The 230,686-nt window shown below is 59.6% G+C and carries 197 protein-coding genes, 22 pseudogenes and 1 riboswitch (2 of these 220 only partly in view); of the genes and pseudogenes, 100 read left to right on the forward strand and 119 right to left on the reverse strand.

Translation table 11 applies throughout. The features are described 5' to 3' along the window. Positions 1-607, forward strand: the final stretch of a protein-coding gene (locus tag LDL32_RS07590; protein WP_233065728.1) for a hypothetical protein. It extends 1,142 nt beyond the left edge of the window; the window shows 607 of its 1,749 coding nt (coding positions 1,143-1,749); its start codon lies beyond the left edge, outside the window; its stop codon occupies positions 605-607. 342 nt (positions 608-949) lie between these two features. Continuing rightward, entirely contained in the window at positions 950-1,540 is a 591-nt protein-coding gene (locus LDL32_RS07595) for an NAD(P)H-dependent oxidoreductase (protein WP_233068770.1), read from the forward strand. A gap of 180 nt (positions 1,541-1,720) precedes the next feature. On the opposite strand, the gene LDL32_RS07600 is transcribed toward LDL32_RS07595, so the two are convergent. The 6 genes from LDL32_RS07600 to LDL32_RS07625 form a co-directional block, all read right to left on the reverse strand. Further along, entirely contained in the window at positions 1,721-2,374 is a 654-nt protein-coding gene (locus tag LDL32_RS07600) for a Crp/Fnr family transcriptional regulator (protein WP_233065731.1), read from the reverse strand. A 112-nt stretch (positions 2,375-2,486) separates the two neighbouring features. After that, entirely contained in the window at positions 2,487-3,191 is a 705-nt protein-coding gene (locus tag LDL32_RS07605; protein WP_233065733.1) for a TetR/AcrR family transcriptional regulator, read from the reverse strand. A gap of 42 nt (positions 3,192-3,233) precedes the next feature. Further along, positions 3,234-3,764 carry a hypothetical protein gene (locus LDL32_RS07610; protein WP_233065735.1) on the reverse strand — a complete coding sequence of 177 codons (531 nt, stop codon included), beginning with the start codon at positions 3,762-3,764 and terminating at the stop codon, positions 3,234-3,236. A gap of 367 nt (positions 3,765-4,131) precedes the next feature. Beyond that, complete coding sequence (locus LDL32_RS07615; protein WP_233065737.1) at positions 4,132-5,364, reverse strand: MFS transporter; 1,233 nt, start codon at positions 5,362-5,364, stop codon at positions 4,132-4,134. A gap of 33 nt (positions 5,365-5,397) precedes the next feature. Further along, a complete protein-coding gene (locus tag LDL32_RS07620; RefSeq protein ID WP_233065739.1) occupies positions 5,398-5,796 on the reverse strand; it encodes a heme-binding protein in 399 nt (132 codons plus the stop codon). Positions 5,797-5,883: 87 nt separating this feature from the next. Then, positions 5,884-6,618 carry an IclR family transcriptional regulator gene (locus tag LDL32_RS07625; protein WP_233065741.1) on the reverse strand — a complete coding sequence of 245 codons (735 nt, stop codon included), beginning with the start codon at positions 6,616-6,618 and terminating at the stop codon, positions 5,884-5,886. A gap of 261 nt (positions 6,619-6,879) precedes the next feature. Between LDL32_RS07625 and LDL32_RS07630 the strand changes: the two genes are divergently transcribed. Further along, positions 6,880-7,887, forward strand: a complete 1,008-nt coding sequence (locus tag LDL32_RS07630) for an NAD-dependent epimerase (RefSeq protein ID WP_233065743.1) — start codon at positions 6,880-6,882, stop codon at positions 7,885-7,887. Between the two features lie 138 nt (positions 7,888-8,025). Here the strand turns inward: LDL32_RS07630 and LDL32_RS07635 are convergent, their stop codons facing one another. From LDL32_RS07635 to LDL32_RS07645, 3 genes are all read right to left on the reverse strand, one after another. Beyond that, positions 8,026-8,616 (reverse strand): helix-turn-helix transcriptional regulator, encoded by a 591-nt coding sequence (locus LDL32_RS07635; RefSeq protein WP_233065745.1) that lies wholly within the window; start codon positions 8,614-8,616, stop codon positions 8,026-8,028. A gap of 31 nt (positions 8,617-8,647) precedes the next feature. Then, on the reverse strand, positions 8,648-10,570 hold the full coding sequence (locus tag LDL32_RS07640; protein ID WP_233065747.1) for a Hint domain-containing protein: 1,923 nt from the start codon (positions 10,568-10,570) through the stop codon (positions 8,648-8,650). Positions 10,571-10,741: 171 nt separating this feature from the next. Then, a complete protein-coding gene (locus LDL32_RS07645; protein ID WP_233065749.1) occupies positions 10,742-11,749 on the reverse strand; it encodes an NAD(P)-dependent alcohol dehydrogenase in 1,008 nt (335 codons plus the stop codon). 301 nt (positions 11,750-12,050) lie between these two features. Then, positions 12,051-12,129: riboswitch (Fluoride riboswitch) on the forward strand. 131 nt (positions 12,130-12,260) lie between these two features. Here LDL32_RS07645 and LDL32_RS07650 point away from each other — a divergent pair. Continuing rightward, positions 12,261-13,079, forward strand: a complete 819-nt coding sequence (locus tag LDL32_RS07650; RefSeq protein ID WP_233065751.1) for a universal stress protein — start codon at positions 12,261-12,263, stop codon at positions 13,077-13,079. A 34-nt stretch (positions 13,080-13,113) separates the two neighbouring features. Next, the gene (locus LDL32_RS07655; protein ID WP_233065753.1) at positions 13,114-13,527 is read left to right on the forward strand and encodes a CrcB family protein; all 414 of its coding nucleotides are present in this window, start codon (positions 13,114-13,116) and stop codon (positions 13,525-13,527) included. Between the two features lie 100 nt (positions 13,528-13,627). Here LDL32_RS07655 and LDL32_RS07660 read toward each other — a convergent pair whose 3' ends face one another. Genes LDL32_RS07660 through LDL32_RS07675 form a run of 4 tightly spaced genes read right to left on the reverse strand, consistent with a single transcriptional unit; the run spans position 13,628 to position 18,115 of the window. Further along, entirely contained in the window at positions 13,628-14,953 is a 1,326-nt protein-coding gene (locus LDL32_RS07660) for an FAD-binding oxidoreductase (protein WP_233065755.1), read from the reverse strand. Positions 14,954-15,004: 51 nt separating this feature from the next. Beyond that, positions 15,005-16,504 carry an aldehyde dehydrogenase gene (locus LDL32_RS07665; protein WP_233065757.1) on the reverse strand — a complete coding sequence of 500 codons (1,500 nt, stop codon included), beginning with the start codon at positions 16,502-16,504 and terminating at the stop codon, positions 15,005-15,007. After that, positions 16,501-17,451: a dihydrodipicolinate synthase family protein gene (locus LDL32_RS07670; RefSeq protein WP_233068773.1), complete on the reverse strand. Its 951-nt coding sequence runs from the start codon at positions 17,449-17,451 to the stop codon at positions 16,501-16,503. The genes LDL32_RS07665 and LDL32_RS07670 overlap by 4 nt, the downstream gene beginning before the upstream one ends. Next, positions 17,399-18,115: a GntR family transcriptional regulator gene (locus LDL32_RS07675; RefSeq protein ID WP_233065759.1), complete on the reverse strand. Its 717-nt coding sequence runs from the start codon at positions 18,113-18,115 to the stop codon at positions 17,399-17,401. Before LDL32_RS07675 ends, LDL32_RS07670 begins: the two co-directional genes overlap by 53 nt. A 481-nt stretch (positions 18,116-18,596) precedes the next feature. Between LDL32_RS07675 and glyA the strand changes: the two genes are divergently transcribed. Continuing rightward, positions 18,597-19,889 carry a serine hydroxymethyltransferase gene (glyA, locus tag LDL32_RS07680; protein WP_255673793.1) on the forward strand — a complete coding sequence of 431 codons (1,293 nt, stop codon included), beginning with the start codon at positions 18,597-18,599 and terminating at the stop codon, positions 19,887-19,889. A 244-nt stretch (positions 19,890-20,133) separates the two neighbouring features. Here glyA and LDL32_RS07685 read toward each other — a convergent pair whose 3' ends face one another. From LDL32_RS07685 to LDL32_RS07720, 8 genes are all read right to left on the reverse strand, one after another. Beyond that, on the reverse strand, positions 20,134-21,423 hold the full coding sequence (locus LDL32_RS07685) for a GlxA family transcriptional regulator (protein WP_233065761.1): 1,290 nt from the start codon (positions 21,421-21,423) through the stop codon (positions 20,134-20,136). Positions 21,424-21,625: 202 nt separating this feature from the next. Then, positions 21,626-22,498, reverse strand: a complete 873-nt coding sequence (purU, locus tag LDL32_RS07690) for a formyltetrahydrofolate deformylase (RefSeq protein WP_233065764.1) — start codon at positions 22,496-22,498, stop codon at positions 21,626-21,628. Positions 22,499-22,619: 121 nt separating this feature from the next. Further along, entirely contained in the window at positions 22,620-23,135 is a 516-nt protein-coding gene (locus LDL32_RS07695) for a prolyl-tRNA synthetase associated domain-containing protein (protein ID WP_233065766.1), read from the reverse strand. A 271-nt stretch (positions 23,136-23,406) separates the two neighbouring features. Beyond that, positions 23,407-24,765, reverse strand: a complete 1,359-nt coding sequence (locus tag LDL32_RS07700) for an L-serine ammonia-lyase (protein WP_233065768.1) — start codon at positions 24,763-24,765, stop codon at positions 23,407-23,409. 31 nt (positions 24,766-24,796) lie between these two features. Further along, complete coding sequence (locus LDL32_RS07705) at positions 24,797-25,330, reverse strand: sarcosine oxidase subunit gamma (protein WP_233065770.1); 534 nt, start codon at positions 25,328-25,330, stop codon at positions 24,797-24,799. Next, positions 25,323-28,328, reverse strand: a complete 3,006-nt coding sequence (locus tag LDL32_RS07710; RefSeq protein ID WP_233065773.1) for a sarcosine oxidase subunit alpha family protein — start codon at positions 28,326-28,328, stop codon at positions 25,323-25,325. Before LDL32_RS07710 ends, LDL32_RS07705 begins: the two co-directional genes overlap by 8 nt. Further along, positions 28,325-28,630, reverse strand: coding sequence for a sarcosine oxidase subunit delta (locus tag LDL32_RS07715; protein ID WP_233065775.1), 306 nt, complete (start codon positions 28,628-28,630; stop codon positions 28,325-28,327). Before LDL32_RS07715 ends, LDL32_RS07710 begins: the two co-directional genes overlap by 4 nt. 10 nt (positions 28,631-28,640) lie before the next feature. Further along, on the reverse strand, positions 28,641-29,894 hold the full coding sequence (locus LDL32_RS07720) for a sarcosine oxidase subunit beta family protein (RefSeq protein ID WP_233068774.1): 1,254 nt from the start codon (positions 29,892-29,894) through the stop codon (positions 28,641-28,643). A gap of 1,128 nt (positions 29,895-31,022) precedes the next feature. Here LDL32_RS07720 and LDL32_RS07725 point away from each other — a divergent pair. The 21 genes from LDL32_RS07725 to LDL32_RS07825 all read left to right on the forward strand — a co-directional run bounded on the left by LDL32_RS07725 (position 31,023) and on the right by LDL32_RS07825 (position 55,641). Beyond that, a complete protein-coding gene (locus LDL32_RS07725) occupies positions 31,023-31,931 on the forward strand; it encodes a DMT family transporter (RefSeq protein ID WP_233065777.1) in 909 nt (302 codons plus the stop codon). Between the two features lie 338 nt (positions 31,932-32,269). Further along, positions 32,270-33,550: an MFS transporter gene (locus tag LDL32_RS07730; RefSeq protein WP_370636661.1), complete on the forward strand. Its 1,281-nt coding sequence runs from the start codon at positions 32,270-32,272 to the stop codon at positions 33,548-33,550. A gap of 23 nt (positions 33,551-33,573) precedes the next feature. Then, complete coding sequence (locus LDL32_RS07735) at positions 33,574-34,569, forward strand: aldo/keto reductase (RefSeq protein WP_233065779.1); 996 nt, start codon at positions 33,574-33,576, stop codon at positions 34,567-34,569. A 663-nt stretch (positions 34,570-35,232) separates the two neighbouring features. Further along, positions 35,233-35,862, forward strand: coding sequence for a hypothetical protein (locus tag LDL32_RS07740; RefSeq protein ID WP_233065781.1), 630 nt, complete (start codon positions 35,233-35,235; stop codon positions 35,860-35,862). A 206-nt stretch (positions 35,863-36,068) separates the two neighbouring features. Next, positions 36,069-37,235: a nucleotide sugar dehydrogenase gene (locus tag LDL32_RS07745; protein ID WP_233065783.1), complete on the forward strand. Its 1,167-nt coding sequence runs from the start codon at positions 36,069-36,071 to the stop codon at positions 37,233-37,235. A gap of 499 nt (positions 37,236-37,734) precedes the next feature. Then, entirely contained in the window at positions 37,735-37,974 is a 240-nt protein-coding gene (locus LDL32_RS07750; protein WP_233065785.1) for a hypothetical protein, read from the forward strand. Between the two features lie 175 nt (positions 37,975-38,149). Continuing rightward, positions 38,150-39,544 carry a carbohydrate porin gene (locus LDL32_RS07755; RefSeq protein ID WP_255673890.1) on the forward strand — a complete coding sequence of 465 codons (1,395 nt, stop codon included), beginning with the start codon at positions 38,150-38,152 and terminating at the stop codon, positions 39,542-39,544. A gap of 972 nt (positions 39,545-40,516) precedes the next feature. Then, the gene (locus tag LDL32_RS07760) at positions 40,517-40,942 is read left to right on the forward strand and encodes an NADH-quinone oxidoreductase subunit A (protein WP_233068778.1); all 426 of its coding nucleotides are present in this window, start codon (positions 40,517-40,519) and stop codon (positions 40,940-40,942) included. Beyond that, entirely contained in the window at positions 40,939-41,574 is a 636-nt protein-coding gene (locus LDL32_RS07765) for an NADH-quinone oxidoreductase subunit B (RefSeq protein ID WP_233065788.1), read from the forward strand. The genes LDL32_RS07760 and LDL32_RS07765 overlap by 4 nt, the downstream gene beginning before the upstream one ends. 4 nt (positions 41,575-41,578) lie before the next feature. Continuing rightward, positions 41,579-43,345 carry an NADH-quinone oxidoreductase subunit C/D gene (gene nuoC, locus LDL32_RS07770; protein WP_233065791.1) on the forward strand — a complete coding sequence of 589 codons (1,767 nt, stop codon included), beginning with the start codon at positions 41,579-41,581 and terminating at the stop codon, positions 43,343-43,345. Further along, a complete protein-coding gene (gene nuoE, locus LDL32_RS07775; protein WP_233065793.1) occupies positions 43,332-43,823 on the forward strand; it encodes an NADH-quinone oxidoreductase subunit NuoE in 492 nt (163 codons plus the stop codon). The genes nuoC and nuoE overlap by 14 nt, the downstream gene beginning before the upstream one ends. After that, positions 43,820-45,118, forward strand: coding sequence for an NADH-quinone oxidoreductase subunit NuoF (gene nuoF / locus LDL32_RS07780; RefSeq protein WP_233065795.1), 1,299 nt, complete (start codon positions 43,820-43,822; stop codon positions 45,116-45,118). The genes nuoE and nuoF overlap by 4 nt, the downstream gene beginning before the upstream one ends. Before the next feature lie 2 nt (positions 45,119-45,120). Further along, entirely contained in the window at positions 45,121-47,856 is a 2,736-nt protein-coding gene (gene nuoG, locus LDL32_RS07785; protein ID WP_233065797.1) for an NADH-quinone oxidoreductase subunit NuoG, read from the forward strand. Next, positions 47,853-48,806 (forward strand): NADH-quinone oxidoreductase subunit NuoH, encoded by a 954-nt coding sequence (gene nuoH / locus LDL32_RS07790; protein ID WP_233065799.1) that lies wholly within the window; start codon positions 47,853-47,855, stop codon positions 48,804-48,806. The genes nuoG and nuoH overlap by 4 nt, the downstream gene beginning before the upstream one ends. Positions 48,807-48,834: 28 nt before the next feature. Then, entirely contained in the window at positions 48,835-49,347 is a 513-nt protein-coding gene (gene nuoI, locus LDL32_RS07795) for an NADH-quinone oxidoreductase subunit NuoI (protein ID WP_233065802.1), read from the forward strand. Between the two features lie 5 nt (positions 49,348-49,352). Further along, complete coding sequence (nuoJ, locus tag LDL32_RS07800; protein ID WP_233065805.1) at positions 49,353-49,853, forward strand: NADH-quinone oxidoreductase subunit J; 501 nt, start codon at positions 49,353-49,355, stop codon at positions 49,851-49,853. 1 nt (position 49,854) lies between these two features. After that, on the forward strand, positions 49,855-50,166 hold the full coding sequence (gene nuoK / locus LDL32_RS07805; RefSeq protein WP_233065808.1) for an NADH-quinone oxidoreductase subunit NuoK: 312 nt from the start codon (positions 49,855-49,857) through the stop codon (positions 50,164-50,166). 4 nt (positions 50,167-50,170) lie between these two features. After that, entirely contained in the window at positions 50,171-52,141 is a 1,971-nt protein-coding gene (nuoL, locus tag LDL32_RS07810) for an NADH-quinone oxidoreductase subunit L (RefSeq protein WP_233065810.1), read from the forward strand. Further along, positions 52,138-53,646 (forward strand): NuoM family protein, encoded by a 1,509-nt coding sequence (locus tag LDL32_RS07815; RefSeq protein ID WP_233065812.1) that lies wholly within the window; start codon positions 52,138-52,140, stop codon positions 53,644-53,646. The genes nuoL and LDL32_RS07815 overlap by 4 nt, the downstream gene beginning before the upstream one ends. Next, a complete protein-coding gene (locus LDL32_RS07820) occupies positions 53,643-55,097 on the forward strand; it encodes an NADH-quinone oxidoreductase subunit N (RefSeq protein ID WP_233065814.1) in 1,455 nt (484 codons plus the stop codon). The genes LDL32_RS07815 and LDL32_RS07820 overlap by 4 nt, the downstream gene beginning before the upstream one ends. A gap of 43 nt (positions 55,098-55,140) precedes the next feature. Next, entirely contained in the window at positions 55,141-55,641 is a 501-nt protein-coding gene (locus LDL32_RS07825; RefSeq protein ID WP_233065816.1) for a CBS domain-containing protein, read from the forward strand. Positions 55,642-56,138: 497 nt separating this feature from the next. Here LDL32_RS07825 and LDL32_RS07830 read toward each other — a convergent pair whose 3' ends face one another. Beyond that, positions 56,139-66,515 (reverse strand): DUF4347 domain-containing protein, encoded by a 10,377-nt coding sequence (locus LDL32_RS07830; RefSeq protein ID WP_233065818.1) that lies wholly within the window; start codon positions 66,513-66,515, stop codon positions 56,139-56,141. A 436-nt stretch (positions 66,516-66,951) separates the two neighbouring features. Here LDL32_RS07830 and LDL32_RS07835 point away from each other — a divergent pair, with 436 nt between their 5' ends. From LDL32_RS07835 to LDL32_RS07865, 7 genes and pseudogenes are all read left to right on the forward strand, one after another. Further along, positions 66,952-68,517, forward strand: a complete 1,566-nt coding sequence (locus LDL32_RS07835) for a TolC family protein (protein WP_233065821.1) — start codon at positions 66,952-66,954, stop codon at positions 68,515-68,517. A gap of 98 nt (positions 68,518-68,615) precedes the next feature. Further along, entirely contained in the window at positions 68,616-69,443 is an 828-nt protein-coding gene (locus tag LDL32_RS07840; protein ID WP_233065823.1) for an efflux RND transporter periplasmic adaptor subunit, read from the forward strand. 20 nt (positions 69,444-69,463) lie between these two features. Beyond that, on the forward strand, positions 69,464-70,804 hold the full coding sequence (locus tag LDL32_RS07845; RefSeq protein ID WP_233065826.1) for an efflux RND transporter periplasmic adaptor subunit: 1,341 nt from the start codon (positions 69,464-69,466) through the stop codon (positions 70,802-70,804). A gap of 45 nt (positions 70,805-70,849) precedes the next feature. Beyond that, positions 70,850-72,100 carry an IS701 family transposase gene (locus LDL32_RS07850; protein ID WP_233065037.1) on the forward strand — a complete coding sequence of 417 codons (1,251 nt, stop codon included), beginning with the start codon at positions 70,850-70,852 and terminating at the stop codon, positions 72,098-72,100. A gap of 165 nt (positions 72,101-72,265) precedes the next feature. Beyond that, a pseudogene (locus LDL32_RS07855) lies at positions 72,266-73,066 on the forward strand (IS5 family transposase); the annotation flags it as partial. A gap of 22 nt (positions 73,067-73,088) precedes the next feature. Further along, positions 73,089-75,194: an HlyD family efflux transporter periplasmic adaptor subunit gene (locus tag LDL32_RS07860; RefSeq protein ID WP_233065829.1), complete on the forward strand. Its 2,106-nt coding sequence runs from the start codon at positions 73,089-73,091 to the stop codon at positions 75,192-75,194. A 27-nt stretch (positions 75,195-75,221) separates the two neighbouring features. Continuing rightward, a pseudogene (locus LDL32_RS07865) lies at positions 75,222-75,452 on the forward strand (IS3 family transposase); the annotation flags it as partial. An 88-nt stretch (positions 75,453-75,540) separates the two neighbouring features. On the opposite strand, the gene LDL32_RS07870 reads toward LDL32_RS07865, so the two are convergent. From LDL32_RS07870 to LDL32_RS07950, 17 genes and pseudogenes are all read right to left on the reverse strand, one after another. Further along, positions 75,541-76,338, reverse strand: coding sequence for a DNA adenine methylase (locus tag LDL32_RS07870; protein WP_233065831.1), 798 nt, complete (start codon positions 76,336-76,338; stop codon positions 75,541-75,543). Positions 76,339-76,664: 326 nt separating this feature from the next. Next, positions 76,665-77,444 carry an IS21-like element helper ATPase IstB gene (istB, locus tag LDL32_RS07875; protein ID WP_007396536.1) on the reverse strand — a complete coding sequence of 260 codons (780 nt, stop codon included), beginning with the start codon at positions 77,442-77,444 and terminating at the stop codon, positions 76,665-76,667. Further along, a complete protein-coding gene (istA, locus tag LDL32_RS07880) occupies positions 77,434-78,957 on the reverse strand; it encodes an IS21 family transposase (RefSeq protein ID WP_233064639.1) in 1,524 nt (507 codons plus the stop codon). Before istA ends, istB begins: the two co-directional genes overlap by 11 nt. 112 nt (positions 78,958-79,069) lie before the next feature. After that, positions 79,070-80,335, reverse strand: a pseudogene (gene traG / locus LDL32_RS07885) (IncP-type conjugal transfer protein TraG); the annotation flags it as partial. 157 nt (positions 80,336-80,492) lie between these two features. Beyond that, on the reverse strand, positions 80,493-80,783 hold the full coding sequence (locus tag LDL32_RS07890; protein WP_233065833.1) for a type II toxin-antitoxin system RelE/ParE family toxin: 291 nt from the start codon (positions 80,781-80,783) through the stop codon (positions 80,493-80,495). Further along, on the reverse strand, positions 80,776-81,024 hold the full coding sequence (locus LDL32_RS07895; protein WP_233065835.1) for a type II toxin-antitoxin system ParD family antitoxin: 249 nt from the start codon (positions 81,022-81,024) through the stop codon (positions 80,776-80,778). The genes LDL32_RS07890 and LDL32_RS07895 overlap by 8 nt, the downstream gene beginning before the upstream one ends. A 79-nt stretch (positions 81,025-81,103) precedes the next feature. Next, entirely contained in the window at positions 81,104-81,376 is a 273-nt protein-coding gene (locus LDL32_RS07900; RefSeq protein WP_233065837.1) for a type II toxin-antitoxin system ParD family antitoxin, read from the reverse strand. Positions 81,377-81,465: 89 nt separating this feature from the next. Further along, the gene (locus LDL32_RS07905; RefSeq protein WP_233065839.1) at positions 81,466-83,220 is read right to left on the reverse strand and encodes a DUF3363 domain-containing protein; all 1,755 of its coding nucleotides are present in this window, start codon (positions 83,218-83,220) and stop codon (positions 81,466-81,468) included. Between the two features lie 246 nt (positions 83,221-83,466). Next, positions 83,467-84,168 (reverse strand): lytic transglycosylase domain-containing protein, encoded by a 702-nt coding sequence (locus LDL32_RS07910; RefSeq protein ID WP_233065842.1) that lies wholly within the window; start codon positions 84,166-84,168, stop codon positions 83,467-83,469. Continuing rightward, positions 84,155-84,493 (reverse strand): DUF736 domain-containing protein, encoded by a 339-nt coding sequence (locus tag LDL32_RS07915; protein WP_233065845.1) that lies wholly within the window; start codon positions 84,491-84,493, stop codon positions 84,155-84,157. Before LDL32_RS07915 ends, LDL32_RS07910 begins: the two co-directional genes overlap by 14 nt. A gap of 1 nt (position 84,494) precedes the next feature. Beyond that, complete coding sequence (locus LDL32_RS07920) at positions 84,495-85,037, reverse strand: S26 family signal peptidase (RefSeq protein WP_233065849.1); 543 nt, start codon at positions 85,035-85,037, stop codon at positions 84,495-84,497. After that, on the reverse strand, positions 85,034-85,498 hold the full coding sequence (locus LDL32_RS07925; RefSeq protein ID WP_233065853.1) for a DUF2840 domain-containing protein: 465 nt from the start codon (positions 85,496-85,498) through the stop codon (positions 85,034-85,036). The genes LDL32_RS07920 and LDL32_RS07925 overlap by 4 nt, the downstream gene beginning before the upstream one ends. Further along, the gene (locus tag LDL32_RS07930; protein WP_233065856.1) at positions 85,495-85,737 is read right to left on the reverse strand and encodes a hypothetical protein; all 243 of its coding nucleotides are present in this window, start codon (positions 85,735-85,737) and stop codon (positions 85,495-85,497) included. Before LDL32_RS07930 ends, LDL32_RS07925 begins: the two co-directional genes overlap by 4 nt. Beyond that, positions 85,734-86,477, reverse strand: a complete 744-nt coding sequence (locus tag LDL32_RS07935) for a site-specific DNA-methyltransferase (RefSeq protein ID WP_233065859.1) — start codon at positions 86,475-86,477, stop codon at positions 85,734-85,736. Before LDL32_RS07935 ends, LDL32_RS07930 begins: the two co-directional genes overlap by 4 nt. Positions 86,478-86,481: 4 nt before the next feature. Further along, positions 86,482-87,111 (reverse strand): ParA family partition ATPase, encoded by a 630-nt coding sequence (gene parA, locus LDL32_RS07940; protein WP_233065861.1) that lies wholly within the window; start codon positions 87,109-87,111, stop codon positions 86,482-86,484. Further along, positions 87,108-88,163: a replication initiator protein A gene (locus LDL32_RS07945; RefSeq protein WP_233065863.1), complete on the reverse strand. Its 1,056-nt coding sequence runs from the start codon at positions 88,161-88,163 to the stop codon at positions 87,108-87,110. The genes parA and LDL32_RS07945 overlap by 4 nt, the downstream gene beginning before the upstream one ends. Beyond that, positions 88,163-88,456 (reverse strand): AlpA family transcriptional regulator, encoded by a 294-nt coding sequence (locus tag LDL32_RS07950; protein ID WP_012222350.1) that lies wholly within the window; start codon positions 88,454-88,456, stop codon positions 88,163-88,165. The genes LDL32_RS07945 and LDL32_RS07950 overlap by 1 nt, the downstream gene beginning before the upstream one ends. A 224-nt stretch (positions 88,457-88,680) precedes the next feature. Here LDL32_RS07950 and LDL32_RS07955 point away from each other — a divergent pair, with 224 nt between their 5' ends. Further along, a complete protein-coding gene (locus LDL32_RS07955) occupies positions 88,681-89,259 on the forward strand; it encodes a hypothetical protein (protein ID WP_233065865.1) in 579 nt (192 codons plus the stop codon). A 60-nt stretch (positions 89,260-89,319) separates the two neighbouring features. Here LDL32_RS07955 and LDL32_RS07960 read toward each other — a convergent pair whose 3' ends face one another. From LDL32_RS07960 to LDL32_RS07990, 7 genes are all read right to left on the reverse strand, one after another. Continuing rightward, the gene (locus LDL32_RS07960) at positions 89,320-89,835 is read right to left on the reverse strand and encodes a DUF2285 domain-containing protein (protein ID WP_233065867.1); all 516 of its coding nucleotides are present in this window, start codon (positions 89,833-89,835) and stop codon (positions 89,320-89,322) included. Further along, on the reverse strand, positions 89,786-90,085 hold the full coding sequence (locus LDL32_RS07965; RefSeq protein WP_233065869.1) for a transcriptional regulator domain-containing protein: 300 nt from the start codon (positions 90,083-90,085) through the stop codon (positions 89,786-89,788). Before LDL32_RS07965 ends, LDL32_RS07960 begins: the two co-directional genes overlap by 50 nt. Positions 90,086-90,217: 132 nt before the next feature. After that, a complete protein-coding gene (locus LDL32_RS07970) occupies positions 90,218-90,496 on the reverse strand; it encodes a DNA -binding domain-containing protein (protein ID WP_233065871.1) in 279 nt (92 codons plus the stop codon). Positions 90,497-90,507: 11 nt separating this feature from the next. Continuing rightward, positions 90,508-90,792, reverse strand: coding sequence for an XRE family transcriptional regulator (locus tag LDL32_RS07975; protein ID WP_233065873.1), 285 nt, complete (start codon positions 90,790-90,792; stop codon positions 90,508-90,510). 172 nt (positions 90,793-90,964) lie between these two features. After that, positions 90,965-91,120, reverse strand: coding sequence for a hypothetical protein (locus tag LDL32_RS07980; RefSeq protein ID WP_233065875.1), 156 nt, complete (start codon positions 91,118-91,120; stop codon positions 90,965-90,967). A 336-nt stretch (positions 91,121-91,456) separates the two neighbouring features. After that, the gene (locus LDL32_RS07985; protein ID WP_087607227.1) at positions 91,457-91,783 is read right to left on the reverse strand and encodes a DUF736 domain-containing protein; all 327 of its coding nucleotides are present in this window, start codon (positions 91,781-91,783) and stop codon (positions 91,457-91,459) included. A 597-nt stretch (positions 91,784-92,380) separates the two neighbouring features. After that, positions 92,381-92,821, reverse strand: coding sequence for a hypothetical protein (locus tag LDL32_RS07990; RefSeq protein ID WP_233068781.1), 441 nt, complete (start codon positions 92,819-92,821; stop codon positions 92,381-92,383). Positions 92,822-92,984: 163 nt separating this feature from the next. Between LDL32_RS07990 and LDL32_RS07995 the strand changes: the two genes are divergently transcribed. Further along, complete coding sequence (locus LDL32_RS07995; protein ID WP_233065877.1) at positions 92,985-93,194, forward strand: hypothetical protein; 210 nt, start codon at positions 92,985-92,987, stop codon at positions 93,192-93,194. A gap of 9 nt (positions 93,195-93,203) precedes the next feature. On the opposite strand, the gene LDL32_RS08000 is transcribed toward LDL32_RS07995, so the two are convergent. From LDL32_RS08000 to LDL32_RS08015, 4 genes are all read right to left on the reverse strand, one after another. Continuing rightward, positions 93,204-94,130, reverse strand: coding sequence for a DUF2493 domain-containing protein (locus tag LDL32_RS08000; protein ID WP_233065879.1), 927 nt, complete (start codon positions 94,128-94,130; stop codon positions 93,204-93,206). Positions 94,131-94,452: 322 nt separating this feature from the next. Continuing rightward, positions 94,453-95,499: a toprim domain-containing protein gene (locus tag LDL32_RS08005; protein ID WP_233065881.1), complete on the reverse strand. Its 1,047-nt coding sequence runs from the start codon at positions 95,497-95,499 to the stop codon at positions 94,453-94,455. Further along, positions 95,499-95,927 carry a hypothetical protein gene (locus LDL32_RS08010; protein WP_233065882.1) on the reverse strand — a complete coding sequence of 143 codons (429 nt, stop codon included), beginning with the start codon at positions 95,925-95,927 and terminating at the stop codon, positions 95,499-95,501. Before LDL32_RS08010 ends, LDL32_RS08005 begins: the two co-directional genes overlap by 1 nt. An 83-nt stretch (positions 95,928-96,010) precedes the next feature. After that, a complete protein-coding gene (locus LDL32_RS08015) occupies positions 96,011-97,213 on the reverse strand; it encodes a DUF932 domain-containing protein (RefSeq protein ID WP_233065884.1) in 1,203 nt (400 codons plus the stop codon). A 742-nt stretch (positions 97,214-97,955) separates the two neighbouring features. Here LDL32_RS08015 and LDL32_RS08020 point away from each other — a divergent pair. The 8 genes and pseudogenes from LDL32_RS08020 to LDL32_RS08055 all read left to right on the forward strand — a co-directional run bounded on the left by LDL32_RS08020 (position 97,956) and on the right by LDL32_RS08055 (position 106,238). After that, complete coding sequence (locus tag LDL32_RS08020) at positions 97,956-98,615, forward strand: hypothetical protein (RefSeq protein ID WP_233065888.1); 660 nt, start codon at positions 97,956-97,958, stop codon at positions 98,613-98,615. Positions 98,616-98,668: 53 nt separating this feature from the next. Beyond that, positions 98,669-99,835, forward strand: coding sequence for an IS110 family transposase (locus LDL32_RS08025; RefSeq protein WP_051672012.1), 1,167 nt, complete (start codon positions 98,669-98,671; stop codon positions 99,833-99,835). Positions 99,836-100,156: 321 nt separating this feature from the next. Next, positions 100,157-100,384 carry a hypothetical protein gene (locus LDL32_RS08030; RefSeq protein WP_233065890.1) on the forward strand — a complete coding sequence of 76 codons (228 nt, stop codon included), beginning with the start codon at positions 100,157-100,159 and terminating at the stop codon, positions 100,382-100,384. After that, positions 100,374-101,696, forward strand: a complete 1,323-nt coding sequence (locus tag LDL32_RS08035; protein WP_233065892.1) for a hypothetical protein — start codon at positions 100,374-100,376, stop codon at positions 101,694-101,696. The genes LDL32_RS08030 and LDL32_RS08035 overlap by 11 nt, the downstream gene beginning before the upstream one ends. 68 nt (positions 101,697-101,764) lie before the next feature. Then, positions 101,765-102,895: a hypothetical protein gene (locus LDL32_RS08040; protein WP_233065894.1), complete on the forward strand. Its 1,131-nt coding sequence runs from the start codon at positions 101,765-101,767 to the stop codon at positions 102,893-102,895. A gap of 864 nt (positions 102,896-103,759) precedes the next feature. Then, entirely contained in the window at positions 103,760-104,905 is a 1,146-nt protein-coding gene (locus LDL32_RS08045) for an RNA-directed DNA polymerase (protein ID WP_233065896.1), read from the forward strand. Between the two features lie 26 nt (positions 104,906-104,931). Beyond that, a pseudogene (locus LDL32_RS08050) lies at positions 104,932-105,732 on the forward strand (IS5 family transposase); the annotation flags it as partial. Positions 105,733-105,764: 32 nt separating this feature from the next. Beyond that, a complete protein-coding gene (locus tag LDL32_RS08055) occupies positions 105,765-106,238 on the forward strand; it encodes a hypothetical protein (RefSeq protein ID WP_233065898.1) in 474 nt (157 codons plus the stop codon). A 715-nt stretch (positions 106,239-106,953) separates the two neighbouring features. On the opposite strand, the gene LDL32_RS08060 is transcribed toward LDL32_RS08055, so the two are convergent. Beyond that, a protein-coding gene (locus LDL32_RS08060) for an IS630 family transposase (RefSeq protein WP_233064331.1) occupies positions 106,954-108,020 on the reverse strand; the annotation gives its coding sequence in 2 pieces (ribosomal slippage) (positions 106,954-107,534 and positions 107,534-108,020; 1,068 coding nt in all). A gap of 454 nt (positions 108,021-108,474) precedes the next feature. Next, positions 108,475-109,231, reverse strand: a pseudogene (locus LDL32_RS08065) (IS5 family transposase). A 198-nt stretch (positions 109,232-109,429) separates the two neighbouring features. Here LDL32_RS08065 and LDL32_RS08070 point away from each other — a divergent pair. Next, positions 109,430-109,840, forward strand: coding sequence for a hypothetical protein (locus LDL32_RS08070; RefSeq protein WP_233065900.1), 411 nt, complete (start codon positions 109,430-109,432; stop codon positions 109,838-109,840). Between the two features lie 3 nt (positions 109,841-109,843). Here the strand turns inward: LDL32_RS08070 and LDL32_RS08075 are convergent, their stop codons facing one another. The 5 genes and pseudogenes from LDL32_RS08075 to LDL32_RS08095 all read right to left on the reverse strand — a co-directional run bounded on the left by LDL32_RS08075 (position 109,844) and on the right by LDL32_RS08095 (position 115,641). Then, a complete protein-coding gene (locus LDL32_RS08075) occupies positions 109,844-110,653 on the reverse strand; it encodes a toll/interleukin-1 receptor domain-containing protein (protein ID WP_233065903.1) in 810 nt (269 codons plus the stop codon). Between the two features lie 147 nt (positions 110,654-110,800). Then, positions 110,801-111,524: pseudogene (locus LDL32_RS08080) on the reverse strand (IS5 family transposase). A 222-nt stretch (positions 111,525-111,746) separates the two neighbouring features. Continuing rightward, positions 111,747-112,997, reverse strand: coding sequence for an IS701 family transposase (locus LDL32_RS08085; RefSeq protein ID WP_233065037.1), 1,251 nt, complete (start codon positions 112,995-112,997; stop codon positions 111,747-111,749). 111 nt (positions 112,998-113,108) lie between these two features. Continuing rightward, on the reverse strand, positions 113,109-114,476 hold the full coding sequence (locus LDL32_RS08090) for a hypothetical protein (RefSeq protein ID WP_233065905.1): 1,368 nt from the start codon (positions 114,474-114,476) through the stop codon (positions 113,109-113,111). A gap of 368 nt (positions 114,477-114,844) precedes the next feature. Continuing rightward, positions 114,845-115,641 (reverse strand): IS5 family transposase gene (locus tag LDL32_RS08095; RefSeq protein ID WP_233065908.1). Its coding sequence is split into 2 segments (ribosomal slippage): positions 114,845-115,302 and positions 115,302-115,641, totalling 798 coding nucleotides; the frame shifts between segments, so codons are not numbered across the junction. Positions 115,642-116,084: 443 nt separating this feature from the next. Between LDL32_RS08095 and LDL32_RS08100 the strand changes: the two genes are divergently transcribed. Then, a protein-coding gene (locus LDL32_RS08100; RefSeq protein ID WP_233064331.1) for an IS630 family transposase occupies positions 116,085-117,151 on the forward strand; the annotation gives its coding sequence in 2 pieces (ribosomal slippage) (positions 116,085-116,571 and positions 116,571-117,151; 1,068 coding nt in all). 16 nt (positions 117,152-117,167) lie between these two features. Here LDL32_RS08100 and LDL32_RS08105 read toward each other — a convergent pair. Continuing rightward, positions 117,168-117,905, reverse strand: coding sequence for a hypothetical protein (locus tag LDL32_RS08105; protein WP_233065911.1), 738 nt, complete (start codon positions 117,903-117,905; stop codon positions 117,168-117,170). A gap of 76 nt (positions 117,906-117,981) precedes the next feature. Here LDL32_RS08105 and LDL32_RS08110 point away from each other — a divergent pair. Further along, a pseudogene (locus LDL32_RS08110) lies at positions 117,982-118,766 on the forward strand (IS5 family transposase). Here the strand turns inward: LDL32_RS08110 and LDL32_RS08115 are convergent. Next, entirely contained in the window at positions 118,717-120,252 is a 1,536-nt protein-coding gene (locus LDL32_RS08115; RefSeq protein ID WP_233065914.1) for a hypothetical protein, read from the reverse strand. The pseudogene LDL32_RS08110 and the gene LDL32_RS08115 overlap by 50 nt on opposite strands. A 248-nt stretch (positions 120,253-120,500) precedes the next feature. Between LDL32_RS08115 and LDL32_RS08120 the strand changes: the two genes are divergently transcribed. Next, on the forward strand, positions 120,501-121,223 hold the full coding sequence (locus LDL32_RS08120) for a hypothetical protein (protein WP_370636663.1): 723 nt from the start codon (positions 120,501-120,503) through the stop codon (positions 121,221-121,223). Between the two features lie 94 nt (positions 121,224-121,317). On the opposite strand, the gene LDL32_RS08125 is transcribed toward LDL32_RS08120, so the two are convergent. After that, positions 121,318-123,375: a ParB/RepB/Spo0J family partition protein gene (locus tag LDL32_RS08125; RefSeq protein WP_233065918.1), complete on the reverse strand. Its 2,058-nt coding sequence runs from the start codon at positions 123,373-123,375 to the stop codon at positions 121,318-121,320. A gap of 458 nt (positions 123,376-123,833) precedes the next feature. Here LDL32_RS08125 and LDL32_RS17845 point away from each other — a divergent pair, with 458 nt between their 5' ends. Both LDL32_RS17845 and LDL32_RS08130 read left to right on the forward strand, forming a co-directional pair. Continuing rightward, positions 123,834-123,962, forward strand: coding sequence for a hypothetical protein (locus tag LDL32_RS17845; RefSeq protein WP_255673794.1), 129 nt, complete (start codon positions 123,834-123,836; stop codon positions 123,960-123,962). A 12-nt stretch (positions 123,963-123,974) separates the two neighbouring features. Continuing rightward, entirely contained in the window at positions 123,975-125,768 is a 1,794-nt protein-coding gene (locus LDL32_RS08130; protein WP_233065920.1) for a recombinase family protein, read from the forward strand. Positions 125,769-125,887: 119 nt separating this feature from the next. Here LDL32_RS08130 and LDL32_RS08135 read toward each other — a convergent pair whose 3' ends face one another. Next, positions 125,888-126,274, reverse strand: coding sequence for a type II toxin-antitoxin system VapC family toxin (locus tag LDL32_RS08135; RefSeq protein ID WP_233065922.1), 387 nt, complete (start codon positions 126,272-126,274; stop codon positions 125,888-125,890). After that, positions 126,271-126,504 (reverse strand): type II toxin-antitoxin system Phd/YefM family antitoxin, encoded by a 234-nt coding sequence (locus LDL32_RS08140; protein WP_070404447.1) that lies wholly within the window; start codon positions 126,502-126,504, stop codon positions 126,271-126,273. Before LDL32_RS08140 ends, LDL32_RS08135 begins: the two co-directional genes overlap by 4 nt. A gap of 82 nt (positions 126,505-126,586) precedes the next feature. On the opposite strand from LDL32_RS08140, the pseudogene LDL32_RS08145 reads away from it, so the two are divergent. Continuing rightward, a pseudogene (locus LDL32_RS08145) lies at positions 126,587-126,730 on the forward strand (ATP-binding protein); the annotation flags it as partial. A 165-nt stretch (positions 126,731-126,895) separates the two neighbouring features. Here LDL32_RS08145 and LDL32_RS08150 read toward each other — a convergent pair. The 4 genes from LDL32_RS08150 to LDL32_RS08165 are packed head-to-tail and all read right to left on the reverse strand — an operon-like array spanning position 126,896 to position 130,667. Further along, on the reverse strand, positions 126,896-127,561 hold the full coding sequence (locus tag LDL32_RS08150; protein WP_233065925.1) for a DNA-binding protein: 666 nt from the start codon (positions 127,559-127,561) through the stop codon (positions 126,896-126,898). After that, a complete protein-coding gene (locus LDL32_RS08155; protein ID WP_233065927.1) occupies positions 127,536-128,726 on the reverse strand; it encodes an XRE family transcriptional regulator in 1,191 nt (396 codons plus the stop codon). Before LDL32_RS08155 ends, LDL32_RS08150 begins: the two co-directional genes overlap by 26 nt. Next, positions 128,710-130,095 (reverse strand): 7-cyano-7-deazaguanine synthase, encoded by a 1,386-nt coding sequence (locus tag LDL32_RS08160; RefSeq protein ID WP_233065930.1) that lies wholly within the window; start codon positions 130,093-130,095, stop codon positions 128,710-128,712. The genes LDL32_RS08155 and LDL32_RS08160 overlap by 17 nt, the downstream gene beginning before the upstream one ends. Continuing rightward, positions 130,092-130,667 carry a hypothetical protein gene (locus tag LDL32_RS08165; protein WP_233065933.1) on the reverse strand — a complete coding sequence of 192 codons (576 nt, stop codon included), beginning with the start codon at positions 130,665-130,667 and terminating at the stop codon, positions 130,092-130,094. The genes LDL32_RS08160 and LDL32_RS08165 overlap by 4 nt, the downstream gene beginning before the upstream one ends. 772 nt (positions 130,668-131,439) lie before the next feature. On the opposite strand from LDL32_RS08165, the gene LDL32_RS08170 reads away from it, so the two are divergent. Together LDL32_RS08170 and LDL32_RS08175 are read left to right on the forward strand one after the other, a co-directional pair. After that, positions 131,440-132,312 carry an AraC family transcriptional regulator gene (locus LDL32_RS08170; RefSeq protein ID WP_233065936.1) on the forward strand — a complete coding sequence of 291 codons (873 nt, stop codon included), beginning with the start codon at positions 131,440-131,442 and terminating at the stop codon, positions 132,310-132,312. 3 nt (positions 132,313-132,315) lie between these two features. Then, positions 132,316-133,443: an alpha/beta fold hydrolase gene (locus tag LDL32_RS08175; protein ID WP_233065939.1), complete on the forward strand. Its 1,128-nt coding sequence runs from the start codon at positions 132,316-132,318 to the stop codon at positions 133,441-133,443. A gap of 309 nt (positions 133,444-133,752) precedes the next feature. Here LDL32_RS08175 and LDL32_RS08180 read toward each other — a convergent pair whose 3' ends face one another. Beyond that, positions 133,753-134,451, reverse strand: a complete 699-nt coding sequence (locus LDL32_RS08180; protein WP_233065941.1) for an alpha/beta hydrolase — start codon at positions 134,449-134,451, stop codon at positions 133,753-133,755. Positions 134,452-134,512: 61 nt separating this feature from the next. Between LDL32_RS08180 and LDL32_RS08185 the strand changes: the two genes are divergently transcribed. Beyond that, entirely contained in the window at positions 134,513-135,235 is a 723-nt protein-coding gene (locus tag LDL32_RS08185) for a DsbA family oxidoreductase (protein ID WP_233065944.1), read from the forward strand. A gap of 26 nt (positions 135,236-135,261) precedes the next feature. Here the strand turns inward: LDL32_RS08185 and LDL32_RS08190 are convergent, their stop codons facing one another. Further along, the gene (locus LDL32_RS08190) at positions 135,262-135,660 is read right to left on the reverse strand and encodes a helix-turn-helix transcriptional regulator (protein ID WP_233065946.1); all 399 of its coding nucleotides are present in this window, start codon (positions 135,658-135,660) and stop codon (positions 135,262-135,264) included. Between the two features lie 117 nt (positions 135,661-135,777). Between LDL32_RS08190 and LDL32_RS08195 the strand changes: the two genes are divergently transcribed. From LDL32_RS08195 to LDL32_RS08250, 12 genes are all read left to right on the forward strand, one after another. Next, positions 135,778-137,298 carry an efflux transporter outer membrane subunit gene (locus tag LDL32_RS08195; protein WP_233065948.1) on the forward strand — a complete coding sequence of 507 codons (1,521 nt, stop codon included), beginning with the start codon at positions 135,778-135,780 and terminating at the stop codon, positions 137,296-137,298. Between the two features lie 1,148 nt (positions 137,299-138,446). Continuing rightward, positions 138,447-138,851 (forward strand): hypothetical protein, encoded by a 405-nt coding sequence (locus tag LDL32_RS08200; protein ID WP_233065950.1) that lies wholly within the window; start codon positions 138,447-138,449, stop codon positions 138,849-138,851. 60 nt (positions 138,852-138,911) lie between these two features. Then, complete coding sequence (locus LDL32_RS08205; RefSeq protein ID WP_233065952.1) at positions 138,912-139,496, forward strand: DNA-binding protein; 585 nt, start codon at positions 138,912-138,914, stop codon at positions 139,494-139,496. 176 nt (positions 139,497-139,672) lie between these two features. Then, entirely contained in the window at positions 139,673-139,900 is a 228-nt protein-coding gene (locus LDL32_RS08210) for a hypothetical protein (RefSeq protein ID WP_233065955.1), read from the forward strand. A gap of 103 nt (positions 139,901-140,003) precedes the next feature. Beyond that, the gene (locus LDL32_RS08215) at positions 140,004-140,729 is read left to right on the forward strand and encodes a hypothetical protein (RefSeq protein ID WP_233065957.1); all 726 of its coding nucleotides are present in this window, start codon (positions 140,004-140,006) and stop codon (positions 140,727-140,729) included. 287 nt (positions 140,730-141,016) lie between these two features. Further along, a complete protein-coding gene (locus LDL32_RS08220; RefSeq protein WP_233065960.1) occupies positions 141,017-141,415 on the forward strand; it encodes a hypothetical protein in 399 nt (132 codons plus the stop codon). Between the two features lie 3 nt (positions 141,416-141,418). Continuing rightward, positions 141,419-142,138 carry a phage protease gene (locus tag LDL32_RS08225; protein ID WP_233065962.1) on the forward strand — a complete coding sequence of 240 codons (720 nt, stop codon included), beginning with the start codon at positions 141,419-141,421 and terminating at the stop codon, positions 142,136-142,138. Between the two features lie 21 nt (positions 142,139-142,159). Then, complete coding sequence (locus tag LDL32_RS08230; RefSeq protein ID WP_233065964.1) at positions 142,160-143,191, forward strand: Mu-like prophage major head subunit gpT family protein; 1,032 nt, start codon at positions 142,160-142,162, stop codon at positions 143,189-143,191. A 3-nt stretch (positions 143,192-143,194) separates the two neighbouring features. Next, complete coding sequence (locus LDL32_RS08235) at positions 143,195-143,755, forward strand: hypothetical protein (protein WP_233065966.1); 561 nt, start codon at positions 143,195-143,197, stop codon at positions 143,753-143,755. 551 nt (positions 143,756-144,306) lie between these two features. Continuing rightward, positions 144,307-145,326, forward strand: coding sequence for an efflux RND transporter periplasmic adaptor subunit (locus tag LDL32_RS08240; RefSeq protein ID WP_233065970.1), 1,020 nt, complete (start codon positions 144,307-144,309; stop codon positions 145,324-145,326). Then, the gene (locus LDL32_RS08245; RefSeq protein WP_233065973.1) at positions 145,323-148,388 is read left to right on the forward strand and encodes an efflux RND transporter permease subunit; all 3,066 of its coding nucleotides are present in this window, start codon (positions 145,323-145,325) and stop codon (positions 148,386-148,388) included. Before LDL32_RS08240 ends, LDL32_RS08245 begins: the two co-directional genes overlap by 4 nt. Before the next feature lie 6 nt (positions 148,389-148,394). Next, complete coding sequence (locus LDL32_RS08250; protein ID WP_233065976.1) at positions 148,395-149,315, forward strand: LysR family transcriptional regulator; 921 nt, start codon at positions 148,395-148,397, stop codon at positions 149,313-149,315. 2 nt (positions 149,316-149,317) lie between these two features. On the opposite strand, the gene LDL32_RS08255 is transcribed toward LDL32_RS08250, so the two are convergent. The 13 genes and pseudogenes from LDL32_RS08255 to tnpA (LDL32_RS08315) form a co-directional block, all read right to left on the reverse strand. After that, positions 149,318-149,551 (reverse strand): DUF2274 domain-containing protein, encoded by a 234-nt coding sequence (locus LDL32_RS08255; protein WP_233065979.1) that lies wholly within the window; start codon positions 149,549-149,551, stop codon positions 149,318-149,320. Continuing rightward, positions 149,548-150,729, reverse strand: coding sequence for a TrbI/VirB10 family protein (locus LDL32_RS08260; RefSeq protein ID WP_233065982.1), 1,182 nt, complete (start codon positions 150,727-150,729; stop codon positions 149,548-149,550). Before LDL32_RS08260 ends, LDL32_RS08255 begins: the two co-directional genes overlap by 4 nt. Continuing rightward, a complete protein-coding gene (trbG, locus tag LDL32_RS08265; protein WP_233065984.1) occupies positions 150,726-151,727 on the reverse strand; it encodes a P-type conjugative transfer protein TrbG in 1,002 nt (333 codons plus the stop codon). Before trbG ends, LDL32_RS08260 begins: the two co-directional genes overlap by 4 nt. Further along, positions 151,724-152,407, reverse strand: coding sequence for a conjugal transfer protein TrbF (gene trbF, locus LDL32_RS08270; protein ID WP_233068783.1), 684 nt, complete (start codon positions 152,405-152,407; stop codon positions 151,724-151,726). Before trbF ends, trbG begins: the two co-directional genes overlap by 4 nt. After that, complete coding sequence (trbL, locus tag LDL32_RS08275) at positions 152,407-153,855, reverse strand: P-type conjugative transfer protein TrbL (RefSeq protein WP_233065986.1); 1,449 nt, start codon at positions 153,853-153,855, stop codon at positions 152,407-152,409. Before trbL ends, trbF begins: the two co-directional genes overlap by 1 nt. A gap of 5 nt (positions 153,856-153,860) precedes the next feature. Continuing rightward, positions 153,861-154,664 carry a P-type conjugative transfer protein TrbJ gene (trbJ, locus tag LDL32_RS08280; RefSeq protein ID WP_233065989.1) on the reverse strand — a complete coding sequence of 268 codons (804 nt, stop codon included), beginning with the start codon at positions 154,662-154,664 and terminating at the stop codon, positions 153,861-153,863. Continuing rightward, positions 154,661-157,105 (reverse strand): conjugal transfer protein TrbE, encoded by a 2,445-nt coding sequence (gene trbE / locus LDL32_RS08285; RefSeq protein ID WP_233065991.1) that lies wholly within the window; start codon positions 157,103-157,105, stop codon positions 154,661-154,663. The genes trbJ and trbE overlap by 4 nt, the downstream gene beginning before the upstream one ends. 13 nt (positions 157,106-157,118) lie before the next feature. Continuing rightward, positions 157,119-157,397 (reverse strand): VirB3 family type IV secretion system protein, encoded by a 279-nt coding sequence (locus LDL32_RS08290; protein WP_233065993.1) that lies wholly within the window; start codon positions 157,395-157,397, stop codon positions 157,119-157,121. Next, positions 157,397-157,729 carry a TrbC/VirB2 family protein gene (locus LDL32_RS08295; RefSeq protein WP_159260882.1) on the reverse strand — a complete coding sequence of 111 codons (333 nt, stop codon included), beginning with the start codon at positions 157,727-157,729 and terminating at the stop codon, positions 157,397-157,399. Before LDL32_RS08295 ends, LDL32_RS08290 begins: the two co-directional genes overlap by 1 nt. Beyond that, positions 157,726-158,289: pseudogene (locus LDL32_RS08300) on the reverse strand (ATPase, T2SS/T4P/T4SS family); the annotation flags it as partial. The gene LDL32_RS08295 and the pseudogene LDL32_RS08300, both read right to left, overlap by 4 nt. 31 nt (positions 158,290-158,320) lie before the next feature. Next, the gene (gene tnpC / locus LDL32_RS08305) at positions 158,321-159,931 is read right to left on the reverse strand and encodes an IS66 family transposase (RefSeq protein ID WP_110548445.1); all 1,611 of its coding nucleotides are present in this window, start codon (positions 159,929-159,931) and stop codon (positions 158,321-158,323) included. A 65-nt stretch (positions 159,932-159,996) separates the two neighbouring features. Further along, a complete protein-coding gene (tnpB, locus tag LDL32_RS08310; protein ID WP_039734451.1) occupies positions 159,997-160,344 on the reverse strand; it encodes an IS66 family insertion sequence element accessory protein TnpB in 348 nt (115 codons plus the stop codon). Further along, positions 160,341-160,742, reverse strand: a complete 402-nt coding sequence (gene tnpA / locus LDL32_RS08315; RefSeq protein ID WP_039732708.1) for an IS66-like element accessory protein TnpA — start codon at positions 160,740-160,742, stop codon at positions 160,341-160,343. Before tnpA (LDL32_RS08315) ends, tnpB (LDL32_RS08310) begins: the two co-directional genes overlap by 4 nt. A gap of 138 nt (positions 160,743-160,880) precedes the next feature. Between tnpA (LDL32_RS08315) and LDL32_RS18010 the strand changes: the two are divergent. Beyond that, positions 160,881-161,003, forward strand: a pseudogene (locus tag LDL32_RS18010) (oxidoreductase); the annotation flags it as partial. 352 nt (positions 161,004-161,355) lie between these two features. Here LDL32_RS18010 and LDL32_RS08325 read toward each other — a convergent pair. From LDL32_RS08325 to LDL32_RS08340, 4 genes are all read right to left on the reverse strand, one after another. Then, complete coding sequence (locus LDL32_RS08325) at positions 161,356-161,661, reverse strand: helix-turn-helix transcriptional regulator (protein WP_078527724.1); 306 nt, start codon at positions 161,659-161,661, stop codon at positions 161,356-161,358. A 118-nt stretch (positions 161,662-161,779) separates the two neighbouring features. Beyond that, positions 161,780-162,904: an alkene reductase gene (locus LDL32_RS08330; protein WP_233065998.1), complete on the reverse strand. Its 1,125-nt coding sequence runs from the start codon at positions 162,902-162,904 to the stop codon at positions 161,780-161,782. Between the two features lie 68 nt (positions 162,905-162,972). Further along, positions 162,973-163,110, reverse strand: a complete 138-nt coding sequence (locus LDL32_RS08335; RefSeq protein ID WP_167370175.1) for a hypothetical protein — start codon at positions 163,108-163,110, stop codon at positions 162,973-162,975. 106 nt (positions 163,111-163,216) lie between these two features. Then, positions 163,217-163,912, reverse strand: a complete 696-nt coding sequence (locus LDL32_RS08340) for a class I SAM-dependent methyltransferase (protein ID WP_233066000.1) — start codon at positions 163,910-163,912, stop codon at positions 163,217-163,219. A gap of 69 nt (positions 163,913-163,981) precedes the next feature. On the opposite strand from LDL32_RS08340, the gene LDL32_RS08345 reads away from it, so the two are divergent. Next, positions 163,982-164,869: a helix-turn-helix domain-containing protein gene (locus tag LDL32_RS08345; protein WP_233066002.1), complete on the forward strand. Its 888-nt coding sequence runs from the start codon at positions 163,982-163,984 to the stop codon at positions 164,867-164,869. A 4-nt stretch (positions 164,870-164,873) separates the two neighbouring features. Here LDL32_RS08345 and LDL32_RS08350 read toward each other — a convergent pair whose 3' ends face one another. Then, entirely contained in the window at positions 164,874-165,539 is a 666-nt protein-coding gene (locus LDL32_RS08350) for a TetR/AcrR family transcriptional regulator (protein ID WP_255673795.1), read from the reverse strand. Between the two features lie 98 nt (positions 165,540-165,637). Here LDL32_RS08350 and LDL32_RS08355 point away from each other — a divergent pair, with 98 nt between their 5' ends. After that, on the forward strand, positions 165,638-166,207 hold the full coding sequence (locus tag LDL32_RS08355; RefSeq protein ID WP_233066006.1) for a hydrolase: 570 nt from the start codon (positions 165,638-165,640) through the stop codon (positions 166,205-166,207). A gap of 20 nt (positions 166,208-166,227) precedes the next feature. Here LDL32_RS08355 and LDL32_RS08360 read toward each other — a convergent pair whose 3' ends face one another. Continuing rightward, complete coding sequence (locus tag LDL32_RS08360; protein ID WP_233064459.1) at positions 166,228-167,064, reverse strand: IS5 family transposase; 837 nt, start codon at positions 167,062-167,064, stop codon at positions 166,228-166,230. Positions 167,065-167,281: 217 nt separating this feature from the next. Between LDL32_RS08360 and LDL32_RS17850 the strand changes: the two genes are divergently transcribed. From LDL32_RS17850 to LDL32_RS08380, 4 genes are all read left to right on the forward strand, one after another. Further along, entirely contained in the window at positions 167,282-167,590 is a 309-nt protein-coding gene (locus LDL32_RS17850) for an NAD(P)-binding domain-containing protein (RefSeq protein WP_255673895.1), read from the forward strand. Positions 167,591-167,620: 30 nt separating this feature from the next. Continuing rightward, positions 167,621-168,457 carry an IS5 family transposase gene (locus LDL32_RS08370; protein WP_233065100.1) on the forward strand — a complete coding sequence of 279 codons (837 nt, stop codon included), beginning with the start codon at positions 167,621-167,623 and terminating at the stop codon, positions 168,455-168,457. Positions 168,458-168,490: 33 nt separating this feature from the next. Further along, entirely contained in the window at positions 168,491-169,222 is a 732-nt protein-coding gene (locus LDL32_RS18015; RefSeq protein WP_370636757.1) for an NAD(P)-dependent oxidoreductase, read from the forward strand. A gap of 66 nt (positions 169,223-169,288) precedes the next feature. Next, positions 169,289-170,347, forward strand: coding sequence for an SDR family NAD(P)-dependent oxidoreductase (locus LDL32_RS08380; RefSeq protein ID WP_233066011.1), 1,059 nt, complete (start codon positions 169,289-169,291; stop codon positions 170,345-170,347). 53 nt (positions 170,348-170,400) lie between these two features. Here LDL32_RS08380 and LDL32_RS08385 read toward each other — a convergent pair whose 3' ends face one another. Then, positions 170,401-171,318 (reverse strand): LysR family transcriptional regulator, encoded by a 918-nt coding sequence (locus LDL32_RS08385; RefSeq protein WP_232272527.1) that lies wholly within the window; start codon positions 171,316-171,318, stop codon positions 170,401-170,403. A gap of 170 nt (positions 171,319-171,488) precedes the next feature. On the opposite strand from LDL32_RS08385, the pseudogene LDL32_RS08390 reads away from it, so the two are divergent. Next, positions 171,489-171,810, forward strand: a pseudogene (locus LDL32_RS08390) (SOS response-associated peptidase); the annotation flags it as partial. A 24-nt stretch (positions 171,811-171,834) separates the two neighbouring features. Here LDL32_RS08390 and LDL32_RS08395 read toward each other — a convergent pair. Further along, positions 171,835-172,907 (reverse strand): annotated as a pseudogene (locus tag LDL32_RS08395) (IS630 family transposase). A gap of 139 nt (positions 172,908-173,046) precedes the next feature. Here LDL32_RS08395 and LDL32_RS08400 point away from each other — a divergent pair. From LDL32_RS08400 to LDL32_RS18020, 3 genes and pseudogenes are all read left to right on the forward strand, one after another. Further along, positions 173,047-173,810 (forward strand): IS5 family transposase gene (locus LDL32_RS08400; protein WP_233066014.1). Its coding sequence is split into 2 segments (ribosomal slippage): positions 173,047-173,380 and positions 173,380-173,810, totalling 765 coding nucleotides; the frame shifts between segments, so codons are not numbered across the junction. Positions 173,811-173,886: 76 nt separating this feature from the next. Then, positions 173,887-174,984 (forward strand): IS630 family transposase, encoded by a 1,098-nt coding sequence (locus LDL32_RS08405; RefSeq protein ID WP_010518273.1) that lies wholly within the window; start codon positions 173,887-173,889, stop codon positions 174,982-174,984. Between the two features lie 35 nt (positions 174,985-175,019). Beyond that, a pseudogene (locus LDL32_RS18020) lies at positions 175,020-175,166 on the forward strand (LysR family transcriptional regulator); the annotation flags it as partial. Positions 175,167-175,256: 90 nt separating this feature from the next. Here LDL32_RS18020 and tnpC (LDL32_RS08410) read toward each other — a convergent pair. The 7 genes and pseudogenes from tnpC (LDL32_RS08410) to tnpA (LDL32_RS08430) all read right to left on the reverse strand — a co-directional run. Next, positions 175,257-176,396, reverse strand: a pseudogene (gene tnpC, locus LDL32_RS08410) (IS66 family transposase); the annotation flags it as partial. A gap of 330 nt (positions 176,397-176,726) precedes the next feature. Next, on the reverse strand, positions 176,727-177,758 hold the full coding sequence (locus tag LDL32_RS08415; protein WP_039998313.1) for an IS110 family transposase: 1,032 nt from the start codon (positions 177,756-177,758) through the stop codon (positions 176,727-176,729). Between the two features lie 22 nt (positions 177,759-177,780). After that, the gene (locus LDL32_RS08420; protein WP_233066016.1) at positions 177,781-178,296 is read right to left on the reverse strand and encodes an IS66 family transposase zinc-finger binding domain-containing protein; all 516 of its coding nucleotides are present in this window, start codon (positions 178,294-178,296) and stop codon (positions 177,781-177,783) included. 65 nt (positions 178,297-178,361) lie between these two features. Then, positions 178,362-178,574: an IS66 family insertion sequence element accessory protein TnpB gene (gene tnpB / locus LDL32_RS18025; RefSeq protein WP_007400694.1), complete on the reverse strand. Its 213-nt coding sequence runs from the start codon at positions 178,572-178,574 to the stop codon at positions 178,362-178,364. A 302-nt stretch (positions 178,575-178,876) separates the two neighbouring features. Beyond that, positions 178,877-180,043, reverse strand: a complete 1,167-nt coding sequence (locus tag LDL32_RS08425; RefSeq protein WP_051672012.1) for an IS110 family transposase — start codon at positions 180,041-180,043, stop codon at positions 178,877-178,879. A gap of 21 nt (positions 180,044-180,064) precedes the next feature. Further along, entirely contained in the window at positions 180,065-180,256 is a 192-nt protein-coding gene (gene tnpB, locus LDL32_RS18030; protein WP_083824534.1) for an IS66 family insertion sequence element accessory protein TnpB, read from the reverse strand. Further along, positions 180,253-180,741, reverse strand: a complete 489-nt coding sequence (tnpA, locus tag LDL32_RS08430; RefSeq protein WP_233066019.1) for an IS66-like element accessory protein TnpA — start codon at positions 180,739-180,741, stop codon at positions 180,253-180,255. The genes tnpB (LDL32_RS18030) and tnpA (LDL32_RS08430) overlap by 4 nt, the downstream gene beginning before the upstream one ends. Before the next feature lie 161 nt (positions 180,742-180,902). Between tnpA (LDL32_RS08430) and LDL32_RS18035 the strand changes: the two genes are divergently transcribed. Then, positions 180,903-181,142, forward strand: coding sequence for a LysR substrate-binding domain-containing protein (locus tag LDL32_RS18035; RefSeq protein WP_370636664.1), 240 nt, complete (start codon positions 180,903-180,905; stop codon positions 181,140-181,142). On the opposite strand, the gene LDL32_RS08435 is transcribed toward LDL32_RS18035, so the two are convergent. From LDL32_RS08435 to LDL32_RS08445, 3 genes and pseudogenes are all read right to left on the reverse strand, one after another. Further along, complete coding sequence (locus LDL32_RS08435; protein ID WP_233066022.1) at positions 181,133-182,149, reverse strand: zinc-binding dehydrogenase; 1,017 nt, start codon at positions 182,147-182,149, stop codon at positions 181,133-181,135. The two genes, LDL32_RS18035 and LDL32_RS08435, sit on opposite strands and share 10 nt — an antisense overlap. A 351-nt stretch (positions 182,150-182,500) precedes the next feature. Beyond that, on the reverse strand, positions 182,501-183,844 hold the full coding sequence (locus tag LDL32_RS08440) for an IS1182 family transposase (RefSeq protein WP_233063728.1): 1,344 nt from the start codon (positions 183,842-183,844) through the stop codon (positions 182,501-182,503). Positions 183,845-183,910: 66 nt separating this feature from the next. Continuing rightward, positions 183,911-184,509 (reverse strand): annotated as a pseudogene (locus LDL32_RS08445) (IS5 family transposase); the annotation flags it as partial. Positions 184,510-185,377: 868 nt separating this feature from the next. On the opposite strand from LDL32_RS08445, the gene LDL32_RS08450 reads away from it, so the two are divergent. The 8 genes from LDL32_RS08450 to LDL32_RS08490 all read left to right on the forward strand — a co-directional run bounded on the left by LDL32_RS08450 (position 185,378) and on the right by LDL32_RS08490 (position 192,499). Further along, positions 185,378-185,920, forward strand: coding sequence for an OsmC family protein (locus LDL32_RS08450; protein ID WP_019087099.1), 543 nt, complete (start codon positions 185,378-185,380; stop codon positions 185,918-185,920). A gap of 42 nt (positions 185,921-185,962) precedes the next feature. Beyond that, on the forward strand, positions 185,963-187,084 hold the full coding sequence (locus LDL32_RS08455) for an acyl-CoA dehydrogenase family protein (RefSeq protein ID WP_233066025.1): 1,122 nt from the start codon (positions 185,963-185,965) through the stop codon (positions 187,082-187,084). Next, positions 187,081-188,409, forward strand: a complete 1,329-nt coding sequence (locus tag LDL32_RS08465; RefSeq protein WP_370636665.1) for an FAD-dependent oxidoreductase — start codon at positions 187,081-187,083, stop codon at positions 188,407-188,409. Before LDL32_RS08455 ends, LDL32_RS08465 begins: the two co-directional genes overlap by 4 nt. Further along, a complete protein-coding gene (locus LDL32_RS08470; protein ID WP_233066027.1) occupies positions 188,409-189,686 on the forward strand; it encodes a CmpA/NrtA family ABC transporter substrate-binding protein in 1,278 nt (425 codons plus the stop codon). The genes LDL32_RS08465 and LDL32_RS08470 overlap by 1 nt, the downstream gene beginning before the upstream one ends. Positions 189,687-189,691: 5 nt before the next feature. After that, positions 189,692-190,552, forward strand: coding sequence for a nitrate ABC transporter permease (gene ntrB / locus LDL32_RS08475; protein WP_007396452.1), 861 nt, complete (start codon positions 189,692-189,694; stop codon positions 190,550-190,552). Continuing rightward, complete coding sequence (locus LDL32_RS08480) at positions 190,542-191,381, forward strand: ABC transporter ATP-binding protein (RefSeq protein ID WP_233066029.1); 840 nt, start codon at positions 190,542-190,544, stop codon at positions 191,379-191,381. Before ntrB ends, LDL32_RS08480 begins: the two co-directional genes overlap by 11 nt. Positions 191,382-191,395: 14 nt before the next feature. Further along, a complete protein-coding gene (gene cynS / locus LDL32_RS08485; RefSeq protein ID WP_007396454.1) occupies positions 191,396-191,857 on the forward strand; it encodes a cyanase in 462 nt (153 codons plus the stop codon). Between the two features lie 129 nt (positions 191,858-191,986). Then, the gene (locus tag LDL32_RS08490; protein WP_370636666.1) at positions 191,987-192,499 is read left to right on the forward strand and encodes a hypothetical protein; all 513 of its coding nucleotides are present in this window, start codon (positions 191,987-191,989) and stop codon (positions 192,497-192,499) included. A 5-nt stretch (positions 192,500-192,504) separates the two neighbouring features. On the opposite strand, the pseudogene LDL32_RS08495 reads toward LDL32_RS08490, so the two are convergent. Continuing rightward, positions 192,505-193,095, reverse strand: a pseudogene (locus LDL32_RS08495) (IS630 family transposase); the annotation flags it as partial. Positions 193,096-193,379: 284 nt separating this feature from the next. Between LDL32_RS08495 and LDL32_RS08500 the strand changes: the two are divergent. After that, positions 193,380-194,446 (forward strand): IS630 family transposase gene (locus tag LDL32_RS08500; RefSeq protein WP_233064331.1). Its coding sequence is split into 2 segments (ribosomal slippage): positions 193,380-193,866 and positions 193,866-194,446, totalling 1,068 coding nucleotides; the frame shifts between segments, so codons are not numbered across the junction. Here LDL32_RS08500 and LDL32_RS17865 read toward each other — a convergent pair. Then, complete coding sequence (locus tag LDL32_RS17865; protein WP_255673796.1) at positions 194,415-194,618, reverse strand: helix-turn-helix domain-containing protein; 204 nt, start codon at positions 194,616-194,618, stop codon at positions 194,415-194,417. The two genes, LDL32_RS08500 and LDL32_RS17865, sit on opposite strands and share 32 nt — an antisense overlap. A gap of 89 nt (positions 194,619-194,707) precedes the next feature. Between LDL32_RS17865 and LDL32_RS08510 the strand changes: the two are divergent. Further along, positions 194,708-195,892 (forward strand): annotated as a pseudogene (locus tag LDL32_RS08510) (alginate export family protein); the annotation flags it as partial. 105 nt (positions 195,893-195,997) lie between these two features. Next, positions 195,998-197,560: a sigma 54-interacting transcriptional regulator gene (locus LDL32_RS08515; RefSeq protein ID WP_233066031.1), complete on the forward strand. Its 1,563-nt coding sequence runs from the start codon at positions 195,998-196,000 to the stop codon at positions 197,558-197,560. A 52-nt stretch (positions 197,561-197,612) separates the two neighbouring features. Here the strand turns inward: LDL32_RS08515 and LDL32_RS08520 are convergent, their stop codons facing one another. The 5 genes from LDL32_RS08520 to LDL32_RS08540 all read right to left on the reverse strand — a co-directional run bounded on the left by LDL32_RS08520 (position 197,613) and on the right by LDL32_RS08540 (position 203,340). Further along, on the reverse strand, positions 197,613-198,956 hold the full coding sequence (locus LDL32_RS08520) for an IS1182 family transposase (protein WP_233066033.1): 1,344 nt from the start codon (positions 198,954-198,956) through the stop codon (positions 197,613-197,615). A gap of 69 nt (positions 198,957-199,025) precedes the next feature. Next, positions 199,026-199,975, reverse strand: a protein-coding gene (locus tag LDL32_RS08525; RefSeq protein ID WP_370636667.1) for an IS630 family transposase whose coding sequence is annotated in 2 segments (ribosomal slippage) — positions 199,026-199,633 and positions 199,633-199,975 — 951 coding nt in all. Because the reading frame shifts where the segments join, the coding sequence is not laid out codon by codon here. 242 nt (positions 199,976-200,217) lie between these two features. Next, a complete protein-coding gene (locus LDL32_RS08530) occupies positions 200,218-200,394 on the reverse strand; it encodes a hypothetical protein (protein ID WP_370636669.1) in 177 nt (58 codons plus the stop codon). Between the two features lie 100 nt (positions 200,395-200,494). After that, the gene (locus LDL32_RS08535; protein ID WP_233066035.1) at positions 200,495-201,985 is read right to left on the reverse strand and encodes a carbohydrate porin; all 1,491 of its coding nucleotides are present in this window, start codon (positions 201,983-201,985) and stop codon (positions 200,495-200,497) included. An 11-nt stretch (positions 201,986-201,996) separates the two neighbouring features. After that, entirely contained in the window at positions 201,997-203,340 is a 1,344-nt protein-coding gene (locus LDL32_RS08540; RefSeq protein ID WP_007396459.1) for a gluconate:H+ symporter, read from the reverse strand. A 343-nt stretch (positions 203,341-203,683) separates the two neighbouring features. On the opposite strand from LDL32_RS08540, the gene LDL32_RS08545 reads away from it, so the two are divergent. After that, on the forward strand, positions 203,684-204,490 hold the full coding sequence (locus LDL32_RS08545) for an SDR family oxidoreductase (RefSeq protein WP_233066037.1): 807 nt from the start codon (positions 203,684-203,686) through the stop codon (positions 204,488-204,490). 63 nt (positions 204,491-204,553) lie between these two features. On the opposite strand, the pseudogene LDL32_RS08550 reads toward LDL32_RS08545, so the two are convergent. After that, positions 204,554-205,363 (reverse strand): annotated as a pseudogene (locus tag LDL32_RS08550) (zinc-binding dehydrogenase); the annotation flags it as partial. Between the two features lie 45 nt (positions 205,364-205,408). Between LDL32_RS08550 and LDL32_RS08555 the strand changes: the two are divergent. After that, positions 205,409-205,831 (forward strand): annotated as a pseudogene (locus LDL32_RS08555) (transposase); the annotation flags it as partial. Between the two features lies 1 nt (position 205,832). On the opposite strand, the pseudogene LDL32_RS08560 reads toward LDL32_RS08555, so the two are convergent. Next, positions 205,833-206,129, reverse strand: a pseudogene (locus LDL32_RS08560) (alcohol dehydrogenase catalytic domain-containing protein); the annotation flags it as partial. Positions 206,130-206,174: 45 nt separating this feature from the next. Between LDL32_RS08560 and LDL32_RS08565 the strand changes: the two are divergent. Both LDL32_RS08565 and LDL32_RS08570 read left to right on the forward strand, forming a co-directional pair. After that, positions 206,175-207,425: an IS701 family transposase gene (locus LDL32_RS08565; protein ID WP_233065037.1), complete on the forward strand. Its 1,251-nt coding sequence runs from the start codon at positions 206,175-206,177 to the stop codon at positions 207,423-207,425. Positions 207,426-207,590: 165 nt separating this feature from the next. Further along, positions 207,591-208,391, forward strand: a pseudogene (locus LDL32_RS08570) (IS5 family transposase); the annotation flags it as partial. 118 nt (positions 208,392-208,509) lie between these two features. Here LDL32_RS08570 and LDL32_RS08575 read toward each other — a convergent pair. Both LDL32_RS08575 and LDL32_RS08580 read right to left on the reverse strand, forming a co-directional pair. Continuing rightward, the gene (locus LDL32_RS08575; RefSeq protein ID WP_233065037.1) at positions 208,510-209,760 is read right to left on the reverse strand and encodes an IS701 family transposase; all 1,251 of its coding nucleotides are present in this window, start codon (positions 209,758-209,760) and stop codon (positions 208,510-208,512) included. Continuing rightward, positions 209,723-210,118: an alcohol dehydrogenase catalytic domain-containing protein gene (locus tag LDL32_RS08580; RefSeq protein WP_370636670.1), complete on the reverse strand. Its 396-nt coding sequence runs from the start codon at positions 210,116-210,118 to the stop codon at positions 209,723-209,725. Before LDL32_RS08580 ends, LDL32_RS08575 begins: the two co-directional genes overlap by 38 nt. Before the next feature lie 700 nt (positions 210,119-210,818). On the opposite strand from LDL32_RS08580, the gene LDL32_RS08585 reads away from it, so the two are divergent. Beyond that, positions 210,819-211,388 (forward strand): gluconokinase, encoded by a 570-nt coding sequence (locus tag LDL32_RS08585; protein ID WP_233066040.1) that lies wholly within the window; start codon positions 210,819-210,821, stop codon positions 211,386-211,388. 59 nt (positions 211,389-211,447) lie between these two features. Here the strand turns inward: LDL32_RS08585 and LDL32_RS08590 are convergent, their stop codons facing one another. Genes LDL32_RS08590 through LDL32_RS08625 form a run of 8 tightly spaced genes read right to left on the reverse strand, consistent with a single transcriptional unit; the run spans position 211,448 to position 224,164 of the window. Beyond that, the gene (locus LDL32_RS08590) at positions 211,448-211,906 is read right to left on the reverse strand and encodes a nitrate reductase associated protein (protein ID WP_130732822.1); all 459 of its coding nucleotides are present in this window, start codon (positions 211,904-211,906) and stop codon (positions 211,448-211,450) included. Positions 211,907-211,927: 21 nt separating this feature from the next. Next, positions 211,928-212,923, reverse strand: coding sequence for an ABC transporter substrate-binding protein (locus tag LDL32_RS08595; RefSeq protein ID WP_233066042.1), 996 nt, complete (start codon positions 212,921-212,923; stop codon positions 211,928-211,930). Then, positions 212,920-213,531, reverse strand: coding sequence for an ANTAR domain-containing response regulator (locus LDL32_RS08600; RefSeq protein WP_118963277.1), 612 nt, complete (start codon positions 213,529-213,531; stop codon positions 212,920-212,922). The genes LDL32_RS08595 and LDL32_RS08600 overlap by 4 nt, the downstream gene beginning before the upstream one ends. Continuing rightward, on the reverse strand, positions 213,531-217,508 hold the full coding sequence (locus LDL32_RS08605; RefSeq protein WP_233066044.1) for a bifunctional nitrate reductase/sulfite reductase flavoprotein subunit alpha: 3,978 nt from the start codon (positions 217,506-217,508) through the stop codon (positions 213,531-213,533). The genes LDL32_RS08600 and LDL32_RS08605 overlap by 1 nt, the downstream gene beginning before the upstream one ends. A gap of 4 nt (positions 217,509-217,512) precedes the next feature. After that, positions 217,513-220,410 carry a nitrite reductase large subunit NirB gene (gene nirB / locus LDL32_RS08610; RefSeq protein ID WP_087608913.1) on the reverse strand — a complete coding sequence of 966 codons (2,898 nt, stop codon included), beginning with the start codon at positions 220,408-220,410 and terminating at the stop codon, positions 217,513-217,515. A gap of 29 nt (positions 220,411-220,439) precedes the next feature. Next, entirely contained in the window at positions 220,440-222,080 is a 1,641-nt protein-coding gene (locus LDL32_RS08615; protein ID WP_233066046.1) for an alginate export family protein, read from the reverse strand. Positions 222,081-222,102: 22 nt separating this feature from the next. After that, entirely contained in the window at positions 222,103-223,341 is a 1,239-nt protein-coding gene (locus LDL32_RS08620; protein ID WP_370636758.1) for a nitrate/nitrite transporter, read from the reverse strand. Next, positions 223,328-224,164: an IS5 family transposase gene (locus LDL32_RS08625; protein WP_048856220.1), complete on the reverse strand. Its 837-nt coding sequence runs from the start codon at positions 224,162-224,164 to the stop codon at positions 223,328-223,330. The genes LDL32_RS08620 and LDL32_RS08625 overlap by 14 nt, the downstream gene beginning before the upstream one ends. A 964-nt stretch (positions 224,165-225,128) precedes the next feature. Between LDL32_RS08625 and hmpA the strand changes: the two genes are divergently transcribed. The 3 genes from hmpA to LDL32_RS08640 all read left to right on the forward strand — a co-directional run bounded on the left by hmpA (position 225,129) and on the right by LDL32_RS08640 (position 227,921). Beyond that, on the forward strand, positions 225,129-226,337 hold the full coding sequence (gene hmpA, locus LDL32_RS08630) for an NO-inducible flavohemoprotein (RefSeq protein WP_130732827.1): 1,209 nt from the start codon (positions 225,129-225,131) through the stop codon (positions 226,335-226,337). A 2-nt stretch (positions 226,338-226,339) separates the two neighbouring features. Further along, positions 226,340-226,708, forward strand: a complete 369-nt coding sequence (locus LDL32_RS08635) for a DUF488 domain-containing protein (RefSeq protein ID WP_019092496.1) — start codon at positions 226,340-226,342, stop codon at positions 226,706-226,708. Positions 226,709-226,972: 264 nt separating this feature from the next. Continuing rightward, positions 226,973-227,921, forward strand: a protein-coding gene (locus LDL32_RS08640; RefSeq protein WP_255673797.1) for an IS630 family transposase whose coding sequence is annotated in 2 segments (ribosomal slippage) — positions 226,973-227,313 and positions 227,312-227,921 — 951 coding nt in all. Because the reading frame shifts where the segments join, the coding sequence is not laid out codon by codon here. On the opposite strand, the gene LDL32_RS08645 is transcribed toward LDL32_RS08640, so the two are convergent. Then, positions 227,893-228,330 (reverse strand): helix-turn-helix domain-containing protein, encoded by a 438-nt coding sequence (locus LDL32_RS08645; RefSeq protein WP_233066050.1) that lies wholly within the window; start codon positions 228,328-228,330, stop codon positions 227,893-227,895. The genes LDL32_RS08640 and LDL32_RS08645 overlap by 29 nt on opposite strands. 434 nt (positions 228,331-228,764) lie before the next feature. Here LDL32_RS08645 and LDL32_RS08650 point away from each other — a divergent pair. From LDL32_RS08650 to LDL32_RS08660, 3 genes and pseudogenes are all read left to right on the forward strand, one after another. Further along, positions 228,765-229,822, forward strand: a protein-coding gene (locus LDL32_RS08650) for an IS630 family transposase (protein WP_233066052.1) whose coding sequence is annotated in 2 segments (ribosomal slippage) — positions 228,765-229,257 and positions 229,257-229,822 — 1,059 coding nt in all. Because the reading frame shifts where the segments join, the coding sequence is not laid out codon by codon here. 48 nt (positions 229,823-229,870) lie between these two features. Further along, a complete protein-coding gene (locus LDL32_RS08655; protein ID WP_019092498.1) occupies positions 229,871-230,047 on the forward strand; it encodes a hypothetical protein in 177 nt (58 codons plus the stop codon). Positions 230,048-230,097: 50 nt separating this feature from the next. Then, positions 230,098-230,686: pseudogene (locus LDL32_RS08660) on the forward strand (IS630 family transposase); it runs 511 nt beyond the window's last position.

Here is a 230,686-nt window from a genome sequence, read left to right on the forward strand (position 1 = left end):
TGCGGCGAACATTGCCATTTCGGTCAGTACGTTCTCGTGGCTTGCCGCATGGCTGGGATCAGCCCAGAGGGTGTACATGCCGCTGGGGGGCATGTTCAATCCCAACCAGAACAAGCTGCAGAACTTCATGCCACTGGAAGAGCAGGATTTCCGGTTTGTCCTGCTTCCCACCTGTCAGGCAGAAAACCTGTACCGCAACCCGGAGCAATTTTTCCACAAACAGGCGTTCCTGGGGCACAATGCCCGTATCCTGACCCGCGGGCAGGCCAGGAAACTGCTGGACAGAAGCCGCCGGCACTGGCCCCCGCAGCCGCTGGTCTACGGCTTTGATGCCGCCTATTACACGGCGGCGCATCCTGAAGTGCAGGATGAATTACACAACGGCCTGCCCAGCGCACTGGAGCATTACATGCATAATGGCTTCCATCGCGGGTATGCTCCCCATCCGTTCGATGCGACGTTTTACGGCATGACCCATCCGGATGCGGCGCTGGCGGTTGCACAAGGTCATTATGCCTCGCTTCACGAACATTATCAGAAAAAGGGCATCTTCCTGGGTTATGAAGCCTGCCCCGCCGGGAAACGGGACCAGACAGGACAGAACTGATCCCTTTTCGTACCGTGATGTTGGTTGCGTTCCCTGTTGGTGGATGTGCACGGTGTGATGGCATGATGGTCTGGCATCATCCGTGGGATCAGGCAGCGTATTCCCTGCTGAATGGGGCGTCCGGTGGCTGCGGATGCTGCATGAGACCGGACTGGAGCCCCGGGGCCGTCCACCAGCCGTGCCGGCATGTGGGATGAATGCCGTTCTCATTCCGCTTTCCGGTGTGGTCATGTGGAGCCTGCGCCGCCATAATGCCGTCCGACGTTGATGGATCCGTGATGGAGGATGAGCCGACCGGCCCATGCCCGCATGGACAGGGCTGACAGGGAGCGGCAGGCAGGCATGAAAAAACTTTTGCTTCTTAATGGCGGAAAGGCATTTGGCCATTCACATGGGCGGCTGAACGCCACATTGCATGACATCGCTCTCGAACAGCTTTCCCTTGCCGGTTTTGCGCTGCGCGCCACAACCATTGATGCAGGCTATGACGTAGCGCACGAAGTCGACAGCTATCTGTGGGCCGATGCCGTCATTTACCAGTTCCCCGGATGGTGGATGGGTGAACCATGGATTGTAAAACGGTACATGGATGAAGTCCTGACCGCGGGTCATGGCATCCTGTATGCCAATGATGGCCGCTCGCGCGCCCATCCCGAGCGGAAATACGGTTCGGGCGGCCTGTCACAGGGCAAGCGTTACATGATCTCGACCACATGGAACGCCCCGGAAGATGCCTTTACCGATCCCGGCCAGTTTTTTGAAGGCAAGGGCATTGATGGTGTCTTCTTTCCCTTTCACAAGGCGCATGCCTTCCTGGGCATGACGGCACTGCCCACCTTCATGGCCAACAATGTCATCAAGGCCCCGTCGGTCGAGGCAACGACCGCCCGGTACCGTACCCATCTGGCCCAGGTTTTCGGCCAGGCGGAATAGCGGAGCCAGGTCATGGGTCCGGTCCACTGACACAGTGGGTCCATCCCATGAAAGCATGGCTGCGGCGGGCAAAAAACCGGCTGCCCGCACGACTACCAGCGCGGCCGACGCACAACCCGCCGCCAGAGCGTCATCCTGCCGGGTCGTGGTCCGGGGTGTGGAGCATGCGCGGCTTAAGGCTTACATCTGCGCACTTTCACGCAGTCGCGGCAGGTCGATGGTCAGATGATGCATGTCGCGTCGATGGATGATTTTCCTGCGCTCCAGAATACCCAGCGCCCGGCTGACACTTTCGGTTGCAACACCCATGTAATCCGCGATGTCGGGGCGGCTCATGGGCAGTTTCATGATCCGGGTCTGCGGGTCGAAACACCGGCTGTTGCTGCAGCATTCCAGCAGGAAGGCAACCACTTTCGTCACCACGTCATATTTGGCCATCAGGATGATGCGATGCTGCTGCAGGCTGATTTCGGCTGTCGCCCTGAGCAGGAACCTGTTCTGCATGTCCGGCCGCGACAGGAGCAGCGTATGCAGCTTCCCGGTCTGGAAACGCACGATGCTCCCCTGCCCCAGCATATCGGCATTATTGGAATAGCGCCCGTCCCGGGCTATGCCAAACACATCATCTGCCCAGCGGAAGGCCAGTACCTGCCGCTTCCCATCCAGCAGGTCGTGGGATATGCGCACGACGCCATTTTCAACCATGTACATATGGGTACTGGCATCTCCCTGCCGGAAAAGCTTGGTACCCGCCCTGACATCCATGGCTTCACCAATTGCCATGAGCGCGCTTCGATCAGCAGGCGTCAGGGCAAAAATGACTGATGCACTCATTGTTCACTTTCAATCCATGCATTGCGTACGTCACCGGAGCATGTTGCGCGCCATGGAGGTCAGGCTCCCGTTCCCCTGCATGGAACAAGGACCCGCCACAGACCCTTATCCGTTACAAACCCGGCACGATATTGTCCTGCTGGCCCGACCGCCTGGCTCCCCTGTCCTGCTGATGGGTCTGGATGACTGTTTCAAACACGGACCAGCAGGTGTCAAAGAACCGTTCCTTGTCCGCCTCCGTCGCAAATGCGCAACGCCCGACCAGCGCCACGCGGAAGGGCCAGCCGGCGATCATGCCGGTCAGGCCATGGGCCAGATGGTCCAGCCACGCGGCTTCCTCCGGTTTGTCACCCCTGCCCAGCGCCTTGCCCAGCAGGCTTATGATATGTTCGTAGAACGTCCTGCCGATTTCGTCGCCAAGACTGTCCAGCAGGGCGGGAATACGCTGCCCGTCAGCAATCAGCACGCGGTATGTTTCCACCGTTTCCGGGATCAGGGAGAATTCCAGGAACCGCCAGACAAGCTGGCGCAGCGCGAGGACCGGATCGGAGGGGGAAAGCGACGCCTCATGCATCGCATCGACCAGATGCTGGCAGCGTTCCCGCACAACAGCCTTGAACAGTTCTTCCTTCGATGAGTAGCGCCGGTAGATGGTGGCCTTGCTGCATCCCACCATGCGTGCGATCCGCTCCACTGCCGTAGCGGCATAGCCGTCAGCAAGGAAAGCCTGTGTCGCGATGTCGAGCACGGCGCGATCCAGTTCTTCGGTACCTTCGATGGAAGGCCTGCCACAGGACTTGTGAACGGATAGGGCCATCGCTTTTCAAACTCTCCCGGTTTCAACCATTGCAATGATGCATTACGGCTGCACCCTATCCGCCTGCATGTGAAAATGCAGCCGTGAAACCTGTCCCGACAGCTGGGCCCCGTGGCTGCGGCCGGAAAACCGGATATCAACTCCGCGTGCATTTTCCATGACAATGCCAACAGGCCCATGGCCGATCGTGGCCGTGCCACCTATTGTCCAGTAGGTGCCATTAAAATCGCTTACGCGCGCCAGGTTGTGCACACAGCCCTGACCGGACAGGCCCGCGCCACCCAGTGACAGCATGCCCCCGCCCCGCACGGTAAAGGGATAGTCATGCACCCCGTCATGCAGGACGCCCCGCCCCCACACATAGCCGACCATGAAGCTGACCTGCCGGACGGACAGGTCGATGCGTGCATCACCTGCCCCACATTCCGCATATGCCCGGGCCGGATGGGATACGACGCAGGCCCCCAGCGCGAACAGGCCCACCCCCCCGAGGACATGACCCAGAAGATGGCCACGGCACGGAAATACACGGCGGGGCGCGCTGCCTGCCCCGTTGCCACGCCACCAATCCATAATATCCAGCCTGCCCATATGATCCTATTCCGCCAGGACAGCCCATGCTTGCCTGCATCATGTCGCGCCGCCAAAAGAACGGTACGGTATCGTTTTATAAATTGACGTACCGCCTGTCAACGCACACGGCAAAAAACCTTTCCTTGACGGTTCGGCGGCAGGCGTCACGCCCCTGTCCCGTACGGATGTCCGGTTCCATACCGGATCGAGATCATGAGATCTGCCATGCCATTACCCGGGCAGGAGCCGATGGCGGGCAGAATGGGGCGGCACACCGCCCAAACAGAAACGGGCGGCCCTGCAGGCCGCCCGTCCCGAACATGATTGCAGACCGCCTGTCCGCGCCCGGCATCGGGGCGCCAGCGGGTCAGTCGATCGCGCCACGCACTTCCGTCACGCCACTGCGCCTGAGCAGCGCCATGGCCAGAAGGTAGACCACAAGCCCACCGGCCGACAGCAGGGCCCCGCCAATACCCAGCGAACCATAACCAAACCGGTTGGCCAGCAGGAAACTGCCCAGCGACGCCCCGAGTGCATTGGCAATGTTGAATGCGGAGTGGTTGAGCGAGGCCGCCAGCGTCTGGGCATCACCCGCAAAATCCATGAGCCGTGTCTGCAATGCCGGGCCAAGCGCATTCACAAAGGCCGGGACCAGCAGCACATCAATCATGAGCCCCGTCTCGTTATGCAGTACGGCAGGAAAGACAAGCATGACACCTGCACTCCCGGCCAGCGCGACAAGTGCCGCAAGATCGAGATTACGGTCAACCAGCCACGCCCCCGCATTCGCCCCGATCAGCATGCCCGCGCCGCATACGATCATGTACACCATGATCCGCCATTCCGGCACATGCGTGACGTTCTGCAGCACGCTGGTAAGATAGGTATAGATGGCGAACATCCCGCCAAAGCCGATGGCCGCCGTCAGTAATGTAAGCAGGAGCTGGGTATTGGCCAGCGCCCTGATCTCACGCAATGGGGAATTCGCGCGGTTAGGTGTATCGGCCGGTATGAAGCGCCATATGCCCGCCACGGTCACGAAGCCCAGCGCCGCGATGATCAGGTAGGCGATCCGCCAGCCAAAATGGTCGGCGGCAAAGGTTGAAAATGGCGCGCCCACCAGCGTGGAAATGGCGATGCCGGACAGGATGCGCCCCACGGCCCAGCCCCGCCGCGCCCGTTCCACCATGGAAGCCCCCACCAGCGCCGAAATCCCGATCAGGGCGCCATGGGGCAGACCGGTGATGAAGCGGGCGATTTCCACAAGCCCCGGCGTAGGCATGGCCACACTCAGGATATTGGCAAACCCGAACAGCGCGAACAGCAGCAGCAGCAGTTCCCGACGCGACAGCCGCGCCCCCAGGATGGTAATGAGCGGCGCGCCCACCACCACGCCCAGCGCATAGGCGGTAATGGCATGCCCGGCATCGGATGCCGACAGGCCCAGCGATGCCGCGAATTCCGGCAGCATGCCCATAATGGCGAATTCCCCCGTTCCGACCACGAACGTGCCGAAAGTAAGGATGAAAAAAGCGGCGCTACGGCCATGCGGGGGCGTGATGGGCATGGCGCCGCCAGAAGTGGACACGGTTTCTGTCATCTTGAAGGGTCCGGCAGAAGGGAGAAAAACGGGTCAGGCCGACAGCATCGCTGCGGCAGTACGGGCAATATCGATATCATCCTGCGTACTCGCGCCCGAGACACCCATCCCGCCCAGCATTGTGCCATCGGCCGCCCTGAGCACGATGCCACCGCCAAAGCTGGTCAGGCCGCCATTGGTGTTTTCAAGCGTGTAGGCTTCACCGCCGGGGTGGCCGATCCGGGCAAAGTCGGCGCTATCCATCTGGAACAGCACGGCGGTGCGGGCCTTGCGGCTGGCGACATCGATCACGCCCAGCGGCGCGCCATCCATGCGGATGAACGCCACCGGCCAGGCGGCCGCATCAAGGATGGAGATACACACACGCACCCCCCGCCTGCGGGCTTCGTCGAGGGCAGCATCAAGCAGGGTGGTCGCCTGGGAGAGTTTCATGACATGTTTTCCGAACATTCAGGGTCAAAGCCGCAAAATAGCCATGGCCCGGGCCGGACGTAACGCGCCAATGTCCGAAATCCCGATTTATTCAACACTGTTGAATGTGGCCTGCTCCACATGCTTCATCATCATCCATGCCATCCGGACCAGCCGGTAACGCGGCAGGTCCGCCGCAGGGCCGGTCAGGGCGATGCTCGCGCGCACCTCCCCGTTTTCCCGCCATGGCACCGCCACCCCGTGCTCACCAGGGCGATAGGCTTCAATATCCAGGGCGTATCCCCTGATTCTGACCGTCTCGATCTCCTGCAGGACCGCCGCGTCAAGCGCATGGGCGCGGGTTGTGCGCAGCCGCCTGCCCAGGCCGGGCATGAACGCCAGGAAGACAAGCCCCACCGCTGATCCCTCCAGTGCCTCGCGCCGCCGCAGGCGGGATGCGCACACCACCGGGTCGTGCAGGCCCACGATATCCAGATAGACCGCCTCATCCCCGCTGGGCACGCCCAGATAGACGGTTGCCCCGCTTGCATGGGCAATGGCTTCCAGCGTAGGGCGCATGCGGGTGCGCAGCCCGTCGTCATCACCCGCGATGCGCGACAGGTTGAGGATGCGCCCACCCAGATGATAGCGCATGTCCCCCGGCCTGCGCTGCACGTAGCCCAAATGATCAAGGGTGCGCAGGATATTATGGATGGTGGTCTTGCCAATGCCGGAAATGGCGGCGATCTGCCACAGATGCGCGCTGCCACCTTCCTGTGCGATAATTTCCAGAATGGCGGCGGACCGTTCTATGGACTGGATCAGCCTGGGCGTCTTTCCCACGGGCACTCATCTCCCTTCCCCGCATGCATTCTGCCGCGCCGGATTTCACGCAGTCCGGATTCAACATGGCTGGATACACGCATTCACCACCGGGCGCGTCGGCACAAGTGAAAATATCCGCCACTGGGGGCAGGCGTCCATCATGGGGCTTTTGCGATGTGTGATCCGATTGCTGCGGGGAAGGCATGGACACCATGGCGCAGGATTGAGACAAGACAGACCGGACCACGCCCGGGCCACAATGATTTTCTGGAGTTGAGGATGCGCATTCTTGTTACCGGCACGGCCGGGTTCATCGGTTTCCATCTCGCCCGGCGGCTGCTGCGTGACGGCCATGAGGTCACGGGCATAGATGGCCTGACCCCCTATTATGATGTGACGCTGAAGCACAGACGCCATGCCATGCTGCGTGAATGCGCACGCTTCACCTGCAACGAATTCATGCTGGAAGACGCGCAGGCCCTGAACAACGCCTTTACGCAATGCAGGCCGGAACTGGTCATCCATCTCGCGGCGCAGGCGGGCGTACGCTACAGCATCGAGAACCTGGACAGCTATGTCAGCGCCAACCTGGTGGGATCGTATAACGTGCTGGAGCAGGTCCGCCAGCATGGGGTCCCACATTTCATGATTGCGTCCACATCCTCCGTCTACGGGGCGAACCGGGAACTGCCCTTTACGGAATCCCAGCGCTGCGACCATCCGCTCAGCCTTTATGCCGCCACCAAGAAAGCAACCGAGGAACTGGCGCATTCCTATTCCCATATCTGGAAAATTCCGGTCACGGCCTTCCGTTTCTTCACGGTCTATGGCCCATGGGGGCGGCCGGACATGGCGCTGTTCAGGTTTACGGCCAGCACGCTCGCCGGCATGCCGATTGACGTCTACAACCATGGCAGGATGGAGCGTGATTTCACCTATATTGATGACCTGGTGGAAGCGGTCCGCCTGTTATCCGCAAAACCGCCGCTCCGGGCGGGTGAAAGCGACCCGGGCGCAAGCCCCGTGGCGCCCTACCGCGTGGTCAATATCGGCAACAGCCAGCCTGTCAGCCTCATGACGTTCATCCGGGCAATCGAAAAGGCGCTGGGCAGGCCGTGCATCTGCAACTACCTGCCCATGCAGCCCGGTGATATGCCACGCACATGGGCGGACTGCTCGGCCCTGATGGCACTGACCGGTTTCCGTCCCGCAACATCCGTGCAGGACGGGGTGGCTGCTTTCGTGGCGTGGTACAGGGATTATTACGGAATTCCCGCCATCGCCTGATACATGCGCCCCATGCAGGCGGCACCATGCGACCCGCGGCCTGAAATCCGATGATGCAGCAGCCACGCGCGCTTCGGCGCAGCATCCTGCCCGCCCATGCGCCTGAACCGCGGCTGCAGGCATACTGCCGGCAGGCCCCTATCCTTTCCGGGCCAGCATCTCCATCCTTTTGATGGCCTGCACCCTGTTTTCCATGGAGAGGGATCTGTACAGCCTGATGATGTTGCCTTCGTCCCTGGTCAGTTCGAAGACGGTTCTTTCATTATCCTGCCCGTTGAGAAAGACTTCCTCCCCGATACCGAACACGCGCGCAATACGCGAGACGTGCTCGCTGATATTACTGGAACGCCCCGTTTCCCAAAAGGCAATGGCCGACCGCGACATGCCCAGCATATCGGCAAATGCCTGCTGGCTCAGCCCGGCAGCCCGGCGTAGCAGCTGGATACGCTGCCCGATTTCCCGCGAGGGGGAAAAGCCATGAATATCGGTTGCCGACAGACCCTCATCGGAAACGGCATGGCTTTGCTGTATCCATTTGCGAAATCCCAGCAGGGTTGTCATCTGCCGCTTCTGCCCCACGGCAGACCCGTCCCGCCTGTGAAACACCACGGCGCCATCGCCTGTGCGATCGATGACCCTTACCTCGCCGCGCGGTGGCGCACCGGTCCATATCTGCCCGCTTTTCAGGGTCAGTGACGTATTCATGCCCATGGGAAGGATGCCCCCCACGTCAGTTCCGCTGGCGTGGGGCACGGCACGATCATGCCGTCAGGCGCAGCATGTCGCTTTCCGCCCGGTCTCCTGTCGTCTCCATAAAGGGGCCGCCTGCAATGACTTCCAGGCAGAGCAGCCCCATCAGGGTCGGGTGGCGTTGCCCCAGTGACAGGTCAGCCTGCCCGCTGGTCCATCGGCAGGGCTTGCCGTCTGAAATGACCACCTCATCATGCCAGCCCGCGGGGGCCACGTCAGTCAGGTGCGTTGCAAGAGGGTAGGCAGCGCTGCCTTCAAACAGCCTGATCTCCCGGATCAGCACGCCAAGCTGCCGACGGTCATCATGGTATGGCCCGATGGTGTCACACGGGCGGCTGGTACGGGACAGGATCCGCACGGCCTGCACGCCCGGCGGGATCATGAATATGGCAAACCCGTTGGCCTGGCGCATGGAGCGGATGACCGCCCCGCTATCCGCCACCAGATGCAGGTCGGCATCATCTGTAAGGACAGGTTGGGCGGTACGGCTGTCATGGCATGCCGCCTGCGCCCGGGCTTCAAGCTGACGGTAGACGGGTTCGACCACCGCAGGCGCAACAGCCAGCGGTGCCGCCGCATCCGTGGCCCATGAGCGGACCGGGCCCGCCCCGATGCTGACGACATTGCCCTGCTGGCGGAAGGTACGCCGGTTACCCGTATCAAGGTAGCTTTCGGTCAGCATGCCATCCGCCATGATGACCGAATGCCGTTCCGTCTCGACATGGTGGTAATCGTAGGAAGTAATGGAATGGTCGTAAAAGATCGAGCGCCCGTTGACCAGCATGCGGGCCGGCACGAACATGCCATCCATGAGCAGGGAATGTTCAGGCGTAATCAGCATGTCCCTGTACGGCACGCCATCGGCAATCGCGTCCTGCACAATCCGGACCGGATAACCCGCCTCGTCATCGGGCAGCCCTGCCCGCACCACGGTATGGGCCATGCCCGTCCAGACGACCCTGCGGGGCTGCTCCACGCCCCGGTCAAAGGTGACAACCATATCACCCGTAGCAATATCCTGTACCGCGACATCGCCCGCCGGCGTCCGGATCATGGAACCGGGCAGGAAGCACACACCGATATCGGTATTGCCATCCACATAGGATATCCGCAGGGGGTTGTCCGCGCTGCTGTCCGCGGCGTTGTACGTGCCGTTGGCAAGTGTTACGTCATTCGCAAGATTGGTCTGGTATGCGGCAACTTCCGTCCCGTCATTTCCATACAGCGTGATCGTTTTGGTGCTGTCGCTGCCGCTTATCGTGTAACCCGTTATCTGGGCCACGGTATTTTTAAGCTGGATCGTATCGACCGATGGGTCGTAGTTATTGAGCGTAACCCCCTGCACCGTATCAGACGCAATCAGGTTCAGCACCCCGCTGTCGGCATTGAGCACAAGCGTGCCGCCACCGGTCGTGAAATTGACCGTGGACCCGGTCAGGATGCTGATAAGATTGGTACTCCCGTCATAGGTACCGCCATAACCGATGTTGATTGTCGAGCCGGACAGCAGGCCAGCTACCAGATTGCCCGAAAAGGATGCCGTACCGCCGTAAATATTGACGGTATTACCGGAAAGGGCATTGACCAGTATGTTTATGTCCGTCGTGCCACCAATATAGTATGTATTGGCGCTGATCGCATCGGCCACGACATTGATGGCGCCCGTGCTGCCCGGCATGGAGACATAGGTGCCCCCGATAATGCCCACCAGCGTGGTTACGGAGCCCGACCCTGTAACGACATCACCCGTTGGCGCGATCTTGAGGCTCAGCAGGTCGATACCGGTACTGATCCCGTCCAGGGCGGCAATCTGCTGGTCATCGGGTCCCGTTATCGTCACGTCGTAGGACGTTGTCGTGAGCAGACCGGGAATACCGATCGTGCTGCCGGTTTCGGTATAGCTTACGCCGGAGGCAGTGGTGGTTGTGGTCATGTCACGTCCATACCATTCTATATGATGGTATGTGTTTTCATACAGAAAACAAAAAAAACGGTTAACATGGACCACAGTAATGAAAACAGGTCACGCCCCGGCAGGGGGCGGCGCGTATGGCACGGCCCGGCCCGGGGTGATGACAGCCGGGCAGGATTGCTTTCATATCCGTCAGAACTCCAGGCATATCTTGCCGAAATGCCGATTGCTTTCCTGATGGCGGAAGGCCGCGACAATCTCCTCCAGCGGGAAGACGCGGTCGATGCATGGACGGACATTACTGCTGTCAAGGGCGCGGATCATGGCCTTCTGGTCCGCCCTGCTGCCCACCAGCACGCCTTGCAGACAGAACTGCTTGAGCAGCATGGGAACGATTTCCAGCCTGCCCGAAACACCGCTCAGGATACCGATGGTGGAGATGTGACCCGCCACCCGGACCGCGGCCATTGACTGCTCAAGGGTCGTGGCGCCGCCTACTTCGATAATGTGATCGACCCCCCTGCCGCCGGTCAGGTCCCACGCGGCCTGTCCCCATGTGGGGTTCTGCCGGTAATTGATCACATGGTCCGCCCCGAGTTCACGCAGGCGCTCCAGTTTTGCATCACTGGAAGATGTCGCAATAACCGTAGCCCCGGCCATTTTTGCAAACTGCAGCGCAAAGATCGATACCCCGCCCGTCCCCTGCACCAGAACCGTATTGCCCGGGCCGATCCGGTCATCGACAAACAGCGCACGCCATGCGGTCAGGCCTGCAGTTGTCAGTGTCGCCGCCTCGACATGGGTCCAGCCCCGTGGTGCATGGGTAAAGGATGTTGACGATGCCGTGACCTCTTCCCGGGCATAGCCGTCAACACCATCACCCGGCACCGTGGCAAAGCCAATCACCTCTGGCGCGCCGGAAAGCCATGTGGGGAAAAATGTGCTGACAACCCTGTCCCCGGGGGCAAATTCCGTGACCCCCGCCCCGACTTCCACTACTTCGCCCGCGCCGTCAGCCATGGGGATGCGCGGCGTGTCTGGCCCCCACATTCCACTGACAACGGCATAATCATGATAATTGAGCGAGGAGGCATGCAGCCGTACCCGGATTTCACCGTGCTCCGGCGCGCGGGCGGACTGCTGTGACATGACAACATTTTCAAAGCCACCGGGCGGCTGCACCACGACTGTCCTGGGCATGATCGGTCTCTTCCTTGTTCTGTCCATATCCTGATTATCACATACAGGGAATTATTCTCAATATCCGGGCGATACGGACCAGTCCGCAATGTATATGGCGGATATTCTGTCATAAAATTACTTGTACTGATGCTCGGTTATTCATGAACCCCCGTTGTATACCGTCCCGAACGGGTTCCTGCAGGATGAAACCACAAGACGGCGTCCACCACACGGCACGGGCGGGAGAACAGGCCATGGCGCCGTGCAGCCCATGACGGGACACAGGCATCAATTGACTTCCGCAATGCCGTGGCTTCATAATATGGATGGCAATGGACTCTGCCGGATTTCATTCATGAAATCGAACCGCCCGCCGGGCTGATGATTCCTACCCGCCATACCGGTTGTGCGAGGGAGGAGTCTGTCCAGAGTCATGTGTCCTGTCATTTCCATCAATCCATATGCAGCCGTGAATGGGCCCGATGGCACTCCATGCCCCTGCCCCATTCCAGCCGGCAGGAGCAGTAACATGCGTATTCTCGCCATCCTTGACCGGCTGGATATCGCAGCCTTCATACTGGAGACCACCGGCGAACTGGCCAGCCGCCTGCAATGCCGGGATATCCGGGTACTCCAGCCCCGGCCCGCGACCGATCCGGATTACCAGAGCCCTGATGAAGGCATGCCCAGCGATGAGGAGCGTACCCGCTTCACGCAGGACATATCCAGGCGGGCGGCAGGTCTCCACAAGACCTGCCGGGACTGGGCAAAAGCAACCGGCCATGTGGACGACGTGCACTGGGTCGAAACTGCGGGCGATATCCGCCAGATCGTAGCCCGTGAAGCCGCGGGGGCCGATCTTGTCGTTCTGGGTCGTCCCCGCCCTGCGGACCCCGATTATGCCAGCCAGGCCTTTGCCGGAGCCCTGTATGATGCACAGGCCGCCGTGGTCGTGGCCCCGCTTCAGCACCATGCAACGGTCGGGGCGCACCCTGTCGTTGCATGGCACCCATCGGCCAAGCTGGAACGCGCAATCGAAAGTGTGTGGCCCCTGCTGGAAAAAGCGCAGGCGGTAACAGTCATCATTGGGGAGAACAGGTCGGGCGCCCAGCCGGACCCGGCACTGGTGGGCCGACTGCGCGACAGGGGCGTGCCGGTAACCGTGGACCGCTTCATCATCACGGAACGCGACACAGGCGAGCAGATCAGGGCACGCGCGCTATCGGCACGGGGCGACCTGCTGGTCATGGGAGCCTATGACCGGCCGTATTTTATTGAATGGCTGTTTGGCGGTCCGACACGGGACATCCTGACCCACGGCACGCTGCCATTACTAACCCATCACTGAAACCCGACACCACGAAAAGAAAGCAACGTTTCCCATGTACGCAAATCTGCCGCCTTCCCTGCTCATTGGTCTTGCCGGTGCGGCAGGCACGCTCCTGCGTTACTGGATCGGGTTGGCAACCGCGCGCTGGAGCCAGGTTCTGCCGTGGGGTACCATCATGATCAATGTCACCGGTTCCTTTGCAATCGCCTTCTTTGGCACCCTTACAGCCGCCAGCGGCCGACTGCCCGTGTCGGAAACCGGGCGGCTTGTCTTCATGGTCGGGCTTTGCGGTGGTTATACAACCTTTTCATCCTTCAGCCTGCAGACCCTTGATCTTCTGAAAAATGGCACCCCCGCGCGGGCAATGCTCAACATAGGGCTATCCGTCACGCTGTGCATGGCCAGTGTGACCGCAGGCTACATGGCGGCCCAGGCCATCAACGCCTTTCAGGTCAACAAAGACTGACCGTCATCCCCCCATCATTCCGAAGCCTGACGCCGCTGGCATGACATGATACCGGTTGCCAACCGCAACCCTGCCCATGTCACGAACAGGCAGGAGCCCCCTATTTTTCCCGGCCGGCCCTTATTTCCTGCAACCGGATCACGCTGTTTGCGCCAAGTTCGGTAATAATGTCCGGCATTCCTGGAAATACACGGGTGGGTGCCGGCTGGTTCGCAAACGTGCTCAGTTCCGGAAAGTCGACGCCAGCGGCCAGATCGGCCGCCATCATCCCGGCCAGCGTACTTTTGACCGTACCAAGGCCGTTTTCACAGCATGCGGAATAGAGACCTTCTTCAATTTCCCCGAATGCAGGTACATGATTCCTGCTCAGGCAAAGCCGCCCTGCCCAGCTATATTGCATGGGTATGTCAACAAATTCGGGAAATCTTGCTGCAAACGACCGTTTCTGCTGGCGTGCCACGCTCGCCACCCTTTTTTCGGACACCTGCATTTTCGGGTCATATGTAAAGCGGGTACGGATCACGATCCTGGGCTGTCCCTGGCTTACGATTTTCCGGACGGTCGCGCCCATCGGGTCGGCAGGCAAAAGAGCCCATTGCGGATGCCCGGCCCCATACGGGCCTGACTTGCCCGTTGGCAACGGCGCGGTCATGGATGCATAGGTGAAAATATGCATCAGCCGACCACGAAAGAAGCCGAATTCCTGTATGAACCCGTTCACGGCTATTATGACTTTTGGCGCGGTTACACTGCCCTGATCCGTGCCGGCTTTCCAGTCCTGCCCTGTCTGGGCCAGTTCCCGCACGGGGGACCGCTCAAAAATGGAAACCCTGTCTTTCAGGCCACCAGCAAATGCATGGATATAGTCCGCAGGCTGTATCAGTGCGCAGCCGGGCGTATAAAGCCCACCGGAATAATAATCGGTTCCGGTGATTTCCTGCATTATTCTGGCATCGTATTTTTCGTATTTTTCATCGATGCCGGTTAACGACCGTGCGTAATTTTCATTCAGTGCCATGCCACGCGGTGATGCGGCAGCATTGATCTTGCCGCTTGGATCAAACGTGGCCTGGCACATTCCATATTCGGCCGCGGCATCCGCGGCAAACTGGATGGCAAGCCGGTTCTGGGCAATTTCCAGTTTTGTCGACGCCGCATCGGCAACGGAATATTCGCCGGATGACAGGTTATGCGGCACATCGATCATGAAACCGGAATTGCGTCCGGCCGGCCCCTTGGCGATCTCACTGGCCTCAAGAATGACAATGCGCTCGCTTGGCCGGGTCTGGCTCAGGCGCCGTGCAGCGGACAGGCCTGCAAAACCGGCACCGATAATGAGCCAGTCCGCATTAATGTCCCCTGCAAGCGCCTTTGCCGGAAAGGTGCGCGAGCTCAGTGCTTCCCAGCCCGACACACCTGTGTCCACAGGGAATTTTTTTATACGAAGCGTTGTCATGCACTTTGCTCGCCAGTTTTCCTAGTTGGATGTATTCAGCCAGATTGTCTTAATTTCAGTATACTGGTCATGCGCGTAAATTGACTTGTCGCGCCCGCCGAAACCAGACTCCTTATAACCACCGAATGGCGTGGTTACATCACCTTCACCATAACAGTTGACCGTAACAACACCAGCACGAATTGCCGCCGAAAGCTTCATGGCGTGGCGGATACTGCCTGTATAGACCGAAGCCGCAAGGCCATAAACAGTGTCATTGGCCAGTTCAATGGCTTCATCAACAGTGTTAAAGGTCGATATTGCAAGAATCGGACCAAATATCTCTTCCTGGAAAATACGGCTTCCGGGATCGACATTATCGACGATTGTCGCCTCGACATATCTGCCATCGATCGCATGACCGCCACAGACGACATTGCTCTTGTCAGCCGTGTCCATGACAAGATCGATATAGGATTTCACTTTTGCAAAGTGTTCCGTGCTGACCAGGGCCCCGAGCGCATTTTCCGGGTCGAGCGGGTCGCCCATCTTCCATTCGCCTACGCATGCAAGCATATGGCGCAGCAGTTCGTCCTTGATCGAATGATGGACGATCAGGCGCGACGTGGCCGAGCAGTTTTCGCCCATGTTCCAGAAGGCGCCGTTGATCACGTGTTCCGCGACACTCTTCAGGTCTTCCGCATCCGCCAGAACAACAGCCGGGTTCTTGCCGCCGCATTCCAGTACGATACGTTTCAGGTTGGAATCCGCCGCATACCGCAGGAAACGACGGCCCGTGGTCGTTGAACCGGTAAAGCTGACCATCGAGATGCCGTTATGCAGGCCGATCGGCTCGCCGACATCGCGGCCCGTGCCGGTAATGACATTGAACACGCCTGCCGGAATACCGGCCTGAAAAGCCAGTTCCGCCGCCCGCAGGCTGGTCAGGGATGTCTGTTCCGCCGGCTTGAGAACCACGGAGCAGCCTGCCGCCAGTGCCGGTCCCGCCTTCCACGCCAGCATGAGCAGGGGGAAATTCCACGGCAGGACACAGCCCACGACGCCAATCGGTTCACGCACGATCAGTGCCACCGCGTCCGGCCCGACAGGGGCCGTGCTGTCATAGATCTTATCAATCAGTTCCGCGTGCCAGCGGATTGTATTGATTGTTTCGGCCACGTCTATGGTCTGGCATTCACGGACAGGCTTGCCGCTGTCCAGACTTTCCATGACCGCCAGTTCATGCCGGTTCTCATGCAGGAGATCGGCAAATTTCAGCATGATTGCCTTGCGCTCGGCGGGGGCAAGCGAACGCCATGCCCCGCTGTCGAAGGCCGTCTGTGCCGCTGTGGTAACATAATCCACATCGTCAGCATTACAGGCCGCGACCTTCGTGAGGACTTTCCCCGTCGCCGGGTTGACGGTATCAAACGTCTTTCCCGATGCTGCGGGCTGGAAAGCACCGTTGATGAACGCACCGGACGGATATGACAGCTTTTCGGCAATGGCCGCGTATTGTGCCTTGGTCAGGACATCGCTCATTCGGACGCTCCAGCAACGATTTTTGCAACATTGGTCTGGATATTCTTGACAATATCCCGAAGGCTGCCCTGTTCTTCAGCCGTCAGCGGCCCCAGCGGGGCGCGGACCGGGCCGGTTGGCTGGCCGGTCACTTCGCATCCGAATTTGATGGACTGCACGAATTTTCCGGATTCAAGGAAGTCCATGAGCGGCATCATCGCCTTCATGATCTTCCTGCCCTTTGCAAAATCCTTTTCCACAACGCAGGCTTCGTAAAGTGCGATATGTTCGGCAGGAATGAAGTTGGACCCCGCGCATACCCAGCTTTTCGCACCCCATGCAAAGAATTCAAGCGCCTGGTCATCCCACCCGCAGGAAAGGGAAATCTGGGGATAGTGACAGGCCAGCAGGTGCAGGGTGTTCATATCCCCCGAGCTTTCCTTGATCGCGACGACATTCTTCGACTTCACGACCATGTCAAAATAGGTGGCGTCCATGCTGACACCCATCCGGGCCGGATAATTGTAAAGCATGATCGGCAGACCGGCCGCCTGATCAATCTTCAGTGCATGGACCGCATTTTCCTCTGCCGTTGGCAGGGCATAGGGGGGGGACGTAACCAGAATTGCACTGGCACCGATTTCCCTGGCGCCCTTTGCATATTCGATCGCATCTTCCGTGCGGGTGGCGCCCGTGCCGACAATCAGCGGCAGCCTGGAGCCAATCACGTCCTTGGCATAGGCAGCAAGGTCCAGACGCTCCTGCATGGTCTGGGCATAGTATTCACCAGTAGATCCGGCAATAACGATACCGTGCACCTTGGCTGCAACAAGCTTTTCGAGATGATTCGCATAAGCCTTTTTGTCAATTTCACCCGAAGGTGTCATTGTTGTTACCGCCGGGGTATAAATACCTTCAAATTTCATGATTTTTCCCACAACAGTTTTGTTCAGCCATAACAAAGGCATTCGGTTCCATTGCCTGTGGGGCAATATACATTTCCATGTTCTCACGAGAGAGTTCCCAATGGTCGAACACAAGGTCGACCACCGCCTGCTCATCGCGCGATTCAATGGCCCGTATGAAGCCATCATGGTGTTCCACGGCTGTTTTGAGCCGTTGCATCATATCACCATTCTGCGGGCGATAGAATGTATTGCCAATACGGGCGTGGTCGATCAGAAGACGGTTCAGGCTAGGCCTCAGGTATTCATTACCTGACATCTCTCCCATTATTTCATGGAATCGATTATTTTCCAGAACCATTCCAGAAACATTGGCTTCCGAACTCGCCGCACGGAACAGTTCCTGACATTCTTTCAGTTCGGCAAGCTGCTCTTTCCTGAAGTTCTGGACCGCAAGCCGGGCAATCGCAGCATAGATCATTGGCGCGACAAGGAAGAAATTACGCAAGGTCGTGTAATTCATTGGCGCCACGCGCGCGCCCTTGTTTTCCCTGATATCCAGGTACCCTTCTCCCGCCAGACGGCGCAGCACGTCACGGACAGGCGTTCTGGACAGGGAATAGCGTTCACTGAGAGCGACTTCATCCAGGTCCTGATCAGGATCAAGTTCCATTATGAGTATAAGGCGCTTCAGATCCTCGTAGAGATACTCTTTGCCGATCTTCATGCCAGTTCGCTCCGGTCCGTCGCTCGTGGATGTAACTTTTCCTTTTGCAAGCACTACATGATCGCTACGACATGTCAACAAAAACGTATTTTTTATGTACACAATCCTGGAAAGGCTACATGTTCCCGCCTCTGTAATCCGGTCTGGAAATGATGGTGATCCGCCTTTTATCCGCTCGGATCCGGCAACATGACCGCATCCCGTCAGGCCATTCCAGCCAGCACATGCGGCCTGCCTGACTGTTGTCGTATTCAAACAATTTCAAAGACGACAACATCCTATTCGGTTAATGGGGAAATCGTTAGATATCCCCTGCCGCCATTACTTCTCCGTCAAAATCATGATCAACATGAACGCCAGCAGATACGCATATACCCGGATGACATGTTTTATTTACCCTGCCTGTAAATGGACATCGGTTTTGCGTCAGTAGAAGTCTGGCCATGCTGTTGTCAGATATGTCGTGATCAAAGGTTACAGAATGTCCAACCCTCTCAATACAAAAGAGTATTTCCGCGCCCCGCTGAGCGAGGCGGACCCGGCCGTGGCCGCGATGATCGATGCAGAAAAGGTGCGCCAGCGCGACGGGATCGAACTGATCGCGAGCGAGAACATGGTCTCGGCCGCCGTCATGGCGGCACAGGGCAGCGTGCTGACCAACAAGTATGCCGAAGGCTATCCCGGCCGCCGCTATTACGGCGGCTGCGTGGAAGTGGACAAGGTCGAGAGCCTGGCCATCGACCGCGTGAAGCAGATGTTCGGCGCCGAATTCGCCAACGTGCAGCCCCATTCCGGCGCCAACGCCAACCAGGCCGCCTTCATGGCCATGGTGAAGCCCGGCGATACCGTGATGGGCATGAGCCTGGCCGCCGGTGGTCACCTGACCCATGGCGCCGCCCCCAACTATTCCGGCAAGTGGTTCAATGCGGTGCAGTATGGCGTGCGCGCCGGGGACGGCCTGCTGGACTATGAGGAAATGGAGCGCCTGGCCCGCGCCGAGAAGCCGAAGCTGATCGTGGCCGGTGGCTCGGCCTATCCGCGCATCATCGACTTCGCGCGCTTCCGCGCCATCGCCGATGAGGTCGGTGCCTACCTGATGGTGGACATGGCCCATTTCGCGGGGCTGGTCGCCGCCGGGCTGTACCCCTCGCCCGTGTCGCATGCGCATGTGGTCACCTCCACCACCCACAAGACCCTGCGCGGGCCGCGTGGCGGGCTGATCCTGACCAATGACGCGGACCTGGCGAAGAAGATCAACTCCGCCGTGTTCCCCGGCCTGCAGGGCGGCCCGCTCATGCATGTCATCGCCGCCAAGGCCGTGGCGTTTGGCGAGGCGCTGCGCCCCGACTTCCGCACCTACCAGGAAGCGGTGGCCAGCAATGCCCGCGTGCTGGCCGAAACGCTGGTCGCAAGCGGTTTCGACATCGTGACCGGCGGCACGGACTGCCACCTGCTGCTTGTTGACCTGCGGCCCAAGAACGTGACCGGCCGCGCCGCCGAGCGGGCGCTGGAGCGCGCGGGCATCACCGCCAACAAGAACGCCATCCCGTTCGACCCGCAGAAGCCGGCCATTACTTCGGGCATCCGCCTGGGCAGCCCGGCGGCGACCGCACGCGGCTTTGGCGAGGCGGAGTTCCGTGAGATCGGCCTCATGATCGACGAGGTCCTGACCGCTCTCGCAAAAAGCGAAGGCGAGGCAGGATGCGAAAAGACCGAGCACGCCGTCCATGAACGCGTCAAGGCGCTCTGCGCACGCTTCCCCATCTATGCCTGAGTAATACCGGTCATGACCCCGCCCTGCCTGACGCAATGCAGGCGGGGTCATGACTTTACCGGGAATAAAACCGGGAGTGCTCCCGGAACATCCCCCTTGCTACCGATATCGTAGCGCGTCCCGCTACCGCCGCGCCCCGGTCAGACAGCCCTTAACAGACTGCCCGCTTGCGGATAGGACGGCGCAACCGCGCCAGCAGATGATGCAGCCATCCGTACCCTGCGGGGAGACCGCTCTGTCGTGATCAGAACAGCCTGACGCCAGTCCGTTCCGTCGCCAGTCCCGGGATACGTCCTATGATATCTCCGGCAGCTTTCGGGGTATTCCTCGCGGCTTTCGGGGTCATGCCAAACATTGATTTGAACCGGCGTGAAAAATGTGCGCTATCGGCAAAGCCGGTTTCCAGCGCGATTTCCGTAATGGTCAACTGTCCCTGCTGCAGCAGATGATAGGCGTAACGCAGTCGTATCAGGCGATAGAAAGTCATGGGGCGCATATGGAGATGATCGTGGAAAAGACGCTCGAGCTGCCGCACTGAAAGATTAAGCCGTGCCGAAAATTCATGTATCGGCAAGGGGTTGGCCATATGCTGCTCCATTTCAAGAGCAGTACGCCGCACCCGGCTGTCTGAAATATGACCGATTTCATCCGTAAGCGGGGGATGGGGCTGCAGCGGCACTGCATTACTGCGCTCTGGCCGGTCCAGCAGCAAAAGATGGCTGGCCTTGCGCGCCAGCGAGGAATTGAGGTGCTCTTCAATAAGATGGCAGGACAGATCCGCCGCCCCGCGTGCGCCGGAACAGGTGATCCGATTGCCATCAATCAGGAACATCCTGTCGCTTATGACCTCATGCTGGGGAAATGATTCGGAAAAGTCATTGCGATGATACCAACTGACACAGGACGCCCGCCCTTCCATCAGGCCGGCCTGGCACAGCACGAACACACCCGTGCATATCCCGATAAGGCAGACCCCTGCAGCAGAGGCGGCCCGCAGATAGGCCAGTGTCGCTTCATCAACCTGACGCCGGCCATGCAGCAGGCCGCCTATCACGGCAATATAGTCAAATTCGCGCGGATCAGAGAGTCCGGAATTGCGCGCGATACCCGCACCGCAACTGGACAGCACCGGGGCCGGCTGGTTGCCGAGGATTTTCCACTGACACAGAATGGGTCGGCTCTGATCATCCTTATCCGCAGCAAGGCGAAGGGGATCAACAAACAGTGCAAAAGCCGAAAGCGTAAAATGTTCAGCCAGAATAATGCCAACCCGCAGGCGGGCCACCGGGTCTACCGTGTTCACGCTGGTACGCTTCATATCGACTGAACTCACCCGACAATTGATAGAAACAAAATCTAGAACGTTGTTATTCCTGTAGATTGGCCACGGAAACGATAATAGCAAGGCCAACCCGGCGCATGGACGCGGCACCGGGGGAATCCTGTCGCATTTTTCGATATGATATTCAATATTGTACACATAAAAAATACATTGATGGTGGCCCTCCCCATGGAATGGGAGCGATGCCGCCATGACATCGTATCACTGCAGTTGCAGTATAATACATTTTTTCCCACGGTCCGGCAGGCGCCGTTACAACCATGTCGTGCATGGCAACACAGTCAATACAACCTTGTCAGATTACCATACCATTCGGTTCATATTATTATGTGCCACACCTGTCCTTCTGTTCCGTGCGGTTGGAATTCCGCGCGGCAATCAATCTGTTCCATGTCTAATCGGCAAAGACAACCGTACGGATTCCATGAAGGATGACCCGTCCCTCCAGATGGTAATGCACGGCACGTGATAGTGCCCGGCTTTCGATGTCACGTCCCTTGCGGATCAGGTCTTCTGCTGTATTGGAATGGTTGATCCGTTCCACGGACTGTTCGATGATGGGGCCTTCATCCAGTTCCGCGGTAACATAATGCGCCGTTGCACCAATAAGCTTCACACCCCGCCGGTGCGCCTGATGATAGGGACGTGCGCCCTTGAACCCAGGCAGGAAGGAGTGATGGATGTTGATGCAGCGCCCCTCCAGTTCATGCGACAGTTCATCCGATAGGATCTGCATGTACCGCGCCAGTACGACCAGTTCGGCTCCCGTCTCCCTGATGATCTGCCGCAGGCGCGTTTCCTGACTGGCTTTGGTCTGTGGCGTAACGGCCAGATGGTAGAAAGGAATGCTGCCTGTATCCACCCTGTCGCAGGCCTCACGGGGGTGGTTGGAAACAATGGCCACGGGGTCCATGTTCAGTTCACCGATACGCCAGCGATACAGCAGGTCCGCCAGGCAATGGTCAAAGCGTGACACCATGATCAGCACTTTCTGCCGGGTAGCCGTATTGCGTAAAGACCACCGGGCATCAAATCTTGCGGCTGTCTGCGCCAGTTTTTCACGCAGGGCATCTGTCCCGGCATCTCTGGCATACGTAAAATACACCCGCATGAAGAACTGATCATCCTGGAGGTCATTATATTGATTCATTTCAATAATATTGCCTCCTGCCTCAAAAAGGACACGAGAAAACTCAGAAACAATTCCAGGAACACTTTTGCAGGAAACAACAACAACCCAGCCGCATGCTTTATCTGGCGGTAACATGACTATATAGCTCCTTGTATAGATGCTGCTCCATCGCTGCCGTGCAGCCCGGGCCATTACAGGCCGATACGGCGGGAATGATCTGCTGCGCCGTTTCTCGTCTGATCAGGGCCCAGGCAAATCAGGCCATGTCCTCCTGCGGGAAATGAACAACAACAGGCTCCACCCCCAGGGCATGCAGGAATCTGCGCAGGTCTTGCGTCTTTATGCAAAGCGTCCTGTCATTCTGCAGCGGATGCATCGTGATATGTTCAGCCGCCATGAGGGATGCATCAATGGCAAAATGGACCCGACGGGTCTCATCCATGATCAGGCTCAGCGGTCCAAGGGCACCGGGAGCGGTATGCAGGGCTTCCGTCATCCGTTCCGCACTGCCAAAGGACAGTCTTTTTGAACCGATCAGGGCGGGCAGTTTCTTTAAATCAACCTTCCTGTCCATCGGAAGCGTTACCAGAAAGAGAGCCCCTTTCGCATCCCTGAGAAACAGGTTCTTGGTATGCGCGCCCTTTAACTGTTTCCAGAACGGCGCAGCCTCCTCCACTGTATGGACAGGAGGATGGGCCAGCACTTCCGGGACAATGGCCAGTTCATTGAACAGGGTCTGCAACTGCGGGAGCAATGTGTCCGATGTCGCCATCAGCCGTAGGTCACCATGACCGGATGGATTATGATGCACATGGCCTGCCTTCTCATGATTTGATATTTCCCGCCAGGATTATGATTTTGAAGTATTGTTGTTTTTATACTTCTTTCCCCGCATCATGTCCGAATAACATGATGCACGTTACAATAACCGTGTCCCGACAGACCCCGAACTGAATCCCGCATCCATGATGTAATGAGGAAATTCTATACAACAACAGGGAGCCGGTTACTTCCATAGCAGATTTACCCGATGCCAGCCTGCGCTAGCATTCGGGGAAACCAACGGCCAGACCACCCAGAGACGTCTCCTTGTAGCGGCTGCTCATGTCAGCACCTGTCTCGCGCATGGTTACAATTACCTTGTCCAGCGACACGAAATGCGAGCCATCCCCCCGCATGGACAGGGAAGCGGCATTGATCGCCTTGACCGCACCGAATGCATTGCGTTCGATACAGGGAATCTGGACCAGGCCGCCCACCGGGTCGCACGTCATGCCCAGATGGTGTTCCATGCCGATCTCGGCTGCATTCTCGATCTGGAGCGGGTCCGCGCCCAGTGCCGCCGCCAGACCGGCCGCAGCCATGGAACAGGCCACCCCGACCTCTCCCTGACAGCCGACTTCCGCGCCGGAAATCGAGGCATTGCGCTTGAACAGCCCACCAATGGCCGTGGCGGTCAGCAGGAAGTCATATTCCCGCTCCAGCGTGGCGCCGGGGCAGAAATCGCGGTAATAACGCAGCACCGCAGGCACGACGCCCGCAGCCCCGTTCGTAGGTGCTGTGACGATACGGCCGCCAGCCGCGTTTTCCTCATTGACGGCAATGGCGTAAAGGCTGACCCAGTCCATGACTTCATGCGCGGAACGCACGTTGCGGAAACGGTCACCCTTCAGCCGTTCATACAGTGCCGCCGCCCGACGCCTGACAGCAAGCCGACCGGGCAGGACACCTTCCTGATGCATGCCACGGTCGATGCATCCCATCATGGTGGCGATGATCTTGTCCATTCCCGCCGTTACTTCATGCGCGGGACGAAGCGCGCATTCATTGGCAAAGACAATCTGGGCAATCGTAAGCCCGGTACGACGCGTTATGTCGAGCAGGGCCTGACCGGACGGAATATCAAACGGTACATCATGTTTGATTTCCTGCGCATCATGGGCATGGGCTTCATCGATGATGAAGCCCCCCCCGATGGAACAGATGCGCCTGCACAGCACCTGCCGGTCTTCCCTATCATACGCCGTAAACTGCAGCGTATTGGGGTGCACGGGCGGCACCGTCTCGCGGTCGAATATGATGTCCGTAGCGGGATCGAAGCGTATTGCCCGTTCCCCTACAAAGATTTCCTTGCACGCCTTCGTGCCGGCCACCAGTTCATCAGCCAGGTCGGGGTTGATGGTATCGGGCAGATACCCCATCAACCCCAGCACGACGGCCTTGTCCGTAGCGTGGCCGACACCCGTCCACGCCAGCGACCCCAGCAGCGTAACTTCAACCCGGATCACATCCGGATAATCACGCAGCAATATGGAAAAATCATAAGCTGCGCGCATGGGCCCGACCGTATGGGAGGACGAGGGGCCAATGCCGATCTTGAACAACTCGAAAAGGCTGATCATCCCGTTCGCATTCCACCGAGCCAGGGTTACGTCAGAACCTGACGTCCCATGCCGCTTTTTTCAGGAGTTCCGTGACATAGGACGCAAAGGACCCCCATACTTCCAGCCGGAAGCTGTCGGTGCCCGTACGCCACAGCATACCGTCCGCCTTGGCCAGCAGGGTGCGCGTGGCCATGCCGACGGGGAAGGCCGCAATGTTGAAATCAAGCGGGGAGAGGTTGCGCAGCACCTCTTCCACATCCTGCCCGACCAGATCGAACGCGACCTGCCTGTCACTGATTTCAACAAGGCTGGAGGGAATATTCTTCAGCCCCTTGGTCCATGCGGCCGTTACGGTGGCGGCCTTGTCCGGCGTGACAAAGAACACCAGTTCATGCGGCCCCAGACGGACTGCCGTCCCGTTTGCGCCCTGGGCAGCCTGTAGCATCTCCGGCACGGCAGACAGGCCGAATGCCTTGGCTCCTGCCGCCAGGGCCGCATCGCGGCCCTGCAGCACCCACCGCCGCAGCTCCGGTCCGGGCGCCACATTGAAACGGGTGGGAGAGGCTGTCATGACATCAGACATTCAGGTGGGCTCCCTCGACATCATAAAACACGGGTTTGGTAACCTTGACCGGGATTGTCCGGCCTTCCATTGGCACATACAGCGTCTCGCCCATGCGCGCCCGGCCACCGGATACCATGGCAAGGGCGATGGAGTGGCCCAGTGTCGCGCTGAAATAGGATGAGGTGACATGCCCCAGCTTCTTCATGGGGATCGCTTCATCCGGCTTGCCCGTAAGCTGCGCGCCTTCTTCCAGCACTTCGTTCGGGTCCATGGTCAGCAGACCCACCAGCTGCAGCCGGTCGGGAGCGGACATGGCTGGCAGGGCGAGCGAACGCTTGCCCACAAAATCCTTCTTGATCTTGCTGACAGCCCATCCACAGCCCGCATCATCGGGTGTCGCCGTTCCGTCGGTTTCCTGCCCGACGATGATGTAGCCCTTTTCCGCACGCAGCACGTGCATCGTCTCGGTGCCGTAGGGTGTCATGCCGTAAGGCTGGCCCGCTTCCCAGATCGCATCCCAGATCTTGCGACCGTGGCGGGTCGGGACATTGACCTCGAAGCCCAGTTCACCGCTGAAGCTGACACGGAACAGACGCATCGGCACGCCGCGTATCGTCCCTTCCACCACAGCCATGTGCGGCAGGGTCTTGCCCGAGATGTCAAGCCCATCCACCAGCGGCTCCAGCACCTTGCGTGCCATGGGGCCCTGTACGGCGATGACCGCCCATTCTTCGGATGTGGAGGTCAGCCACACGTCCAGATCCGGCCATTCGGTCTGGAGGTAATCCTCCATCATGTTCAGCACGCCAGCCGCCCCACCGGTGGTGGTGGTGACATGGAAGCGATCCGCCGCGATCCTGCCGACAACGCCGTCATCATAGATGAAGCCGTTTTCACGGCACATCAGGCCGTAGCGGCACCTGCCGGGGGCAAGCTTGGTCCAGCCATTGACATACATCCGGTTCATGAACTCGGCGGCGTCGGGGCCGACAACCTCGATCTTGCCAAGCGTGGAGGCATCAAAGATACCGACCGAACTGCGCACCGCCAGGCATTCACGCCGCACAGCCGCTTCCATGTCCTCGCCATTGACCGGGAAGTAGCGCGCACGCTGCCACAGGCCCACATCCTCGAACACCGCGCCACGGGCACGCGCCCAGGCATCGGCCGGGGCACGCCGGACCGGATCAAACAGGAATTCACGCGCATGGCCGGCAAACGAACCGAACGTGACCGGCGTAAAGGGCGGACGGAACGTGGTCAGGCCGACCTTTTCCACCGGGCGGCCTAGGGCTTCAGATGCAATGCCCAGCGCGTTGACGTTGGAAGACTTGCCCTGATCCGTCGCCATGCCGGTCGTGGTGTAGCGCTTGATGTGCTCGATGGAGCGGAAGCCCTCGCGCACCGCCAGCTTGACGTCCTTGGCCGTCACATCGTTCTGGTAGTCAACGAAGGCCATGGCACGCAGGCCGGCACCACGGCGCGGAAGCGCACCGGCATAGCCGCCACGGCCCGGCGCATCCATGTCGCTCACCTGCCATTCGGGGGCCTTTGCGGCGAACCCGCTGGCGGTCGCGGCTTCGGCGCCGGCACGGGCGCCATCGGCAATGACCGCATCCAGGCTGTAGACGCCGCGGCACGCACCGGCGGAACGTTCGTTCTGCTCCGACTGGCCGGGCACGTACACGCCCAGTTCCTCATTGAACGTCAGCTTGCCACGCGACTGCGAGAACATGTGCACGCTGGGCGTGAAGCCGCCGGACATCAGCACGAGGTCGGCACGCCACTGATGGCCCTTGCCCACGCTGCCGTCAGGAAGGAGCTGCGCCAGTTCCACGCTGCACACCCGGTTGAGGCCGTGCGCACGCTGGATGGTTGTGCCGGGCAGGACGGTGATGCCCGCGCTGATCGCCGCACCGGCAAGCGCCGTATTGGGGGCGGGGCGCAGATCGGCAATCGCCGCGACCGTGACACCCGCACTCTTGAGATCCAGCGCCACACGGTAGGCGGCATCATCTGCCGTGACGATGATCGCCCGCTTGCCACAGGCAACGCCATAACGGTTCAGATAGGTCTGCGCTGCGGTTGCCAGCATGACGCCGGGGCGGTCATTGCCATCAAACACCAGCGGGCGTTCCAGCGCACCGGCGGCCAGCACCACTTCCTTCGCACGGACCTGCCACAGGCGTTCCCTCGGCTGTCCGCTGATCGGGTGGGCCAGATGGTCGGTCAGGCGCTCGTTCAGCGCAACCATGTTGTGCGGGCCGTAATTGAATGCCGTGCAGCGCGTCATGACACGGACATTCGCCATGCCCTTCAGCTCATCGACAGCTTCACGCGCCCAGGCGGCACCCGTCTTTCCATCAATGCGGGACACCATGTCGGACAGCAGCCAGCCACCGGCTTCCGCCGTCTCGTCCGCCACGATCACGCGGGCGCCGGACCGGCCAGCGGCAAGCGCTGCCGCAAGCCCAGCGGGACCCGCACCGACAACCAGCACATCACAATGATCATAGCTGAAGGCGTACTGGTCGGGATCAGGCTCGGTCGGGGCGACACCCAGACCCGCCGCGTGACGGATCACGGGCTCGTATACCTTGTCCCAGAACGACTTGGGCCACATGAACGTCTTGTAGTAGAAACCCGCGGGCAGCAGCGGCGCCGCCAGCGTGTTGATCGCACCCACATCGAACTTCAGGTTCGGGAACCGGTTCTGGCTGACGGCAACCAGACCATCATGGATCTCGACCTGTGTCGCGCGCAGGTTGGGGGTCTGCAATGCAGGACCGCTGCCAACCGCCACCAGGGCGTTGGGCTCATCGGAGCCGGCGGACACGACGCCACGCGGACGGTGGTACTTGAAGGAGCGGCCCATCAGATGCTCGCCATTCGCCAGCAGGGCGGAAGCGAGCGTATCCCCTTCATACCCCTGGAATGTACGGCCATCAAAGCTGAAGGTTACAACCTTGCCGGTGTTGACGCGACCACGACCGGGAATACGGTAACGCTTTGTCATCGTGCCGCCTCCGCCGCAGCTGCTTCATCAATGGTCGGGCGCGGCAGGCCCATTTCGTAGGTCATGACAAAACGATCTGTTCGGGTATCGCGGATGGCGTTGAAAAACCGCCCGCATCCATGGGAATGACGCCACCGTTCGGCGATCAGCCCCTTGGGGTTGTCGCGCATGTACAGGTACTGCGCCCAGTCCGCATCACTGACCGCCATCGGGTCGACGGGACGGGTGATGTGGGCTTCCCCGGCATTGGCATATTCGATTTCGGCGCGGTCACCGCAATAGGGACAACGGATCAGAAGCATGATGCCCTCCTTAGTGGGCGACGGCCGCAGCCGCGGCCTCGTCGATCATGACACCATCACGGAAGCGTTCGAGCGTGAAGGGCGCGTTGATCGGATGCGGTTCGTTCTTGGCGATTGTCCAGGCAAAGAGATTGGCCGCACCTGGCGTGGCCTTGAAGCCGCCCGTACCCCAGCCACAGTTGACAAACAGCCCCGGCACCTGCGTCTTTGCCGTAATCGGTGAACGGTCGGGCGTGTTGTCCGTGATCCCGCCCCACGAGCGCAGCATGCGCAGGCGGCGGAACATCGGGAACAGTTCACAGATGGCTTCCAGCGTATGTGCCGGAATGTGCAGGCCGCCGCGCTGGGTATAGGACACGTAGGAATCGGTGCCCGCGCCAATCACCATCTCGCCCTTGTCGGACTGGCTGATATAGGCATGGATGGTATTGGACATCGCAATGGTCGGGAACGCCGGCTTGACCGGTTCGGACACCAGGGCCTGCAGGGGATTGCTCTGCAGCGGCAGGCGCACGCCGGCCATCCCCATCACCACGGAGCTGTGCCCCGCGACAGAGACACCGATCTTGCCGGTCCGGATGTCGCCCCGCGTCGTATTGATGCCGGTCACTTCACCCGTGGGCGCACGGACGATACCCGTGACCTCACAGTTTTCGATGATGTCGACACCCATATCACTTGCGGCACGCGCAAAGCCCCAGGCCACCGCATCATGGCGCGCGGTGCCCGCGCGGCGCTGCAGGGCCGCCCCCAGGACAGGGTAGCGGATATTGGGAGAGATGTTGATCTGCGGACAGAATTCCTTGGTTTCCTCCGCCGTCAGCCACTCATTGTCGATGCCGTTGAGACGGTTGGCATGGACGTGCCGCTTGAAGCTCTGCACGTCATGGACCGTATGCGCGATCATCAGGCAGCCGCGCTGGCTGAACATGACGTTGTAGTTCAGCTCCTGGGAAAGGTTTTCCCACAGCTTGAGCGAATGCTCGTAATAGGACGAACTCTGGTCAAACAGGTAGTTTGACCGGATGATGGTCGTATTACGGGCGGTATTGCCGCCTGCAAGCCAGCCGCGTTCGATGACCGCAATATTGCGCAAGCCATGCTGTTTGGCCAGATAATAGGCTGTCCCCAGCCCATGACCGCCACCACCGATGATGACAATGTCATAAGCAGGCTTGGGCGCTACGGAGCGCCACTGGGGTTTCCAGCCAAGATGACCGCCAATTGCCTGACGCGCCAGTGAAAGTGCCGAGAATTTTTGCATGTTCATCCTACATGCTGCGAGACCATGCGGATGACCATGCACCTGCGCCCCGTTCCCCGCTGGCACGAATTGGACGCAAAACTTGAACGTTATCGCCATTCGTCTTTTTATTTGGGCTTTCTGTCCGGCACGATATCGCGTGCTTATGGAGCCCGATCCGGTCCGGTTTTCGGTTTATGGATAAGTGACAGTAAATTCAGTATTTTTTCGATGAAATCGGGAACGGTGACGTAATGATCGGAAATGGAGCCGGTTCCGGTCACGACGGGCTGCCCGCGACGGCACTGTCGCAGATGGACAATGAACCATGCAAAATGACCATGCCCTGCACCCTGTGCGGAAAACATCAGACGCGTGCCATTTATCCATTTGCAATAAAACGGAAATCATTCCGCCCCGAGGGCTGGAATGGAAAGGGGGGCCGTACCTGTTTCTTTCCATCATCCAGATCATGCACGGCCTGCCAGAAGACAGGCCGTTCCCGCATGCATGTCCATCATCCGGTGCGGTCAAAAAATTCAGGCATCACGACCAGGCACGTTACCTGCACGAAACATTATGTACAGAGTGCCCCAGAAGGGCTGCGGGCATGATCTGCTCCGCAGGTGCCGGGACTCCTTCTGCCCACGTTGCGCGGCCTGCCTCGGACCAGGTTGCAATATTCTCGTCGCAACTGCGGAACCGGGGATGCGACATCCGAACGCCCGGGCCTGGAACGTGGCTGGCGTCATCATTCCACCACCCTACCCTGCATGCATGACAGCAAGCGCGCTGGGCCGCATTACCCGAAGGCGGAGCCCGTCATGTTTCGTGGCCAATGCGTGTGATGCGCATAGCTGCCGGAGCACGAAACAGGTGCGCCCACCCGCATCACGACACAAGCCCGCGCAAGGACCGGCCCACGTCTGCCAGATACGGCAGGAAAGACCATCCCATCAACGGTGCCAGCCCCCATTGTCACAAGCATTAAGCGCACAGATTTCGGGCGCGGTCTGCTATCCGAAAAAACCGGGTGCGTCATATAAAATCCGGCACAAAAAACGCATGACTGGATTTACCGACAAGCGCTGGTCTTTTCCCCCCGGCTTCCATATCTGCGCCTGAATAATTTTTTCGTGAGCAATCTGGATGAAGAATACCGGTCTTTCGGCAGGCATGATGCTGGCGTTTGCGGCATTCGCCTCGTTTTCGATCAGTGACGCCTATTCCAAACTGCTGGCGGGACAGATCGACCCGTTTGAAGTGGCCTTTTTCGGTGGTGTCTTCGGTCTGCCGCTCATCCCTTTCATACGCGGAAAAAACGAATCCTACCGTGACCTGTTCGTGATCCGGCAACCAGTCATGTGGCTGGTGCGGGCGGCAGCCACCTTTGCCGCCACGGCGGCAAGTGTCGAAGCCTTCATGCTCCTGCCGATGCCGGAGGCCTTTTCACTCATTTTCCTCATGCCGCTTTTCGTGACCGGTCTTTCGGTCATGCTGCTGCGTGAAAAAGTTTCCACACTGGGCTGGCTGTCCGTCATCATGGGCTTTGTCGGTGTGCTGATCGTGCTGCGTCCCGGCCTGCGGGCGTTGCAGTTCGGGCATCTGTGCGCCCTGATTGCGGCCGTGGCGAATGCGGTGGGCGTCATCGCCTACAGGCTGTCGGGCAAAAACACGCCACGCCTGTCCATGTTCAGTTCCAGCCTGTGTGGTCCCCTGCTGGGCAATGGCGTGCTGATGCTGGCCCATGCACGCTGGCCGCATGGGGCAGACATATGGATGTTCCTGTTCGGCTACGGCTTTCTGGCCGCACTCGGGCAACTGCTCATGATGATGGCGACCACGCGCGCGGCGGCCAGCGCAATCGCCCTGCCGCAGTACAGCCAGATGCTATGGGCCGTGGCGTTCAGTTATTATGTTTTCCATGAACCGCTGGACAACTGGACCTTTGTCGGTGTTGCAGTCATCATTGCATCGGGCCTGTTCAAGTGGGTCGATCCGCGCGCGATCATCAGGCTGGTGACCGTAAAACAGCAGGTCATCGTACATCCATTTTGATATTCATCTGGCCACGGGAATTTTCCGGCAGGACATGAAGGCCATGGGCCACCTTCACCCATCAGGCTGAAATATGCTCATGATGACAGATAATCCACGCCGGGGGCCGTGCATCAGCACCAAAGAACTCCCGGCATCACAGCGCGTGTAAAACCACAAAAGCCCCCGGTCTGACCGGGGGCTTTTGTGGTTTCAGGCATGTCTGGCACCAGGGAAAGGGGACAGTGGATGCCGGATTACGCAGGGGCGCAAAGCACGGTGAGATTCCCGAACGTGCAGCTTGACGATGGTCCCGATCGGTACTTATGGTCGGAACAGCATAATTCATGGCCCGTCATATGAAGATGTCATCCATCAGGGGCAGGAAAACACGATCGTCATGTGTCTTCATGCTGGTGGTCGGGCTCACATTTCTCTGCCTGCTGGTTTCCGCTGGTGTACGGGCCACGCCCGGCGTGCTGATGATGCCGCTGCACGAAGCACTGGGCTGGAGCCGCAGCAGCATTTCCATCTCCGCCGCCATGGGGATTTTCCTGTACGGCCTTGTCGGCCCTTTTTCCGCGGCACTCATGCAGCAGTTCGGCATCCGCCGCATCCTGATCGGCGCGCTGCTGCTGATGGGCCTGTCGGCACTGCTGTCACTGGGCATGGCACGGCCATGGCAGTTCTTTCTGACCTGGGGTGTTCTCACCGGTTTTGGTACGGGTGCGGTGGCAATGGTGCTGGGGGCCACGGTGGTGAACCGCTGGTTTATCGCCCGGCGGGGTACGATCATGGGCCTGCTGGCCGCCAGCACCGCAACCGGTTCACTGCTGTTCCTGCCGGGCCTTGCAGCCCTTGCCCATCGTTTCGGGTGGCGGGCGCCTGTCATGGCAGTAGCCGCGACCACCCTGATTCTGGTGCCCCTCGTGGCTCTTTTCCTGCCTGAACATCCGGCTGATCGCGGGCTGGTGCCGCATGGGGCGGAAGCGGATCATGTGCCACTCCGGCATCCGGACCAGAACCCGCTGCGCACGGCCATGACCGCCCTGCTGGCCGCCGCCCGCCAGCGTGACTTCTGGTTTCTGTTCGCCACCTTCTTTGTCTGTGGCTTCACCACGAACGGGCTGATTGGCACGCATTTCATTGCCATCTGTGCCGATCATGGCATAGGCGAGGTTCCGGCGGCGGGATATCTGGCCATGATGGGTCTGTTTGATCTTGTCGGCACCACGCTGTCCGGCTGGCTGACTGACCGGCTGGATGCACGCTGGCTGCTGTTTTCCTATTACGGGTTACGGGGGCTGTCACTGATTGCGCTGCCATTCATCGATTTCTCGCCTGAAAGCCTGATGATTTTCGGGGTCTTCTATGGTCTTGACTGGATCGCGACGGTGCCACCCACCCTGCGTCTGGCCAACAGCGCGTTCGGGGAGCGCTCGGCCCCGATCGTGTTTGGCTGGATTGTCTTTGGCCACCAGATCGGGGCTGCCTGCGCGGCATCCCTTGCCGGTATGCTGCGGCAGGCGCAGGGAAGTTATCAGGACATGCTTGTCCTGGCGGGCACCACTGGCGTTATCGCGGCATTTCTCGCCATGAGCATCAGCAATGGTCGTGCCGTGCGAAAAACCATAAGCTGACCGGATCATCAGGGAGCAGGACCATGGATTATGTAAAACTTGGCTCTACGGGAGTGGATATTTCGCGTCTCTGTCTGGGCTGCATGACTTTTGGGGAGCCGGATGCCGGCGCCCATCCATGGACGCTCGGCGAAGCGGAAAGTCGCCCGATCATCCGGCGCGCGGTCGAATGCGGCATCAACTTCTTTGATACGGCAAACAGCTATTCCGCCGGAACATCGGAAAAGATCGTTGGAAAACTGCTGAAGGAATTCACCCGCCGCGACGAGGTCGTCATCGCGACCAAGGTCTTTTTTCCCGAAGGTGCCGCGGGGGCAGCAACCGGGCCGAACCGCAAGGGTCTGTCACGCAAGGCGATCATGACGGAAATCGATGCTAGCCTGTCACGCCTTGGTGTCGATTACATTGATCTCTACCAGATTCACCGCTGGGATCACGCGACTCCCATCGAAGAGACGATGGAAGCCCTGCATGATATCGTGAAGGCGGGGAAGGCACGCTATATTGGCGCATCCTCCATGGCTGCCTGGCAGTTTGCCAAGGCACAGGGTGTTGCACGCGAAAACGGATGGACCCGGTTTGTGACCATGCAGGATTATCTCAACCTGCTTTACCGGGAAGAAGAGCGCGAAATGATTCCGCTGTGCCGGGATCAGGGCGTTGGGCTTCTGCCCTGGAGCCCCCTGGCACGGGGGCGCCTGACCCGCCCGGTGGGCGAACAGACAAAACGCAGCGAGACCGACTATTATGCAAAGTCGCTCTACGCAGAAACGGAAGAAGCCGATAACCGGATCATCCGGGCCGTGCAGGACGTGGCGCGGCGTCGTGCCGTACCAATGGCACAGGTGGCGCTGGCCTGGATACTGGCAAAGCCCGGCGTTTCGGCGCCCATCATTGGCGCGTCACGGACCACCCACCTTGATGATGCCATCGGGGCGCTGGCCCTGAAGCTTTCCGATGATGACATGACCGCCCTGGAAGCGGCCTATGTGCCACATCCCGTGACCGGTTTCGAATAAACCGGGCGCATTTCGGGGCTATTTCATGCCGGCCAGGCCGGTTTTCCTCTGTACCGGGATACGGGCGGTGGCGCTGCTGCCGGGCGGTCGCGGCCGACAGGGCAACGGCAATATGCCGGGTACCGGTTTTGAGGACATGTTCATGTGATGCCCAATGGATTGACGTCCGGACCCGGGGCCACGTCTCCGCTTGATGGATTGTCCGCAGTGTCCTGTCATATCCAACGGATATGCCCCCTCAGTGCCCTATCGCATCGGGCCGCCTGTGTACCGGCTTTATGCGGACGCGCAGCCCCTGTTGGGGTAGCGACGGAGTTGACGACTTCCGACACGATCATCGGCGGCGGTTTTCCCGGCTGGCCACAATGGGGGAGCGACTGCGGGCGGGCATTAACGCAGCCTTTGCCCATTACGGGGTGGAAGAGCAGGCCGGACAATAGCGTGAGCCACGCAGATGCCGGACCCCAGCCGCACAGGCACACGCATGCCTGTCACCAGCGTCGGCTACGGGTTCCGGGCGGCCTTCTGATCCGGGTCCGTCCGGATCCCGGCACGACCCGTTTCCCGGAAAAAGTGGCATTTCTCCTTATCGTGATCCCGCATAGCCCCTCAGTCGCGCAATCGTAGGTGGTCTCATCCCCTTCATGCCTGCCGGAGCCCCGCATGACGGACCTGCTTTCAGACCTGCCCTCACGGCAGCCTGCGCCCCTGACTGTCTTTCAGGCCCGCCTGGATGCGCATGCCCGGCAGAACTGGCAGGACGTGTTCGCAGGTTTTTCCACGCTCCGGGCCATTACCTTTTCCAGTTCGCTGGAATTCCTGCTCGACCTTGCCGAACAGTTCGAAGACATGGAAATCATCTTCGGCGCCGGGCATATCCTGACCAAGACCCACCTGGCCCCGGATGCCTTCGCCATCTCCTCACACATCCTGCTTTCCCTGCTGGAGCAGCACGTCTCTCCCCGCCCCGACTGGGCCTGTCCGCTTTCGTACCAGACCTATCAGGCAATGCGGACCATCCAGTTCCAGCGTGTTCTTGTCGAGATGATCGCAAGCCACCCTGAAAACATCATCCTGTCACGAGACAGGCGTTTCATGCGGGTGCGCTTTGGCGGTGACATCCGCAAGGCCGTGGCGTTCGAGAAATCAGTGCCGGAATTCGTCTTCAAGGGCCGCATTTCTGACACTATCAAACTGGATGTTCACGCCATGGAAAAGGAACTGGGCTTTGCTCCGCTTCGGAATACCTCCCTGCTGGGCCGTATCCTGAAAGCCTGGAAAAAGCCCGGATAATCAAATATCCGCCAGCGGAGGAAATGATGACATCGGACGACGTTGATTGACGTAACCAGAGGAAGGGACGGATGCGCACCGGGCCGCAAGGCAGGTATCATGGCGCATTCGGTTGCCGGTTACGCCAGCAGGGGCGTGAGTGTTGTTCCATGGCATGTCACGTCCGGGACAGACGGTTGTGCATGCTGTTACAGATTGAGGGTCATATGAAAATCGCGGTTGCGGGTCTAGGGTATGTCGGTTTGTCAAACGCTGTTCTGCTGGCACAGCACAATGATGTAACAGCCATCGATATCAGTGCCACGCGCGTCAAGATGGTCAATGAACGCAAGTCACCGATCATCGACAGGGAAATCGAGGATTTCCTGGCCACGAAGCAGCTTTCCCTGACCGCGACGACCGATCCCACAGATGCCTACCGTTCCGCCGATTTTGTCATTGTTGCAACCCCCACGAATTACGATACCAGAACCAGTCATTTTGATACGTCTTCGGTAGAGACGGTCATTTCCGAGATCATCGCGGTGAACACATCGGCGACCATTGTCATCAAGTCGACAATCCCGGTCGGTTTTGTTGAAAATATCCGTGCGCGGCTTCATACCGATCAGGTCATCTTCTCGCCTGAATTCCTGCGCGAGGGGCGGGCATTATATGATAACCTGCATCCATCACGCATCATCGTGGGTGAACGGAGCGAACGCGCCCGCCGCTTTGCGGATCTTCTGATCGAAGGAGCCGAGGACAAAAACATCCCGGTCCTCCTGACCAATCCGTCCGAAGCCGAAGCCATCAAGCTGTTTGCGAATACCTATCTTGCATTACGCGTGGCTTTCTTCAATGAACTTGACAGTTATGCACTGTTTCGCGATCTGGATGCGCGTCAGATCATTGATGGCGTCTGCCTTGATCCACGCATCGGGCAACATTACAACAACCCGTCGCTGGGTTATGGTGGTTACTGCCTGCCCAAGGATACGAAGCAGCTTCTTGCCAATTATGACCAGGTACCACAGAATCTGATTTCCGCCGTTGTTGATGCGAACCGTACCCGCAAGGACTTTCTGGCAGAGCAGATCATTGCACGGCAGCCGGCCGTTGTCGGGATCTACCGACTGGTGATGAAGGCTGGTTCGGATAATTTCCGGCAGAGTTCCATCCAGGGGATCATGAAGCGCATCAAGGCCAAGGGCATTGAAGTGGTCGTTTATGAACCTGCTTTGGCAGAAAAGCATTTCTTTGGTTCACGTGTCATAAACAATCTGGAAGAATTCAAGGACGTATCCGACCTTATTGTAACGAACCGGCATGCCAAGGATCTTGCTGGTGCGGAGGACAAGATCTTCACACGCGATATTTTTGGCGGAGACTGAACGAAGCACACCGTATGGCAGCTGTCTTTCTCCCATGCATCGGAACCTGACGGGCAGGAGCCGGAGACAATATCCTGTTGTGGACTGTCATCCAGACACCCGTTGACGCTGTCGACAGGCCGGTTCTGCCGGGGTTTCGCGAGCAGGATAATGTCATGTGGCCTGCATCCCTTCCGCCCGTTGCAAAAGAGACGCGCATGGAATGCAAACGCCGTTCGTTGTCGCTGACGGTCCTGAACAGGTTCATGACACTCTATCGGAGCCATGGCTTTTCAAGCAACATGGCCTCCTGCTGCTGATCCGTGATGAGGGTCATATTTCCCGACATCACGGTGGTAGCCACGCGCCCGGCTTAAATCAGAAGCGTGCGCCGAAACCCACGGGGGCTCCGCCGCCGGGCTGAGCACACCTGAAAAAAACAGACCCCTTGCGGGCGCGGGTGTGGACGCGGCGGGTTTCTGGCCGCGCAAACTTTCGTATCTCGTATCTGGAAGCGGTCATGATCGATCTGGCCGGACGCAAGCCGGACGGCGGGGAGCGGCCTGTAAACCACCAGACAGAAAACCGCAAAACAGATCACGTAGTGTCAATACCGATCTTCAAAAGTAAAGAATTCATATTTCAAGCATTTATCAGGCCGCCAACCCTGCCTTGCTTCAGGCTGAGGTCAGTCGATATGACTGGGCCAGGTTTCCATGGGAAAGGTCTGAACCAAATATTTCCTGAAATCTGCATTTGAAATACTAAATATTTTGTATATTCACGACTGATTTACTTAAATGTTCAAAATATTACAAATTGATTAGTTTTTATTATTTGCCACGAATTATGAAAATAATGCAATCATCGGGAAATTCTGGAACGGATTCCTGGTGAAGCAGATACTGACATCCATTGTCCTGATTTTCGTGTTCATGATCTGCATGACTGACGCATTCGCACAGAGTGAAACCTCCAAGTCCCTGCCGGTCGTGCTCGAACCCTATGCGGCCCATGCCTTTCCGCTGGAGGGGTGGGGCAACGCCGTGGTCGACCCGCAGGTGCCCACACTGCACGGCATGCCACATCTGTTCGGGGACTGGTACGGCAGCAGGAAATGGCTGAACCGACGCGGGATGTATCTCAATGTCGCGGTAAATGAGGAATATATGGGCAACGTGCGCGGCGGGCGCACGCGTTCCAGCGTACTGGCAGGCCAGGTGGCGGCCGAACTCGATATCGACTGGCAGCGTCTTGCAAAGGTCAGCGGATTATGGACCCATCTTCTTGTCATTAACGGCCACGGCCGCAATTTCAGCTATAACCTGGGGGATTCGGTTACAAACCCGGAACAGATCTATGGCGGGCGCGGTAATGTCGTCGCGCATCTTGTGGCCATGTATGCTGAAAAGACATTCCTGCATAAACGGATTGTTGTTTCTGCCGGGGATATTCCGACCGGAAGTTTCTTTGCCTACGATTACGTAGCCTGTTCGTTCATGAACGTGTCGGTATGCAGCAATTTTGCACCGGGCAAATACGTTCCCGGTGGCCGTGACTGGCCTTCAGGCAATCTGGGTGGCGTGGTGCGGGCCTTTCCTGCCAAGAAAGTCTACATCATGGGCGGGATCTTTGCTGTTTCGCCCCATGCCTATAACGGCGGCATTTCCGGCTGGGCGCTGGCCCAGAGCGGACTGGGCAAGGTATCCTCGCAGGTCGAGATAGGCTGGATGCCGTGGTTTGGCCGACATGCCCTGCGTGGCAACTACAAGATTGGCGCATGGTATGACAATTCGCGCTATCCCGACCTGTATGCTGATATCCATGGCAATTCCTTCCAGTTGACGGGCCAGCCACGCCGTTATGACGCGGGCATGAGCACGGCGTGGTTCATGTTCGACCAGATGCTGCTCCGTAACGGGCCAGGCGTGGCGGAAGGACTGGTTGCCGTGGGCGGCGCGGGCTATTCGCAGGGCAATCTTGTGGCAATGCGTGACCATGAATGGATCGGTCTGGTCGAGACAGGCTCACCCTGGCACCGCAGGCAGGACCAGATCGGGGCCATGTTCCAGCACATGGACATGAGCAGCACCCTTTCGCACCAGCAGGAGTCATCGCGCGCCCTCGGCCTGCCCTATCTTGGCAACCAGTGGGGGCCGGTATGGGGCGTGCAGCATTGGGAAAATGTCTACGAAGCTTTTTACAGCACGCACATGCTGCGCAATTCCGCAACGATGCAGTTCGATTTCCAGTACCTGCAACATCCGGGCGCAACAACAACCTTCCGCGATGCGGCCATACTGGGCGTTCAGTTCACCGCCAATCTATAGGGGACAAAGGACACGGCACGACCGGTATCGTGCTCCCGCTGACGATATACTTCATGTACATGATCATCGTCGTGAAGATGGCTGGATGGGTGGGTTATCATCCACATTGAATGTCCGGCCTCACCTGACAAACACGATGCGCAGGCGGCAGAAGTGATGACGTAGCCATATCACTGCACAAAAGGGTAATTTCCTTCAGCCTGTACCAGCCGGCAGGTCGGCATCGGCTGATTGTCCCGGGCTGGCGGCAGATCTTTTTCCATGCCATCTGGAAAAAATTCCATATCCAGTCATATCAGGCAGACATAAAAGAGGCCATGGACCATGACGGGAAACCTCATGCTCAATACACCGCTCGACATAACCGGATTCCGGAATGTCCATAACCTGTCGGAACTGAAATGGGCACCCGATGTCCATGTCCATTTTGGACAATAGGCCCGACATGACCCCGGGAGGGTGTGATATCCCTTCGTGCAGGATCGGTTCAGTCATGCGGGATGGCGTCTGCACGTAAACCCTATTTCCCTGACGTATCAGGCAAAGAATGATCTTTGGCTGTCCCGTATCTGATCCTGATGCATGAGGATGCGGAACAGAGACCGCACGCATGGCGCGAACTGTTAACGGATGGCATTACGTGATCCGTTACAGGATTGCGTGGCGCGTCAGGCAGGGCGATCCTCCGCTCTGGCCGGCAGTCTACCAGCAGCCCCGTCGGGCAGGCTACTGTTCATGACAGGCCGCATCTCTACTGCAAAAACTTGCATGGTCGCCCGGCAACTTCCCCTTTGCAGGCGCGTATAGGCAACTGGCAGCGTATTCCGGCATTCCATGCAACCAGCCGGATTATGCAGTGGGCGCCTGCATGCCCCTTCGAAAGCATTGACCAGTTATCCCCTGTCAATGCGCATATCATTATACAAATTGTTTCCGTTCAGAATAAAACGAAAAGAAACGGAATTGCCAGTCATGGAAAAACTTTCCAATATATGGCCAGTATTTTCGTATGCCATGGTCATTGGAATATTGCTGGCCGGCATGCTTGGACTGTCCTCCATCACCGGCACCCGGCGAAACGGCAGGATCATGGGACGTTCCATGTCCCAGCCCTTTGAATCCGGCATCGTGCCCACGGGGTCGGCACATCTGCGGTTACCCGTACAGTATTATCTGGTGGCCATGTTCTTTGTCATCTTTGATGTCGAAACGGCCATTCTTCTGACATGGGCAACAGTTGTAACGGAAACGGGATGGATCGGCTATGCCGCGGCCGTCATCTTTACTGTCTTTCTGCTCATTTCCCTTATCTATCTATGGCGTGCCGGGGCACTGGACTGGGGGCCACGGGTCCGCCTGCGCCAGACAACGGATACGCAAAAGGATCATGCAGGATGAACTGGTCCCTTTCCTCCCCCCATACTGCCGGTAATGCCCAGCCAGCGCCCAGTTTCAGTGAAACTGTCCGCCGCAATCTTGTCATGGGCCGGTTGCAGGATTTTGTGGCATGGGGGCAGAAAAACTCCATCTGGCCGCTGAATTTCGGCCTGTCATGCTGCTATGTGGAAATGGCGACGGCGTTCACCAGCCGCTTCGACATTGCCCGCTTCGGTTCAGAAGTCCTGCGCGCCACGCCGCGTGAAGCCGACCTGATCGTCATTTCCGGCACCGTGTTCGTCAAGATGGCACCTGTCATCCAGCATCTGTACAACCAGATGCTGGAGCCACGATGGGTCATCTCCATGGGGTCGTGCGCCAATTCCGGTGGCATGTACGACATCTACAGTGTCGTACAGGGTGTTGACAGCTTCCTGCCGGTGGATGTGTACGTGCCCGGCTGCCCGCCCCGCCCCGAGGCACTGCTGGAAGGCCTGCTGCTGTTGCAGGCATCCATCGGCACGCAGCGCAGGCCCCTTAGTTGGCTGATGGGGCCGCAGGGTGCCCAGCCCGTGACACCGCCCAGCCTGCGTGATGAAAAACGCGCCGGACGCCAGGCCATGCGCGACCTGCGCACGCCCGACGGGATCTGACGTCATGACCACCCTCCTTTCCCCTGCCCGCGAACAGGGCCTTGCGGAAAAGATTGCTGCCCGGCTTCCTGACGGGGCACTGGCCATCCAGCCTGCGTGCGATGGCGTTTGCGCCGTCTGGATTACGGCTGCCGACCTCCGCCCCGCTCTTGCAGCATTGAAGGGTCCGGCCAGCGCATCACTCATGCTGCTGGACCTGACGGCCATAGACGAACGTGAGCGCGTCCATCGTGATGGACAGCCACGGGCGGCGTTCACGGTCGTCTATCATCTGATCTCGCTGACCACCCGCGCTGATGAAGTGCGGATCAAGGTGCCCCTTGGCGCAACCGCCCCCGCCCTCCCCAGCATCTGTGACCTGTGGCCGGGCGCCAACTGGTATGAACGCGAGGTCTGGGACCTGTTCGGCATCCATTTCCATGACCATCCCGATCTGCGCCGCATCCTGACCCCACCCACATGGACCGGGCACCCGCTGCGCAGGGACCACCATGCCCGCGCCACCGAAATGCCGCCCTACAGTCTGACGGAAGAACAGGAGACACGCGAGCAGGATGCCCTGCGCTTTGACCCGTCCGCATGGGGCATGCGGCGGCACAGTGACCACAGCGACTTCATGTTCCTCAATCTCGGCCCCAATCATCCCAGCGTGCACGGGGTCTTCCGCATCGTGCTGCAACTGGAAGGCGAGCGGATTGTCGATGCCGTGCCCGATATCGGTTTCCACCATCGTGGCGCGGAAAAGATGGGGGAACGCCAGTCGTGGCATAGCTACATCCCCTATACCGACCGGGTGGACTACCTTGGCGGGGTCATGAACAATTTCCCCTACGTCATGGCGGTCGAGACACTGGCCGGGATTACCGTGCCGCCACGCGCGCAGATGATCCGCGTCATGCTGGCGGAACTGTTCCGCATTGCCAGTCATCTCGTCTTCTACGGCACCATGGCGCAGGATGTCGGGCAGCTTTCGCCCGTGTTCTACATGTTTACCGACCGCGAGCGCGTGTTCGGGATCATCGAGGCGATATGCGGCTTCCGCATGCACCCGGCCTGGTTCCGTATCGGCGGCGTGGCCATGGACCTGCCCGAAGGGTGGGATGGGCTGATCCGCGCCTTTCTTGATGACCTGCCGGGGCGGCTGGACGAATACGATGCAATGGTCATGCGCAACCCCATCTTTCGCGCGCGGACAAAGGGAGTTGGCGCCTATACCACGGCGGAAGCCATTGAATGGGGTATTACCGGGCCGGGGCTGCGCGCCACGGGCCTGGCGTGGGATTACCGCAGGCATGCGCCCTATGCCTGTTACGGCCAGCTTGAATTCGACATTCCCACCGGCACCAATGGCGACTGTCATGACCGGATTGCCGTGCATGTGGAGGAAATACGCCAGAGCCTGCGCATCATCCGCCAGTGCGTGGACAACATGCCCGCAGGTCCGGTCAAGGCCGACCACCCGCTGACCACCCCGCCGCCAAAGGCGCGGACGATGCATGACATCGAAACGCTGATCCACCATTTCCTCAGCGTAAGCTGGGGACCGGTCATGCCGCCGGGGGAAGCGCGCGCCAGCATCGAAGCCACGAAAGGCGTCAATACCTATACCCTGATCAGCGATGGGGGCACCACGTCCTACCGCACCCGCATCCGCACCCCGTCCTTTGCCCATCTGCAGATGATCCCGCTGCTCAGCCGCGGCATCATGATCGCGGACCTGATCGCGATCCTGGGCAGCATCGATTTCGTCATGGCCGATGTCGACCGCTGATGCCCCCCTGCCCGCGCCCGTGCGGGCGGAAATCCTGGCGCTTGCAGCACAGGAACTTCGCCCGCGTGGCGCAAGTGTCGCGGCGCTGCGGCTGGTACAGGCCCGTTTTGGCTGGGTCAGTACGCCGCATCTGCACGAGGTAGCCGCCCTGCTGGGCATGTCGGCGGATGATCTGGACGGTATCGCAACCTATTTCAACCTGCTGTTCCGCAGGCCGGTCGGGCGGCATGTCGTCATGCTGTGCGACAGCGTTTCGTGCTGGATCATGGGGCGCGAGCCGCTCTGCGCCCATCTGTGCCGGACGCTGGGCATAAAGCCGGGCGAAACCACGGCGGACAATGCCATCACGCTGCTGCCCACGGTCTGCATCGGGCATTGTGACCATGCCCCGGCCATGCTGGTGGACAGCATCCTGCATGGGGATGTGGACATGGCCACACTCGACCACCTGATCAACCGGTTAAGGGATACGCCATGACACACTCTGCCGAACGTCCCCTGACCGCCATGATCGACCCTGCCGCCGGGCCGCCGGACTGCGCGACATATGAACACAATGGCGGCTGGCAGGCCACGCGCCAGACAATCGGACAGCGCCCCCCGGCCGAGGTCATTGATATCGTCACCCGCTCCAGACTGCGTGGCCGTGGGGGCGCGGGCTTCGGAACCGGGCAGAAATGGAGCTTCGTGCCGAAGGAACCCGCATCCGGACGCCGCAAATACCTGATTGCCAATGCTGATGAGATGGAGCCAGGCACCTTCAAGGACCGCCTGCTGCTTGAAGGCAATCCCCTGCAACTGATCGAGGGAATGATTCTGGCGGCCTATGGCGTGCAGGCGGGGCATGGCATCATTTTCCTGCGCGGGGAATATCATCTGGCCTGCGCACGCCTGCACCATGCAATCGGGGAAGCACGGGAACAGGGCTGGCTGGGGGAGAATATCCTGGGCTCCGGCTTCAGTTTCGACATCCACGTGCATTCCAGCGCCGGACGCTACATATGCGGCGAGGAAACCGCCCTGCTGACCGCGCTGGAAGGCCGCCGCGCCACACCACGCAGCAAGCCACCCTTCCCCCAGACCGGCGGCCTGTGGGGCGCGCCCAGCGTGGTGAACAATGTCGAGACACTGTGCAACCTGCCCCATATCATCACCAACGGGCCGGAATGGTTCGCGGGTCTCGGGCTGGGGGAAGATGGCGGCACCAAGATCTATGGTGTCAGTGGCCGGGTCATGAAACCGGGCGCATGGGAACTGCCCATCGGCACCCCGCTGCGCCAGATCATTGAAGAGCATGCGGGCGGCATGCGCCCCGGCTACCGGTTGCGCGCCCTGCTGCCCGGCGGGGCGTCCACCGCCTTTCTCGATGCGACGGCACTCGATGTCGCCATGGATTACGGATCGGTGGAAAAGGCGGGCAGCAGGCTTGGCACCGGCATGGCCATCATACTGGATGACCGGACCTGTCCCATCGGCATGATCCGCAATCTTGAACATTTCTTTGCACAGGAATCCTGCGGGTGGTGCACCCCGTGCCGTGACGGGCTGCCATGGGTGGAACGCCTGCTGGACGCGATCGAGGACGGCACGGGACAGGCGGAGGACATGGACCAGCTTGGCCGCCATGCCCGCATGCTGGGGGCGCCCGGCCGGACCTTCTGCGCCCATGCGCCGGGGGCGATGGCGCCACTGGCCAGCGGGCTGAAGCTGTTCGCCGCCGATTTTGCCGCCCACATCCAGCACGGCCGCTGCCCGCAGCAACCGGGGACATGACCATGACCAGCATCCGCATTGATGGACACGACTGCCCGACCCGCAGCGGCATCAACCTGCTGCAGGCCTGTCTGGAAGCGGGGGCCAGCCTGCCGTATTTCTGCTGGCATCCCGAACTCGGCTCCGTGGGGGCATGCCGACAGTGCGCCATAAAACAGTTCAGCGGGCCGGATGACACGAAGGGCCGCATCGTGATGGCCTGCATGACCCCTGTCAGCGAAAATACCGTCATATCCGTTGATGACCCGGAGGCGCGCGATTTCCGCGCCAGCATCATCGAATGGATGATGGTCAACCACCCCCATGACTGCCCCGTGTGCGAGGAAGGCGGCGAATGCCACCTGCAGGACATGACGGTCATGACCGGACACAACACCCGCCGCTACCGCTTCACCAAACGGACCCACCGCAATCAGGATCTCGGGCCGTTCGTGAAACATGAAATGAACCGCTGCATCGCCTGTTACCGCTGCGTACGCTTCTACCGTGATTATGCGGGCGGGGACGATCTGGCGGTCTTTGCATCGCATGACAACGTGTATTTCGGCCGTGCGGAAGAAGGCACGCTGCAAAATGCCTTCAGCGGCAACCTGGTGGAAATCTGCCCGACCGGCGTGTTTACCGACAAGCCCTTTTCCGCCACCTACAGCCGCAAATGGGACCTGCGGGGCGCGCCCTCGGTATGCGTGCATTGCGCGGTGGGCTGCAACACCATTGTCAATGCGCGCGAGGAAAGCGTGCGGCGTGTCCTCAACCGGTATCATACCGACATCAACCGCTACGTGTTGTGTGACCGGGGCCGGTTCGGACATGGTTTTGTCAACGCGCCGACACGGATCCGCACGCCGCTGCGCGGCATTGGCGGGCAGCAGGTAGCCGTTCCCATGATGGATGCCCTGTCGGCCTTCGCACGCATGGCGGCGGATGGCCGGATTGCAGGCATCGCGTCCCCCCGCGCGTCGCTGGAGACCTGTTTCAGCCTGCATGCGCTGGTGGGGCCGCAGCATTTCTGCACCGGCCAGACGCGGCAGGAACACGAATGCGTGGAACTGGCCCATGCCCTGCTGGCCCGGCATCCCGGCGCGCTTCCGACCCTGCATGAAATGGAAAGCGCCGATGCCGTGCTGGTACTGGGCGAGGACGTATGCGCCACCGCCCCCCGGCTTGGCCTGTCGTTGCGTCAGTCGGTACGGCAGGCTTCCTTCCATACGGCGGACGACGCCAGGGTACCCCGCTGGATGGATGCGGCGGTGCGCACGCTGGGGGCCGGATGCCCGTCCACCATGCATGTGCTGACGCCAGCGCCAACCGGTCTGGACGATGTGGCTGCGGAAGCGGTTCGTGCCGCCCCGGATGATATCGCCCGGCTGGGTCTTGCCATCGCCCACGCCATTGATCCCGCTGCCCCGCCCGTCACGGATCTGGCGCCAGATGATGCGATGCGTGCCGTACGGATTGCGCATACGCTTATGGCCGCGCGAAAGCCGCTGGTCGTATCCGGCATGCAGTATGGCTCTGCCGCACTGATGCAGGCTGCCGCCAGTATCGCGGCGGCCCTTGCGCGCGCCACGACTGAAGCAGGCCTGTCGCTGGTTCTACCGGACTGCAACAGCATGGGGCTGGCCATGATGGGTGGGCTGCCACTGGAAACCGTGATGGAACAGGCCCGCGCGGGGGCGATTTCTACCCTGATCGTTGTGGAAAATGACCTGACCCGTCACCTGTCCCCAACGGATATGGCAGAGCTTGTGGCGGCGGTGCCTGATATTGTCGTGATCGACCATACGGTAACACCGCTGTGCCAGCAGGCCAGCCTTGTTCTGCCTGCCGCGCCCTTCAGCGAATGCACCGGCACGCTGGTCAGCCAGGCCGGCCGGGCGCAACGTTTTTTCCAGGCGGTCTTTCCCCCCGCCCCCATTCAGGCCGGCTGGCGCTGGATACAGGCGCTGGCCCAGAGCCTTGCGCCATCCGCGGGGGATATGTCGGGCCTGACCGGCTGGGGGGACCTGGATGATGTCCTTGCCGCGCTGGCGGTGGCATTTCCATCCCTTGCCCCTGCGGTCAGGGCCGCACCGGGAGCGGCGTATCGCATGGATGGCCAGAAACTGCGCAGCCAGACCTATCGCGCCAGCGGGCGGACCGTCATCCGGTCCTTCGTCAGCATACGCGACCAGCCGCCACCCACCAGCCCGGACACCCCGTTCAGCAGTTCAATGGAAGGCGCTTATGGTCCCGACATGCCTGCGGCAGTGGTCCCGGGCTATCAGGCATCCCCATGGAATTCGGTTCAGGCGCTCAACCGGTTCCAGCACGAAATCGGGGGCGACATGCGTGGCGGGGCATCCGGTATCAGGCTGTTGTCGCGCCCCGCATCTGATGAAGCGGGGCCGCAGCCCTACGCTTATGCCACGGATATTCCGCCCCCGCATGCCGCGCAGGCAGACACCGTTCTGGTACTGCCCGATACGCGCCTGTTCGGCAGCGAGGAACTGAGCATGGCCTCGCCCCCCATCATGGCACGTGCAGGCCCACCAGCGCTGGGACTGCCTGCCAGCATGGTTGCGCCAGGTTACATGGTGCTGCATCTGGACGACGGACCGCACGTACTGCCCGTGGAACCCGTGCCCGGACTGCCTGCAGGCCTTGCCCTGTGCCCGGCGCACATGGTTGCCCGTGCCTTCCGTTTTCCCCGCATGGCCCGGCTGGACCGGATACCGGATGACGGGGGGCTGTCATGACGTATCCGGCGCTTCTTGCCATCATTTTCACGCCCCTTGTCATCCTTGGCCTTGCCACCGTGCTGACATGGGTCGAACGGCGGATGCTGGGGTTGTGGCAGGACCGGTATGGCCCCAACCGCGTGGGGCCGGGCGGCATGTTCCAGGCCGTGGCGGACGGGACCAAGATCCTGTTCAAGCAGGACTGGATCCCCCCCTTTGCCGACCGGGGCGTGTTTGTCGCGGCACCGGCCATCGGCATGATGACGGTCCTGCTGTCCTTTGCCGTCATTCCGGTCACGATGGGCGCGGGCATTGCGGCGGACATGAATGTCGGGCTGCTGTTCGTCCTGGGCATGATGGGGCTTGGGGTCTATGCGGTGGTGCTGGCCGGGTGGGCATCCAACAGCAAATATGCGCTGCTGGGTGGCATGCGGGCGGCGGCGCAGATGATCAGCTACGAAGTCTTCATGGGGCTTTCCCTGCTGGGCGTGGTCATGATGGCCGGGTCATTCAGCCTGCACGCTATTGTGGCAGCACAGGCGGGTCTGTGGTTCATCATCCCGCAATGTCTTGGCTTTGGCGTATTCATGCTGGCTGGCATTGCGGAAACCCACCGCCTGCCCTTTGACCTGCCCGAAGGGGAAAACGAACTCGGCGCGGGGTTCCATACCGAATATTCGGGCATGAAATTCGGCATGTTCTTCATTGCCGAATATGCCGGGATCGTTCTGGTCTCGAGCCTTGTCACCACGCTTTACCTTGGTGGCTGGCGCGGGCCGCTCCTGCCCCCTGCCGTGTGGTTCGCGCTCAAGACCGGGGGCATGGTGGTCTTTTTCATCCTGCTGCGGGCAGGACTGCCCCGCCCGCGTTACGACCAACTGATGGCGCTGGGCTGGAAAATCCTGCTGCCACTTTCCCTGTTCAATGTCATGGCGACCGGAACCATCCTCATGCTGCGCGCGTCCTGATGATACGCCTGATGCAAAGGCATCTCCCATGCTTGGTACCCTGCGCACCCTGTTCCTGACGGCGCTGCATGCCTTCCACCGGCGCGCGACCGTGCAGTATCCCGAACAGAAGCCCTACCTGCCGCCACGCTATCGCGGGCGGATCATCCTGTCGCGCGACCCCGATGGGGCGGAGCGGTGTGTTGCATGCAACCTGTGCGCCGTCGCCTGCCCGGTGGATTGCATAAGCCTGCAGAAAACCGAAGCCGATGGCCGGTGGTACCCGGAATATTTCCGCATCAACTTCTCCCGCTGCATTTTCTGTGGCCTGTGCGAGGAAGCCTGCCCCACCTACGCCATACAACTCACGCCCGATTTTGAAATGGGCGAATATGCGCGGCACAACCTTGTTTATGAAAAGGAAGACCTGCTGATAAGCGGGACCGGCAAATATCCCGATTACAGTTTCTACCATGTCGCGGGCATTCCCGTTCCCGGCAAGGCACGTGGCGCGTCCGAACGCGAACGCCCGCCCGTCGACCTTCATTCCCTGCTGCCGTAACCATCATGCATGCCCTGGCCCTTCTTGCCGCCAGCGTAACCGTTGTGGGGGCCATCATGGTCATTACCCGGCGGGTGGCGGTGCATGCGGTGCTGTACCTGGTGGTGACGCTGATGGCGCTGGCGACCGTATTTGTCATGCAGGGCGCGTCATTCGCGGCAATGCTGGAGATCATCATCTATGCCGGTGCGATCATGGTGCTGTTCGTCTTCGTCATCATGATGCTCAATCTGGGCCAGCCGGACAGCGCGCGTGAAAAGGAATGGCTGCGCCCGCGCGCATGGTGCGGCCCGGGAATTCTGGCCACCATCGTGTGTGCGGAACTGCTTTATTGCCTGCGCCCACTATCCGGGCCCGCACCCGCTCCTGCTGCCATTACGGCGCATGATGTGGGGTTAAGCCTGTTTGGCCACTACGTACTGATGGTGGAACTGGTGTCGTTCCTGCTGCTGGCGGGTCTGGTCTCGGCCTTTTACATCGGGCGCAACCGGTTGAGGGAGCACTGACATGGCTGCCTTTTCCTTCAACGACACCCTGCTGCTGGCCACGGCCCTGTTCTGCGTCGGGCTGGCGGGCGTGCTGGTCCGGCGCAACATGGTGTTCATGCTGATGTCGCTGGACATCATGCTCAATGCCGCAGCCCTGGTGTTCGTGGGCGCGGGCGCGCGCTGGCATGATGCGACGGGGCAGGTGATGTTCCTGCTGATCCTTGCCCTTGCCGCTGTTGAAACGGCGGTGGGGCTTGCCATCATCCTGTGCCTGCATGCCCGGGGGCGCCCCACGCTGGATGCCGATACCGGCAACCTTCTGGAAGGATAGGACCATGGCAACGATCCTGATCCCCCTTCTCATCCTCTGTCCGCTTGTGGCGTCCCTGATCGCATTCGTCTTTGCCGGGCGCATGGGCGCACGCGGTATCGGAATGGTTGCCTGCGCCGGGGTGGGGCTTTCCGCCGTGATCAGCATCATCCTGTCCGTCATGCTCCTGTCCGGAGCGGGGACGCGGGTATTGCAGGTCACGCTGTGGCCATGGATGCATATGCCCGGCCTGTCAGCGGACATCGCCTTCATGCTGGACCGGGTTTCCATGGTCATGATCCTGATCGTCACGATCGTGGGCTTGCTGATCCATGTCTATGCCGCCAGCTACATGTACCACGATGCGGGAATTGCCCGCTTTTTTGGCTGCATGACCCTGTTCGTGGCGGCCATGCTGCTACTGGTGCTGGCATCCGACCTGCTGTGCCTGTTTATCGGGTGGGAAGGCGTGGGGCTGTGCTCCTGCCTGCTCATCGGGTTCTGGTACGACAACCCTGCGAATACGGCAGCCGCCCGCAAGGCCTTTTACATGACACGCATGGGGGATGTGGCATTGCTGTGCGGGCTGCTGCTGCTGGCAACCGCCACGGGAGGCTCCCTGCGCATCGGAACCGTGCTGGCAGCGGTTGCGAACGGGCAGGTCGCCCCGGCCAGCGTAAACATGGCAGCACTTTTCATACTGGTGGGGGCCCTTGCCAAATCGGCGCAAATCCCTTTCCAGACATGGCTGCCGGATGCCATGGCCGGGCCGACACCGACCTCCGCCCTGATCCATGCCGCGACAATGGTAACGGCAGGTGTCTACCTGATCGCACGACTGCATGGCCTGTTTGTCATGGCGGTACCCGTCATGGCGCTTATGGCCGTGCTCGGGGCGCTGACGCTGCTCATGGGGGCATGCACGGCGCTGGTGCAGTCCGATCTCAAGCGTATCCTTGCATGGTCCACGATCAGCCAGCTTGGCTACATGTTCCTTGCCCTGGGGTGCGGGGCATGGCAGGCGGCGCTGTTTCACCTGATGACCCATGCCTTCTTCAAGGCGCTGCTGTTCCTGACGGCGGGCGCCATCATCCTGCGCACCCGTCATGAGCAGGATATTTTCCATCTGGGCGGCCTGCGCCACGCCATGCCGGGACTGACCACGGCCTTTGTTGCAGGCGCATCCGCGCTGGCCGGCCTGCCACTGGTGACGGCCGGATTCTACAGCAAGGAAATGATCCTGTCGGGCGTATGGGCCGCCCATTTCACCCTGACGCATGGATGGACCCTGAGCGGACATCCATTGTGGGGGATGGCCCTGCTGGGGGCGTTCCTGACCGCGCTTTATATTTTCCGCTGCGTGTTCATCGTCTTTTGCGGGAAGGCGGGAACCAGGGCCGTGGGGCGGACGTCACGTCTCATGAGCATTCCGCTGGGCTGCCTTTGTGTTCTCTCCCTGTTTGGCGGAGTCATTGAAATGCCTGATACGCGGCTTCCCCTGCACCTGTTCAGTGCCCTTCTTGATCCGGCGGCAGTGCCATCGCATGCGCATGAGCCTGCCTGGCTTGTGCTGGCGGGCGCGGGTGTGCCCCTTGCCGGGCTTGGGGTTGCATGGGTGTTGTGGGGACGTCCCTTGCCTGTCATGCGCGAAATACCCGGACAGGCATCCGTTATCCGTCCTGTCCGCACGGGGGGGGGCATGGATGCGCTATATGACCATCTGTTCGTGCAGCCCTTCCGCCTGCTGGTGTGGCTGACGCGGCTTGATATCCTCAATCATGCCATTACCGGAACAGGGCGGCTTACAAGGACGGCCAGCGCCCGGATTTTCAGGGCACGGGCCGGTTTTCTGGACAGGCTGGCCATACAGGCAACCCGCATGATCGGATGGGCGGATCACCTGCTGGGCCAGTGCCAGAATGGCCGCGTGCGCTGGTATGCGGCATGGATCGCAAGCGGGCTGTGCGCGGGTCTTGCCATGGCGGTGCTGTCATGAACGCCCTGCCCGCCCTTGTGCTGTTACCCATCATGGGGGGAGGACTGGCCTGGATGACCGGGCGCATGCTGCCCGATGTCACCCCATCCAGGCACAATGCATCATGGTGGGTGGTGCTTGCGACCCTGACTGTGGAAACGCTGGTACTCGCAATGGTCACTTTCGCCCATCATGCCCATCCGGGGCCATGGCTGGAGCATTTTTCCATGCCATGGATCCCGGCCATGGGTATTGCGGTCAGGCTGGACATGGACGGTCTTTCGCTATCGCTTGTCTGGCTTTCGCTTATCCTGTGCTTTCTGTGCACCTTCCTTGCCACAGGTCGGGTCACGGCCCATGCCGGGGCATTCCATTTCCTTTTCCTTGCAACTCTTACGGGCATTATCGGAACATTCCTCGCAACCGACCTGTTCCTGTTCTTCTTTTTCTGGGAACTGATGCTGGTGCCGATGTTCGTGCTGATCGCCGCATGGGGGCATGAGGACAGGCAGCGCGCCGCCATGAAGTTTTTCATGTTTACGCAGGGCAGCGGACTGCTCATGCTGCTTTCCATCCTTGGTCTGGTCATTGCGCATGCCCGGCAGACCGGCGTGCTGACGTTCGACTACTTCGCGCTGGCCCACACGCCGCTGTCTCCCGCCCTGTCCATGCTGCTCATGGCGGGGTTCTTCATCGCCTTTGCCGTCAAGCTGCCTGTCGTGCCGGTCCATGTCTGGCTGCCCGATGCCCACACGCAGGCGCCCACGGCGGCCAGCGTGCTGCTGGCGGGTATCCTGCTCAAGACCGGAGGGTACGGCATGATCCGCTTCAATGTCATGCTGTTCCCCGATGCGGCCAGCCGTTTCGCCCCCATTGCCATGGGGCTTGGCGTTGCCGGCATCCTGTACGGGGCGTGGCTGTCCTGTGCGCAGGATGATGTCAAACGCCTGATCGCCTACAGCAGCATAAGCCATATGGGCTTCGTACTGCTTGGCATCTTTGCCGGTTCACGCATGGGCATGCAGGGGGCAATCATGCAGATGCTGGCCCATGGATTGGGCACAGCGGCACTTTTCCTGATTGCAGGAGCCATTCAGGACCGGCTGCATACACGTGACATGTATCGGATTGGCGGGTTATGGGCAGCCATGCCACGACTGTCCGGCACGGGCGTATTCTTTGCCGTGGCGTCACTCGGGATGCCGGGGCTGGGTAATTTTACGGGCGAATTCCTTGTCCTGCTGGCAACATGGCATGTCAGTCCAGAGACCGCGACGCTGGCGGCCATGGGGCTTGTCCCTGCCGCCATCTATGCGCTGCGAATGGTCAACCGCATATTCCTGGCGGCGCCTCGGGCAGACCTGCCTTCGCCAGAGGACTTTCCGGCCCGGCATATGGCGGTTTTCGCCTGCATCATGACCTTCCTGATCGTGCTGGGCCTTTATCCACAGCCTTTTACGACTTTTTCCGCCCCATCTTCTCCGTCCGTTACGACAACGGCCCGCCAGGAGGATCACGCGCCATGATCGGGCATGATGTTTTCCTGCCGATGCCAGTGATGGTGGTCTCTTCAGGCATCATGGTCATGCTTGCCGCAACGACATGGCGGCGTTCGGTGGAACGCAGCTTTCTGGGTGGCATGGTGACACTGCTGCTGGCCCTTGCGGCCACGGGGTACCATACGGGCAGACTGCCCGATAATGGCGGCAGCCTGTTCATTCAAGACCAATGGGCAAGCCATACAGCTATCCTGATCGTATTTTCCAGCCTGTGCATCCTGCTCATGGCATGGCGGGATGCGGGGCATGACAAAACCACGCTGGTGGATGAATATCCCCTGCTGTTCATGCTGGGCACGCTTGGCGCGCTGGCCATGGTCTTCAGCGCAAATTACATGTCTTTTTTCCTGGGGCTGGAAATACTGGGCATCTCCCTCATGGGACTTGTGACCTTCCGGCACCGCCTTTTCATGTCGGGGTGTGAAGCGGCGATGAAATACCTGATCCTGTCCGGGGTTTCTTCCGCCATTCTCCTGTTCGGTATCGGTCTGGCCTATGGCATTACGGGGTCGCTGCGGTTCATGCCGCCCATCGTGGCAGGGGATGCGCATGCCGCATTGCCCATTGCCGCCACGGTCATGATCCTTGTCGGCATGTTCTTCAAACTTTCTGCCGTCCCCTTCCATATGTGGCTGCCTGACGTGATGGAGGGCGCGCCCGTTCCCGTGGCGGCGTTTTTGGCCGTGGTTTCCAAAATTGCGATATTTTCGTCCCTTGTCCGCTATTTCGGGACGGGAAACCAGCCGCCATTTCTCAATGACATCCTGTATGTCGTCATTACCGTGACCATTCTGGGCGGCAACCTGCTTGCATTGCGTCAGACCAGCCTCATACGGCTTCTGGCCGGTTCATCCATTGCGCATGTGGGGTATCTGCTGATTGCTTTTATTTGCCCCGGCCGCCTGCAATCGGGGGCCATCACCGTTTATCTGGTAGCCTATACCGCCAGTACATTGGGTGTTTTTGCAACCATGACCGCCCTCGCCGCCCATGAAGGACCAGATGGCACGGTGACCGCGCAGTGGAAGGGTGTGTTTTTCAGCCACCCATTCCTGGCTTCGGCCATGTCGCTCATGCTGCTTTCGCTTGCGGGCATTCCACCGGGCATCGGCTTTTTTGCGAAATTCGAAATCGCGGCAACCGGCGTTGAAGACCAGCGTGGCCTGCTGCTGTGCGTACTCATAATCGGCAGCATTATCGGGTTGTATTATTACCTGAACATCATCCGTATCATGACGACAGCCCCCGCGTTACCATCTGCCGGCCAGAACCGCCGCGGCCGTCCGGAACTGGCGGCACTTGTCATCGTTCTGAGCGTAATCGTGGCAATCGGAGGGATTTTCCCCACCCGCGCCATCCATCCACTTCTGCCTGCCCCCGCCCTCCCGCCTGAAGCGCAGGGCAGGATGGTACATTGACGGGCCTGTTTCCGGTTATCCACAACATGAAAAGGATTTTCCCATGTCCTCTCGTGTCTTTCACATACTGGCGCAAAAAGGCAGTACGGTCATTACCGTCCGGGCAGATGACCCCATACTGGGTGTCGCCACCATATTGGCGCAGCATAATATCGGCGGTGCGCCCGTTCTTGGCCCTGATGAACAGCTGGTCGGTCTTGTATCGGAAAAGGGCATTGTCCATGCGCTATCCCAACGCGGTGCGGACATAGCCACCCTGACAGCCAGGGATATCATGACAAAGGATATGCCGACCGCAACACCCGATGACAGTATTTATGATATTGCCTGCCGCATGACATATTCCCGCAACCGGCATGTACCCGTGCTGGAAAACGGAAAACTGGCGGGGCTGGTCAGTATTGGGGATATTGTCAAGCTGCGTGCCGAAAATGCGGAACAGGAAGCGCGTGAACTGCAGGACTATGTAACAGGTAGCGACCATGGGGCCGTCCAGCCCCCCAACGATCCGCCCCCCGTGCAATGCGGGGATAAGAAAAGCTGATCTTTCCTGTTTGCACGGACAATATAAAGCCACCTTACCCCTGCGACGGGTCATGCATTCCATACATGACATGCCGGGGCCTGCACGCTTCCGCCCATATCGGATGACACTGCTGTTCCTGTTGCCATGAATGGCGGTCAATGAACCCGGCTTGCAACGGTTTTGCGCCGGTCAGGAAGTAATCATGCCATTCCTGCTTCAAAAGCGGGAGCCGAGACCGCCGGGATATGACTGATATCTCCCGCTTATTTCCGGTGGGGCTCACCAGCGGGGAAATCACCGTCCAAGAAGGCTGGCCACAATGCCAGACTGGCGGTGGCTGTCAGTCATGACCTTGTGACGACGGATGCACACGGGCCGGATCCCGTTATCCTTCATGAGACGCCCAGCGCGACGTTCCCCGGCATCACGCCCGCCCTCCCCGAGTTCCATGACCGGACGCGGCCGTCCGCAGGAGCCGTTCGTATCTCTGGCGCCCTGTTCGTACAGCCTGGCATTCAGTGATTGATCAGATCACGGCTGCGCGCATGCGCCGCTCTCTGGCCAATCTGGCGCATCTGCGCACGCAGTCCCTTTTTGCCGGGAGCAGGCTCGGCCGCGTGGTGGCTGCCACGATGGAAGTCGGGATTGAAGGCAAGCCAGTTCATGTCCTGCTCCACCACCTGCATCGCCTGCTCCACTGCCCGAGGAACGGACGGGTCATCAGCCATCTGCCACGCGGGATGTTCGTGCCCGATCACCACATGCACATCGACTTCCGCCTCATGACCATATTCATCACGACCGACAAGGGTCAGGTCGATGGAACCGGTGGCGTCATCCGGCGCGGTCATGGAAAAGCAACGGCGATCCGCATCGAACGAGACCCAGTCAGGCAGCGGCGCGCCACCGGCCTGGCGTGCCGTAATGGTCAGGTTGAGGTCCGTTCCATCCGAACTGATGAAGGCACCGGCGGGCACATCAACATCATAGTGCTGATTGGTCGTCACAAAGCGATAAAGCGACGTGCCGCGTATCCATGTCTGGTGCGCGACGCCAAAACCCCGCTGGAACTCATTCTCGAACGCATCCTCCACCGATGTCTTGAGCAGGTTGGATGAACTGAGATCATTGTTCAGGGTCGAACCGGAAAGGGCGGGATTACCCTCCTGCTGCGTCACGTTCGTATTCAGCATCACGGGGGACTGCGAGACGTGGCTGGTCTCATCCGCCATCAATGCCGAGACATCAACCACATGTGCCGCATTACCCGCCGCCAGCGTGCTGCCGGTTTCCACCAATGCGGCAGACAGCCCACCGGGCATGCCGGTAAAGCCGGTCACAGCGGCAAAATGCAGTTCCGCGCCGGCAGGCAGCACCAGGGCCGCCGTGGCGGAAACGGACGTGCCTACATCCTGCCAGGTCCTGCCACCATCGGTTGAATACTGCCATGTGCCCTGGGTGGTCGGGTTGGCTGTATTGCCCACAATGGCAATACCCTGAAGATGGTCGGCCACAGAACCATCGGGGTTGGAGGCGCTGCGCTGCTGATCGGTCTGATCCGAAAAGGTCGGCCCGAACAGACTGGCAACGCTATCGCCCTTCACGTCCTGCCTGCTGGTGTATTCGGATGGCAGGGTCGCGCTACCGCTTGCCACCGGTGCGTCATTGACCGGTATGACACCCGTCGTCACCCGCACGGATGTCGTATCCAGCGCGGTGCCGCCGCCGGTCTGGCTGACATCAACCCCTGTTGCAGCACCGGTTATGGCATTACCCGCCACAGCCTTGCCATCCGCACCGGTAAAGGCGGTAGCGGCCGTGTTATCGATCACCGTTGCCGTCAGCGCGATGTTCGACGGGTCACCGTTGAAGTTCGGCGCGGGCTGGAACCATACCTGCGCATCCTTGGGCAGCACCAGCGCATTGGTGGCGGAAAGACCGCCTGGAAGTGCCTGCGCCGCGCCACCGGCCACGGAATACATCCATGTACCCTCATTGGGCGGGGTTGCATCACCGGTAATGGCAACACCGCCCAACCCATTCGGGTCCGTCGAGGTAAACAGTTGCGAGACCGTCTCCTTCGTGCCGGTCTGGTCTTCCAGCCCCGGCGGAATGGCAACCGCCACATGGCTGTCCGGTGTAACCGTGACAGTCAGCGGCTGGCTGTTGGTGCTGACAGACCCGTTGGAGTGGTCATGCTGCATCTGGGTTATGTTCACGCCCGTCAGGGCCGTGGCAGTCCCATCAAGCGCCTGCCCGGTCACACTGGTGGCGATACCGTTGCTGGTGCCGGTTATCGGCACGTCGGTCGAGGTCTCGACAACCTTCGTGGTCAGGCTGCCCGGTGTGCCGGTAAAGTTCGGCACGGGATCAAAGCGCAATTTAGCCTGATCGCCCAGCACCAGGGCATTGCTGCCCGACACGTCGGCGGGCACGGCTGTCCATGTCCTGCCGCCATCGGTCGAATACTGCCACGTACCTTCGGTTGCGGGGTTGGCCGTATTGCCGGTAATGGCCACGCCGCCCAGATGGTCGGCGGTGGAACCGGTGGGGTCGGCCGTGCCCTGCTGGGCGTCGGACCCGTCCTGCACGGCATCGGAGTACAGGCCCGCAACCGTGGCGCCCGTATTGGCGCCGTCGGCACCGTTGGATGTCACGTCCGGCAGCGTATAGGGGCCAGCCGCCATGGCTGGCGGGTCATTGACCGGCGTGACCGCCGTGGACAGGTCAACCGTGCCGACGCTGAGTGCTGTCTGCCCGCCACGCATCGAGACATCGGCGCCCGCGACGGCCATCGTGCCGGAATCCAGCGCCGCACCGGTCAGCGGCGTGCCATCCGCCGTGGTCAGGGCCTGCCCGTTCGCCCCCACAAGGACCGGGCTGCCCGATGAGGCGCCCGAATTGTCAATCAGCACGACCTTGAGGTCATCACCACTGGCGGGCTGGCCGTTATAGTTGGCCGCGGGCGTAAACTGCAGCTGCGCGTCCCTGGAAAGCACAAGCGCATCCGTGGTCGAGACGGAAGCCGAAAGCGGCGTCCATGTCCTGCCGCCATCGGTCGAATATGACCAGGTACCTGCCGCCGTGGGCGTGTAGCCCACAACGGCCACGCCGGCCATGGTGTTGGCGGTGGAGCCATCGGGATTGGTGGCATTCTCCTGCTGGTCGGTCCGGTCCGAGAAATAACCGCCGAACAGCCCCTGCACCGTAGCCGACTGCGGCGTATCTTCCGTAACCTGCCACGAAGCGGGCTGGTCCCCCGTTACCGGTGCCGCATCCGGGTTGCTGTTATCGGCCACCACATTCGGGGCGTCATTCACGTTGTCATCCATCAGCGCAACGCTATCTGTGGCCGATGAATAGGCGGAACCCGGCGTGTTGATGCCCGTGCCCAGCCCCGCCACGGCGGGCAGCGCGGAAATGCTGCCATTGGCCGCACCATCAAACTGGTCCCACGCGCGGAAGGTCAGGGCATCATTGACCTTACCGTTCCAGTTCGGGTCTGTGGACTGGAAGTAGACCCGTGCCTGCCCGTTATCGATCAGGTGGAGGACATTGCCAGCGCCTACTCCGTTGCTCACGCCACTACCGGCAAATTCGGTCCATGTGCTGCCATTATCGGTGCTGTACCACCATGTGCCGTGTGTGGCGTCGGCACTGGTAATGGCGATGCCGGGCTGCGCTGTCGCACCCGCCACACCTTGGCCCGTCAGGCCCGCGCCATCGGGGTCAGTCACGTTGCCCGCGCCCCCCGTTGCCCCTGCATAGCCCACAAGCCGGGAAACCGCCGTACCCACAGCGCCCTGTGGCGGGGCTGAATCCTCCTGCGCATCATTCAGGGCAACCGGGACCGAGGGATCAAGGACCGGGGAGTCATTGACGGCGGTGACCGTAATCGTGCCGTTGGTGACGATGGGCGCACTCGTCCCGTTTTCATAGACCGATATGCTCACATTGCGCGAACCCGCGACGGGCGTATCGGAACTGTCGTAATATGTCAGGCTGGCCAGCGTACCCTGCCAGTCCCTGAGCGTGGTGGTGGCGCCCGCGGTCAAGGTCAGGGTGCCGGTTGCGCTGTCGCGGCTCGCGGTAATGCCGCCCGCCGTGGTGGCGGCCAGCACGTCCTCTGCCGTGGCGGAACCGATCTGTACCACCACCTGCCGGATCGATCCCGTACCCGTGCCCGATGCATCCTCTACCGAGATATGGGAACCCAGACTGATCTCGGCCGTCGTGGCGGGGGCATCATTGGGTTCGGTAAAGGTGGTGGCAAAGGTGGCGCCGCCAACACTTACCTGCGTGAACATGGGCGCGCTGGTCTGCACGCCCCCCGTACCCTGCGCGCCAGTAGTGGCCTGCTGGCCCGCAAGGTTGGTATTGCCATCGGAGAACGTGGCCCCCAGCGTGACGTCAAGCTGTGTTGCCGGATCACTCGCGGTGGGCGTGTAGGTATAGGTCAGGTCCTGCGCCAGTGTTGCGATGTTGGTCCTGGTGGCGTTTGCATTGAACGTGAACTGCAGCACGCCACCCGTTTCGGTATAGGTACCGATTGCGATGCCGCTCACGCTCACCTGTCCGCCCACCATGCTCACGTCGGTGCCCGCCGCGCCAAAGCTGTCCGTGGCCGAAGGGGCGGCCTTGCCATCAACATAACGCTGCACCGTCAGCATGGTACCGGCATAGGTGTAGGTGCCGCTTTCCTGTGTGGTCAGCGTATCGAGTTCGTGATCATCCACCGTTACGCCGCCATCGCCGAGTGCCGTGGCGGTGCCAGCGGTGGTGGCATGGGGCGTGGTGTCCTGCCAGCCTGCAATGGTGGGCGCGGTATCGGGCAGTTCATAGGCCAGGTCGGCATGGGTGGCACTTATGCCACTGGTTGAATCCGCATCGGGGCTGACAACGGTTGTGGCAGACGTTACCCCGCCATCATGGTTGTAGACCTCCGTCTCGCCGGCGGGCACGCCAGACGTTCCCCCCGTGGTGGGCACGTCAATTTCCGCCATGGATAGGGATGATGCAGGCGTGCCATAAACGGGCACCAGCGCCACATAGTCGCCTTTGTCATCGGTCTGGATGCCGGTCTGCACAAGGCCGGTGGCATAGGTGCCGTCCTGCCCGCGCGCGGTAACCATAACGTCTACGCCCTTCAGTGGGGTATCGATGGCGCTGTCATAGATACCGGGCGTGTTGCCCAGTGCCTGCCAGATCTGGCCTGACAGGGTACCCAGCCCCATCGTGACCGAGCGTTCATAGGTATCGGCTGGGTTGGTGCCCGTTGTGCCGTTCTGCCCGGCCGAGCCATCGCGGCTCTGTTCCGTTCCGCCCGCAGTGGCAGGCTGGGCACCGGCCAGCGATTCCCACGTCACACTGGTCGTGGTCTGCGCTAGCCCGGCCGTCAGGTCGGACAGCTTGACCGTATAGGTCACGGTCTCGCTGGCACCGGCGGCCAGCGTCAGGCCACTGGTGGTCACGCCGTCCGCATCCGCGCCCGCCACGCTGCCGCTGGCATTGATCCTGGTATCCACCGTGCCAGCACCCGTGGCCGCAACAGCGCCATCAACGGTTTCCTGCTTCGCCACCAGCGGGTCATTGAGGGCGACATCATAGGCCGTGGCATCGCCTGTATTGGTCAGGGTATCGGTAAAGGTGACGGTATCATCGGTGTAGTTGATCGCGGTGACAGCCTTGCCCAGCGTAACCGCGGGTTCCCTGACCGTTTCGCTTACGGTGGATGGGGACGTGGATATGGGTGTCGATGTGGAGGTTGGTGACGTACTGGCCGTCAGGCTCTCGCTGAAGGCGGCATTACCATCCTTGTTGGCCGTGGTATTGAGCACCGTGCCCGCCACCTGGATGATGGCATAGTTGGGAACGGGCGATGTATCATTGTTGGTGACGGTGCCGAGATTGATGGTGAGCACGGTCTGGCCGGAGGAATCCGTTGTCACGCCGGTTATGGCCGCACCGGTACCGTTAAGCGCGGCCTCCGCCGCAGCCGTAAGCGCGAAGGTCTTGCCGCCATCGTACATGGTCAGGGCCGGTGTCGTCCCCTCGGTGTACTGCTCGGCACTGCCAGGGCTGGTCGAGGTGATCTCCCCGTTCGGGCTGGCCAGCAGCAGGCGCAGCGATGTGGGGTCAAGCTGCACGTTGTCCGGCACCGTGAGGGTCAGCGTCACGGCCTGGTTCTGCCCTTCGGGGATCGAGACCTCGCCCTGCAGGGTGATCCGGTCGCCGGGCACGGTATCGGCCGCAGTAACGGGTGTTGTGGGGGAAATGCCGCTGGTGGTGGCGTTGCTCTCCCCCACGATGTCGAGCACGGACGTGAAATTGCCAACCGCGGGCGCATCGCTGACCGTGCCCTTGAACGCTTCAGGCACGTCCTGCGGTGTCACCGGCGCACCCCCCGATCCGGACGAACTGCCCGATGGCGGCATGAATTCGTTGCTCTTGGGCGCCGAATGCCAGGTATAGTCATCCGTTACCGCAAGCTTCGTGCCGGCCGGCAGGTCGGAGGCCACCGTGCCGGTAATGGTGTAGGTGACCGGTGCATCCGTGGGGGCGAGAGCGGCAAGCTGCGACAGGGCGACGGATGTCTGGCCAGCGGCCACGGTGATGGTCTGCCCCCCGCCCGTGATGGTAACGCCCGTCAGGTCCGACGGCAGCGTAATGGCATGATCGATGTCATAGGCCGTGACATCACCGTTGTTGCTCAGCTTCAGGGTATAAGTGACCTGCTGGCCGCTGTACAGCGCCTGGCCATTCGTATCATCGGTAATGGTTTCGGTGAGGGAGGGCTTGCGCTCGGTTACGGTCACGTCGGCAGGGCCGGCCTGCTCGGCCACGGTGCTCGTGTTATCCGGCCCGTCAACGGTGGCCGTATCATCATGCACGCTATAGTTCAGCACCGCCGATGACGTGATCGTGGCGGCATTGGCCGGTGCATTGTTCTCACCATAATAGCCGTTATAGGCCAGCGTTATGGTGCCGGGGGCAGAACTGGAATTGGTGACCGTCTTGCCCAGGTCAAAGGTCAGGGTGGTGGTGCCATCGGCGTTCCTGACCGCCGTGGGCGCGGGCAGATGGCCGCTGGAATCGACGCCTGAGGCGCTCACGCCCGTCAGGGTGGCGGTAAAGCCCCCGGCATAGTCCATGCCCGCGGGCAGGGTTTCCACCACCGTCACATCACCCTCGCCATTGCTCAGCGTGCCTTCGGGCACGGTTACGGCAATGGTGGTGGTCCGCGTTTCACCACTGACAATGGTGCCGCTGGAGGTGGCTGTATCCACACCATCATTTTCCGGCAGGTTGGATGGGCCGATGGTCTTGCTGATGGTGGGCGCCTGCAGGGTGATGCTTGCCGGGTCGGTCAGGTCGGAGGCCTGCCCGCCGATGGGCACGTGATTGGTCACGAACCCGTCGCCCTGCGCCACTGCGCCGGCGCTGTTGCCAAAGTTCACCACCGTTGCACTGGCCACCAGGGTGTCGCCCAGGTTCTGGCCGGTGGGCAGGGCCAGGTCATAGGTAATCGTCAGGTCCTGCCCCCTGGCCAGAACCGGGTCGGTGGCCGATGTGGCCGGTATGGTCAGCCCGCCGGTGGTGAAATAGCTGCTGGCGGCGGTCGCGGCATCGGCCGCCGAAGAATAGACCACCGTGCCATCGGGGCGCGTGATCTGGAAATTCTTCACATCCGCCGTAGAGAACCCGGTAGGCAGGGTGCCCGATACCGTCAGGTCATACATGCCGGCCGAGCCGGTATTTTCCACCGTGGAGGCGATGCGTACGGTATCGCCACCCTCGGCCCCCGTGGCATTGAGGTCATTGACCGCGCCAAGGCCGCTCACGCCATCGGCGGGAACCGATGTATAGGCGCCGCCACCCGATCCCGCCACGTTGAAGGTGGTGGTGGGGTCGGTGTCTGTTCCCTCTCCCGTTGCCTGGGGCGTGTAGGTAACGGATCTGTCAGCACTGGCGCCGTTCATCACCGACACCACGCCCGTCTTGATAACGGCCGCGGGCTCGCCAACGGTAACCGACTGCAGGGTGGACTGGGCCGTCTGGGTATCTTGCCCGTTGGTCAGGGTGGACTGCTCCTGGCTGGTCAGGCTCAGGCCATCGGCAAAGGGGCTTGATGTTGCCTTGAGGGTAAACAGCACGGCCACCTGCTTGCCGGCATCACTGGTGGCGAGCGTGTCGCTGTTGCCCATATCGAAGCTGATGCTGTTGGTCGCGGACTGCGTCGAGACCGTGATCCGGCTCGGATCGACACCGTTTGGCACGCTCACCACGCTGTAGGTGCCAGCCGCCTGCTGGGCCAGGTCCGTGCCGGTGGCAGCCGTGAACGCGGAATCACCGTTGCCCGTGGGGTTGCTCGTGTCATAGAGCGGCAGGGGCAGATAGGACGAGAGGTTCAGGTCAGTATAGGTGCCGGTCTGGAGGGTATAGGTTGCCTCGTAGGTCACGTTGTCACCCGCGTGGATGACAGGCGTATCCGTGCCATCAACGGCAACGCCATTGATGGCCACGACCTTCAGCCCCGTCGTGCCCTCGGGCACGGAAAGCGTGCTGCCTGAACCATCCTGCACCTGCGAGGTCGTGCCATCGGGGCCTGTTGCCTGCGCGCTGACACTGACCTGACTGCCGATCGTATCGCCTTCGGTCACCGGGGTGTTGGTGGCGGTATAATTATCGAGCACCGTGCTGGCATAGCTGATCGTGTCCTGCCTGCCTTTACCCATGGCTGGCAGGTTGTTATCGGCCAGATACTGGGCAATGTTCATTTTCACCACGGTCTGCCCGTTCTCGCCCGGCGTGGCCGACCAGTAGGCGCTGCCCAGCTGCACGGTACGGGACGTGCCGGTGGCATCGGTATAGGTAAAGGTGGGGTTCGTACCCGGCTGCAGGGCCTGCCCATCACTCAGCGTGGTGGTGACCACCATGCCTGTGCTGGAATAGTAATCCGAATTCTCGATATGGATGTCATGCGTGATGGTATCGCCGGGCATGACCTGCCCGGCGGGCAGGCCGGTGGCACTGCCATCCGCATTCGTGATCGTATCCGTCTCCTGCACCGCGAAGGCCTTGGCCTGGAACGTGGTGGGCGATGTGTCCACCGTCTGGTCCAGCGCAACGGCCGTGGCTGTCTGCCCTTCCGCCACGGGCGGGGTCCAGGTGCCGGCATAGGATATGGTGGCGCCCGGAATGGTGGTGGGCGATGTCGTGCCGCCAGAGGCATTGAGAATCGAATTTCCCGCTGCATCCGTCTGGCCCACATAGACCGGAATATCAATCCTGTAGGGCGCACTTGCGCTGTAGGCCACGCTATCGAGCGTAATCTTGACCGACCCGCCTTCCTTTGAGCCGTCGGCGGGCGGCACATAGGTGGCCGTGCCGCTGATGGTCGAGCCATCGGCCCCGGTCAGGGTAATGGGGCTGTTGTTGTAATTGACGCTGTCAGGCAGGGTGACATTCAGCGTCATGTTCTTGATGGCGTTGCCCTGCGTCACTTCGGCGGGGGTGACGGTCACCTCGTAGGTGGCGGGATAATCCGGGCCGGTGGGCACCTCATCCTCGCCACGCGGCGCGGTAAGGATACCGGCGGTCACCTGCACGAGATTCTGGTCAACGGTATTGGTGACGGCAGCCCCCTGGATGGTCGGGTCGGTGCCGGGATCGTTGAGCGCATCGGCGCCATACTGGTAGCCACCGGCCACAGCAATGGTAACGGGGTCGCCCGCGCCCGTGGGCGTCTTGACGGATTCGGTCGTGTTATTGGCAAACTCCGCCGTCAGCGCAAGGGTCGGCTGCTTTGGCGTGTAACTGCCAAACGGCAGGGAAACCACGTACATGGTATCGCCCGCCTGGAAGCCCGCAGGTGCCTGCACGAACTGCGGCTTGCCATCCGTGCCGCTGCTGTACGGATTGTAGGCCCCGACCTTGCCGTCAACCTCGACAAGCGTGACCGCCTTGGTGGACAGGCTCTGGCCCAGATACTTGACGGAGGTAAGTGGGGTATCCTGCGTGGTGTTGGTCGGCGCAAATATCTCGACAAAGGGCGCGTAGCCCACCCCGGCCTGCGCGCTGTTGGAAAAGGTTATGGTCTGGGAAAAGGCATTGCCCAGCAGATTGCTGGTATCGGTGGGGCTGGCAATGGTGACTGTGGCCGTCGGGCTGTCGAGTACGCTGTCATAACCGGCCTCGGCCGCGGCAGAGAACGGCGTGTCCACCGCATTGCCGTCCAGTCCTGCCGTGCGCTCCAGTGTCCAGTCCCCCCCCAGCACGCCAAGGCCCGTGGCATCGGTCGAGGCGGCAACGCCCGCGCCGGTCAGGATATGCAGGTCCTCGACCAGTGCCTGCCCGGCAGCACCCTGCCCCACGTCGCAGCCCCAGAACAGGATCTGCCCCTTCGCCCCCAGTGCATCGCCCCACTGCGCCACCTGCGTGCTGTCCGCCATGAGAGTGGCGGCATTGATGGTCGTGCTGCCAAGCGCGATCTGGCCTGCCTGTCCGTAGGTAAGGAAGCTGACACTGCTGAGGTCGTGCTGGTGCGACAGCACGCGCGAGACGACGGACATGCCATCACGCGTATTGTCCACCACAACCACGCCCACGTTATCGCCCAGCGAGGCCGTGAGTTCGCGCCAGTCGCTGACCCGGGAATCTACAAAAACGATATCGGTAAAACTGTCTTTTTTTCCACCATCGCGCTCATGCATCGCCCGATTGACACCAGAGGTTGCGGGCAGATCGGGCAAGGCGCCGACAGCTTCATCCACAACAGGCGCATCATGGGCATTTTCCCCCTGATGGTCGTGATGCCTGTCCGTCCCGTGGTAATGGGAAACATGCGCCACACTGCCATCAAAAAGATATCTCTGCTCAAGAATCAGACGCATGGAAAATCCGTTTTTATCAACATTTTGCGCAGAAATACCAGATCATGGAGTCCATATGGCTTCCATGACCTGCATCATGACCACGCCACATGCCACCAGGGCTGCGCATTCCATTCCTGATTTTCATCTACATTTTTTTTCCGCGTGTTACAACGAATGAAGTTGACATGAATATGGCAGCACCATAATTACCATGCGGAAGTTGGTTATCGTGCTCTGTATAATGGAAATTCAGACGGGCAGTTCCGGGTTGATCCCATTTATATTGAGTTAATTTACAGACCTGCATCCATCTCTTGGATTGTTTCTTGCCAGCCTGAACATAACCTGGAAATTCATGGTAAATCCTGTGACGCATCCGCTTACCCGTGGCACAGTACGTCTGACTGCCTCCTGCGCCGCGCTTTCCGCAATCATGCTTCTGGCAGGGTGCGGCATGCGGCCCAAGCCCATGCCTCTGGCGGATCATATAAAACGTGCCGATGCGGATCACGCGACAATCGAAGCACGTTACCTGCCGCTGGACGGTGACCTGACACTGGGCACCGCCATCGCGCGCGCGCTCAAGTTCAACTATGACTCACAGGTCGCCAAGCTTGAGATCAACCAGCAGGAAAAGCAGCTCGATCTGGCCCTGATGCAGATGCTGCCGCACCTTGCGGCCGATGCGGGCTATACCGACAGAAGCAACAACAATGCTGCTGAAAGTATTGACGAATTCAGCAACCAGCGCTCACTGGATTATTCCTATTCCGAAATGCCCAGCCATGGCAGCGGGGATATCAGCTTTTCGTGGAACGCGATGGATGCGGGGATCAGCTATTTCTCCGCCCGCCAGCAGGCCTTCCGCGCGCTGATTGCCGTCGAACGCCGCAGGCGTGCCATCAATGACCTGGTCAAGGCCGTAACCACAAATTACTGGGAAGCCGCTGCAGCCCAGGTCATGCTGCCCCGTCTCGACCCCATCATTCATGATGCGGAAACCATGCTGGCTGCATCTCAGGATGCGGGTAACGCGCACCTGCAGTCCCCCCTCACGCTGCTTGATTACCAGCAGAACATCATCCAGATCCTGGGTGAGATGCGGCGCATAAAGGATGAACTGGTCGGCGCACAGATCCAGCTCGCCTCCCTCATCAACGTGCCGCAGGATGAAAAGCTCAATCTCGCCACCCACCCGCAGGATGTGCAGCCACTGGGTAACCTGGACATTCCCACGCTGGAACGCATGGGGCTGGTCATGCGCCCCGAACTGCGCATGGAAGTATACCAGCAGAAGGTTGACCGGCAGGATGTCTACAAGGAAATCCTGAAGATGATGCCCGGTATCGGTGCCATCGGGAACGGCAACTTTGATTCAAATGCCCTGCTCTACCACCATATATGGGGCCAGATCGGGGTCCGGGCGACCGTCAACCTGATCAACATGATCCAGGGGCCGCGCGCCATCGCTGTGGCCCGGGGCAATGTCAAACTCTCCGAAATGCGTCGCCTTGCGCTGAGTGTCGCCATCCTGGCCCAGATCAACCTGAGCGCGCAGAAATACGTCACGGCTGTGGATTTCCTCAAATCCTCGCGGCAGATCAATGATGTCAGCCTGCAGATGGAGCAGCTTGCCATCTCCGCCTCTGCTGCAGGGGCACAATCCGAGGCCAATCGCGTGCGCCACCAGATGGCGGCCCTGCTGGGCCAGCTTGAATACAGCCGCAGCCTTGCGCATACCCATCAGGCGCTGGCCAACCTGTATGCCTCCATCGGTGTGGACCTTGTGCCCGCCAACGCCGATATTCAGGATCTCAAACACCTGACGGCGCAGGTCGAGCATTCCATTGCCCTGTGGGAAAACGGCCGCCTGCCTGACCTGACGCTGCCTGATAATGTCAAGAAACCGGATGCAGGCAGCAGCACGGTGCCCGTCGCGGTACCGGTGCAGCAGGCACCGCCGCCTGCCACCCCCGTTGCGCAGACGGATACGGCGCAGCCTGCCCCCGCACCCGGCTGATCTGCCAGCTTTTAACTTATTATTGAAAAGTAATGTTATAAAGCCACATCGCCCCAGGCGGTACTGGCGCCTTTTATTCTGGAAGGCCGGTTGTATATATGCGTATGTATCTGTTCGTCTCCGCACTGGCGCTTGCGCTTATGCCCGGCAGGGTCCTGGCCCAGACCGCAAGACCGGTGCCACCCGCTGACATGATACCGGCCGCCACGGCATCAGCCCCCCTGCCGCAGCCTGATATCACCACCTCGCCAGAGCCGGACAGCACGGCGGTCCATGCCCCCAGCGTACAGGTAACCGCACCCATGAGTGCGCAGATCAGCGCCAGCATGTCGGGGCAGCTTGAAAAATTTCCTTTCCGCGACGGTGACCATTTTCACAAGGGCGACATTCTGGCCGAATTCCGGTGTGGTCAGCAGAAGGCAACCCTGGCCCACGCCCATGCCGAATATATCAAGCGCCGTGGCCTGCTGGATGTACAGAACAAGATGAAGGCGCTGGGCCAATGGAGCGTATCGGACCTGCGCTCGGCCGCGGCCGATGAACGCGCGGCGAATGCTGACCTGGAAATGGCCAGCGCCGTTGTGGCCCAGTGCGTGATCGAGGCCCCGTTTGACGGACGTGTTTCAAATACAATGGTACATAACTACCAGTACCTTTCAGCAGGAACACCCATGCTGGAAATACTGGATGATACCTCACTTGAACTGTCCATGATTGTCTCGTCCATGGAACTGCGCCACCTGCAGCCCGGCACACCGTTCAAGGTCCATATACTGGAAACGGATACCACCTATCCCGCAGCCGTCAGCCGCATTTCGGGCAAGGTGGACCCCGTCAGCAAGACCATCAAGGTATATGGAAAACTTACCCATCCCGCCCCTGACCTGCTGCCGGGCATGACAGGAGAAGCCCAGTTTGGTCAATGAGGGCGGATGGCTGACGGATCATGACCTCCTCTCCCCCGCCTGATCCCGCACGCATGCAGCAGGGGCGGCAGGCCGCATTACTGCGGCTGTCAGCCCTTGTGCATCTGTGCGAACGCCTGCGGACCTGCCCGCCCGATGAACTGGATTTCGTGCTGGTCAACGAGAGCCATAATCTCCTTCCCTACCAGCAGGCTGCCCTTTACCGCACGGACAGGCCAGGGATTGCAGCCGTATCCGGTACGGCGGTGTTCGATGCAGCCGCCCCCTATGTGCGCTGGCTGGGCCGGGTGTTCGACAGCATCACGCCGCAGGCGGAGGCCAGGGTACTTGATGTCGCAACCCTGCCTGCGGCACTGCGCAGTGAATGGGCGCAATGGATGGCTCCTCATGCCGTGCTCATTCCGCTGATCGGGCGGCATGGCGACGTGGGTACGCTGCTTGTTGCGCGAGCGGATGCGTGGACACAGCCCGACATCCAGGCCCTGGGCATGATTGGTGGCGAGTATGCGGAAAGTCGCCAGCTTATTGCCTCTCAACCACCCAGGCCACGCGATACACGGCTGCGCAGGCGCGTCGGTGCCGCACTGGTAGCCGCAGTGCTGGTGGCGTTCTACCCGGTCCATTCATGGGTTCTGGCCCCGGCCGAAGTCGTGCCGGTTGCCCCCACCTATGTGCGTGCGCCCTTTGCCGGCATTATCCACCAGCTTGATGTCGCCCCCAATACCGCCGTGCATGCCGGCACACCGGTGGCGGAACTGGAGCGGGCGCAGCTTGAAAGCCAGTACCAGGTTGCCCGCAAGGCGCTGGAAGTGGCGCGGACCCAATATGATGAAGCCATTCAGGCCGGCATGCTCGATGCCAGGGCCCGCGCTCAGGCTGGTGAACTCAAGGGCCGTATCGATGAGGAAGCGGCCCAGATGCGCTACCAGAGCGAACTGCTGCACCGCGCCACCCTGACCGCCCCGATAGACGGGCTGGCGCTTTACAACGATCCTTCGGAGTGGGTGGGCCGCCCGGTGGAAGCTGGCGAGCGTATTCTCATGGTCGCCCCTGCCCTATCCCGCCGGATCGAGATCCGCCTGCCCGCAACCGAGATCGCACATTTCGCCCCCGATGCGCGCGTGCGTTTTTTTGACAATGTGCACCCTGATCATCCGGCAGAAGGGCATCTGGTCTTTACCTCCTACGCAAGCACGCCCACCCCTGCGGGAACGCTGGCCTATACCCTGCGTGCCGATCTGAACGGCGACATCCGCCTTGGCCTGCGCGGCACCGCGCGCATCTATGGCCCACGGCACATGCTGGTGCTGTGGGCCCTGCGCAAACCACTGGGCATGGTACGGCAATGGCTTTCCTTCTAGCACTACAGTTGCATTTTATGATGAGTTCTGACTCTATGGCTCACCATGATTCAGGATTTCATGAATGGCGGGGCGTCAGTTGAAGAGACGCTGGAACTGTGGGCATCCGGGCTTCGGGCAGCAAAGAAGCGGATTGTACCGCTGTTTACGCAGAAGCGTGTTGCGGCTTCTGCGTGTGCCTTCCTTGATGTCCTGATTGGTAACGAACCGCGCAAGACAGGATGGATGCGTGCGGAAGCAGCAGGAGATCCTGGTCCGTGGCGGCAACAGGCGCTTCTGGGTCGCGGGCAATGGGATGCCGATGTCCTTCGTGATGTCGTCAGGGACCATGTGGTCGAGCATCTGGGCACTGAAGAGGGCGTACTGGTCATTGACGAGACCGGTTTTCTGAAGAAAGGCCAGGCCTCCTGCGGCGTGGGGCGGCAGTATACGGGTTCCGCCGGCAAGATCACGAACTGCCAGATCGGTGTGTTTGGCGCTTATGTTTCGGAACGGGGGCATGCCTTTATCGACCGCGCCCTGTATCTTCCAAAAGACTGGACATCAAAGCCTGAGCGCATGAAGCGGGTTCACGTTCCTGATGACGTAGTGTTTGCGACCAAACCGGCACTGGCATCGAAGATGATCGAGCGGTGTCTGGATGCTGGTGTGCCTTTCCGTTGGGTTGCTGCGGACAGCGTTTACGGCGTGGGCGACGTGGAACGCACGCTTCGCCGGGCAGGAATCGGATATGTCCTTGGGGTCAAGGGCAATCACTGGTTCGGATCATGGGCAATGGAACCGCTGATTGCCGGAGAGGCGAAAGATATTGCAGCAGGACTGCCAGACCAGGCCTGGCGTCGTCTGTCAGCGGGGCACGGCACAAAAGGTGAGCGGCTGTATGACTGGGCGTATCTTCCGCTTGCTGACCTGGATGCTGAAGAATTTGACTGCCCTATAGCCGGACCATGGACACGTGGCCTGCTGATCCGCCGGAACATCGCTGACGGGGACCTTGCCTATTTTACGACCTGGTGCCCGAAAGGGACAACCACGCAGGAACTGGTGAACGTCGAAGGGACGCGCTGGAGAATTGAAGAAGGGTTCGAGACTGCAAAAAACGAATTCGGTCTCGATCATAACGAAACCCGCTCCTGGCATGGATGGCATCGGCATGTCTCCCTGGTCATGCTGGCCTATGCCGTCATGGCCAGTGTCCGTTACCAGGCAAACTCACTGAAACCGAAAAAAACACCGCACAGGACACGACAGTCCTCGTCCGCTGGTCCATCCAGGAAATCAGGCGCCTCGTCGTAAAACTCTCACAACGCAGGTTACCCGTCGCTCACATTCTCAGATGGTCCGTCTTTCGACGAACACATCAGGCCAGTGCCATCCGCGCGCACTCTCGCCATAAAATGCAACTGTAGTGCTAGGTTTCGTGGACAAAGGTTGACAGTAACGTCCATGATTGATTCAAAGCTGCCTTTTGGAGGCGTTGTTGGGCGAGCGAATTGGGCTTTCGGACGAGGAATGGGCCATCATCGGGGCGCTGCTTCCGCCTGAGAGGGGTCGTGGCTGCCGTCCTGCGCAAGACAATCGTCTGTATTTCGAAGGCATGATGTGGATTGCCCGAACCGGATCGCAGTGGCGCCACCTGCCTGATGATTATGGCAAGTGGAACAGCGTGTTCCGACGCTACCGACGATGGGTGACGACAGGCGTGTTCGATGCGATGCTCGAAACCTTGGCTGAAATGGTCGAGCGGGATACCACTGCCGACATGATCGACAGCACGGTGGTCCGGGCACATCATTGTGCTATCGGTATAAAAAAGGGACACAGGAAACCGAGGCGCTTGGCCGATCGCGCGGTGGTTTCACCACCAAACTGCACGCCCGATGCGACGCCAGGGGACGCCCTCTCGGTTTTGTCCTGACGCCGGGACAGACCCACGATATTCAGGGTTTCGGCCCGCTGTTCCGCATGATCGCTGACAAGATCGAGGCGTTACTGGCAGACAAAGGTTACGATGCCGACCTCATTCGCGAGGAACTTGCCAAGGCCGAAATCGAAGCCGTCATCCCGAGCAAAAGCAACCGTCGCAATCCTGTACCTCATGATAAAACCAAATATCGCTGGCGCAATCTCGTCGAGCGCCTGTTCAACAAACTCAAGAACTGGCGACGCGTTGCCACCCGATATGACAAAACCAAGGAATCATATCTTGGCTTCGTCAGTCTCGTGTCAGCACTCCAGTGGATACCCTTTGTCCACGAAACCTAGCTGGCCCGCAGGGCGGCGCATGAACGCATCTCCCCCCTGGCCTGCCCTTCGTGATGACCTGGAACTGTTACGGGGCCCCGTTGTAACCGGCGCGCCGACATGGACACTCTATGACCCCACCCGCCACCGTTACGTGCGCCTTGGCAGCATGGAAATGGAAATGCTGCAGCGCTGGGACCTGGGCAACCCGGGCACGATTGCCCGCGTTGTGCGTGAACAGACCACGTTTGATGCGCAGCCCGCCGATGTCACGGCCTTTGCCGCCTTCCTGCGCCAGGCCGGGCTGACCACGGCCCAGACCAGCGCGGACAGTGCCCTGCTGGCCCGGCAGGCACGCAAGCCGCCATTGCTGTCATGGATCGTGCATCATTACCTGTTCCTGCGGGTACGGTTATGCAATCCCGATCCTGTTCTCAAACGCTGCGTGCCACTAACGAACTGGCTTTTTACCCGCCGGTTCTGTACCGGTCTTGTACTGGCGGTAGGACTGGCGGCTGTTCTGATCGTGCAGCAATGGAGCCTTTATGCTGCAGGGTTCGTGAATCTCATCACCCCGCAAGGCGCGATCGGGATTGCTCTGGCGCTGACATGCAGCAAGATGGTGCATGAACTGGGCCATGGTATCGCGGCACGGCATCTTGGCTGCCGGGTACCCGCAATGGGGGTTGCCTTTCTGGTCCTGTGCCCCGTTTTATGGACCGATACAACCGATGCGTGGCGGCTGGTACGTGCGCGCGACCGGCTGATTATTGACTGCGCTGGCATGGTGGCCGAAATCATACTGGCCACGCTGGCCACCATTGTCTGGAGCATCGTGCCCGACGGTCCGCTCCGTGATGGGCTGTTTACATTAAGCAGTTCGACATGGATCCTTACCCTGTCGGTCAATCTCAGCCCGCTGATGCGGTTTGACGGGTATTATATCCTGTCCGATCTTATAGGCATTCCCAACCTGCAGGAACGCGCATTTGCATGGACACGCTGGCGCACCCGCAAGTTCCTGTTTGGTATGGATACCCCTCCGCCCGAGGTCTTTCCCGCATATCGGGGGCTCATGCTGACCGGATACAGCATGGCAACATGGCTTTATCGTTTCTTCCTGTTCACCGGTATTGCACTGGTTGTCTATCATGCGGTCTTTCCCGCGCTGGGCGTGGTCCTGATGGGAATTGAAATCTGGTTCTTTGTTGCCCGCCCCATCATGGGGGAACTGGCGCAATGGGTACGGCAGGGCCTGCATGCACCCGGCAACCGCCGTGTACATGTTACGGGGGCCGCTTTTGCAATACTGCTTGCCCTCCTCGTACTGCCATGGAGTCACTCTGTTCGCGCACCTGCCATATTGCGGGCGGAGGGGCAGAGCATGCTTTATACACAGGATCCGGGTCAGGTGGTGCACCTGCTCCCGACAGGCAGCATGGTACGGGCGGGCGAGACCGTGGCCGAATTGCGCTCCCCCCAGCTTGACCATGATCGTGCCGTGTCAGTTGCACGGCTGGCGACACTGGAGGCCACGCTGTCAGAACGGATGTTTGGCACGGAAGATACGGCCTCGCTTGATGATACGCGCGACAGGATCGAGCAGGAAACAGCCGAATGCCTGCGGGCTGAAGCCGCGATAAAACAACTGACCCTCACCGCTCCCTTTAGCGGCATGCTGGTGGATGTTCCACCGGATATTCATGTCGGTGATACATTGAAACAGCATGATTATATTGGATCAATCATAACAGAAGACCATGCCGCCATTGAGGCATACGTGCATGAAACGGACATCAGCTTCATACAGCCCGGAGCAAAGACCACTTTTATAGCAGACAGCCCCGGCACCATGAGAATAACGGGGCATGTACAGTCGATTTCGGTCGCATCCGTTCCTGAACTCGAAGCGGTGGAACAGGCATCCCTTTATGGTGGGCATATCAAGGCGCACCGGGACGAGACCAGCCACAGGATCGTGCCGGAAGAAGCGGTCTATCAAGTTATTATCCTGCCAGATGGGCCGCTGCCACCGGTCAGGCGGCGCATGAAGGGGATGGTCCGCATCCACGCCACCGCCACCAGCTTTGTGCAGCGGACCTATCGCAAGATTGTCTCGGTCTTTATGGGAGAAGCTGGCCTGTAACAGAAATGCGAAGCATCTCTTTCTGTCATGAAAAAGGATCTGGCCATCCGTGCCCTGGATATGGCGGTGCGGCTGCGTGACCCGACGCCCGGCTGCATTTTCCCCTCCGATCATGGCTGCCAGTATAGCTCCCGTGATTTCCAGAAAAAGCTGCTGGCCCATGGATTGCTGGCTTCAATGTCCGGAAAGGGAAACTGTTTTGACGACGCTGCTGTCGAAACATTTTTCAAAAGCCTGAAGGCGGATGTAGCGCGCCGATAGGTTTGGAACTGCGGGACACGAGATGAAACCCCGTTTGAGGGGTTCCACCTTCCTGTCAAGAGACCACCAAGGCCCCTCTCATAGGCTAATTAGAGATCAGAACTTCACCACGCGGGCCACGTGCGTGCGCCTCTCTGCTGAGCGAATAGGACACGCCAACGGTCTCAATATCGAACCCACCGAACATCTGACGCACTTCGGGCGTATCGTTCAGTGACATGATGAACCTGCCCTGCAGTCTCGTCAGGCCATCCAGCAGCGCATGGAAGTCCTCACGCCGGAACGGTGCGCCATAATCGTCCTCGCAGTTCCAGTAGGGCGGATCGAGATAGAACAGCGCATCCACCCGGTCATACCGCCTCAGTACATCGGCAAATGGCAGACACTCGATTGTCACACGGCTAAGGCGGGCATGGATATCGGCCAGGACAGGCTCCAGCGTATGCACGTCAAACCGGGCGGGACGCAATGATACCCCAAAGTTCCGGCCATTGACCTTCCCGCCAAAAGCCAGACGCTGCAGGTAGAGAAACCGCACGGCGCGTTCCAGATCGGTCAGGCTGCATGCCTCGGCAGCTTTCAGCCGCTCGAACTCATCACGGCTGGTCACCTGCCAGCGCAGCATATCCATCAACGGAACATAATGGCGCTGGAGGATACGAAAGAGATTCGCCACGTCCCGGCTGTAGTCGTTGATCACCTCGACATCGGCCCTGAAGGGTCGCTTGAGGAACACACCTCCCATGCCCACAAAAGGCTCGACATAAATAGGGTGCTCAATGCTCCCAATGCGCGCGACGAGTCGACGGGCAAGATTGCGTTTTCCACCGATATAGGGGGCTGCCGGTTTTACAGGCCGACAGGCTTCAAGTCTGGACTCCATTGATAACAGTCACCGATATAGCCCTCGCCGCTGCAGCGGTGGCGGGGCGGTTTATCCGTGCGTGCTTCCGGCACGCGGTTCAGGTGCGTCAACACCTGCAACCCCCGCCGTCTCGACCGTGTCCGGCGACGTGGCGGGAATAGGATATGGCGGCAGCGGCTCAAACTGCCGTGGCGGCCGTCCTTCGCTGGCATCCAGTTCATGCACCAGCAGCCGGGCCGCGATAGCTTGGGCATAGACTGTTGATTTTCACTGAGAACTGACCCGGGTTTTTCATCAGGAATTGACCCAGCCAGCTGCTATTTCAGGCATAGTCGGGCGGGCGGTCAAGAAGAGGATCTGTCCTTTCTGTTTTTTGACGCGGCGGTGCTGGCGCGGAACCTGTAGCTGTCATTTCCTGTCTCGAGGATATGACAGTGATGGGTCAGCCGATCGAGGAGCGCCGTTGTCATCTTCGGGTCACCAAAGACGTCTCCCCATTCACTGAAGCTCAGATTGGTTGTGATGATGACACTGGTGCGCTCGTAGAGGCGGCTGAGCAGATGGAACAGCAGGGCGCCCCCAGACGCACTGAAGGGGAGATAACCGAGTTCATCAAGGATCACGAGATCCAGGCGGAGCAGCCTGTCGGCAATCTGCCCGGCCCGGTTGGCGGTCTTTTCCTGTTCGAGCGCATTGACCAGGTCGACCGTTGACCAGAAGCGCGCCTTCTTGCGGTGATGGGTGATCGCCTGGATGGCCAGCGCGGTCGCCAGGTGGGTTTTCCCGGTTCCCGGACCGCCGATCAGCACGACATTTTCAGCACGCTCGATGAAGTCCCCGCCATGGAGCTGGCGGATCATGGGCTCGTTGACCTGCGTATCGGCAAAGGAGAACCCGGACAGGTCTTTATAGGCGGGGAACCGGGCGGTCTTTGTCTGGTAGGCGATGGAGCGCACTTCGCGTTCGGCCAGTTCCGCCTTCAGGAGTTGTGAGAGGATGGGAATAGTCGCCTCGAAGGCAGGTGCGCCCTGCTCGATGAGGTCGGCCGTGGCCTGGGACATGCCATACATCCGCAATCCACGGAGCATGACGACAAGTGAAGCAGCAGCAGGATCATGACGCATGGCGGCTGTCCCTTCGCAGGATGTCATACCGCCCTGTATCGGCGCACGGTTCGTGTTCGAGCACCAGGGCCTGTGGGGCATCGAGCCGGGGAACCACGGTTCTCCTGGCATCGATCAGGCGATGAAGCGTATTGAGAACATGGGTCTTGGTCGCCACGCCGTCTTCAAGTGCCAGTTCAACCGCGCAGAGGACAGCCTGCTCATCATGCTGCAGCACGAGGGCCAGGATTTCAGCCATTTCCCGGTCGCCTCCAGGCCGCCTGAGCAGTTGATCCTGCAGGGTCCGGAAGGCAGCCGGCAATTCGGCAAACGGCGCGCCATTGCGTAGGGCGCCCGGTTTGCGCTGGATGACCGCCAGATAATGCCGCCAGTCATACACCGTGCAGCCTGGCACACCATGCGAACGCGTGATGATCCGGTCATGCACGCACAGAACCTGCCCTTCGGCGATAATGCGCAGCCTGTCGGGATAAACCCGCAGGCTGACCGGACGATTGGCAAAGGAGGCCGGCACGCTGTAGCGGTTGCCTTCGAACTGGATCAGGCAGGTTGGTGAGACGCGTTTGGTCTGTTCGATAAACCCGTCAAAGGGACGCCCCGGCACCATGAGGTGAGGACGCTCGCTGGCATGGACCTCGGCGATGCTCCGGGCCAGTTCGATATGCTGCAGCCGTTCCCAGCAGGCCAGGCAGCGGGCTTCCAGCCAGGCATTCAGCGCCCCCAGATCAGGAAAGGCAGGCAGATCCTGCCAGATCTGGCGTCGGGCATCCTGCACGGTCTTCTCGATCTGCCCTTTCTCCCATCCCGCTGCCGGATTGCAGAAGGTCGCCTCGAACAGATAATGGCTGGCCAGGGCCATGAAGCGCAGATTGACCTGACGTGCCTTGCCAGAGCCAATCCGGTCCACGGCGGTCTTCATGTTGTCAAAAATACCCCGCCGTGGCACGCCACCGAGCACGCGGAAGGCCTCGGCAAGCGCATCAAAAAGCATCTCGTGGGTCTGCAGGGGATAGGCCCTGAGTATGAAGGCCCGGCTGAAGGACAGTTTGGTGTGGGCAACCTGCAGCCTGACGCGACGGCCGGCAATGACCGCCCAGTCCTCACCCCAGTCGAACTGGAAGGCTTCCCCGGGCTGGAAGCTCAGGGGCACGAAAACACCCTGACCCGTTGTCTGGCGTGCCTGGTGCTGTTCGTGTTTCCATTGCCGGATGAAAGCGGCCACCCGTCCGTAGGATCCATCATAACCCAGTGCCACAAGGTCTTCATGCAGTCGTCGCGCCGTGCGCCGGTTCTTGCGGGGGCGGGCGGCTTCCAGGACCAGCCATCCCCTCAGCCTGTCAGCAAACGGGTCCAGTCGGCTGGGACGTTCGGGTAACTGGAACTGCGGTTCAATACTCTGTGCCCGGAGATATTTCCGGATCGTATTGCGTGACAGTCCCGTCCGGCGTTCGATCTCGCGGATCGGAAGATGATCCCGGCAGTGCCACCGACGGATCACACTCAGAAGCTCCATGTCAATCACTCCTCAAACCCCCAGCAGATGCTGCCGGGGAGTGTGAAGGCATGGGTCAAATCTCGATGAAAATTTCCGCCCTACCCGGGTCAGTTCTCAGTGAAAATCAACAGGCTAGAGCGCTCTCGAAGAAATCCAGCCTCCCCAGCGCCGGGAATTCATCGAGCATCAGCAGCAGACGATGACGCCGCTTCGCCTCCAGTTCCTCGGTCAGCCGGCGGCCGATCTGATTCAGCACCAGGCGGACTAGCGGCTTGGTGCGGCTGATATCCGAAGGCGGCACCACCAGATACAGCGTCGCCGGATGGGTGTCGGCGACAAGATCGCGAATGCGCCAGTCACAGCGTCGCGTGACATGCGCCACGACCGGATCGCGATAGAGGCCAAGAAACGACATGGCGGTGGAGAGCACGCCCGAGCGTTCATTGTCGCTCTTGTTGAGCAGTTCCCGCGCCGAACTGGCGACCACCGGATGCACACCCTTCGCGCCGAGATGCGGCGTGGTCATCATGGCGCGCAATGTGGTCTCGATCGCCCGCTGGGGGTCGGAGAGGAAATTGGCGACACCGGCCAGAGTCTTGTCCTCCTCGGCATAGAGGACATGCAGAATGGTGCCTACCAGCAGGGCGTGGCTGGTCTTCTCCCAGTGGTTCCGCTTCTCAAGGGCGCCCTCGGGATCGACCAGCACGTCGGCGATGTTCTGTACGTCGCGGACCTCGCGCTCGCCACGCCGAACTTCCAGCAACGGATTGTAGGCGGCGCTGGCGAGGTTGGTCGGATCGAACAGCAGCACCCGGCCGAAGTGGGAGCGCCAGCCGGCGGTCAGCGTCCAGTTCTCGCCCTTGATGTCATGGACGATGGCCGCACCCGGCCAGGTCAGCAGCGTCGGCACCACCAGACCAACCCCCTTGCCCGAGCGGGTCGGCGCGAAGCAGATTACATGCTCCGGTCCGTCATGGCGGAGATAGGCATCGGCCGAGCGGCCCAGCACCACACCATCGGGGGCGAGCAGTCCGGCGCGGCGGATCTCGCGCGGGTCGGCCCAGTGCGCCGAACCATAGGTGGTGGCGCGTTTCTTCTCGCGGGCGCGCCAGACGGACATCGTGATCGCGACGATGACGGCGGCCACACCGCCCGAGCCCGCAATGTAACCGCCGGTGGTGAAGATGTCCGGGGCATAGGCATCGTAGGCGAACCACCACCAGAAGAATTCCGGCGGATAATAGAACGACCAGCCGAGCAGTGTGAACCACGGAGCGCCGAGCTGCGGCTGGAAGCCGAGCCGCCAGGCGGTCCATTGGGTCGCCGCCCAGGTAAAGGCGAGGATCACGATGCTGACGGCCAACACCGATCCCCAGAGGATCTTGGTCTGATTCATGACGACCACCGATCAAGAGGATCGGCGCCGCTGACTTCAATCCCCGCGTTGAGACGGTGGGCTTCCCGGATAGATCCGGACAAAATTCGGATGCACCGATGACGTCAGACCGCGCGATACACAGCCGACCTGCGCAGCGATTCCTCACCTCGCGCGATCAGAGGTAGTGTTTCGGCTCCTGGCGCTGGTGCAGGACACGAACGACGAAAATCCCCTCGCCCGTCTTCCGATAAAACACGGCATGGCTGTCATGGACGAAGCGGAAATAGCCGGGCCGCAGATCGCCGATATCGGCTCCCATGTCGGGATAGGTCGCCAGTGTCTCGAAGGCCGCGTGCAGGTCGAGGACATAGCGCTCGGCCCGCGTCCAACCCCAGTTCCGGATCGAAAGCGCGATGATGGCCTGAACGTCGGAATCCGCTTCGCCGGAAAGCGCGTAGCTAGGCATCCGTCCCGTCGTGGGCCGTCTTCATCGCGGCGAGGATGTCAGGGATCGTACGCTTGCTGACACCGCTCCGTTCGCCCTGGACCAGGGCCTCGACCAGCGCCTGCCGTTCCTCGGCCTGTGTCTGGTCGCGCCGGATCAGGTCGCGCACGTAATCGCTGACGCTTGCATATTGCCCACTGTCGATACGGCGCTGAACCCAATCACGCATCGGATCCGGCACGGATACATTCATGGAAGCCATTGTCATATCCCCCTGCGTTCGCATGATGACAGATAATGGCATAATTTGCCATACCGAATTCCCGTCAAGCCGAGCCGTTTCATCCCTGCGAACGGCGGCGGGCGATCATATCCCGCAATTCGGCGAAGACGGTTTCGGCCGGGATGCTCGACCCGCTCTCGTCACCAAGCCGGATCGCCTCGCGCAAGGTGTCGAGATCACGACGGTCGGTATCGCGCCGGCGCATCCATTCGCGCAACGCCTCGCGCACCACCTCGCTGGTCGAGGCATATTCACCGCCGTCGACGGACTGGCGCAGGATCGCGGCCATTTCGGACGGCACGGTGATGGTCATACGTTCGATTGTGGACATGAAGCAGTTCCTCCCAAGCGGGCATACTTTATCATACTTATGAAGTATCCGCTTTGTCAGCCGAAAACCTGCAGGCGGCCCGCCCGACATCAAATCCCTAGCCCGCGCTTCCGCCCGAAATTCCAGTCCACCGCTCCGCCCGGCGACAGGGTGCCGGAAACCTGCCGTCCGAGCTTCTGCTCGAGCGCCGGGCGCCACGGCACGAGCTGGAAGCCCAGCCCGTCATCGACCATGGCGAACCGCCCCGAGGACAGGGCTACCCGCTGGCGATAGACCCCCGAGACGATCTCGCCCTCCCGCGCGGGCCGGTGCTCCAGCCCGGTCTGCGCCGCAAGCCGGGCCGCCGCCTGATCAAGATCGCGCTGACGCAGGGTGCCGATCAGATCAGGTGCGAACACCACCCGTTCGCCCTGCCGCCGGGCCAACCCCTCGGACGCCAGATGGTCGATCCGCTGCGCCATCGCCTCGCGGACCTCTGTGCCGAAGCCCGCGTTGGCCAATGCCGGATCCTTGGCAAGCAACTGGCGGTCGAGCCAGGTCGCGCCGGGTGCCGTCACCTGCTCGGCCAGCGTGAAGTCCGAGCGCGTCGCGAGCGACAGACGCTGCGTGCCCTTCGCGTCTTCCCAGTTCCGGGTCTCGACGATCGCGCCGGTCCTGGCATCGCCGGTCATGTCCAGATCGGGGAAGCGGAGATGATGCGTCCGCCCGTCGGTGCCGGTGATCACCACGTAGCCGGAGCCCTTCAACTCGTCATCCAGCCCGCGCTCGACCAGCCGGCCAATGACGGGATCGGCCAGCGTCTCGCCATGGATCGCAAAACCCGCGACATCGGGTTCCGCCCCGCCGCCGGACATGGCGCGGTGCATGGTCCTGATGATGTCGCCCCGGATGGAAAGATCGCGCAGCGTGATCTCCAGCCCCGGTTTGAGGGTCCAGCGCGCCACGCCAACGCCATCGGCCAGGCCAAGCCCTTCCAGCTTGGTCGCCCTTCCGACCAGCAGGCGCCGCAGTTCTGGGTCTTCGGCACCCGCGCACGGCCGCAGATCGACGATACCGCCCCCTTCGTCGCTGATGTCCTGTAACGCGCGATCGAGGCTGGTCCAGCGGTCGGCGCCGATCTCGGTCTCCAGGGCGGTGCGGATTTCCTGTTCGCTGCGCGGGCCAAGTTCCAGCGTCACCCGTTCGGCGGCGCGGTCGCGCACGCCCTGACTGATATAGGCGCGGCTGATCACCAGATCCTTGCCGTCATCGGCCACCCCGCGCACGAGGATGTGGACGTGCGGATTGTCGGTGTTCCAGTGGTCGACCCCGACCCAGTCCAGTTTTGTGCCGAGGTCGCGCTCCATGTCCTGCATCAGTTCCCGCGCGAAACCCCGCAGATCCTCCATCCGCGCCGCGTCCTCGGGGGAGACGATGAAGCGGAAATGGTGCCGGTCATCTTCGCACCGTTCCGCGAAGGCCTTGCTGTCCGCTTCGTCGGAACCAGCATCGAACAGATGGGCCTTGGCACCGTCGCGGGTCACGCCCTCGCGCCTGAGGTAGGCGACGTGCCGGGCGAGCGGCGCCGAACGAAACCGCGTGCCCTGCTGGCGGACGACGCGCGCCTTGACCACGACCCGACGGGCATTGCTGCGCAGCCGCATGGACAGGGCCGCGCGTCGGCCGCGCCCGAAACGCGAACCGCCACCACCTCCCCTGCTCTTCGCGCCGAACCGGGTGCCGGTATGACCGGCCCTTTTTGCGGCACGCATGACCTCGCCCACGAAGGATTTCGGACGTGCGCCCTGATTGCCATGCTGGATGCGTCCGGGCCGGACGTTCAGACTGTCATCGCGCGTCGGCATGGTTCGCTCTCCGTTTCGATGTGCGTCTGACGGCGCCCGGATCGTTGAAAACATTATGGAAAATGCCCAGACAGCCGCAGGCGGCCGGTGGTGAGAGGACAAATTCCCCAATCAAACCAACCACATGCAGCCCCGAAGGAGCGCTGCTTTTACCTTGCCGTCCTTCCCTCCGTTGCCTCTCTCCCCGCAGCACCCTATCCCCAAGGCGTCCATCGCCCGCCAGCGCCCGATGGACCGGAACAGGAATCATCGGCGCGCCTCCCCAAGCCCTGACGCGATGAACAGCCCGGCTGACTGCGGTGCGAGCGCCGTCCAGTCGGTCATTCGGGAACCAGATGCATGTGCCGGATCGCGTGCGCTATCGACAGGCCGAGACGCATCGCCCGTACGCAGGAACGACGCCGGAAAGAGGGAAGAGTCCTGCCAAGATGGTGCAGCCAGAGCGCCGATTGCGATGTTATCGACAAGCGGAAGAGCCAGCCGCGCGCTGACGGATGCAACATAATTCCGCGTCTCGGTAGGCAGCGGCCGACCGGTCGCGAGATGTTCGTCGTAGCGCGCGGGACCGGCATTGTAAGCGGCCAGAAACCCGGCATCGCCGTAGCGGTCCCGCATCCAGCGCAGATAGGTTGCACCGGCCAGAATGTTGTCGTGCGGGTCGAACGGATCATTGCCGAGGCCGAGCGACATGCGCAGGCTGGCCCATGTTCCGGGCATCACCTGCATGAGCCCCATCGCACCCGCCGAAGACACGGCGTGCGCATCGCCCCCGCTCTCCGCGCGCAGCACGGCAGCAATCCAGGAAGCCGGAATCTGCGCGCGCCTAGCCGCCTCCGTGATCATATCGGCGTATGGATCAGCCTGCGCCACGCGAACGAATGGCACGGAAACCAGCACTACAAGCAGCGCGTTCGCGACAAGATCGCGAACCTTCCTACCGCCGGTCATCGCGCTTCACCGGACGGTTCCAGACCAGATGAAAGGCACGCCCCTGCCGGTCGGACTGGAACAGATTGGCGCGGATTGGCTGTGCCAGCATCGGATCTTCGAGAACCAGCGAGAGGTAAGTACCCGCCTTCTCGCCCGTGCGTTTCCACCCCGCACCGATCTCTGGTCCGGCATCGGCGTCGCCGAGATGGACGCGATAGTCGGGTGCATGCTCGGCGTCCGACGATGTCGCCGGCACGATCGTCAGTTCGACGTCGAGGGCGAGCGTGCGCAGGCGACCGGCGAAGCCGTCAGCGGTGCGCGTAAAAGTTCCGATCTGGGCCATGTCAGCCTCGTTTCTGCTTGGGGGTGGAAGAAATCAGTGACGCCATGAACCACAGCGGCTGTGCGCGGCCGAGCACCGCCTCGACCGGCAGGACGCCGAAATAGCGGCCGTCGAGACTGGTCGGGACTGCCGGGTTCATGACGAAGATCTGGCCAGGCAGGACGTGCCGGCAGCCTTGCCAGACCGGCAGCGGACGGCCACGATGGTCGCGGGCGAGTGCCTCGCCGAGCACCGCGCCATCGACCGTGACGGCAGCACCAATGCGGCAGACCCGTTGTCCCGGCAGTGCCGCAACTGGTTTGAGCAGCGGCACGCCGAGCGGCAGATAGCCACCGCGCGCCAGCGTCGCGGCGACGTCGGCCGGGGGCCTGATCGCGATCAGGTCGCCGACATGCAATGAGCGCGTCGATTGCAGGCGATACAGCCCGACCGGCGTGCTGGCCGTGGCGTTCCAGATCAGCCGGGGCGCAGGATGGATCGCCACTGACGTACCAGCGCCGAGCATTGCGAAATACGTGGCGAAGAACCAGCCGAAGCGCGTCATGACACCGCCCTCCGACGCAGCCAGGCATCATGGCGGTCGCGGGTGTAGGCGCGCGCCGCCTGCCCGGAGAGCATCCGATTATGCAGATGCCGCCAATGTTCCGGCGCGACATCGGCGGGATCAATGCCGATAGCTTCGATACGATCGACGGCTTCGAGCACCAGCCGGACCTTCGGCCAGCCGCTCTGGCGCAGCAGGCTCTCACCGCCAGGGCGCACGAACGGTACCGTCTGATACGGCTCGCCGGGAGGGGTGACGCGCACGATGTCGATGCAGGACACCACCGTGCCGTAATCGTTCGCTGCCCAGCGCAGGAAGGCGAACACGGTGTCCGGCGGAAAGCTCAATATCCGTCGGCGACGATCAAGAATCTGCTCATGGGCGACTGGACCAAAGCGGATCCAGTGCTCGATGCGCTTCTCGATCCAGGTCAGTTCGACATGAGCGAGGGTGTAGGTCATGGCACATCTCCAGAGGTATCGGGGAACTCGCGGGCCAGCAGCGCGCGCAGCATGTCGGCGACCGTGATGCCGCGCTGGAACGCCGCGACCTTGAGGCGGGCACGGAGCGCCGGCGTGACGTCGATAGTCAGCCGGGCAGTAAAACGGTTGGGGGTCGCAGGCTTCTCCGGCGTCCTGACCCAGCGTTCAGGATCGGCGGGACGTGCGGCGAAACCGGGCGGCGTGCGACGTTCCGTCATGGCGAAATTCCTTCACCGAGCGGCAGCACGGACGCGATACGGTCACGCGCCTTCTGCGCCATGACAGGATCGATCTCGCAGCCGACATAGCGCCGGCCGGCAAGCCGGCAGGCGACGCCCGCCGCACCGGAGCCGGCGAACCAGTCGCCCACCAGACCACCCGGCGGGCAGCTCGTACGGATCAGGATCTCCAGCAGGGCTACCGGCTTTTCGGTGGGATGGATGGCCCGGCCATGCGCATTGCGGACCGGAATCACGGAGCGCATCAGGCGCGGCCCACCGTCCTCGCTGACGTAATGACCGGCATCGATCCGGCCCATGTGGGGCGGCCGGTGTTTCCGCCGTACCGTGCGCGCCCGCGCGTCGGGCGTGGTCGGAACCACGTTGTAGACGGCACGCCAGGGCGTATCGTCGCGATAGAACTGGACGATCAGTTCATGCACGCGGCGGAACCGATCGGCATGGAAGCTGGAACCGTTCTGCTTCTCCCAGACCAGTTCCTGGGCATATTTCCAGCCCGCATTCCGAAATGCCGCGTTGGATGCAAGGAAACTCCGCAGAGAGCCGAAAACCCAGAGCGAGCCGCTGGGTTTCAGGGCGGCGAGTGCCTTGCCGGGCCAGTCCACGACGCGCCGGTCCCAGACGAGCGACGTATCGCCATAGGGGGGATCGACCAGAATCATGTCGTAGGGACCGTGCCAGGGCATCAGGAGCGCGCTGTCGCCGGTCAGGAGGGTCATGGCACTAGCTCCCGATCTCATCCGTCAGGGCGGCGATTTCGCGGGCTGCGATCCCGTGCGGGAGCAGGTCGCAGACCAGGCGACCGGTGCGCGCGGCGTCGGCGAAAGCAACCCGCTGGCCGATCCGCGACACGAGTGCTGCCGGCTCATGCCCCACCAGCGCGAGCCGCGTTTCGCGGGCGATGACCGTGCGCGCGGCGCAGCGGTTGAGCACAAAACGGGCCAGCAGGCCGGGACGGAAGAAGCGCGCGTCCTCCAGCAGCCGCAGCATTTCGGCCGAGGCCCAGCCGTCGAACGGCGAGGGCTGCGCAGGGATCAACACCAGGTCGGCGGCCAGCAGGGCGGAGCGCAGCAGCGCTGCCACCCGAGGCGGACCGTCGATGACGACGTGATCCACCCCCTGAGCCAGTTGGGGCGCCTCGTGGTGGAGTGTGTCGCGTGCCATCCCGATCACGCCGAACAGCCGGGGCAGTCCTTCCCGCGCGCGCTGCGCCGACCAGTCCAGCGCCGAGCCCTGCGGATCGGCGTCGATGACCGTCACGCGCTGGCCTTCCCGAGCCCATTGGCCTGCGAGATGCAGCGCCAGCGTCGTCTTGCCGACGCCGCCCTTCTGGTTGAGGCAGGCCACGATCATGGCCCCTCTCCGGGGGTTTTCCACGGATCGGCAGGGGAGCCAACATCCTTAAAGTTAGACTCTTTTAAGTTAGAGTCTAAGTTAAGGGTGTCATAACCACTTGATTCGATGTCGTGATTCGGCGTTTTCCGCAAACGATAGCACGGATGCCGTGGCAGTGATGGCACGGATAAATCCACAACTGATAGCACGGATGGACTCACAGCTTGTCCACAGGTGCCTGTGGATAGCTTGCCGGGCGCGAAGGCCAGTGTGTCGTTGCCGTTGCGGTCGGGGCGCACCGACAGCCTATAGCCCGGAAAGGGCTGACGCTTCGTCATTTCGCGCAGTTCGAAGGCAAAGCGGCGATAGGGGGAAAGACTGGCGGATTTTTCGTAGAGATGGCGCAGGCCGAAGGCCCAGCCAGCACGCTGGCGACCGCCATGCTTGCGCACGATGCGATAGAGCCAGCGCTCCAGACCGCCTGTGAGGCCAAAATACGCCGGGTCGATGGTCAGCACGAGCCCGTCATCGAGAACCGCCTGGTAGAACCAGTCGGGCAGGATCAATTCGATCACGCGGGCGCGCCCTTCCCGCGCGGTGTGCCGCTTCCATTCGTTGATCCAGGAGAAGCGGTGCAGTTGCCCCTTCCCGGTCTGCCGGAGCGAGGTCTTGATCGTGGTGGATTGCAGCCGGTCGAACGCCGCTTCCAGCCGCTCATAGTCCCGCGCGCTGTCTCCCCGACCGATGAAGGTCAGGATCTCGCGCGGGCTGGCCACCATCAGCCGCGACGTGCGCCGACCGGCGTCACGCGCGGCAACGAGATGGCTGGCGGCCCAGATCAGCACGTCAGCATCCCAGATCGTGGCCATGCCATGTTCGGCTGACGCCTCGACCCGAATGGTGACATCCGGGGTCCGGTAATCGATCGGGACCATGCGAGGGGATTTGGCGAGGCTGAAGAACGGGAACGCCATCAGATCCTGCGCATCACGAGGGGCAAAATCTCCCGCGATGGCATGGAAGAGTTCCAGTTGCTCGCGCTCGGAGCACGTTCTGCCTGTCGGGGACATCAGCGTCTGTTCCCGCGTGAGGTCGCCGGTGTCGGCGGGATCAGCGGGCTTTGCCGTGCGGCCGCCGATACCGTGCCAGCGGTGGTGTCCGAGGTGTGGGCGCGCGCGCCGCTCTCGACCCAGGCCTGCAGTTCATCGACCCGATAGACCACACGGCCGCCGAGCTTCGAGTAGCGCGGGCCGGTGCCGTAGATTCGGTGTTTTTCCAAGGTGCGAATGGAAAGCCCGACGAAGCGCGAAGCGTCGGGCGTGCGCAGATAGCGCGGCGGCAGGTCGCTGTAATTGGCGGACATGAGAAGGCTCCGTGATCGCTGTCTGGGGCCGCGGGACAAATGCGGCCAGCAGGGATCAGCGTGGCGGAGCGGGGTATTTCGGAACTAGGACCGATCTCACTGAGAGGCGAGATCGGTCCTGGCCGGACGGAAAATGACGAAGTGCCATCCCATACAAGGCCACCCTTCAAGAAAAGATTTTTGGATTATCGACGATTTTAGCGTAGTTTATTTAGCTGAACATATTGGTTGGCGAGTATATGCGAAAAATATGTGTTACCAAATTAGAAGCTGCAGCAACGCAGCTATCTGTCGCTATTGCGATGTTTTTCAGCGAAGATGATCCAATTTCTGCTTATGCACTCTCATGCAATTCTGGAGAAATATTTAGAAAATTGTGCAGACATAAAAAGAAAGACTATTTTTTAAGTGTCGCTGAAGATCAATTTGAGTGTAAAAGCGGCCTATATAAAACCTATAATTCGACATGGAATTTCTTAAAGCATGCTGACAAAGACCCAGATTCCATAATAGAATTTTCCGAAGAGCAACTTGTGTATTCTTTGTGGGTTGCCACCCATGATCTGTACCAGATCGTTGATAATCTCGCACACTTTCCAGCCGCGATGACATATTATCATTGGTACATCCAATCCTGCCCAGAATTTGCGCCCGAGAAGTGCGAATTGCCTGAAGCAAACGCATTATTTCGACGAGCCGACCAAGACTCAGGAGGTATTCGCTACAAGGATGATAAAACCAAGCGCGCTTACGGTTTGGACATGCTGAACCGTGCCGCGTCTCGCCTGAGAATACTTCCTTAAAATCCGTCCCGAAGCATATGCGCAACGAACGACACGCATGGGGAGCATATATATCGTCCGTCACCGTCCCCGAAACGGATGAAGCAGCAGCCGACGGTATCCTCCATCAGTCAGCCGCCGCGCGAAACGTACCAGCCGTTTCATGCGGAAATGCAGATCGTGCGAGAGCCAATCCTGCGGGGAAACCTCCCGACCGAACAGAACACCAGCGACCTCGCGCTGCGAAACCCCGTCATCCAGCCCGTCGAGCGTACGGAGCGCCAGGATCAGCCGACTGACCCGATCTGGCGACAGGATCGCGGGATCGGGGCCAGAGCGCCGGCCCATCAGCGTGCGCCAGAGCCGCAACGCGGCCTGGACGCGCACCTCGAACAGGGCGTCGAGCGGCAGGACGACGGAGAGGGATTCGATCCCCGGTGTTAACAGATGCAGGCGCAGAACGACGCCCGGGCGCTCGAGCAAGAGTTCGCCAATCTGGCCCGCCGGCAATCCGATAAAAACGGAGGTGAACGGCGGGTGATCCGGGTCAGCCAGACCGGTCGGCGCTTCCATCAACGCGATCACGCCCGGCAGCACCGCGGCACTCCACAAGGCAGTACGCGGGTTCAGCGCAGTGCGCACACTTTCGAAATCGCAACCCCCAGCGCCGGGCGAAGGCCTCGGCATCCGGCTGCATCAGGGCACCCCGGCGCAACGCGCGCTGAAGCGTCGCCCGCTCACGGATAAAGTCCCGATTGCGACTGACAAACTGCAAGGCAAAGGCAGGGGCGTCGAGCGACCGCAGGCCCTCGTACGCGCCCGCCGACCGCCAGTTGGCGCGGCTCATGGCGTCGTCTCCGATGCGTAACGGGTGGGAACAGGGCAAGCACTTGCTCGCGAGAGTATGCCAGACCGTCCCGCTGCCCGCTACGCCCCGGTCCTGCAACAGGTCTTGCGGATTACGCAACGATTCAGGGTATCAGTGGGGCGCGCCGCCGCGCAGCAGATGCTGGTAGCCATGCCCGGTCATCCAGTGCGCCCGCGCCAGATGGCTGTGCCAGCAGCGGTGGACGCCCTCAGGATCGGCCGCCGGGTCGCGGTGGAGCACGATCCGGGCGACCTCGCGCCAGTCGGCACCTTCGGCCTCGGCATCCAGCAGACGCAGATAGGTAATCAGATGCTGTTCGTCATAGCCGGTGAGACAGGACGCTTCCGGGGCGCGGTCGGCGACGGACGGGTCGAGCGGGGGTTTCTGCATGGTAAGACCGATCAGGTCGGAGAACGAACGCGACGCATCCTAGCCTGCCGCGTTTCGGTGCCGGAAGTCTCGTTAAGAAACATGACGCCGCGCCCTTGTCCGGACTCGATGAACAGGATGCCCGCCGCCTCCAGCGCACGGCGGACCTGGTCGATAGTGCCTTCATGGACACCGAGACCACGCTCGGATTCAAGACGCTTCAGCGCGGTCAATGCTACAAGGGCTTCTTCGGCGAGCCGTTCCTGCGTCCAGTTCAGGAGTGCCCGCGCCGCCCGAACCTGTCGGCCAGTGATCATCCATGATCACATCCGACAAGAGACGGGCGCACACCAGAAATACGACTATATTAGTCGTGTTATGGAGACTCAAGTCAATTCTTTCAGAAGGAACATGCAATCGATTCGGCGCCGCGATTTTCTATAGGCGACCAACAGCAAGCGCGGTGGACGACGCGAGAAAGCCCCCGCCTTACGCGGGAGCCTCCCTGTCTGCGGTCCCCTTGCGGTCCAGTGCCGCGATTGCCCGCTTCAGTTCGCGCTCGATCTGAGCGCGCTCGCGGCGGCTGAGGTGAAAGCTGGTCAGTTCGGCGCGCAGCATCTGGATGCGGTCGTGTAACGTGGTCATCGTCCTGCTCCTTTCGTTTCTCGAAGACAGGCCGCCGCCTCATGCGCGCGTGAATCGGGTCAAGGATCGCCGCAGGCGACCGCGCCAGCGGCGCGCGGGGGAGCCGATTTTGTCTGGTGTGCCCGCAGGGTGCGCCGGGCAAAATTGGGGGGACCGCGCGTCCTTGAGGCGGTTCACGCCGGGCATGGTACAATGGGAAGGCTGAGGGAAGCCCTGTTCCCCTTCCCTGCCCGCACACGGGTGGATCGGGCGCGACGCGATGGGGACGCCCGCCGTTTCCCGACCGATCATACGAAGGCCCCGCCCGGACCGGCCGGGCGGGGGATCGCTGGCACCTCAGTCGCCGTTGCGGCGACCGTTGGGGCGAGACCAGATCAGGCTCCAGGTCTCGCCGTCCTCGTCATTGAAGAGGTTGGCGAAGATCGGGGCGTTGAAGCTCGGATCGTCGAGCTTGAGGCCCAGATAGCTGCGTCCCTCGTTGGACTGCTTGGACCAGGCGGCTCCAATCTCGGCCCGGTTGACGAACACCCGGTGGCTGGGGGCGTTGTCGCTCTGGCGTCCGGTCTCGGGAACGATGCGGACATTGCGGACCTGAACCGAGAGGGTGACGATCTCGCCGACATACTCGTTGCCGGACTTCTTGAAGGTGCCGATGGTGGCCATGATACTGCTCCGTGATCTCTGTTATCGAGCCCGCACCATTGCGGCCTCGATGGCGATCGACGAGCCGGGGGCGATCGGCGGCGCACCCTTCAGGGCCGCAGCGCAGCGGAGGATGGCGGGACAGAATTTTCTTGTTTCGCGAGGAATGACGGCGCAGCCGTCAGGGGAAGAAAATTACGGCCTGCCGTTGCGCCAGAGACGATCGAGGCGCAGCCGCCCCTCGGCTAGATCAGCCATTTTCAGAGGCCGTATGCGTGCGCGGCCCGACAGAGCGACCATCACGGAGGACATGAGGCCCCCTCGGCGCGCAGGATCCGGCAGGAAAGAGCATGAGCGTCGTCACGCGTTCGTTTCGGGCTATGACATGACCCGTTCTGGGGACGATGCCAGACAGGTGGCCGCGCTATCCGCTGTTTCTGTCAGCCGGTCGCGGGCGCGGGCCGTCCATGACCGAGTGGTTCCAAGAGGAAAGCGACCAGGGCCAGTAACGCGCTGAGGCGAGCCAACGCCGCGTCAGCCGCCCTCCCCTGATGACAGGACTGATAGCCATACGAAGCATCTGGTCTGGCCCCCTGCCTGCAGTCTGCCGGGACGGGGTCAGACGCGCGCGATGTTCCCGCCGGACGGTCCGGGTGGGGCCACGGCTGTAAAACGGATGAAAGCGGTGATCCCCACCGCGATCGCGCCGATGACGGAAAAAAAGAACTGCCACGCTACAGACGGCATCATCATCTGGGCAATCCCATGTGTGGTGCTGTAGCCCATGATGATAGCGGGCACGGTATAGAGCAGGACAATCAGCAGCCTGAGCCACGCCCAGGGCACGCAGGCGAATGCGATCTGGCCGAGAATGAAGGTCGCGGCTCCCGCGACAAACCCGATGATGACCGCACCCAATAGGCCGGCACCGGTATCAAAGGCCCAGAGCGCAGCCATCAGACCGGCGGCGCAGGGCAGTGCGAAAACTGCGACGGTGAAGAAGAACCAGCACAGGAAGCCAATGCCGGCAACGAACAGGAAGGGAGCAAGGATGAACATTGTGGTGGTCTCCGTGCAATCGACGATGTCGGACGGGTGCGCCTGCCACCACCACCACGGCGCACTCGCATCATAGCGAAAATGATGTGTCGACGGAACGAGAATCGTAATGGCGTCCGGCACGCGGACATGCATCGTTATCTCCTCGCATGGAGAAGACGTCATGGCGGAAATCACGGGACGCGAACTGCATCTGGTCAAAAAGGCGCTCGCCATTGCAGTGCTGGCGATCGAGCGACAACCAGGGCCGTTTCAGTCTTATTCGGACATGCAGGACATGAAGGGCCAGCTCGATCTTCTGGCGCCCGGCGACACCGAACTGGCCTTCTACGCCCGGGCTGCGCGGATCGCCGTCACGGGCAATCCGGAGTGAAGACGGCGCTCACGCGCCGCCTCCGAACCGCAGGACCGGGATGCCGAGCTTTTTCGCCTTGTCGGCCAGATTTTCCTGAATGCCAGTTCCGGGAAAGACGATGACGCCGATCGGCAGGGTGTCGAGCAGCGCATCGTTGCGGCGGAAGGGCGCTGCCTTGGCATGCCTGGTCCAGTCCGGCTTGAAGGCGATCTGCACGATCTCGCGGTGATCGGCCCAGCGTGAGGCAATGAATTCGGCGCCCCTGGGCGAACCGCCGTGCAGCAGCACCATGTCGGGATGCTTGGCCCGGACCTTGTCGAGCCGATCCCAGATCAGGATATGGTCGTCGAAATCGAGACCGCCAGTGACGACAACCTTGGGACCGGGCGGGACCAGCAATTCGCCCTCGGCACGCCGTCGGGCGTTGAGGAAATCGCGGCTGTCGATCATGGAGGCCGTCATCGTGCGGCGTGAGACCAGCGAGCCGACCTTTGGTCGCCACGCGCTCAGGGTCAGGCGCTCGAACTGCTCCTGCGCCTCGTCGCGGAAGATCTCGTAGGCGTTGCGGCGCTCGATCAGAGTCAGCCCTTCCGCGATCAGCCGCTCCAGTTCCACCGAGCGGATCTCGCTGCCATCCTGTTCCTGCTGGCTGCGCTTCTGCGCCTGCTCGTTGCGGTCAAGCTCCCGTTCCACCTGGCCGACCATGCGGTGGAAGATGTTCACGGTGGACCAGAGCAGCGCCTCGAGGTCGGGTTCCAGCCGCGTGTCGGTCAGCGTCACGGCGATGGCGTCGAAGATGTCGGCCACAGCACCCCCGATGCGCGGCGCTTCGGGCAGCGGCCTCGGGTCCGGCTCGTCCTCGAAGGGACGGTAGCCATATATCTGGAGCTCAGCCAGCACATGCGCGGTGGAGGAAGCGGCGTGCGGCGGTTCAAAATCTTCGGTGCGGGTCATGTTGCGGTCCTCCCAGGTCTCCGGCCGCGCCCTTCGCGGCCTTTCCGGGGGCGGATAGCGGCAGACCAGGGACGGGCCGGAACCGCGCGCTCGCGCGCGGCCGCAGCGCAGCGAAGGATGGCAGGGAGCCGGCTATTTTGCTTCGCGATGTAAAGCGCCCCCACAGGGGCGCGACGGAAAATAGCCGGTCCCGCCATTGAAGGCCTGACCCGGCTGACGCCCGCTCCCCTCCAGAAAGGCGGAGGCGCGGACCAGCCGGACGGGAGGCACAACAGGACCGCCAGACGAAAACGGAAACCGCCCGCCCCTCTTTCCGGCCTGCTCAGGTGCCGGCGGTCTCCAGAAAGCGTGCTACGTCCGCTGGTGCGAGTTGCGGATGCAGGATCGCCCGCAGCGCGCCACGTCCAAGGGCACGGAGATCATCGTTGAAATCGCCGAGCCGGGGCGACAGGCCAATCAGTTCGATCCCGGCGTCATCCGCACGGGCACGCAGCGTCGCCAGCGCCTGATCCCCGGCCGGATCGTCATCGCGCAGGACGTAGAGACGGCGCAGCCACGGCGGGAAGATCAGGGCAGCGAGATGCGCCGAGGACAGGCAGGCGGCCAGCGGCAGATCGGGCAGAACCTGCCGCAGCGACAGCACCGTCTCGATTCCCTCGCCGGCGGCGAGCACGTCGGCTGCCACCCCAAAGCGCACGGCATGGCCGACCAGTCCGCCCAGGGCACGGCGCGGGTGATCAACCGGCGCCTTCCCGCGCCCGTCCGCCGCCAGCCAGGTGCGATGCACCCCGGTCAGGGTGCCGTCGAGGTCGGTGACGGCGGCGATCATGGCGGGCCAGGTCTCGGTCGGACCGTCCTCGTCCGGCCGATAATAGCAGCGTGGATGGAAACGCAGGGCACTGGCTCCGTGCAAAAGCGTAATGTCGCGTCTACGGAGATACGCTTCCACGGGCGTGCCCGCGATCGGCCCGGACATGGCCCAGAGCCGACGCACCGCTTCGGAAGAACTGGCGGAGCCACGCTCACGGGCTGGGCGATCCTGTGACGATGGTATCGGATCAGGACGCGGCAGGCTGAGAAAGGCACGCGCCTCGTCGGCCACGTCGCGGAAATCCACAAGACCAAGGCTTTCGCGGATCACGTCGAGCAGGTCGCCGTGTTCGCCCGACTGTGCGTCGGTCCATTTTCCCGCCTTGCCATTGGCGGTGTCGTGCAGCCGGAGGAACAGCGACTGGCCGGGCGCATTCCGCACGTCACCGACCAGCCAGTAATTACCATGACGGCGACCGGCGGAAAGATACCGTCGGCACACCGCCTCCGCATTCTCCGCCAGACGGCGGGCGAGATCGCCTGCATTATGCCCGGCCATTACCCCTGCCCTCCTGTGTCTGGATTGCCTCCGTCGAGGGCGATCGCCAGCCAGCGATCGGTGGTCATCCATGAAATCGTCCTGCGCCTGCCAAGGTCAAGCAGATGCGCACCACCGCTGAACGCGCCGATCCGTGGACGTGAACAGCTATTGGCCCACTGGAATCCCCATCGGCCCCGTAACTGGAATGCCCGTGCGCAGCGTAGCACGAATTCCACCACCTGATGCGGGTCTCCGGTGTTCTCATCGTGCATCCAGAGTTTCGTGCCACCGTATTCAGGCACGATCGACAGAATGAAACCGCCAGAGGGCGGGTCTTCCACCGCCAGTTCGTCCATGAATTCATTGTAGAGATCGAGCGCCTTTGCAGCATTGTCCACTGTGCCCACGTCGAGAACGCACGAGAAATGCGTGAAGAAATCAGCCATCGGAAGAACTCCCGAAACGAAAAAACCCGGCACAGTGGCCGGGCTCGTAAAAACGTCTTTGCGGAAAAACGGAGAAGCGGCTTTCAGGACGCACGCTCCATCAGCCTGCGGGCCTTTTCTTCCAGATCCAGCCGCGTATCCTGATTGGCCCTGGTGCGGGCCAAGGCCGTGATCCCTTGCACGAAATCGAACACGCTCTCGGGCTTGCGTCCCTCCTCGTGCAGCACTGTTTCGATGATCTTCGTAGTTTCCGGTTTCGAGAACCCGCGACGACGCAGGAAGGTTTCACGATCCTCGTCACTCTTCGCCACCAGCGCCTTGCGCGAGGCCTGAATGCCAGAGACGAACGAGGCCGGGCTGGCGGTGGCGAAATTCCGGAGCGCCGGTGTCGCCTGATGCACAAAGCGCGAAGCCGCAAACTTGCTATGCCGGATCGTGATCTGTTCGAAATTTTCCACGCCCCAGAGCATTCTGTTCTGACACACTCCGCGCAGATAGAAGGAGGCGATGCCGAGGCTCTTGCTACCGACCTCGCTGTTCCAGGCATAGAAACCCCGGAAATAGAGATCGGGTTCGCCGTTGGGCAGACGGCCGGCTTCAATGGGATGCGTATCGTCCACAAGGAACAGGAAGACATCGCGATCCGATGCGTAGAGCGTCGTGGTTTCCCTGGTGATGTCGACATAGGGATTGTGGGTCATGGTGGCCCAGTCGATGACACCCGGCACCTTCCAGTTGGTGTCACCCGTGCCGTCGCCGGCGATCCTCCTTACCGCACCGACCAGTTCATGGTCCCAGATTCGGCCGTAATCAGGGCCGGTCACGGCGCGCAGTTCCACCCGCCCGTCCTCGGTCTCCAACGTTTTCACCAGTTCGGCGCGGTGCGACAGCAGCCCGTGCTGCAGATTGATCGCCGCCAGCGGAGCCGGGAGATTGCGCAGATAGGAGGACGGCGCGCTGACCAGACTGCACATCTGGCCGAAGGACCAATGCGTCGGCGCGATCGGCTCATGCTGTCCTGGCACGGTCAGGGTCAGACGTTCGGCATTGTCGCGCGAGGCCTCGACGCGAATTGCGCGACTCTCGACAGTGCGGGCCGTGGCCCGATCCGCCCGTGCCAGTGTGGCGGCATGCAGGTCGGACAGGGACAGGTAGCGCTCGTCATCGGGGCGCGAGAACCACTCGGACGATACGCGGGCGCTGCGTTCGCCACGGGAGGGATCAATCCGGAAGCCGCCAGACGCGGCACCACGGGACGCAGGGGACAGGATGGTGGTCGTGGCCATGGAAAACTCTCCTCTGATGCCGGTTATTCGGCACAGAAGGCGAAGCCGACCTCTTCCTCTGATCACCACTTCCCACGCGGATTCCCATCCAACCCCAGAACACCCAGCCCCTTGTTCCGGAACCCGCCTTCCCCGTCACCTACCGGAAATCACGACTGCAATGGGCGGGTAAACGGAAGGTCGGTTTTGTGTAGGGCGATCGGTAAAACCGGACATTCACATGGATGAACCTCGCGAAGGCTTTCACCCCATTCCGGTCGTTCAAGTAACCCATAAGACTTTTTAGAAGCCGACATTTGCTCATAAAACAGCCAAGCACCAGCCAATTGATTCAGTATAAGTGTTCGAATCCCACATAGTCTGCCGCCCCCCCTCCACGATATCGATGGTGGGGACATAGACGTAACGCTCCGAGCGGCTGGCAAGGAAAACGCTGGTCGTGATATTATTGTCAATGGCACGATGCCATTCTACGGGTGCGTGGTTTGCGACTTTAGGGCAAAAGTAAGAAACCGGATGGACTTGAATGGTTCCGATGGTTCGGCAACAACAGCCTCTACATGGAAGTCCTGAGCTGGACGAAACTGCTTCGGGACGCCGAAACGCGGCACAAGATATTCTTCAATAAACTTGGAATAGATTGATACACATTGGGAAGTGGAACCGTTCGAGACGCGGATCGCGCGATGCGCGAAATCTCCACGAGGGCGAACTGTGTTGTGAAGTCATATGGGGAGGAAGGGTGTCTACTTATTTTACGGATCGTGAATACGGAATACAGTCCCAAACAATAGATGTCATCGATGAGCGTTTGTGGGCTGGCCTCTATAGCTTGATCCAGACGGGAATTGGCAACGGTTCATTTGGCCTGCGCTTTCCGGAACAGTGCCCTGACGGAAACGGTCCGTGCGGATGTGACGAGCAGGCCTTCCGTCAGGTGCTAGGCGCCGAGGTGCCGTGGATCGAATGGCCGCTCTCTCCGAATAAATTACCCGAGACGCCAGTTATCCTAGATCTGCTCGAGTTTTGTGCCAGCGCCGTGGGTGAGCCAAATCGGGGCGCTTATCACTCTTATTACCGCCACCATCACTTGAGTTGGGATCGAGACGCTGGCCTTGCGCGATTTGTGGCCGACGTGAACCTCCTGTTTCGCCGTAACGCTGTCGCCTATGAACTCACAGCGACCGGACAGGCCCGTCGCCTTCTTCCGCAGGCTATCGCCAATACGATTGGCTGGGCCTTGTTTCAGACCGGCGATACGGAGACTGACAGGCTGCTTGAAGCCGCGCGGCAGTGGATTCTCTCGCCAAAGCCTGATGATCGTCGCAATGCGCTGGAGAAGCTGTGGGATGCGTTTGAGCGGCTGAAAACACTTGAGCCAGATTCCATGAGGAGTGGATAGCGAGCCGCGCCGTGTCAGAGTGTGCTTGCTGAAACTCTCTGGAGGGCAGAACCATGCTCGAGGCATCTGATCATCCCACGACCCCGGTCGCTATCCGCGTTGATCTTGGCGCGATCTTCGTTTCACTGGAACTTGGAAAATCGAGTTGGCTGGTCACATCGCTCTCACCCGGAAGCGAGAAGATGTCGCGCCACTCGGTTCAAGGTGGCGATATTGCGGGCCTGTTCGGCTGTTTCACTAGTCTTCGTGACAAGGCCCGCGCTCGGGAAGGAAGACTTTTTCCGCTTGTGGTGATTCAGGAAGCCGGATTGGATGGATTCTGGATCGATAGAGCCTTGAAGCAGGAGGACTGGATCGAGAGCCATGTCGTCGATGCGGCGTCGATCGCAGTTCCCCGCAAGCACCGGCGTGCAAAGACGGATCGTATCGACGGGGAGATGCTGGTCCGTACGCTGCTGGCGTTCAAACGCGGAGAGGCACGGGTCTGCTCAATGGTCCGCCCTCCATCACGGGAAGAGGAAGACCGCCGACGTCTCAGTCGGGAGCGTAAGGTTCTGGTGGGCGAGCGCACGCGGCATATCAACCGCGTCCAGGGCCTGCTGCTGAGCCAGGGCATTCGAGGTTACCGGCCGCTGCGACGGGATCGGCGTGCCTGTCTCGACGAGTTGCGAACGGGCGATGGTCATCCCTTGCCGAAGCATCTCAAGGCGCAGATCGGACGAGAACTGGACCGCATCGAACTTCTCATGGAACAGATTAAAATGGTTGAGAGCGAACGGGACGAATTGGCAAAAGTGAATGACAACAATCAATGTTCGCCAGTTGTCCTGTTGCAGGGTCTCAGAGGGATTGGCGCCGAGTTTGCCACCGTTCTGACGCAGGAAGGACTGTTCCGGCATTTCGACAACAGGCGGCAGGTCGCGGCTTATGCCGGTCTGGCGCCTTCGCCGTGGAAAAGCGGATCGATCGACCGTGAACAAGGCGTCTCGAAATCCGGTAATCCGCGCCTGCGCACGGCCATGATCCAGCTTGCCTGGCTGTGGCTCCGCTACCAGCCTGACACCGCGCTGGCGCAGTGGTTCCATGAACACGTGGGCGCAAGAAGTAACCGGAGCCGCAAAACGGCGATCGTTGCCCTGGCCCGCAAGCTTCTTGTTGCGCTCTGGAAATATGTCACGAGTGGTGTCGTTATCGATGGCGCGCATCCGGCGTCCCGCTGATGGAAACACCACAGACATAAACCCCATCCCCAGGACCTGATCAGTCCTGTGGATCCAGGTGAACGGACCGATCGGCCCCATGGCTTGCAATGCCGACCTTTCAGAATGGTCCCGTTCTCCTGAGCCTTTGCCCCGAATGCGGGATAGTGGTGCTGCCGCGCGCGAGCGGCGACCGGATGTGAGGTTCTACAGGTGCGGCATCGCGCCGGTAGTCGTTAAACAGGCTCAGACCATGGATCCAAAACACGGAGAAGAAAAAATGATCTCGCAGTGAAAGTGGCCATTGACGTGAAACTCCTCATGTGAGGGGCCGATAAACGCGTGCAAGCGGATGCACTGCTCGATCGTGTCGCCGCGCCCGGCTCCGGTTTTCGCCAAGCGCTCGGACGCGAAGCCGCCGAACTGACCAAAATCGGTAATAGCTTTCGCATTCGTCACTCTGAGACGACGCAGGAAGCGCTGACCTCTCTTGATCAGGTCGACTACCTTTTCACGCGCATGTTCGCATTTGTGCGCGTGATCCTGAAGGGAACAAGTCGTGGCGGGTAACCTCTATGGACTGATCGCTGGCCTCCTTCAAGGGATGACCCACGCCCAGCTCAGCGAGGAGCCGCAGCGGGTCGCAGGGCTGACCGTGCCTCACGAAGAGGGCTTGTCAAAGCAGCTGCGTATCGAACAAGCGCTAGCGAACCTGACACAGGAGCAACTGGCGCAGCTTGCGCTGAAATTTGGTGCGGATCGTCGCGACATCTCCCTTGATGAAGCGGGCCACAAATTACTCGAGGCAAATGACCCGCCGCTAACGCACATCACACGGCGGAACGTCGCACGCGTCCTGGGAAATGATCTCACCGGCGAGCGCGGCACAGTGGAAATTGTTGGACGATATTTTGTCCTTTCTACACCGATTGAGGATTTCCTTGGAAGCCGTGAGCAAAGCCTGCGTGATCGAATTGATCGGCATATGGATCAGAATCCGGGCGACTGGTCGGTCGAAGATTTATTCGGCGAAATCGGTGCATTCGACTGCTCTAGGGCTAGATTCGGCGCACTGCTCGAAGAGGCCGTTCATCCGCTTTCCCGGTCTGGCGACGATCAAACAGGGACAGTCATCGCCCTCAACAAGATTCTTGCGCGCGACGGATACGAGCTCTTACAGGACGGTGAGCTCTCCGGTCATCCTATGTTCGGTTTCCGTCCCGTCTCGCGTGGTGTTGGCGGTCGACCTAAGAATTTGATCTTTGCCTCGCAAGGACCGAAGCCGGAGATCGGCTTCGCCGATGCAATCAACAACGACATCGTCATTCTATCCGGCGAAGAGAGTTGCCTGGTCTACGACCGGTCGATAGGCGCGAGCGGCCTTCTGTGGTCGGAACTCGTTTCGTGGTGGGGCGAGGTCACGCCAGGGGCTGATGCAGCAAAACTCGGAACTCGCCTCCAAGCATCCCTAGCCTCTGACGCGGAACGCAAACTTTTCGCAACCTACTTCAAGGCCTATCGGTCCGCCCTCGGCGACGCGCTACCTGCGCTGCTGCCGCAGGTCTACCTTCACTATGATCCTGCTATCGTGAAAACCCTGCGCCACCGGCTTCCGCTACCGCGTCAGCGCATGGACTTCCTGATGCTGCTTCCCAGCCGTCAGCGCATCGTGATCGAAGTCGACGGCAAGCATCACTTCTCGGAAAACGACCTTCCGTCATTGAAGGTCTACGCCGACATGGTGTCGGCCGACCGCGAGCTGCGCCTTGCTGGATATGAAGTCTATCGGTTCGGAGCGAATGAACTGGTCGGTAACAGCGCCGAGGCGAGGATCACGGATTTCTTCGACAAACTTTTTCGACTGCATCGCATTCGGCAATGAACTCGTTCGCTGAAGGCAGACGACAAGGCAGACTGAGATCATAGACCTTCGGTGTTGGGAGAGTGATAGTGTCTGAGTCACCCGAAGAACGTCTGGAGCATCTTGGGCGCCCGGGCGATCTGGTAATGACATTTGTGGAGAACAAAGATCGCGAGAGCGAGCCGCCGAGGTCGATCTCGTTCGTCGGCATCGAATTCAAGCCGCTTGGCTACAAGCAGTTGTCGGATGCCCGCCTCCATCTGCCGGTCACGGTGCCACTCGACTGGAGCAACGCTCGCGTCTTAGGGACCGACGTTCCCGGGCTGGACATCGACAGCTATGTGCACGGCCACACCACGCTAGAGAGCGTGTTCTCCTCTACGACCGTGAGTCTGCAGCGTGGTGGCTGGCTGCCGTCGGGCCTGGCCTTATCTCGGCATGGAGTTACGGTGCTGCTGGACCGCAATGTCGTGGGCCAGATCAAGGCGCGCTACGAAGATGGAACCGTCGTGTCGTCGACGCAGGATTTCCTTGACCTCCTCAACAATTTGGACGTCCGCATCAATCCGATGCTCTTCGCCATGGAGAGCAACGGACGGAGCTTGCCGGCGCCATCCGTGGTGGAGTCGCAGCTCAACGAGGCCGTTGGCCTCATTGGCAGGGCTCTCCCGAAAGCTACGCTCGTCGTCGGCGAAGGTAGCCTAGCTGGAGCGCTCGGGATACTTGAGGAGTCTCGTGCAGATTTCCATAGGAAGCAGGCATTCCTGCTCGAGGTTGCGCCGACCCTCGCTACACCGACTAGCTTTCGCCTCATGGCCGACCGCTGGGGGGAAGCACTCGCTGCGGCCGACCGGCATGGTGTTCGTCGGAACTCCCTCGTCGTCCTGGCAGTACTCAGTTCGATCATGGTGCCCAACTCCGCCAGTCCGGCGAAAAAACTCCTGAAGTTCGGGCCAGACTATGACGATGGCGACGCCTACAACGCATTGGCGGACCTCCGCTCGCTTGAAATCCTGATCAACCTGTACTCCATCTATCCTAAAGAGCGCCCGGCGCTGTTCACAGCGGATAAGGCGCTCGCCCTCTTTTGGGTCGGGATTCAGGCGCACTCGTTTCGCCGCACGGGCGAGGAAGTATTATTCGACTTGGCACCGGTGGAGGAGCTTCTGCCCGGTGACTCAATCGGCAAATGGCAAGCCTCGATCTCCTCGGCTCCTTAAAGCGACAGCGGCGTCGCCGCTGCATTTGGGGTTTCACCGCATCGACCTTCGCGACATCGGCGAAGGCGCGCTTGATTTTCGTTATGCTTCCGTTTCTACACGATGGCAGGTGGCACGCTGGGGAATTGGTAGACAGCTGCAGTTGGGTGCAACAGCGTCTGACGATTTTCATGCTTGGAAGCGGCAGGTTTTGGCGTGAACCGAAATTCAGGGATCGGTGTGACAACGTCGGGCTTGTCCCAAATATCGGTCCTACCGGTCATCATCTAGCGAAATGAAAGAATACACGGTTGCGGGCTGGTACCAGGTCAGGCTTAACGGCGGAGATTAGCGGCGTGAAGCAGACATCCCTATTTAGGAGGGGTATAAAGGGAGATGGAGTAGATATAGTTCTCATCGCTATCCCGCATGGCCCGCGTGGTGAGATTCGAACCTCGACAGGGTAAAATGCATGCGCAAGTCCGCTATCCGCCTTGCCGGCAGAGCGTCGGATGATTCATATCGACTTTCCGGAAACGTTTCCAACCGCCTGTATGTCCGACATGAAAGCGACTGCCTCCAGTCTGCTTCAAATTCATTGAGCAGACCGGCAGTGAAGGGGGGGGAGAGCTGACTGTCAGCTTTCAGGTGGGCACGTTCGAAAATCGACGTCTCCAGAGATTACGAGGGAGGTCAATACTGAATTTTTGAAAACTACCATTGCCTCTAAAACATTCGATCTAAATAAGGAGCATTGCGATGCAGAAACCCACCTTACATTCAATCTGGCTTTAAGCCACTAGACAGGAAAATTCATGGGCGACAAATAGATGTGAGACTGAGATTAGAAAATTTTTTGGTAAAAAGCACATAAAGAGGACCAAAATGGTCAATGTTGAAAAAGATCATTTTTTTCGAGCAGCGCTTGAAATTGGTTATAGTGGCGATAACGATACATTACCTTACGATCTGGACGATGGCTTCATCAAAGACAAAGCAATGGATCTTGCTGGGCTGTGCTTTGCCTTATTTCAAAGTATTGATACCGGTAACGTTGGGAAGCCGGCCGCCTTCATGAATGGCCTCGTAATCGTATCGGAACGGCTCCTTGTTCCGTCTGGACCGCATGGCTTCCGTCTCACTACCAAGATCCATCCCTTCTGGAACCTCTATCTTAATGGCTTAGGCCTAGCTATTGCAGAAGCAAATGAGGCGCATCGAAGCGCGCGTGCGCATTCATATCGGCTTGCTTCACAGGGGCCAGGCTTTTTTGACCGAGCCCGATCTTGGCGTGCCTATAAACTTGCGACCTTAAATGAGTCTGACCTAGAGGTAGAAGGTGCTGTCGTAATCCAGACCGATATTGCAAGCTTCTACGAGCATATATACCATCACCGGCTCGAAAATGTCATCAAGGATCTCGCGCCGGGATCAACCTTGGCGATGCAGATTGACCGTATTCTAAGCAAGCTTGCAGCAGGCCGATCTTTCGGTCTCCCGGTCGGTGGGCAATGCGCGCGCGTTCTGGCTGAAGTAATGATGACGCCGATCGATCGATCACTAACCGATGCCGGGCTCATCTGGCACCGTTATGTCGACGACTACACTCTGATTTGTCGTTCGCAACAGGAGGCTTACAAAGCACTTTCGGCATTGTCGCACGCGTTGGCTGATTACGGCTTGTCGCTCAATCGTAGCAAAACGACTTTTCTGAGTGCCAAACATTATAGAGACTTTATTTCAGCACAGTTGGGAGAGACCGAAGATTCGAGCCTCGCGTTAAGAGAACTTGACCTCCACTTCGATCCATATTCGGACAATGCGAGCGCCGAATATGAAAAACTAAAACAATCATTCGAGAAAATCGACATCTCCTTTTTGCTTGAACTCGAGCGGGAGAAATCCCAACCTGACAGCTTCGTGCTCGCACAAATTGGTCGTGCGCTTAAGTTTCAAGAGCCAAATATGGCAGTCCAACTATGCGCGACGCTTCTCAACCCGAATAACCTAGGTTTCGTGGACAAAGGTTGACAGTAACGTCCATGATTGATTCAAAGCTGCCTTTTGGAGGCGTTGTTGGGCGAGCGAATTGGGCTTTCGGACGAGGAATGGGCCATCATCGGGGCGCTGCTTCCGCCTGAGAGGGGTCGTGGCTGCCGTCCTGCGCAAGACAATCGTCTGTATTTCGAAGGCATGATGTGGATTGCCCGAACCGGATCGCAGTGGCGCCACCTGCCTGATGATTATGGCAAGTGGAACAGCGTGTTCCGACGCTACCGACGATGGGTGACGACAGGCGTGTTCGATGCGATGCTCGAAACCTTGGCTGAAATGGTCGAGCGGGATACCACTGCCGACATGATCGACAGCACGGTGGTCCGGGCACATCATTGTGCTATCGGTATAAAAAAGGGACACAGGAAACCGAGGCGCTTGGCCGATCGCGCGGTGGTTTCACCACCAAACTGCACGCCCGATGCGACGCCAGGGGACGCCCTCTCGGTTTTGTCCTGACGCCGGGACAGACCCACGATATTCAGGGTTTCGGCCCGCTGTTCCGCATGATCGCTGACAAGATCGAGGCGTTACTGGCAGACAAAGGTTACGATGCCGACCTCATTCGCGAGGAACTTGCCAAGGCCGAAATCGAAGCCGTCATCCCGAGCAAAAGCAACCGTCGCAATCCTGTACCTCATGATAAAACCAAATATCGCTGGCGCAATCTCGTCGAGCGCCTGTTCAACAAACTCAAGAACTGGCGACGCGTTGCCACCCGATATGACAAAACCAAGGAATCATATCTTGGCTTCGTCAGTCTCGTGTCAGCACTCCAGTGGATACCCTTTGTCCACGAAACCTAGACTCGTTCCGTGCATCGTGGTCAAAAATCATGCGCGGGGTATATGCCGTTCGGTCAAATGATCAGTTTGCATCAATCTTCGGCGCGCTCGATGATTTACTTGATCATATACCAGCCACCAGTGGGCATTTGCTCATTCCTGAAGCCAATATGTTGCATTTCTTACGAGCAATCCGCTTCGTCAGAACTGATGTTCGTGGAACATTCGTCCGAAAAACCTATGATTCGACAGCCTCCTTTTCTGTCCGTCGCGCCTGTATCGACTGCTGGAGGCATTGGCCAGACCGCTCAAACTTCACGCGTCTGCGTAACCAATGGCAAAATTTGGGTGCCGATGAGCAAAGAATGCTGTGGCTGGCTGCTGGGGCATTTGGTGACGAAGGGCAAAAGACAAGAGACCAACTGCGCGGTTCGCTTGCACAGGCGTGGCGGCTCGGAATTGAGACGGACTCGTCGAGCAGCTTTGCGGCCTGTTATGAAGACTGGGTGAAGCATGTCGTTTAAGAGATTGCCCAGTTGTGACCCGAGAACCGTTGCGCGCGACATTCCGGGCGTTCTCGACATTTTGTTTCCACGACTAACTGGCGGCCTCGTCAACTCCTTGAACGCAAAGATGTTTTCCTTCCCTGGCATTAGTCCGGTTCCCGACGAGATGATCGATAAAAGTCGGCTCCAAAAGGCGATGATGTTCGAACTGTCAATGGCGCGCGCTGAAAGCGAGTTGCGGGACGGAGCAGTCGCGTCGTGGGATGAATGTCTAGCAGTTGCGTCGAAGCGGCAGCGTCGTCATTTCGATGCACGTATTCCTGAAAAGCTTGAATCCGATGATATCTTGGTTGCTGACCATGCCGCTTGCAATCTAGTGACGATGTTGAACAGCATTCAGGCCCAGCATCCATCTACCATTTTGGAGCATGCTCCCCTCATTCCGGGCCTCGGTTGGGTGGCATCGGGCAACGGGGACTTCGCGATTGGCTCGACGCTCATTGAGGTCAAGCACATTGAACGCAACTTCGGCGCAGCGGATTTCCGGCAAGTTTTAATGTACTGGCTCCTTCGATACGCGCAAACCATCGAGAACGACACTGTCATCTGGTCAGATGTTCTATTATTAAACCCTCGGCGCAATGCAGCACTTTTGGTAAATTATAATAATCTGATCAGGTCGGCGTCTGCGTTGTCGAACCCCATTGAACTGGTGGAGTTATACCAAGGGCTATCACCTTTGACCTATATGAGCCCAGTTTCTGAGACCGATGGATCGGATGGTCTGTGGCAGGGCGGTGAGGTTGTTCCATGCGGTGCATGCGGCTTCGATGATGTGTTCGATGCCACTGAACACGGTGTTGGACAGCCAGTTGGCGCGGAGGAACTGCCAGATATTCTCGACCGGGTTCAGTTCGGGCGCGCGGGACGGCAGGAAGACCAGGCTGACGTTGCGCGGCAGTCTGAGTTTGGGTGTCGTATGCCAGCCGGCACGATCGAGCAGGACGACGGCATGGGCGCCGCGTGCGACGCAGCGTGAGATTTCCTCGATATGCAGTTGCATGCTGGCCGTGCCGGTAAACGGCAGCACCAGGCCTGCCGCCTTGCCAAGTGCCGGGCAGATCGCCCCGAACAGCCAGGCATTCTCGTAGCGCTGGTCGGCCGGCTGGCGTGGTCGGGTGCCACGCCGCGCCCATTGTCGGACAAGGCCGTTCTTCTGCCCGATGCGGGCCTCGTCCTGAAACCAGAGTTCAATCCGCCTGCCCTTGGGCAGATGTCCGGTGTGGGCGCTCAGGATCGTGGGGAAGTTTTTTTAAACGCGTCCATGACGGATGGATCCTGTCCGGGGTGACGCGGACGCGCGCTGACGTGGCTGAACCCAAGCCGCTTCAGCAGGGTGGAGACATGGCGTTCGTGATAGGAGACGCCAAAACGCTCTTCGATGACCCGCTGAAGATCGACCCGACGCCAGCGCACCACACCGTCCCGGGCACGGTCAGGCCCTGTCGTGACCAGCGCCGATAATTCTGCCAGTTGGTCCGCTGTCAGGCGGCAGACCGACCCGTTGCGCCATTGGTCCCGCAAACCATCCGGCCCCGTAGCATTGAACCGGTGCACCCAGTCCCGCAGGGTTTGCCGGTCCATGCCGCCGATCCGCGCCGCTTCGCCACGGCTGGCACCATCGCGCACCGCAGCCAGAGACAAAAGGCGCCGTGCAACATTCGCATCCCGCGTACGAGAAGCCAGACGTCGTAACGCAGAAGCCGTATAATCCGTCCGTAAAGCAATCGCACCAGCCATTCCCGATCCTCCCTCTCACAACAGAATCAGAACAGGCCCTTCGCGTCACTTCACAGATGAGTCAGAGACAATAGCCCTTGGTATTACTGCGGTCCGTAGTCGGGCAGGATTTGGATCGGCGCTAAACTTTTTTATGCCTAGAAAACCTGAACGCCGAGTCATAAGAACTATTATCATAGGAATAAGGATATAAGTTTCAATATGGGGTATTGCCTAAATGCCAATAGTCTAAATCAAGCGTGGCAACCTGAAATAATTATGTCTGCAATGCAAATATTAACCCTGAAGCCCCTACGGACGAGGATGGCATGGCCGCTTCACGTTCCTTGAGCAGACAGGCAGTTTAGGAGGGTAAACGGAAGGTCTGCCATTGGAAACGGGGGATCGAAAGAAGCCGTTCGCAGCACTGATGTTCCTGTTGGATAGCTACCGAACAAGCAACCAGGCTCAGGACTCATTCTTTGAGGTAGAAGATGAAGCTTGCTGCGATCTGGATTGCGGACATGAGCGTATGAGCGCACCGGTCGTATCTGGTCGCAACACGTCGCCAGTCTTTCAACTTTGCGAACATGTTTTCGATAAGGTGGCGCTTTTTATATAGGAGCCAGTTGTATGATGGCTTTGATTTCCGGTTCTTCCTCGGTGGAATGCAGGCGGTAATGTTCCATTCGACAAGAGATCGTCTGATCCGGTTGCTGTCATAACCCCGTTTCCCTCTTCTGTTCCTTCCGGCAGGTCCGCCAGAAGAACATCTGCCCCTTTGAAGTCACTGACCTGTCCAGCAGTCAGATACAGGCGGACGGGCCGGACCTGGCCATCATACACAGCATGCAGCTTTGAGTTCAGTCCGCCTTTTGTGCGGCCGATATGGTGGGAAAAAGCCCCTTTTTGAGCAGGGACGCCGCTGTCCTGTGTGCCTTGAGGTGTGCCGCATCGATCATCAGACGTTTTGATCGACCTGCCCGTTCACTCAATGCTGCGAAGATCCGGTCAAAAACACCAAGACGGCTCCAGCGGATGAACCGGTTGTATAAAGTCTTATGCGGACCATACGCTTCGGGCGTATCTTTCCACTGAAGCCCGTTACGGATCACATAAAGAATCCCACTCAGAACACGCCGGTCATCTACCCGTGGCACTCCGTGCGCCAGAGGGAAAAACGGCTCAATCCGCTCCATCTGGCTTTCAGACAGCAAAAACACGTCACTCACAGACTCATCCTCCATGAAGACCTGTGAAGCATGGAACATCGCTCAATTCCATAAATTAATGGTCTTGAGCCCAAAAACCTAAATAGCCCATGGATGGAAGATCTTTTTTCTTCTCGGAGATGGGTAATGCTATCTGATAGCAATGCGGAAAATCTTATGATATTATTTTTAAAATTTTAGGCCATGAAAGGTATGGAGATGACAGAGCAGGAGCATAATGACAAGATCAAGCATTTGGATTACATACAAGCTGTTATAACCCGGATGGCGACTGCTTCGTTTTCGATTAAAACGGCAGCAATTACGATAACGGGCGCAGTTATTGCATTGATGCCAAAACTCGACACATGCCACTGGAATTATCGGACGTTACTATTACTGGTCCCAATAGTTTCCTTTTGGTATCTTGATGCATACTACTTGAAAATGGAGCGTTGCTTTCGGCATTTATATGACGCCGTGCGTACATCCCAAGCACCTACTGATTTTTCAATGAGCCTTGAGCCATATCTCTCCAGAGAGTCAATGTGGAAAGTTATGGCCCAGCCTCCATTGTCTATATTGTATATAGCCACAACAATTGTTTTGATCGTATTTTTAATGTTGTGATGTCTATGTTCGTCTGAACGTCATGGCGTGTGAATAATACAGTATATCTAATGCCTCCTCTGGTTTTTTTTCTATACAATACGGGTTTAGAGCATCGTAATTTGAAATCCATCCTCTCATTTTCCTTTCATCAAGATCCACTAAAAAGCTCAAGTCAATATCATATAGAATTTTGGGGGCTATCCTGTGCGAACTTTCAACAGTGAAAGACTTATCTAATCGTTCCAGACCCGGGCCCATAGGTGGACGATTGGTAGGTTTTATTTGCAGTGTATTTAAATTGCTAATTTCTAAATAAAGCCAAGATGAATATGTCTGAGAACGCGCAGATTCATCTATTGTTTTTGCAATGGAGTTTTCTGTGTTGAGAAAGAAAACGCACTCACATTGGTCCATCATTTTTGTTAATGCTACAGATAGCATATTGTGAACATGTGATGTGGTTATATTTCTCATCGCATAATCATATGTAAAACTCGCGTCATTATAACAAAATTTATCATCAAAAAATTTCAGTAATTCATCTGCATGCTGCCAAATCTGAGAGTCAATAAATACTTTTAATCCAAAGTTATCTTTTAGATATTCAGCAAGTTCAATAGCTTTATTTTCATCTTTGTGCGAATGCGACAGGAAAATATGGAATTTTTTTGACGGAAACCATTTCTTGATGAGATCTCTTGCTAAAATATTCCCTTTTCCATCAAAAAAATCTTCCCATATAATGGTAGGATTTATATTTTTCTTTATAGATTCAATATCTACTCGGTAACTGAATTTATTATCGAGAACTATACTATATGCTTTATACATAAATGATATCCCTATACTTTTATGTAATTTCGAACTCCTGCATGTGTAGATCATACTTCATTAAGCGATAAGTCAATAAAGAACTGAAACATAAATATGTGTTATAGAGATATTTATTTCCGCGCTATAGTTTCTTAGGCTCAGGACTCATTCTTTGAGGTAGAAGATGAAGCTTGCTGCGATCTGGATTGCGGACATGAGCGTATGAGCGCACCGGTCGTATCTGGTCGCAACACGTCGCCAGTCTTTCAACTTTGCGAACATGTTTTCGATAAGGTGGCGCTTTTTATATAGGAGCCAGTTGTATGATGGCTTTGATTTCCGGTTCTTCCTCGGTGGAATGCAGGCGGTAATGTTCCATTCGACAAGAGATCGTCTGATCCGGTTGCTGTCATAACCCCGTTTCCCTCTTCTGTTCCTTCCGGCAGGTCCGCCAGAAGAACATCTGCCCCTTTGAAGTCACTGACCTGTCCAGCAGTCAGATACAGGCGGACGGGCCGGACCTGGCCATCATACACAGCATGCAGCTTTGAGTTCAGTCCGCCTTTTGTGCGGCCGATATGGTGGGAAAAAGCCCCTTTTTGAGCAGGGACGCCGCTGTCCCGTGTGCCTTGAGGTGTGCCGCATCGATCATCAGACGTTTTGATCGACCTGCCCGTTCACTCAATGCTGCGAAGATCCGGTCAAAAACACCAAGATGGCTCCAGCGGATGAACCGGTTGTATAAAGTCTTATGCGGACCATACGCTTCCGGCGCATCTTTCCACTGAAGGCCGTTGCGGATCACATAAACGATTCCGCTCAGAACCCGCCAGTCATCGACGCGCGGCACGCCGTGAGCCAGAGGAAAATACGGTGTAATCCTCTCCATCTAGCTTTCAGACAGCAAAAATACATCACTCACAGGCTCATCCTCCACGATGATCTGTGAAGCATGGAACTCGCTCAATTCAATAAATTAATAGGTCCTGAGCCTAGCACTACAGTTGCATTTTATGGCGAGAGTGCGCGCGGATGGCACTGGCCTGATGTGTTCGTCGAAAGACGGACCATCTGAGAATGTGAGCGACGGGTAACCTGCGTTGTGAGAGTTTTACGACGAGGCGCCTGATTTCCTGGATGGACCAGCGGACGAGGACTGTCGTGTCCTGTGCGGTGTTTTTTTCGGTTTCAGTGAGTTTGCCTGGTAACGGACACTGGCCATGACGGCATAGGCCAGCATGACCAGGGAGACATGCCGATGCCATCCATGCCAGGAGCGGGTTTCGTTATGATCGAGACCGAATTCGTTTTTTGCAGTCTCGAACCCTTCTTCAATTCTCCAGCGCGTCCCTTCGACGTTCACCAGTTCCTGCGTGGTTGTCCCTTTCGGGCACCAGGTCGTAAAATAGGCAAGGTCCCCGTCAGCGATGTTCCGGCGGATCAGCAGGCCACGTGTCCATGGTCCGGCTATAGGGCAGTCAAATTCTTCAGCATCCAGGTCAGCAAGCGGAAGATACGCCCAGTCATACAGCCGCTCACCTTTTGTGCCGTGCCCCGCTGACAGACGACGCCAGGCCTGGTCTGGCAGTCCTGCTGCAATATCTTTCGCCTCTCCGGCAATCAGCGGTTCCATTGCCCATGATCCGAACCAGTGATTGCCCTTGACCCCAAGGACATATCCGATTCCTGCCCGGCGAAGCGTGCGTTCCACGTCGCCCACGCCGTAAACGCTGTCCGCAGCAACCCAACGGAAAGGCACACCAGCATCCAGACACCGCTCGATCATCTTCGATGCCAGTGCCGGTTTGGTCGCAAACACTACGTCATCAGGAACGTGAACCCGCTTCATGCGCTCAGGCTTTGATGTCCAGTCTTTTGGAAGATACAGGGCGCGGTCGATAAAGGCATGCCCCCGTTCCGAAACATAAGCGCCAAACACACCGATCTGGCAGTTCGTGATCTTGCCGGCGGAACCCGTATACTGCCGCCCCACGCCGCAGGAGGCCTGGCCTTTCTTCAGAAAACCGGTCTCGTCAATGACCAGTACGCCCTCTTCAGTGCCCAGATGCTCGACCACATGGTCCCTGACGACATCACGAAGGACATCGGCATCCCATTGCCCGCGACCCAGAAGCGCCTGTTGCCGCCACGGACCAGGATCTCCTGCTGCTTCCGCACGCATCCATCCTGTCTTGCGCGGTTCGTTACCAATCAGGACATCAAGGAAGGCACACGCAGAAGCCGCAACACGCTTCTGCGTAAACAGCGGTACAATCCGCTTCTTTGCTGCCCGAAGCCCGGATGCCCACAGTTCCAGCGTCTCTTCAACTGACGCCCCGCCATTCATGAAATCCTGAATCATGGTGAGCCATAGAGTCAGAACTCATCATAAAATGCAACTGTAGTGCTAGATTTCAGGAACTCACGCCCTGTTCTTCCCAAAGGCTTGCCAGGTTACCATGGAGATGGGTTATCAGCTTGTTAGAACACCGTAGCGCTTGAACAAAGCCTCGAAGAAAGTCTTCACATTTGCCTTGGCTTCTGGCGCCTGCAGTTCCAAAGCTCCAAAGCGAAAGACTTCATAGCCCGCAAGTTTGAGTTCGCGATCACCCCGGACCATCTGTGCATAGCGTTGCACATCGGCATTTCCTACGCCGTCCGCGTAATGGTGCTTTCCGTCCACCTCGATGACAACCCGAACCCCCTGCCGCAACAGCAGCAGGAAGTCCATGCGAAAGCGCAGAAGTGCATCCGGCCCCCGCTCCTTGACAGTAAGTGGATCCCAGTGAAGCCATACTTCCGGTATCAGTGCTGGCAAGTTCGGTACGGCACTGCGGAACCCCTCAAAGAAGGCCTCGAACAACAAGGTCTGTGGCGGAGAGTTACGAGGCAAACTGGCTTTGAGACGCGCATACAGCGAGCGCTTGGCTTGCTCGGCATCAGCGATCTGCTCTGTATCACCCCACCACTGCTGCAGATCGCTCCAGCGCAGTCCATCATTACCAATGGGACGATCATAGACGAGCACCTTATCGGCATTCGTGACGATCTCGACGTCATTATCCAGCGCATCGCGGAAACGTAGATCGGGCTTGTCGGGTGAGGCAAAGATAAGATTTTTCGGTCGGCCTTTGACTGCCACGTGCGATGAAACGATCGAGAAGACCGGGTAACCTCCCTCCAAATCAGTCTCACGCAACTCAACACCGCAGTTGCGCAACGTCTCGTTAACGCACGCTACAAAGCGGCGTTGTGCTGCCTCGTCGGGCCGCACGTCGGCGGAAGCCAGCCCTTCAAGAAACAGCGCAAAGCGCCGATCGGAAGCATCATAGGCACCCAATTGGTCGAACAGCGTTTCCACCGACCAGTCCTCTGGATTTTGGTGGACGTGCTGCTGAATGTCCGCGCGCAACCCAATGAGCTTGTCACTCATTACGTGAAGCCAGTCATCGGTATCTAATATCCACAACCGATCCAGAAGGTCATCGAACCTGCGAGCGTCCCCATACAATTCCTCGCCATTGAGTCTTCGAGCGACCTCACGCCGATAACGCTTGGGGATCGACGGCCCCCCTCTTTCGCTCCAGAGAAGATCCTGGATCTGATTGCGGGTCGCGGCAGCCGGTGGACGAAAATCCAACAGCTTGCATGCAATTGCAGGTAGATCGGTGTCGGCCACGGCCTCAATACTGGAGGCCATACAATCACGCTTGGTGCCGTTAGCAACAGGCGCGGGCAACCCCAATTCTTCGCAAAGCGTCGGCAGCGTAGAATGCGGGCCGACGTCCTTTAAGGCGATGATAAGCGGAGACAATAAAGAGCGAAGTTGCGTGTAGTCCATCGCTTACGATTCAAGCTAGAAGTGGCATGGTGCACAGCAGAGCGTCGATCTGACCGAAGACATCCCGCTGCCACTGCTCGGGCGTACGATCACGTAGAGCTTACACATCTTCGACGAGGCGTTTTATATAGGTTGGCCCGTAACAGCATACTGGTCAAGGTCGACCTTGAGCATGACCTTTGGCCTTGGCGGTATGAACCTCATTGAACTGGTTTGGGTTTCAATGTGAGTGATGGGGAGTGTATGCCTTCCTCGACGATAGGTTCTCCACCAGAGGAGCGAGAGGGCAGCAAGGAGAAAAGGCGACCGTGTGAACACAAACACGATCAGTTCACAGAATGTCCGCTTCGGTGGGCAGCTAGGGCCTGTTAGGGCTTGATCCAGTCTGCAGCGGCAGCGATATGGATGACCGCGAGGAAGGACGTTGCTGTTTTTTCGTATCTGGTTGCGACAGCGCGCCACTCCTTGAGGCGAGCCCAGAGGTTCTCAACGAGATGCCGGCACCGATAAGCCCATTTTGGGCAGGCGACCGGCGCATCGCGTCGTTTTGCAGGAATGGCGGGCCGGGTTCCCATGTCCCATATCCGTTCACGGAAGACGTCCGACGCATAGCCCTTGTCCGCCACGACCCACAAGGGAATGGCGGTGAGGCTATCGAGCATGGCTGGTGCCAGGGGCAGTTCATGGGCCTGGCCGGGCGCCAGCGCAAAACCGATAGCTTTTCCGTGTCCGTCCGCGATCACGCAGACTTTCGTGCCATAGCCGCCGCGAGAGCGGCCAAGCGCTTCACGATGATCTCGCTCGTGGCGAGAGGCCCCCTTTTTTGGGCTCCCGCCGCCTTGTGGTGAGCCCTGATGTTTGTGCTATCCAGAAAAATCATTCCGAGAGCAAGCCCCTGTTGTTCCTGAACCAGTGCGAGCAGGCGTTCCCACACACCCAGCTTCGCCCAGCGGATGAAAAGCTGCGCCGCTCGCCACCATGGCCCCAGTTCAGCGGGGATGCTCCGCCATTTCGTGCCATTCTCATGACGCCAGAAAATCGCTGCTAGCGTGCGCCGCAGATCATGGGGCGGCGTCTTCCCCTTTGGGCGAACCGCCTCAATCAAAGGTTCCCAGATCGCCCATGTCTCGTCCGTAAAAGTGCCGGTTCCGTCTCCTTCTTCCATCCTTACAATATGGGAAGAATTTCAAGATCTAACAGGCCCTAATGGGAGGCTGTATGTTCGACAGAACGGTAACTGCCGCGTGTCTGGTTCCATATTGCTGAGCAGACAGACAGTTTAGGGGGCAATCAGAATGTCCGGTTTAGGGCACCGAGACGATGTTTTCTATCTTCCATTCCACTACGTGTGATTAGCGCTGCGTCCCCCAAGGCGGTCGTAGAAGTTAACGTTGCTACTTTTCGAAAGGAGACCTTTAATGATCATGGTAGCGGCCAGCTAATTCGACTGCTTAAACCCAAAGAGTGGCTGTCTATGACTACCCACCTAGGTTAACCAAGGTCGCGAAGAGGAAGTTTTACGTAATACCAAGGGCTATTGTCTCTGACTCATCTGTGAAGTGACGCGAAGGGCCTGTTCTGATTCTGTTGTGAGAGGGAGGATCGGGAATGGCTGGTGCGATTGCTTTACGGACGGATTATACGGCTTCTGCGTTACGACGTCTGGCTTCTCGTACGCGGGATGCGAATGTTGCACGGCGCCTTTTGTCTCTGGCTGCGGTGCGCGATGGTGCCAGCCGTGGCGAAGCGGCGCGGATCGGCGGCATGGACCGGCAAACCCTGCGGGACTGGGTGCACCGGTTCAATGCTACGGGGCCGGATGGTTTGCGGGACCAATGGCGCAACGGGTCGGTCTGCCGCCTGACAGCGGACCAACTGGCAGAATTATCGGCGCTGGTCACGACAGGGCCTGACCGTGCCCGGGACGGTGTGGTGCGCTGGCGTCGGGTCGATCTTCAGCGGGTCATCGAAGAGCGTTTTGGCGTCTCCTATCACGAACGCCATGTCTCCACCCTGCTGAAGCGGCTTGGGTTCAGCCACGTCAGCGCGCGTCCGCGTCACCCCGGACAGGATCCATCCGTCATGGACGCGTTTAAAAAAACTTCCCCACGATCCTGAGCGCCCACACCGGACATCTGCCCAAGGGCAGGCGGATTGAACTCTGGTTTCAGGACGAGGCCCGCATCGGGCAGAAGAACGGCCTTGTCCGACAATGGGCGCGGCGTGGCACCCGACCACGCCAGCCGGCCGACCAGCGCTACGAGAATGCCTGGCTGTTCGGGGCGATCTGCCCGGCACTTGGCAAGGCGGCAGGCCTGGTGCTGCCGTTTACCGGCACGGCCAGCATGCAACTGCATATCGAGGAAATCTCACGCTGCGTCGCACGCGGCGCCCATGCCGTCGTCCTGCTCGATCGTGCCGGCTGGCATACGACACCCAAACTCAGACTGCCGCGCAACGTCAGCCTGGTCTTCCTGCCGTCCCGCGCGCCCGAACTGAACCCGGTCGAGAATATCTGGCAGTTCCTCCGCGCCAACTGGCTGTCCAACACCGTGTTCAGTGGCATCGAACACATCATCGAAGCCGCATGCACCGCATGGAACAACCTCACCGCCCTGCCACAGACCATCCGATCCATCGGTCTCAGAAACTGGGCTCATATAGGTCAAAGGTGATAGCCCTTGGTATAAGTTATCCTCCGACTTCCGTACGCTTACTCTCGCAACCGTATCGGTAAAAGCTAACACCATCGAAGGTGCTCTCCTTGGATCTTCTCAAGAAAATGAATGCTGCGCATTCGACGACGGTGTTTTCGTCGGCAAACATGCTAACAATACCTCTACCTTTTTCCTGCCATTCGTTCAAATCAGGCATGACCTTTGCGAGGTAACACGCAAGCACAAAAATACGTTTCCCGACGATATACTTCATAATCACAATATCACCGTCTTCTTTGCGCGCGCCGCGTCTGAATCGACGGATATTCCGCTCCATATCCGCGAGCGCGGGCGGGAACTGATTAAGGACCACGTTGATTATATCGAAGCGGTGTGGTTGCCCCTCACAGGCATAGAGTTTGCTTACAACCGTGTTCCAGAGCGGTGATAACTGGACACCGCGGACTAATGACTTGTAACTGCCACTCATGGGAAGATTCGGCCGCCGGACGAGCCCGTCTGCCTCAAAGAATGTTAATTTACAGCCTTGAACGGTTGTTGGATCGATCCAAAGGCCATTGGTCAAATACATGGAGAGGATGTCCTGTTCGTCACCATCGAAATCAATCAATTCGTCTACGCTTTGGCGACGGGTAAGGTAGTGCTGAAAGGACAGTTCTGTGTCGAGATGTCGTGCAATCATTTGTAGTTCGCCGAGCGTTAAAACCGGTGCCCACGCTGTGTCATCCTTAATAAGGCCCAGTTCTTTCAAATACGATCTAGGTTTCGTGGACAAAGGTTGACAGTAACGTCCATGATTGATTCAAAGCTGCCTTTTGGAGGCGTTGTTGGGCGAGCGAATTGGGCTTTCGGACGAGGAATGGGCCATCATCGGGGCGCTGCTTCCGCCTGAGAGGGGTCGTGGCTGCCGTCCTGCGCAAGACAATCGTCTGTATTTCGAAGGCATGATGTGGATTGCCCGAACCGGATCGCAGTGGCGCCACCTGCCTGATGATTATGGCAAGTGGAACAGCGTGTTCCGACGCTACCGACGATGGGTGACGACAGGCGTGTTCGATGCGATGCTCGAAACCTTGGCTGAAATGGTCGAGCGGGATACCACTGCCGACATGATCGACAGCACGGTGGTCCGGGCACATCATTGTGCTATCGGTATAAAAAAGGGACACAGGAAACCGAGGCGCTTGGCCGATCGCGCGGTGGTTTCACCACCAAACTGCACGCCCGATGCGACGCCAGGGGACGCCCTCTCGGTTTTGTCCTGACGCCGGGACAGACCCACGATATTCAGGGTTTCGGCCCGCTGTTCCGCATGATCGCTGACAAGATCGAGGCGTTACTGGCAGACAAAGGTTACGATGCCGACCTCATTCGCGAGGAACTTGCCAAGGCCGAAATCGAAGCCGTCATCCCGAGCAAAAGCAACCGTCGCAATCCTGTACCTCATGATAAAACCAAATATCGCTGGCGCAATCTCGTCGAGCGCCTGTTCAACAAACTCAAGAACTGGCGACGCGTTGCCACCCGATATGACAAAACCAAGGAATCATATCTTGGCTTCGTCAGTCTCGTGTCAGCACTCCAGTGGATACCCTTTGTCCACGAAACCTAGTGCTTGTCAAAGTGGTAAAATGCTCAAAACAGATGCTATACCGATAGACTACCTTCGGACGATCGAGTTCAAAATCGATGATACTATTGTCAGATTTTCGACGTAGGACGGCCTTTTTCCGATATTGGTCCAAGTAATTCTGAAGGCGCCACCCTTGTAAGCCGGGTTCAACGAACAGATCACGAAAATTTTTACGAAGTTTGCCTTCGCCACCGCGTCGCGCCGAGTCCCCAATGCGACCTGATTTGGCTTCAAATACGAATACAAAGTTGCCTAGAAAAGCGACGACATCGTTTTCCCACCGTTTGTTCGTCTCCGGATCGGTCCAGACGACACTGCGGTGTATCTTTGCACTGGGCATGGATTTGGACACGATGGCAGCGATTGTAGCCTCCAAATACTCTGCCCTTGCGCTTATGTAGGCACTTTGCAATTCGGAATGCCCTGCAATCAAGTCCTCCATAATTGCAAACGGAAATGAGAAAGCCAGATAAGGCTGTGGGACAAATAGACCCTGTTCGGCAAGACGGATGTAGGGCTTCCTCCATATCGGGTTGTTTAAATAAATATGCTGGGGATCGGTGTCCCTCAAGCTTCCCATGGACAGGGCAAGACTGTCGAGCGCAGCAATTAGGGGAAGTGAGAAGCTGGCTTCCAGTGTCGTGCAGTCGAGCGTAAAAACCCAAGGCCACGCGAGTTCTGAAATTTGAACCCCGGCGTAACGCAGTTTTTCTATAGTGAGAAAGCGGTCGTCGCATTTGTGCCAAACGCGATCAGCTAGCGGATAACAGGAACGAAAAAAGCTGATACTTTCGAGAATCTCGCTCCGTATCCCCGAACTCATAAGATTCCGGATGTTTCGTAAGAACTCATGGATCCGGGTTTCAACCAAGCTTACGACACGGACCATGGCTTCGAATAGGTCAGAGAGGCAGTAACCCAATGCCTTTTCTGAAGGTAAATCAATGCGCTTCAGGAGGGCTCGCATTGTCGTTTCGCAGTCGGCCCGCGTGAACAAATTACGGTAGTAGAGAGTTTGGATGCGAGCCTTCATCTGAACAACAGCAAGGGAGTCTGTCGAGGCATCGCTCCTTGGCTGCTTGCCGATGAAGCTGTAAATGTGCCGGGCCATCACCGCCCAATAGCGGACGAAGTTACTAGGCGAAGTAGGTACTTTCTTGTGTATCGTATCTCCCATCAATAGGAACGTCTGGGCGATCTCAACTTCGACCTGCTCGAGTGGCCGAACTTTTTGTGAACCATCGCGCGGTTGAGATGCTTCGAAAATATAGCGAATGGCTGTGCGTGCAAGAACGACCAGCGGGTCCCGGGCAGCGAAGAAGGTTTCGAGCCACAAGCGAGTGCGGTCGAACTCGTCTTGCCACTGCTCGTCTGACCAGTTTTCTGTACCATCAAATTCTTCAAGTTTAGGCAACTTGCCGGTTTGATAACCGAAGATAGCCTGCTCTATGTCGTCAATTTCCATGCGGGCATTCTGGGGAGGACGGGCGCGGATGTCACCCCCCTGCGGACGTTGTAGCGCAAAGCTGCCCCTCTCCAGCCGACACGAGAGGCCGTAATGCCAATGTCTGCTATGCGGCAAACTGTCTATCGGTATGTACGTCCGACATGAGGCGATAGCCGACATTACAATGAAGGACGCGGGACGGAGATCGTCCCTGCATCGCAAAGCCAGACTGGCAACTCGCACCGACCTGGTTCATTATTTATACGATGAATCCGTTTCGTTTGCCCGACAACGACCTCCCCCTGTCGCATGCCCTCATCCTGAAGGCCGCGCTGCTGACGATCGGCTATATTGAGGAGAACGGCCCGATCGGCCTTACGCCCAACAAGGCGCTCAAGCGCTATTTTGTCGCGTGGGCCGCCGAGGCATTTGACTGGCCAGCCTATACGGTCGAAGACCTCTACGCCGTCAACAAAGTCCTGAATGAGTATGATTTCCCGCCGCTGGTGATCCTGCATGAGGTTCTGCTCAGCGCGAAGCTCGCACGGCATTTCAAGGGCACCCTGCGGCTGACCGACCTGGCGAGACAACTCAAATCAGAGCCTGCCCGGCTCTGGATGCTGTTGACGACCCACCTCCTGTTTGTCGTCGACCACAGTCCTTACACCCGAAGCGATGAGCCACTGTTCGGCAACTGGGATATCTTTCTCAACGTCATCAATATCGAGGCCCAGGTTGCCGTCACCGAAGAGCGGTTATGTTCGGTTCTCTACGGGGGCGAGGAAGAGGATATCCGTCGCCGGGATTTCAAGCTGACCGCCAGTCTTTACGTCCATGTCCTGCGTCCGCTGTGCTGGGCAGGACTGCTCAACGAGCGCCGAACAGGCACCGGCTTCAGTAGACGGGATTTCTATACCAAAACACCCTTATGGACAGCCGCCCTCAGGCTCGAAACGGATCGACACCTGCAGCCAGTGACCCGTCATTGACCACCGTCGACAGCCTTTCGGGCGCGATATCGTTCCCATATAAAAGGCGACTTCCGGAGACCGGAAGCCGCCAATACCATTCAATGGACAGATGTTACTCAGCCGCAACCGCGTCGGGGCTGTCGGACATGTCGGTCAGCCCTTCATCCCCCTCGCTCTGCCCCCACACATCCCTCGTGCGCAGTGCCTCGGGCAACCAGCCCGAACCGTCCAGAAGCCGCTCGGCAGCCTGTGCCATGTCGGCCTTCTTCAGATGTGCGATGCGGTCGGCGGCATCGTCGCCCCGCGCCTCACGCACGGCTTCGAGGATACGCGCCTTGGTGACGCGACCGAGATAGTTCTCCACCGTCGGCTGCCAGCCCGCTTCGGCTAGATCGAGCCTCAGCGCGGTGGCAAGCCGGTCGGCGCGGGCCAGCCGCTCCCTGACGCTACGCGCCAGAGACGGACCATGGGACGACTCATATAGCGCGTTGACCCCGAAGGACAGGCAATGCGCCAGCAGGGCCAGGCGACTGGTATCATCTAACCCGTCGAGCCACTGCCAGAGTGCGTCCTCGTCTTCCGGCAGATCGTGCTTCCAGCCCTCGTTGCGCTGGCGCAGCGCGTGGGCGGGAAGGCTGCCGGGCATGTCGGGGGAATGGACCTGCAGCGGGATTTCCCGGACATAGGCTTCCAGGCAGTCCGCGCCCGAGACCTGCCAGTAAAGATCGCGCACCAGCGTGTGGAGCAGTTCGGTCAGGCCGACATGCGGATTGCCAGCAAACGCATCTCGCAAGGCCAGCGTGCGCCAGGCCGTCAGTTCCGTCAGCAGGCGTTCGGACAACGGCTTCAGCCCGTCTTCCTCCTCGGGCTCGGTGTCGGGTGCGCCTTCCCTCCTGTCCCCTTCGCCGTCGTCGCCCGCGCTGTGACAGACGACCGCGTCATCATCACCCTTGGGTGCATCGTGGCGGTTCTCGGACTCCGCCAGCACATCTTCCGGGCGGACGAAGCCCCGTTCGACCAGCAGCGTGCCGTCCGTATCCAGGCTCACGAAGACACCGGCCCGGACCACGTCCGCCGGATCGAAAGATACTGGGCGTTCTTCCAGCGCCTCAATGGCCTGCTCAATCTCGCCCAAACGGCTATCGATTTCCTCCGGGAACTCATCGGCCTGCGCGTATTCCGCCTCGATGGTTTCCTGCTCGCTGTGCAGAGCGGTCAGACGCACGACTTCTTCCTCCGAAAGCGCAACAGGCGTGCCCTCGATCTCCACGAAGTCCCGCGTGTGTCCCCACGGGAAAGACAGCGCCGTTTCGACCCATTTCCAGCCCTCGGCACGGATATCCTCTGCGGCTGACGACAGCTTTTCCATGACCAACCGGTCGAGCAGGGTCGGATCCTGCAGCCAGCCGCCATCGTCTGCTTCGAACAGGTCACGCATGACGGGACCGCCGGCAGCAAGATAGGCGTCCAGCCCGACGAAGCGCACGCGACGATCCGATGCGCGCACGGTTTTTTCCGTCAACATGCGGCGGATCAGATAGGGCTCGCGGTTATGGCTCTGGGCAATAATCTCCCAGACCTGTTCCTGACGGGCATGATCGTCGCTGATCGAAAAGGCCATGAGCTGTTCCAGCTTCATGCCATCCTGCTCGTAGATCTCAAGCAGCTTGTCGGAGACTGTCATCAGCCGCAGACGCTGCTTCACCACGGCCGGCACAACGAAAAACGCGGCGGCGATCTCTTCTTCGGACATGCCCTTCTCCAGCATGTCGCGAAAAGCACGAAACTGGTCCAGTGGATGCAGCGCTACGCGCTGGACGTTTTCGGCCAGGGAATCATCCTCGGCGAGAATGGCCGATCCGGCCTCGCGCACGACGCAGGGCACCGGGGCGGTCTTCGCCAGTTTCTTCTGCTTCACCAGCAGTTCGAGGGCGCGGAAGCGGCGGCCACCGGCCGGCACTTCATAAGCGCCGGTTTCTGCCCCCTCCCCGTTCAGGACAGGGCGCACGTTCAGGCTCTGGAGCAACCCGCGACGTTCGATGTCGCGGGCCAGTTCCTCGATCGACAGACCGGCCTTCACACGCCGCACGTTGGACTGCGACAGCACCAGCCTGTTGAAAGGGATATCACGGGACGCATTGAGGACGATTTTCTGGATGGCGCTCGCCATGGCGGGACACTCCGTGACGGACGGGCGGAAGCCTCTCTCCCACCCCTGAATCCGTCACGAAAACCCCACGTCCCTCTTCCTCTCTTCCGGCCCCGCCAGACACCGGATCGCATCCACGGAACCGCGTAGAGACGGCTTTAAGGAATGCAGGTCCGTGCCAGCCAACCCGCGAGTCGATGCACACCGCGACAAATTACGACTATTATAGTCGCGCGTTCACCATCTTGTGATAGTGCCGACAGCGATAGCCGCGCGTGTTCGCGACTATCCGAAAGCCCTCTCCGCACGGAACATCTCCTTGTTCCCATGTATTTTTCTGTTCACGCCCATCCCGTCCGACATCCAGAGTGCCGTCAGAGCTCACCAAAGGTCCATGCAGAAAGGACGGAAAGATGGCACGCCAACGCGATACGATAGCGGACAGGGTGCGGCTCGTTCTCGACGCCCCGGACGCCAACGTGACACCCTTACGCAGTGGAGCCGATCCGCGGCTGGTCAGTCTGGTCCGGCTTCTGGCCCGTCAGGCCGCACGTGATTTCGTCAACGCTGAAGTGGAGGCCGCGAGGCGACGCGATCTCCAGGATTAGGGAGATGGGATTGTGAAGGTCGCGCTTTATGCCCGCTATTCGTCCGAAAACCAGCGTGATGCCTCGATCGAGGATCAGTTGCGCCTCTGCCGGCTTCACGCGGAAAAGCAGGGCTGGACGATCGTCGACAGTTACACGGACCGGGCGATCTCGGGTGCCTCCCTGCTCCGCCCCGGCATTCAGGAACTGATCCAGGACGCCACGCGCGGCCGCTTCACGATCGTGCTGGCCGAAGCCATGGACCGACTGTCACGCGACCAGGAGGATATCGCCGGTCTGTTCAAACGGATGACCTTCTCCGGCGTGCGGATCATCACCTTGTCCGAGGGCGACGTTACACACCTGCATATCGGCCTCAAGGGTACGATGAACGCCCTGTTCCTCAAGGATCTGGCCGAGAAGGTCCGGCGTGGCCTGCGCGGACGCGTCGAGGACGGCAAGTCCGGCGGTGGTAATTCCTATGGCTATGACGTGGTACGACAGTTTGACGCGAAGGGTGAGCGCATTCGCGGCGACCGGACCATCAACGAGGACGAGGCCCGCACAGTCAGGCGGATCTTCACCGATTACACGCGGGGCAAGTCGTCGCGCACGATCGCCATGGAACTGAACCGTGACGGCGTTCCGGGGCCACAGGGCCGTGAGTGGGGGCCGTCCACCATTCATGGCAATCGGGAACGCGGCACCGGTATCCTCAACAACGAGATGTACGTCGGGCGCCTGGTCTGGAACCGGCTGCGCTATCTGAAGGATCCCGATACCGGCAAGCGCGTTTCACGCCTCAATCCTGAATCCGAATGGGTGATTCAGGACGTGCCGGAACTGCGGATTGTCGCGCAGGATATGTGGGATGCCGTGAAGGCGCGCCAGGCCGAGACGACTTTCAGCCAGCCCGAACGGGGAAACGAGGCGCTCAATGAGCGCCGCCGCCCCCGTCATCTCTTTGCCGGGTTGATCCGTTGCGGCTGTTGTGGCGGCGGCTACAGCATGATCTCGAAGGATCTGCTCGGCTGCTCGACGGCACGCAACAAGGGCACCTGCGACAACCGGTTGAACATCCGTCGCGACGCGCTGGAGGCATCGGTCCTGAGCGGGCTGCGCACGCACCTGATGGAACCGGACCTGTTCAAGGAATTCTGCAATGAGTTCACCCGCGAAGTGAACCGCATGCGCATGGAACTGGGTGCCGACCTTGCAGCGATGCGGAATGAAATTCCTCGCATAGACAGGGAGTTGGATAAACTGCTGAATCTTATCCTTGCCTCAGATGACATTGAGGCCTCCAAGCGGGTCATGAAGAAAATGACGGTGCTCGAAGCCCGCAAGGAGGAACTGGAACAGAAGGTTACCAATACCGAGGAGCCGCCTCATCTTCTCCATCCAAACATGGCGGAGATCTACCAGCAGCGGATCGCGTCTCTCTATGAAAGCCTTCAGGCCGAGGAGACGAAGACCGAGGCGGCCGAGCGCCTGCGCACGCTCGTCTCGCAGATCACGCTCCAGCCGGCCGATGGCGAACTGGCGATCATCCTGCGCGGCGACCTGGCGGCGATCCTTCAGTTCGCGGCGCATAAGAAAAACGCCACGATCCATCCGGACAGTGGCGTTCTTGATGCGTTCGTATCACAAGTATCGTTGGTTGCGGGGAACCGCACACTACGATCCCGGCGAAATGTGGCGAATGGTCATTCGCAAGCGTCGTTGGTTGCGGGGGCAGGATTGCTTCTCAAGTTGCGACAATCGCAAGGTGAGAATAAAGCGGGTTTAGATAATTGTTTTGGAAAGATTTTTTCTGCGCTCGCTTGATCTTTCCCCAAGCATAGCACCTCCCATGCAAAACCATGACCGTTGTCGCGGCCTGACCTTACCGGCTCAGGTCGGTTCGTATCCACCATCCCCTCATTCGTACGTCCGCTTTAAGGCAATCACCAAAGACGATTGACGGCGAAGTTATCAAACAAAGCCTCGTTGGAGATCAGCATCATACCCTCGGCCTGCGCCTGGGCAATCAGGAAACGGTCAAACGGGTCTTTATGAACAATGTTCATCTCGCCCGCGAGACGGGCATGAGTAACGCTGATTGGCAATTCAACGAACCCCTGCCCGGCAACAATAGCCTCAAAATCCTGCGCCAACAGGGCCGCTCCCGCCAGTTTACCGATGCGGAACTTGGTTGCGACTTCCATGGCCGACGCTGCGCTCACGGCTATGACATTATCTTCATCCGCTATGACTTCCTGAGCGCGACGACTCAAATGCTCGTCGCCCGCCAGCCACCAGATCAACGCATGTGTATCAAGCAGTAACTTCAAGCGAGATTCCACCCATCAAGTTCATCGTCGGGTAGGGTCTCATTAAAGGTCTCATCCAGATTGATCTTGCCTTTGAGCGCCCCAAACACGCGACGCCCCTGCGGTTCCACCGGCACAAGGCGCACGACGGGTACAGAACCACGCGCGATCACCACATCACCACCCGCAAGCGCTTCGGCAATCAGGCGAGACAGGTTGGTTTTGGCATCGTGAACCGAAAACTGGGCCATGAGACATCTCCTTAGCTAAGGATATAGCTAAGTGACATCCCTTTGGCAAGGGACGCCTTCTACTAGCTTTGTTGCGTAAATGCTCCTAGGGGACCCGAAGATGACGACGGCGCTCCTCGATCGGCTGACCCATCACTGTCACATCCTGGAGACAGGAATTCAGAGCTACAGGTTCCGCGCCAGCACTGCCTCGCCAAAAAACAGAAAGGACAGATCCTCTTCTTGACCGACCACCTAACTATGCCTGAAATAGCATCCGGCTGGGTCAATTCCTGATGAAAAAACCGAGTCAGTTCTCAGTGAAAAGCAACATCGGAGTTATGATCTAGGAGTTGTGCATGGCGGAAATCGGGACAATTGATCGCTCAAATTCGGCCGAATGATCGAGCAATCACTCTCCGGCCTCCAGATCTGCGGCGGCGTTAGATCCCACGTCGATGGATCGATTGGGCCCCCTTGCAAATCGGTCCCGGTAGCCAGGGAGGCAGGTGCAATCGCGCGAACGCTCGATACCAATAATTCCGATCACGCTATCCGCGCTTTCTGGGGGTATCCGCATGCGACCGTCGCGAAGGGCGAGATAGAGCGCGTCGATGGCGGATTGATCACCGAGGGTGGTAAGCACAGCTGGATGACGGAAGATATCTAGTGACCAGCCCGCCGCTCGCGCTTTGGCGAGGGCGCGAGCTCGTCCTCTTTTTTCGTCGATGACGGATAAGAAGTTTCTAGTCGCGGCAACAGCGATCGTTGCCGCCTCGCCATCGTCCAGCGAAGGCGCGATCGACGTGAGTTCATAAAAAATCTTGTACTCCGTTTCGGTCAGACCGGCGAGCGTCACGGTTCCATTCCTCACGAGACTGTACAGGAAACCGTGCTCCCCATTCCTACGGCTTGTCTCGTGTTCCAGTTCTCCAGCCACAATCTCGGGGACGAGAATATCGTTGGGAATGGCTGCGAGTATCCGTTCGCCGTATTTGCAGGCGTGAAGGTTGATCAGAACACTAGTGTCGAGAACCAGCGGGTTCGCGATATTAATCAGCGAGCTTGAGCAACTCATCCGTCTCTCTTTCCTCAAGCTCGATTTGATCAACAATGCCGCGAAGCTCTACTCGACCCACCTTCAGCAATTCGGCCAATTGCCCTTCGGACATCAATCCACGTTTCCAGGCGGCGTGCGCCATAAGGCTCAGGCGGTGCGAGATCGGTCGATCGGCGTCACTCTTTGCCGGATCGCGGCGATCCGTCATTTCGCCCAGAACCTCCCGAACATGATCGTCGGTGATGCCGCCGTTGTTCTCGAACCAGGCCCAGGTGCCGCGCTTGACGAGACTCAATTCTTCGAGCCTGAGACCGCAAGCCTGGCGCGAGATGTTGTACTGTTGGGCAAGGAGGATAATCAGGCGTCGGGTCGTCTTTCCAGTTATCTCCTTTAGTTGGCGAAAGCTTTCCGAGAAGCTTTCTGCCGGCGTCAGGAACGCGCGGCCAAAGGCGTTTGCGTAGCGTTCATCACGGGACAGGAATTTCTCATCATCCTCGAGCACTTCCGGGGTTTGCCGGGTGCCATAGAAATGGCCGACTTCATGAGCCGCGGATTGGATGCGACGTGGCAATGGATGGTTAGCGTTGAGAAGAATGCAGGCGCCGATGCTTTCGTCGTAAGTAAATAGGCCCGCCACCTTCGAGTTCGAAGAAAGGCGGCGCTGATACAAGCGGATGCCGAGGCCCAGCTCGATAACCGAAAAGATGTCGGCAATCGGCCCTGGGCCGAGACCCAGCCAATCGCGTAGTTCTTTGGCATGCGTTTCCGCCAACGCAACAACATCACCGTCATTAATGCCGCGCGCCGGCGGGTAATTTCTCCGTCGCTGGATCCCTAGAATGTTCTCCATTTCAACGTCCGCCTTGATCAGATCGTTGAAGAGCAGAATGGCCTCGGTGGTGTGTGCATCTTCCGTCTCACGCAGTTTCCGGAAGCGAGGCATCAAATCGGTGTGGACGGCTTCCCTGCGAAGGAGTGCGTTCACAGACACGCCGTAGTGACGAGCCAACATCTGGATTTCCTGGACGCGCACACGGCGCACGCCCTTCTCAATAGATACCAACGTCGGGCGGGACATACCTATGACTTGGGCCGCGTCATCCTGCCGGATATCCGCGTTCTCCCGCGCGATGCGCAGTCGACGTCCTATTTCTTGCGCGCTCAGCTCATTCAAATCGGCCATAGCGCCCTCCATCCATCCAGCTCTTCAAAAAGCTTTGCTCTCCTTGCGCGGACAGAAATGCCCGCCATTCCACGGCATGCGTACCCAACATTATCCTTAACTTCTTCAGCGTTTCCTCAGTGCTTTCCCCGATTGCCACCCCGATCTGCGAGGCGTGTAAGCGAAGGGCCTCATCAGGCAACCCGGCGAGCTCGGCAAGGTGCTGCAGGTGCCGTGCGCCCACGCTTCCATATTCGACCATGATGTCCCGATCGGCCTTCAAGGGTATGACGGATAGGGCGTTGCTCGCGTCAGTAGCGCCCAGATCGAACACGACATACGCGTCTCGCGCCTCGTTAACACCAGCTGCATGCAAACTAACGCGTCTGAGCAAACAGGCAGCACACAAGCCGCACTGCTTTCGACCGCCGACATTCACCACGCGGCGGCTCTGCCAGCAGGAATGCGTGCTCGTCAGATGCCGTTCGGTTTTTCCGGGAATATCCAGGAATGCGCGTAGCGTCTGTCCCTTCGTCGACCACAAACGTGGCTGCTCAAACTTGCCCCGATAGCCCAGCAGTGCCGTAATGAATCGCTCCATCTTTCGGAAGAAAGTCGGATGGTTGCGATAGTCGGGATAGATATTGTGCAGAGGCAGCAATACCGGCCCAAGCGCACCCTGTCCGCTCTCGGGGACCATGATACGCGCCACGTTAGAAAGCTGCGCGGCAATTGCTGCTACTGCTGCAAACTGGAATCCGCGCGATCGGAAGCTGCTTTCGTATCCGCGATATCCCTCGACCTTGAACGGAATCTGCGTGAAAAAGCTGTCTCCGGTTTTCCGGCGCTGGCGCTTGCCGGCGATTCGAATGCATAGGGCCTCGTCCTGGTCGCCACTCAACGCAGAGACCGCACGCGAATCCAAGCCGTCGCTGTAAGCGACGGCGAAGGTCTTGGTCTTGCCGAAGTTCAGCGGAATCTGCCGAGCACCGATGGGTGAGCGATCTTTCGCTCCAACGAAGGAAAATCGCCACGTGTCGCCGGTCAGGTGGTTCAAGGCGCCATGAAGGCTCTTCAAAACCGCTGGCTTCTGCCAACTTTCGAGATCGATGACTGGAACGGTCACTTCCAGGGTCCGGCGCCACCCAAGCGGGCGCTTCCAACGTCGGTCAGCAAACTCAATGGCGGCACACAAGACCAGAATGTCGTAATGCAGCGACTGGAAGCCCTTCACGTCGAATGTATCCAGAACCGCTGCGTTGAAGCGAATGTGCCGGCCGACTTCCGCCGTTACAACGCCCTTTGGGAGAGCGCGGCCGGGCTTTTGCCCCTTCTCGATAACGAACAGGTGCTTGCCCGATACGGGTGAATCATGTGTACGGGCGCTCACTCTTCCGGCCCCTCGTCCACGCCGACTTTCTTTTGAACTGCCTGTCGGAAAGTGCTCTTGTTACCTGCGGCCAGGGCATCGCTGAGCTCGTTGGGTTTGATGGCCGCAAACGTCTCGCGATTCCGCTCTATGCCCTTGTGATAATCCTCGCGCTTCATGTCGCCGAGCTCGCGGGCGCGAATGCATTCTTCGTCGAGCCTGTTTTTGGTGGTGCCGATCCACTCTTTCGCCGTGCTTTCAAGCGATCGATTGAGAGCCTCGTCGATAGGCATCTGGTCACGCAAATTCGCGATCAAATGCCGCTGAAGCGCATCCGCCAGCGGCGAGGTTGGATGACTCTCGAAAATCGTTTCGACCTCCGACACCGGATCTAGATCCATCTGCGTGCGTTCCGCATGCGCCTTGAGGTCGCCGAAAAGCAGGCTAAATGCCTTCATGTCGACGTCACCAATCATACTATGACAAGCCTGCGTCGTCCGCTCTTCTGTGCTGACCGCGTCGCTAACCAAGTCTTGCCCGTAACGTTTCCAACGGCTGCTCAGTTCTGCATTTCTGAATGGCCCATCGGTCATGACAACCTCCTATGTCGGCAAGATTGACATAAAATCTGACAAAGTCAATATTAACTACATAAAGTCTGACAACCAGAGGTCTAAGCAAGAAAATTCCTGGCTTTGTGTGGCCCGCCGCGCCGAGTGATGGTGAGAACTATGTCTACGCTATCGCCTTCTAACGCCGCACAAACCTCGATTCGACCTCATCGGTCGATCGCTGGCGCACATGGCCTTCGTCGAGGGAGTTTCCGCATGCCCCGACTGCGGCCCTTATCCCCTACCCTTTTCTCTTGCGCCCGTTTACGCCAACGTACGGAGCAGTTGGTTGCGGGTTCATTGGACCCCGATTTGAACCTGCGGGAGCCAAGGTATTGAAATGATGGGGAATTTGATAGGCGCGTGGTGTGGGTTGCGACAAAAAACTCCGCTGAGCCAGTGACTTAGCGGGGTTTTTTTGGTGTTTCTGGTTGCGGGGGCAGGATTGGTCTCAAGTTGCTACAATCGCAAGCAGAGAATAAATCAATTTTAGGTAACTGTTTTAATAGACTTTTCTCCACCTGCGCTCGGTCTTAACATCCACTAATCTACTTACGGAAACTACTGGTTGTAGACGAACAGATGGGTCGTCTATGATTCTTTTTTCGAAGAGCCATGACTAGCTTCGGATAGACAATCGCCGTATCAGCGCATTGACAGCGTTCCTCCATGCGACGCCCCGCATGCAACGATGATCAATTCAAGCGCAAGAACGATCAAGACAGAGCGTCCTGTATCTGCCAGATTTTCATACATGACCGGCAACAGCACACCTCAAGCACTACGTGTCGTAGGTATCCTCCAATGGATAGAGGAAAACCTCCACGAGCCGCTGTCTGTTGAGCGTATTTCTCAACATGCAGGCCTGTCTGCATATCATTTCTCTCGGCTCTTCACAGCTCATACTGGCCGCAGCGTAATGGCTCATGTCCGCCATCGCCGTCTTGTTCAAGCCGTTCAGTGCCTTGCCGCCACTCCTGATGTTCGCCTCGTAGATCTTGCATTTGATAGCGGTTTCGACTCACAGGAGGCATTTATTCGGGCCTTCAGTCGAACTTTTGGTAGCTCACCCGGAAGAGTGCAGCGCGCCTATTGGCAAGCTTACTCAGGTCGGGCCAAAAATCTCCCAAATACCCCTGAAGATCGGCCGCATATTGAAAGAATACCAGGCCATATTTACCGAAAGAGCTTCACTATCGCGGGACTAGCCCATCACTTTGAAGAGAGAGCACGATCGGCAATTCCCGGCCTTTGGCGCCGCCTCAGTGAATTTTTTCCGAATCACCTAAACAATGTCGAAGCATATGGCGTGATGTCATGTTCAGATAGGCAGCTTGGGTCGTTTCTCTATATGGCCGGGATACCAATTGATTATAATTATCTATATCAACCACAATTAAAACAGACGACCATACCAGAAAATACTTACGTCGTATTTCGCATTACGTTAGGAAATGGGCCATCGCACCCTCAGATTGCAAAAGCAATCGAAGAAATATGGAAAATAGTCACTTTAGACCCTGATATGACTCCGACACCTGACCCAGACTTTGAAGTGTACGATCGAAATTTTCGCTATGGGACGTCAGGGTCAATAGTGAATTACTATATGCCAATTCGGATGTAGAACATGAACGCAACAAGCATCTCTCCATACCATCCAAAAATAAGCCACTCTCGCCTCAATATATTTGTCTTTTCTTTATTTTCATTACTATTTCTTCCAAACGAAACTATGGCCTTCCCAGTTGGGGAAAGACATTTTGTTGCAACTGAGGTTTCGGCGGAAAAGCGTAATGCGGACCATCAAGACAAACTTCGCGTCACCATTTGGTACCCAGCGTTAAATGGTAGCGATGAGCAGTCTTTAGATATCGGACCCGTCAATGATCCGCGCTTCAAACCCGGCTCGGCCGCACCTGACGCCCCCTTTTTTGACACTCAACGCCGCCCTGTAATCCTACTTTCACATGGTTTCGGCGGATCTGCACGAATCATGGCGTGGTTTGGAACTGCCCTTGCTCGCGAGGGATATATCGTTATCGCGCCAGACCATCCGGGAAATAACTCTCTCGATCCCATGACTTTAGGAGGGGCTCTTTTATTCTGGAAACGGCCGGCAGATCTTGCAACCGCTCTCCACGCCGCTGAAACTGAACCTCTTATCAGAGAGCATCTCGACTTATCACGCGTCGGGGTTGCAGGCTTTTCCGCAGGTGGCTTCACAAGCCTATCCGTCGCTGGCGCACGAGTAGATTTATCTAAATTATTGGCATTCTGCAAAGCGCAACCTACTGACGGTGTATGCGCGCCTCAAAAAGAGTTTCCCATTAGTTACCAGAATTCTACTTCATTTTTCAAAAAGCCAGAAGTAGTATCCGACGTCGCACTTGCCGGTGACGATATGTCGATACCCGAGGTAAAGGCCGCTTTTGTAATGGCACCAGCTTTAGTGCAAAGCTTTAACCCGACCAGTCTGAGACAAATAAAAATACCGGTAACCATTATAGCAGGAGATTCAGACATTACTGCTCCTCCAAGCACAAATGCGGATATCGCAGCCTCATTAATATCTGGCTCACAGATTTATCATTTACCGAAGGTCACACACTATGACTTTCTATCCGAATGCGGTCCAAACTCAATCGCACACATTGATATTTGCCATTCGCTACGAGATCGAAAACAAATACATCAAGACGTTCTTTATTCCGCTTTAAATTTTTTTGATAAAACACTTCAAAATTCAAAAAAATAATACATTTACAGAGGATGATATATAGATTTTCTATATTTAATATTTTCGCCTTGGAAAAGGTGACCGTTAGCGCGAAACATCCAAAGCAAGTGCTGCCGAAAAAGTACTCACGCAGGTTATCAATATTACACACTGTACCATAAACAGTCCCGGCGTTTCATCATCCTCTGCTAACGGCGCGCCGGTATCCACTTCATTGCCATACAGATCGCTATGCTTCAAAAAGCACTATCAGGTGATAAATACTGCTTTTGTAAAATCCAACCGAATAGATATAGATGAATATATTCTCTCATTATATCACTCTCGTTACGTTGTGAGGAAACTTGATAACCAGGTGTTAAGATCGGTAATCTCCGCACCGGTGATCTCATGACCCATCGGATAGACATGCCAGGCAACATCATGGCCCCCCGCACGCAGCCAGTCCCGTCCGAGGCGAGCCGCCGCCAGCGGCACGACCGTGTCGCCCTCACCATGCGCCAGAAAAACCGGCGTTGCCCGGTTGGCCTCCGTTGCCTCCCTTCCCGTTTGCCCGGCCAGCGGCAGATAGCCGGACAGACCGGCGATCCCAGCCAGGGGCGACGAATAGCGCAGCCCGGTCATCAGCGACATCGCACAGCCCTGGGAAAACCCGCCGAGCACGATGCGCCGGGACGGGATGCCGCGCGCGACTTCCTGGTCGATCAGGCTCGCCAGATAGGTCTGCGCATCACGTAGCCCCGGCTCATCTTCCCGCAGAAGCAAATCTGGCGCGAGAAGATCATACCATGCCGGCATGCGCTCACCACCACAGACCGAAACCGGTCGGACGGGCGCGTTGGGAAAAATGAACCGGACCGCGCCGATGGAACGCAGGTCGAGCGCCTGGGCAATGGGCGCCAGATCCCGGCCACTCGCACCCAGGCCGTGAATAAGGATGATCGACGCGACGGGATTTTGTCCGGTTTCGACCTCCAGCGCTTTCAGCGGCTTCATTCCCTGCTCCCCTTTCTCATCGACGTTCATGACGCTTGATGAAACCATGGTACGGGTATAATCGTACATTATCAAGCATGCGGAGGCTGTCATGAAACTCGAAATCTGGTCTGACTATGCCTGCCCCTACTGTTATATCGGCAAGCGGTTTTTCGAAGCCGCCCTGGCCGAATTCGAACATGCCCGCGAAGTCGAGATCGTCTTCCGGGCCTTCGAACTCGATCCGACCTCGGGTCCGGCAGTGACCACCACAACACTCGACCGCATCATGCGGAAATACGGCAAAAGCCGGAGCGACGCCCAGGCCATGATCGACCACATCACATCCATGGGCGAGAGATGCGGTCTCGACATGCGTTATGCCTCGGTCCGCTACACCAACACCTTCGACGCACACCGGCTGACCAAATTCGCCGAACAGCACGGTCACGGCGCAGACATGACGGAGCGGCTGTTCCGGGCCTATTTCACCGACAACTCCCCCCTCGCCGACCATGATGTGCTTGTCGCCCTTGCGCAGGATGTCGGTCTTGATGGCGACGCCGTGCGCGCCATGCTGGCGAGCACCGACTTCGCCGAAGATGTCAGGCGTGATGAAACCCGTGCGTCACAGGCCGGCATTCATGGCGTGCCCTTTTTTGTCTTCGACGGTGCCTACGGTCTTTCAGGTGCGCAGCCGAAAGCACAATTGCTGGCCGCCCTGCGCCAATCATGGAACGAGGCACACAAAACGCTGTCCGAGAATCCTACCACCGGCATGACCTGCGACAGCACGGGATGCGTCATCCCGCCTTCCGGCTCTGGCACTCCCTGAGCAGAAGTCGTCCCGCCGTATTCCCGTCAGGCAGGCGCGCCTTGGCGGGAACGGTCGTATTCGGCGATCGTCTCCTGCGTCAGCGGATCGCTGACAAGCGGGCCGAGGATGGAGTCCAGCAGACCGGGAAACCGGCTGTCCAGATCCTCGCGCCGCAGCTCAAGACGGTATTCCCGACCGATATGGCGCTGCCAGACCACACCGCTGTCACGTAACGCGCGCCAATGATGCGTCATGGTGGATTTCGGAATCTGCGGCAGCACATCACAGCAAGGATGTTCGCCCCCCACGGCGATCGTCCGCACCGCAGCCAGGCGGATAGGATTACCCAATGCCGTCAGCACGGCTTCGAGCCGGATATCCTCGCGTTTCGGATGACGTGCGATCATCCGTGGATTGGTACGCGTATCATGGGAGCGGGTCAAGAAAACGCTGCTTCCGAGCCCCGTCGTAAGCCTGTGTCTCGATAAGGCTGGCCTTTAATTCGTATGTACGCCTATGTTCGTATCATTGAGATTCGTTCATGATGACCGGAGGCCGCCTTGCCACCCGATTTCCTGCCCCATCCCCGTAGTCCAAAGCGGGTCGCCGCCGCACCACGCCCGGCCTGGCTGGCTCTCGTCGCTCTGTTACCGGGCCTCACAGGCTGCACAGTCGGCCCGACCTACAAGGCTCCCCTGCCACCGGATGCCGCAACATTCGGCGAAACTCGGTCGGAAACAGCGACCGTCGCTTCGGCCAACTCCCCGCACCAAGCCTCCGGAAAACCTGGCTCCGACTGGTGGCGTCTCTTTCGCTCGCCCCGGCTGGATGACCTCGTCACCGAGGCACTCCGGAACAACTGGTCGATCCAGGCAGCCCAGGCCAACCTGCGCAAGGCGGCCGAGGGACTCCATGCCGCCCAGGGCAGCCTGATGCCCCAGATCGACGCCACCGGTAGCGAGGGGCGACAGGAATACGGGGCAGCCCTGTTCGGTCCCTGGGCCTGGACCTTCCCGGCCTTCTCCGCCTACTCGGCCGGTCTCGATGTTTCCTACGATCCCGATATTTTCGGTGGCAACCATCGGCTGGTGCAACTGGCCGGCGCACAGAAGGACGCCGAACGGGAGCGCCGTGATGTCACGATGCTCCTGGTGGTCGGCGACACGGTCCTGACCGCCTTCGAAGCGGCCTCGACAGCAGACCAGATCACCGTGATCCGCAGCGTGATCGACACCGACAGGGACACGCTCCGGCTGGCGACACTCGCCTGGCAGGCGGGCAGGAGGCCCCGGCTGGATGTCGTGACCGCCGAAGCACAACTGGCGCACGACCAGTCTCTCCTGCCACCGCTGGTCAATGCCCATGAAGCCGCGCGAACGGCGCTGGCCGTCCTGACCGGCCATTCGCCCGCCAACTGGACCGCACCGACCTTGACCCTCGCGTATTTCAGCCTCCCGCCTGACATCCCTGTGGTGGTGCCATCCGAACTTGTGCATGCCCGGCCGGACATCATCGGCGCCGAAGCCATGATGCGCGCGGCGAATGCCGAAATCGGCGTCCGGACCGCCGACCTCTATCCGCGACTGACCCTCAGCGCGGCCGTCGCCGCCGAGGGGCTGATGGGCGGCCCCGCCGGCGCGGCATGGCGCCTGATCGGCGGAGCTGCTCTGCCACTGTTCCATGGCGGCACCCTGATGGCCCGGAAAAAACAGGCGGAAGAGGATTACCGGATCGCTTTCGATCATTACCAGTCGGTAGTCATCAACGGCTTTCGCGAAGTCGCCGATGGCCTGAACGGCCTGAAGAACGCCTCGACGGAACTGGACAACCAGCGACAGGCCCTGACCTCGGCCGACGATGCGCTGACCTTGAGCCAGGCCGGGTATCAGGCGGGCCGGGAGACCATCCTCCAGCCGATCAACGCCCGACGGCTCGTTCTGCTCGCGCGCCAGAACACAGTGCGGGCACAGACCGAGATGTTCCGTCAGACGGTACGGATCATGGTGGCGACGGGCGGTGGCCTGGCCGACGTCCATGTCACACCCGATCAGTGGCGATCTGTCCGGCTCGCGGCGCGATGACCGGCATCTGATGCACGTTCGGCCTCCAATGTCCGGACTTTCCAGCCCTTTAGGTACGTATATCCGCGTAGAACAATAACTTCGGGAGATATCTGTGCGACGCTTCTTCGTCCCCTGGCACCATGCCACCGCTCTCGCGGTTGTCACTGGACAGTAGGAACTGAACTTGGAGGTTATCCGGGATTATATGGGCCAGACCGGGATTTCGTGTTCCCGACGCCGGTTTCCTGCGGGGTCTGGCGATTGCGCGGTTAAGGTGTGGATAACTCGCCATGACAGACAAAATGGAACATGGCGCGACCGATGGCGGGTTAAGACAGTTGAAATGGAACCAGCGGCTTGGGCGTTCTTACACTCTCTTAGAGGCTTCTAGGGGAAGCCTTATGATAAGGCCACGAATGGCGGATTATGGGGCTTAAGAGGGCGTTTGCATCATGATGATGATGCCTGATTGTTTAGGAAGCATGGCGGCTCAAATGGGCCGTTTCGCATTTGTCAGGTTTGCAATTGGTGCCAAAATCCAAAAAATAAATAATATACAACAAAAACATATAGTTATCTCGATTAGCGCGCAAACAGGTTTCGAAACGCAAATTTCAAAAAAATGTAGATATATTCTATAATCCTCTGACATAAGCATGCCAGAGGAATCTACGGAATAATGCCCCCTCATGAGCCATGCCATAATGTAAACAAAACACGAACATGCAAGTTGCAAAGAATGCAACTTGATCATAGTCTCGTTAAGCAAAGAAATGCCGCCGGAAGGGTTGTTGTGGCGCGAGGGTTCGCAACGGCTGCGAACCCTCTTCGCACTACAGTCGCAAGTTGGATTTGCAATCATTTCAAATCCACTGGTCTAGTATCGTCGATATGGAGACTTTCTGCGTGACGTTGGATGGTTTGCAACGGTTGCAAACCATCCCGGAGCAGAGACGCAGCACGATATACAACCGTAGGTCGTGGGTTTGCACAGCGTGCAAACCCACATTTTCCTTGACGCCGAGAATCTTCCCTTTGTAGGGTGCGTGTCAGGGCGTAGAAACCCTTGCAGGCGGCAGGCGTCGCCCGGTAGCTTTTGCTATCACGACGCCATTTTTGTGTCCACGTTACGGGCATCATAGCGCGAGATACTTCGCCGGGAGGCGATGGCGTATGTCCAGGGCGAAAGCCTAAAGGTCATCGTGCCGTTCCTGCAGCGGTTTCTAACTCCCGGCGGCGCTCGTGGTGAGCGCTGCCAATGCCTTAGAAAGCATATGCAGGATATCACCATGCTTAAGATTGAGATTTGCCCAGAATACCCGCATCAGAGCCTTAGTAGCTGCACGTCCATGCTGGATATGCTGGCAGATATGTTTGCTGCTACCGAAGACCTGAATACCCTTGGTTCCAATGGTATTGCCGGTATCTGCATGACGCTGAATTCCATCAGTGAGGCCCTGTCCACCATCCGCGACACCATCGAGAGCGAACGGGATGGGCGCATCACAGGGAATGATGTTGCACCCTCGCTAACCCAACCCAGAAAACGCCGGTCTTCCGCCGCTGCGTGACAGCAAACATGACAGGGCGACCCGGCAGGCGGGTCGCCTTCTTTCTTGATGGGTCTGGATATGGATTTTTTTGATCAGGACAGCTTTGATCTGGCAGCGGGCATATCCGCTGCGCAACTCGCCTGCATGCAGCGGCGCATCCGTTATCTTGAGGCCGCACTGGCACAGGTGACAGGGTGCAACGGGGCGCTTCGGGAATGGTTCTCGGCTGCTGAACTTATCCGATATGGTCTGCCGGGGCTACCTGTAACAGCTTCGGGCCTGACCCGGCATGCACGGGCACATGAATGGGAATACCGTATTGCGCCGGGACCGCGCGGTGAACGGATGGAATACCATTTCACTTCCCTTCCTCAACGCGCATTTGACGAGATGCTGGCCCGGATATTGCGGAGTGCCGCACAGGTGCATGACATGGCGGAACTCGTCCCCAACATTCCCCGCCCTGCACGGCCATCCAGTGACCGGCGGCGATCGGAACCGACGCCGCAATGGCTTCTGCCACTCATGCGGATATTGCGTCAGGAACCTATGCCCATAGGGCAAGCCGTCAAACTTCTGCCGCCGGATATCGCCACCGGCCACAGGCCAGATATTCAGGAAGTGGTGCAGAAATTACGTGAGATAGGGTTATTGGCGGGGTAAATGTAAGAAATGAAATCAAAGAATATTCGCCTATTAACATATCTCGATATTGGCTCCATCCTTAATATGAAAATGAAAAAATACATAAAAAAAGGACTTCAACCAAAACATGGAGGCGACCGATCAAAATTACATGACAAAAAAAGACGCGATTTGCAGGATTTATGTCAATAAAAATGGGTATGTCTGAAAGGTCTATCTATGATCATCTTAAAATATACAAAAAATTAGATAAACGCCCTCGTAAGATGCTCAAGAAAACATGGGTAGCCAATAATAGGAAGATTCTGGCCTACATTGCCAGCGCCCCACCGGACAGGCAGATGGCAATGGCCAAGATGATTCATGACCATCTAGACATAAAATCGCTGCCGGAACCTCTGGTTAAGATTATGGACGAATAAACCCCAATCAACAGAAATAAACATGGCGGATCGCTTGTCACGATCCGCCTTTTTTGTTTGATATACTCGATCAACGCATGAGCATCGGGACAATCAACAGGCCATGAGCAAGGGAAAACATAGCGCCTACCAGAACGAATTCATCCGTGACTTTATCGCGGCCAATGTCCATCACATGACGATTGATGCGTTACGGAGCGGGCTACTTGGGGCATTCCCTGGACATGACATTCCATCCCGCTCGTCACTGGGGCGATATGTGGCAGCGCTTCCCAAAAAGTATCCCCGTCTTACCGAACGCCACCCGGCATTTCGTGATCATGCTGTCCGGGCGCTTGTCGATACCTGGAGCCAACAGCATATGACGGTGGATGAAATAGGTGCCGCGCTGGCAGCGCAATATCCAGACAAAGAAATGCCGTCCCGTTCATCCTTATGGCGCTATCTGGCTGCCACGGGACGCACGGGAAAATGGGCAAATTGGTCCCGGCATCCGCAAGCCCAAGCATATTTGCATGATGCTGACCCAAGCCTGTCGATCAGGGAACTGCGAAAAGGTCTGTCGGCCGTGCTGCCTCCCGACAAGGTGCCGGAGCGGTCGGCAATCAGTCGGTGCCTACAAAAGGCAGGGGGCAAGAAAGAACGGGCCAATACCATTTCAGCCCACGTGCGTGAACTGGTTGACGATATGGTTTATGCTTGTTCCATTGATACAATCAGGAAGGCGTTGACGGCTTCATTGCCTGACGCGATGGTTCCGTCACGTTCTGCCTTGGGCCGGTATGTGAAGAAGGTGCGTGACAGCCTGAAACAGGCGCATGCGGCCTGACACTCATCCAGTCCGATTTTTATCCATGACCACTGCAACCGGCATTATTCCAATGGCCGGTTTTTTTGTCCCTACAGGCCGTTCTGGCGTTTTGGGGTATCCGACGTGGGAAGCGGCATTAAAACCGCTGTAGCCCCCTCTTAAAGCCTCTTATGAGTCTCTTAAAAACACATGCGCACCGCATGGGTGCGAAGTATTCAGAATGTAGAAGACCATAGGGGCGACAAGTCGGACATGACATACTTCTTGCGCTTGGTGTTCTATGCTGGAAGCAGAGAGGAGCACCCATGCCTTCCAACATCACATCGCAAAAATGCCCCGATGTCCATGACCTGACTGGCGCTGATTTTCTCGTCCGGCTTATCGGCTATGATGACACCGTGCGGCTTCTGGAGGAAGCCCGGGGTGAGCGGATATACATCCCCAAAAAAAGAATGCCGTCCAAAGGGCTTTGCGGCTTGCAGAAGATTTTAAGTCCCGGCTCCATTTCCGCGCTATCGGAAGTCCTGGGGGGAAATTACTACCGGGTGCCTTTTGCCCGCCGTTTCATGATTACCCACTATCATGACATGGGCATGAAGCCTGCTGATATCGTGCGACGCGTTGGCGTTACGCGGGCGTGGGTCGGAAAAGTCATCCAGGGAGTAGAAAGAGGCAACCAGCGCCTTACGAAAAAGGCGGCGTGACGCATGACGACCGCAACCCAACTCCTTGAACTGCCTGTTACCGGTAAGAACGTACCGGACTGGATACACCTGGTCCCGGCTGGCACATTCACCGGAGAGGACGGGCGTGGCCCGTTCATCCTGTCGGACCCTGCCAGCGTTATCAGCCGGTCCCTTCCCGAAGGCGGCAGGCCCATTCCACTCGATTATAACCACGCGGCACACAACGCGGCGGCAACCGGCGCACCTGCTCCCGCCGCCGGATGGATCACCCAGCTTGAGAGCCGCGAAAACGGCATCTGGGGCAAGGTGGAGTGGACCGCAAATGGCCGCAAGGCTGTGGCCGCGCGTGAATACCGCTTCATCTCTCCCGGCCTGCGCACGGACACGGGCAAGCATGTGACTGCGATCGTGAGCGCCGCCCTGTGCAATATGCCGAATTTTGGCGAACTGACCCACCTCAACACACGCGGAAAGCGGGAAGACGCAGCCGCCCCCGATGCACGGATGGAGCATTTTCTCGGGCGTATCTGCGAAATCCTGAAACTTCCCCCGACATCACATGACGAGCAGGCGCTTGATGCTGTCAGGAAACTGGCGTCATTCCGGCACAACCAGATACCGGGCAAGGCTGCCGATCCCAAGACGGACAGCGGGCCAGCGGGGCGCGCTTTCGAGGATAAATCCAACACCGAAGTCCGCATTGACCGCCTGATTGGCCTGACCAGCCCCGATATTCGATAACCGCAAGGACAAACATCTTCAATGATGATCAATGACGCCAATCTTGGCACGTTTTTTACCCGGCTGAACATTGTCTTCAACAAGGCTCTGGTCAATGCGCAGTCTCACTACAGCGACATTTCCATGATCGTGCCGAGTTCGACCGGCGCGGAATCCTATGCATGGCTCACCAACTTCCCCGGCCTTCGGGAGTGGGTCGGGCAGCGCGTCGTGACGCGGCTGGGATCGCGCCGGTTCGATATCGTCAACAAGACGTGGGAGAGCACGCTTTCCATCAGCCGCAATGATCTGGAAGATGACCAGTACGGCATCTATGCCCCGATTCTTCAAAACATGGCCTATATGGCTGCATCGCATCCTGATGAACTGATCTTTGCGCTCCTGGCTGAAGGCCTGGTCAATCGCTGTTATGATGGGGAGACATTCTTCAGCACGCAGCACCCGGTAGGCGTGAATGGCGCAAAGAAACCCACGCTTGTATCCAATGTGTTCGGGGCGGGAAACTGCGCACCATGGTTCCTGCTGGATTGCTCCAGGCCGATGCGGCCCGTCATCTTCCTGTCCCGCAGGCCGGTGGAATTCGTGTCCAAGACGGATCTTACCGCCGGGAATGTCTTCTATAACAACGAATACGTGTTCGGCGCCAGCGCCCGCTACAATGTCGGGTATGGGCTGTGGCAGCTGGCCTACGCCTGCACGGACCCGCTGACCCCTTACAACTATGCCGTTGTCCGCGCCGCGATGATGAGCCAGAAATCGGATGAGGGGCGACCGCTGGGGATCAAGCCCACGCATCTGGTCACAACGCCGGGCAACGAAAACGCGGCCCTGCGCCTGCTGCGCTCCCAGACGATTGAAGCCACGACCAACGAATGGGCGAACACGGCGGAGCCGATCATTACCCAGTTCCTGCTTGGCGCGAAGAATGCCCAGGCGTCGTGGGGCAACATCTCCGACTTCCTGTCTCCTGCCACGACCTATGGAACAGGCGCGGGAACCACGGCGGACGGCAAGCCGCCTTCCATGGCGACATCAACCCCGACAGGCTCGTGACCCATGGCGCATGATCCTCTCTCGCCAGATGCGTTGCGCGCGGCAAGCCAGCGCATCCATGACGCCCATATGGCGGCGATCCGCGCCCATGACGGGGATACCTTCCACGTCCGGCGCGCCATGTGGGACAAGGTATCTCATGGTGGCGCGATAGGGGCTGCCATGCTGTGTCTGGTGGCTGCAAGCGGCACAGTCAGGATAATTGATCCCGCTACCGGGCATTGCGAAAATATGGCGGCGCTGGGGGCGTGGGGATCTGCTTCCCCCACGCCCATAAAGGAGAATGGGAACCGGCATGTTCTGGACTGTCACGACCCATTGAGCAGGGCCAAGATGGCAGCGGCGGCAGAAACATTTGCGTCCGCCGTCATGCGGGCTGAAGCCAGTACGGACCGCAACCCGGAAGCCGCGCGACGTCTGGTATGGAACTGGGCACAGCGCGATCCCGAATTGCGCACGGCCATGCTGCGCCTGGGCACGTGTAAAAATGGCCCCGACGTGACGGTCGTGATGCCGGACGTATCCGGCCCCGTTGCGCAGCCAGGCGGGGAACGGCTGCATTAAACTTGTGAAAGCGCGTGTCGGTGGGGCCTCCCACAAGAACCCCATTCGATCCATCCCTGAACGGAATGTCCTTCGGCAGGGAGAATATCACCGTAGCCCCCGGCACGCATGACAGGCGTACCAACGCAGAACAGCAACTTCAAGGGGAAAGAGCGGCACGCCGGTGGGGCCAGCCTTGAACCCCACATAGCGATCCCGTCACGGGGACGGTCCTACGGCAGGCTGAATTACACCGTGTCGCGACGTGCCATGACCTGTATATCCGATTGGCTGGCAGGTTGCATCAGGATTGTATCGCGCCAGCGGAAATAGGGCATTGCCGCCAAGCGCCCACCATCCCACTGTGTCAGGGATTTGCACACCATTGCCAGCCAGCCTGGCATGACTGATTGCAGCATGCTGTGGGATACGATAGGTGGCTTAATTGTCGTTTCAGGGGGCGATTATCGGGCTATAAAACGGCCCTCATAAGGCGGGTTTAGCGGTCTCTACGGGGTTCCATTCCATGTGTCCCGCAGTTCCAAACCAACTGTCCCGCAACAGCGGTGCTGATGTCCCTGCCCGCCGCCGGCAGGGCTGCGGATACTCCGGCGACGGCGGTATCCGTCTGGCCGGTCAGACCCGTCCCTTTCGCCGCCCATATCGAGACGATCGGTCAGGTCGAGCCGTTCCAGGGGGTAACACTCTCCCCCGAGATCGCCGGCCGGATCACGGAACTGGATTTCGATTCCGGGGCGATCGTCCGGAAAGGCCAGCTGCTCCTGGTCCTCAATGACGCACCGGAACAGGGCGAGCTGATCCGCCAGAGCGGCGAACTGCAGGCGGCCGAAGCCGATCTCGCCCGCGCCCGCTCGCTTATCCGCACCGGCGTGGAGAGCCATGAGGATCTGGAAACAGCCACGGCGCGCTTCGAAGCCGCGAAAGGCAATGTCGCCAGAGTGCAGGCGGTGATCGACCAGAAGCATATCCGCGTGCCCTTCGACGGCTCCGTCGGGATCAGACGGGTCAATCTCGGCCAGTATCTGAATCCGGGTGATGCCATCGCCACGCTGACGTCCTACACCCGGATGAGGGTAAACTTCATCCTCGCCGAAGAGAACGCCGCCAGCGTGCAGATCGGGCAGACCGTCCACCTGGCGTTCGACACGACGCCGGGACAGGATTTCACCGCCACGGTCACCACCATCGACCCGCGCATCGATGGTTCGCATACGCTCTCCATTCAGGCCCTGCTCGACGCCCCGCCAGCCGACCTGCATCCGGGCACCTATGCCCATGTTTCCATTGCCGCGAAGGTGGCACAGCGCCTCGTGGTGCCGGAAACCGCCGTCACCTATACCGCCTACGGAGAGACGCTCTTCGTCGAGCATCCCTCCACCGATGGCCCCACCGTCGCCGCGACGGCTGTGCGCGCGGGCGACCGCCGTAACGGATGGGTGGTCATCGACGACGGGGTGAAGCCGGATGACCGCGTCGTCACCAGTGGTCAGAACCGCCTCGTCACCGGCATGAAGGTGCGCGAGATCCCGGAAGCCCTGCCTCTGGCCGGCCTGCGGGAGCTGGCACAATGAGTTTTACTGATCGCTTCCTTCGGCGTCCGGTGCTCGCTATCGTCGTGACGATCCTGATCATCCTGTTCGGCATCCGCGCGCTGGGCGGCATCTCGACCCGCCAGTATCCGACGCTGGAAACCTCGACGATCATGGTGACGACCCGCTATCCGGGCGCGTCCTCCGATCTCATGCAGGGTTTTGTGACCCAGCCGATCAGCGAAGCCGTCGCCTCCGTCGAGGGGATCGACTACCTCTCCTCCTCCACCACGCAGGGCCTCAGCGTGGTGACGGTGCGCATGATGCTGAATTACGATTCCATGCGCGCCCTGACCGACGTGATGTCCAAGGTGAACGCGGTCAAATACCGGCTGCCGGAAGGCGCGTATGATCCGGTCATCAAACGCACCTCTGGCGGCTTCACCGCCGTCGCCTATATCGCCTTCGCCAGCACGACGCGGCCACTCTACGAGATTTCCGATTACATTCACCGCGTCGCGGCACCGATGCTCTCGGGGATCGATGGTGTGTCGGAGATCAGCTATTTCGGCGAGCAGCGCCTCTCCATGCGCCTGTGGCTCGATCCCGAAAAGCTGGCCGCGAACGGCATGACGGGTGAGGACGTCGCCCAGGCAGTCCGGCAGAACAATTTCCAGGCCGCACCCGGCCGGATCCGGGGCGTCTATACGATCAGCAACATCAACCTCAACACGGACCTCAAAAGTGTCGAGGAATTCCGCGACATGGTCCTGCGCTCGGTCGGTGGCCGGGTCATCCGGGTCCGCGATATCGGGCGCGCGGAACTCGGACCGGACAATACCGACACTAGTTCCGAGGCCAGCACGCTGCGCCCGCCTCGCGGCAAACCAACGCCGCGACCCGCGATCTTCATCGGTCTTGAAGCCTCGCCGACCGGTAATCCGCTGACGATCATCGCGCGCCTCAACCAGATCATGCCCAAACTCCGGGCCACATTGCCACCGGGGATCGATGTGCGCGTCCCCTACGAGACCGCGCATTTCATCCAGGCGTCGATCGACGAAGTCACCGAGACCTTCATCGAGGCACTGCTTATCGTCATCCTGGTGATCTATCTCTCCCTCGGCACCGTGCGGGCGGTGATCGTGCCGATCGCCACCATCCCGCTATCGATGCTCGGCGCGGTCGGGCTGATGTACACCTTCGGCTTCAGCCTGAACCTGCTCACCCTGCTGGCGATGGTTCTGTCGATCGGGCTGGTGGTCGACGACGCCATCGTGGTGATCGAGAACGTCCACCGCCATATCGAGGAGGGCAAATCGCCCTTCGACGCCGCCCTGCTCGGCGCGCGCGAGGTCGCCGGCCCGGTGATCGCGATGACCTTCACCCTCACAGCCGTTTATACCCCCATCGCCTTCATGGGCGGACTGACGGGCACGCTGTTCAAGGAATTCGCCCTGACGCTAGCCGGCGCCGTTGTCGTATCCGGCATCGTCGCCCTCACCCTCTCGCCGATCATGAGCGCGAAACTGCTGAAAGCGAAGGAGAAGGAAGGCTTCATGGAGCGAATGGCCGAGCATGTGTTCGGCTTCATGAACGCACGCTACGAGGCCGTTCTCGATTTCTCGCTGCACCATCGCTGGATCCCCCTCGGCTCGGCCGCCGTGATCTTCCTCCTGATCCCGGTGATGCTGCATGTCTCGCAGAGCGAGCTGGCGCCCAATGAAGACCAGGATCTGGTCCTGACAGCGGTGAAGGCGCCGCAATATGCCAACCTCCACTATGTCGAGACCTACGCCCAGGCGCTCTACGACAAGATGGATGAAATCCCGGAAGGGCACAGCCATTGGATGATGAACGGCATTGAGGGGATCGCCAACAGCGTCGGTGGGGTCAATCTCGACGACTGGGGCGAGCGCCGACGCAATGCCGACCAGATCCAGATGGACCTCCAGCAGCGCGTGGCGGGCCTGCAAGGCACCAGCGTCTTCGTGTTCCAGCTCCCCTCCTTGCCCGGATCGACCGGTGGCCTGCCGGTCCAGATGGTCATCCGCAGTGATGACTCCTACCGCAACGTCTTCGGCGTCGTCTCCCATCTGCGGGAGGAAGCGCAGAAAAGCGGGCTGTTCGCAGTGGTGGACAGCGACCTCGCTTTCGACAACCCTGTGGTACGGGTCACGGTCGAGCGGACGAAGGCGAACGCCATGGGCATCCGCATGGAGCAGATCGGCGATGCCCTGAACGCCATGATCGGCGAGAACTACGTCAACCGTTTCGGCTATTACGGCCGCTCCTATGACGTGATCCCGCAATCGATGCCAAGGGCGCGCCTCTCCCCCGACGCGCTGAAAACCTACTACGTCCGCGACAGGGACGGACATCAGGTGCCCCTGTCGGCGCTGGCGAGCATTCGCGTCGATGTCGAACCCAACCGCCTGCCACAGTTCGGCCAGCAGAACTCCGCCACGTTCCAGGCCATTCTCGCGAAGGGGGCCACGATGGGCGATGCGGTGGCCTTCCTCAAAGCACGGGCAGCGGAGTTTCCGGCCGGTTACAGCTACGACTGGCAGTCCGACGCGCGGCAATATGTGCAGGAAGGCAAGGCGCTGGTCTTTGCCTTCGCATTCGCGCTGATCGCGATCTATCTCGTCCTGTCTGTCCAGTACAACAGTTTTACCGATCCGGTCATCATCCTGATCAGCGTGCCGCTCTCGGTCTTTGGCGCCCTGATCCCGCTCGCCCTCGGCGTGACGACGCTGAATATCTACACCGAGATCGGGCTGATCACGCTGATCGGCCTCGTCAGCAAACACGGCATCCTGATGGTCGAGTTCGCCAACGAGCTTCTGCATCGCGACCATCTGGACCGGGTGACGGCGATCAGGACTGCGGCCGGCATTCGTTTCCGGCCGATCATCATGACCACCGGCGCGATGGTGGTGGGGCTGCTGCCGCTGGTCATGGCGTCGGGCGCCGGAGCCAACAGCCGCTTCGGACTGGGCACGGTGATCGTCGTCGGCATGATCGTCGGCACGACCATGACGCTCTTCGTGCTGCCCTCGGTCTATACGGTGATCCGGCCGCGCCGTGGCAAGACGGTGTGACGGAGCATGCGGCGCCCGCCCTTCGATCTGTGGCAACTGCTGTGCGTGCGGGCGATCGCCGAGCATGGCAGTATCCACGGCGCGGCGCGTTTCCTGAACACCCGGCAGTCAGCCGTCAGCCGCTCCCTGCACAACCTGGAGGAGCGGCTTGATGTCAGGCTGTTCACCCGCTCCCCGGTCGGTGCCGCACCAACTGCGTTCGGCCAGGAATTCATCCGCTGGAGCCAGACGATCCTGGAGAATGTGGCCGGCATGAACGCCCGCGCACGGCGAACGGGCAAGGGCGAGAACGGCCAGATCTCCGTCGGCATCCAGACCTGCGTCCTGCCTGGAAGGCTTTCCGCCTTCACGGCGGAGTTCCGCACCACATATCCCGATATCGTCTTTCGTTATTCCGAGGGCACAGGCAAAAGGCTTTTGCGTCGCCTCCAGCACGGGCAGATCGATTTCGCGGTCGTCACCCGCCGCAATCTGGTCCCTGCGTTACGGGTCACGCCTCTGTGGAGCGACCGCATCGTAGCCGCGCTCCCCACCGGTCATCCTCTCGCGACACAACCGGAAGTGTCCTGGGCGGACCTGCGTCATGAAATATTCCTGATCGGACGAGACAACGCTGGTCAGGACTTCGAGACGCTCATCCAGCGCAAGCTCGGGGAGACAGATATCGGCCCGAAGATCCGGCGTCATGATATCGGCAGCAACAGGATCATAGCACTCGTCCAGAATTACGAAGGCATCGCCCTGCTTCCCGCCTCATGGCTGCCGCTGATCCGCGATCGGCATGGCCATGACATCGCGATCACGGAAATCCGCGACGCCGGCGGTTCCTCCCATCTGGAGTTCGGGATTGTCTGGCGACCCGACAATGAAAATCCCTGCGCCCGGAGCTTCGCCCGATATGTAGAAGCTCATCGTCCGTGGACATGAGACTACTTTTTCGGCGGTGCTGCTTTTACCTGCCTCCGTGCCCTAGCGAACCCTTTGTCCGACATCATGAACTGCCGGAGCATGGGTGCGACCAGCCGGGCCGGGTCCATCGCCCCATCGTTGCCGGAAAAAAGTGCCGCATAGGCCAGCAGATCGCGATGGATATCGGGAGGTAACACCACGGTCATTTTCACCGGTTTCTCGTCGGGGATTTCCGTGATCTTCAGCTCTGTCATCTTGGATTTCCTCCATTCTGATAGGGTTTGAGCAACAGATCGCGACTGAGAATGACTGTGAACGGCAGCCCCGGCCGGTCGGTAAGCGTCGGCTGCACGTTCAGGCTGCGATCGATCAGGCGGTTGCCCACCATGGAGAAGCCGTTGCTGGCACCGCTGCGGATGGCCTGGGCGAGATTGTTTTCGCTCTGGCTGGTACCCGCCTCTGACCCCACGCTGAGCAGGGTCGTCACCAGGGCGGCTTTGAAAAGCTGGCCCCAATGATTGTCGACCTCGTCGGACAACCCGGCCTGGCCGATAGCGTCCGCGCCCGGCAGTTTCTCCAGCACGAGGCTCTCGCCATCGGGGAAGATCAGGCGCGTCCAGATAATCTGGGTCCGCTGCTGTCCGAAGGAGACGCTGCTGTTATAGGCCCCGAACAGTGTGCTGCCCTGCGGGATCAGGAGATAACGGCCGGTCGGGCTGTCATAGACGTTCTGGGTGACATGCCCCACGATCTGCCCCGGCAGGTCGGAGCTGATCTTCGTGTTCAGCGCACCCGCGATCACGGTGCCCGCCTGGAGGACGTAGGGCGAGACCAGCGGCATGATGCGATCGGGGCTGGTTGTCGCGCGATCCGGCTGCCCTTCCAGAAAGGCAAGGTTTCCGGCCTGTGGTCCGGCCGTGGTGGACGCCGGCCCCTGAGTGGCAGGAGCGCCCGGCGCGGGCGGCATCGCCTGTTCGCTGGCACGGTCACGTTCCCCCGTCTGCACGAACAGCCGACTCGCGATCGCCGCCTCGACCTCTTGCGCGGCGCGGTGGTCTTCGGTGCCGGCGGCCACCTTCCCCTGCCCTTGCGCATGCAGGATGGCGCGTCCGAGATCACCGGGCAGCGCGGGACCAAGCTTCGGCACGTCCTTGCCGATATAATCGGAGGGCAGCCCCGCCAGTCCATCGGCTGAGGGACGGACATCGGTGTCCTGCGCTGTAGGCGTGGACGGCGCCCGATGGCTTGCCTGAAGGGCGTAACCCAGCGCGAAGGCCACCGCGACCATGCCGACCCCGCCCGGCGACCAGACCACGGTGCGCGACAGACGTACTACGCGCGGCCGATCGGCCCGCAGGCGCAGATCGGGTGGGGGGAGTGACTCACGCGCAGCACCTGCAGAGTTTCCGGCTGTCGGCGCCTGCCCGGTCATGACGGCCGCCCGTCGGTGCGGACGATGCGCACACGCTGCTCGGAATGCTTATCACCCAGCCGCAGTTCGGCGGCGGCAAACAGGCGGTCCACGATCATCCAGTTCTGACGGACCCGGTAATTGACCAGTTCCGGGCCACCATCCGCCCCCAGCACGAACAGCGGCGGCAGTTCGCCCTGCCCTATGCCGGCCGGAAAGGCGATATAGACCTTGTGACCATCATCGAAGGCCCTGCCGGGCAGCCAGGGCGGTGTACCCCCTTTCACCGGCTGGATAGCATAACGGAAATTCAGCGCGTTCAGGTCCAGCCCCACATCCACCGGGGCAGCGTCATCGGCCGCACTGTCCTGCCGGTGCAGGGCAATCAGGTCATCCTCGGGATAATCCCACGACACCGACGCCATATACGTGGCGGGCGTGGAGCGCAGTTCCGCCAGATAGGTCCGGCGATCCGTATTGACGATCAGATTGGTGGTGAGATCGGGACGTGTCGGCTTCACCAGAATGTGGATGCGTTTTGTCCCTCCTGCCCCGCTCTCGGTATCGCCGATGATCCAGCGGACCGTATCCCCAGCGGCCACCGGCCCGGTGCCCACCAGCTTTTCACCCTGCTGGAGCATGATGTCGGTGATCTCGCCCGGCGAAGTGTAAACCTGATAAAGCGCGCCCGGACTGTAGGGGTAGACCTGCACCGCATTGATGAACCCGGCCCGCGTGGGCTGGATGCGGGCCGCCAGATTGGCCTGTGTGACCCGTGCTGTCGGATCGACCGCCTCAGGCGCAGGGTGGACGCGCCGCGCTGACGGCAGCGGCTTCAGTTGCCCAGGCAGGGGAAGCGCTTTCACGACCTCCACCACTCGCACCGGTTTCGGCGGGTCCGGCAGAGGTGTCGCCTGCGCGGCGTCATCGTAGTGAATGACAGGCGGATGGTAGTGCCGCGCGCAGCCCGCCAGGGGCAGGATCAGCAGCGGGAGAACACGAAGAGCGCGACAGATCATTGGTCAAGTTCCTTCGACCAGTTGATAGCGGAGACGTAGATTCCGAGGGGATTTTTCCTCAGATGGTCGGCGTCACGCGGTGTTCGCAGAACGACCGAGACGATCGCGGTCCAGCGCTCGGTGCCGGTGAAAGCGCCATCGCGGTAATGGCGCTCGGTCCAGGCAACCCGGAAGCTACCGGGCGAGGCACGGATGACCGAGGCGATGTCCACCTCGACCTGCTCACGCCCGATGCGCGAGAACGGATCGTTGAGACGGGCATAATCGTTCAGGGCAACCGCGCCGGAAACGCTGGTGAAATCATAGGCGCGCAGCCAGTTGTGCCGGACCACCACGGCATCGGAGGACAGGCCACGGACATCACCAATAAACTGCGCCAGATACCAGGCAATCTGCGGATCGGTGGGCGTATAACCCGCCGTTGCGGGCGCCACGACCTGCGCCTGCCCCAGCCGGGCCACCTGCACCACCCACGGCGTGATGGTGCCGCGTGCGGACTGCCAGACCAGTCCAGCCCCGAGGCCGGCGGACAGGACCAGGGAGCCAAAGGCCATGAGCCGCCAGTTGCGGGCCTGGATGCGGGCAGAGCCGATCCGTTCATCCCACGCCTGCGCTGCCTTTTGATACGGTGTCACGGGTTCGGGCGTGGTCCCGTAGCGTGTGGTCGAGCGACGGAACATCATTCTTTCTCCGAGAGATCGATGGAGGTGGACCCGCCGCCGCCGTCGGCGGAGCGGATGATGTGGGCGGCCTCGGCGGCATGGGTCGCAGCATTTCGGCGCTTCATTTTCTGAGCCCAGCGGGGCGGCTCACCGGAACCGCCACCCTCTCCACCAGACGGACCTTCACCGGTAGGGCCGCCTCCCGAGGGACCGCCACCAGCCGGACCACCGGCTCCGGAATTGCCGCCGCCTGGCCCAGCACCTGGGTCACGACCGCCACCGCCAGTCCCACCCCCAGCGTCGTTTCCACCCATCCCGCGTTCGGCCCACCGTCCACCGGCGGCGTAGCTTTCCCTGAGGGAGGAGCCTGCACGCGAGGCCGCGCCTTTGACGGCATTCGCGACGTTTCCGCCGACGGCCCGGCCCATGCCGCCGATCCCGGCGGCCATGCTGCCCGCGCCGCCAGACGCGCCGGCGGCCCCTGCCGAATAGGCGGACGTGGCTGCCCCGGCGATCGCGGCCCCTCCCCGCGCGGCGGCAGCCGTGGCGCCGAGGGCTGCGGCGCCACCGGAGGCAACAGCCCCGACACCGGCCACAGCAGCAGCGCCCATCGCGCCCACGGCCATACCAGTGCCGACAGCCGCACCCGCGCCAAGCTGCGGCGCGCCGGAGATCAGCCCGTTGGCGATGCTGCCGCCATAGATGGACAGACCAACAATCGACACCGATGCCAGCACGACCGAGACCGCCTGACCGATGGTCGGCACGGCATCGCCATAGGACGTGTTGAACTGCCTGAACAGGACGGAGGCAATGGCGCTGATCACCGCCAGCACCATCACCTTCACGCCCGATGACACGACATTGCCCAGCACCTTCTCGGCCAGGAAGGCCGTGCGGTTGAACAGCGCGAAGGGGATCAGCACGAAACCGGCGAGGCTGGTCAGCTTGAACTCGATCAGGGCCACGAAAAGCTGCACGGCCAGAATAAAGAACGCCGCCAGCACGATCAGCCAGGACAGGCAGAGCACGAAGATCTGGATGAAATTCGTAAAGAAGGCGACCGGGCCGAGGAGATTATGGACCGAGTCAAGTAAGGGCTGAGCCGCATCGAAACCGGTCGCGGCCAGCCGACCGGGACGGAGGAAATCCGACAATGTCAGATTGCCGCCCCCGGCCTTCAGGCCCATGGCGGCGAAACTGTCGAACACCACCTTTGCAAGATGGTCGAAATTGTTGATCAGGAAATCGAAGAACCCGATATAGAGCGTCTTCTTCACCAGCCGCTGGATGATGTCCTCATCCGCCGCCCAGGCCCAGAACAAGCCGGCAAGAGCAATGTCCAGCACAGACAACGACCCTGCCAGTGAGATGACGTTTCCTTTCAGAAGGCCGAAGCCACTGTCGATCGTGGTCGTGAAGGTATTGAGGAAAGTGTCGATAACCCCGACATCGTTCGTGGCCATGACCGTCAGTTCCCACTGCCGCCGAACATGGACACCGTTCCCGGCACATAGGCGTCACGCCGCGAGAAATGCTGATACTGGGCATCACTTTCTGCTTCCGTCGCGGCATCGCGCGCCTGTTGCAGCGCCGTGGCCCGGCCGTTGGCGGCCAGTTCCGCCTGGATGTCGGATAGCTGCCGGGATTGCAGGGCCAGAAGCTGGTTTCCGGCCTGCGCGGCCTGCAACGCCCCGGTTGACGTCTGGCTGGCCGAGACCAGTTGCGTCATGGCCGAGCTATCGCTCGGGATGTTTCCCACCACACGGGCCTGGAGCTTCATGGCATCCTCGAACCCGCCCACGGAATTCTGCCAGCGTGTCTGCGCCTGGCTGAACATGGCGCTATCGGACATGCCCGACGAGACTGAGGTGTATGACTGCTGGTACTGCTGTTCGACGGACTGGACGCTGTAGGCGATGTTCTGCGCCTGCGCGAGCAACGCCGTGGTCTGGGAAACCGTTGACTGCAACGTCGACAATGTGGAGAGCGGGAGGCTTGCAAGATTGCGCCCCTGATTGACCAGCATCTGCGCCTGATTGGCGAGCGACGTGATCTGGTTGTCGATCTGCTGGAGCGTCCGCGCCGCGATCAGCACGTTCTCGACATGGTTCGCTCCGTCATACACCGCCCATTGCGCTTGAGCGGGTCGTGAGAGATCGAACGTTGCGCCGAACACCAGCGTGACAGAAGCGACAAGAGCCGTGCGATGGGAATGTTTTTCTCTCGCACGCGCGAAAAATTCGGTCGAAAACCGTAAAAGTTTTTCCGTCATGGCACGTCTTCCGATCCGCGATCGTGGCGCAGAAGGTCCGCCGCCCATGACACGCCACGCGCGTCAAACCACGCAGGGAGAAAACCGTCCCGCCCGTGTTCCGCCAAAACCGCATCAATCAGTCTGTGGTCGTCCTTGCCGGATGCGGCGCAGAGGGCGAGTGCGACAGGCCCCAGTCCCAGTTCGAACAGCCGATTGCCGCGCTGGGTCTGGCAGTAATACTCCCGCTTCGAGGCCGCGCGGGCGATGATGGCGATCTGTCGGTCGTTGAGACCAAAATCGCGGTAGATGGCCGCGATCTGCGGCTCGATCGCCCGCTCATTGGGCAGGAAGATCCGCGTCGGGCAGCTTTCAACCACAGCCGGCGCAATGCGGGAATTGGCGATGTCCGACAGACTTTGCGTTGCGAAAATCACCGACGCATTCTTCTTGCGCAGGGTCTTGAGCCATTCACGAAGCTGCCCCGCGAAGTCGCCATCATCCAGAACGAGCCAGCCCTCATCAATGACCAGAAGGGTCGGACGTCCATCCAGACGGCCTTCGATACGATGGAACAGATAGGACAGCACAGACGACGCCGCGCCCGAGCCGATCAACCCCTCGGTTTCGAACACCACCACATCGGCATCACCCAGTCGCTCAGCGTCCGCATCCAGCAATCGGCCATAGGGACCGCCGATGCAGTACGGCGCCAATGCCTGTTTCAGTGCGTTGGACTGGAGAAGTGCCACCAGACCGGAGATCGTGCGTTCATGGTCGGGCGATGACGCGAGGGAATTCAGGGCCGACCAGAGATGGGCTTTGACGTCCGGCGTCAGCGCCACGCCCTCGCCGACAAGGATCTGCCCCAGCCATTCGGTAGCCCACTTGCGTTCGTCGGCATCGTCAACCCGTGCCAGCGGCTGGAGGGCGACGGGCGCGGTTTCTGTATTCCCGTCCGTCAGGCCACCGCCGAGGTCATGCCAGTCCCCGCCCATCGCCAGCGTTGCCGCACGCATGGACCCGCCAAAATCGAAGGCGAAAATCTGTGAACCCACGTAGCGGCGGAACTGGAGCGCCACCAATGCCAGCAGGACAGATTTTCCCGCTCCAGTCGGCCCCGCGATCAAAGTATGACCAACATCGCCGACATGAAGCGAAAACCGGAATGGTGTGGCTCCAGCGGTTTTGCCATAAAAGAGCGGTGCTGCCCTGAAATGCCCGTCCTGCTCCGGCCCTGCCCACACGGCGGAAAGCGGGATCATGTGCGCCAGGTTCAACGTCGAAACCGGGGGCTGACGGACATTGGCGTAGACATGACCGGGCAAAGAACCCAGCCACGCTTCCACCGCATTGAGGCTTTCCGCCATGCAGGTGAAGTCCCGACCCTGAATGATCTTTTCGACCAGCCGCAATTTTTCGGCGGCAATCGACGCGGAGCCGTCCCAGACCGTGATAGTGGCAGTGATATAGGTCTGCCCCACGTCATCGGCACCGAGGGACTGCAAGGCCAGATCGGCATCCGCTGCCTTGTTGGCAGCATCGTTGTCCACGAGGACCGACGCCTCATTGGTCATCACTTCCCGGACAATGGCCGCAATGCTCTTGCGCTTTGCAAACCACTGGCGGCGGATCTTCGTCAGAACCTTGGTGGCGTCGGTCTTGTCGAGCAGGATGGCGCGGGTGGACCAGCGATAGGGCATGGCCAACCGGTTCAGGTCATCCAGGATTCCGGGAAAGGTCCGGGACGGGAAGCCCGTGATGGTCAGGGTCTTGAGGAAGGCATCGCCGAGCTTCGGTTCCAGACCGCCCGAGAGCGGCTGGTCCACCAGCAGCGCATCCAGATGCATGGGAATTTCTGGCACCCTGACGCGCTGGTTCCGTGTCGAAATGGTGGAATGGAGATACGTCAGCGTTTTGCCGTCATTGAGCCATGCCGCTTCAGGCATGAACCCGTCCAGCAGGGCAAGCATCCGATCCGTGCGGTCCACGAACGTATGGAGCATGCCATGCGGGTCCGGCCCTTCGCGCTCCCGGCCTTCATACAGAAACCGCTCGGCACGGCCTGACGATTCGGCCGGTGGCAGCCAGACGAGCGTCAGGAAATACCGGCTCTCGAAATGCGCGCCCTCGTCCTCGAACTGCTCCCGGCGTTCCAGATCCACCATCTGACTGGCAGCATCGGGAAAATCGCTCTCGGGATAGAGCGTGGCCGGGACGCGCTGTGCTTCCACGAACACGGCCCAGCCTGATCCCAGACGGCGCAGGGCATTGTTCAACCTCCCGGTCACACCCACCAGTTCGGCAGGGGGGGCACTGTCCAGATCCGGTCCCCGAATTTTTGCCGTACGCTGGAAGGAACCGTCCTTGTTCAGGACAACGCCTTTCTCCACGAGCGCCGCCCATGGCAGAAAATCGGACAGAAGGGCGGCACGGCTGCGATATTCGCCAAGGGACATCATCGCGCTGCCCTCCCTACGCCCGGAGCCAGGCGGGGTAGCGCAGATGCCGCCGCCCCACCTCGACGAACAGCGGATCGCGTTTCGCTCCCCAGACCGCGAGCGTGTGCCCGATGATCCAGAACACCGCTCCGACCAGCCACAGGCGCAGCCCCAGCGAGATCGCAGCCCCGAGCGTACCGTTGGCGATCGCCAGCGTACGGGGTGCGCCACCCAACAGGATCGGATCGGTCAGAGAGCGATGCACCGGGACATGAAAACCCGACACCGCATCATCGTCATATCCAGCGGCCATCAGATCAATGCTCCACCCGAGAAGGAGAAGAACGACAGAAAGAAGGAGCTGGCCGCAAAAGCGATGGACAGGCCGAAGACGATCTGGATCAGGCGGCGGAAGCCGCCGGATGTTTCGCCAAAGGCCAGCGTCAGGCCGGTCACGGTGATGATGATCACCGACACGATACGCGCCACCGGTCCCTGCACGGATTCCAGTATCTGGTTGAGCGGTTCCTCCCACGGCATGTCCGACCCAGACGCGAGGGCCGAGGAGCACCATGCGATGGACAGAAGCAGCATGGCGGAAAGGACAGGCGCGTGCCGACGCACGCGGAACAGCGTGAGATTCATTGGGGTTCTCCCGAATGCTGGAAGGGATGGATGCAATAAGCACCTGTGGCGGGGTCAAGCCCATCCACGGTGGCGAGTTCGGACAACCGGCGCTGCGTGCCCCGCCCGGACAGAACAGCGATCAGGTCGATCGTCTCGGCGATCAGCGCGCGCGGCACCGTGACGACGACTTCCTGGATCAACTGCTCCATGCGGTGCAGCGCGCCGATCGCGGTGCCGGCATGCAGCGTGCCAATCCCACCCGGATGGCCGGTACCCCACGCCTTGAGCAGATCCAGTGCCTCGGGACCACGCACCTCGCCAATCGGAATCCGGTCGGGCCGCAGGCGCAGGGCCGAGCGCACCAGCACGGACAGGGTGACGATGCCGTCGCGGGTGCGCAGGCACACGAGGTTGGGTGCCGCGCATTGCAGTTCGCGCGTATCCTCGATCAGCACGACGCGATCGCCGGTTTTCGCAACCTCGGCCAGCAGGGCATTGACCAGTGTGGTCTTACCGGTGGATGTGCCGCCCGCGACGAGGATATTTTTACGCTCTACAACAGCGCGGCGCAGAAACGCCGTAACCATCCGGCGAGAGACGCGGGCGTGATCAGGCAGCGACGTTATTCTCGCCTTGAGCAATGGGTTTCCAATGCCAGGGCAGGAGTTCATGGAGGCGTGGGTTGGGAGTGTCGTTGATGCGGGCGAGCACATCGGCGAGCCATGCCTGAGGATCGACCTCGTTCAGGCGGCAGGTGACGACGAGGGAATACATGGCGGCGGCTCTTTCACCGCCACGATCGGAGCCGGCGAACAGCCAGGCTTTTCTCCCCAGTGCGATACCCCGGATTGCGCGTTCCGCCGCGTTATTCGTCAGACAGATCCGACCGTCTTCCAGAAATACCGTGAATGTATCGCCCCGTCTGAGAATATAGTTCATTGCCTGGGCGATGGGGTTTTTGGACGACATGCGCCGGCAGGTATCGCGCATCCAGTCGAGCAACTCCTCGACCAGCGGGGCGATGCTCTCCTTGCGGATCTCCAGCCGATGTGCGGCGGAGCTGCCGTTGATCGCGCGTTCGGCGTCGAATATGGCGTCGATCCGGCGCACGGCCTCTATGGCGAGTGGCGCCTTGTCCTTTTCGGCAATCTTGAACAGTCCCCGGCGTCCATGCGCCCAGCAGCCGGCCGGAACAACAGGCGCGGGCTGGCGTCCCGGCTTTGCCAGGTGGGTGTATCCGCCATAGGCGTCTGATTGCAGGATTCCGGTCCAGCCGGTGAGATGGTCGGCCGGATGTTCACCTTTGCGGTCTCGGGAGTAGCGGAACCACACGGCTGGGGGCGCGAGGCCGCCAAATGGGGCATCGTCGCGCACGTAATTCCACAACCGTCCGGTCACGGTGCGCCCCCTGGCCAGCACGGGCACTGTGGTATCGTCCGCATGCAGACGCCGGGCTGCCAGCACATGTGCCCGGATCAGCGCGGTAAGGGGCGCCAGCGTCGCCGTGCAGGCCCCCACCCAGTCGGCCAGCGTCGAGGTATCGAGATCGATCCCCTCACGGGCAAATGCGGCGCTCTGCCGGTTCAGCGGCAGATGCTGCAGGAACTTGTCGCACAGGATGCCCGCAAGCAGCTTTGGCCCGGCCCGTCCGCGCGCGATCGGGTGGAAAGGTGCCGGGGGCTGGATGATGTTCTCGCAGTCGCGGCAGGTGAATTTCTCGCGTATCGTCTGAATCACCTTGAACTGGCGCGGGATCACCTCCAGCGTCTCGGTGACGCTCTCCCCCAGTTTGCTCAGGCGCTCGCCGCCACAGCACGGGCAATGTGTCGGCACGGGGATGACGACCCGTTCGCGCGGGAGATCGGCGCGCAACGGCTGGCGACCGTGATTGCGCCGGGGCGCTGTCGCCCGCACGGCAGGATCCGGAGCGTTTTCCGGCGCATCCTCGGCGTGCGCCGTCTCCAGATCTTCCAGTTCGAGTTCGAACTGGGCCAGCAGACGGCGCCCCCGCTCCGATGAGGCCCCGAAACGGTCCTGGCGCATCCGCGCAATGAGGTGCTTGAGATGGGCGATCTGCGCCTCGGCGCTGATCGCTCGGGTTTCAGCGGCAGTGGCCCGGGTTTCGGCAGAAGACGCCCGGAATTCGGCGACCTGAGCGCGCGCCTCGACCGCGGCAAGTGCCGCGCGCAGGGCCATCATCTCGTCCGTGTCTCCCGTCATGAAGACAGTTGACCACATGGGCGCTCAAAAGAGTACCAGTATATGCTGATCTGGCGCAGTTTTTATTATCCCGCCAGTTCGGGTCTCCAGGTTTTCTGCGGGTTTCTCCAGTCGATCCCTTCCAGCAGGCAACTTAATTGTGACGGGGAAAGATGGATCACCCCGTCCCTGGCCGAGGGCCAGAGGAAATGCCCACGCTCGATCCGCTTCGCATATAATGACAGGCCTACGCCATCGTGCCAGATCAGTTTCACCAGGTCGCCGCGCTTTCCCCTGAAGACATAAACGTCGCCGGCGAAAGGATCACGACCCAGCGTTTCCTGGACTTTCAGGGCCAGCCCGGGCATCCCGAGGCGCATATCGGTCACGCCGGCCGCCAGCCATATCCTCAGCGTGGAGGGAAGCGGAATCATGACCGCAGCGCGCCCACAATCTCACGCAGACGATCAGCGGACAGCCCCGTGTCGAATTCGAGCCGCACACCGTCCGGAAAGACCACGCTGACCGCTCGGCCAGGCGGCGTTCCCTGTTCGCTTCGACGCTCCAATGCCTGCGGCTGAGGTGCCGGAGCCACCATGACAGGCACGAACGATGTTCCGCCCTGCGCTTTGGCCCGGGCCTCTCGCCGCCACCGAAACACCAGGCTTGGATGAACACCATACTGTGCAGCCACCTCCCTTACGGGGCGCCGGCTCTCGTAGGACGCGATGACCACGCGCGCGCGAAATTCAGGGGCGTGCCAGCGGCGGCGATCTGAAACGATCTCGATCCGCGAGGCTTCCGCCAGCCTGTCTCGCTCTCCTGCCTCCATACCGCTCCCTTGGAGCCTCTCTGCGGTACTACCTGCGACACTCGCAGGTAGTACCGCGTCTCTATCTCTTGAATCGCTCATGATTCATAGCTGAACCAGAATAGAAATATTCAGCAAGGCGGCAGTCGCCGGGTGCTTACCCACATCCTGCAGGACATGTGGGATAAATGGGTTCTGCTCGCCGCCCTGGGCAGCATCTGCTGCCTGATGCGCGGAACCGTGGGGGATGTCGCCAGCCAGCCAGCAGGTCAGGCCTTTGCGCATGGCCGGACTTGCGCCAATGGCTCATGATCGTGGCGCGATGCGTGGGAAACGTGTCATTCCAGGGGGAGAAGATCTCTCCGCCACGTCCTGTTTCAGGCAGGACTGGCAGCGGCCTGCCATAATCCAGTTCTGAAAGCTGTTGCCAGGCGCATGAAGGAGCGGGGTAAGCCACATAAACTGGTGATCGTCGCTATCGCACGGTGTCTCATCACAATCGCCAACGCCGTCCTCAAAAACAGGCCTGCCATGGCGCATTAGCTCCGCCGCTTAAACACAGTTGCTAGGAATATCGCGAGAACGTCTAACTGTTGAACTTTAGAAAGTTTGAACAAAGAGGACAGTCTGCCATTCAAATCAGGTCTTGTAACTGCTTCAAAAAAGCTGCGATGTTCGCCTCATCGCGCTTGTAATAGGTCCAGGGGCCTATGCGCTGCGATGTGACAAGTTTGGCGCGTTGCAGCGCTGTCAGATACAGCGAAATGGTTGACTGAGACAGACCGGCCCGCTCCTGTATGATGCTCACGCAGACACCTACCTGTTCAGGATCAACTTCCTGTTCAGGGTAATTCTTGCGAGGGTCCTTGAGCTTCGCCAAGATTGCCAGCCGGGCGGGGTTGTCCAGGGCCTTCAGTGCGTCGTTGATATCGATACTCATGATCCTCCATATAGCGAGAAATTCCAATATAGCAATATTTCGCTGCCTGTTGGATGGACCTAATTACGCTGGAAGCGTCAGAAGCCGTGTCCAGATGTCTGGACACGGCCTGAAGCGCCTAACGCTGATAGGTGGGATAGTCAGTATATCCTTTGGCGGTGCCGCCATACATGGTCTTCGGATCTACTGGATTGAGTGGCCAGCCATGAGCGATGCGCTCCGGCAAATCGGGGTTTGCGATGAAGGGCCGGCCGAAGGCAATCAGATCGCCCAAGCCTGCCTTGACCACGCGCACGCCACGCTCGGGAGTGTACCTGCCGGCATAAAGAACCCGGCCGCTGAAGTTTTTCCGTATGTCCGCACGGAAGGATTCAGGCAGTTCGGGCGCGTTATTCCAATCCGCCTCGGCAATCGAGACGTAAGCGATCCCAATTTTTTCGAGAACCTTTATGGCCTCGATGTAGGTCGTGTGGGGGTCTTCCTCGACAAGACCAAGATAGACGCGGTCCTCGTCGGTGGTGGCGAACAGGGGAGAAAAGCGAACTCCCATGCGCTCTTTACCAACGACATCGGCAACCGCCTGCGTCACTTCGGCCAGGAATCTCAGTCGGTTTTCCAGTGAGCCGCCATATTCATCCTCGCGCTGATTGGTGTGGGTAGAAATGAACTGGTTTATCAGATAGCCGTTCGCGCTGTGGATCTCCACGCCGTCAAAGCCTGCATCGAGAGCATTGCGCGCGGCCTGGGCATAGAGCTGGACCAGTTCCTTGACCTCTGCGGTGGTCAGGGCGCGCGGTGCCGACGGTAGTGTGAGAGCGCCCTGGCCCGGGCCGGTTTCAACGAACACTCTGACATTGTCGGCCGGGATCGCCGATGGCGCGACCGGAGCGGCGCCACCAGGCTGTAGGGAGGTATGAGATACGCGCCCCACATGCCATAATTGCAAGAAGATGGTTCCCCCTTCGGCGTGAACGGCATCGGTTACCTTGCGCCAGCCCTCGACCTGTTCGGGACTGTAGATGCCGGGTGTCCACGCATATCCCTGCCCACGCGGTTCGATCTGTGTCCCCTCGGTCACCATGAACCCTGCACTGGAGCGTTGGCGGTAGTAGGTCGCCATCAGATCATTGGGGATGTTTCCCGGCTGGGAGCTGCGAGAACGTGTGAGCGGGGGGAGAACGATCCGATTTCTGAGGGTATACGGACCCAGGGTCAGACTGTCGAAGAGAACCGAGTTCTGCATTTTGCGAATCCTAGATATTGAGAAACATCAATTTATGAGGGCATGAAAGGCCTCATATCCACTCGGGATCAGAACAGTCCGGCAGAAGCCTCGTTGAGCCGGCTGCGGGCATCAAGCGCTAATTTTTGGGTTTCGCGTTCAATGCCTGACCTTTTGTAACCACCGAAGCGCTCGGCGTCGGTATCGAGCTGATTGGCAAACTTCACCGGGCGTCTCCTTCTGTGGGTGAGTGACGCTGCCAAACATAACTATGCATCGAGATATGTCAATATCTAGGTTTTAAGATTTAATCTGGCTGCTCTCCGTGCGACATCACCCGACCCTGACAGCGAACCCATTGCCTCGGCCTTCGTCCAGCGGCAGCGTCTGGGACAAATATCCATTCGTCGGGTTGTTCAGGTAAGCGATGTAGTCCGGATCAAACGCATTTTCGCCGAAGATCGCTGCGCCGGGTGCCAGCCGGGGTTCGATCAGTTTCAGAACTGGCAGATAGAGCGAGAACGCACCGTCGAGTAGGAGAAGATCAACCGGTCCATCAATATCGCGGAGCGTTTCAAGCGCATCGCCTTCACGAATATCCACCAGATCAGCTAAGCCTGCTGCATCAAGATTTGCCCGCGCCTGTGCCACCTTGGTGCGTTCCATTTCGCTACCGATCAACTGCCCGCCACCATTATCACGAAGGGCCGTGGCCAGATAAATGGTCGAGATTCCCATCGACGTGCCGAATTCTACGACCCGACGGGCTTTGCAGGCTCGTGTCATCATGTAGAGAAACTGACCGTAGCGCGGCGAGACGGCGAGAAAATTGTCGGCATAGTCGTGATAGACGCTCCGATAGTCGGCTCTTTCTTGGGCAAGTAGTTCTGCCATCACCTGTTCAGCCGATGTTTCCGGTGCGTTAAAGCGCGCCATCATGGTTTCCATGAGTTCGCGGTCGGACGTTTCTGCATTCCTGTGCAGCGTTTCCAGGAGGGTAATGACTGGGCTAGTGGTCAATGTGTTCACGGGGCGTCCTTTCGCAGATGTCAGGATCTTGAAAATCTTGATTGATTGTCTGCTCAGGAATAGCCCTGCATGGATATGGCGTCATTCAGATATCAGGTCAGATTATTATTCAATCTTGCCAAACTGATCCTTGCCGTCAAAAATACGTCTATGCCCATGCTGAACGAATTGTCGAAGACGGAAGACTGGATCGAACCGGATGACGTTCCCCGGGCGATCGTAACCTACGGTTATGCGGCCGGGCAGGCTGAGAGCATGGAACTGGACTTTCACAGTCATGCCAAAAGCCAGATTATGCTGGTGCAACGCGGCGCGCTTACCTGCGAAGGGGATAGCGGATTATGGGTTGTTCCGCCGCGTAGTGCCATCTGGATACCAGGCGGGGCACGCCATGCCATCAGGATAAGCGGTGCGCTTGAGGGATATAATGCATTCATTGATCCCGCGCTTGGTCCTCCCTTGCCTGAAACCTGCTGTGCGGTCGCCGTAACGCCGCTGCTTCGCGAGTTGCTGGTTCGGGCATCCGAACTGCCACTCTACTATGAAGAAAACGGCGCAAACTCACGCCTGCTGGACGTGCTTCTTGATGAACTTGCACGGGCCAGGATCGAGGATCTTCATCTTCCCATGCCTGTCGACAGGCGTCTTCGAGGGATTGTCAGCATGATGACCGGGGCGCCAGGTGAGCGGAAAACGCTCGATACCTGGGCCAGACAGGCCGGAGTCAGCGAGCGCACCCTGTCGCGCCTGATCAGCCAGGAGACCGGCATGAGTTTCGGACGCTGGCGGCAGCAGTTGAACGTCATGCTTGCTGTTCAATGGCTGGCAGATGGTGCGACGATCCAGCAGGTTGCGGGGCATCTAGGCTATGAGAGTGTACCGAGTTTCGTGACGATGTTCCGCAAAGTGCTGGGTATGTCTCCGGGACGTTATATGGCCGAGCGATATTCTGGATAATGGATCAGCGTGTCTTTATTGAATTTCCGGCCATTTGTTTTCTCTGGCAGGGACCAAGTCGGGCGGAAAGATAGAGCCGATTCATGCGGCGCAGTTCATCCGGAGCACCAGGTGTTGTCGGAGCGTCCTTCAGGGTCATACCCAGCATGACTTTCATATTGTTCAGGACAACCGCCGCAATATCGCCGGCCGTTTGCTCGTGCAGTCCGGGCGCGCACACCCGCAGGGCGGCCGAAATACCGGCCAGAGCCTGTTGGCGTGACCGGTCTCGGATTTCCGTCCGGTCAGTATGCGCTTCCATCAGCGCCGGAAGGGATTTTACACGCGGATAAAGCACCGCGAGCAGGTCAATCAGGATATCAGCCAGTTCTTCCGGTGAAAGATCTGCTGCCCGCTTTGCCAGCGCTTCATATTCGTCATGCACGATAGCCATGTGGTGCTGCAAAAGTGCTTCCCCGACGGCCTCCTTGTTGGGGAAGAAACGGTAGAGCGAACCGATCTTTGCGCCGGCCCTGCTGGCGATCTCCGCCATTGTGGTGGCTTCATAGCCATGCTCCGCCATGAGATCGGACGCAGCCGCCAGCAGTTCCGCCACTCTCTGCCGACCGACTGCACGGCGCGGCTGAAGCGGCGCCCGCTTTTTGCTTGACGAAGTTGAGTCCGTGCTCAAATATTACCCCAGTTTGAGTGCTTCCTCAATTTCTATCAACTCCGCGCTCAGCGGACAACGAGTCCGTAAAACATATGAGCAAACAGGGAAGAACCGTCATGATTTCTCTTTCAGCGCCCCGGACTGCCCTGATCCTGATTGATCTCCAGAAAGGTATTGTCGATCGCACGCTGGCTCCCTTTACAGGAGAGGCGGTTGTCGAGCGCTCCAAAAAGCTTGCATCCCGGTTTCGGGCCGCAGGCTCGCCCGTCATTCTGGTTAATGTCGCCTTTGCTCCCGATTTCGCCGATGCCGTGCATACCGAGGTCGATCGTCCTTTTGCGCCGCCCCCGGGCGGATTTGCCCCTGACTGGACCGAACTGGTCGAGGGGCTGGCCGAGCCGACAGACCTGCTTGTCACAAAGAAACAGTGGGGTGCCTTCTATGGAACCGATCTGGATCTTCAGCTTCGGCGGCGCGGAATCACGACGATCGTACTGGGTGGTATCGCAACAAATATGGGTGTCGAGTCCACAGCCCGCGCCGCACATGAGCACGGTTACGGCGTGGTGATCGCAGAAGATCTGACATCCACTTTCGCTGAAGAAATGCAGCGCTTTGCCTGTGACCACGTTTTCCCGATGCTTGGCCGCGTTACGACCAGTGACTCCATCACTCTGGAATCCTGAGAGCCCGATCCGAAAGTTTTTCAACCCTGACAATGCCTTGCTGTCCGTCGTGTGAGCATTCGGATCGAGGCGATCAATGTCCATGCGGTTGAGGAAGCAATGGATTGTTCCCAATCTTTGGCGAGCCGCCTGCACCGTCCCAGCCATGCGAATGTCCGTTCCACCACCCAGCGACGCGGCAGGATCTGAAAGCCCTTCGTCGTATCGGACCGCCTGATGATTTCGAGGGTCCATTTTCCCATGGCGGCGAGCGCGTTTCGCAATTTGTCGCCAGCATAACCGCCATCAGCAAAGATGTGGCGCAGCCAGGGAAAGCGCCTGCGTATCGCTGCCAGGACATCAACGGCCCCATCACGGTCCTGGATGTCGGCGGCATGAACGAGGAGAAAGATCAGGAAGCCGCAGGTATCCGTCACGATATGGCGCTTGCGGCCCTTGACCTTTTTCCCCGCGTCATAGCCTGAAATCCCGCCACTTTCCGTGGTTTTCACCGACTGGCTGTCAATCACGCCTGCGCTCGGAGAGGCGTCACGCCCCTCGATCTCGCGCAGGCTCATGACCAGCACCGTATTCATGGCCTCGAATACTCCGGCATCACGCCAGGCGTAAAAATAGCGCCTGACGGTCGAGACCGGCGGAAAGCATTTCGGCAGCAGACGCCACGCGCACCCGGCCGAGGCTATGTAGAGCATCGCGTTGACCACCTCGCGCATATCCGTCGTGCGCGGACGACCGCCCCGTTTCGCAGGGGGCACAAATGGCATGATCAAAGTCCACTCCCCGTCCGTCATGTCCGATGGATATCGCAAGCCTTCCCGGCTATACTCGCGCCGGGCAATACCAGTCCATGTCACCATTCACTCCATCTCTTCGCAAAGACGGATGAATCACAACAGGCTGGTATTGTTCAAAAACTTTCGGATCGGGCTCTAAGGTGCGGCAAAGGACTTTTGCCAAAATTGACATGGTGGCAACGCGCCATCCGTCCTACCGGAGAGTCAGTGAACTTCCACGCTATGCGATCTCGCCTACCGACCCCTCCAATCCGGAATCCAGAGGTCGATGCGAGCCTACATGTCAGTGAGGTTCGTCTATGAACGACAGGAGAATCAAGTGAATCAGTCTGCGCAGTCAACTGTTTCGCCGAGCCAGACGGACGTGCCCCGGACCGGCTCTCCACGCCCGCGCGTCGGCCTTGTGGGATTAGGCCATATGGGTTCCGCGTTTGCCCAGAATCTGGTGAGTTGCGGCTACCAGACGGTTGTTTTCGATCGCAATGCAACCAAACGGGACGCATGCGCAGGTGCACAACCGGTTGACTCCCTTGCCGGACTGTCTCAGAGCCCGATCCGAAAGTTTTTGAACAATACCAGCCTGTTGTGATTCATCCGTCTTTGCGAAGAGATGGAGTGAATGGTGACATGGACTGGTATTGCCCGACGTGAACATAGCCGGGAAGGAATGCGATATCCATCGGATACGACGGACGAGGAGTGGGCTCTGATCATGCCATTTATACCCCCGGCGAAACGGGGTGGTCGCCCCCGCACGACGGATATGCGCGAGGTGGTCAACGCGATGCTCTACATAGCCTCGGCCGGGTGTGCGTGGCGTTTGCTGCCGAAATGCTTTCCGCCGGTCTCAACCGTCAGGCGCTATTTTTACGCCTGGCGTGATGCCGGATTGTTCGAAGTCATGAATACGGTCCTGGTCATGAGCCTGCGCGAGATTGAGGGGCGTGAAGCCTCTCCAAGCGCGGGCGTGATTGATAGCCAGTCGGTAAAAACCACGGAAAGCGGCGGGCTTTCGGGCTATGACGCGGGTAAGAAGGTCAAGGGCCGCAAGCGCCATATCGTGACGGACACCTGCGGCTTCCTGATCTTTCTCCTCGTTCATGCCGCCGACATCCAGGACCGTGATGGGGCGGTTGATGTTCTGGCGGCAATACGCAGGCGCTTTCCCTGGCTGCGCCACATCTTTGCTGATGGCGGCTATGCTGGCAACAAATTGCGATCCGCGCTCGCCTCCATGGGAAAATGGACGGTCGAAATCATCAGGCGGTCCGATACGGCGAAGGGCTTTCAGATCCTGCCGCGCCGCTGGGTGGTTGAACGGACATTCGCCTGGCTGGGACGGTGCAGGCGGCTCGCCAAAGATTGGGAAAAGTCCATTGCTTCCTCAACCGCATGGACATTGATCGCCTCGATCCGCATGCTCACACGACGGACAGCAAGGCATTGTCAAGCTTGAAAAACTTTCGGATCGGGCTCTCAGTGCGACATTATCTTCTCTTCGTTGCCTAACGACGCTGCTCTCTCTTCTGTGACCGAAGGCCATTCCGGCCTGATCACCGTCATGAAGAAAGGGGCTGTTCACGTCTCGACGAGCACGGTCAGTCCCACGATCGCAAGGCATCTGGCGGGCCTGCATCAAAGTAGTGGTCAGGGTTACGTTGCCTCTCCCGTGCTTGGCAATCCTGACCTCGCGAAGGCGCGGAAAGTGTTCTTCATGGTCGCAGGCCCTGCCGATCACGTCGCCTCGGCAGTTCCTGTCATACAAAACCTGGGTCAGCATATCTTCCTGATGGGGGATGACCCTGGTCATGCCAACCTGATGAAATTGGCTGCAAACGTGATGATTGCAACTACTTTGGAAAGCATGGGAGAAACCCTGGCACTTCTCCGCAAGGGCGGCATTTCCGCTGAACTCGGTTTCGACGTTCTGACGAACTCACTTTTTGATTCGAAAGTCCATAAGGCCTACGGCGGAAAAATCCTGCACGAACGCTACCGTCCCGCCGGAATGGTCGTACCGCTGGCGCTCAAGGATATGCGCCTCGCCTTAACCGAGGCCGAACACGCCACAACCCCCATGCCTTTTGCAAGCCTCGTGCGAGACCGCATGGTCGCAATGATGGCACGAGGTTGGGAAACGCTCGATTGGTCAGCCCTGGGGCTCCTTGCGTCCCGGGACGCCGGGCTGCCTTCAGATCCCGGACTTTCTGACCTCTTCTAGTAGTTACAGATTCTAGTTACAGACGGCCAACTTCCAGCCGTAACTTGCCCGAAAGGAAATAATTTGATGCCTACTCAAAACCAGAATGATCCGCTGAGCAGCCCGGCCCGTCGCTCCATCCTCGCGCTTGGCGGCGGCGTCGCGGCAGTCGGACTGGCAGCATCTACACTCAATACAGCTTCAGCATCCGAACGCCCGGTCGCGGAACCGGTCAGCGGGCTCTACCCTGTCCCGCCGCCTGAAAAAACGGCAGGGCCGATAAAACCGGCTCGCGGCACAAACCTGACCGGCAAAGTTGCCGTCGTTACAGGCGCAGCTCGCGGTATAGGTCGCGCCATCGCAGTTGAGTTCGCAGCCAATGGCGCAGACGTCATCGCACTGGATATCGCGGGGCCAGTGAGCCCGACAGCCGATGCTGCCCCCGCAACAAAAACCGAACTGGAGGAAACGGTAGCGCAGATTCGCGCTTATGGGCGCCGGGGCGAGGCGATCGTTGCCGACATTCGTAAGATCAAGCAACTCCGCTCGGCGGCCGACCATATTGAACGGACCTACGGAAAAATCGACTGCGTCGTCGCGAATGCGGCTATCCAGGGGTGGAAACCCCTGCTTGAAATGGCTGACAACGACTGGGAGGATCAAATCCAGAACAACCTTACCGGTACGGCCAATACCGTGCGTGCGTTCGCACCAAAAATGGTGGCACGGAAATATGGACGACTGATTCTTCTTTCTTCCATGCAAGGCCGGATGGGCACGATGAGCGGTGCATCCTACTCGGCGTCTAAGTGGGGTATCCTTGGCCTGATGAAGTCGGCGGCACTGGAGCTTGGGCGTTACAATATAACATGCAATGCTATTCTTCCGGGCCTGGTTGGAACTGCGCTCACTTATAACGAACAAAGATTCCGGGCCGCGATAGCGCAGTCAAATAAGGCAGTTTCGCCGTATCCTACCGCTCAGGAAACGTGGGACGCCCGTGCGCCGACCGTTCCCCTTGGCGTAGGCTGGCTCCAGCCTGAAGATATCTCGCCTATGGCCGTATTTTTGGCATCGGACGCAGCCGCACTTGTGACCGGCGCAGAAATGGCAGTTACCGGGGGAGACGCTGCAAAAGTAAGCTAGTGCAGACCGGCTGGGCGGTTCCGAGTATTGGGTGCCGCCCATTAATACCCATCTCACCCGAGAGAGTCTTTAAGTTGGCGCGCCATGAAATTGATGAAACTTTTTACTTTCGGCGCAACAACTTTCTTGGGGGGATAAACTGCCCAGATGGCCCGTTCCGCTCCCGGGGCTAGAACCCACTCGAATTGCTCGAGAACCCGTACGAGTTTTCCTGCTTTTATGTCTTCCCCAATCAGCCAGCTTGGCAAAAGTGCCAGACCAATCTCGCTCAAAGTCGCTTCAAGAAGAGCTTCGGAATCATTTGCTTTCACAGCCCCGCTCACGGACAGCTTTTCGAACTGAGCCTCTGGCTTGCCACAAGGCCTAAAATACCATGCACTTCCTGCCTGGACGGTAAAAAACAGGCAACTATGATTTGTCAGATCCCCAGGACAGACAGGCAAACCTGCGCGTTTTATATAACTAGGGGCAGCGACAAGAATGCGTGACTGACCAGCCAGCCGCTTTGCGACAAGGGTAGAATCAGGGAGCGCACCAATACGGATCGCAACATCGGTACCGCTTTCTATTAGATCAACCGTGGCATCCGTTAATGTTGCGTCAATGCGGATTTCCGGGAACGATGTCAGAAAGGCCGACATATGTGGCATCACATGCCGTCGGCCGAAAGCGGCAGGGACATTTATGCGTAATATGCCTCGCGGCGAAGAATTGTGTAAGGTTACTTCTTCGCGGGCGATATCCAGGTCACCAAGGATACGACTGGCCCGTTCCTGCAACAAGGCGCCGGCCTCGGTCAGATGGAGACCACGTGTCGTACGATTGAATAACGCGACGTCGAGGTCCGCCTCCAGCCGGGAAATATGGCGTGATACCGTGGATACCTCCATGCCCTGTTCAGCGGCGACCCCCGAGAAGCTCCCAATCTGGGCAGACCGAAGGAAGACCCGCAACGCAGTAAAATAGTCCACAACCCGCTTCCCCAAGAGATAACAGGTTCTTTCATATCGACATATAAGGGGGCCTTACAATCACGTGTCCCCAAAATGGAGAGCAAGGATAACAAAATCAGCATTTTACTGCCATAGCGACGGAACCTGCCAGAGGCGTTTGACGCTTACCTGAATAGTCTGTTGCAACACCGAACACCATAGCGCCCGTCGTGTGAAAAATACGCGGGATGGTCGAGAACTGCTCATGGCACGATGGGACATGCCCACTCGGCCGGGATACCTGAAAGGTCACAGGGGAGAACGGGACGTGACCAATATCCGCAATCCCGCATTGACCTGATGGAAGCGTTGTGAAGATGTGGCGCATCATGGCTTGGTGCCGCTCACGGCCTTTCCCGAACCGGAGCGCCTGCCGGATGGGACCAGGAGACCCGTCTGATTTGTTCGTAGCGACGGCGCACCTCGCGCTCTTTTCGCAGAAACGGGTGTTGGTGGACGTTAGTGCGTAAGGACGAAGGCTCCCATAGCAAGCAGCTAGTTACCTGAATCTGAAGTTCGGCTCATTGTCTTGTGACAAAAGCGTTTCACTGAGGCGAGAATCTGGTCGGCTGATTTGACCCACCGATACGGCCTTGGATTTTCGTTATGTGCGTCGATAAAAGTTGTGATGTCGGCTTCGAGTGCGGTTGTTAACCGATGCACGCCGCGTTGGAGTTGCTTGCGCGTCAGTTCGGCGAACCAGCGCTCTACCTGATTGATCCAGGAAGCCGAGGTGGGCGGCGTGCGAGCCACGTCTTGATCATGGACGTTTTATGCGTGGCGTAATTGTCCATCACAAGATGAACATCCAGGTCACCAGGGATCTCAGCGTCGATACATTTCAGGAAGTCCAGAAATTCCGTGGTACGATGACGTTTATAGCATTTGCCGATCACCGCACCTGTTGCGATGTCGAGGGCTGCAAACAGCGACGTCGTACCGTTCCGGAGATAGGTATGGGTACGTCGTTCCGGCACGCCCGGTACCATGGGCAGGACGGGCTGTTCGCGGTCCAGCGCCTGGATCTGGGATTTCTCGTCGACACACAGCACGATCGCACGGTTCGGCGGCGACATGTAAAGGCCGACAATATCCCGAACCTTGTCGACAAATAGCGGGTCCGTCGACAGTTTGAAGGTTTCGGCCCGATGCGGTTGCAGGCCGAAGGCGCTCCAGATCCGGCGGATGGTCGTATGCGACAGGCGGATCTCGGCAGCCATGGAACGGATCGACCAGTGCGTCGCGTCTTTGGGCGTTGTGTTCAGCGTGCGCTCGATAACCTGCGTAACTTGCGCATCCGACACCGTGCGGGGCCGGCCGGCCCGATATTCGTCGGTCAGGCCTTCGATGCCATCTTCGACAAACCGCCGCCGCCATTTGCCGACGGTGTGCTCATGCACTCCCAGGCGTGCAGCAACTTCCTTGCTCTGCAAGCCTTCGGCACAGAGCAGAAACATCCGGCAGCGATCCGACAACGACCGTGGTGCCTTGTGACGCTGGACTTGCCCTTCAAGAAACGTCCGCGCCTGCGGACTCAGCGCCACCTGACCTGCCTGTCGTCCTGCCATCGTTATGCTCCCGTCAGTGCGACAGGAATATCATATAAGGATGCTTATTTCAGTTCCAGGTGACTAGACTCAGGACCTATTAATTTATTGAACTGAGCGAGAGGTTGTGATTCACAGGCTTACCGATGGAGGTGAGGCTATGAGTGACGTGTTTTTGCTGTCTGAGAGCCAGATGGAGCGGATTGAGCCATTTTTTCCTCTGGTGCACGGAGTGCCACGCGTGAATGACCGTCGTGTTCTGAGTGGGATCGTTTATGTGATCCGCAACGGCCTTCAGTGGAAAGACGCCCCGAAAGCGTATGGTCTGCACAAGGCTTTGTATAATCGCTTCATCCGGTGGAGCCGCCTGGGTGTCTTTGAGCGGATCTTCGTCGCCCTGACAGAACAGGCTGGCCGTTCGAAGCGCCTGATGATCGATGCGACACATCTCAAGGCGCACCGGACATCGGCGTCCCTGCTCAAAAAAGGGCTTTTCCCCGCCATATCGGGCGGACAAAAGGTGGACTGAACTCAAAACTCCATGCCGTGTGCGATGGTCAGGGTCGGCCTGTTCGCCTGCATCTGACAGCAGGTCAGGTCAGTGACTTCAAGGGCGCAGACGTGCTGCTGGCAGATCTCTCCGACGAGACAGAAGAAGTCATCGGGGACAGAGGCTATGACAGCAACCGGATCAGGTTATCGCTTGCAGAACGGAATATCACTGCCTGCATTCCCCCGAAAAAGAACCGGAAATCAAAGCCGCCTTACAACTGGCATCTGTATAAAAAGCGCCATCTGATCGAAAACATGTTCGCAAGGCTGAAAGACTGGCGACGTGTTGCAACCAGATACGATCGCTGCGCTCATACATTCATGTCTGCAATCCACATCGCAGCAAGCTTCATCTTCTATCTCAAAGAATGAGTCCTGAGCCTAGTCACCTGGAACTGAAATAAGCATCATTATATGATATTCCTGTCGCACTGACGGGAGCAGAACGATGGCGGGACGACAGGCAGGTCAGGTAGTACTGCGTCCGCAGGCGCGGACGTTTCTTGAAGGGCAGGTCCGGCGTCACAAGGCGCCGCGGTCATTGTCGGATCGCTGCCGGATGGTTCTGCTCTGCGCCGAAGGCTTGCAGAGCAAGGAAGTCGCTGCACGCCTGGGGGTACATGAGCACACCGTCGGCAAATGGCGGCGGCGGTTTGTCGAAGATGGCATTGAAGGCCTGACCGACGAATATCGTGCCGGCCGGCCCCGCACGGTGTCGGACGCGCAGGTTACGCAGGTCATCGAGCGCACGCTGAACACAACGCCCAAAGACGCGACGCACTGGTCGATCCGTTCCATGGCTGCCGAGATCGGCCTGTCGCATACGACCATCCGCCGGATCTGGAGCGCCTTCGGTCTGCAGCCGCATCGGGCCGAAACCTTCAAACTGTCGACGGACCCGCTATTTGTCGACAAGGTTCGGGATATTGTCGGTCTTTACATGTCGCCACCGAACCGTGCGATCGTGCTGTGCGTCGACGAGAAATCCCAGATCCAGGCGCTGGACCGCGAACAGCCAGTCCTGCCTATGGCACCGGGCGTGCCGGAACGACGTACCCATACCTATCTCCGGAACGGCACGACGTCGCTGTTTGCAGCCCTCGACATCGCAACAGGTGCGGTGATCGGCAAATGCTACAAACGTCATCGTACCACGGAATTTCTGGACTTCCTGAAATGTATCGACGCTGAGATCCCTGCTGGCCTGGATGTTCATCTCGTGATGGACAACTACGCCACGCATAAAACGACCACGATCAAGACATGGCTCGCACGCCGCCCGCATTGGCATGTTCACTTCACACCCACCTCGGCTTCCTGGATCAATCAGGTAGAGCGCTGGTTCGCCGAACTGACGCGCAAGCAACTCCAACGCGGCGTGCATCGGTCAACAACTGAACTCGAAGCCGACATCACAACTTTTATCGACGCACATAACGAAAATCCCAAGCCGTATCGGTGGGTCAAATCAGCCGACCAGATCCTCGCCTCGGTGAAGCGCTTTTGTCACAAGACAATGAACCGAACTTCAGATTCAGGTGACTAGGACTGGCGCATCGGCATCCTGAACTTGATCTCAGCCTGTCATTTACGGATCGCCATCCCGATCTCGTGGCAGAAGGTATCGATATGGCCGTCCGGCTGGGATATCCCGGCAACAGCGCTACGCTGAGCGGTCGCAGGCTGGCCACGCAGCAACCCTTTTTGTATGCATCGCCTGACTATCTTGATCGCAGGGGAACCCCCGAGACCGTTGGCGATCTTGCCCGGCACGACTGCCTTCTGTTTGTAATCATCCGGCGAGAGACGCGGGCGTATTCAGGCGGCGATGGTATTGTGGACCTGCTGGTGGGCTTTCCAGTGCCAGGGCAGGAGTTCATGGAGGCGTGGATTGGGAATGTCATTGATCCGTGCCAGGACATCAGCGAGCCATGCATGGGGATCGACATCGTTCAGGCGCGCGGTGACGATCAGGGAATACATGGCGGCGGCGCGCTCTCCGCCACGATCGGACCCGGCGAACAACCAGGCTTTCCTGCCCAGGGCGATGCCGCGCAGGGCGCGTTCTGCTGCATTGTTTGAGAGGCAGATCCGGCCGTCAGTGAGGAATCGTGTGAATGTATCGGCACGTCTGAGAAAATAGTTCATGGCGTGGGCAACGGGATTTTTGGTCGACATGCGCCGGCAACACTCCCGCATCCAGTCGAACAGATCGTCGACCAGAGGGGCTATGTCTGTTTGACGGACTGCCAGCCGATGTTCTGGGGGCGTACCGTTGATGGTGCGCTCGGCTTGGAATATGGCGTCGATCCTGCCTACTGCCTCTATGGCGAGGGGCGCCTTGTCCCTCTCGGCGATTTTGAACAGCCCTCTGCGTCCGTGGGCCCAGCATCCGGCGGAGACAACCGGCGCGGGTTGGCGTCCCGGTTTCGCCAGAGTATTATAACCCGCATAGGCGTCTGACTGCAGAATGCCGGTCCAGCCGGTGAGATGGTCCGTGGGATGTTCGCCCTTGCGGTCCCGGGAATACCGGAACCAGACGGCTGGCGGTGCTGGCCCACCAAATGGACCATCATCACGCACATAATTCCACAATCGTCCGGTGACTGTCCGGCCTTTCGCCAGAACCGGCACGGTGGTGTCGTCCGCGTGCAGGCGTTGTGCCGCCAGCACATGCGCCCGGATCAGCGTAGTCAGGGGGGCCAGCGTCGCGGTGCAGGCTCCCACCCAGTCAGCCAGCGTTGATGTGTCGAGATCGATCCCTTCGCGGGCAAAGGCATCGCTCTGGCGGTTCAGAGGCAGATGCTGCAGGAACTTGTCGCACAGGATGGTCGACAGCAGCCATGGGCCGGCGCGTCCGCGCGCGATCGGATGGAAGGGGGCGGGTGGCTGGGTGATGCTCTCGCAGTCCCGGCAGGTGAACTTCTCCCGCACCGTCTGTATGACCTTATGTGGACGGCCGGTTCGATGCAATGGATCACATTTGTTATCTCTCTGCGTTTCCCTAAATCTTGTTTTCTCGGTGGAATGCATCGCTGCTCGCAGGATGCGGGGATCCGGTCAGGTGCGCCCTTATGTCCGGCCTATTTGTGCGACGTTCTTCGCTGGCCATTATGGGTGTGCGCTTGCGTGTCAGGCACCAATCTTGAAAACGTGCTCGATGGCACATGTCATACAACGGTATCGCCTGAACTGTTCCTGAATTACAGTCTTCCCATCACGCTGGTCAGTGCATTCTGCCGGATCTACCGGGGCGAACCCCGGCATCCATCGTCTTGGCAGCGCATGTCAGATTACAGCGACATTGCGGCCGGCCGGACGATAGATCTCTTTGCGCGACAGCAGAGCCCAGACGATCCGGGCCAGTTTGTTGGCAAGTGCGACGGTTGCAAGACGTGTTGGGCGACGCTCCAGAAGCTTGCAAAGCCATGCCCCTGCGGCGCCTGTCCATTTCTGCGCGCGGAAGGACATGGATGTCGCCCCCAGAACGAGCAGCTTCCTTATTTCCCGGTTGCCCGTTTTCGTAATCCTGCCCAGCCGGACCTTTCCGCCGGACGAGTGCTGGCGCGGCACAAGTCCAAGCCAGGCCGCGAAGTGCCGCGCACTTTCGAAAGTGTCGATATCCGTGACAGATGCCACGATCAAGGACGCGGTCATCGGGCCGATGCCGGGTATTGTCAAAAGACGACGGGCATCTTCGTCCTGCCTGGCGTGCGCCTGGATTCGCCTTTCCAGGCATCCGATGCTTTCACTCAACTTTCCATATTGTTCGAAGAGCAAAATGACGGTCTGCTTCATGACGTCGGGCAAACCGGGTGATGTCTCGATTTTCGCCAGAAGATCGGGCAGGCGACTGTTTCCCAACGGCACGATCAAGCCGAATTCCGCTGCGAGCGCGCGCAACGCATTGACCAGCATCGTCTGCTGTTTGACCAATAGTGTGCGCGTTGAGTGTAACGAGAGCAGACTTTGCTGTTCTTCGTTTTTGATCGGGACGAAGCGCGTGTCGGGATGGAGTGCCGCAAGACAGATGGCTGCGGCGTCAACAGCGTCGTTTTTCTTGCCACGTTTGACGAACGGCTTGACCATGTCCGGCGGAATAAGTTTCACGTCATGACCCGCATCGCGGATGACGCGCGCCCAATGATGCGATGTGCCGCAAGCTTCGAGCACGACCTGACACCGCTCGAGTTTCCCGAAGAATGAGGCAACCTCGCTGCGCCCGAGCTTTCGCTTGAGAAGACATTTTCCGTTTGCATCTGTGCCGTGCGCCTGAAAAACGGACTTGGCGATATCCAGGCCGATCATGGTAATTTTCATCCGGGCGGTCTCCTCTGAATGGTCATTCCGACCCCAGCATGGCACATTGATGCCGCATGGGGGCCGTCCACCCCATCTTGAACTGGCGCGGGATCACCTCCAGCGTCTCGGTGACGCTCTCCCCCAGTTTGCTCAGACGATCGCTGCCACAGCACGGACACTGTGTCGGTGCGGGGATGACGACCCGCTCGCGCGGCAGATCGGCACGCAGGGGCTGGCGCCCCCGGTTGCTCCTGGGTGCTGTCGCGCGGACGGCGGGATCCGCCGCATTTTCGGGCGCGTCCTCGGCGAGTGTCGTCTCCAGCTCTTCCAGTTCGAGTTCGAGCTGGGCCAGCAGGCGGCGCCCCCGCTCCGACGAGGCGCCGAAACGGTCCTGGCGCATCCGCGCGATAAGATGTTTGAGATGGGCAATCTGCGCTTCGGCGCTGGCCGCGCGCGATTCTGCATCAGTGGCCCGGAGTTCGGCGACCTGGGCACGCGCCTCGGCAGCGGCAAGTGCTGCGCGCAAGGCGATGATGTCGTCCGTATCTCCCGTCATGAAGGCAGTTGATCACATGGGCGCTCAAAAGGGTACCAGTATATGCTGACCTGGCGCAGTTTTTATTATCCCGCCAGTTCAGGTCTCCATGTTTTCTGCGGATTGCGCCAGTCCACACCCTCCAGCAGACAAGTCAATTGTGACGGGGAGAGATGGATCGCTCCGTCCTTTGCCGAAGGCCACAGGAAATGCCCGCGCTCGATCCGCTTCGCATATAAGGAAAGGCCGATCCCATCGTGCCAGATCAGTTTCACCAGGTCGCCGCGTCGGCCCCTCACATGAGGAGTTTCACGTCAATGGCCACTTTCACTGCGAGATCATTTTTTCTTCTCCGTGTTTTGGATCCATGGTCTGAGCCTGTTTAACGACTACCGGCGCGATGCCGCACCTGTAGAACCTCACATCCGGTCGCCGCTCGCGCGCGGCAGCACCACTATCCCGCATTCGGGGCAAAGGCTCAGGAGAACGGGACCATTCTGAAAGGTCGGCATTGCAAGCCATGGGGCCGATCGGTCCGTTCACCTGGATCCACAGGACTGATCAGGTCCTGGGGATGGGGTTTATGTCTGTGGTGTTTCCATCAGCGGGACGCCGGATGCGCGCCATCGATAACGACACCACTCGTGACATATTTCCAGAGCGCAACAAGAAGCTTGCGGGCCAGGGCAACGATCGCCGTTTTGCGGCTCCGGTTACTTCTTGCGCCCACGTGTTCATGGAACCACTGCGCCAGCGCGGTGTCAGGCTGGTAGCGGAGCCACAGCCAGGCAAGCTGGATCATGGCCGTGCGCAGGCGCGGATTACCGGATTTCGAGACGCCTTGTTCACGGTCGATCGATCCGCTTTTCCACGGCGAAGGCGCCAGACCGGCATAAGCCGCGACCTGCCGCCTGTTGTCGAAATGCCGGAACAGTCCTTCCTGCGTCAGAACGGTGGCAAACTCGGCGCCAATCCCTCTGAGACCCTGCAACAGGACAACTGGCGAACATTGATTGTTGTCATTCACTTTTGCCAATTCGTCCCGTTCGCTCTCAACCATTTTAATCTGTTCCATGAGAAGTTCGATGCGGTCCAGTTCTCGTCCGATCTGCGCCTTGAGATGCTTCGGCAAGGGATGACCATCGCCCGTTCGCAACTCGTCGAGACAGGCACGCCGATCCCGTCGCAGCGGCCGGTAACCTCGAATGCCCTGGCTCAGCAGCAGGCCCTGGACGCGGTTGATATGCCGCGTGCGCTCGCCCACCAGAACCTTACGCTCCCGACTGAGACGTCGGCGGTCTTCCTCTTCCCGTGATGGAGGGCGGACCATTGAGCAGACCCGTGCCTCTCCGCGTTTGAACGCCAGCAGCGTACGGACCAGCATCTCCCCGTCGATACGATCCGTCTTTGCACGCCGGTGCTTGCGGGGAACTGCGATCGACGCCGCATCGACGACATGGCTCTCGATCCAGTCCTCCTGCTTCAAGGCTCTATCGATCCAGAATCCATCCAATCCGGCTTCCTGAATCACCACAAGCGGAAAAAGTCTTCCTTCCCGAGCGCGGGCCTTGTCACGAAGACTAGTGAAACAGCCGAACAGGCCCGCAATATCGCCACCTTGAACCGAGTGGCGCGACATCTTCTCGCTTCCGGGTGAGAGCGATGTGACCAGCCAACTCGATTTTCCAAGTTCCAGTGAAACGAAGATCGCGCCAAGATCAACGCGGATAGCGACCGGGGTCGTGGGATGATCAGATGCCTCGAGCATGGTTCTGCCCTCCAGAGAGTTTCAGCAAGCACACTCTGACACGGCGCGGCTCGCTATCCACTCCTCATGGAATCTGAAGGCATAGACGTCACCCGCGAAAGGGTCACGACCCAGTGCTTCCTGGACCTTCAACGCCAGCCCGGGCATCCCCAGGCGCATATCGGTTACACCGGCCGCCAGCCATATCCTCAGCGTGGAAGGAAGCGGGATCATGACCGCAGTGCGCCCACAATCTCACGCAGACGATCAGCGGACAGCCCTGTGTCGAACTCCAGCCGCACACCGTCCGGAAAGACCAGGCTGACGGCTCGGCCGGACAGCGTTCCCTGTTCTCTCCGACGCTCCAATGGCGGCGGCTCGGGGACCGGGGCCACCATGACAGGTATGAACGATGTCCCGCCTTTGGCCTGCGCTTTGGCCCGAGCCTCTCGCCGCCAGCGAAACACCAGACTTGGATGGATCCCATACTGTGCAGCCACCTCCCTTATGGGGCGTCGGCTCTCGTAGGACGCGATGACCACTCGCGCGCGAAATTCAGGGGCGTGCCAGCGGCGGCGATCCGAAACGATCTCGATCCGCGAGGCGCCCGCCAGCCTGTCCCGCTCGCCTGTCTCTCTACCGCTCCTTTGGAGCCTCTCTGCGGTACTACCTGCGACACTCGCAGGTAGTACCGTGTCCCTATCTCTTAAATCGCTCATGCTTCATAGCTGAACCAGACCAGAAGTATTCAGCAAGGCGTCAGTCGCCGGAAGCTTACTTCTGTTTGCCCGTCACGGCCAGTTGCTGCCCTGGCATCTGACGGACGCCAGCATAGGCCTGCTGCAGGCGGTTACATCCCGCCCCCGTCACGTCATCAGTCATGGCGACGGTCCGCGACGCAGCGTTAGCGGGAAGCGGCCTTACGTGGCTTGCAACATGGCTGGTTGAGCCAGATCTGCAGGTCGGACGGCTCAGCGCCATTCTTATTCCCAGCGCGCTGCAGAAGTTGAACGTCCATGTCCTGTGGCCGAAATCCCGAACGCTCTCCCCCCGGATACGGGCAAGCGTGGATGCGCTGGTCAGAACATTTCAGCCGATCCCCCCACGGGATCAACTCTGATCACCGGGAATGTTCACCAGGATTTTCCCTTTCAGCTTCCCTTGCATAAAAGATGACAGATCACGTGGCAGATCCTCAAAGGAAGTCACGGTCGCGGGCTGAAGATCCAGAGCGCCGATCCGAACGGCTTCCAGCAACTCCGTTCCCGCGCTGCGCCAGTCGCGCCAGTCTGCTGCTGTTCCGTAATTATGAATGGAATTAAGTGCAACTTCATGAAGGGACACTGCTGTCGTGAACGCCGGAAGCGGTGCGGTTTCAATCCGGTCCTGGATACAGACCAGATGGCCATTATAGCCAATCAGGTCGGCCAGCGTACGGGCATAGCTCCCGCTGGTGGTGTCGAACGCCGCAAACAGGCGCCGTGGACCAAGTGCCGCAGCAAGCTTTGTGCGCCATGAGGCGTCGCGGTAATCGAAGGCGCCGCTTATCCCCAGTCCCAGCAAATGGTCATGGTGAGCAGGCCCTGCCGTCACCCAGACGCGCCAGCCCCGTCTGACCGCTAGTTGCGCGAGAATAAGCGACACCGATCCTCCTGCGCCCGTCACCAGAACATCGCGATCCAGTAGTGCAGGCACCTTCCAGATCGCCTGCCATGCCGTGAGGCCAGGACACGGCACACTGGCGGCCTGCGCCTCACTCAGTCCATCCGGCACCGGCAGGACGCTGCCTGCCTTCAGCACGGTACGTTGCGCGAAACTTCCGTCCCTTCCCAGCCCCTGATGATAGGCCACACGCAGTCCGACAGGCAGGGTGACGCCAGCCCCGACCGCGACAATCCGGCCTACGCCGTACATACCGGGCACATGGCCGGACTTCCAGGTAGGGTGCCCATGCCGGATGATTTTCCAGTCGACGGGATTGAAAGCTGCCATGGTATTGGCAACGATGATCTCACCAGCGGCTACCGGTTCAATCTGTTTCTCCACACGCTGCAATCGATCTGGATCTCCGGGTCCGTCCCAGACCCAGGCATCGTAGCGACCAGATTGGCTTTCTGTATCCGTCATGCTTTCCATCCATTCTTTACCCTGTGATCGGAAACTACGGTGTGCTTTCTTACCTACAGGCTAGAGCGGTCCAGATGACCATATTCCCTGACTCTATCCTTCCTCATCTCACATTTTCTGAACTGATGGGCCTTTTACTCTAAGAGCAGGTTACGCACGGGCACTCTACCGGCCATACGCTGATAGCCTTCCGGAACGGGATAGTGCTGGTCGCCGCTGTCACACACAGAACGCAGTCGTAGAGGATGCGTGGGCCCCGCAGCAGGCGCTCGAAATCCACAACGGCATCGAAGGCCTAGCAGCCTGTCGGGTTGGGCATTTTGCGGCTGATAACGCCGAGGCTGACCCGGCTTATGCTGCCTGAAGCCGTGCCATTCTTTTGCAGTTGTATGCGAGAGCGACGAGGGTCCATTCAGTCGTGACTTTTGCAAGGCCACGCAGACTGAATCTTCTGAAGCCCATGATGCTTTTGATAATTCCAAAGACCGGTTCAACGGTCTGTTTTCGTAGTCTGTAAATATTTCCGGCTTTTGTGGTTTCCAGTTTTTTCTTCATGGCAAGCCGCCAGGGTTCGGTGATCCGGCGCGGTTCCCTGTCTTCAGGAGGTGGCCGGAAGTCATAAGGCCTGCGGGCGCAGGGCCGTCCGATGGCGACCAGCGGATCGATGCCTTTTTTCCGCAGGTCCCGGACCGCCTGCCCGCTGGCGTAACCGGTGTCGGCGAGCACTGTCTTTGGGAGACCGATCGTGTGTTCCATCGACAGCACGGTGCTGGCAAAGGATGGCGCGTCCGCTGACGTGGCGACAACGTCGGTTGTCACGATCAGCTGACTGCCTTCGGCGCAGACCACGGCCTGGGCATTGTAAGCCTGCCGGAACTCGTGGGCGTCCGAACGCCGCATGAGGCGGCTGTCGGGATCGGTCAGACTGATCTGCCGGTCGGGTGGCGGTTCATCATCCGGCGGTTTCGGCGCCCTGCCACGACGCCCTGTTTTCGCATCATAAGCGGCTTTCTTCTTCTCGTATGCCGGTCGCGCCGCCTCGGCCTGCGCTTTCGCATCTGCTTCCAGCCGGGCGCAGGCTTCGTCCAGCTTCGCTTTCAGTGTTTCCCGTCGGGCAAGCTCTTCTGGCAGGGCCTGCGGATCTCTGTCTGTGGCATCTGCGTGCTCCGCCTGGTCCATCAGTTTCGCGATATCCACCGCCAGCTGTTCGCGCAGTGCCCTGATCCGGTCGTAGCGCAGGGAACGGTATTTCGAAGCGTCGGCATCAATTTTCGTGCCGTCAATCGATACGACACCCAGACGCAGCAGACCCGTCTCGCGCGCCAGAAGCAGGACCTGCGCAAATGCAGCTTCAATGGCTGTCCGGTTCGTCCGGCGGAAGGTCGCAATCGTATCATGATCCGGATGCAGGTTCGCCGCCACGAAGCGTACCCCGATGTCGCGATATGTCGCCCGCTCGATCCGGCGTGAGGAAAACAACCCGTTCGCATAGCTGAAGATCAGAAGGGCCAGCATCAGGCGCGGATGATACTGCGCCTTGCCTCCCGTGCGCACTGGCACGCAGAACGCACTCATCGGAACCCGCTCAACAGCTGCGACAATGAAATGCGCCATATCGTCAGCCGGAAGCCACGACGTCAGATCAGGCGGCAGAAGATACGGCTGGGATCGGTCAAACGGGATGAAGCGGCTCATCGCGACACTCTACAGCCTTACCCCTTCACAGGGTACCCCAACCCGACAGGCTGCTAGAGCGTGTCGTCAGTTAATTCCGATGATGGCGGAAACGAGTTGCACTGCTGCGAGGAATGTTGACTTCAGCTTGTCGTAGCGTGTTGCAATGCCTCTGAACTGCTTCAGCCTGGCGAAGAAACGTTCAATGATGTTTCTGTTTTTGTAGAGATGGGAGCTGATTTTCCGTGGATCGCGTCGGTTTTTCCTTGAAGGGATAACCGGTGCGATCTGCCGTTCTTCGATCTTTTCGATAAGCGGATCGGGGTCATAAGCCTTGTCGGCGATAAAGGCTGCAGGGTCGACTTCATCCAGCAGGGGGTCTGCTTCCGTGATGTCCGCTCTCTGCCCGGGCGTCAGGGACAGCGCAACCGCCTTTCCTGCGGCATCGACAATGACGTGGATTTTCGAAGTCAGTCCGCCACGGGACCGCCCGATGGCCTGATCCGCGCCCCTTTTTTACGGGCATCCGCACTGTGCTGGTGAGCCCGGACAATCGTGCTGTCGATCATCATGTATTCGTTGTCACGATCGGCGGCCAGATGCCGGAAAATCCGTTCGATTACGCCGCCTTCGCACCAGCGACGCAGTCGCCGGTGGATGTTTTTTCAGTCACCAAAACGGACAGGAGGGTAGGCCAGCCATCCGGTCGGTATCGGCTAATCGCGGCCGCATGGATTGCCGTGGCACTGAAATAATATACATATATTTATGTTAAATAGCGACTGCTGCCAGCAGAAACAGGCTTGTCCTGAAAAGAGCATCTTTTCTGCTCTTTGAGAATATCTTTTATTATCAATGGAAAACATGATGGGACTATCCTTGTTCAGATGGATCGCTATACCCGTCTGTCCACGCTCTGCAGGGTGGAAATTTGCCGAATATCCTGCCATTCAATGCGCGGAATTGGGCATTATCAACGATAGTTTCGATTCATATCACATTTAATCGCTCAATATGGAATTTACATAATCCACGATATGGGCACTATCAATTTGTGGCTCTCTGTGGTTTAACATATTTAATTGGTGTTTATGGTTGGTTTTGGGTTTATGCACTATGCATAATGGTTGTTTTCGTTTGCCATTCAGATGGCCGTCCCAGGCGTATGGATATCCTGCTGAGACTAACGCCCTTCCCGTAGGGCTGCATCTGATAGCACAGCATCATCCGGTTTTCATGCAGAACGTCCATAGCGTTTTGTCCGGCCATAACCAGGCATGTGCTGATACTATTTCCCATCCGGGTGTCCGCTGCGTAGATCAGAACGGGCAGAGCGCAGGATACGTTATGGAAAAGGCGCAATCTGGTCTGAACTGTGTGACAATGTGATCAATGTCGACAATTTAGTTGCCGCACGCTGACTTCCTGAAAAAATCCTTTGTAAAAATAGCACTTTAGAAAAAATCAAAAAACTTCTTGAGACGTTTCCCGCCACTGGGGAAAGTCATCTCGTCAACCCGGATGAAGTGTTTCTTAACAGGAGTTGCAAATAACATGTCCGATACAAAAACTGTTTCCACCTATCTGCGTCCCATCGACCGGACCGGACTGCTGGGTTTTGCAGAAAAAGGGCGCAACAACCCCGATAACTTCGGCACGAACAAGGTCCATACCGTGTGCGAAGGCCAGTACCGCACGCTCAGCTATGTCGGGCAGCATGCCCCGGTAGTGGTGGATGAACCGCTTCATCTGTTTGGCCAGAACACGGCCCCGGCCCCGGGTGAGATCGTCCTATCCGCACTGGGCGGCTGCCTGGCTGTCGGCATTACGGCGGTTGCCACATACCGGGAAGTAAAGCTGAGCAAGCTGGAACTCTGGCTGGAAGGCGACATTAGCAATACGGCGGCATGGGGTGCCGGTGGGGCTGAGCGCAAGCCCGAGGAAATGGGCTTCCAGCGCATTCGCGTAAAAGTGGCGGTGGAAGGCGATGCCCCGCGTGAGGCACTGGATGCCATCGTGCAGCATGCCAATTATTTCTCCCCCGTTGCCAATACGATGCGCAATCCCGTTCCCATGACGATCAGCCTTGCAGACTGAGTTTTATGGCACCGCATGCCGGTAAAAGGAGACCGTCTTTCCATGTCAGCCCGGAACATGACACAGGCCGTTCAGGCGGATACGTCTCTTCTCCAGCGCGTTGACGAGATCGCACGGGGGCCGCTGGCTGCAATCGTGACGGATATTGACCTGAACGGTCATTATCCGCTCGAAATCCTGCGCACGCTGGGGGAAGCGGGGGCGCTGGCCCCCCATCTCCAGCGCAATGGGGCGGATTTTGGCCTGGCCATTCAGGCCATGGCCACCGTCAGCCGCCAGTGTGGTGCAACCGGCTTCCTTATGTGGTGCCACATGGTCTGTGGCCTTTATCTCGAAAAAGCGCCCGATAGCGCACTCAATATGGAACTGCTGTCCACCCATGCCCTTGGGCACAGCTTTGGCGGCACGGCGCTGTCCAACCCCATGAAGGCCCTGGCCGGGATCGAGCGCATGGCGCTTGAAGCCACGCCGGCGCCGGGTGGCTATCGTGTCAGCGGGGTGCTGCCGTGGGTTAGTCATATCGCGCCGGGGCAGTATTGTGGCGCCATGGCCCGGATAGACGGACAGAAAGGGCGCGAGATCCTGTTCCTGCTCCGTTTCGATGGACAGGCGACGCTTCGCCCCTGCCCCCATTTTTCCGGGATGGAAGGCACGAGTACATGGAGCATCCGTCTCGATGATTACTTCCTGCCCGCGCACGATGTCATTGCCGTGCCGGCCCAGCCGCTGGTCAGCGTCATAAAGGCGCCCTTCATCCTGCTACAGGCCGGCATGGCGGCCGGTGTCGTGCAGGGATGCATTGATTCCATGCTGGAGGTTGAACCCCAGCTTGGCCATGTCAACCGCTTCCTCGAAGACCGGCCGGACACCATGCAGGCCGAACTGGATGCCTTTACACAACGTGCCCTGAAACTGGCGCGTACACCGGCCGAGACGGACCCATCATACCTGCTGGATGTGCTGGACGTGCGGGCCCATGGCTCCGAACTGGCGCTGCGCGCGTCGCAGTCTGCCCTGCTGCATCAGGGGGCACGGGGGTATCTGAGCACTGCCGCCCCGCAGCGCCGGGTCCGGGAAGCGCAGTTCGTGGCAATCGTAACCCCCGCGATCAAGCACTTGCGTCTGGAAATGGCGCGGCTCATGACGGAGGAACTGCCCGCATGATTCCCTACCGCAAATTCATCTGTCGGGTCTGTGGCTGGATCTATGACGAAGCCTTGGGGGACGCCGATGGCGGCCTGCCGCCCGGAACGCGGTTTGATGATATCCCCGATGACTGGGCATGTCCCCTGTGTGGCGTGACCAAGGCAGATTTCGAACCCTATGTCCTGCCGGCTGCCGCCGTTACGGCCGGGACGACGCCCGACATATCCGTTACTGCCCGCAGCGTATGGGACGCCGTGATCGTAGGGGGCGGCACGGCAGGCTGGGCGGTGGCCGAGCGCCTGCGCGCCCTGAGTCCGTCCGCACGGATCGCACTGGTCACCGGGTGCGCGGGTGACCTATACGCCAAGCCCCAGTTGTCCGTGGCGTTGTCACGCAATCTGGATGCAACCAGCCTGTGCCAGGGTCAGGGTGCGGATACGGCCGCAGGCATGGGGATCACGCTGATGGGCGGGACCTTCGCCTCCGGCATCGATCCGCACGCACACCGGCTGCGCACCACGCGGGGCACGCTGCGATATGGCGCGCTGGTTCTGGCGCAGGGCGCGCAGCCCGTGCGCGTACCCAGCCTGCCGGCGGATCTGGTGTGGCGGGTCAATTCCCTGTCGGCTTGGCTAAGGCTGCGCCGGAGCATTGGCGACACGCCACGGCGCATCGTGCTGGTTGGCGCTGGGCTGGTCGGATGCGAACTGGCGGAAGATGCGGCCAAGGCCGGGCACACGGTCACGCTGATCGGTCGCGGCCCCTATCCGCTGGATGGTCTTGTGCCGCCCGCGGCGGGACGGCGTCTTGGCGCACGGCTGGAGCATGCCGGGATTCATGTCATGAACGATACTTTCGTTCATAACGTTACGAAATCAGAACGTACGGTGGGGGTAAATGTTGTGACATCAGGCCACCCTGCCCTGTGTGAAGCCGATATCGTAATTGCCGCCATCGGGCTGGAAACCAACCTGCATCTGGCCCATACGGCGGGGCTGGATACGGATAACGGCATTGTGGTTGAACCGGCAACGCTGCGTACCAGCCAGACCGATATCTATGCATTGGGTGACTGCATCAGCATCCACGGCCAGCCCTGTCGCTATATCGGCCCGATTGCCGCGCAGGCGGATACGATTGCGCACGAAATCCTGGGGCTGCGCCATGCGGGGTATGCCCACCAGCCGCCGAAAGTGCGGCTGAAAAGCAGGGTGGCCCCGCTGGAACTGACCGGCACGCCCGACCCGGCCGCGCCATGGGAAGTCGTGACGGACACGACCGAACGCCTTGTCATGCAACAACGCCGTGGCAGCGCCACGACAGCGCGGCTGGAGGTATCGTGATGAGCGGATTTTCCTTCCTGCGCCCACCGCGCGCCACCCTGCTGCAGTGCGCCCCCGCTGTTCCGGCCGGGGCGGTGTGCGGCTGCGGTGCCGTACATGCCCCGCCCGCGCGTATTGGCCGCCGGGCGGTGCTGGGCGCGCTGGCAGCGGGAACGGTGCTGGGCAGCCTGCCGTCCCCGCTGCGTGCGGCAGTGCCGGCAGGCCCGCTGGAACGGGCCGATGTCACCATCGGGTTTGTCCCGATTTCCTGCGCCGCACCGCTGATCATGGCGGAAGCGCGGGGCTTCTTCATACAGGAAGGATTACGGGTACAACTGCAGAAAACGGCAAACTGGGCGCTGGTCCGCGACCGGCTGCTCGATGGTCACCTGAATGCATCTCACCTGCTTTCGCCCATGCCGCTGGCGCTTTCGCTCGGGCTGGGCGGCAATGCGCCGCATGCCGTGCGCGTGGCCAGCATGCAGAATCTTAACGGGCAGGCCATCACCCTTGCCCTGCGCCATCATGACCGGCGCGATCCGCGGCAGTGGAAGGGAATGACCTTCGCCATCCCGTTTGAGTTTTCCATGCACAACCTGCTGTTGCGCGCCTATCTGGCGCGGCACGGGCTGGACCCGGACCATGACGTGACCCTGCGCGTGACCGCCCCGCCAGACATGGTCGCCAACCTGCGGGCCGGCAATATTGACGGTTTCCTGGGGCCAGAGCCCTTCAACCAGCGCGCGGTCATCGAGGAAGTGGGCTTCATACATATCCTGACAGCGGAGATATGGGACGGCCACCCGTGCTGTGCCTTCGGCATGACGGCGGCATTCATGGACGCCAGCCCCAATACCGCCGCCGCCCTGCAGCGCGCGATGATCCGCGCCGCCGATTTCATGCAGCAGCCTGACAACCGCGCGCAGGCCGCACGGATCATGGCCCAGCCGCGTTACCTGAATCAGCCCGAACTGGTCATTCGCCAGAGCCTGACTGGGCATTACGCCGATGGCCTCGGCGTGGTGCGCGACAATCCGCGTCGGGCGGCCTATTCGCCCTACCCCTATCCGTCCATGGCGGTATGGATCATGTCGCAGTTTGAACGGTGGGGATACCTGAAGGGGCCGGTGGACTACCGCGACGTGGCCCAGCAGGTCTTCCTGATCGATACGGTCAGGCAGCAGGCGCAGGCCATGAACCTCCCCCAGCCTGCGGATGGGGGCAACAACTGGCCCTCCTTCAATATCATGGGACAGCATTTCGATCCTGACCATCCGTCTTTCTTCAATCAGGGATAGCCGCCATGATTTCAGTAGAAAGCCGTCGGGCCTTTTTCCTTTTCCTTGCCCTTTTCGCGGGGCTGTTGCTGGTCTGGCAGCTTTCCACCGCGTCCGCACCCGAACGGTCTCCATACGGTATCCCGCAGGGCAATGCGGAATACCAGATGCTGATGGGCCACGCCCCGGGTACGACCCAGACCCGGGAAGGCTTTCCCGGCCCGGCCCGCTTTGTCGCATCCGCCCTGCAGGCCCTGCACGCGCCGTTTCATAATAATGGCCCCAGTGACCGGGGCATTGGCTGGCAGGTTGGCGCGTCCCTGCTGCGTGTTGCGATCGGATACGGGCTGGCGGTTGTGGTTGCAGTGCCGTTGGGGTTCCTGATCGGGCTGCGTCCCGTCATCCGCCGCGCGGTTGACCCGTTTATCCAGATCCTGCGCCCGATTTCGCCTCTGGCATGGATGCCGCTTGCGCTTTACACGATCCGCAATGCAGAAGGCTGCGGCATTTTTGTCATCTTCATCTGTTCCCTGTGGCCCATTGTACTCAACACGGCCTTTGGTGTCGGCAGCGTGCGCCGGGAATGGCTGAATGTCGCCCGCACGCTGGAAGTCGGCTGGGCGCGCAGGGTGCTGTTCGTCCTGCTGCCGGCGGCGGCACCGACCATCATTACCGGCATGCGGATCGGGCTGGGGATCGCGTGGCTTGCCATTGTCGCGGCCGAGATGCTGGTGGGCAGTTCGGGCATTGGCTACTTCGTGTGGAACCAGTGGAACAACCTGTCCCTTTCCAACGTGCTGCTGGCGGTCCTGCTGATCGGTTTTACGGGCATGGTGCTGGACGGCGCGCTGGCGGCCCTGCAGAGGAGCGTGACCTATGCCGAATGATAACGCATTGGCACCAACCACCATGGCCCATGACACATCCCGGCCGCTGGTTGAGGTCTCCATGCTGGAAAAACGGTATGGCAATAGCGGACCACCGGTATTTTCCGATGTGTCGTTCACGATCCAGCCCGGTGAATTCGTCTGCCTGATCGGCCATTCGGGATGCGGCAAAAGCTCCATACTCAATATCCTGGCAGGGCTGGAACAGCCGTCCGGTGGCACGGTCATCATGGATGGGTGCGAGATCAATGGCCCGGGTCTGGAGCGTGGTGTCGTCTTTCAGGGCCATGCCCTGCTGCCGTGGCTCAGTGCGGTGCAGAACGTGGCCTTTGCCGTACGGTCGCGCTTTCCCACCCTCTCACGTACCGAAATAAAGGAAAAGGCCGAATACTACCTGCATCTGGTCGGCCTGCGGAACGCGCTGGACAAGAAGCCGGCCGAACTGTCGGGCGGCATGCGCCAGCGCGTGGGGATTGCCCGCGCCTTTTGCACGCAACCCCGCATGCTGCTGATGGATGAACCCTTTGGCGCACTGGATGCCCTGACACGCGGGTTGATCCAGGAGGAACTTCTCCAGATCTGCGCCCGCACGCAGCAGACCGTCTTCATGATCACGCATGATGTTGATGAAGCGATCCTGCTGGCGGAACGTGTTTTACTGATGAGCAACGGGCCTGATGCCCGTCTGGCGGAAAGCATCGACAACCCGTTGCCCCGCACCCGGACACGGGAAAGCATGCATCATGAAACCGGGTTTTACGATCTGCGCAACCACCTTGTCGACTTTCTGGTCCGCCGCTCCGCGCTGGTCAGCAAGGGCGAAAACTGACGTCATGAAAGGAAATGACCATGCCTGTATTCGAAAGCCGTGAAGAGGTCACGCATGCCATCATTGCCGCGCGCGTGGCCAGAGGCATCCGCTGGGCGGATGTAGCAACGGCCGTGGGCCGGAGCAAGGAATGGACCACGGCGGCCTGTTTTGGCCAGATGACCTTCAGCAAAGGAGAGGCCGAGGCCCTTGTCGCATTGCTTGACCTTGATCCCTCAGCCCTGGCGTGGCTGCAGACCGTGCCCTACAAGGGCACGCTGGGCGGCGGCGCGCCGGATGATCCGCTGCTGTACCGCTGGTATGAAATGATCAGCGTCTATGGTCCCGCCATCAAGGAACTGATCCATGAGGAGTTCGGGGACGGGATCATGAGCGCCATTGACTTCAAGATGCATATCGAACGCGAACCCGATCCGGCGGGTGACCGGGTCCATGTGAATATTTCCGGAAAATTCCTGCCTTACAAAAAATACTGACAGTATTATCCGGGCGGAATTCAATATTCTGCCCATACTATAAAATAACAGAAAATAAAATTATCGTCCCAGGACGGTACGGTTTCTTGCGCTCTTTACGGTCCGACATCGTAACAAGGAGTACAGACCATGTCGCATGCCTACAGGACTCTTCTTCCCGCACAGGCGCAGTTGTTCACAAAGGCTGCCGCCCTGTCCATCACGCTTGCAGGTCTGGGCTCATCGGGCGCATACGGGGCGGCCCCGGTCACGGACCTTACGCGCGGCGGCCTGCCCCCACCCAATACGGCGCGACTGGTGCCAAAGGTCATAACGACCCCGCCTGCACAGGGTGCGCCACAGGTTAAAAAGACCGTACCCATGCCTGCCTGGCTGGGCCGGTTTACCGCAGCCAATGGCGCGGCATCCGGCTTCGGTACGGTTGGCCCATACGGGCAGGCCCGCTGGGCCGAGGACTGGAGCTTTCTTGCCCATGAACCCGCCGATGTCCGGCGCAGGGACTGGTTCAACCGCCTGAAATACGTGCGGCTGAATGACAGTGGCTCCATCTGGGTCAGTTTCAGCGGGGAAGAACGCCTACGCTATGTGTTTGAAAACCAGCCGGCACTGGGCAAGGCCGGGGTGACGGATGCTAGAGCATAATCCGATCAGTCTGGTTCATATCCAGCGGCGGTGAAGCACGCAGCGGCCTGGCGATGAGAGATATCGTCAATTGCTTCACAGACGGTATTTTGAAGAGCGTCGAGGGTTCGCGGTGCCACCCGTCTGATCCACGCCTTCATTTTGGCGAAGATGTTTTCGATCGGGTTGAAATCAGGACTGTAGGGCGGCAGGAACAACAACCTGGCGCCGACTGCCTCCACAGCCTCGCGGGCAACGGCTCCTTTATGGGCGGGCAGATTGTCCAGAATGACGACGTCTCCCGGCGACAGGGTTGGAACGAGCACCTTGCGGGTATAGGCGGCAAACCATTCGCCGGTCATTGGGCCGTCCAGCATCATCGGTGCTGTCATGCCGGAGAGGCGCAGCCCGCCGATGAACGTCGTGGTTTTCCAGTGCCCGTGGGGCACGGACATCCGACAGCGCGTGCCCCGTTGTGACCGCCCCCGCAGGCGGGCCATCTTCGTTGAGACGGCTGTTTCGTCGATGAAGATCAGACGGGCCGGATCAAGGTCAGGCTGACTGTCAAACCAGGCCTCGCGCCGCTGTGCGACGTCGGGCCGTGTCTGCTCGCTGGCGTGCGCCGTTTTTTTTGATGGTCATGTCGTGACGGTCGAGACAGCGCCAGATCGTGCTCGGCGCAAAGCGGACACCGTGTTCCGCTGCAAGTGTCTCCGCCAGTTCGACAAGGGAAATATCGGCCTTTGTTTCAATCGCGGCCAGCAGGAAGGCTGACCACGCTTCAATCCGGTGAGAACGGCGATCACCGCCCTGTTTAATACCAAGGGCTATTGTCTCTGACTCATCTGTGAAGTGACGCGAAGGGCCTGTTCTGATTCTGTTGTGAGAGGGAGGATCGGGAATGGCTGGTGCGATTGCTTTACGGACGGATTATACGGCTTCTGCGTTACGACGTCTGGCTTCTCGTACGCGGGATGCGAATGTTGCACGGCGCCTTTTGTCTCTGGCTGCGGTGCGCGATGGTGCCAGCCGTGGCGAAGCGGCGCGGATCGGCGGCATGGACCGGCAAACCCTGCGGGACTGGGTGCACCGGTTCAATGCTACGGGGCCGGATGGTTTGCGGGACCAATGGCGCAACGGGTCGGTCTGCCGCCTGACAGCGGACCAACTGGCAGAATTATCGGCGCTGGTCACGACAGGGCCTGACCGTGCCCGGGACGGTGTGGTGCGCTGGCGTCGGGTCGATCTTCAGCGGGTCATCGAAGAGCGTTTTGGCGTCTCCTATCACGAACGCCATGTCTCCACCCTGCTGAAGCGGCTTGGGTTCAGCCACGTCAGCGCGCGTCCGCGTCACCCCGGACAGGATCCATCCGTCATGGACGCGTTTAAAAAAACTTCCCCACGATCCTGAGCGCCCACACCGGACATCTGCCCAAGGGCAGGCGGATTGAACTCTGGTTTCAGGACGAGGCCCGCATCGGGCAGAAGAACGGCCTTGTCCGACAATGGGCGCGGCGTGGCACCCGACCACGCCAGCCGGCCGACCAGCGCTACGAGAATGCCTGGCTGTTCGGGGCGATCTGCCCGGCACTTGGCAAGGCGGCAGGCCTGGTGCTGCCGTTTACCGGCACGGCCAGCATGCAACTGCATATCGAGGAAATCTCACGCTGCGTCGCACGCGGCGCCCATGCCGTCGTCCTGCTCGATCGTGCCGGCTGGCATACGACACCCAAACTCAGACTGCCGCGCAACGTCAGCCTGGTCTTCCTGCCGTCCCGCGCGCCCGAACTGAACCCGGTCGAGAATATCTGGCAGTTCCTCCGCGCCAACTGGCTGTCCAACACCGTGTTCAGTGGCATCGAACACATCATCGAAGCCGCATGCACCGCATGGAACAACCTCACCGCCCTGCCACAGACCATCCGATCCATCGGTCTCAGAAACTGGGCTCATATAGGTCAAAGGTGATAGCCCTTGGTATAAGCGCATGGTCACGACCGCTGGCCTGCCACTCAGCAACCCAGCGGATAACGCTCGACGAAGACACACCAAAACGAACCGCCGCCGCACGACGGGTCATGCCAGAGGCAACAGCCGCAATCGTGCGGCGGCGAAGGTCAGCAGACAGGGCTCGGGTCATACGGGTCGGCCTCCATACCGGCACATAGTATGAATCAGATTTCGACCAGTAGGGGAATCTTAAAATGAACCTATTAGATCGGATTATGCTCTAGTCGTGTTCTGCTGCGCAACCAGTACGGGGCCGACCTGCATCTGGGGTCGCATGTCCGTATCTATGCCGAACTGCTTGATGCCGTGGCCGGCGGGTCGAATACATACGGCTACCAGACCGGCCTGCAACGTGAACGGCTGGACATGCAGCAGGGCTTTGTCGAACTGCGGGGCCACTTCCTCGGCGCGCATATGGGGGTCATGGGAGGGCGGCAGCTGTTCCTTGATGCACCGGTCATGATGCAGTCCGCGCGTGATATCCCCAACGTGCAGCAGACATGGGACGGCTTTCGTGGTTATGCGTTATGGAAGAACTTTCGGGTAGACATCTTTGATTTCTTCCAGACGAACAAACAGCCGGTTGGCATATTTTCCAATGGTACGAACTATTCCGGCCGATTGTACGGCGCCTATGCGTCCGGCGCGCTTCCCGCCTTCCAGTTCATGGGGCAACGCTCCCAGCTTTACCTTGATGCGTTCTTCATGGGCTACCTGTATGGCAGTCCGCTGGCATCAGTCCCCACGGCATCGGTTGGTGGTGCCACGGCGGGCACGACGCGCCGGGATGGCATCGGCGGGCGGCTGTGGGGCAAGGTTGGCCCGTTTAGCGTGAATCTTGACGGCATTTATCAAGGTGGCTCGTTCCATCCCGTCAATAATGGCGCACACCGGCGGGTGGATGCCTATGCGGTCAATGGCGGCATCAATTACACCATTCCCAAGGTTCCGGGCGCACCAACCTTCGGCGTGCAGGCGGATCTGTTCTCGGGTGGGAATTACAACCAGACATCGGGATCGGTAGGAACGTTTGGCACGCCCTATTTCCCGCTTCCCTACTATAATGACGTGACCATGACCCTGAACAACCAGAACCTGGTCGGGGTTGGCCCGGTCATGACCTATGCGGTGGCGAAAAAGGTCTCGCTGCGGCTGCATGCGCCGTTCTTCTGGCGTGATAGCACGCAGGACGCGCTGTACGGGATCGGGCGCGTCTATACTCCGCGCGACGGGCTGCACGGGGGATATGTGGGTGCCATACCACAGTTCCAGGTCAGTTGGTCCTTTGCCCCGCACTGGGTCTGGACGCATGATATTGCCGGTATCCTGGCCTCCCGTGGCGTGCGCGCGGCAGGGCTGCATTCAGGCGCCTATTACATGCAGACCATGCAGTTCGTATTCTGACTGACAGAAGCGCTCTGTCCCTGTAGGCTACCATCTGGCTGCCAGCGTCCCCTCGCGGGCTGCCAGCCAGATGGTTCCTTTTCCTTATCAGGCTTGCTGGCACATATGTCCGGTTCCGACACCCACGATGGTTTCCCTGCCGAGTTCTGGCGTTCACAGGAAATCCTGCTGCTCAAGAACGTCATGGCCCTTGTGGGCCGGGGGCTTGATCTTGATGGCGTGCTGCGTGAGGTCGTGCACCTGCTCTCGGAACTGCTGGGGCTCAACCGCGCGCGCATCATCCTCAAGGACCCGGAAGGGGATACCTACCGCATCCGCCATGCCTATGGCCTGACAACAGCCGAGATTACACGCGGTGTCTACCGGCTGGGCGAGGGCATAACGGGGGCGGCACTGAAGAACCGGCATCTGATTATCGTGCAGGATATCGACAAGGAACCCCTTTTCCTTGGCCGTGCCGTCCTGCGTGAGCACCTGCCACCGGAAAAGGTGGCTTTCATCGCCATGCCCATTGACCTGGGACACAACCGGGTCGGCCTGATCGCGTGCCACAGGCTGCGACACCGGAACAGGAACCTGTCCGATGACATCATGATCCTGCAGATCATATCCACCCTTATCGGCCAGTTGATGAAACTGGGCGATACGGTGGAAGAACAGACGCGCGCCCTGCACGAGCATAACCAGTTGCTGGAAAATGCGCTGGAAAACGCCACCATGCGGTATGGCATCATTGGCACTTCACCTGCCCTGCTGAAGGCGATTACCGAGCTTGAAGGCGTATCGCACGCGTCATCCAGCGTGCTGCTGTGCGGGGCTGCGGGAACGGGCAAGGAACTGTTTGCGCGCGCGCTGCATATGGCCAGTCCCCGTCGCGCGCAGCCCTTTGTGCGTGTCAACTGCGCCGCCATTCCCGAAAACGCATTTGAAACCGAGCTTTTCGGCCACGAACGCGGGGCTTTTCCTGGGGCAAGGGCACGTCGGCTGGGGCAGCTTGAACAGGCGCATACCGGGACGCTTTTCCTTGATGAAGTTGGTGAACTTCCCTTGGCCATACAGGGCCGGCTGCTGCACGTGTTCGAGCAGGGCACATTATCGCGCGCCGGTACGGCGCTTTCGCGCAGGATCGACATCCGCATTGTCAGCGCGACCAGCCAGAACTTGCGCAAGCGTGTCGAGACGGGGCTGTTCCGCTATGATCTGTTCTACCATCTTAATGTCATACCCATCACGTTGCCGACCCTTGCCGCCCGCAGGGAGGACATTCCCCTGCTGTGCAGCCATTTCCTCAGCCAATTCAACCAGCGGCATGAACGTAACATCAGCCTGTCCCGGTCTGCAGTCGAACTGCTGACAGAACAGGACTGGCCGGGTCATATCCGCCAGCTTGCCAATGTTATTGAACGTGTCGTGCTGCTCGCGCCACAACCGGTCATCACGGCACGGGAACTGCGCGCCTTCCTGCATGACATTACGCAGCCGGTTCCATTGCAGCCACTACAGGGCGAACGTGCATATCGGCCGTATCTTTCCGCTTCTTCCCATTCCAAGGAAGAACTGCTGCATGCGCTCAGGCTGAATGGCGGCAACAAGTCACGCACCGCGCAGCAGTTGGGCATGACGGCACGGCAGCTTCATTATCGTTTGAAGTTGTTTGATGTTGTCTAGCAGCCTGTCGGGTTGGGCATTTTGCGGCTGATAACGCCGAGGCAGACCCGGCTTATGCTGCGTGAAGCCGAGCCATTCTTTTGCAGTTGTATGCGAGAGCGACGAGTGTCCATTCGGTCGTAACTTTTGCAAGGCTGCGCAGACTGAATCTTCTGAACCCCATGATGCTTTTGATAATTCCAAAGACCGGTTCAACGGTCTGTTTTCGTAGTCTGTAAACATCTCCGGCTTCTGTGGTTTCCAGCCTGTCCTTCATGGCTAGCCGCCAGGGTTCGGTTATCCGGCGTGGCTCCTTGTTTTCAGGAGGTGGCCGGAAATCATATGGCCTGCGGGCGCGAGGCCGTCCGATGGCGACCAGCGGATCGATGCCTTTTTTCCGCAGGTCCCGGACTGCCTGCCCGTTGGGGTAACCGGTGTCGGCGAGCACTGTCTTTGGGAGACCGATCGTGTTTTCCATCGACAGCACCGTGCTGGTAAAGGACGGCGCGTCCGCTGACGTGGCGACAACGCCGGTTGTCACGATCAGCTGGCTGCCTTCAGCGCAGACCACAGCCTGAGCATTGTAAGCCTGCCGGAACTCATGGGCGTCCGAACGCCGCATGAGGCGGCTGTCCGGATCAGTCAGGCTGATCTGTCTCTCGGGTGGAGGTTCATCATCGGGCGGTTTCGGCGCCCGGCCGCGACGCCCTGTTTTTGCGTCATAGACGGCTTTCTTTTTCTCGTATGCCGGTCGCGCCGCCTCGGCCTGAGCCTTCGCGTCAGATTCCAGCCGGGCGCAGGCTTCATCCAGCTTCGCTTTCAGCGTTTCCCGGCGGGCAAGTTCTTCCGGCAATGCCTGCGGATCACTGTCTGTGGCGTCCGCGTGCTCCGCCTGTTCCATCAGTTTCGCGATATCCACCCCCAACTGTTCACGCAGGGCCCTGATCCGGTCGTAGCGCAGGGAGCGGTATTTCGAGGCGTCGGCATCAATCTTCGTGCCGTCGATCGACACCACACCCAGACGCAGCAGGCCCGTCTCGCGCGCCAGAAGCAGGACCTGCGCAAATGCAGCTTCAATGGCCGTCCGGTTCGTTCGGCGAAAGGCGGCAATCGTGTCGTGATCCGGATGCAGGTTCGCCGCCACGAAGCGCACCCCGATGTCACGATATGTCGCCCGCTCGATCCGCCGTGAGGAAAAAATCCCGTTCGCGTAACTGAAAATCAGAAGAGCCAGCATCAGCCGCGGATGATACTGCGCCTTGCCACCCGTGCGCACCGGCACGCAGAACGCGGTCATCGGAACCCGCTCAACAGCGGCAACAATGAAATGCGCCATATCGTCAGCCGGAAGCCACGACTTCAAATCAGGCGGCAGAAGATACGGCTGAGACCGGTCAAACGGGATAAAGCTACTCATCTCATAACCTTACAACCGCCCCCCTTCACAGGGTACCCCAACCCGACAGGCTGCTAGAGCGTTTTCTTTTCAATCTGGTTCATATCCAGCGGCGGTGAAGAAGTTGGCGCATTCTGTGGGTGTGAACAGATCGATGAGAGAACCGATCCTGTCCCACAGAGCGTCGCGTGTGCGTTCGGCGGCGCGGCGCAGATGGGCCTTGAGTTTTGAGAAGGCCATCTCGATCGGGTTGAAGTCAGGGCTGTAGGGCGGCAGAAACAGGAGAGTTGCACCAGCGGTCTCGATTGCTGCCTGCACGGCCGCTCCCTTGTGGGAGCCGAGATTGTCCATCACGACCACATCGCCCGGTCGCAGGTCCGGCACGAGGACACGCTCGACATAGATCTGGAAGCTCCGGCCGTTGATCGGCCCGTCCAGCACCATCGGTGCGACCAGGCCGGTCAGCCTCAGGCCCGCGATGAAGGTGGTTGTTTTCCAGTGCCCATGGGGAACGGCCGAGCGCAGCCGCTGGCCGCGCGGGGCACGACCGTAGCGTCGTGCCATGTTGGTCGACGCCCAGGTCTCATCAATGAACACAAGGCGATCGGGATCGAGATCGGGCTGAGCGTCGAACCAGTCCTGCCGACGCTTCAGGACGTCCGGTCGGTCTTGCTCTGCCGCATGGGCTGTCTTTTTTTCCATGTGATCCGGTGCCGGGCACAGAAGCGCCACAGCGTGCCGACGCTAAAATGATGCCCTTCTTCAGCCAGTTGCGCCCGGATTTCGACCAGCGTCAGGTCATCCTTCTCGTCGATCAGGGCGCGAATACGCGCGGCCTGCGCCTCGATCCGGCCTGAGAGGCGATCACCGCCTCGCGGCTTCGGCGTGACACTCCCGGTCTCTCGGGCCAGGGTACACCAACGGATCGCACTGGCTGGACTGACACCAAACCGTTCGGCGGCCTGGCGGCGGGACAGGCCACCGGACACGGCTGCTACAACACGTTCACGAAGATCCAGAGACAGCGTACGTGACGACATTCAGGCCGGCCTCCAGCCCCGGCCGTCATCTTGAATCAGATCGCGCCAGATAAGGGAATCCCAAATGATTCAAATCGAACAGAAAACGCTCTAGCTGTCGGGTAAAGAAGCGTAATGGGTATAGTCGCTGGTATAACCGATCTGTTTCTTTAAGACATTTTACATGACGAGAAACCATGAAAGCCTTCATGTCGGGATCAGTGGCAATCCCGTAGCGCAACCCGTTGGAGAATTCGCGCAAGTCATGGCGCCGCTGTTTCGCGTCCTCTCGCAACATCAAGGAAAGCATACGCAGAAGCCGCGACACGCTTGTGCGTAAACAGCGGTTCGATCCGCTCCTTTGCTACCCGAAGCCCAGATGTCGACAGTTCCAGCGTCTCTTCAACTGATGCCCCGCCATTCATGAAATCCTGAATCATGATGATCGATGTATAAATAACTCAACATAAAATACATATGAATTGCCAACTTATATAAATACTTTCAATAAATTCAAAATTCTGTGTAATCTATTCTTCTTTACATCAACTGGATATGGCTTTTGAATCCCAACAGTGCTGCATCACGCAAGTCGGATTGGGCATTGGGATGAATATAATATTCGAACAATGGGGTGAAGATAACGCCCGGCATGACGTGTATGGCATAGTTCGCTTCCATGACGATGGTATCGCGCTGCACGCCGGTTGCATGGTTGGGCAGGCTGCTTCTGTTGCCGGTATCGATCATGTCCTGTTCCGTCATCGTCACGCCATCGGCAATCCGTGTATAGGTCAGGGCAAAGCCCATCGTGTCATACGGACGCGAGCGGAAGTAACCGCGATTGATCAGTGCCGCATACACAAGATATTTGCGCAGTGACGTGCGTGGGTCGTTATATATCGCGCCGGACAGCGCGGTCAGGCCGGAATCCTTGTCATGGTAATGCAGCAGGCGCTGGTCGAACATGACCCATGTGGACCATGACGCGCCATGCTGCCTCTGTTTGCGGCCCGTCAGCGCATAGGGCGCGCCGGCCACGTCAAGGTAATTGTCGTTCTGCGGCGTGCTGAACAGTTGCGCGCCGAATTTGTAATGCCCCGGCAGGGTGCCATGGCGGAACACGGGTTCCCACGCGGTTTCGATTGGTGCTGCATAACCGATGATGTTCGCGCCATTGAACTTGAATCCGGTGCGGTGCAGGTACACCTGGTAAATCCCGTTTTCAATCGGATACAGGCCGGTCTGCACGTAAACCGACCGGGCAGGACGGCCACGCACGCGGAACCCCCATGTGCCCGCGGGGTAGCCCGCGTCATAATTGGTGTCGGTAATGCCCTTGGGCCGTCCACAGAAACTGCCGTTCTGGAAGTTGCAGAACAGGGGGCTGGCCGCGAAATCCGATATTTCGGCCATGCGGCCTGCGGCAATCGCCAGCCGCCCGCCCAGAAGCGTTTCCTCCCCATAGGCATAGACAAGGTGGACCACCACGTTGCCGCCGCCGCCGTAATCTTCGGATGCATGGTTCAGCCAGTCGCCAAACATGCGGTTGGCAGTCGTGCCATACCGGCCCACGGTTATCATATGGGTGGCGAACCCGTGCCAGCCCGCTAGCTTGTCCCAGTCCACGTCCAGCTGCATGGCGTACTGCCCGGCATTGCTGGCCCCCTGCTTGTAATTGCTGAACCCCGGCGTGCTGCCCCGCGTGGGCGGCGTGATCGCCCCCGCGAATTCATTGGTATTGTCCACAAGGAAGTTGATGCCGCGACGGCGCAGCCATTTTGACACGGGGTTGGGGGCCACCGCTTCGGGTTGGGAAAACGGGGGCACCCATGTCTTGTGCGAGTCATGCTTTGGCAGCGGGCGCGACACCAGCAGGCTAGGGGCCGATCCGATGTCACGATCCATGACCTGTGCCCCTGCGGGCATGGCCCCGAACAGCAGGCAGCCCAGCGCAAGGGAGGTCGCCTGAAGCGCCATCCGCGGGATATTGCGCGCGCGTACGGGTATTGCGGTATCAGGAAACAGCATGATGCGTCCCTTCAATGCACGAAAATGGAAGCAATCAGGCAGAAGACCAGCCCGCATACTGCAATCAGCGTTTCCAGCACCGACCATGTCTTTATGGTCTGCGGTACGGTCAGGCCCAGATATTCCTTGATCTGCCAGAAACCGGCGTCATTCATCGGGCCGAAGGCAACCGATCCCGCCCCGGTTACCAGCACCATAAGTTCAGGTGAGACCCCGGTGCTGTGTTCCAGGATGGGGGCGACAATGCCCGACGCCGTCGCCATCGCCACGGTGGACGACCCGCACGCCACGCGCACGATGGCCGCCAGCACCCATGCCAGCACCAGCAGGGGCATGTGCGCGCCAAGGGCGGCATCGGTGATGGCGCGCGATACCCCGCTGTCGATCAGCACCCGGCCAAAGCCGCCGCCCGCGCCGATCAGCAGCATGATGAGCGCCGTGGGGCCAAGGCATTCGTTGGTAAAGCGCAGGATGGTGGCGGCCGAAAAGCCCTGCGCCACCCCCAGCACGTAAAAGGACAGCAGCGTTGCCAGCGCCAGGGCTATGTCCGTATTGCCCACGAAATGCAGCACCGTATTGGCCGTACCGTGTACCGTCGTGATCCGGTCGGCCATCGACCCGACCAGCATCAGGACAACAGGTGAAAGGATGGTAAAAACCGTCAGGAAGAAGCTCGGCATATTGGTCGCCGGTTCGTGTTTGACGAACTGTTCCGCTAGTGGGTTTACCCCAGTCAGTGGCGTGCGGGCAGAGGCAAAGCGGCCAAAGACCGGCCCGGCAATCACTGCGATGGGTGTGCCGATCACGATACCCAGCATGATCGTATGGCCGATATTGGCATGATACGCGCTAAGGGCCAGCAATGCCGCCGGATGCGGCGGAATAAGCGCATGCGTGACCGACAGCGCCGCCCCCATGGGCAACGCCACCCGCAGCAGGGGCATATTGGTGCGGTCGGCCAGCACGAATACCAGTGGAATGAGCAGGACGAAGCCCACCTCAAAAAACACAGGCAGGCCAATCAGCAGGCCAATCACCATCATGGCCCAGTCCACGCGTTCGCGCCCCGCGAACCCGGATATGGTCAGTGCAATACGGTCGGCCCCACCGGATTCCGCCAGCATCTTGCCCAGCATGGTGCCAAGCGCGATGACGGTGCCAACATGGCCAAGTACATGGCCCGCGCCATTTTCAAAGGACGCAACGACATGATCCGCCGGCATGCCGGCAAAAAGGGCAAGGGCTATGGATACGATGAAAAGAACAATGAAGGGGTTCAGACGGAACCGGGCGATCAGGACAATAACAGCCAGAATTGCCGTTACCGCAAGAGAGATGGCAAATGCCGCGCTCATCCCATAAACACTCCCATGGTTTGACACAACGCCTAACGCCTGCGGTTGATGGGAAGGTCAAACCATAAAGAAAATGTTATAAAAACATCGTTTGTCCTATAATTGTTCTGATCCTTTTTGCAGGACCCTAAATAAAAATAGACATCAAAACTAAAAATATACATGTCTTTTGCAGAAAGATTTTTTATGAATTGTGCAATGCACAATGTCTGGTACAGCCCCATCGGGGATGACAGGTTACCCGTCATGATCATGTAGCTTTTCCACACAGGGCAACGGGCCTGCGGCATGATTGCGTCGCCGCACGCGGAGACGTGTGAGGGCATGGACGCGTGGTCCTGCTATGATCACGCTCCTGATAACACAGACGGACATTGTCATGCAGGACGATACTCTTTTTTCACTGGCTGGAAGACGCGCGCTTGTTACCGGAGCCTCCCGTGGCATCGGCCTCACCCTGGCGCGTGGCCTTGGCCGGTATGGGGCGAAAATTGTGCTGAATGGACGCCATCCCGAACCGCTGGAGGCTGTCCGCGCCATGTTGGAACGCGAAGGGGTGGATGCCGCGATCGCGCCCTTTGACGTGACTGATCAGCAGGCCGTCATTGCAGGGGTTGAAAAGATAGAGCGCGAATGCGGGCCGATTGATATCCTGATCAACAATGCCGGCATCCAGCGCCGTGAGCCGCTGGACCAGTTCAGTCGGGCGGACTGGGATGCCCTGATTGCCACGAACCTTAACGCGGTTTTCTTTGTCGGGCAGGCCGTGGCGAGGCATATGCTGCCACGTGGGCGGGGGAAGATCGTCAATATCTGTTCGGTACAGAGCGAACTGGCACGGCCAGGCATCGCGCCCTATACCGCAACCAAGGGAGCGGTCAAAAACCTGACCAAGGGCATGGCAACGGACTGGGCGCGTCATGGTCTGCAGATTAACGGGCTTGCACCGGGTTATTTTAAAACGGAAATGAATGAAAAGCTGGTGGCCGACCAGGCATTCACCCAATGGCTGTGCCAGCGCACGCCTGCCGGTCGCTGGGGGAACGTGGAGGAACTTGTCGGGGCGGCTGTCTTTCTGTCTTCCGATGCCTCAAGCTTTGTCAACGGGCATGTGCTTATGGTTGACGGGGGCATAACCGCTTCCGTGTAGACAAAGGCTGGACTTCTTGTCCATTTCCGCCGGTATGTCCCGGCGGAAACGGATAGCATCTTTTCAACTATTCAGGGACAGCAGGATCTTGGCTGCCTGCCTGCGGTCTGGCGCCAAGGCAAAGGCTGCGGCAAATTCGCTCAGGGGAAATTGCTGGGTGACCAGAATATCGGCAATTTCGGGCCGTTCGGCCAGTAAGGCAAGGGCTGCATCGAATTCCGTGTCAAAACGGAAAGTGCCCCTGAAATCGAGTTCACGGTTGATGATCTGGGCAATCGGCACGGGTATGTCCCCTGGCGGGAACATGCCAACCTGCACCAGTATGCCGCCCCGCCGTGTGCGGGCTATGGCCGCAGGCAGGGCGACTGGTACGCCTGTGGCTTCAAACAGGATATCGAATTCTTCTTCCACTGTGGTATGGCGGGTGTTGTAGCACCTGCTTGCGCCCAGCCGGGTTGCGCATTGCAGTGGAAAATCCTCCAGGTCCGTTGCCACAATACGTTCTGCCCCGTGATGGACCAGCCCCGCCACGATTAACAGCCCGATTGGCCCCACACCCTGCACCATCACGCTACGACCGCGTACATTGCCCGCGCGCGCAATGGCATGCAGGGCCACGGATAAGGGTTCGGCAAGACAGGCCCGGCGGGGCGTCAGGCCGGGGGGAAGGGTATGGAGTTGCGCCGCCTTGACAGTCATCGCCCGACGAAAGCCGCCATCGGTATGGGGATCACGTGCGGCACTTCCCAAAAAGCGCATGTTGCGGCACAGGTTGCGCTGTCCGCGCATACATTCGGGGCAGTGACCACACGGCTGTGCCGGATGAATGGCGACGGCCTCGCCTACGGAAAAGCCTTTAACATCGCTGCCTAGCACTACAGTTGCATTTTATGATGAGTTCTGACTCTATGGCTCACCATGATTCAGGATTTCATGAATGGCGGGGCGTCAGTTGAAGAGACGCTGGAACTGTGGGCATCCGGGCTTCGGGCAGCAAAGAAGCGGATTGTACCGCTGTTTACGCAGAAGCGTGTTGCGGCTTCTGCGTGTGCCTTCCTTGATGTCCTGATTGGTAACGAACCGCGCAAGACAGGATGGATGCGTGCGGAAGCAGCAGGAGATCCTGGTCCGTGGCGGCAACAGGCGCTTCTGGGTCGCGGGCAATGGGATGCCGATGTCCTTCGTGATGTCGTCAGGGACCATGTGGTCGAGCATCTGGGCACTGAAGAGGGCGTACTGGTCATTGACGAGACCGGTTTTCTGAAGAAAGGCCAGGCCTCCTGCGGCGTGGGGCGGCAGTATACGGGTTCCGCCGGCAAGATCACGAACTGCCAGATCGGTGACCGCGTACATTGCCCGCGCGCGCAATGGCATGCAGGGCCACGGATAAGGGTTCGGCAAGACAGGCCCGGCGGGGCGTCAGGCCGGGGGGAAGGGTATGGAGTTGCGCCGCCTTGACAGTCATCGCCCGACGAAAGCCGCCATCGGTATGGGGATCACGTGCGGCACTTCCCAAAAAGCGCATGTTGCGGCACAGGTTGCGCTGTCCGCGCATACATTCGGGGCAGTGACCACACGGCTGTGCCGGATGAATGGCGACGGCCTCGCCTACGGAAAAGCCTTTAACATCGCTGCCTAGCACTACAGTTGCATTTTATGATGAGTTCTGACTCTATGGCTCACCATGATTCAGGATTTCATGAATGGCGGGGCGTCAGTTGAAGAGACGCTGGAACTGTGGGCATCCGGGCTTCGGGCAGCAAAGAAGCGGATTGTACCGCTGTTTACGCAGAAGCGTGTTGCGGCTTCTGCGTGTGCCTTCCTTGATGTCCTGATTGGTAACGAACCGCGCAAGACAGGATGGATGCGTGCGGAAGCAGCAGGAGATCCTGGTCCGTGGCGGCAACAGGCGCTTCTGGGTCGCGGGCAATGGGATGCCGATGTCCTTCGTGATGTCGTCAGGGACCATGTGGTCGAGCATCTGGGCACTGAAGAGGGCGTACTGGTCATTGACGAGACCGGTTTTCTGAAGAAAGGCCAGGCCTCCTGCGGCGTGGGGCGGCAGTATACGGGTTCCGCCGGCAAGATCACGAACTGCCAGATCGGTGTGTTTGGCGCTTATGTTTCGGAACGGGGGCATGCCTTTATCGACCGCGCCCTGTATCTTCCAAAAGACTGGACATCAAAGCCTGAGCGCATGAAGCGGGTTCACGTTCCTGATGACGTAGTGTTTGCGACCAAACCGGCACTGGCATCGAAGATGATCGAGCGGTGTCTGGATGCTGGTGTGCCTTTCCGTTGGGTTGCTGCGGACAGCGTTTACGGCGTGGGCGACGTGGAACGCACGCTTCGCCGGGCAGGAATCGGATATGTCCTTGGGGTCAAGGGCAATCACTGGTTCGGATCATGGGCAATGGAACCGCTGATTGCCGGAGAGGCGAAAGATATTGCAGCAGGACTGCCAGACCAGGCCTGGCGTCGTCTGTCAGCGGGGCACGGCACAAAAGGTGAGCGGCTGTATGACTGGGCGTATCTTCCGCTTGCTGACCTGGATGCTGAAGAATTTGACTGCCCTATAGCCGGACCATGGACACGTGGCCTGCTGATCCGCCGGAACATCGCTGACGGGGACCTTGCCTATTTTACGACCTGGTGCCCGAAAGGGACAACCACGCAGGAACTGGTGAACGTCGAAGGGACGCGCTGGAGAATTGAAGAAGGGTTCGAGACTGCAAAAAACGAATTCGGTCTCGATCATAACGAAACCCGCTCCTGGCATGGATGGCATCGGCATGTCTCCCTGGTCATGCTGGCCTATGCCGTCATGGCCAGTGTCCGTTACCAGGCAAACTCACTGAAACCGAAAAAAACACCGCACAGGACACGACAGTCCTCGTCCGCTGGTCCATCCAGGAAATCAGGCGCCTCGTCGTAAAACTCTCACAACGCAGGTTACCCGTCGCTCACATTCTCAGATGGTCCGTCTTTCGACGAACACATCAGGCCAGTGCCATCCGCGCGCACTCTCGCCATAAAATGCAACTGTAGTGCTAGGTTTCGTGGACAAAGGTTGACAGTAACGTCCATGATTGATTCAAAGCTGCCTTTTGGAGGCGTTGTTGGGCGAGCGAATTGGGCTTTCGGACGAGGAATGGGCCATCATCGGGGCGCTGCTTCCGCCTGAGAGGGGTCGTGGCTGCCGTCCTGCGCAAGACAATCGTCTGTATTTCGAAGGCATGATGTGGATTGCCCGAACCGGATCGCAGTGGCGCCACCTGCCTGATGATTATGGCAAGTGGAACAGCGTGTTCCGACGCTACCGACGATGGGTGACGACAGGCGTGTTCGATGCGATGCTCGAAACCTTGGCTGAAATGGTCGAGCGGGATACCACTGCCGACATGATCGACAGCACGGTGGTCCGGGCACATCATTGTGCTATCGGTATAAAAAAGGGACACAGGAAACCGAGGCGCTTGGCCGATCGCGCGGTGGTTTCACCACCAAACTGCACGCCCGATGCGACGCCAGGGGACGCCCTCTCGGTTTTGTCCTGACGCCGGGACAGACCCACGATATTCAGGGTTTCGGCCCGCTGTTCCGCATGATCGCTGACAAGATCGAGGCGTTACTGGCAGACAAAGGTTACGATGCCGACCTCATTCGCGAGGAACTTGCCAAGGCCGAAATCGAAGCCGTCATCCCGAGCAAAAGCAACCGTCGCAATCCTGTACCTCATGATAAAACCAAATATCGCTGGCGCAATCTCGTCGAGCGCCTGTTCAACAAACTCAAGAACTGGCGACGCGTTGCCACCCGATATGACAAAACCAAGGAATCATATCTTGGCTTCGTCAGTCTCGTGTCAGCACTCCAGTGGATACCCTTTGTCCACGAAACCTAGCACTACAGTTGCATTTTATGGCGAGAGTGCGCGCGGATGGCACTGGCCTGATGTGTTCGTCGAAAGACGGACCATCTGAGAATGTGAGCGACGGGTAACCTGCGTTGTGAGAGTTTTACGACGAGGCGCCTGATTTCCTGGATGGACCAGCGGACGAGGACTGTCGTGTCCTGTGCGGTGTTTTTTTCGGTTTCAGTGAGTTTGCCTGGTAACGGACACTGGCCATGACGGCATAGGCCAGCATGACCAGGGAGACATGCCGATGCCATCCATGCCAGGAGCGGGTTTCGTTATGATCGAGACCGAATTCGTTTTTTGCAGTCTCGAACCCTTCTTCAATTCTCCAGCGCGTCCCTTCGACGTTCACCAGTTCCTGCGTGGTTGTCCCTTTCGGGCACCAGGTCGTAAAATAGGCAAGGTCCCCGTCAGCGATGTTCCGGCGGATCAGCAGGCCACGTGTCCATGGTCCGGCTATAGGGCAGTCAAATTCTTCAGCATCCAGGTCAGCAAGCGGAAGATACGCCCAGTCATACAGCCGCTCACCTTTTGTGCCGTGCCCCGCTGACAGACGACGCCAGGCCTGGTCTGGCAGTCCTGCTGCAATATCTTTCGCCTCTCCGGCAATCAGCGGTTCCATTGCCCATGATCCGAACCAGTGATTGCCCTTGACCCCAAGGACATATCCGATTCCTGCCCGGCGAAGCGTGCGTTCCACGTCGCCCACGCCGTAAACGCTGTCCGCAGCAACCCAACGGAAAGGCACACCAGCATCCAGACACCGCTCGATCATCTTCGATGCCAGTGCCGGTTTGGTCGCAAACACTACGTCATCAGGAACGTGAACCCGCTTCATGCGCTCAGGCTTTGATGTCCAGTCTTTTGGAAGATACAGGGCGCGGTCGATAAAGGCATGCCCCCGTTCCGAAACATAAGCGCCAAACACACCGATCTGGCAGTTCGTGATCTTGCCGGCGGAACCCGTATACTGCCGCCCCACGCCGCAGGAGGCCTGGCCTTTCTTCAGAAAACCGGTCTCGTCAATGACCAGTACGCCCTCTTCAGTGCCCAGATGCTCGACCACATGGTCCCTGACGACATCACGAAGGACATCGGCATCCCATTGCCCGCGACCCAGAAGCGCCTGTTGCCGCCACGGACCAGGATCTCCTGCTGCTTCCGCACGCATCCATCCTGTCTTGCGCGGTTCGTTACCAATCAGGACATCAAGGAAGGCACACGCAGAAGCCGCAACACGCTTCTGCGTAAACAGCGGTACAATCCGCTTCTTTGCTGCCCGAAGCCCGGATGCCCACAGTTCCAGCGTCTCTTCAACTGACGCCCCGCCATTCATGAAATCCTGAATCATGGTGAGCCATAGAGTCAGAACTCATCATAAAATGCAACTGTAGTGCTAGCGCATCAATGATGCCCGATACTTCATGCCCCAGAACCATGGGAGCGTGCAGCACAGACGCCCCGACGCCCCCATGGGCAAAATAATGTAGGTCCGAACCGCATATGCCGCCCCAGGCCATATTTACCCGCACTTCATCGGAGCCGGGATGGAGTATGGAAACGGGATCCAGCCTCAGGTCATGCGGCGCATGGATAACCAGTGCCTCGGTCAGGCAGGAACCGACGTTTTTTTGACTTGCTTCAGCGTACACGTTCAGGATGCTCCCCGCCTGTAACAGGACCGCCGCCTCGTAAGGACGATAGGCCATTTTCCTGTTTTTTTTGAGCCGACATGACAGCCCTGGACAGTGCATGGCACAAAAATAAGGCTGCGCTCACTCTAACGAGACAGCAGACGGTCTGGTTTCCAGCATGAGCAGGGACGACGATCGTCCGTGGAAACGGATCAGTTAGATGGCGGCATGGGAGAGGCAGTACCTGAGGCTGAGATCGGTTTGTGTGCGTTATGCCAGATGGTCCTGAAGACAGCGGGAAAGCTGTTCCCGCGGCTTTTATCCAGTTGTATCCTCTCGAACAAGCGTTCCGACGCACGGTCGATCTCATTAAAATAGTCGCGCTGGCACTGCACCCGGTCACTGACGGCCTCGTAAGGGTCCACCCGATTGGAGGCGTCGTTCTGTCTGGCGTGAACTGGCGCAGCCGCATATTCCTGTCGTAGCAGATAGGGCACGATAGACCTGGACAGACTGTGCGCGTGGATCAGGTGCTGCGCGCATGGTCGCCTGAATATTGTCCAGCCTGAGGCGTCCGTATCGAAGACGGGGGCCGTCAGTAATTCACGCAATGCCTATACGCTACCATTTTACTGGATTTATTTATCCCGTTTCTGTCAGGATAGGGCGACCTTGCGCGTCAACGGGCCGAGAAATGATTACTTTCTTATTCGTTCCCTGTTCATAGACACGAAGGCCAATAACTTTATCATGATAATATTCGGCAGGATACGCAATGTATGATACTGGGCAGGATACGGTTTCACTCTCACGTAGATTTGGTGAGGCAGGGCGACCGTGTGTGCTGATTGTTATGGGCGTATCAGGGTGTGGCAAGAGTACACTGGCCCAACTGATAGCTGAACGGATGGCCTGGCCCCTTATCGAAGGGGACGACCTGCATCCCCCCGCCAATATCGCGCGAATGAGCAACGGCATTCCGTTGACCGATACGGATCGTATGCCATGGCTTGATCTTATTGCTGGCCGGATACAGTCATGGCGTGATGCAGGTCAGTGTGGCATCGTGACGTGTTCATCGCTCAAGCGCAGTTACCGTAGACAGATTGGCGGCGACAGTGCGGATGTCTGCTTTGTCTATCTCAAGGGCAGCAGGGAGGACATCATGCCCCGCCTGTACCAGCGCACCGGTCATTTCATGCCGGTTGCCATGCTGGACAGCCAGTTCGCCACGCTGGAGGAACCCGACATGCATGAGGAAGTGGTCATGGTTCTGGATGTCAATGCCCCGCAGGAGCATCTGGCTGAACGGGCCTGTGCACATCTGGCCCAGTTTTCCCTGTAAAAACACGACGTGCCGTGACCGGTATTCCCTCAATATCTGAGATCGACACTTCCGAAGCCTTAATTATGCATTTCACCGAGAAATTCCCGCAGAGCCGGTTCGAAATTCTGATTTTCGTGCCCTGGCCTGGTAAGCTTGAGGAGCGCGAAGCGCTGTAGGGCCGACAGATGTCCCCACTGTTCGGGCGTGGGTGCCCTCAACCCACTGGATTGCGCTTTCAGCGTGATCGCATCGGGCACGCCATCAGCCAGTTGCCAGGCTCCCATCCGGGCCGGTGGAAGTAGTTTTGGCTCTTCTCCCGCCCGGGTCCTGATCAGGTGCAGGAGGAACGACCGGTATGCAGCCCGTTCCAGCGGCATGGTGGCGGGGCGGTCCACCAGTGCCTGCCTGTCGTGCTGCGTAAAACGGCTCCACTGGCGCAGGCTTAGTTTTACCCCGCACAGATCCAGCTTCATGCGCACGATCATGGGAACGCAGCGTAATGACAGGGTAAAATCCATTTCGAAATTGAACAGCATGGTTTCCCTCCCCCGCACTGTTCACAGTAATCGCGCGCAGGCAGGGGCAGGATTGGCGGGCACGGGAGCGATCCAGCGCATGAGCATCTGGTGCTCGGCATTGTCCACCCATCCCAGCGCCGTCATATCGCTTATGATCCAGTCAAGGTCGGACGGCAGCAGGCTGCCCCCGGCAAAGGTCACGCATTCGCGTGCGTCCCCACCGGGCAGGATGGCCTCCGTCGCCGCCAGCGGCAATGTTAGCCCGCCATCCGCAACGGGGGCCGCCAGTGCGCGCGCGATGTCCGCGCGGTGACCCGGTTGCTGGCAGAACGCAATCGCGTCCCGCAGGGCATGCGACATGCGGCGGCCCGTCGCATCGCACGACAGGAGTTTCCCCGATGCGACAATGATCTTTTCAACATGGTCGGGCAGGACGGTGGCGGATCCGCCCACGCGAAAGGCAAGTCCGCGCTGTTCCGCCTCGATACCCCATGGCGGACCGACACAGCCGCCATCAATCGCGTTTTCCGCCAGCGCCTGGATCATGTCGGTCGGGGGCATGACAGACAGGTCGATTTCATCTTCCATGCTGACATCGATCATCTTCAGGAAACGCCGGAGAATGAGGAGATGGGTGGAATACATATGCACGACGGCGATACGCGGCTTTCTCCCGATGGTCATGGCCCACAGGTCAAACGCCTGCCGCCCCGGGGAGCCGGCATTCCATGCCCCTTCCACCGGGTTGGCGCCACGCAGCATGATCGTGTTGCCACCCCGGCTGATCCGGCCTAGCGGGCGTAGCCCTGTATCATGCCCGCGCCGCCCGAGTGCAGTCATCATGGCCAGCGGCGCGAAAATGACAGCGGCATCCAGCCGGTTCCATGCCAGACCATCGGCGATGTTGGCCCAGGATGGGGAGACGACGATCTCGATTTCCAGACCATGACGGGCAAAAATGCCCTGCTGCTGCCCCATGATGACTGGCGCGCTGTCAGCCAGCTTCAGCACGCCGATCCGTAACGGTGTGTTCACGATGCCTCATCCTTTTTCTGCGATGCCAGATACTCCCCGGCGACGGCCGCGATGCGACGCGATGTCTGCATGGCCCGGCGCTGGAACCACCGATAGGCCTGCGCTTCGCTGGTTTTTTCATTTTTCATGAAACATCTCTTTGCCTGTTCGATCACCCTCCGCTCGGCAAGGACACGCTGCGCTTCGGTCAGTTCGTCGCGCGTGCGACGGAAGCGGGCATACAGCGCGATGGCGGCACGCAGCAGCGGCTTTACATCACGGGGCAGTGCCTCAAGCACGTTGTAGGAACATATGCCCGTATCAAAGGCTGTTTCCATCAGTTCCACATCGTCCTCATCCACAAACAGGGCGACCGGTCGTTCCTGTGCCGAACAGGACAGGGCGCGAATACTGTCCAGCGCGTCACGGTCGGCCCTGTTCATGTCAACCAGCACGACATCGGGCCGACAGGCCCGCACGGCATCGACCAGCGCCGTGCCGGGGGGAACGGTCAGGACATCCAGCGACGCATCGGCGTGCAGCGTCTCCGACAGGGCATGGCCCCTGCGGGGGTTTTCGTCCGCGACCAGCACCCTCAGGCGCGTGCCGGGCACCATGTCCTCACACATCAGTACACATCACGCAGATAGCGGCCTTCGCGTGTCAGGTTGCTTACGAATGCATCTGCATCGCCAGATGACAGGTCACCGTGACGGGCCACGATCCGGCGCAGTGCCGCATCGACATCCCGCGCCATGCGGGTCGCATCACCGCATACATAGATATAAGCCCCATCGCGCAGCCAGTCCCACAATTCGCTGCCTGCGGCTTCCATCCGGTCCTGCACGTACACCCGCTCGGGCTGGTCGCGTGAAAAGGCGGTATCAAGGCGCGTCAGCACCCCGTTTGACAGGAAGGCGTCCAGTTCATCGTGATAGTAGAAGCCTTCCGCCGCGTGGCGTTCTCCGAAGAACAGCCAGTTCCGGCCCGAAGCCTGCCGTGCCGCGCGTTCCTGCAGGAACCCCCGGAATGGCGCAATGCCGGTGCCGGGGCCGATCATGATCATGGCGGCGGCATCATCTGCCGGCAGCCGGAAATGTGTGGTGGGCTGGATGAAAACCGGCACGTCCGCCCCATCGTCCAGCCCCGCCAGCCAGTTCGAGCATATGCCCGGCCATGGCGTAAGGCTGACCCCCATTGTCAATTCCACCACCCGCCCGGATGCCTGTGGCGAGGAGGCAATCGAGTAAAGCCGCGGCTGCATGCGCCGGAACAGGCCCGCTATGTCCTGCGCCGTGACCGACAGCACTACATCGTTCAGCAGGTGGGGCAGGAAACCCGGCGCACAACCACCCAGTGCCTCCAGCATGGCCGGGTTGGGGCGGCTCAGGTCAAGGTGGCGCGTAAGGGCTTCGCGCAGCCCCACCGTTCCGCAGCCGCGCAGCACGATGGGCGTCTCTTCCGGCAGGCGCAGCGCGCGCAGGGCCGCCTGCACATGGACCGCCGGGTTGCTGGGCCATATGCCCAGCGCATCGCCGGGGAACCAGTTCAGTTCCGTTCCGCTTACATCCAGGCCGATACGCCGCGTATCCCTGTCACACCCTGCAGCGCACAGCCGCTCGTTGATGGACAAGCGGGCCATGACCGGGGCCTCCCGCGTGCCGGAAACCGGGGGCGATGGTGCTTCCACCAGTGCGGACGAGGCAACCTTTCCACCGGTTGCGACCTGCGCAAGGGCCGTAAGCATGGTTGTCCGCCACGTCTCGACCGTATCCTCGAAATCCGGCTCGCAGTCCACGCGTTCCACGAATGGCGTTGCCCCCAGTTCCCGCAGGCGTCCGTCCAGCGCACGGCCGAAGCCGCAGAAACTGGCATACGAGGAATCTCCCAGTGCCAGCACGGCAAATATCAGGCCGGGCATGGGGGCCTGGCGTTCACGCAGCATGTCCCAGAACGGAGCGGCGCAGTCTGGCGGGTCCCCGTCACCGAAGGTGGATACCACGAACAGCGCCGGACCCGCGGCGGCGGTGTTTACATCAAATGCATCAAGGCATTTTCCTTCCGCCGCGTGGCCGGCTTCGCGCAGCCAGCCAACGATCGTGGCCGCCAGTCCTTCCGCCCGCCCGGTCTGAGATGCCCACCATACGCTGATACCCGGCGTGGCGGCCGCAGGCGCCGGCATGGTCCCGCCGCCTTCACCCGGCTGCATGCGGCTGTACAAGCCTGCAAGAATACCGCTGATGCGCGCGCGCGCCTGTGCCGGCAGAGGTGCCGATGCGGGCAGCACGGGTACCTCGCCCACGCCCGGCGGGGCCATTTCCAGCCCGTCAAGGAACCCGGACAGCCATGCCCGTCCCTCCTCGGGCAGGGTTGCGGCAACGGACTGGTCCGGCCGCTCCAGACCGAGATGGCTGGCAAGGGCGCGCAGCATCATGGCGGACTCTCCTTTCCTGACTGGTTCCACATCATCGGCGGCCGGGCCTGCGGCCTGTTCTACCCGTTCCAGCGCCACCGCGCAGAGTTTGAAACCGGGTTGCAGCGAAATCGGGTCAACAGCATCCGGTGTAATGGAATTGACCGTCAGGTCCGGCCCGAAACGGTCATTCCAGTGGAACGGGGCAAAGCAGGTGCCGGGCCGTACCCGCGCGGAGATCTGGACCGGCAGGACAATCTGCCCCCGCCGTGATGTAATCCTTACGCGATCGTCCTGCGTCAGGCCAAGCGCATGGGCATCGGGCGGGGCAATTTCTACAAAGGGGCCGGGATTCAGGCGGTTCAGGCTGTCCACGCGGCCGGTCTTGGTCAGCGTATGCCACTGGTGCTGCAGCCTGCCGCTGTTCAGCACGAAGGGGAATTCCTCATCCGGCCATTCATCCGGCCGCATCCACGGACGGGCAAAAAAGACGCCCTTCCCGTCCGGCGTGGCAAAGACCGGGCCGGTGCCGTCGGGGCAAAGGTAACGGATCGGGTGCCGGGCCTGCGTGTCGCCTGCGGGCGCGGGCCATTGCACCGGCCCTTCGCGCAGCCGTACGTGGCTGACGCCTGCAATGTCATAGCCGGTTTTCGGGTTGCCGAACCGGCTGGCCTCGGCAAACACGTCGGCGGCAGAGGTGAAGGCAAAATCTTTCTCATACCCCATGGCACGCGCCACGCGGGCAATGATGTCCCAGTCCGACAGCGCATCGCCCGGCGGCGGCACGGCCTTGCGGGCCAGTGTCATGGTACGGTCGGAATTGACCTGCACGCCGTCCCCTTCGGCCCACAGGGCAGCGGGCAGCACGATATCGGCAAAGCGTGTCGTCTCGCTATCCGCGAAGGCATCCTGCACGATCACGCATTCGGCCGCCTCCAGCGCCCGGACAACATGGCGGCGATTGGCGACGGTGGCAACGGGATTGGTACAGATGACCCAGCATGCCCGGATCTCACCGCGTTCCATCGCCTCGAACATGGCAATCACGCCATTGCCCCCGGTTTCGCGCAGGGTGCCGGGGGGGAGCGACCACTGTTCTTCGGTAAAGGCACGGTCGGCTGCTACCAGCGTGCTGCGCTGTCCCGGCAGGCCCGGCCCCATGTAGCCCATCTCGCGCCCGCCCATGGCGTTGGGCTGCCCAGTCAGCGAGAACGGCCCGCTGCCGGGGCGGCAGATGGCACCGGTGGCAAGGTGAAGGTTGCACAGGGCGTTGGTGTTCCAGGTGCCGGCAATGCTCTGGTTCAGGCCCATGGTCCACAGGCTCATCCACTCCCCGGCCTCCGCAATCCAGCGCGCGGCGGTCAGGATGTCCTCGACCGGCAGGCCGGTGATTTCAGCCACGGTCTGGGGGGCATATTCATCCAGGAAGGGTTCCATCGCCTCCCATCCTGTCGTGCTCCGGGCAATGAAGTCCCTGTCGATCGCATCGTTTTTTACCAGCAGATGCAGCAGGCCATTGAGCAGCGCCAGATCCGTGCCGGGACGGATGGGCAGGTACAGATCGGCCTTTTCCGCCGTGGCCGTCCGGCGTGGGTCAACCACGATCAGCCGTGCACCCGCCCGCTTGCGGTCCATCAACCGCAGGAACAGGATCGGGTGGCAGTCAGCCATGTTGGCGCCAATGACGAAAAACAGGTCGGTGCAGTCGAAATCCTCATAGCTGCCCGGTGGCGCATCGGCACCAAGCGACAGCTTGTAGCCGGTGCCCGCGGCGGCCATGCACAGGCGGGAATTGGATTCAATATGCTGGCTGCGGACAAAGCCCTTGGCCAGCTTGTTGATCAGGTACTGTGCTTCCAGCGACATCTGCCCCGATACGTAAAAGGCAATGGCGTCGGGTCCATGCTCGTCAAGGATGGCGCGCAGCCGTTCCGCCGTGGCGTCGATAGCTTGCTGCATGCCCACAGATACGGCCTGTTCCCCGCGCCGGGGGCGGATGGCGGCATGGCGCAGGCGCTGGTCGGACAGGAGCGGCCGGTCGCACGAACTGCCCTTGGTGCACAGGCGGCCGCCATTTGCCGGGTGCGCGCCATCGCCCCGCACTTTTGCAATACGGCCGTTCTCCACCTCCAGTATGACCCCACAGCCCACCCCGCAATAGGGGCAGACCGTGCGGATGTCCTCCCGCGCCATGGGATCAGGCCGGAATGGGTTCCGGCGTGGCTGTAGCCGTCCGGGCCCGGATCGCCACTTTCCCGTTTTCCACGCGGGCGTCCCATGTCCGCAGCCGGACGGCGGGATCTTCCAGGCACTGTCCGTCCTCCAGACGGAAATGCTGTTTGTAGAGCGGGGAGGCCACCACCACCTGTCCCTTCAGGTCGCCCATGATGCCGCGCCCGATTACATTGGCGTTTGAAAACGGATCATGGTTGTCGATCGCATAGACCCGGGCAGGCGCGCCCTGCGTTGCAGGCAGGTAGAACAGGGCAATCTGGCTTCCGTCATGCCAGGCTACGACACCTGATTTTGCCACCAGGTCATTAAGTCCGCACAGTTCGGTCCAGTCATGCGGGCCGGGTGATGCTACGGTTTCGGGCAGGTTTTCGGCTGGACGGACCTGATCGCGCTCGGGAATGGTGCGGATGTTCGGGTCGGGGCGGCTGTCATTGACGAAGGTGCGGAACCGCTTGAGTTTTTCACGGTCCGTCAGCGCGTCGCGCCACTCGCAGTGATAGTGGTCCACCACCATCTGCATCTGCCGTTCCAGTTCCGCGCAGATGCCAAGGCTGTCGTTGATGATGACATCCTTGAGGTAATCCAGCCCGCCTTCAAGATTTTCACGCCAGACCGAGGTACGCTGCAGCTTGTCCGCTGTCCGGATATAGAACATCAGGAAACGGTCGATGTATTTCACCAGCGTCTGTGCATCGAGATCAGTCGCGAACAGTTCCGCATGGCGCGGGCGCATGCCGCCATTGCCGCAAACGTAAAGATTCCACCCATTCTCGGTTGCGATCACCCCCACATCCTTGCTCTGTGCCTCGGCACATTCGCGGGTGCAGCCGGACACGGCGAATTTGAGCTTGTGCGGCGAACGCAGGCCCTTGTAACGGTTTTCCAGATCCAGCGCCTTGCCCACACTGTCCTGCACGCCATAGCGGCACCATGTGCTGCCAACACAGGACTTTACGGTCCGGGTGGACTTGCCATAGGCCTGCCCGGTCTCGAAGCCTGCTTCCAGCAGTTCAGCCCAGATATCAGGCAACTGGTCCAGTTGCGCACCGAACAGATCGATACGCTGACCGCCAGTGATCTTGGTATAGAGACCGTATTTCTTTGCTACCTGGCCCAGGACAATCAGCTTGTCCGGTGTGATCTCACCGCCCGCAATGCGGGGTACGACCGAATAGGTGCCGTTTTTCTGCATGTTGGCCATGAACGTGTCGTTCGTGTCCTGCAGCGGAATATAGAGCGGGTCCGTAATCGGCCTGTTCCAGGCTGATGCCAGGATGGAACCGACAGCGGGCTTGCAGATATCGCAGCCCAGCCCACCGTTGCCGTATTGCGCCATCAGGTCTTCAAAAGTCTGGATCCCGTGCACGCGGACAAGGGAATATAGTTCCTGCCGCGTGTAGGAAAAATGTTCGCACAGGCTGTGGTCCACCGCAATGCCGCGCGCTTCGAGTTCGGTCTCGAACACGTTCTTGAGCAGGCCCGAACACCCGCCGCAGCCGGTACTGGCCTTTGTGGACTGCTTCAGGGCGGCAATATCCGTACAGCCGCCTTCAATGGCGGTGCAGATCGCCCCTTTCGTCACGTTGTGGCACGAGCAGATCATGGCCGTATCGGGCAGCGCGTCAGCGCCCAGCAGGTCCGCTCCCTCCCCACGCGGCAGGATCAGGGCCGCCGGGTCTGCCGGGGGTTTGATGGCGTTCTGTACATATTGCACGATCGTATCGTAATAGGCGTTATCCCCCACCAGCACGGCCCCGATCACACGACTGCCATCATCCGAGAGCACAAGGCGGCGGTAGGACCCATCCACTTCCCCGATGAAGCGGTAGCTCCGACTACCCGGTGTCGCGCCATGCGCATCGCCAATCGAGCCGACATCCACACCCAGCAGCTTGAGCTTGGTGGACATGTCCGCACCGGTAAAGGCGGCTTCTTCCCCCGCTAGGGTGGATGCGAGCGTGCGCGCCATGGTGTAGCCCGGTGCCACCAGTCCGAACACCTGTCCGTTCCAGCACGCGCATTCCCCGATCGCGTAGATTGCCGGGTCGGATGTACGGCATTGCCCGTCTATCACGACACCGCCGCGCGAACCGATGGCAAGCCCGCAGTCACGCGCCAGCCTGTCCTGTGCGCGAATGCCGGCGGAAAAGACCACCAGATCGGTTTCAAGAAACGTACCATCGGCAAAGACAAGGCGGTGACGATGTGTCTCGCCCGCGGTGATCTGCTGCGTGGCATGGGATGTAAGCACTTCGATCCCCAGTGCCTCGATCCGCTGCTTCAGGGCCTGACCACCATCATCATCAAGCTGCACGGGCATGAGGCGCGGCGCGAATTCCACAACGGCCGTGGACAGGCCCAGCCCCGACAGCGCATTGGCGGCCTCCAGTCCCAGCAGGCCGCCGCCAATGACCACGCCGTGCGACGCGCCATCTGCTGCGGCCCGGATCATGTCAAGGTCATCCAGCGTGCGATAGACCAGCCCCGCTGTGCCCGTATTGCCTGGAACCGGCGGCACGAACGGCGTGGAACCAGTGGCAAGGATCAGCGTGTCGTAGGGCAGCGGGCCTTCGGCGCTTTCCACCATCCGGGCCGCGCGGTCGATGCGGGTCACCCTGACGCCACGGTGCAGGGTCAGGCCGTGATGGGTATGGAAATCATCCACATGCAGGCGCAGCGCCAGCGCGTCGCGTCCGCTCATATATTCGGTCAGGTGCACACGGTCATAGGCATCGTGAAGTTCGTCACCAAAAATGTGAATCCCGCAGTCCTCATGCAGACCATGCGCCACAAGCTGTTCGGCACAGTAATGGCCAACCATACCGTTGCCGATGATGACGATGTTTCGCGTTCCGGTCATGTTCGTTTCCCCTGTCGTACAATCGGCTGTCAGAATTTGAATTCCATGGTCTGCATGTAGAATGCCCCGTCCTTCGCCCCCGCACGATGCATGCCCTGCGATGCGACGAAGCCTGCGATATCGTGCGTCCATGTCCAGTGGGGCGCGAAATTCCACGCAAGTTGTGTCTGGGGCGTGGTGCCAATGAACCCGCCCGAAAGCCCGTTGCGCCAGCTATAGATCTTGCCGGTGCCATACACTGCATCCTGCGTGCTTTCGCGCCAGAAAACGGGAACATGCAGCTTGAGATGCAGGTTTGGCAGCGGGGCTGCCGTAATGACCGGCCCGATGCCGACCAGGTTCTGCGATGTCAGGGCCAGTGTCACGTCATTATAATACGGCAGCGGGAAATAGGGCGTAGCAAATGTGCCGACCGCGCCGTCCTGACTGTGATAGGACCCGCCTGAAAACAGGTCGCCCTGCAAGGCAAGGGATGGTTTTGCTTTCAGGCCCTTCGCCGTCCACCCCAGTGTCCCGTTAACGGCATAGGCCCGTACCGGGCGTGTTGCTCCCCCGCCGGCGGGACGGAATTCGCCGCCCTGGAACACGCCCGTCAGGCTGATATCGAAGGGGCCGACATTCCCCCACACGCGTGCACCGATATTGTCGCGGCGGGTCGATCCGGCCTGCGTGCCCGTTGTGGTGGCCAGCGCCGCCGATGCACCGTTGAACAGGTAGCCAATGAAGAACACATCAGCAAAAACCTGGCTTTTCTGCCCCATGACCGAAAATTTCGGCAGCGCCGTGGACGTATAGATCCCATACATCCGGGCGTTGTAGTTCGTGCCGTCGGCAAATACGTTACGCGGTAGCTTGTTGGTCTGCATGAAATCGAATAGGTCCAGCCGGAAAGATTTCCACACCGCATAGCCACGGAATCCATCCCACGATTGCTGGGCATTGGTCAGGTCGCGCGCAGACTGCATGGTAACGGGAGCATCGAGAAAGATTTGGCGACCGCCGATCACGCCCATCCGTGCCCCCAGCATCCTGCCCTTTACCTCCAGAATGCCCTGCTGGAGATCCAGCCGTTCGCGCTGCACCCCGGTCTGGTAACCATAATAGTTCGATCCCCCCGCTTCGCCCCACAGGAACTCGGCATAGGCGCGGACATGTTCACCCAGGTGCAGGGCGGCGCCATACTGGCTGCGCAGCAGCACACGGCTGGCATTGGTCTTGCCGGCGGTCCCCATCTGCGGCTGGTTTTCAAAGGCATAGCGCAGCCGCTCCTCCCCATTGATGGACAGCCAGATATCGCCTTTATCTGTCAGGGGAATGTATTTCAGGCGGTTGAACCAGTCATTGCGGCGCTGTTCAGGGGGTGTATTGACAATATCGCTCCAGTCCTCGGCCCAGCGCGCCTGGCCAAAACCACCCACGGTGCCGAACCCGGCGGCGGCTCCCTTGCCTGCGTTGAAGACACCCCAGTCAGGGCTGTGCGGCAGGGCAAGGCGGTGGATGGCCGCCTTTTCAGGCGGACGGGACGCGGTTGGCAAGATACCGGTTGCCGTGACACCCGCGGCGGGCGGAGTATCGGCATGGGCCGCATGCCCGGCAAACAGGCTGGCAAGAACGGTGGTAAAGCCGACCGTAAGCGAAGCGGGCCGGAGCACGTCGGAAATACAGGTCACGGGATACGTTCCTGATCTGATTTTATGAAGAGGCGGCCGCATCGGCTTCAGCCGACATCCGGGGGCGTTCAGCCGCCCAGCGGCGGCGGCACACGCCAACACAGGCAAACGCCACCAGCGCAACCCCGGCAAAGCCCAGGAAGCCGGGACCGTAAGAACCCGTGGCCTGACGCGCGGCCCCCAGCGATGACGCCAGATAGAACCCGCCTACCCCGCCGCTCATGCCCACCAGCCCGGTCAGGATCCCAACCCGGCTGGGAAAACGCGTGGGCACCAGTTGAAACACCGCGCCATTGCCCAGACCCAGCACGAGCATGCCTAGGAAAAAGGCCGGGAAAGCCAGCCAGATCGTGGGCAGGCCAAAGCCGATCACGGCAAAGATGGCGACCGCAAGCGCGAACAGGATGCTCAGGGCACGCTCGCCCCCGATCCGGTCGGCCAAGGCGCCCCCCAGCGGACGCACGAAAGACCCGACAAACACGACCAGCGCCGTGCAGCTTCCGGCCATGGCGGGCGGCAGACCATACTGGTCATTGAAATAGATGGTCAGGAACGAGGCAAGCCCCACAAAACCGCCGAATGTCACGCCATAAAAGAACATCAGCAGCCAGCAGTCGCCGCTGCGCAGGACGGGTAGCCACGTCACCAGGCCACCACTGGAGCGGCGCTGCGGCGGTTCACTGGCTAGGAACACAAAGGCGACCAGCACGGCGGTCAGCGGCAGCGTTGCCAGTCCCAGCACATTGACCCAGCCATAAAGCACGGCCAGACCGGGCGCGAACAGCGAGGCGAGCGCCGTTCCCGAATTGCCGGCCCCGGCAATGCCCAGCGCCGTGCCCTGATAGTGTGGTGGATACCATGCAGAGGCGAGCGGCAGCGCAATAGCAAACGACGCCCCAGCGACACCAAGCACAAGTGCAACCCCGAACAGTGCGCCATAGCTGTGTGGCGCGATAAGCCATGTCAGGGACAGCCCGGCGATAACAAGAAGCTGGGCGCCAATCGCGACCCGTCGCGGCCCGAAATGATCGACCAGCGCGCCCGCCAGCACACGCAGGAGCGCACCCGCCAGAACCGGTGTCGCGACCAGCAGGCCCTTCTGACCTGCATTCAGATGCAGGTCGTGAGCAATCGAAATGCCCAGCGGGCCAAGCAGGACCCACACCATGAACGAGACATCGAAATACAGGAACGCCGCAAGAAGGGTACGCGGGTTTCCGGCTTTGAGAGCCCGATCCGAAAGTTTTTCAACCCTGACAATGCCTTGCTGTCCGTCGTGTGAGCATTCGGATTGAGGCGATCAATGTCCATGCGGTTGAGGAAGCAATGGATTGTTCCCAATCTTTGGCGAGCCGCCTGCATCGTCCCAGCCATGCGAATGTCCGTTCCACCACCCAGCGACGCGGCAGGATCTGAAAACCCTTCACCGTATCGGACCGCCTGATGATTTCGAGGGTCCATTTTCCCATGGAGGCGAGCGCGGATCGCAATTTGTCGCCAGCATAGCCGCCATCAGCGAAGATGTGGCGCAGCCAGGGAAAGCGCCTGCGTATCGCTGCCAGAACATCAACGGCCCCATCACGGTCCTGGATATCAGCGGCATGAACGAGGAGAAAGATCAGGAAGCCGCAGGTATCCGTCACGATATGGCGCTTGCGGCCCTTGACCTTCTTCCCCGCGTCATAGCCCGAAATCCCGCCGCTTTCCGTGGTTTTCACCGACTGGCTGTCAATCACGCCCGCGCTCGGAGAGGCGTCACGTCCCTCGATCTCGCGCAGGCTCATGACCAGCACCGTATTCATGACCTCGAACACTCCGGCATCACGCCAGGCGTAAAAATAGCGCCTGATGGTCGAGACCGGCGGAAAGCATTTCGGCAGCAGACGCCACGCACACCCGGCCGAGGCTATGTAGAGCATCGCATTGACCACCTCGCGCATATCCGTCGTGCGCGGACGACCGCCCCGTTTCGCCGGGGGCACAAATGGCATGATCAAAGTCCACTCCCCGTCCGTCATGTCCGATGGATATCGCAATCTTTCCCGGCTATACTCGCGCCGGGCAATACCAGTCCATGTCACCATTCACTCCATCTCTCTGCAAAGACGGATGAATCACAACAGGCTGGTATTGTTCAAAAACTTTCGGATCGGGCTCTGAGGAATCCTGTGTCCACGTCATCGCATCCAGTCCCCATCCATCAGGTGTGACGGAGACGCCTTTATTCAGGCACGGAGACCATCGTTGGCCGCCCGGGTGTCGTCGTGATCGTTTGTGCCATTTCCACGTCGTTCACCGCCATTGATGAACGCGTCTTTCAGGAAACCTGTCTGGTATTTAATTGCACGCGGAACAATGCGATGTCAAAACATTTTTCTCATGTTGTCATGGCAGAATCATATGAGCCAAAGCTGTCGTCCCAGAAAATATACCTGCCGAACCGCGCAATTTCGAGACATTGCATAAAAAGATCGTGGCAGGGGATCGCCGTGACCGGCGAGACGGTTTTTGCGTAGATACCACTTGCACGATCGCCCGATCGTTAGAGCGTGCATTCCGGGAGCGCTTCGCCACCGCGTAAGTGGCCGATCGGACACCCATGCCGCCGCCACCTTCAAGCAAGGCAACATATGGGCGCATGGTTGGACCGATCCCCGAAACCAAGAACGCCATGCACTTCCGCTGGCTTGGATTTACGTCCCAAGATCCGTTCCTGCACACCGTCGCGGTCCACGAATACTCCCGCTTGTGCCCACTGGCTGGCCGGTCATTTGAAATCACCCTGCTGCAAGGATTATGCGGACGGCATCAGGCCATCAACCTGTAAGCAGGCTTCATGCCGCTGAGTGGGAAACGGATGGAGCATGTTCCCGATACGCTGGGCACTGGAGCACCGCGTACGAGATTATGCAGATGTTTTCGGACCACCCAACAAAACGACCCATGCATAAAAGGTATGCGTGGCCATAAAGGTATAAAATATTGACATCTTTAAAGACATCCAGAAAGATATTCCTAAATATATATCTTTAAGAAAGATCGGAAAAAATGGCGTCACCTCTGGATGACAAGACCCGCAGCATCATCAAGGCCTGCGTGCCCGCGCTGGAAGCACATGGTCTGGCGATAACGACGGAAATGTATCGCCGCCTGCTGGCCAATCCAGATATTCGCGATCTGTTCAACATTTCGCACCAGAAGGACGGGGAACAGCCAAAGGCACTGGCGCTTGCAGTGCTGGCCTATGCCCGCAATATCGACAACCTTGGTGCCATGGCCGGTGCGGTCGAACGCATTGCGGAAAAGCATGTCGGGCTGAACATCCTGCCCGAGCACTATCCTTATGTTGCCGATGCCCTGCTGGGCGCCATCGCCCATGTTCTGGGGGATGCGGCAACCCCCGATATCATGGATGCGTGGGGCAAGGCCTACTGGTTCCTGGCTGAAATCCTGATCGGGCGGGAAGAACAGATTTACGTGGCCCATGCCGCGGCCCCCGGTGGCTGGGTTGGCTGGCGTCCCTTCCGTGTCAGCCGCCGCACGGTGGAAAGTGAGACCGTTACCTCCTTCGAACTGGCGCCCGTCGATGGCAAGCCCGTCATGCGCCATGTGCCGGGGCAGTATCTCAGCTTCCGCCTCGACGTGCCGGGATATGGCTCGGAACGGCGGAATTACAGCATTTCTTCCGCACCCGGTTCACAGTCCTACCGCATCAGCGTCCGTCGCATCGACAATGGCGTGGTATCCGACTGGCTGCATGACAGCGTGCAAGAGGGCACGGTGCTGCAGGTTTCCGCTCCGGCGGGTGATTTCACGCTGGGCAACCCGGCCCCCGCACCCATCGTATTCCTCAGCGCGGGTTCTGGCCTGACGCCATTCATTTCCATGCTGGGCGCGCTGGATGCGGCTGCGGCCACGGGCGTGCGTTACATCCACACCACCCGTACGCCCGCAACGGAAGCCTTTGGCCCCTATATCCGCGACCTTGCCGCAAAGGGCATGCTGCGCGCCGATCTGTTCTACAGCCGCGCTACACCGCAGGCAGCACAGGACGCCACAGGCGTCACCACTCACGCAGGCCGCATGACACCAGCATGGCTTACGCACGAAATCGACCGGTCCGCGAGCTATTATATCTGCGGTCCCGACAGCTTCATGCGTGATGCCATCGCCACGCTGAAGGCGGGTGGCGTGCCCGAAAGCCAGATCCGTTTCGAATTCTTCGGTTCCGCGGCGGATGCGGCCCTGGTCGGATAGGCATGGCGCACCCCATCCATGTCAGGCGGGTTTATGACCCGCCCGCACCCGATGATGGCAGCCGCGTGCTGGTGGACCGGCTGTGGCCCCGTGGGGTCAGCAAACAGCGCGCTGACCTGACGCTGTGGCTGAAAGATATCGCGCCCAGCACCGGACTGCGGCAATGGTTCGGGCATGACCCGGCCCGGTGGGACGGGTTTCAGGAACGCTACAGCGCGGAACTGCAGGCCAATCCCAATCCGGTGCAGCAGTTGCTGGACATGGCGCGCGCCGGTCCCATCACCCTGCTGTATGGCGCGCGTGACACGCAGCATAACGAGGCGGTTGTACTGGCCGCCTACCTTCATCGCCTGCTGGACCACGCGTGCTGAACGATACCGCCATTTCCTGTGTCAGCACGGCAGAAGGCATATCCCTTCGACCCGAATGGTCGCGGGTTGACGTGCTCCCCATTTTGTATCCACCCAAAATGAAGAGTTCCCGGTTTTCATGTCTCGAGGTTGATGAGAAGACAAGGGACGTTCGTGTGCAGGTCTTGCACTTAGAGCATAATCCGATCTAATAGGTTCATTTTAAGATTCCCCTACTGGTCGAAATCTGATTCATACTATGTGCCGGTATGGAGGCCGACCCGTATGACCCGAGCCCTGTCTGCTGACCTTCGCCGCCGCACGATTGCGGCTGTTGCCTCTGGCATGACCCGTCGTGCGGCGGCGGTTCGTTTTGGTGTGTCTTCGTCGAGCGTTATCCGCTGGGTTGCTGAGTGGCAGGCCAGCGGTCGTGACCATGCGCTTAAACAGGGCGGTGATCGCCGTTCTCACCGGATTGAAGCGTGGTCAGCCTTCCTGCTGGCCGCGATTGAAACAAAGGCCGATATTTCCCTTGTCGAACTGGCGGAGACACTTGCAGCGGAACACGGTGTCCGCTTTGCGCCGAGCACGATCTGGCGCTGTCTCGACCGTCACGACATGACCATCAAAAAAAACGGCGCACGCCAGCGAGCAGACACGGCCCGACGTCGCACAGCGGCGCGAGGCCTGGTTTGACAGTCAGCCTGACCTTGATCCGGCCCGTCTGATCTTCATCGACGAAACAGCCGTCTCAACGAAGATGGCCCGCCTGCGGGGGCGGTCACAACGGGGCACGCGCTGTCGGATGTCCGTGCCCCACGGGCACTGGAAAACCACGACGTTCATCGGCGGGCTGCGCCTCTCCGGCATGACAGCACCGATGATGCTGGACGGCCCAATGACCGGCGAATGGTTTGCCGCCTATACCCGCAAGGTGCTCGTTCCAACCCTGTCGCCGGGAGACGTCGTCATTCTGGACAATCTGCCCGCCCATAAAGGAGCCGTTGCCCGCGAGGCTGTGGAGGCAGTCGGCGCCAGGTTGTTGTTCCTGCCGCCCTACAGTCCTGATTTCAACCCGATCGAAAACATCTTCGCCAAAATGAAGGCGTGGATCAGACGGGTGGCACCGCGAACCCTCGACGCTCTTCAAAATACCGTCTGTGAAGCAATTGACGATATCTCTCATCGCCAGGCCGCTGCGTGCTTCACCGCCGCTGGATATGAACCAGACTGATCGGATTATGCTCTAGGTGGTTCCTGACGCTCCGCATGAGGAAACGCGCGGCCTGTGCCACCTGATGAAGCGCAGAAAGGACGATCTCGTAGGCGTTTGATGTCCTGACGCGCTTTCCCAGGGCCTGGTCATACACGTAGCGCGGCGTGTGCTTCACAATGCCCAGGGCATACGCTCGGTTCAGGGCATTGATAACGGTTCGACGACAGGCCCCAGACTTCTCGGCCATCGCCTCATGGCTGGGAAACATGGCCCCATCGTCGCCCATGAATTCTGGCAAAACAGCCAGCGCATGAGCCTCGCCAAGCGTTAGCTTACCTTCCGAACGGAAACGCCGAAGCACGGCCTGAAACCGACGAATGATCTGCCATTTTGTCAGGGGGCGGGAAGTCTTGGAAGCGATGGTCATTGTCTATCCTCACTCGGACTGACCATCTTCTCTTGAGGGAACCACCCAGTTTGGGCTATCGTTCTCTCGGAAAGCTGGCCCGTCCACTTGTACTGGCGGGTCAAGCTGAAAGGTCGGAGTTCGCGCTCCGGCCTTTCGCCGTTTCTGGGGCCTACCTTTCGCCCTTTCCCGAAAAAAAGCAACCTTGCCGAACCTTCATTCGGGGATCGCTAAGGCTCAGCCTTGGCCGCTGGAAATTCGTGAGATTTCCGCGCTCCGCACGACAAACCAAAAGTTTGTATAAGTGCGCCCTTCTGGATTTGGCACCAAACCGGCGCACGGCAAACGAAAGTTTGTGTAATACCAACCATTGTTTGGCCTGACTCACGGGGTACCCATCGGTTTAAAAATGTGATTCACAGGATGCTGACCATTCTCTGAAGGAGGCATTCTGGATGGGCAGCCCTCTGTCCCTGCGTGACGATCATGATAGTTCGGAGTTACGACGCCTTGCGCGCAGAAGCCGGCATGCGGGTCAGTCGCGTCGCCTGCTGGCGCTTGCGGCGATTTATGATGGCGCCTCACGCGGCGAGGCGGCCCTGCTTGCCGGGACAGACCGTCAGAGTATCCGTGACTGGGTGGTGCGTTTCAATGCGGATGGTCCGGATGGCCTTGTGGATCGTCATGGCGGGGGACAGAAAGCCCGCCTGACACAGGAGATGCTGTCTGCCTTGAAAACCCGGCTCGAAGAAGGACCCATCCCTGCGGTGCATGGTGTTGTCCGCTGGAGACTGTGTGATCTCTGCGGGTGGCTGCATGAGACCTATGGCGTCAGCCTGTCGGAAACGCGTCTGGGTCAGATCATACGCCGCGAGGGGTTCCGTCTGCTGACAGCCCGGCCACGGCACTATCGCCAGGATACAGAAGCCCAGGACATTTTTAAAAAGAGTTCCCCGGTGTCATGGCGGCGATCAGGTCCAGACATCCCGGAAAAGATATCGAAATCTGGTGGTCTGACGAGGCGCGGATCGGCCAGAAAACGAAGCTGACCCGACGGTGGGCGAAACGGGGCACCCGGCCCCGGGCCGTTGCTGACCTGCGCACCAGATCCGCGTGGATTTTCGGGGCCATCTGTCCTGAAAAGGGAGCGGCCGCAGGCCTCGTGCTCCCTGTCTGCAACCTGCACGGCATGCAGCTCCATCTCGCGGAGATTTCACGCACGGTCGCGCAGGGCGCTCACGCCGTCCTCATTGTGGATCAGGCCGCATGGCATACCAGTCAGAAGCTGGATGTTCCCTACAATATCACCATTCTCCCGCTGCCTCCCCGGGCTCCTGAACTGAACCCGGTGGAAAATCTCTGGCAGTTCCTGCGCAATACATGGCTCTCAAACAGGATCTTCAGAACCTATGACGATATCGTTGATATCGCCTGCCATGCCTGGAACCAGCTCGTCGATCAACCATGGCGCATCATGTCAATCGGACTGCGCAATTGGGCTCATAGGTTATAGCAATCAACGGTTGGTATAAGTGCGCTCTTCCGAAAAAGGGACGATCGGATGAACAAACACCGCCTGATCGAATTCGATTCTGTCGAAGCCGCTCGTGAACCAGATATGCAAAGCGTGCTTTTGGAAATGGCGAAAGAAGATGGAAATGCCGCGGGCATAGAACACGCTCTGAACATCATCTCTGCGGCAAACCAGAAAAACAAATCTGCTCTTAAAAAGCTCTAGTGTCCTGATCGAGAAGTTTATATGATTATCCTGATGGCAGGGGTAATCGAATGGGACGTGTAGCGGTTGCGATTGAACTGACGGCATTGGAGCGTCAGGAACTGGAATCTCTGGCAAGGGCGCGCAAGACGGGCCAGGCGCTTGCGCGGCGAGCCCGTATTGTCCTTGCCGCAGCCGATGGGCATGAGAACAAGGCGATCCGTGACCTGACGGGCGCGGACATCAACACGGTTGGCAAGTGGCGCCGGCGTTTTGCAACGGACCGTCTGGACGGGCTTTACGATGAACCCCGGCCGGGGACACCACGCTCGATCGGCGACGGGGAAATCGCGGAGACGATCCGCCGGACACTGGAAGAAACCCCGCGCGGTGCTACGCATTGGTCGCTGCGCTCGATGGCACAGGCCGTGGGATATGCACCGTCAACGATCCATCGCATCTGGAAAGCGTTCGGGTTACAGCCGCATCGAACAGAGACCTTCAAACTGTCGAACGACCCCCTCTTCGTGGAGAAGGTCCGCGACATCGTTGGTCTGTATAGGCACCGCCGGAGCGTGCGCTGGTACTGTGCGTGGATGAGAAGAGCCAGATCCAGGCGCTGGATCGCAGCCAGCCCATGCTCCCGATGCGGCCCGGCCA

The organism is Komagataeibacter sp. FNDCF1 (genome assembly GCF_021295335.1).
Classification (GTDB): Bacteria; Pseudomonadota; Alphaproteobacteria; order Acetobacterales; family Acetobacteraceae; genus Komagataeibacter.

Excerpts from the sequence above, each read along its gene's own strand:
- LDL32_RS07595 (WP_233068770.1), top strand. The coding sequence starts at position 950 with ATGAAAAAACTTTTGCTTCTTAATGGCGGAAAGGCATTTGGCCATTCA.
- LDL32_RS07600 (WP_233065731.1), bottom strand. The coding sequence starts at position 2,374 with ATGAGTGCATCAGTCATTTTTGCCCTGACGCCTGCTGATCGAAGCGCG.
- LDL32_RS07605 (WP_233065733.1), bottom strand. The coding sequence starts at position 3,191 with ATGGCCCTATCCGTTCACAAGTCCTGTGGCAGGCCTTCCATCGAAGGT.
- LDL32_RS07610 (WP_233065735.1), bottom strand. The coding sequence starts at position 3,764 with ATGGATTGGTGGCGTGGCAACGGGGCAGGCAGCGCGCCCCGCCGTGTA.
- LDL32_RS07615 (WP_233065737.1), bottom strand. The coding sequence starts at position 5,364 with ATGACAGAAACCGTGTCCACTTCTGGCGGCGCCATGCCCATCACGCCC.
- LDL32_RS07620 (WP_233065739.1), bottom strand. The coding sequence starts at position 5,796 with ATGAAACTCTCCCAGGCGACCACCCTGCTTGATGCTGCCCTCGACGAA.
- LDL32_RS07630 (WP_233065743.1), top strand. The coding sequence starts at position 6,880 with ATGCGCATTCTTGTTACCGGCACGGCCGGGTTCATCGGTTTCCATCTC.
- LDL32_RS07640 (WP_233065747.1), bottom strand. The coding sequence starts at position 10,570 with ATGACCACAACCACCACTGCCTCCGGCGTAAGCTATACCGAAACCGGC.
- LDL32_RS07645 (WP_233065749.1), bottom strand. The coding sequence starts at position 11,749 with ATGCCCAGGACAGTCGTGGTGCAGCCGCCCGGTGGCTTTGAAAATGTT.
- LDL32_RS07650 (WP_233065751.1), top strand. The coding sequence starts at position 12,261 with ATGCGTATTCTCGCCATCCTTGACCGGCTGGATATCGCAGCCTTCATA.
- LDL32_RS07655 (WP_233065753.1), top strand. The coding sequence starts at position 13,114 with ATGTACGCAAATCTGCCGCCTTCCCTGCTCATTGGTCTTGCCGGTGCG.
- LDL32_RS07665 (WP_233065757.1), bottom strand. The coding sequence starts at position 16,504 with ATGAGCGATGTCCTGACCAAGGCACAATACGCGGCCATTGCCGAAAAG.
- LDL32_RS07670 (WP_233068773.1), bottom strand. The coding sequence starts at position 17,451 with ATGCCTTTGTTATGGCTGAACAAAACTGTTGTGGGAAAAATCATGAAA.
- LDL32_RS07675 (WP_233065759.1), bottom strand. The coding sequence starts at position 18,115 with ATGAAGATCGGCAAAGAGTATCTCTACGAGGATCTGAAGCGCCTTATA.
- glyA (WP_255673793.1), top strand. The coding sequence starts at position 18,597 with ATGTCCAACCCTCTCAATACAAAAGAGTATTTCCGCGCCCCGCTGAGC.
- LDL32_RS07685 (WP_233065761.1), bottom strand. The coding sequence starts at position 21,423 with ATGGCGGCATCGCTCCCATTCCATGGGGAGGGCCACCATCAATGTATT.
- purU (WP_233065764.1), bottom strand. The coding sequence starts at position 22,498 with ATGTTACCGCCAGATAAAGCATGCGGCTGGGTTGTTGTTGTTTCCTGC.
- LDL32_RS07695 (WP_233065766.1), bottom strand. The coding sequence starts at position 23,135 with ATGGCGACATCGGACACATTGCTCCCGCAGTTGCAGACCCTGTTCAAT.
- LDL32_RS07700 (WP_233065768.1), bottom strand. The coding sequence starts at position 24,765 with ATGATCAGCCTTTTCGAGTTGTTCAAGATCGGCATTGGCCCCTCGTCC.
- LDL32_RS07705 (WP_233065770.1), bottom strand. The coding sequence starts at position 25,330 with ATGTCTGATGTCATGACAGCCTCTCCCACCCGTTTCAATGTGGCGCCC.
- LDL32_RS07710 (WP_233065773.1), bottom strand. The coding sequence starts at position 28,328 with ATGACAAAGCGTTACCGTATTCCCGGTCGTGGTCGCGTCAACACCGGC.
- LDL32_RS07715 (WP_233065775.1), bottom strand. The coding sequence starts at position 28,630 with ATGCTTCTGATCCGTTGTCCCTATTGCGGTGACCGCGCCGAAATCGAA.
- LDL32_RS07720 (WP_233068774.1), bottom strand. The coding sequence starts at position 29,894 with ATGCAAAAATTCTCGGCACTTTCACTGGCGCGTCAGGCAATTGGCGGT.
- LDL32_RS07725 (WP_233065777.1), top strand. The coding sequence starts at position 31,023 with ATGAAGAATACCGGTCTTTCGGCAGGCATGATGCTGGCGTTTGCGGCA.
- LDL32_RS07730 (WP_370636661.1), top strand. The coding sequence starts at position 32,270 with ATGAAGATGTCATCCATCAGGGGCAGGAAAACACGATCGTCATGTGTC.
- LDL32_RS07735 (WP_233065779.1), top strand. The coding sequence starts at position 33,574 with ATGGATTATGTAAAACTTGGCTCTACGGGAGTGGATATTTCGCGTCTC.
- LDL32_RS07740 (WP_233065781.1), top strand. The coding sequence starts at position 35,233 with ATGACGGACCTGCTTTCAGACCTGCCCTCACGGCAGCCTGCGCCCCTG.
- LDL32_RS07745 (WP_233065783.1), top strand. The coding sequence starts at position 36,069 with ATGAAAATCGCGGTTGCGGGTCTAGGGTATGTCGGTTTGTCAAACGCT.
- LDL32_RS07750 (WP_233065785.1), top strand. The coding sequence starts at position 37,735 with ATGATCGATCTGGCCGGACGCAAGCCGGACGGCGGGGAGCGGCCTGTA.
- LDL32_RS07755 (WP_255673890.1), top strand. The coding sequence starts at position 38,150 with ATGATCTGCATGACTGACGCATTCGCACAGAGTGAAACCTCCAAGTCC.
- LDL32_RS07760 (WP_233068778.1), top strand. The coding sequence starts at position 40,517 with ATGGAAAAACTTTCCAATATATGGCCAGTATTTTCGTATGCCATGGTC.
- LDL32_RS07765 (WP_233065788.1), top strand. The coding sequence starts at position 40,939 with ATGAACTGGTCCCTTTCCTCCCCCCATACTGCCGGTAATGCCCAGCCA.
- nuoC (WP_233065791.1), top strand. The coding sequence starts at position 41,579 with ATGACCACCCTCCTTTCCCCTGCCCGCGAACAGGGCCTTGCGGAAAAG.
- nuoE (WP_233065793.1), top strand. The coding sequence starts at position 43,332 with ATGTCGACCGCTGATGCCCCCCTGCCCGCGCCCGTGCGGGCGGAAATC.
- nuoF (WP_233065795.1), top strand. The coding sequence starts at position 43,820 with ATGACACACTCTGCCGAACGTCCCCTGACCGCCATGATCGACCCTGCC.
- nuoG (WP_233065797.1), top strand. The coding sequence starts at position 45,121 with ATGACCAGCATCCGCATTGATGGACACGACTGCCCGACCCGCAGCGGC.
- nuoH (WP_233065799.1), top strand. The coding sequence starts at position 47,853 with ATGACGTATCCGGCGCTTCTTGCCATCATTTTCACGCCCCTTGTCATC.
- nuoI (WP_233065802.1), top strand. The coding sequence starts at position 48,835 with ATGCTTGGTACCCTGCGCACCCTGTTCCTGACGGCGCTGCATGCCTTC.
- nuoJ (WP_233065805.1), top strand. The coding sequence starts at position 49,353 with ATGCATGCCCTGGCCCTTCTTGCCGCCAGCGTAACCGTTGTGGGGGCC.
- nuoK (WP_233065808.1), top strand. The coding sequence starts at position 49,855 with ATGGCTGCCTTTTCCTTCAACGACACCCTGCTGCTGGCCACGGCCCTG.
- nuoL (WP_233065810.1), top strand. The coding sequence starts at position 50,171 with ATGGCAACGATCCTGATCCCCCTTCTCATCCTCTGTCCGCTTGTGGCG.
- LDL32_RS07815 (WP_233065812.1), top strand. The coding sequence starts at position 52,138 with ATGAACGCCCTGCCCGCCCTTGTGCTGTTACCCATCATGGGGGGAGGA.
- LDL32_RS07820 (WP_233065814.1), top strand. The coding sequence starts at position 53,643 with ATGATCGGGCATGATGTTTTCCTGCCGATGCCAGTGATGGTGGTCTCT.
- LDL32_RS07825 (WP_233065816.1), top strand. The coding sequence starts at position 55,141 with ATGTCCTCTCGTGTCTTTCACATACTGGCGCAAAAAGGCAGTACGGTC.
- LDL32_RS07830 (WP_233065818.1), bottom strand. The coding sequence starts at position 66,515 with ATGCGTCTGATTCTTGAGCAGAGATATCTTTTTGATGGCAGTGTGGCG.
- LDL32_RS07835 (WP_233065821.1), top strand. The coding sequence starts at position 66,952 with ATGCGGCCCAAGCCCATGCCTCTGGCGGATCATATAAAACGTGCCGAT.
- LDL32_RS07840 (WP_233065823.1), top strand. The coding sequence starts at position 68,616 with ATGCGTATGTATCTGTTCGTCTCCGCACTGGCGCTTGCGCTTATGCCC.
- LDL32_RS07845 (WP_233065826.1), top strand. The coding sequence starts at position 69,464 with ATGACCTCCTCTCCCCCGCCTGATCCCGCACGCATGCAGCAGGGGCGG.
- LDL32_RS07850 (WP_233065037.1), top strand. The coding sequence starts at position 70,850 with ATGATTCAGGATTTCATGAATGGCGGGGCGTCAGTTGAAGAGACGCTG.
- LDL32_RS07860 (WP_233065829.1), top strand. The coding sequence starts at position 73,089 with ATGAACGCATCTCCCCCCTGGCCTGCCCTTCGTGATGACCTGGAACTG.
- LDL32_RS07870 (WP_233065831.1), bottom strand. The coding sequence starts at position 76,338 with ATGGAGTCCAGACTTGAAGCCTGTCGGCCTGTAAAACCGGCAGCCCCC.
- istB (WP_007396536.1), bottom strand. The coding sequence starts at position 77,444 with ATGCGTCATGATCCTGCTGCTGCTTCACTTGTCGTCATGCTCCGTGGA.
- istA (WP_233064639.1), bottom strand. The coding sequence starts at position 78,957 with ATGGAGCTTCTGAGTGTGATCCGTCGGTGGCACTGCCGGGATCATCTT.
- LDL32_RS07890 (WP_233065833.1), bottom strand. The coding sequence starts at position 80,783 with ATGCCTAGCTACGCGCTTTCCGGCGAAGCGGATTCCGACGTTCAGGCC.
- LDL32_RS07895 (WP_233065835.1), bottom strand. The coding sequence starts at position 81,024 with ATGGCTTCCATGAATGTATCCGTGCCGGATCCGATGCGTGATTGGGTT.
- LDL32_RS07900 (WP_233065837.1), bottom strand. The coding sequence starts at position 81,376 with ATGTCCACAATCGAACGTATGACCATCACCGTGCCGTCCGAAATGGCC.
- LDL32_RS07905 (WP_233065839.1), bottom strand. The coding sequence starts at position 83,220 with ATGCCGACGCGCGATGACAGTCTGAACGTCCGGCCCGGACGCATCCAG.
- LDL32_RS07910 (WP_233065842.1), bottom strand. The coding sequence starts at position 84,168 with ATGACCGGCGGTAGGAAGGTTCGCGATCTTGTCGCGAACGCGCTGCTT.
- LDL32_RS07915 (WP_233065845.1), bottom strand. The coding sequence starts at position 84,493 with ATGGCCCAGATCGGAACTTTTACGCGCACCGCTGACGGCTTCGCCGGT.
- LDL32_RS07920 (WP_233065849.1), bottom strand. The coding sequence starts at position 85,037 with ATGACGCGCTTCGGCTGGTTCTTCGCCACGTATTTCGCAATGCTCGGC.
- LDL32_RS07925 (WP_233065853.1), bottom strand. The coding sequence starts at position 85,498 with ATGACCTACACCCTCGCTCATGTCGAACTGACCTGGATCGAGAAGCGC.
- LDL32_RS07930 (WP_233065856.1), bottom strand. The coding sequence starts at position 85,737 with ATGACGGAACGTCGCACGCCGCCCGGTTTCGCCGCACGTCCCGCCGAT.
- LDL32_RS07935 (WP_233065859.1), bottom strand. The coding sequence starts at position 86,477 with ATGACCCTCCTGACCGGCGACAGCGCGCTCCTGATGCCCTGGCACGGT.
- parA (WP_233065861.1), bottom strand. The coding sequence starts at position 87,111 with ATGATCGTGGCCTGCCTCAACCAGAAGGGCGGCGTCGGCAAGACGACG.
- LDL32_RS07945 (WP_233065863.1), bottom strand. The coding sequence starts at position 88,163 with ATGTCCCCGACAGGCAGAACGTGCTCCGAGCGCGAGCAACTGGAACTC.
- LDL32_RS07950 (WP_012222350.1), bottom strand. The coding sequence starts at position 88,456 with ATGTCCGCCAATTACAGCGACCTGCCGCCGCGCTATCTGCGCACGCCC.
- LDL32_RS07965 (WP_233065869.1), bottom strand. The coding sequence starts at position 90,085 with ATGAGCCGCGCCAACTGGCGGTCGGCGGGCGCGTACGAGGGCCTGCGG.
- LDL32_RS07970 (WP_233065871.1), bottom strand. The coding sequence starts at position 90,496 with ATGCAGAAACCCCCGCTCGACCCGTCCGTCGCCGACCGCGCCCCGGAA.
- LDL32_RS07975 (WP_233065873.1), bottom strand. The coding sequence starts at position 90,792 with ATGATCACTGGCCGACAGGTTCGGGCGGCGCGGGCACTCCTGAACTGG.
- LDL32_RS07980 (WP_233065875.1), bottom strand. The coding sequence starts at position 91,120 with ATGACCACGTTACACGACCGCATCCAGATGCTGCGCGCCGAACTGACC.
- LDL32_RS07985 (WP_087607227.1), bottom strand. The coding sequence starts at position 91,783 with ATGGCCACCATCGGCACCTTCAAGAAGTCCGGCAACGAGTATGTCGGC.
- LDL32_RS07990 (WP_233068781.1), bottom strand. The coding sequence starts at position 92,821 with ATGTTCATCCTTGCTCCCTTCCTGTTCGTTGCCGGCATTGGCTTCCTG.
- LDL32_RS07995 (WP_233065877.1), top strand. The coding sequence starts at position 92,985 with ATGGCGGAAATCACGGGACGCGAACTGCATCTGGTCAAAAAGGCGCTC.
- LDL32_RS08000 (WP_233065879.1), bottom strand. The coding sequence starts at position 94,130 with ATGACCCGCACCGAAGATTTTGAACCGCCGCACGCCGCTTCCTCCACC.
- LDL32_RS08005 (WP_233065881.1), bottom strand. The coding sequence starts at position 95,499 with ATGGCCGGGCATAATGCAGGCGATCTCGCCCGCCGTCTGGCGGAGAAT.
- LDL32_RS08010 (WP_233065882.1), bottom strand. The coding sequence starts at position 95,927 with ATGGCTGATTTCTTCACGCATTTCTCGTGCGTTCTCGACGTGGGCACA.
- LDL32_RS08015 (WP_233065884.1), bottom strand. The coding sequence starts at position 97,213 with ATGGCCACGACCACCATCCTGTCCCCTGCGTCCCGTGGTGCCGCGTCT.
- LDL32_RS08025 (WP_051672012.1), top strand. The coding sequence starts at position 98,669 with ATGCTCGAGGCATCTGATCATCCCACGACCCCGGTCGCTATCCGCGTT.
- LDL32_RS08045 (WP_233065896.1), top strand. The coding sequence starts at position 103,760 with ATGGTCAATGTTGAAAAAGATCATTTTTTTCGAGCAGCGCTTGAAATT.
- LDL32_RS08055 (WP_233065898.1), top strand. The coding sequence starts at position 105,765 with ATGCGCGGGGTATATGCCGTTCGGTCAAATGATCAGTTTGCATCAATC.
- LDL32_RS08070 (WP_233065900.1), top strand. The coding sequence starts at position 109,430 with ATGACAGAGCAGGAGCATAATGACAAGATCAAGCATTTGGATTACATA.
- LDL32_RS08075 (WP_233065903.1), bottom strand. The coding sequence starts at position 110,653 with ATGTATAAAGCATATAGTATAGTTCTCGATAATAAATTCAGTTACCGA.
- LDL32_RS08085 (WP_233065037.1), bottom strand. The coding sequence starts at position 112,997 with ATGATTCAGGATTTCATGAATGGCGGGGCGTCAGTTGAAGAGACGCTG.
- LDL32_RS08090 (WP_233065905.1), bottom strand. The coding sequence starts at position 114,476 with ATGGACTACACGCAACTTCGCTCTTTATTGTCTCCGCTTATCATCGCC.
- LDL32_RS08115 (WP_233065914.1), bottom strand. The coding sequence starts at position 120,252 with ATGGAAATTGACGACATAGAGCAGGCTATCTTCGGTTATCAAACCGGC.
- LDL32_RS08120 (WP_370636663.1), top strand. The coding sequence starts at position 120,501 with ATGAATCCGTTTCGTTTGCCCGACAACGACCTCCCCCTGTCGCATGCC.
- LDL32_RS08125 (WP_233065918.1), bottom strand. The coding sequence starts at position 123,375 with ATGGCGAGCGCCATCCAGAAAATCGTCCTCAATGCGTCCCGTGATATC.
- LDL32_RS08140 (WP_070404447.1), bottom strand. The coding sequence starts at position 126,504 with ATGGCCCAGTTTTCGGTTCACGATGCCAAAACCAACCTGTCTCGCCTG.
- LDL32_RS08150 (WP_233065925.1), bottom strand. The coding sequence starts at position 127,561 with ATGAGTTGCTCAAGCTCGCTGATTAATATCGCGAACCCGCTGGTTCTC.
- LDL32_RS08155 (WP_233065927.1), bottom strand. The coding sequence starts at position 128,726 with ATGGCCGATTTGAATGAGCTGAGCGCGCAAGAAATAGGACGTCGACTG.
- LDL32_RS08165 (WP_233065933.1), bottom strand. The coding sequence starts at position 130,667 with ATGACCGATGGGCCATTCAGAAATGCAGAACTGAGCAGCCGTTGGAAA.
- LDL32_RS08170 (WP_233065936.1), top strand. The coding sequence starts at position 131,440 with ATGACCGGCAACAGCACACCTCAAGCACTACGTGTCGTAGGTATCCTC.
- LDL32_RS08175 (WP_233065939.1), top strand. The coding sequence starts at position 132,316 with ATGAACGCAACAAGCATCTCTCCATACCATCCAAAAATAAGCCACTCT.
- LDL32_RS08180 (WP_233065941.1), bottom strand. The coding sequence starts at position 134,451 with ATGAACGTCGATGAGAAAGGGGAGCAGGGAATGAAGCCGCTGAAAGCG.
- LDL32_RS08185 (WP_233065944.1), top strand. The coding sequence starts at position 134,513 with ATGAAACTCGAAATCTGGTCTGACTATGCCTGCCCCTACTGTTATATC.
- LDL32_RS08200 (WP_233065950.1), top strand. The coding sequence starts at position 138,447 with ATGGCGTATGTCCAGGGCGAAAGCCTAAAGGTCATCGTGCCGTTCCTG.
- LDL32_RS08205 (WP_233065952.1), top strand. The coding sequence starts at position 138,912 with ATGGATTTTTTTGATCAGGACAGCTTTGATCTGGCAGCGGGCATATCC.
- LDL32_RS08210 (WP_233065955.1), top strand. The coding sequence starts at position 139,673 with ATGGGTATGTCTGAAAGGTCTATCTATGATCATCTTAAAATATACAAA.
- LDL32_RS08215 (WP_233065957.1), top strand. The coding sequence starts at position 140,004 with ATGAGCAAGGGAAAACATAGCGCCTACCAGAACGAATTCATCCGTGAC.
- LDL32_RS08220 (WP_233065960.1), top strand. The coding sequence starts at position 141,017 with ATGCCTTCCAACATCACATCGCAAAAATGCCCCGATGTCCATGACCTG.
- LDL32_RS08225 (WP_233065962.1), top strand. The coding sequence starts at position 141,419 with ATGACGACCGCAACCCAACTCCTTGAACTGCCTGTTACCGGTAAGAAC.
- LDL32_RS08230 (WP_233065964.1), top strand. The coding sequence starts at position 142,160 with ATGATGATCAATGACGCCAATCTTGGCACGTTTTTTACCCGGCTGAAC.
- LDL32_RS08235 (WP_233065966.1), top strand. The coding sequence starts at position 143,195 with ATGGCGCATGATCCTCTCTCGCCAGATGCGTTGCGCGCGGCAAGCCAG.
- LDL32_RS08240 (WP_233065970.1), top strand. The coding sequence starts at position 144,307 with ATGTCCCTGCCCGCCGCCGGCAGGGCTGCGGATACTCCGGCGACGGCG.
- LDL32_RS08245 (WP_233065973.1), top strand. The coding sequence starts at position 145,323 with ATGAGTTTTACTGATCGCTTCCTTCGGCGTCCGGTGCTCGCTATCGTC.
- LDL32_RS08250 (WP_233065976.1), top strand. The coding sequence starts at position 148,395 with ATGCGGCGCCCGCCCTTCGATCTGTGGCAACTGCTGTGCGTGCGGGCG.
- LDL32_RS08255 (WP_233065979.1), bottom strand. The coding sequence starts at position 149,551 with ATGACAGAGCTGAAGATCACGGAAATCCCCGACGAGAAACCGGTGAAA.
- LDL32_RS08260 (WP_233065982.1), bottom strand. The coding sequence starts at position 150,729 with ATGACCGGGCAGGCGCCGACAGCCGGAAACTCTGCAGGTGCTGCGCGT.
- trbG (WP_233065984.1), bottom strand. The coding sequence starts at position 151,727 with ATGATCTGTCGCGCTCTTCGTGTTCTCCCGCTGCTGATCCTGCCCCTG.
- trbF (WP_233068783.1), bottom strand. The coding sequence starts at position 152,407 with ATGTTCCGTCGCTCGACCACACGCTACGGGACCACGCCCGAACCCGTG.
- trbL (WP_233065986.1), bottom strand. The coding sequence starts at position 153,855 with ATGGCCACGAACGATGTCGGGGTTATCGACACTTTCCTCAATACCTTC.
- trbJ (WP_233065989.1), bottom strand. The coding sequence starts at position 154,664 with ATGACGGAAAAACTTTTACGGTTTTCGACCGAATTTTTCGCGCGTGCG.
- trbE (WP_233065991.1), bottom strand. The coding sequence starts at position 157,105 with ATGATGTCCCTTGGCGAATATCGCAGCCGTGCCGCCCTTCTGTCCGAT.
- LDL32_RS08290 (WP_233065993.1), bottom strand. The coding sequence starts at position 157,397 with ATGGCCGCTGGATATGACGATGATGCGGTGTCGGGTTTTCATGTCCCG.
- LDL32_RS08295 (WP_159260882.1), bottom strand. The coding sequence starts at position 157,729 with ATGAATCTCACGCTGTTCCGCGTGCGTCGGCACGCGCCTGTCCTTTCC.
- tnpC (WP_110548445.1), bottom strand. The coding sequence starts at position 159,931 with ATGACGGGAGACACGGACGAGATGATGGCCCTGCGCGCGGCACTTGCC.
- tnpB (WP_039734451.1), bottom strand. The coding sequence starts at position 160,344 with ATGATTCCGCTTCCCTCCACGCTGAGGATATGGCTGGCGGCCGGCGTG.
- tnpA (WP_039732708.1), bottom strand. The coding sequence starts at position 160,742 with ATGGAGGCAGGAGAGCGAGACAGGCTGGCGGAAGCCTCGCGGATCGAG.
- LDL32_RS08325 (WP_078527724.1), bottom strand. The coding sequence starts at position 161,661 with ATGAGTATCGATATCAACGACGCACTGAAGGCCCTGGACAACCCCGCC.
- LDL32_RS08330 (WP_233065998.1), bottom strand. The coding sequence starts at position 162,904 with ATGCAGAACTCGGTTCTCTTCGACAGTCTGACCCTGGGTCCGTATACC.
- LDL32_RS08345 (WP_233066002.1), top strand. The coding sequence starts at position 163,982 with ATGGATATGGCGTCATTCAGATATCAGGTCAGATTATTATTCAATCTT.
- LDL32_RS08355 (WP_233066006.1), top strand. The coding sequence starts at position 165,638 with ATGATTTCTCTTTCAGCGCCCCGGACTGCCCTGATCCTGATTGATCTC.
- LDL32_RS08360 (WP_233064459.1), bottom strand. The coding sequence starts at position 167,064 with ATGGTGACATGGACTGGTATTGCCCGGCGCGAGTATAGCCGGGAAGGC.
- LDL32_RS17850 (WP_255673895.1), top strand. The coding sequence starts at position 167,282 with ATGTCAGTGAGGTTCGTCTATGAACGACAGGAGAATCAAGTGAATCAG.
- LDL32_RS08370 (WP_233065100.1), top strand. The coding sequence starts at position 167,621 with ATGGTGACATGGACTGGTATTGCCCGACGTGAACATAGCCGGGAAGGA.
- LDL32_RS08380 (WP_233066011.1), top strand. The coding sequence starts at position 169,289 with ATGCCTACTCAAAACCAGAATGATCCGCTGAGCAGCCCGGCCCGTCGC.
- LDL32_RS08405 (WP_010518273.1), top strand. The coding sequence starts at position 173,887 with ATGGCGGGACGACAGGCAGGTCAGGTAGTACTGCGTCCGCAGGCGCGG.
- LDL32_RS08415 (WP_039998313.1), bottom strand. The coding sequence starts at position 177,758 with ATGAAAATTACCATGATCGGCCTGGATATCGCCAAGTCCGTTTTTCAG.
- LDL32_RS08420 (WP_233066016.1), bottom strand. The coding sequence starts at position 178,296 with ATGACGGGAGATACGGACGACATCATCGCCTTGCGCGCAGCACTTGCC.
- LDL32_RS08425 (WP_051672012.1), bottom strand. The coding sequence starts at position 180,043 with ATGCTCGAGGCATCTGATCATCCCACGACCCCGGTCGCTATCCGCGTT.
- tnpB (WP_083824534.1), bottom strand. The coding sequence starts at position 180,256 with ATGATCCCGCTTCCTTCCACGCTGAGGATATGGCTGGCGGCCGGTGTA.
- tnpA (WP_233066019.1), bottom strand. The coding sequence starts at position 180,741 with ATGAGCGATTTAAGAGATAGGGACACGGTACTACCTGCGAGTGTCGCA.
- LDL32_RS18035 (WP_370636664.1), top strand. The coding sequence starts at position 180,903 with ATGGCGACGGTCCGCGACGCAGCGTTAGCGGGAAGCGGCCTTACGTGG.
- LDL32_RS08435 (WP_233066022.1), bottom strand. The coding sequence starts at position 182,149 with ATGACGGATACAGAAAGCCAATCTGGTCGCTACGATGCCTGGGTCTGG.
- LDL32_RS08440 (WP_233063728.1), bottom strand. The coding sequence starts at position 183,844 with ATGAGCCGCTTCATCCCGTTTGACCGATCCCAGCCGTATCTTCTGCCG.
- LDL32_RS08450 (WP_019087099.1), top strand. The coding sequence starts at position 185,378 with ATGTCCGATACAAAAACTGTTTCCACCTATCTGCGTCCCATCGACCGG.
- LDL32_RS08455 (WP_233066025.1), top strand. The coding sequence starts at position 185,963 with ATGTCAGCCCGGAACATGACACAGGCCGTTCAGGCGGATACGTCTCTT.
- LDL32_RS08465 (WP_370636665.1), top strand. The coding sequence starts at position 187,081 with ATGATTCCCTACCGCAAATTCATCTGTCGGGTCTGTGGCTGGATCTAT.
- LDL32_RS08470 (WP_233066027.1), top strand. The coding sequence starts at position 188,409 with ATGAGCGGATTTTCCTTCCTGCGCCCACCGCGCGCCACCCTGCTGCAG.
- ntrB (WP_007396452.1), top strand. The coding sequence starts at position 189,692 with ATGATTTCAGTAGAAAGCCGTCGGGCCTTTTTCCTTTTCCTTGCCCTT.
- LDL32_RS08480 (WP_233066029.1), top strand. The coding sequence starts at position 190,542 with ATGCCGAATGATAACGCATTGGCACCAACCACCATGGCCCATGACACA.
- cynS (WP_007396454.1), top strand. The coding sequence starts at position 191,396 with ATGACCATGCCTGTATTCGAAAGCCGTGAAGAGGTCACGCATGCCATC.
- LDL32_RS08490 (WP_370636666.1), top strand. The coding sequence starts at position 191,987 with ATGTCGCATGCCTACAGGACTCTTCTTCCCGCACAGGCGCAGTTGTTC.
- LDL32_RS17865 (WP_255673796.1), bottom strand. The coding sequence starts at position 194,618 with ATGACCCGAGCCCTGTCTGCTGACCTTCGCCGCCGCACGATTGCGGCT.
- LDL32_RS08515 (WP_233066031.1), top strand. The coding sequence starts at position 195,998 with ATGTCCGGTTCCGACACCCACGATGGTTTCCCTGCCGAGTTCTGGCGT.
- LDL32_RS08520 (WP_233066033.1), bottom strand. The coding sequence starts at position 198,956 with ATGAGTAGCTTTATCCCGTTTGACCGGTCTCAGCCGTATCTTCTGCCG.
- LDL32_RS08530 (WP_370636669.1), bottom strand. The coding sequence starts at position 200,394 with ATGATTCAGGATTTCATGAATGGCGGGGCATCAGTTGAAGAGACGCTG.
- LDL32_RS08535 (WP_233066035.1), bottom strand. The coding sequence starts at position 201,985 with ATGCTGTTTCCTGATACCGCAATACCCGTACGCGCGCGCAATATCCCG.
- LDL32_RS08540 (WP_007396459.1), bottom strand. The coding sequence starts at position 203,340 with ATGAGCGCGGCATTTGCCATCTCTCTTGCGGTAACGGCAATTCTGGCT.
- LDL32_RS08545 (WP_233066037.1), top strand. The coding sequence starts at position 203,684 with ATGATCACGCTCCTGATAACACAGACGGACATTGTCATGCAGGACGAT.
- LDL32_RS08565 (WP_233065037.1), top strand. The coding sequence starts at position 206,175 with ATGATTCAGGATTTCATGAATGGCGGGGCGTCAGTTGAAGAGACGCTG.
- LDL32_RS08575 (WP_233065037.1), bottom strand. The coding sequence starts at position 209,760 with ATGATTCAGGATTTCATGAATGGCGGGGCGTCAGTTGAAGAGACGCTG.
- LDL32_RS08580 (WP_370636670.1), bottom strand. The coding sequence starts at position 210,118 with ATGGCCTATCGTCCTTACGAGGCGGCGGTCCTGTTACAGGCGGGGAGC.
- LDL32_RS08585 (WP_233066040.1), top strand. The coding sequence starts at position 210,819 with ATGTATGATACTGGGCAGGATACGGTTTCACTCTCACGTAGATTTGGT.
- LDL32_RS08590 (WP_130732822.1), bottom strand. The coding sequence starts at position 211,906 with ATGCTGTTCAATTTCGAAATGGATTTTACCCTGTCATTACGCTGCGTT.
- LDL32_RS08600 (WP_118963277.1), bottom strand. The coding sequence starts at position 213,531 with ATGTGTGAGGACATGGTGCCCGGCACGCGCCTGAGGGTGCTGGTCGCG.
- LDL32_RS08605 (WP_233066044.1), bottom strand. The coding sequence starts at position 217,508 with ATGGCGCGGGAGGACATCCGCACGGTCTGCCCCTATTGCGGGGTGGGC.
- nirB (WP_087608913.1), bottom strand. The coding sequence starts at position 220,410 with ATGACCGGAACGCGAAACATCGTCATCATCGGCAACGGTATGGTTGGC.
- LDL32_RS08625 (WP_048856220.1), bottom strand. The coding sequence starts at position 224,164 with ATGGTGACATGGACTGGTATTGCCCGGCGCGAGTATAGCCGGGAAAGA.
- hmpA (WP_130732827.1), top strand. The coding sequence starts at position 225,129 with ATGGCGTCACCTCTGGATGACAAGACCCGCAGCATCATCAAGGCCTGC.
- LDL32_RS08635 (WP_019092496.1), top strand. The coding sequence starts at position 226,340 with ATGGCGCACCCCATCCATGTCAGGCGGGTTTATGACCCGCCCGCACCC.
- LDL32_RS08645 (WP_233066050.1), bottom strand. The coding sequence starts at position 228,330 with ATGACCATCGCTTCCAAGACTTCCCGCCCCCTGACAAAATGGCAGATC.
- LDL32_RS08655 (WP_019092498.1), top strand. The coding sequence starts at position 229,871 with ATGAACAAACACCGCCTGATCGAATTCGATTCTGTCGAAGCCGCTCGT.